Source organism: Pseudomonas fjordensis (assembly GCF_976987115.1).
Genome location: NZ_OZ336860.1, coordinates 56,083 through 286,768, shown reverse-complemented (window position 1 = coordinate 286,768; position 230,686 = coordinate 56,083). Strand labels below are relative to the sequence as shown.

Sequence of the window (230,686 nt, the reverse complement as noted above, 5' to 3'; positions counted from 1 at the left end):
GTGCGTACCGGAGAGCTTTGTGCAGGATGGCCCGGCACGCGTCCATTACCAGGTCTTGCAGATCGGCCATGGCCCGATGCGCTCGGCGGTGACCCTGGTGCGGGTCAAGACCAACTACCCCGGCGGTCAGCCTTTGCCGCGCCTGAACCCTGAAGGCGGCGACGAAAACCAGAACCTGGCGCCCGTGAACCTGCCCGAGACGATCCGCCGCCATGGCGTCAACAGCAGCCAGGTAAGGCGCGGCATTCCACTGACCATCGAGCCTTACCTGAACATGAGCACGGGCGACGCCATCACCTTGCGCTGGGGCGATGTACGCCTGGACCTGCCCCGCATCCAGGCCCAGGGCGTCGGCCGGGCGGTGCAGGTGTGGGTGCCGCCCCACGTGATTATCGAAGCCGGCGACGACTGCCGGCTGGAGGTCACCTACTGCATTCTCGACCGCGTGGGTAACAACTCCCGCTGGGCGCCCGCCCGTACACTGCGCATCGCCGCCTGCACACCGCCCTGCCCAGCCTCGTCCGCGCCGGGCTATCAACCGCGTCGCTTCGGCTCACCCTGTGAACCGGGGTGACAGCCCTTCTATGCATATTCCTAAAAGTTAGTTTATTTAAATAATTAACACGCTTAGGGTATATGCACCGGACCACCGGACATTCCTGATTTTTCTGTTTATTTCATTGAATGCGAGGTCGGTATGGTCAGAATTACCCCGGTGCACAACGCCAGGGCATTGCGTGCAGCCAAGGAGCGGCGCTGATGTCTAACTTGGCTCTAACATCCCCCCAGAGTGATCTGGACGTAGCCCCCCTGCTGTTGCCCGCCACGGTGCTGCGCAACGACGCCCAGGCGCTGAGCGCCGCCCACGAACTGGCCCAGGCTGCGCGCGCGCAGGCCGCCCAGCGCGACCAGCAACGCAAACTGCCCTGGGCGCAGCTCGAACAGTTCACCCGCAGCGGCTTGGGCAGTATTTCCATTCCCCGCGAATACGGCGGGCCCCAGGTGTCGTTTGTGACCCTGGCCGAAGTCTTCGCGATCATCAGCGCGGCCGACCCAGCCCTGGGGCAGATTCCGCAGAACCATTTCGGCATCCTGCATGTGTTGCAGGGCACCGCCACCGAGCGCCAGAAAAAGCAGCTGTTCCAGAGCGTGCTCGACGGCTGGCGCATCGGCAACGGCGGCCCCGAACGCGGCACCCAAAACACCCTGGAGCTCAAGGCGCGCCTCACGGCCGAAGGCGACGGGTTCGTGGTCAGCGGGCAAAAGTTCTACTCCACTGGAGCCTTGTTTGCCCACTGGGTGGCAATCAAGGCCCTGAACGATGACGGCAAGCAGGTCATGGCCTTTGTGCGTCGCGGCAGCGAAGGGCTGCGCATCGTCGATGACTGGTCCGGCTTTGGCCAACGCACCACCGCCAGCGGCACCGTCTTGCTTGACCGCGTGGCTGTGGAGCCAGACCTGGTCATCGACAACTGGCGCCTGGGCGAAACCCCGAATATCCAGGGGGCGGTGTCGCAATTGATTCAGGCCGCCATCGACGCCGGCATCGCCCGCGGCGCCCTTGACGATGCCATTGCTTTCGTGCGTGAACGTTCACGCCCGTGGATCGACGCCAAGGTCGAGCGAGCCAGCGACGACCTGTATGTGATCGCCAATATCGGCAAGTTGAAGATCGAACTGCACGCCGCCGAAGCCCTGCTGCGCAAGGCGGGCCAGGTGCTGGACCAGGTCAGCGCCGCGGCGATTACCGCGCAGTCCGCCGCCTACGCCTCGATTGCCGTGGCCGAGGCCAAGGTGCTGACTACCGAAGTGGCGCTGCAGGTCACCGAGAAGCTCTTCGAACTGGCCGGCAGCCGCGCCACCCTGGCCGAATTCAACCTTGACCGTCACTGGCGCAACGCCCGGGTGCACACCCTGCACGACCCGGTGCGCTGGAAGTACCACGCCATCGGCGCCTATCGACTCAACGGCACCTTGCCGGCTCGTCATTCCTGGATTTAACCAACCAGAACACTTTTCCACGAGCTTCTGGAGAAACTCATGACCCTTTCTCACCCCGTCGCGGTCATCACCAGCGACGAACAAGCGCTTATTGTCGCCAGCGACCTCGCTGAAGACCTGCGCCGCGACAGCGCCCTACGCGACCGCGAACGCCGCCTGCCATTGCCCGAGCTGGACGTGTTTTCCCGCTCTGGCCTGTGGGGCATCAGCGTGCCCAAGGCCTACGGCGGCGCGGGCGTGTCCAACGTCACCCTGGCCAAGGTCATCGCACTGATCGCCCAGGCCGATGGCTCGTTGGGCCAGATTCCGCAAAACCATTTCTATGCCCTCGAAGTACTGCGGGTGAACGGCAGCCCCGAACAGCAGCAACGCCTGTACGCCGAGGTACTGGCCGGCCAACGCTTTGGCAACGCCTTGGCGGAACTGGGCACCAAGACCGCCCACGACCGCATCTCCAGCCTCACCCGCGACGGCGATGGTTTTCGCATCAGCGGGCGCAAGTTCTACGCCACCGGGGCGATCTACGCCCAGCGCATCCCCACCTCGGTGGTGGATGCAAACGGCGTGCAGCAACTGGCCTTCGTGCCGCGTGACAGCGCGGGCCTGACGGTGATCGACGACTGGAGCGGCTTCGGCCAGCGCACCACCGGCAGCGGCTCGGTGGTGTTCGATAACGTGTGGGTCGCAGCGCAAGACGTGGTGCCGTTCCAGAGCGCCTTCGAACGCCCGACCACCGTTGGCCCGCTGGCGCAGATCCTCCATGCGGCCATCGACACCGGCATCGCCCGTGCGGCCTTTGAGGACGCCTTGCATTTTGTGCGCACCAAGACCCGCCCGTGGATCGACTCTGGCAACGACAAGGCCACCGAAGACCCGCTGACACTCAAGAGCTTCGGCCACTTGAGCAGCCGCCTGCACGCCGCCGAAGCCTTGCTGGAGCGCGCAGGGGAATTCCTCGACCGCGCCCAGGCCGACAGCAATGCCCAGACGGTTGCAGCTGCCTCCATCGCCGTCGCCGAAGTGCGCGCCCTGAGCACCGAGATCTCCCTGGCGGCCGGCAGCACCCTGTTCGAACTGGCCGGCAGCCAGGCGACCCTGGCCGAACACGGCCTGGACCGCCACTGGCGCAACGCCCGGGTGCACACCCTGCACGACCCGGTCCGCTGGAAATACCATGCGGTCGGCAACTACTACCTCAACGATGAAAACCCGCCGCTGCGGGGGACCATCTGATGAGCAAAAAAAAGATCCTGCTCAATGCCTTCAACATGAACTGCATCGGGCACATCAACCACGGTTTGTGGACCCACCCACGGGACACGTCCACCCACTACAACACCCTCGAATACTGGACTGAACTGGCGCAAATCCTGGAGCGCGGGCTGTTCGACGGTTTGTTTATCGCCGATATCGTCGGTGTGTATGACGTGTACCAGGACGCCATCGACGTGCCGCTCAAGGAGTCGATCCAGTTACCGGTCAACGACCCTCTGCTGCTGGTGTCGGCCATGGCCGCTGTCACCCAGCACCTGGGCTTCGGCCTTACCGCCAACCTCACCTATGAGGCGCCGTACCTGTTCGCCCGGCGCATGTCGACGCTGGATCATCTGAGCCGTGGCCGAGTGGGTTGGAACATTGTCACCGGCTACCTCGACAGCGCCGCCAAGGCCATGGGCCTCACCGAACAGGTCGAGCATGACCGGCGCTACGACCAGGCCGATGAATACCTGCAGGTGTTGTACAAGCTTTGGGAAGGCAGCTGGGAAGACGACGCGGTGCGCAACGATCGCCAGGCGCGGGTGTATGCGCAACCGGGCAAGGTGCACAAGGTTGCGCACCACGGCGAGTTTTATCAGGTGGAGGGTTACCACCTGTGCGAGCCCTCACCTCAGCGTACGCCAGTGCTGTTTCAGGCCGGCAGTTCCGAGCGTGGCTTGCTGTTCGCCGGGCAGCATGCCGAGTGCGTGTTTATCAGCGGGCAAAACAAACCCGCGACCAAGCGCCAGGTGGACAAGGTGCGCGCCAGCGCGGTGGAGGCTGGGCGCAACCCGGATGACATCAAGGTGTTCATGGGCCTTAACGTGATCGTGGGCGCCACTGAAGAGCTGGCGTGGGCCAAGCACGCCGAGTACCTCAGCTACGCCAGCGCGGAAGCCGGCGTGGCGCATTTCTCGGCCTCGACCGGGATTGATTTTGCCCAATACGGGCTGGACGAACCCATCCAGTACGTCAAGAGCAACGCGATCCAGTCCGCCACCCAGAACCTGCAGAACAACGACTGGACCCGACGCAAGTTGCTCGACCAGCACGCCCTGGGCGGGCGCTATATCACCTTGGTGGGCTCGCCTGAACAGGTGGCCGATGAGCTGGAATCCTGGATCAGCGAAACGGGGCTGGATGGTTTCAACCTGACGCGCATTGTGACGCCGGAGAGCTATGTGGATTTCATTGAGCTGGTGATACCGGAACTACAACGACGGGGCTCGTACAAGACCGAATATGCGCAGGGAACGCTGCGGGAAAAAGTCTTCCACAACACGGCCCGCTTACCCAAGCAACACACCGGCGCTACCTACCGCCACGTTGTTTGATCGTTCCCACGCTCCGCGTGGGAATGCCTCTTGGACGCTCTGCGTTCGCTTTTGGGACGCGGAGCGTCTCTGGCTGCATTACCACGCCGAGCGTGGGAACGATCTCGCTATCTAAGACCTTATGACTGGAAAACCACTATGAAAAAGACATGCTTAAACAACCCAGTCAAAGCACTGGCCCTGGCCCTCGGCTTATTCAGTTCGGCGGTATTCGCCGCCGATGCACCGTTGAAAATCGGCACTACCGCCGCCTTCGCCATTCCGCTGGAAGCCGCCGTAGAAGAAGCCGGCAAGCAGGGCCTGAAGGTCGAACTGGTGGAGTTCACCGACTGGATCGCGCCCAACGTCAGCCTCGCCGCTGGCGATATCGACGTGAACTACTTCCAGCACATCCCCTTCCTGGAAAACGCCAAGGCCGCCGCCGGGTTTGACCTGGTGCCGTACGCGCCAGGCATCATCAACAACGTCGGGCTGTATTCGAAAAAGTACAAGAGCTTCAACGAGCTGCCCGAAGGCGCCAGCGTGGCGATTGCCAACGACCCGATCAACAGCGGTCGCGGCCTGCAACTGCTGGCCAAGGCCGGGCTGATCACCCTCAAGCCGGGCGTGGGCTACAAGGCCACCGAAGAAGACATCATCGCCAACCCGAAAAACATCAAGATCCTGCAAGTGGAAGCCGTGCAACTGGTGCGCGCCTATGACGACGCCGATCTGGTGCAGGGCTACCCGGCGTATATCCGCCTGTCCAAGACCTTCGATGCCGAGTCGGCGCTGTTGTTCGACGGCCTCGACCACCCGGAATACGTGATTCAGTTCGTGATCCAGCCCAAGAGCAAAACCGACCCACGGGTGATCAAGTTCGTCGATATTTACCAGCACTCGCCGGTGGTGCGCGCTGCCCTGGACAAGTCCCTGGGTAAGCTCTACCAGGTCGGCTGGGAAGCTAAACCATGAGTGCCGCCAACGCCCGCTTGCGCGACCTGGAGCACGCGCCCAGCCACGCCGAACACACTGAACTGCACCCGGACTTGAACCGCGCCCATGTGCGGTTCATCAACCTGGGCAAAACCTATGACGGCACGGTGCATGCGCTGCAAGGCATTGACCTGGCGATCCAGCGTGGCGAAGTGTTCGGCATCATCGGCCGCAGCGGCGCCGGCAAGTCGTCGCTGATCCGCACCATCAATCGCCTGGAGCAACCCAGCAGCGGACGGGTGCTGATCGACCAGGTAGACATCGGCGGCTTCGATGAAGACCACCTGGTGGCGCTGCGCCGACGCATCGGCATGATCTTCCAGCACTTCAACCTGATGTCGGCCAAGACCGTGTGGCAGAACGTCGAGTTGCCGCTCAAGGTCGCCGGTGTGCCCCAGGCGCAACGCGCGCGAAAGGTGCATGAACTACTGGAGCTGGTAGGCCTGCAAGACAAACACAAGGCGTACCCGGCGCAGTTGTCCGGCGGGCAGAAACAACGCGTCGGCATCGCCCGCGCATTGGTGCACGACCCCGAGATTCTGCTGTGCGACGAAGCCACCTCGGCCCTCGACCCGGAAACCACCCAGTCGATCCTCGGCCTGCTGCGCGAGATCAACCAGCGCCTGGGCCTGACTATCGTGCTGATTACCCATGAAATGGCGGTGATCCGCGACATCTGCGACCGCGTGGTGGTGCTGGAACACGGGCGTATCGTCGAGCAAGGCCCGGTGTGGCAGGTGTTTGGCGATCCACAACATGAGGTCAGCAAGACCCTGCTCGCCCCCCTGCAACACGGCTTGCCGCCAGAGTTGCACAGCCGCCTGCAACCCACGCCCGCCTCGGCCGACGCCGCGCTGGTGCTGCGCTTGCAGTTCACCGGCAGCGACAGCCTGGAGCCAGACCTGGCGGCGCTGTTCAGCGCCCTCGGCGGCCGCGTGCGCTTGCTGCAAGGCGGCGTGGAACGTATCCAGGGGCATGCCTTGGGGCAACTGCTGCTGGCGGTGAATGGATCGCCGCACAACGGCGAAGAACTGCGCAAACGCGCGGCCAATTGGGCACAACAGGTGGAGGTGCTGGGTTATGTGGTTTGATCGGTTAGTGCAGGGCGCCATCGACACCTTGTTGATGGTGGGAGTGTCGTCGCTGATCGCGCTGCTGGTGGGCATCCCACTGGCGGTGTTCCTGGTCACCAGTGACAAGGGCGGCATCTACCAGGCACCGGCCCTTAACCGCGTGCTGGGCGCGTTCGTGAACCTGTTCCGCTCCATTCCGTTCCTGATCCTGATGGTGGCGCTGATCCCGTTCACGCGCCTGATCGTCGGCACCACCTATGGCGTCTGGGCGGCAGTGGTACCGCTGACCATCGCCGCCACGCCGTTCTTTGCACGCATCGCTGAAGTGAGCCTGCGCGAGGTCGACCATGGCCTGATCGAAGCCGCGCAGGCCATGGGTTGCCGTCGCTGGCACATCATCTGGCATGTACTGTTGCCAGAGGCGCTGCCCGGCATCGTCGGCGGCTTCACCATCACCCTGGTGACCATGATCAACTCATCGGCCATGGCCGGGGCGATTGGAGCCGGTGGCCTGGGCGATATTGCCTACCGCTACGGCTACCAGCGCTTCGATACACAGATCATGCTCACGGTGATCGTGCTGCTGGTGGCGCTGGTGGCGGTGATCCAACTAAGCGGGGACCGCTTGGCGCGGGTATTGAACAAGCGCTGACGTCACGGGCACTCGTCCAGTTGGGCAACGCTGGCGCGGGGCACGAAGGTGATGGTTTTTTCCTTGGCTTGCCAGGGCCGCACGATGTAGCTGCCGTCCGAGTCGGCCATCACCCGCAGTTTCACGCTGCGCTTGGGGTTGTCGGCGTCTACCAGCACGCCGGGGACCTTGGCCTCTGCCGCCCAGGTCATCAACGTACAAACACGCCCTCCCGAGGCGGAGCCTTGCAACGGCAGGCCGCCCAACTTGGCCCCGCTCGCCGGGATCAGCCCGAGTAAAACGATGAGGGCAAAGGCCACCAGTGAGGCGAACGCCACCGGGTTTTTCTGAACGCGCATGCGCACCACCAGGCAGGCGGCGCTCCCCTGGATCAGAAACAGCACAGCCATTTCGGCGGCCATGAACGGCGCAAAGAACACGGCGCTGTCGGAGTACTCGCTGAAAGCGCGGGAGACCGGCACCGTCACCATCAGAATGACTACCATTTGAACCACCCCGGCGCCAGCACTGGCCAGCCAGAACTCGCCGGACAACTCACGCAGGGCAACATGAGCGGGCCGGGCGCGAATGATGATGCCGACATAGGCCACTACCGCCGCCATGATCGCCACGATCCAACTGAGCGTCAGCAACAGCCCACTTTCGGCGTTCACGGACAGGTACACGGCGGACATCCAGAACACAAACATCACCAACAGGCTGGCCGCCCAATGCCCCAGTAACCGCCGGTGCTGGGCCGTCTCTTGCGGCGACTGCGGGCTGAGATTGAGTTGATCACTCAGGCGCACACCCGTGCCGTTCAGACGCGTGAACAAGATGAACGTGGGCACCAGGATCGACGCGCCCATCATGCCGATCACAAACACCAACATGGCGAACATCGCCGGCAATGCGGTGAACGCCGATGCCGACAAGATGCTCAGCGGCACCTTTTCCATCTGGATGTACTGGTACAGGTACAGGCCTGCCACCGAGAGAATCCCCACCGTCAGCGGCCAGGCACGCTCATTGAGCCAGAGCAAGCCATTGCTCAATCTCGTGGCGTATTGGTCGACCTTGTTCGGCGCGGTGTCGTTGCCAACGGGTGAACGTTTTTCCTCTTCCATGGATGTATAACCCTCTGCAAATGAGGGCCGAATCTTACCCACAATTTCCCGTGGCGGTCTGTCGGATGCGCACACTGCGAACGCCGTGAAGCGCCCTACAGCGGATACACGGTTTTCAACTCAAGAGTGGGCCGGGGTATAGTCCCGCTACCTCAGCCGCAGCCGTGCGCCATGCCATGAAACTTGCTCCCGACGACCTCAATCAGATCACCGCCACCACCCTGGGCCATTACAACAAGGTGGCCGAAGACTTCCGTGAAGGTACCCGCGATCACGATGTGAGCCAGAACATCGACGCGCTGCTGCGGCATATCCAGGGCACGCCGCCGTTTACCGTGCTGGATTTCGGCTGTGGGCCGGGGCGGGATTTGCAGACGTTTACGCGCATGGGGCATATCGCCGTGGGCCTGGATGGCTCCGAGCGTTTTGCGCAGATGGCCCGCGAAGACAGCGGCTGTGAAGTGTTGCAGCAGGACTTTCTCAAGCTGGACCTGCCCGCCGAACGCTTCGATGGAGTGTTTGCCAATGCGGTGCTGTTTCATATTCCCAAGCAGGAACTGCCGCGCGTGCTCAAAGAGCTGCACGGCGCGTTGAAACCTGGAGGCGTGCTGTTCAGCTCCAACCCTCGAGGCGAGAACCAAGAGGGCTGGAATGGGCCGCGGTATGGGTCTTATCACGACCTGCAGGCGTGGCAGGCCTTGCTGACTGCGGCTGGGTTTGAAGAGCTGGAGCATTACTACCGGCCGGCCGGGTTGCCGCGGGAACAGCAGCCTTGGTTGGCGAGTGTGTGGCGTAAAGTTTAGTGCTGTGTTGTTCGGGCTGACGCCTTCGCGAGCAAGCCCGCTCCCACATTTTGGAATGCGATCCCCTGTGGGAGCGGGCTTGCTCGCGAAGACCGCACAGACGCGACCGATTCACCTGATACACCACCGGCTCCTCCCCCTCCACAAGCACAGTCACACTGCGCCCGGCATACCCCTGTTTTTCCACCGCCGAGAAATTCGCCACCAGCCGCGTCCCATCGGCGAAGGTGGTTTGCTGCAGCTGTTTGTCCACCGTCAGCCAACGGAAACCAGTCATTTCCTGGGTCGCCAAGCGCTGGTGCAACGGCCGGAAAAAACGGTCCTGGCGCTGAATAATCGGCAACCGCGCCTTGAGCGTCGCCGCACTGAGGTGGTACAGCGGCGGCACGTTGTACAGCAGTTGGGTCAGTTCATTGTCGCCCTGCACATTGCTCAGCTTGAGGCTGTCGAACAGCCAATGATGGGTGGTGATCACCGAGCCATGGAACACCGCCTGGTATAACGGCAGGCGCATCGTCGGCTCGAAATACACCGTGCGAAACGGCTCCTTCAACGGCACTGATTTGAAGAACACCGCCGGTTGCTCGGTTGGGTACCAGTTGCCGACGAAGTACGGCGACTGCGGGTCCTGGGTCATCTCGCGGTCGCCCCAGCCGATCACCGGGGTCTGCATGCCGTGGGCGAACAGGATGCCCTGGGCGGTGATGGCGTTGCCGTCTTCGGAGCCTGTGACCAGCTTCGGCACGGTGTTGATCCAGCGAGAGGCGTCGATATTGCCCTCGGCGTTTTGCGCCTGGGTCATGCTGGCGTCGCTGCGGTAGCTGTCGAACAGCATGCTGGTGGCGTAGGCATCGAGAAACCAGGCATTGAAGCCAGCCTTGGCGTGTACCGCCTTCACCCGCGCCTCCAGCAGCGGCCGTACACAACGCGGGTCGGTGTAATGGCCGGACTTCTGGAAGCCGGTTTTCAGCTTGCCGTCTTTCAGCACGATCGCGCAGTCACGATAGGCCTTGGCGCCTAGGTGGGCAGTGGTCCAATCGGGATTTTCGGTGGCGGACAGGGCCGTTTCATAGGAGTCGTAAGGCGCCATCAGAAAGCCGGCTTCCACCCCGGCGCGAATCGCCTCGGGATGCCACAGGCCACCCTCCCAACCTTCGCCCAAGGTCAGCAGCAAACGCTGCAGCCCAGCGTCGCGCAGGGTTTGAATGGCGCTACTGCCCCAGGTTTGCAGGCTGTCACTCAAGGCCCCCGCAAAGTCCACGGCCAGTTCACTGCGCAGCTCGCCATAGCGGGCGGCAAGGCGGGTCATGTCTGGCTCTTGCACTTGCCAGGCCTGCCGGGCCTTGGTGTTGATCGCCGCATTGAGGCCGCGCAGCAGCACGGTTTGCTCATAGCGATTCAAGGGAGTGGACTGCGCCAGCAGCTGTGCGCTCTCTTTGTCCATCAGCGTCTTGAGTTCATGGCTGCGCAGCCGTTTGATCAATGTTGGCCAATCACGCACATCGCCCAAACCCAACAGGCCGTTGTCCCAGAGGTACACATGGCTGGCGCCCAGCAGCTTCTGGGCTTCGGGTGTTTGCCGCAGCTTGTCCGCCAACGGTTCATAGCGGCCCTGCTCCACCAGCCACTGGCGGTAGCGCTTGGCGCCGGCCAACGGGTCGGCATCGCCCAGGTACAGGCGCAGCGTCATCGGCGCGTCAGGCGCCAGCGAGGTGAATTCATGGGACGCAGAGAGGGCCAGGCCGTTGCCGTCGGCTTGCCATTGCAGGCGGTTGTTGTAGGGGTTGGTCAATAACCAGTTCAACGTGAAGCCAGCGTGATCCACGCCCCACAACGGCAGGCTCAGGTCCTGGGTGGTATTGAGCTCATCGCGCTCCAGCAGAAACGCCTTCCAGAGGGCATTGCCGGCAGGCACGTAATGCCCCTCGGCCAAGGGCCAGATCAACCCTTGCCCCATGGCCTCAGCAGGCTGGCGCAGCAGGGCCAGCTCACCGGGAGCGCGGGCGTTGATGGTCAGGGCCAGGTCGCGCTGTTCCAGGCGGGCGCTCAGGCGATAGGCGCCGTTGTCCCATTGCCAAGTGGCCTGGTCGGGGGTGTTCTGCAATTGGCTGACGGCATGCGCCGCCACACCGCTGGAGGCCTGCACCGAGGCCTGGCCTGCGGGTGTCACGCGCAGCGCCAGGGTGGCGGGGTCGAGTTCGACGCGCCACAAGGGGTTTTCCAGTACGGTGGCGGCGAAGGCAGGCGGTGCAAGGAGCAACGCGCAAAACAGCAAGGTGAAACGCAGGCACAGCATGAGGATCGACCTGGGTCTGGAATGAGCACCAGAGGGTACAACATGCAGTAGCCAGCCAGGACGACATGGGAATTTTTTCAGAAGCTTCACACAGCCTCAGTCAGTTAAGGCTCTTTTGTAGGAGCGAGCTCGCTCGCGAAAAACTCACAGGCGCCGCGTTTACTCAGGAAGCACGCGTTATCGTTGACGTTTTTCGCGAGCAAGCTCGCTCCTACAGAATTAATCCTGTTTCGGCTCGCGGATCTTGTACCAGGCCACATACAGCGCCGGCAGAAACAGCAACGTCAGCAACGTCGCAATGATGATCCCGCCAATCATCGCGTAGGCCATCGGCCCCCAGAACACTTCCCGCGCAATCGGGATCATGCCCAGGCTCGCGGCGGCGGCCGTCAGCAGGATCGGCCGGCGCCGGTGCTCGGTGGCTTCCACCACTGCATCCCACGGCGTGTAGCCGGCTTCTTCGTACTCGTGGATCTGTGTGACCAGAATCACCGAGTTGCGGATGATGATGCCGATCAACGCCAGGATCCCCAGGATCGCCACAAAGCCCATGGGCGTGCCCGTGGGGATCAACGCCAGGACCACGCCGATCAGCCCCAAGGGCGCGACGCTGGCTACCAAGAACATCTTCTGCACGCTGTGCAACTGAATCATCAGGAAGGTGGCCATCAGGAACAGCATCAACGGCACCACCTTGGCGATCGGCCCCTGGGCCTTGCCACTTTCCTCCACGGTACCGCCGGTGGCGACTTTGTAGCCTACCGGCAAGCCTTCGCTGAATTTCTCGATGGTCGGCGCCAACTGCTTGACCAGGTCGGTCGGCTGCATCTCATCGCGCACGGCGGCCTTGATGGTGATGGTCGGCTTGCGATCGCGGCGCCACACCAGCGGCTGCTCCAGCTCGTAACGCACGGTGGCGAACGCCAGCAGTGGAATCGAGGTGCCGTTGGGCGTGACGATCTGCAGGTTCTGCAAGGTTTCCGGGGTGCCCCGCTCGGCATCTTCGGCGCGGCCGACCACATTGATCAGGTAGATATCGTCGTGCACCTGGGTCACCGCCGCGCCGCTGACCACGCTGTTCATCAACTGCGCCACGTCTTCCGACGACAGCCCCAGTTGCCGCGCCTTGTCCTGGGCGATGTCCACCCGCAGCACTTTGCCCGGCTCGTTCCAGTCGTAGATGATCTCGCCCAAGTGGGTGTTCTGATCCAGCAAGGTCGCCAGTTCAATGGCGTGCTTGCGCACCTGGTCGATGTCTTTGCCGGACACGCGGTACTGGATCGGCCGCCCCACCGGCGGGCCCATTTCCAGCGGCTGCACGTAGCTGCCGATGCCGACAAAATCATCGCGCAGACGTTGTTGCAGGCGGGCGATCAGGGCGCCACGCTCTTCCAGGCCTTTGCTCACTATCACCAGCTGCGCGTAGTAGGGGTTCTCCAACTGCTGGTCCAGCGGCAGGTAGAAACGAATCGCGCCCTGGCCGATGTAGGTGCTCCAACGGGCAATGTCCGGGTCGTCCTTGATGATCGCTTCGAGGCGGTCGACGGCCTTGCGCGTCTCGTTGATCGAGGCGTTTTGCGGCAGGTTCAGGTCGACGAGGATTTCCGGGCGGTCCGACGATGGGAAGAACTGGTTCTGCACAAATTGCATGGAGAACACCGAAGCCACGAACAGCGCCACAGTGATGCCAATCGCCCACCAGCGGTTGCGCATGGCCCACAGCATGCCGCCATTGAAGGCACGGCCAATGCGCCCCGGCTCGGCGTTGTGCGGTTTCACATTGGCGCTGAGGATATGCACGCCGATCACCGGCGCAAACAGCACCGCCACCACCCACGACACCAGCATCGCCACGGCAATCACCGCGAACAGGGTAAAGGTGTACTCGCCCGCCGAACTGGCGTTGAGACCAATCGGCACGAAGCCGGCCACGGTCACCAGCGTGCCGGTGAGCATCGGGAACGCCGTGGAGGTATAGGCGTAAGTCGCCGCCTGCTCCTTGGTTTCGCCTTTTTCCAGGCGCGTGATCATCATCTCCACCGTGATCATCGCGTCATCCACCAGCAGGCCGAGGGCGATGATCAACGCGCCCAGCGACACGCGTTGCATGGTGATGCCGCTGTATTCCATGAACACAAATACCAGCGCCAGCACCAACGGGATCGAGCACGCCACCACCAACCCGGCGCGCATGCCGAGGCTGATAAAGCTCACCACCAGCACGATGATCACCGCCTCGAACAATGCGCTGGTGAAGCCGCCGACGGCCTCTTCCACCACTTCGGCCTGGTCGGACACCTTGTGCACGCCGACGCCCACCGGCAGGTCGGCGGTCAGCTCGTCCATGCGCCCGTGCAGGGCCTTGCCGAACGACTGGATATTGCCGCCCTTTTGCATGGCGATGGCCAAGCCAATCGCCGGTTTGCCGTTGAAGCGGAACATCGGCCGCGCCGGGTCCACATAACCACGGCTGATGTCGGCAATATCCGCCAGCCGATAAAAACGGTCATTGAGGCGCAGGTTGACGTTGGCCAGGTCTTTCTCCGAGGCGAACTGCCCGGAGGTGCGCACCGAGATGCGTTCGGGTCCTGCCTCGATCACCCCGGCCGGGGTCACGGCGTTTTGCGATTGTAGGCTTTGCACGACCTGGCGCTGATCAATGCCCAGGGCCGCGAGTTTGCGCGTGGAGAAATTCAGGTAAATCACTTCGTCCTGCTGGCCGATCATCTCGACCTTGCCCAACCCCGGTACCGAACGGATCTCGGCGCGCACCTGCTCCACGTAGTCACGCAGTTGGCGCATCGACAGGCCATCGCCGGTAAAGGCGTACACCGAGCCGAACACGTCACCGAATTCATCGTTGAACGACGGCCCCTGCAAGCCCTGGGGGAAGGTGCCGCGAATGTCATCGATCTTCTTGCGGACCTGGTACCAGATCTCCGGAATGGCCTTGGCACTGGTGGTGTCCTTGAGGAACACGAACACCGTGGACTCGCCCGGCCGGGTGTAGCTTTTCACGTAGTCGAGGGAATCGAGCTCCTCGAGTTTCTTCTCGATGCGGTCGGTGACCTGCTTGAGGGTTTCTTCCTGGGTCGCGCCCGGCCAGCGGGTCTGGATCACCATGGTCTTGATGGTGAACGAGGGGTCCTCTTCACGGCCCAGGTTCATGTAAGAGAACACGCCCATCAGCAGTGCGACGAACATCAGGTACCAGACGAAGGACTGATGCTTGAGGGCCCAGTCGGATAAGTTGAAGCTCCCTTTCATCGCGGGCTGTCCTCGTCGATTTTGACTTTTTGCCCGGGTTTCAGGCTGTTCACGCCAGCAGTGACAATGCGCTCGCCGGGTTTGACGCTGCCATTGAGCAAGGCGCTTTGAGCATCACGGCTGATGACCGTGACCTCACGCGGTTGCACGGTCTGGCTCTGGGTGTCGAGCAGCCAGATGCGGGTCTTGCCGTCCACTTCCTGCAAGGCGCTCAGGGGCAGCTCGATGCGCGGGGCGATGGCGGTGCTCAAGGTCACGCTGATGGCGGTGCCCAGGCGGAACGCGGCTGGGGTTTCGGCCAGGCTCAGGCGTGCGCGACGGGTGCGCGTGGCGCTTTGGGCCTGGGGTTCGATCTCACGCACCACGGCGGTGGTGTGCACGCTGGGGTCCAGTTGGCCGGCGACCAGGAACACCACATCGGCAGGCAAGCGTTCAGCCAGGCCGGCGGGCAGGTCGATCACCGCTTCCTTGATGTCCGGACGGGCCAGGGTCACCACCTGCTGGCCGGCGCTGACCACCTGGCCGGCCTCGGCGTTCCAGGCGGTGACGATGCCAGCGTGGTCGGTGCGCAGTTCGGCGTAGTTGAGCTGGTCTTTGGCCTGGTTGACCGAGGCTCGGGCCTGGTCGAGGGTCGCCTGGGTAGTTTTCAGGTCGGTCTGGGCCACATCCAATTGAGCCTGTGCGCCGACGCCACGGTTGAACAGTTCCTGTTGCCGGCGAGCATTGGCCTGGGCGTTGATGAACTGCGCCTGCACGCGCGCCAGGTCGCCCTGGGCAGCGCGTAATTGGTTCTGCTGGTCGGTGGGGTCAAGCACGGCGAGCAAGGCGCCCTTCTCCACTTCGGCGCCGACATCCACGGCGCGACGGGCGATGCGGCCAGGCACGCGGAAACCCAGGTTGCTTTCGTAGCGGGCCTGGATGGTGCCGGCGAAACGACCGAGGTTTTCCTGGTCTTCGGCCTTCACTTCCATGGACAGCACCGGGCGTATGGGTTCAGGCGGCGCCTCTTCCTTGGAGCAGGCCACCAGCAACAGGCTGGCGGCGACAATGAGCGTCAGGTGCTTCATGGCTGCGCTCCGGGTTGAGCGATCTCGACGACCATGCCGGGGTGCAGCAATTGCCCACCGGCTATCACGACTTTTTCACCGCCTTTGAGGCCCTCGCCGATGATCACTTTGCCGGTGAGGTAGCGCGCCACGGTGACCTTGTGCAACTGCGCCTTGCCTTCACCGTCCACCAACCACACGGCTGGCTCGTTGAGGTCTTTGGTCAGCGCCGACCAGGGCAGCTCGATGCTCGCCTTGGCCGGGCCATTGGCGGTGGCACTCACCACCGAGCCCAGCTCCATGCCCTTGGGCAGGCTTTGCAGGGCGATCTTCACTTGGACGGTGCCGGTATTGGCGGCCACGGCGGGCGTGACCTCGCGCACTTTGCCCACGGCCTTGATGCTCGGGTTGTCCAGCAGGCTGACGGTAATCGGCGCGTCGGGCGGCGGCTCCACCAGCAGGGACTCATATACGTTGAACACGGCGTCACGTTCGCCATCGCGGGCCAGGCTGAAGATTGGCACGGTGGCCTGTACCACTTGGCCGACTTCGGCCTGGCGCGCGGTGATGATGCCCGGGGCATCGGCAATCAGCGAGGTGTAGCCCAATTGTTCGCGGGCATTGGCCAACTGCGCCTGGGCAGCGGCCAGGGCACTTTGGCTGCTGCGCAGTGCAGCCTGGGCAGCGTCATATTCGCTGCGGCTGGTATAGCCTTTGGGCAAGAGTTTTTCCTGGCGCACAAAGGCGGCGGCGGTCTGCTTGACCCGCGCCTGTTCGGCCACGACCTGGGCCTGGGCCGAGTCGACGTTGGTTTGCAAATCCTTGGGGTCGAGCTTGGCCAGCACTTGCCTGGCGGTGACGCGATCGCCCACGTCGACCATGCGCTGGATGATCTTGCCGCCCACGCGAAAGGACAGATCGGTTTGCACCCGCGCCTGGATATCACCGGTCAGCGTCACCGCCGCGGCAAAATCCGCCGACTGCACGGTTTGCACGAACACCCGCGAATGCTGCTTGGGCTCGGCTTTGTCCTGGCCACAGCCGCTGAGCAGCGCCAGGAGGCCAAGGCTAAAAATAAATGTCGAAGTGCGACCGCCCATGCAGGCTCCTTTTGCGTGATGCCGACGTGCAAGTGTGTATGCGACTGTGAGCTTAGATCAGGGTTCCTTATCTGCATGGAGGATCCCATACTCCAATGGTTCCCATGCTGACTAAATGCACATGCTTAAAACACTCGCGGTGGCCAATTACCGCTCGATCAACAAATTGGTGGTGCCCCTGGACCGGTTGAACCTGGTGACCGGGCCCAATGGCAGCGGCAAGTCCAACCTGTATCGCGCCCTGCGCCTGCTGGCCGAAACCGCCCAGGGCGGGGTGATCAATGCGCTGGCCCGTGAAGGCGGGCTGGATTCGACCTTCTGGGCCTCGCCGGAAAACATCAGCCGGCGCATGCGCAATGGCGAAGTACCGGTGGAGGCCGTGGTTGCCCAAGGCGTCAAACGCTTGCGTCTGGGCTTTGCCGGGGAGGACTTCAGCTACGCCATCTCCCTGGGCATGCCCATCCCGGTTCCCGGCAGCGAGTTCAAACTGGACCCGGAGATTAAAAAAGAATGTATCTGGGCCGGCCCCCTCTACCGCCCGGCCAGCCTGCTGGTTCAGCGTTCGGGGCCGATGGTACGCGCCCGTGATGGCCGCGCCTGGGACGTACTGGCCCAGCACACGCCCAACTATCACAGCCTGTTCGATCAGGTCGGCAGCCTGCGCGGTTCGCCGGAAGTGCTGCTGCTGCGCGAAAGCATCCGTGGCTGGCGCTTCTATGATCACTTTCGCAGCGATGTGGATGCACCGGTACGCCAGCCGCAATTAGGCACGCGCACGCCGGTGCTGCATCACGACGGTCGGGATTTGGCGGCCGCGTTACAGACGATTCGCGAAGTGGGCGATGTCGAGGCGTTGCAGCACGCGGTCAGTGATGCCTTCCCCGGCGCACGGTTGCACATCGAACCGTTGCAGGGCGGACGCTTTGCCATCGAGTTCTATCAGGAAGGCTTGCTGCGCCCGTTGTCGGCGGCGGAACTGTCGGACGGCACCCTGCGCTACCTGCTGCTGATCGCCGCGCTGCTGACGCCCCGGCCACCGACCATGATGGTGCTGAACGAGCCTGAGACCAGCCTGCACCCGGACTTGTTGCCGGCACTGGCGCGCTTGATTATCCAGGCCTCGAAGCAGTGCCAGGTGTGGGTGGTGAGCCATGCCAGCCGGTTGATTGCGGCGTTGCAGCAGGATGAGGGGTGTAATTCGATTGTGTTGGAGAAGGTGATGGGGGAAACGCGGATTGTGGGGCAGGGCATTTTGGATGCGCCAGCGTGGCATTGGCCGGAGTAGGCGGTGACTGTACTGGCCTCTTCGCGAGCAAGCCCGCTCCCACAGGTTGGAATGCATTCCAAATGTGGGAGCGGGCTTGCTCGCGAAAGCGGTAGATCAGGCAACACAAAAACCTGGAATCAGCCCTGCCACTTACCGCCTTCAACAATCACACTCTCAGGCTTGGTGTCGTCGCTCAGCTCTTTACGCACATATTGGTCATAAAGCTTGAGCAGAAACTTCTCCTCACCCAACTTCGCCAACTCCGCATTCACCCAGTCACGCAGCTCGGTATTGCCCTTCTTCACCGCCGGGGCAATCGGCGCTTCATCCCCCAGCTTCTCTTCCAGCACGCGGTAGCCAGGGTTCTGCTTGGCCCAGCTGAACAACACCAAATTATCCTGCGCATACGCATCCCCACGGCCAGCCGACAGCGCCTGCAGCGACTCGGAGTTCTTCTCGAACTTGAGCAGCTTCCAGTCCGGGTGGTTCTTGGTCAGCCAGATATCCGCCGTGGTGCCGGTGGTGACGATGGTCGTGCGGGTTGCCAGGTCGTCCAGGCTTTTCACCGCACTGTCATTCGGCACCAGGGCCTGCACCGCGACTTTCAGGTTGGGGTTGGTGAAGTCCACCGCTTCCTTGCGTTCAGGCGTCACGGTCATGTTGGCGAGGATCAGGTCCACCTTGTCGCTTTGCAGGAAGGGGATGCGGCTGGCCGGTTCCACGGCGACAAATTCCACCTTGTTTTCGTCGCCCAGCAGGTCCTTGGCGAATTGCCGGCCAATGTCGGTATCGAAGCCGACATAACGACCGGCTTCGTCCACAAAACCGAACGGCGGCTTGTCGGTAAACACGCCGACAATCAGCTTGTCCCGCGCTTTGATTTTGTCGATGTAGCTCACAGCCGCGGGTTTTACCGGCTCTTCGGCCTTTTTATCGCAGCCGGCCAGCAAGGCGACGGCAAACAGTGGCAGCAGTAACTTTTTCATATCAGCTCCAGTTCCTTGATCTTTTTGGGCAGTGTTGAAACAAAGGAGAACTTCTCCAGGAACTGCTGCGCGCGTGCGGTCTGCGGGTTCGTAAAGAATGCCTCGGGGGTGTTGTGTTCGAGGATGCGACCGGCTTCCATGAACACCACGCGGTCGGCGACGGCGCGGGCGAAGGCCATTTCGTGGGTAACGATCAGCAAGGTCATGCCATCGCGGGCCAGGCCCTGGATCACTTCCAGCACTTCCTTGACCATCTCCGGGTCGAGGGCCGCGGTGACTTCGTCAAACAGCATGACCTGGGGGTTCATGCACAACGAACGGACGATGGCGATGCGTTGTTGCTGGCCGCCGGAAAGCTGGCGCGGGAAGGCGTCGCGCTTGTCGGCCAGGCCCACGCGCTCCAGCAGTTTTTCCGTCTGCTCACGGGCCTCGCGCAGGTCGCGCTTTTGCACTTTCAGCGGGCCGAGCAGGATGTTGTCGAGCACGGTCATGTGCGGGAACAGGTGGTAGCTCTGGAACACCATGCCGATGTCCTGGCGTACCTGGCGCCAGTCGGTGGTTTTATCCAGCAGCTCAATGCCTGCAAAGCGCAAGTGTCCGCTGTGAGCAACCTCCAACCCATTGAGGCAGCGCAACAAGGTGCTTTTGCCACAGCCGCTGGGGCCGAGGATCACCACCACTTCGCCACGTTGCACGCTCAGGTCGATGCCCTTGAGCACCTGCGTCTCGCCGAAGAATTTGTTGAAACCCTGAAACTCGATCAATGCGCTCATGCTTGGGCCCAGCGCCGTTCCAGCACCTTGGAGGCGGCTGACAACGGGTAGCAGATAAAGAAGAAAAACAGGAACAGCGCGCCATAAATCAATACCGACTCGTAGGTACGCTCGATGATTTGCTGGCCGACCTTGATCACATCCACCACGCCGATCAGCACCGCCAGGGAGCTGGTCTTGATGATGCGCGTGTACACGTTGATGGTCGGCGGCGTCATGCGCTTGAGGGCCTGGGGCAGCAGTACATAGCCGTACAACTGTGGGCCGGACAGGCCAATCGACAGGCCTGCTTCGCGCTGCCCACGGGGCAGCGAATGCAGCGCGCCACGCACCACTTCGCCCACCTCGCTGGCGCCCCATAACGACAGCACCAGCACCGCGCACCAGAAACTCGGGATGCTCAGGCCGAAGAAAATCGGCAGGCCAAAAAACAACAGGTACAACCACACCAGCACCGGAATGGCGCGGAACAGTTCCAGGTAAACCCGCAGCACGCCGTTGAGCGCCTTGTTATTCAAGGTGCGCAGCACGCCGTAGAGCACGCCGCCCACCGTACTGAAGGCGATGCTCAAAAACGAAATCGACAGGGTTTGCGCAGCGCCCTTGCCCAGTTGCGGCAACGACACCCAGAGCAACTCAAGACCCGAACTGGCCATGCTGGAGCCTCCTTTCCAGGCGGCTGAGCAACAGCGACAACGGCAGGAACAACAGCACGCAAATCAGCGTCAGCACGGCGAGCATTTCGTAGGTCTTGTAGTAGAGAGCGATGTAGCTCTTGGTGGTGTAGAGAATCTCCGGCACCGCCACCGCCGACACCACGGTGGTTTCCTTGAGCAGAAAAATGAAATTGGCGAACAGCGCCGGCAGGCTGAGGATGCCGGCCTGGGGCAGAATCACATGGCGCAGCAGTTGCCAATCGGACAGGCCAATGGACTTGCCCGACTCGATCTGCGCCAGCGGCACCGCTTCCACACCGGCGCGCAGCACCTCGGTGAGGTAGGCGCCGCCCAGAAAGGTCATGGTGATAATCGCCGCCCAGAACCCGGAAATATTGAAACCCAGGGCCGGCAGCGCGAAGTAGACGAAGAACAGTTGGATCAACAGCGGCGTGTTACGCGCCAGTTCCACATACAGCGACACCAGGCGCGACAGGTACGGCGTGCGAAACACCAGCAGCGCAGCGTTGATCAGCGCCACCAGCAAGGACGTGGCAATGGCGATCAGGCCGACTTGCAGCGTCACACCCACAGCCTTGAGAAACGCCGGCAGGGTGCTGAGGATAAAAGCGAAATCGAAGGTCATGTGCAGTCCATATCGCCGCATGGGTAATGCCGCGAGCGCAGTCCGTGCCGACGTGGATAACGTCAGCTAGCGCGAACTTTAAAGGTATAAAAACCAAAGTTTAAATACCGAAATAGCATATTTATATCACTCGAAAACCTAACCTCTGCGGGAGCTGGCTTGCCTTCGATCGTTCCCACGCTCTGCGTGGGAATGCAGCCCAGGACGCTCTGCGTCTGCTCTAAAGTCGTGACGCAGAGCGTCACAGGAGACGTTCCCACGCGGAGCGTGGGAACGAGCAAAAAAACGCCGACGCTGTAGTAGCCGTCGGCGTTGAAACCTTGAAGAGGGTTTTGGCTTACATCAGAACGCTGGCACCACCGCGCCGTTGTACTTCTTATCGATGAAAGCTTTGACTTCCGGGCTGGTCAGGGCCTTGGCCAACTTCTGGATAGCATCGCTGTCCTTGTTGTCCGGGCGGGCTACCAGGAAGTTTACGTACGGCGACTTGGCGTCTTCGATGATCAACGCGTCCTTGGCCGGGTTCAGGCCAGCTTCCAGGGCGTAGTTGGTGTTGATCAGGTCGAGGTCAACCTGGTCCAGCACCCGTGGCAACAGGGCCGACTCCAGCTCTTTGAACTTCAGGTTCTTCGGGTTGCTGGCGATGTCTTTCGGCGTAGCCAAGGCGTTGGTCGGGTCTTTAAGGGTGATCACGCCGGCCTTTTGCAGCAGCAACAAGGCGCGGCCGCTGTTGGAGCCTTCGTTCGGGATAGCCACGGTGGCGCCGTCTTTCAGATCTTCGATTTTCTTGATCTTTTTCGAGTAGCCGCCGAAGGGCTCAACGTGCACGCCCACCACGGTAACCAGGTTGGTACCTTTACCCTTGTTGAAGTTTTCCAGGTACGGCAGGGTCTGGAAATAGTTGGCGTCCAGACGTTTCTCAGCGACTTGCACGTTCGGCTGTACGTAGTCAGTAAAGACTTTGATCTGCAGGTCCACACCTTCCTTGGCCAGCGTCGGCTTGATCAGCTCGAGGATTTCGGCGTGCGGGATCGGCGTAGCGGCCACCACCAGTTTCTCGTTGGCCTGGGCGAAGCCGGCAGTCAGGGCAGCCGCCAGAGCGGTAAACAACAGAACCTTTTTCATGCAATGTCCTTCTAACGACCGTTTTTATGTGAGGTGCCAGCGAAGTGCTATCGCGGCGTGGGAAGGACAATACCTAGATTTTTTATTCCCGAACAATATCTTTTATTCACGTTGATATTCCATTTTGCTCATACAGGAATTTACGCACCGATTCCTGCTCGGCTGGGCTGGCGCTGGCAAAAATTCGTCGCACTTGCTCCAGCGGTGAACCCGCCACCGGCAAGTTCAAATGCTCGGGCAAGATTTCATCGCCACTGCTGACCAGCAAGGCAAAGTGAATGACGTTTTCCAATTCGCGGGTATTGCCCGGCCAGGTGTGTTGTTCCAGCACCTGCTGGGCGGCTTCGCTGATAAGCGGCACCGGCAGGTCCAGACGCTGGCTGTAGATGCCGAGGAAATATTCGGCCAGGGACAAGATATCCCCCACCCGCTCGCGCAGCGCTGGCAGGTCCAACCGGCCTTCGCTCAAGTAATGAAACAGACGCTCGTGAAACTTACCGACGGCCACGGCTTGGGCCAGGTCGATGCTGGTGGCGGCCACCAGGCGCACATCCACCGGGCTCGGCTGATGGGCACCGACACGGGTGACTTCATGGTTTTCCAGGGCCGCGAGCAATTTCACCTGGATCGGCAGCGGCAAGTCGCCAATCTCATCCAGGTACAAGGTGCCGCCATTGGCCGAGCCGAACCAGCCCGCCCGGCTGCTCGCCGCGCCACTGTGGCTACCCGCGGCATAGCCGAACAACTCGGCATCGGCATAGGTGGGGCTGATGGCGCCACAGTTGACCGAGACAAACAGGCCAGTGCGGTCACTGCCACGATGGATGTGCCGCGCCAGCAATTCTTTACCGCTGCCGGTTTCACCGCGAATCAAGACGGGTAAAGCGCGCGGCGCCAGGCTTTCCAACTCTTCACGCAGTTGGCGTGAGCGTGGGTCGACGAACACCAGCGCCTTGGCGCGGATGCTCAACGGGCTTTTTTCAGCATCGGGAAAGGTCAGCAGCGGCTGGCCGAAGGTTTCATGCAGACTCATGGCAGGCTCCCGCCCCAATCCACTCAGGGACGGGGCGTTGAAAAAATATTAGGCGCTGCGCCGGGCGTGATGCTCGAGGCGATGTTGCAGGCGATAGAGGTAAGCAAAACCTTGCTCCCACCGCCGGTGGCCGGACTTCACGTTGATATGCCCGGCGCCCGACAGGATGCCGGCTTCGGCGCCCCACTGGCGCGCCAGTTCCAGAGCCCTGTGGGCGCTCACGGCACTGTCGTTGTCGGAGCTGACCACCTGGCTGGGGAATGGCAACAAATCGGTGGGAATCGGTGCGAAGTTACGCAGGGCGGGCGCACACGCCGGGCGCTCGACATCCGCAGGGGCTACCAGCAATGCGCCGCGCACCTGCCGCAAGACCTGCACGGGAGCGGTAGCGGCCCAGTGGGCCACAGTGATGCAACCCAGGCTGTGGGCGATCAGGATGACCGGCGTACTATCGGCAGCGATGGCCTCAGCCAGCGCGGCGACCCAGTCCTCACGACGGGGCGTCAGCCAATCGGCTTGCTCCACCCGCGCGCTGTTGGGCAAGCTGTTCTGCCAATGGGTTTGCCAATGATCTTCTGGCGATCCTTGCCAGCCCGGCACGATCAGATAACGAATCGACTCGCTGTGCATGGGTGTGCCCTCCTGCAGCGTTTAACGTTGCTGACCAGTATAGGGGCCGCTCAACAACCAAATAAGGAATAAAAAGGAATTTATTAATAACCATATGGAATTTATATTTTCCGAAATCTGTCAATGCTCAACCATCGCCCCCTCTTCGACACCAAGGTGCCAGGGGCGATAGCGGCAGCGCAGAACTGTCAGCAGGTGGATTCACGCAAGCCACTGCTAGTGGCTCGCCACGCTTTGCCGACTCAACGCGAATGATGCATGGAGTGCTCTGCGCCGATGGTGACGCCAAATTTATTACTCATTGGCATATAAAAATCGTGAACTTTCATGTAGTTTTTTGCATAATCCTGAGGCAATAAAAGACGCGCACTCATGAGTTCTGTAAGCTCATTAATAATCGGAAACATCCCATATTCTTCTTGCTCCAATACATCACCAAACATTCTCGGCCCGGTGACCTCGAATATCTTCGTTTCATACGCCTTATAAGCCTGCTGTTCTGCGGCGATCGCCCCCTCCTCAAGGAAAGGTCGATGATTGGCAAACCAAGATTCGTTGGCTTTATACCGCTGATATGACTCCTCTAAAATCTTATCAAATAACGGATTGCCCGGATGACTTGCAAAATTGCTGGTATTAAACCCTTCAAAGTCTGTGGCTGCATAAGTCACTGGCGAGTTCAACAGAATATCATTGGCCGTGGCCTTCAGCGTGACCTCTCCCACGTTAAACTCTAATGTGTCGTCCGTATCCAGGTAAATGCCACCGTACTTCTTCATCAAGGCCACGCGCATCACGTCCGATGACGCAGATAAATTCTGCCCTTGCCCTGAACGAAAATACTGATACATCTCCCCATACTTTCCAGCATTCAATTCCTGAAAGGCTTCATCCTCCTTCAAGTTATGCACTTCAAGCCCACCGACTTTATGATCCAGCGCCGCCTTTATGCTCTGGAACACCTCTGTATCATTGGCATCCACATGAACGATTGACTTGTAGCCAGGACTTTTTCTGGAGTTCTCGATAATATTTTCGAGCAAGTGCTCTGGCATTTCATTACCGGCCCAGAAATAGTGGATCACCTTGGGCACTTCTGTCGCGCCGGACGGTAGCGAAGGCAGCCGCGGTATCTTGAAGGTCTTGTTTATCACTGAGGCCGGGGAGTCTTTGCTGCCTGCCAGCGCTTTGGCCTTTGAACCAACTTGCCAGTTTCCTCGACCGTCACGCCAATAAAACAGGTCATTGACTTGACCATTTTCTCTAAGCCCGCGCCAAAGACCTGCCTGTATGTCATACGTGACTTTCGTGCCGTATTGGCCCACAAAAACCATGTAGTCTTTAGAGAACATTTGATGGACACCGTCCATGGGAAGCGTGAGTTCATCAAGGATCGCCGGTGTCGAAACGGGACTCAGCGGGTACCCAATATGCCCGTTCACATGTCGTGGCGGGTTGAAGAACGGGCGGCCTTGTTCATTCACTTGAGCGGGCGCCTGGGCGGCGGCATCTACCTCTGTTGCCAGGCCACCGCCGGCCATCCGCCCGGTCACTTTCGCAAGCGGCGCCGCTGCGTGTGTGGCCAACGGCGGTACCGCGTTCAACACCCCAAAAACGATACGGTCAGAGGCTGTCGCTTTACCTTTGACGGCATCGTCAATGCCGATACCTGCCTGGGTGGCGCCGGCAGCCAGGAAGAAAACATCCAGCGCTATCGCTACCTCCGGCATCACCAATGCCAGCGGCGTCATGAACATGGCGACCTTCGTGGCTTCTTCAACAAGCTGCAGGGCTTTGTTCTTGTTGTAGTCACCGTCACTGACGATCGCATTTTGCGCATCCGAATACGACCGCGCCTTTTGTCGAACCTTGATGGCCTCAAAAGGATCGTTGCTTATCGGGTCAACCGAAACGTAGCGCTCCGGCACCCAACCGTTGAGCGTGCCAAGGATAGACCTCCCGGCCGCCTGATGATCAGACCAGGTGCCCATCCCTACCAAGGTTTGACGTACACCGTCCGAAAAAATCCTTTCGGCCTGGTCCTCCAGCGAAAAGTGCGACAACAAGGATTCGCGCTTTGCCGGATCACTGGCTTGCTTAGCCAGCCAATTGCTTATTTGTTGCGGGTTATCAAAACGATGTATTGGCGAGGAGTTGCCTGGGATGTAAAGCAATGTCAGCTGGGTTTTCCGGTCGGTCACGCACATCAGGTCGGTCGACTCAAACCCATTGATGCTCAGCAAGCCGATGTCCAGGTCCGGGTCCTTCACGGCAGCCTCTTTAAAGTCCTGGACCGTCAGCTCGGACCAATCCTTTTGCGCCACAGGCCCCAACGCACGCTGGGCGAGTGCGGTCTCGGCAGGGCCAAGGGTCCCTTCCAGGCGTTGCAGATTGATGGCTTTGACAAAGGAGATTTTACTCAATGCCGCATAAGAGTCGGTGTGCTTGTCCCAAAACCCATCAAGGGTTTTCTTATACATGTTGGTCCGGTCTGTATCCCAGACTAATGACTTGAAGCCATCTACCGGTATGGACACGCGAGTGTCGGCATTATACGGCGCATCGCCCGGCGCACTCGGTTCCCGATAAATACCTTGGCGACTATTTGCTTCCTGCACCCAGCCGTCGATCTTGTTGTACACATACACCACTGGCGAAAAGTATTTGCCAATTTTTACAAACCAGTTTTCATTATCTTCAATCGTTACATCTTGCCTGTTTTTCAATGCCGCTTGTGTCAGGGTTATTTTTTCCACTACTTTCTTTTCATCTTCACTGTCACTTTTAAATGTCACCAAATAGGTCTTATCAGGGTCAACATCCACGCCCCATTGCTGCTTTATCTTTTCAGTTAAAATGCTGGAAATTTCTTTTTCTGGCGTTACAAAGTCGGAGGAATGCTTGCTGATATAAGTTTCCAAATCCGCATTTTTCTTCAATACCGAACTGACGCCGCCTGGCACAGGCTTTGCTTGAGCACCCTGCAATACACTATTCTTCCTCTGATAATCAGCCAGCGAGGGCAAGATACAGGCCGATGGATGTTTGAGACCCGGCGCTCGATAGTTTGAAGATGCCATTACGGGAGGCTTTTCTTCAGGTTTTTCAACCTCTACAGGCGGATTAAAGAACGTGCTCATCACTTGAACAGGAAACCGTATAGACATGTATTACTCCATTAATTAAATCACTCCATGCGCCGACCAGCATAAGCATGCTCCCGAAAATTGCACGCTCGCAAACATGTAAATTCTTTACCTATGCAACATCTGTAAATACGTAGCCCTTAAATAAAAAAAGGCCGCACCCTGCCAAGGAAAGCGGCCCAAAAACTGTCGAATTCTTTTGAAACTAACGCGCGGTGATCACCGACAACTTGGTAATCCCTGCGCGCTCGATCGAGGCCATGGCGCGCGCCACTTCGCCATAATTCACCCCGTCGTCAGCCTGCAGTTGCACCCGCACATCGGGGTCCTTGGCCTTGGCCGCCTGCAGGTTGAATTCCAGCAGGTCCGGCTCGATGGCGTCCTTGTTGATAAACACTTTGCCTGCGCCGTCGATGCTCACCACCAGCGGGTCTTTCTGCTCAACCGGCGCCACGGCCTGGGTCTTGGGCAGGTTGATCGGGATGGAGTTGGTCAACAGCGGCGCGGTGACGATAAACACCACCAGCAGCACCAGCATCACGTCCACCAGCGGCGTGACGTTGATCTCGCTCAGCACCTCATCGCTGTCTTGCGTGGAGAAGGCCATTCAGGACGCCTCCTTTACTTTCTGCGGGCTGCCGGCGCTGGCCTTGGCCAACGTCGGGTGCAGCAGCACGCGGAACGCGTTTTTCTGCGCCAGGCTGTAGAAGTCGTGGGCAAAGTCATCCAGGTCTGCCGCCGTCAGCTTCAGGCGACGCAGGAAGTAGTTGTAGACCAGCACCGCAGGCACCGCGACGGCGATCCCCACGCCGGTCGCGACCAACGCCGCCCCGATCGGGCCTGCCACGGTTTCCAGGCTGGCGGACCCGGCGGCGCTGATCCCCTTGAGCGCCTCCATGATGCCCCACACGGTGCCAAACAGGCCGATAAACGGCGAGGTGCTGCCGATGCTGGCGACCACGGCCAGGCCGGTTTCCAGGGAGCGACGTTCACGCACGATCTGCTGGCGCAGGGCGCGTTCGAGGCGGTCTTGATGGTTGATTGCCTGGCTCAAATCCGCAGCATGGTTGGCGTCCCCCACCTGAATCGCCGCATAACCGGCCTGGGCCACACGTGCGGCGGCGCCGGGCTGGGTTTCGGCAAGTTCTGCGGCGGCATCGAGGCTCGATGCCGCCCAGAACTGTTTGTGAAACTTGCGATCCTGAGCCTTGAGGCGACCAAACTGCACGCCCTTGAGCAAGGCCAGGCCCCAGGTCGCGACTGAAAAGGCCACCAGCAGCCAGATCACCGCGCTTTCGATGGATTCAAGTGGAGATGCCAATGCCATGATGTTTTCCCTCTGCGCCGCTGAATAATTAATGAATCTTGAAATCGATGGGCACGCTCACCCAGCCGTTCTGGGCCACATCGCCCTGCTTGGCCGGCACGAAACTCCAGCGTTTCACCGCCGCCAATGCCGCGTCATCCAACTGCTGGCGACCGCTGCTTTTTTGCACCTGGATCTCCCCCGGCTTACCGCTGGCCAGCACCTGCACCCGCAGCAACACCGTGCCTTCCCAACCGCGACGCTGAGCCAGTGACGGGTACTCCGGCGCCGGGTTCTTCAGGTACGCGGCGTTGGCTGACGCGGGTGTCACCGGGGCGGGCGCCACGGGCACTGGCGCAGCGGCGGGTGCTGGCGTCGGTGGTGTTGGCACTGGCGGCGGCTCGACCGCTTTGGGTACAGGCTTGGGCGCAGGTTTAGGCGCGGGCTTGGGTTTGAGAACCGGTGTGGGTGGCGCCGGCTTGGCGGCCAACTCATCCACCACCGGCGGTGGTGGTGGTGGCTCGACAACAGGCGGCGGTGCTGGCGGTGGCGGCTCAACCAGCGGCGGTGCCGGCTGGGAAAACTCGATGGTCATCGGTGGAATTTCCGGCGGCACAATCGGCAGCACCGGCGTGGGCTTCTGACTCACCCAATAGATCACCGCGCCATGCAAGGCCAACACCAGCAGCCCCAGCAGGATGCCTTCGCGGCGGCTGGAGAAACGCTTCGGAGTCTTTTGCAGACGCAATTGCCCCAACGGCGCGCGGTGCGGCCGGCCAAGGTCGACCAACTCACCACTCGGTGCCTGGCGCCACTGCGCCTCGTGTGCACTGGCGGCGGTCTGGACATTGCCCATTGATTCACTCCCTGCGGTTCTGAAAACCGACGGGCCTGTATGCAGGGCCGTCTAGGACTGAATCATCGGGGCCAGACACTTATCTCTTAAAGTAATCTTTAAAGTTATACATAGATCAAAATTGAATAATCATGACGGCCACCCGGCGCCAGCCCGCGTCCGTCGTGGCCTGGCGCCCAGCGCCTATTTTTCGATGCTTTCAAGGCATGCAAAATATTCGGCAAAGGTATCGGTCAGTGCGGGTTTCCCGCGCATAACGCGAGCAATTCGCTCAGCAATGTCTGCCCCGCCGCGCCGAGGCCACTGCGGCCATACAAGGCCAGTCGCACGCCGTGTACCGGCGGCAAGCCACTTTCCGGGCCGAGTATGCGATGGCCCGGTTGCAACACCCGTTCCGGCAATAAACTGATGCCCAAGCCTGCCGCCACCGCCGAACACACACTGGCCAGGCTGGCGCTGCAATAGCCAATGCGCCAACGCCAACCGGCTCGTTCCAGATGGTGGAGCATGTCGTTGCGATACAGGCCGCCTACCGGAAAGGCCACCAGCGGCAGCGGGTCACGACCCAGCGCCGGCGTGCTGAGGCTGTCGACCCAATACAAGGGCTCGGGCCACGACGCCACACAGTCGTCGCTGTCGCCCATCTGCTTGACCAGCAACACGTCAAACTCACCGCCCCGATACTGACGCTGCAATTCGGGGCCCAGCCCGCTGGTGACTTCCAGTCGAACCCGTGGATAAGCCACGACGAACGCCGAAAGCAGCGGCATCAGGCGCTCGGCAGCAAAGTCCTCCGGCACGCCGAGGCGCAACACGCCGTCGCTTTGCTGGTTGATCAGCACATCGGCGGCTTCTTCATGCAGCGCCAGAATGCGCCGGGCATAGGCGAGCAGACGTTCACCCTCAGTGGTGGGCACCACACGGCGCTGGTCGCGATCGAGCAACTGGCACGTCACCGCGTCTTCCAGACGGCGGATCTGCTGGCTGACGGTAGACTGGGTCAAATGCAGGCGCTCGGCGGCGCGGGTGAAATTGCCGCAGTCCACCACGGCGACAAAGCTGCGCAACAACACGGGATCGAACACACTCATCACCATTGCGTTTGCCACTGGTTGGCATGGTTATATTTAATTTCAGCATACCTTGGCGCCTCGCCATACTCATCCCCCCTTTGCCCACGCGGACCCTGCCTACCATGACGCTGAACACGACACTCGCCGGACGACTTGCCGGCTGGGGCCTGCTGGTGGTGCTTGGCCTGAACCTGCGCCCCATCCTCAGCTCCATCAGCCCCTTGCTCGGTGAGATTCGCCAGGCCACCGGCTTGAGCTTCCAAAGCAGTGCCTTGCTCACCAGCCTGCCGGTGATCTGCATGGGGTTGGTGGCACTGGTGGGCGTGCGCGTGGAGGCTCGCTTGGGCGAGCGGCGCGGCATCGCCCTGGGCTTGTTGATGATTCTGCTGGCGTGCCTGGCGCGCTGGTTGATGGGCCAGGCTTCGGCGCTGCTGGTCACTGCGCTGCTCGGCGGCGCAGGCGTGGCGCTGATCCAGGCGTTGGTGCCGGCGATGATCAAGCGCGAATTCCATCACCGTGTGCCGGTGGCGATGGGGGTGTACTCGGCCTCACTGATGGCCGGCGGTGGGCTGGCGGCGCTGCTCAGCCCGGTGGTGGCCACGTACTTTCAGCAATGGCAGGCGGGATTGGGTGTGTGGCTCCTGCCGGCGCTGGGGGCACTGCTGCTGTGGGCCTGGCTGCCGCTGGGCGCGGCTCGAAATCCACAGCGGGCATCTGCGTTCAAAGGGTTACGCAACCGCCGCGCCTGGCTGCTGGCGCTGTATTTCGGCCTGGTGAATTGCGGCTACATGAGCATGGTGGCGTGGCTGCCCGCCTACTATCAGCAACTGGGTTGGGGCGTGCTGCCCAGCGGTTCATTGCTGGCGTTCATGACGATTTTTCAGGTGACTGCCGCCCTGCTGATGCCAGTGCTGGCGCAACGCGGTATCGACCGTCGCCCATTGCTCAGTATCAGCCTGCTGGCGCAAACCATCGGTTACCTGGGCCTGATCATTGCGCCGCAGGAATATCCTCACCTGTGGGTGGCCTTGTGCGGCTTCGGCCTGGGCGCCTGTTTCGCCCTGAGCCTGCTGCTGACCCTCGACCACCATCGCGACCCTCGCCAAGCCGGGCAACTGGCGGCGTTCGTGCAAGGCGTGGGCTTTTTGATCAATGCGATTTCGCCATGGCTGACCGGCTGGCTGCGCGAGCTTACCGGCCACTTTGTCAGCGCCTGGGTGGTGCTGACGGTGACGGTGGTGGCGATGCTGTTGGTGACGCGGGTGTTCAGCCCGGCCACCTATCGCACCGACCTAGAAGTCGTAGCGCCCAGTCACGCCTAGGGTGCGCGGCGTGCCCAGCAGGCCCTCGTAACCGCCGTTACCGCCGGTCCACAGGGTGGTGTAGTAGGTTTTGTCGAAGGCGTTTTTCAGCCACAGCGACACATCCCACTGCCCTTGGTCATAGTCGCCGCGCAAACCGGTAGACAGGTTGACCACCGCATACGCCGGGATCTGCCCGTAGTCGGAATCTTCCACCGTGCCCACCGCCTTGGAACGGAACGCGTAGCTGGCGGTGACGTAGGGTTCGAAGCCGTTCGCCAGGTTCCACTTGTACTCGCCGTTGGCATTGGCGATCCACTTGGAGGCGCCCACCACCTGATGGCCGCTCAAGTCGCAGGACGCCGGCGCCCCAGGGCGCAGGCTGGTTTCCGGCGGGCACGGCGCATCCTTGTAAGACAGGTAAGTCACGTCATTGAAGGAGCCGTTGATGTTCAGGGTCAGGCCCTTGATCGGCACCAGGGTGCTTTCCACTTCCACGCCGCGCGAGCGCACCGAGCCGGCGTTGGTCAGGTACTGCACGCGGTTGTCCTGGTCGTAGGCGTTGGTCTGGTAGCCGTTGACCTGGGTCCAGAACAGGTTGGCATTGAGCTGCAGGCGGCGGTCCCACAAGGTGCTCTTGAAGCCCAGCTCGGCGTTGTTGGCGCGCTCGGTGCCGATCAGCAGCGAGTCGGCCCCGGCTGTCGGCGCAGACCCCACCGCCAGGTTCACACCGCCGGACTTCTCGCCATGGGACAGCGTCGCGTAGCCCAGCAGGTTTTCGTTGAAGTGATAACTGAGGTTGAGCAGCCCCGACGGCGTGGCGCTGTATTGCGACAGGTCGCCCGAGTCATAGGCTCCGGTACGCCCACGCCGCGCCATGGCGGCGGCCCCGCTGACCGCCGCGCCACCGACGGGCGCATTGCGCGTGACCCAGGCGCTTTTTTCTTCGTAGGTGCCGCGCACACCGGCGGTGAAATCCAGGCGCTCGGTCAGGTGCCAGGTGCCTTGGGCGAACAGCGCAAAGCTGTCGGTGCGGATATGCCCGTTGCCCACACTGCTCACATTGCTCAACGCACCGGCAGGCGTACCGTTCCAGATATCGGCCTTGGGCCCGTAGTAGGCAAAGGATTTGTTATCCAGGTCGGAGCCGAAGTAGTAGGCGCCGAGCACGTAATCGAAGAAGCCACCGCTGGGCGACGCCAGGCGGAATTCCTGGGACCACTGCTTATCTTCCACCGAAACTCCGGCGTTATACGACGCCGGTACGTTGAGGCCGTCATCGTTGCGCGGGGTGAAATTCCACCAGCGGTAAGAGCTCACCGAGGTCAGGGTGAAGTCGCTGGGCAGCGTCCAATTGGCTTCCAGCGACGTACCGCCCTGGAACACCGTGACGTGCTGGTCGTTGTCCAGGTTGACCTTGCGATGGGTGCCGTCCACCAAGGTTGCGCCCGCCGCGTTGGCCCGGGATTGATACAGGTTGGTGCCATTGATGGTCGGCCCGGTGCTGTACAGCACGCGGGTGCCGGCGCTGGAGTCTTCTTCGTTGTAGTCGCCGATCCAGCGCAGGTTGAAGGCCTCGCTGGGCTTGTACAGCAGTTGCCCGCGAAAGCCCTGGCGTGAGCCGCCGTTCAAATCATGGCCGTCATGTTCATTCTTGATGTCGCCGTCGCTGCGCGTGCGATAGGCCGAGAAACGCCCTGCCAGGTCATCGGTCAGGGGGCCGGAAATCGTGCCCTTGGTCTGGAAATAACCGTCCTCGCCCAGGGAGGTTTCGATACTGCGCTCCGGGGTAAAACTCGGCGCACGGGTGCTGATATTGATCACGCCGGCAGTGGTGTTCTTGCCGAACAACGTGCCCTGGGGGCCGCGCAAAACCTCAAGCTGCTCGATGTCCATCAGATCGAACACCGCCATGCCCGGACGCCCGAGGTAGACGTTGTCGATATACAGCCCCACGCTGCCTTCCAGGCCATCGCTGGCCGGGTTGTTGCCCAGGCCACGGATCGACACGCTGGACTGGCGCGCATGCATATAGGCGACGTTGACGCTGGGCACCAGTTGCTGCAAATCCTGGATGCGATACACCCGCTGGGTTTCCAGGGCCTGGCCGCCGAGCACGCTCATGGGCGTCGGCACGGCCTGGGCACTTTCGGTCCGCCGCCGGGCAGTCACCGTGACGGTCTCCAGTTGGCCACTGGCGCTTTCGCCCTTGCCAGCAGGCGCGGGGGTTTCAGCGGCCTGGGCCGGCGACCAACTGGTACTGCCGGCCACTAACATAGCCAGGGGCAAGGACTTGAACAGACTCATAAGCGGCTCCAAAACCCCGGAATACTCGTCGCCTCATATTCCCAAAGGTTATTTATTTATGTTTTTACGAACATTTACTGCATAAGAGATAGCCTTTATAAGGAGTCGACGTAATGCATAGCCAATGCATTTCCCGGATATTTTTGATGTGAAAAATGCATATCGACTTGCGCCAGCTTCGCCACTTCATCGCCCTCGCCGAACAGCGCAGTTTCGTCGCGGCAGCCGCAGCGGTGAACCTGTCGCAGTCGGCGTTCAGCCGTAGCATCCAGGCCCTGGAACACAGTGCCGGCTGCCAACTGGTGGACCGTGGCCGCAAAGACCTGGCGCCCACCAAGCAAGGCCAGGTGCTGCTCGAACATGCACGCCGCCTGGTCAGCGGCGCACAACAACTGGCCAACGAAATCAGCCAGTTCAATGGCCTGGAAGCCGGTGAACTGCGCTTCGGTTGCGGCCCCGCGCCGGCAGCTGGGTTAGTGCCACGTGCCATTGGCAGTTTTATCGGGCGCTACCCCAAGGCCCGCGTGCAGTTCCAGGTGGACGACTGGCAAAGCCTGAGCAAGCGCCTGCTCAGCGAAGAGTTCGAATTCTTCGTCGCCGACACCCGCCACTTCGAAGCCAACCCCGACTACCACACCCACCGCCTGCGCCCGCGCCGTTGGCACTTCTGCTGCCGCGCCGGCCACCCCTTGGCCACGCGCAACAGCGTCAGCGCCGCCGAGCTGATGAGCTACCCGCTGGCAGTAACCATCCGCCCGCCGAACCTGCGCAAAGTCATCGTCGACCTCAGCGGCCGACCGGATTACCAGCCCAATGTGGAATGCGAAAACGGCTACAGCCTCATGGGCGTGGTACTGCGCTCGGACGCCATCGGCATCGTCAGCGCCAACAGCGACGTGCTGCACATGGCTCGGGGGGAATTGGTGTGTTTGCAGATTGAGGGATTGGACGAAAACCTGGAGGAGCGCTACACCCGCTACGGGATCGTCAGCCGCGCGGGGTATCGATTGTCGCCGTTGGCGCAGGCGATGATTGAGCAGATCAAGGAGATTGATGCGAGGGACGAGGATGCTTATGCGCTGGAAAATATTGCGGTCTGACTATGCGGCGAACAGAGGCCCACTACCTCAGTGAAGTCATCATTAGATAACAAAGATCACCTACAAGAGGGTCTATAACCTTTTGACCCGCACGAGGAAGCGCGTTTGATGGACTGTATCTTTTGCAGCATTGCCCGCGGTACTGCTCCCGCCCATCTCCTATGGGAAGACCAGACCCACATGGCCTTTCTCTCCATATTTCCCAACACCCCGGGGTTCAGTGTCGTTATCCCCAAAGCCCATCACGGCAGCTATGCGTTTGCCGAACCGGACACCGTGCTGTGTGACTTGGTCATTGCAGCCAAGAAGACGGCGACGCTTTTGGACAACGCGCTAAAGGGTGTCGCCAGAACGGGCATGATTCTGGAGGGTTATGGCGTCGACCATCTGCACGCCAAATTATTCCCGATGCACGGGACCGGGGAAGATAGCGCCTTCAAGAAAATCAGCTCGACCCAGGACAAATATTTTGAGCGCTATGAAGGCTATGTCTCCTCCCATGACGCTGCCAGGGCAGACGATACAGCGCTGGCAGAACTGGCCGCTCACATCAGGTCCTTCGCCGAGTAAGCCAAAGGTAACCACGATGCGAAGCGAGCCGCTCTTGATCTTGATCTGCTTGTGATCTTGATCTCAGGCGCCCCGTTAAACCACGCTGGCCGGAATTCGACAGTGATTTGGGGGGTAAACCGGCAGGGATGCCGGTTTAGCCGCCCCGCGCCATGGATGGCGCGTGGCGGCGCCCCCCCAAATCACTGGCGGATTACGGGCACACCGAGCCCAAGCGAGGTGCCGAGTGGTGGGGCAAGAGCCCTTTGGTTACTTTGGGGCTTTTCCAAAGTGACCCGCCGTCGGGCGGAACCCTAAGTGGCCGTTACCGCAGGAATGGATATGTACTCGGTATGACTGTGTCGGCTGTCAGGCCGCCTTCGCGAGCAAGCCCGCTCCCACAGTTGGATCGTGGGGCGTCAGGTAGATGAGTGTCGGCTGGCTGGTCGTCATCGCAGGCAAGCCAGCTCCCACAATTTGATCGTGGGGCTTCAGGTAGATGGGCGTCGGCAGGCGGGCCGGCTTCCCCATTTGAAATGCATTCCCCTGTGGGAGCTGGCTTGCCTGCGATAGCGCCAGCAGCCACACCCATGCATTCCCTGCATAAAATCCAGACCTCAAATGCACTTGCCAGCCCCCCCTGCGAACGGCGAAAAAACGCTTCTGTCCTCCGTCCGGTAAACCCCCATGTCTGAACCAAAACCCGTGCGCAACGTGCTCTACATCATGTGCGACCAACTGCGCCGCGACTACCTGTCGTGCTACGGCCACGCCCATTTGCACACGCCGAATATCGACCGCCTGGCCGCCGCCGGCGTGCGTTTCAGCCGTGCCTACACCCAGGGCACGATTTGCGGCCCGTCGCGCATGTCGGCCTACACCGGGCGCTATGTCAGCAGCCATCAAGTGGCATGGAACGCGGTACCGCTGCCGCTCGAAGAACTGACGATCGGCGACTACCTGCGCCCCCACGGCATCCGCACCGCCCTGGTGGGCAAGACCCACGCCACGCCCAACCTTGAGGCCTTGCAGCGCCTGCAGATCGACCCCGACAGTGCCCAGGCCGAGCCGCTCAATGAGGTCGGCTTCGACGCGTATCTGCGTCACGACGGCATCTACCCCGACAGCCCGCTGTTCGACGATAAGCGCGAGTCCGCACCCTACACCCAGTACTTGCGCGATCACGGCTACAGCGGCCGCAACCCCTGGCATGAATGGGCCAACGCCGCCGAAGGTGAGAACGGCGAAGTGCTCAGCGGCTGGCACATGCGCAACGCCGGCAAGCCCGCACGGGTGGCCGAAGAGCATTCGGAGACGGTCTACACCACCGACCGTGCCATCGACTTTATCGACGAGCAAGGTGAACAGCCGTGGTGCCTGCACCTGTCGTATATCAAGCCGCACTGGCCCTACATCGCCCCGGCGCCGTATCACGCGCTGTACGGCGCCGAGCATGTGCAGGCGCCGATTCAACCGGAGCACACCAGCGATCACCCGGTGTACCAGGCATTTCGCCAACACCAGGAGAGCCAGAACTTTTCCCGTGACGAGGTGCGCCTCACGGTGATTCCCACCTACATGGGGCTGATCAAACAGATCGATGATCAACTCGGACGGCTGTTCGACTTTCTGCAAGGCACCGGCCGCTGGGACGACACGCTGATCGTGTTTACCAGCGACCACGGCGACTTCCTCGGCGATCATTTCCTCGGTGAAAAAGAATTCTTGCTGGAGCCTGCGGTGGGTATTCCGTTGATCGTGCGCGACCCGCGTGCCAGCGCCGATATCAGCCGCGGCACCGTAGACGAGCGCTTGGTGGAAACCATCGACGCCCTGCCCACCTTCCTCGACGCCTTGGGCTTGCCCGCCGCCGACCATCGCCTGGAAGGCCGCTCATTGGTTCCATTGCTGCACGGCGCGCAACCCGCCTGGCGCCGCTATGCCATTGCCGAATACGACTACGCCTTCCAGGCCCCCGCTCGCGAGCGCCTGGAACAGCCCATCGACCGTTGCCGCATGACCATGGTGCGCAGCGAGCGTTGGAAATACCTGGCATACGACGGCTTTCGCCCGCAGCTGTTCGACCTGGAAAACGACCCGCAAGAACTGCACGACCTGGGCAGCGATCCGGCCTATGCCGAGGTGCGCGAAACTCACTTGGGCTATCTGTTCGACTGGCTACGCGGGTTGAAGCGGCGCACTACCATCAGCCACACGGAAGTTGAACTGCGTGGGCAGTGGTTTCGTTATGGTGAGCCAGAGGCAGAGAAAGTGGTGAAAATCGGAGTCTGGTAAACACCACAAACCAAATGTGGGAGCGGGCTTGCTCGCGAATGCGCAGTGTCAGTCGACGAATTCATCAACTGACCCACTGCATTCGCGAGCAAGCCCGCTCCCACATTTTTAATCTTCACCCGGCTTAGAGACCTTTAGTGGTTTTGCTTGATTGCCCCTGCACCCCCACCGGCACATCCCCCTTGAGCGTGACCCGGCGCACGATGCGTTCCTGGGTGCCGTAGTCGTCCACCGCGTAATGCTGGGTGGCGCGGTTATCCCAGATCGCCACGTCACCGGTGTTCCAGCGCCAGCGCACGGTGTTTTCCAGGCGGGTGACGTGGCCTTGCAGCAGGTTGAACAACTGCGCCGACTCTGCCTGGGAGTAGCCTTTCAGGCGTTTGACGAAGTGCCCCAACAACAGGGTTTTCTCACCGCTGACCGGGTGCACGCGCACCACCGGGTGTTCGGTTTCGTACACCGTGGAGGTGAACACTTTGCGGTACTCCTCCAGCTTCTCCACCGCCACGTCCGGCTTGCGGGCGGCATAGTCGTATTCGTTGCTGTGCACCGCCCAGAGGTGGTCAGCCAATGCTCGCAGCTCCACGCTGAGGTCGTTGTAGGCAGCGGCGGTGTTGGCCCATACGGTGTCGCCGCCGGAAGCAGGCGCCAGCACCGAACGCAGGATCGAGGCCTTTGGGTACGCATCGACGAAGGTCACGTCGGTGTGCCAGGAATTGGCGCGCTGGCCACGGGTGCCATCCAACTCCATCAGGAACCGCGTGCCGTCTCGCACCGGCACCGTTGGGTGGGCGATTGGCTCGCCGAGCAGGTGAGCAAAGGCTTCCTGGCTCTGGTCATCGAGATGGGTTTGTTCGCGAAAGAAAATCACCTTGTACTGCACCAGCGCCTGCTGGATGGCCTCGACGGTGGCGGCATCCAGCTCACCGGACAGTTTGATGCCACGGATTTCGGCGCCGATCCGCCCGGCTACCGGGTGAATATCGAGTGCGTGGGCGATGGGTTGAACGGCTAATGCGGCGTTGCTCATTGTGATGACCCTCATGTGCCTGCGAAACGGTGGGGGGACGCTTCCAGCAACGCTCTATTCATATGCGATTTAGGTCTAGAAAATGAATGAATGCTTCGTTGACGGAATAAGAGCTTGCATTTAAAACCTCAGCTTGCTCGGTCGCAAATGCCTTCGACCTATTTTTAAAATGCCGGGAAAGCATATGGATCTTCGCCAACTGCGCTACTTCATCGCCCTCAACGAACACCGCAGTTTCGTGCGCGCTGCGGACGCCATGGGCATCACCCAACCGGCGTTCAGCCGCAGCATCCAGGGACTGGAACAGGAGTTCGGTTGCGTGCTCGTAGACCGTGGCCACAAGGACTTGCGCCCCACGCCGGAAGGCCAGGTGGTGTTGCAGCACGCCCTGAGCCTGGTGCATGGCGCAGCGCTGCTGAGCAGTGAAGTGACGCGCATGACCAAGCTCGACGCCGGCGACCTGCGCTTTGGCTGCGGCCCGGCGCCAGCGGTGAAACTGGTGCCGGATGCGGTGGCGCGGTTTATCAACGCGCACCCGAAAATCCGCACCACGTTTCAGGTGGATAACTGGGAAACCCTCAGCCGCCGCCTGAGCCGTGAAGAGATCGAATTCTTTATCGCTGACATCCGCCAGTTCGAGGCCGACCCGAACTTCCAGACCCGCGCACTCACCCCCAAACGCGGGGTGTTTTTCTGCCGTCCTGGGCACCCGTTGTTGGCCAAGGACAGCCTGTCGACCAACGACATGTTCGACTACCCGCTGGCGGCGCCGCTCATCTCCCAGGGCATTCGCAAGCTGTTGGCGAACCTGAGTGGGCGCATGGATTTTTCACCGAGTATCCAGACCGAGCACTTCCCGGCGCTGGTGAGCATCGTGCTGCAAACCAATGCCATCGGCGTCGGCACTGAAGAGGCCTTTGCCGAGGACATTGCCAAGGGAGCGCTGGTGCTACTGCACTGGCGCAACTTGCCGCAGCACATGGAGACAATGAGTGCGCGCTGCGGGATTGTCAGCCGCACCGGGTCGCGGTTGTCGCCGGCGGCGAAGGCGATGATTGAGATGTTGGTGGAGGTGGATAGTCAGCAAGTAAGTGTGGCGGTTTGACGGGCCCCATCGCAGGCAAGCCAGCTCCCACATTTGAACGGTGAACACATTCTAGTGTGGGAGCTGGCTTGCCTGCGATAGCGATAGCCCAGGCACCGACAAGCTCAGAGCCCCGCCGCCACCAACCCCGGCGCCACCCAATCACTCACCTGAAACGACCTGCGAATCAACTTCTCCCTGGACGCCAAGTCCACCGCATCCTGCAATTTGCCAAGGAACACCGGGTCCAGTGTGGAGGGGAAAACTTCGCTGAGTTTCTGGTCTTTCAAATCATTGGTGAGGATCACCGGCGGGTAACTGGCCAGCCCGGACACCAGCGCGATGTACGCCTGTTTGTTGTTGTCATCGGTCAACCACTGCACCGCTTGCTGTTGGGCCTTGAGCAACGTGGCCACGGCGTCTGGGTGGTCATCGACAAATTTGGCGCTGCCCACCAGCACGGCCTGGATGCTGCCGGCATCGCCCAAGTCCTTGGTGGTCAGCGGTATCTCTGCCAAGCCTTTGGCCTGCAACGCCGTCAGCGTGGAACCGCCCCAGGTGGCGTCAATCTGCTTGGCAGCCAGGGCGGCAGCGGCGGCATTGAAGTCCAGGTTGATCACCTTCAGGTCCTTCTCGCTCAAGCCCTGGCTGGCCAATGCGCTGTCGAACGACAACTGGCTGGCCGTGCCCCGGAACACCGCCACGCGCTTGCCTTTGAGGTCTTGCAGGGTCTTGATGCCGGAGCCCGGCACCACGCCGAGGTAGTGTTTCACTCCCCGTGCGGAGGCGCTGAGCAGCCGCGTATCCAGGCCATTGGAGCGGCCGATGATCGCCGCCAGGTCGCCCAGATAAGCCAGGTCCACCTGGCCGTTGGCGAAGGCCTCGTTGATCACAGGGCCGGCGCCCTTGAAGTAATTCCACTGGATCTTGATGCCTTGGTCGGCAAAGGCTTTTTCGAAGATCTGCTGTTCACGCAACACGTCGGTAATGCCACCGCCACTGTGCTGGCTGCCGGCACTGAGGTCGGGCACCGCGATGCGGATTTCCTTGAGGTCGGTGGCATGCACCAACCCGGCCAGGGCAGTGCCGGCGAACAGGCTGATCAGACGTTTAAAGGGCAGTTTCATAAGCGCAGCTCCTGGTGGGCGACGGTCGCCTGGGGAGCAAAAAGTAGGCACAGGCTGAACAAAACTTTAAATACTATAAATTCACAATTTAATAGCTTTTAGGACTATGCGAGTTAACACGCAGGCTCCAGAGGGATATGCACAAACAGCATCGAAAATATTCTTCGAATGCATTGGATGCGTAGCGGCGTGAGGCTTTAAATGACTTTTCTTATCTCGCAATCATCTTGATCACGCTTTTGTAAGATCGAAATCACATAACGCATTCGGAGGTCTTCCATGGCCCGGATTTCGCTTCTGAGCCTGCCGCTGGCGGCCCCGTCCAAAGGCCTCGCGCCGCGCTGGCCGCAACTGGGCCAGCGGGTGTTGCCGTGGCTGCTGCCGCTCACGCTGTTTGCCTTATGGTGGCTGGCCAGCCGCAATCATTGGATGAGCGAGCAGATTCTGCCCACTCCCGCCCTGGTGTGGAGCAGCGCGGTGGAGTTGGCCGGCGGCGAGTTATGGAGCCATCTGGCGATCAGCTTGCAGCGCTTGTTCTGGGGCCTGCTGGCCGGTATCAGTGCCGGCGCGATACTGGGCGCGTTCCTGGGTTTCAGTGCGCGTGCCGAGCGCTTGGTATTCCCGACGTTCAGCGCACTGGCGCAAGTGCCGACCCTGGCCTGGATCCCGCTGTTCATGGTGTTTTTCGGCATTGGCGAAACCCTCAAGCTGGTGGTGCTGGTCAAGGCCATCGTGGTGCCCGTGACCCTGCATACCCTGGTGGGCGTGCGCGATGCCCAGCCCAACCTGCGCGAAGCTGCCCGGGTGCTGCGCCTGCCTGGCCACTTGTTGGTCCGCCGTCTGATCCTGCCCGCCGCATTGCCGGCGTTCATGGCCGGCGTGCGCCTGGCCCTGGCGGCCGGCTGGACTTCCTTGCTGGCCGTGGAGCTGCTGGCTTCCAGCGAAGGCATCGGCTACCTGATGGTGTGGGCGCGCCAGTTGTTCATGCTCGATATCGTCTTCGTGTGCATCGTGGTCATTGGCGTGCTGGGGGTGGTGATGGACCGCGGCATCGGCTGGCTGGATCGCAAGTGGGTGCACTGGCCGCACCCTGCCACCGCGCAGATCCGCCGCGGGCCACGCTATGAAGGCTGGCAACGCCTGCAGCCCTGGTTGTTACCCTTGCTGTTGTTGGCGCTGTGGCAGGCAGCGACGCAACAGGGCTGGGTAGACCCGAACATTCTGGTCAGCCCGTGGGCCGTGCTGCAGACCACCCTGGCCGGCGCGCTGGATGGCAGCCTCACCACCGCCCTAGGCAAAAGCCTGGGCCGAGCCATGGGCGGCTTGCTGCTCGGCGGCAGCCTGGGCTTTGCCGTGGGCTTATGGCTGGGGTTGTCGCGGCGCAGTGAGCGACTGTTCGGCCCAACCTTGTCCGCGCTGCGTCAGATTGCGATTTTCGCCTGGGTGCCGCTGTTGACCGCCTGGTTCGGCCTGGGTGAATTGGCCAAGTGGGTGTTTATCGCCCTCGCCGCCTTCTTCCCGTTGTTTATCGCCACCCAGCGCAGCGTGCTCAACCTGTCGCCCCAACTTCGTGAAGCCGCGCAGGTGCTGCGCCTGAACCTCTGGCAACGCCTGCGCCGCCTGGTACTGCCGGGCGCCGCGTCGGGGATTTTCGCCGGCCTGCGCCTGAGCCTGATCTACGCGTGGATGGGCACCCTCGGCGCCGAATATTTCATGCCCTCCAATGGCGGCATCGGCAGCCTGATGATCGGCGCCCAACAGCTGCTGCGCATGGACCTGATCATGAGCGGCATGCTGCTGGTCGGCCTCACCGGCGCCACCCTCAACCTGCTCGGCCAACGCCTCGAAACCCGCGCCACTCGCTGGAGACACGCATGAACGCACCGATTGTCAGCTTCAACCATGTGGGCAAGTCCTTCGACGTCGATGGCTTCGAACTGGAAGCCATCCGCGAATTCAACCTGGAGGTAGCCGAAGGGGAATTCGTCGCGATTGTCGGCGCCAGCGGTTGCGGCAAGTCGACCCTGCTGCGCCTGCTGGTGGGGCTCGATACGCAGTTTCGCGGCGAGATCCGCGTGGATGGCAACGCCGTCAGCGGCATCGGCGGCGAACGCGGCATTGTGTTCCAGGAGCACCGTCTGTTTCCGTGGCTGACCGTGGCGCAAAACATCGGCCTGGGCCTGGTCAACGAGCCGCTGAACGAGGCCGAACGCACGCGGCGCATCAATGATTTTATCGAGTTGGTGGGCCTTACCGACTTCACCCGCGCCTACCCGCACCAACTCTCCGGCGGCATGGCGCAACGGGTGGCGATTGCCCGCGGCCTGGTGGCGAGCCCGCGCATCCTGTTGCTGGACGAACCCTTCGGCGCCCTCGACGCGCTGACCCGCCAGCAGATGCAGGATGAACTGCTGGCCATTCGTGCCCGCGCCAGGATCACCACAGTGCTGGTGACCCATGATGTGGAAGAGGCGATTTTCCTCGCCGACCGCGTGGTGGTGATGGAGCCCAGGCCCGGGCGCATCAAGCAAATAGTCGACATCGCCCTGCCCCATCCGCGCCAGCGCAGCAGCTTTGAATTCCACCAACTGCGCGAAGAACTGCTGCACGAACTGATCAGCGATGACCACTACCAACCGCCCGTGCGCGAACAGATTCGCGATTTGCCCCTGGCGTTTATTGCCTGCTAGGAAAACGATCACCTCAGGCCCAAGCGACATCCCCACTTACAACCCCAGCGTTGCGATAACCGAGGCAGACGTCTTAGATGCGGGCTCGCTGTATCTACCCAAAATCTTTTAATTGCCTTTTACTCAGGAAGAGTACGCATGACTGTAGCCTCCCATTTAATGGCCTGTATGGCCCTATCCCTGCTGCCGATGGCTGCGCAGGCCGCGGCCGACATCGCCCCGGTTGAACATCCGCTGATCGAAGTGGTGAACAAGACCAAGACCCCACTGGATATTATTCAGGGGAAATGGATAACCGTCGTCCTGCCGGGAGAAAGCCAGCAGGTCGAGGACTCCAAGACCCGCCCGCTGACGATCGCCACTAAAACACGCGAAGCGGCCATCAGATTTGTAACGCTTTCGTACGCCAAAGGCTGCAAGGCTCAGACCTGCCTGCTGATTACCGGAGAGTAAACCTCACACCGGCGCAGCCTGATTGACTTGCGACTGCGCCTGTTCTTCTCGCTCATATCGATTGGCCCGCGTAAACGTACCCAAATCATTGAAGCGCACACCCATCTCGGCCATCACCTTATGCGCCACCTTGGTGGTCATCTGGCGGATGTAGAACGGCTCTTTCACCACAAAGTGATGGATGCCATGGGTGCTGCCGAAATTGAAGCAGAACGCCTGCAACGGCCACAGCCACCAAGGGTTCAGTACTTGGGTTTGCTGGATCACATTGCCCAGTTCCACATCGCCGTAGTAGTGCATATTGGAGCTGACAAAGTGCAGGCAGAAGGTGCGCAACACGTTCGGGCCGATGATCACCACGGCAGCGATATCGATCACCTGCATCACCTGCAACGTACCGGCTGACCACTGGATGGGCGCACCCATCAAACTGGCAATGCCATTGGCGGCATGAAAGCCCAGGAAGACGTACCACGCGCCCCAATGCAGCAAGGCCAGCGGTGCGTACACCAGCAGCACGCGCTTGAGGATGCTGAACCTGTGCGGCCAGGTCTTGGCGCGCAACAGGCGGATCAAGGCCGACATCATGTTGTCCCCCACCATCAACAACCGCGCGATACCCCAGGGTTCGCCATTGGTGATCGCACGCTCTTCCATGTCGGCTTCAGTGCCCGAGACCTTGTGATGGTTGAGGTGCAGATGCCGGCGTATCCACGGGTTGATGGTGCTCGGGCGCGCCAGCCACACCAGGCCCATCATCAAATTGTGGGGCACGCGCTGTTTGCGAAAGTACATGCTGTGGATCAGGTCGTGTTCCAGCTCGTGGGTGAGCGAGGCGAAGAAGGCATTGAGCAGCAGACACACCCACCAGGCCATATGACCGCTGATGTAGAGCACCGCCGAGCCGAGCATGCCCAGCAAGGCAAAGGCCAGGATGCCTGCACCCAGGGCGTCCTGATGCAACAACCAGGGATGCCGCTGGCGCAGGCGCACGCCTTCGGCCATCACGACCTCGCGGATGTGCGCCGAACGCTGTTGTGCGTTCAACGGCTGGGGGCTTGCAGAAGTACCGTCCATGCTTCCATTCTCTTGTGAAGTGATGCCTGAATCCTGCACCTAACCCTAGCGCAGGACGCTAGCCGCGCACGCCAATCTGTTGACCCCAAGCGCCAATTGCCATGACCGAACCTACTTCCCTCGCCAGCTGGACCCGCGCCCTGCGCAAGCAGCTCGACGCCCTGGGCCTCGACAGCGCCGCGCTTTGCGCCGAGGCCGGGCTGGACCCGCAGCAGATGGACGACCCCAACGCCCGCTACCGGTTGTCGGCCACCACACGCTTATGGGCGCTGGCGGTACAGGCCAGTGGCGACCCGGCGATTGGGCTGCGGGTGTCGCGGTTTGTCAGCCCCACCACCTTTCATGCACTGGGTTACGCATTGGTGGCCAGCGGCAGCTTGCGCGAGGTATTCGAGCGCATCGTGCGCTATCACCAGGTGGTCAGTGATGCCCTGGACCTGGAGCTGAGCCGCCACGGCGACATCTACCGTTTTCGCCTGCTCCAACCCCCAGGTAGCCCCGCGCCCGCGCCGGAAGCGATCGATGCCTTTGCGGCGATCTACGTACGCACCTGCCGCAACCGCCTGGGTCGCGACTATGCGCCGTTGGCCGTTTACCTGCGGCGCCCGGAACCTACCGACCCCAAGCCGTGGCACACGGTATTTCGCTCGCCAGTATTCTTTGCCGCCGACGAAGACCGCCTGGAATTCGCCGCCAGCGACTTCGACAGCCACCTGGACGACGCCAACCCGGAGCTGGCCGAACACAACGAAACCGTGCTCAAGCGCACCCTCGCCCAACTGCAACCGCTGACCTGGGAACGCAAGGTGCGCGCCGCCATCGAGGCGCAATTGCCGGACGGCGAGCCAAGCGCCGAACGCATCGCCCAAGCGATGCACTTGAGCCTGCGCAGCTTGCAGCGGCATCTGGCCGATGAAGGGTGTCGGTTTGACGCCTTGCTTAACGAGTGCAGGCAAAACCTGGCGTTATTGCACCTGCGCGACCCGCAGTGCTCATTGGCCGAGATCAGCCATTTGCTGGGGTTTGCCGATACGAGCAGTTTCAACCGTGCGTTCAAGCGCTGGACGGGGATGACGCCGGGGCAGTTTCGCGACGGGTTGCAGTAGCAAGGGCCTCATCGCAGGCAAGCCAGCTCCCACAGGGGAATAGGTTCACATCCTGTGGGAGGTGGCTTGCCTGGGATGAGCATAGATATCTACATAACTTTGTGGGCTGTAGCAGACGGTAACCACGATGCGAAGCGAGTCGCTCTTGATCTGCTTTTGATCTTGATCTCAGGCGCCCCGTTAAACCACGCTGGCCGAACGCAGGCTTGAATTCGTGGGTAACCCGGCAGGACGCCGGGTTAGCCGCCCCGCGCCATGGATGGCGCGTGGCGGCGGCCCACGGATTCAAGCCTGCGTTCGGGCACACCGAGCCTAAGCGAGGTGCCGAGTGGTGGGGCAAGAGCGTTTTGCTTACTTTTGCGCTTTTCAAAAGTAAGACGCCGTCAGGGCGGAACCCTAAGCGGCCGTTACCGCAGGAATGGATATGTACACGGTCCAACTGTGTTGACTGTTAGGCCGTCTTCGCGAGCAAGCCCGCTCCCACAGTTGGATCGTGGGGTGCCAGGTAGATAGGCGTCAGCTGAAAGGTCGTCATCGCAGGCAAGCCAGCTCCCACAGGGGAATGCGTTCACATGTGGGAGCTGGCTTGCCTGCGATAAGGCCGGTACAACCACCCCAAATCCCTGAGTTTGATTACAAACCTGTCATCCAATTGTGCGGCTTTTGTCCGCATCCACTGGTTACCGTGACGGCCTGCTTTCTGGAGCCCTCACTATGTACCGCACTGCCTTGTTCCTGAGCCTCGCCGCGGCCACCGCCGCCCAGGCGGCGCCACAATTGCCACGCCACGCCGAGCTGGATCTGCACACCGCTCGCCAACTGGCCGACGCCAGCCTGGCCCATTGCAGCGCGGCGCTGACCGTCCTCGACCGCGGTGGCAACCTGTTGCTGGGCCTGCGCGCTGACGGTGTCGGCCCGCACAACAGCCTCGCCAGCCAACGCAAGGCGTACACGGCGCTGTCGACAAAAACCCCGACCCGGCTGTTTGCCGAACGGGCGCGTAATAACCCCGAGGCCGCCAACCTCAACAGCTTGCCCGAGCTGCTGTTACTCGGCGGCGGCGTGCCGCTGTTTGCCGACGCCGAACTGGTCGGTGCCCTAGGCATCGCCGGTGCCGGTGGCGCAGCGCAGGATGAAGCCTGCGCCGTGCAGGCCGCCGAGCAACTGGGCTTGAAAATCACCCCTTGATTCCCCTTCCCTCAAAAGGACTTCGCCATGAAAACCTTGAGCATGACCCTTGCCGCACTGAGCCTGAGCGGCCTGTGCAACCTGGCCCTGGCCGACGGCAACCCCCTGAGCGTGCACGTACTCAACCTGGAAAATGGCCTGCCAAGCGCCGGTGTCAATGTGACCCTGGAACAGCACGTGGGCGATAAATGGCAGTCGCTGTCTGAAGGTGTGACCAACCAGCAAGGCCGCATCGCCGAGCTGTTCCCGGCCAACCGCAGCCTGCAGCCGGGCGAGTACCGCGTGGTATTCAAGACAGGCGATTACTACAAGAAGGCTAACCGCGAAACGTTTTTCCCCGAGGTGCCGGTGATCTTTCAGGTCAAGCAGGCCGACCAGCACTATCACATCCCGCTGCTGCTCAGCCCTTACGGCTTCTCCACCTATCGCGGTTCATAGGCCCGCGGCCAGCTGCAGCCCATTGAGGTCGCGTATCTCGATGGCGCCGTAACTCAAGCCGATAATGCCCTGTTGCTCCAGCGCCTTGAGCAGACTGTTGATGGTCTGGCGCGACAGGCCCAGCATTGCCGCCAGATCCTCCTGGGGCAGTTGCAGCACGCGGCGCGCCTGCTCCACTTCGCCGTAGCCTTGGGCAATCATCAGCAACCGATGGGCCAGCCGCTCTGAGGCGGGCATCAGGCTTATCTGTTCGATATTGATCAACGACAGTCGCAGTTTATGGCTCATCAATAAAGCCATCTCCCGCCAGAACAGCGGATGCTGTTCGAGGATGCCGAGCATCGCCGCCTGCGGCACCTGCAACAGCCTGCATGCGCCGGTGGCCAGGGCATCGTGGGTGCGCGGCAGGTTGTCGAACAGGCAGATCTCGCCGAACCAGTAGGGCGTTTCCACCAGGCTCAACACCGCTTCCTTGCCTTGGGCACTGACCGCGCTGATGCGCACCGTGCCTTCCAGCACCGCATACACGCCGCACGGCGGGTCACCACGCTTGAACAGGTACTGCCCCGCCGTCAGCACACGCAACCGCGCCGCCGCCAGCAGGCTACGCTGCAAGTCAGGTGGCAAATGGCTGAACCACTGACCGCGAGCCAATTGTGCGTGCCATGTCCCTGTGTCCATGCGAACTCCGAAGATTGTCGCCCAGTTGACAGTTAGGCACCGGCTGACAGGGCATGATCAAACATCCTACAGGAGGAACAACAATGAAAAGCCTCGTCGACCACCTCAGTCAATACGCCGCGTACCACCGCGACCCACGCAACATCGCCAGCCACTTCATCGGTATCCCGTTGATTGTGGTGGCGGTGGCCGTGCTGCTGTCGCGCCCCGAATGGTCGGTGGGCGGGCTGTGGCTATCACCTGCGGTGCTGTTGGCGCTGTTTTCGGCGTGGTTTTACCTGCGCCTGGAACTGGCCTTGGGCGTGTTGATGACGGTGCTGATGGGCTTGTCGGTGTGGGCCGGGCATGGGCTGGCGGCGCAAAGCACGGCGGTGTGGCTGAGCAGCGGCGTGGGCATGTTTGTGGTGGGCTGGGTGATTCAGTTCGTCGGGCACTACTACGAAGGCAGGAAGCCTGCGTTTGTGGACGATGTGTCGGGGCTGATCGTGGGGCCGTTGTTTGTGGTGGCGGAGTTGGCGTTTTTGCTGGGGTTGCGGCAGGACCTCAAGCGGCAGATTGAACAGCGTTCGGGGCCGGTGGCTCGCCGCGATCTTAAGCCAAGCGAGGTCTAAATGTGGGAGCGGGCTTGCTCGCGAATGCGGTGGGTCAGTGATGAATGTATCAACTGACACTCCGCATTCGCGAGCAAGCCCGCTCCCACAGGGGTTTTGCGCTGGGTTCAGGTTTTGGGTTTGAAGAACAGGGTCTCGCCCCGCGCCAGGCCGGTGAGGCTGTCATGGTCTTTCACCACTTCGGCCTCGATCAGTTCGCTTTGGCCCTCAACCTTGAGCGTAACCCGTGTGGTCGCACCCAACGGCCGAATATCCCGCACCTGCGCCGCATGGTGATCCTCCAGCTCATGGCGCGACAGCGACACTTCGTGAGGGCGGAACAGCAGGTGCTTGTCTTCGCCCAAATGCAGGCGGTTGGAGTCACCCAGGAAGTGATAAACAAAGTCGCTGGCCGGGTTTTCGTAGACGTCGCCCGGTGAACCGATCTGCTCGATCACGCCCTTGTTCATCACCACAATACGGTCGGCGACTTCCATGGCCTCTTCCTGGTCGTGGGTCACGAAGACTGAGGTCAGGTTGATGTCTTCGTGCAGGCGCGCCAGCCAGCGGCGCAGTTCTTTACGCACCTTGGCATCAAGGGCGCCGAAGGGTTCGTCGAGCAGCAACACCTTGGGCTCCACCGCCAGGGCGCGGGCCAGGGCGATACGCTGGCGCTGGCCGCCGGAGAGTTGTTCCGGGTAACGGTCAGACAACCAATCCAGCTGCACCATGTTCAGCAGCTCATGAACCTTGCTCGCGATCTGGCTTTCGCTGGGGCGTTGGTTTTTCGGCTTCATCCGCAGGCCGAACGCGACGTTGTCGAACACGGTCATGTGGCGAAACAACGCGTAGTGCTGGAACACAAAGCCCACGTTGCGATCACGCACATCGTGGCCGGAGACGTCTTCGCCATGGAACACGATACTGCCGGCATCCGGAGTTTCCAGGCCGGCGATGATGCGCAGCAACGTAGTCTTGCCGCAGCCGGACGGGCCCAGCAACGCCACCAGCTCGCCACTCTGGATATCCAGGTTGATGCTGTCCAGGGCCTTGAAGGCGTTGAAGTTCTTGCTGACATTACGGACTTCGATCGACATGACTTATTCCTCACCCGCGCTGTTGCGCAGGCGGTTGATTCGGTTCTCGCTCCACTGCTTGAGCAGCAGGATGAAGAGCGCCAGGATCAGCAACAGGCTGGCCACCGCAAACGCGGCAACGTGGTTGTATTCGTTGTAGAGAATCTCGACATGCAGCGGCAGCGTGTTGGTGACGCCGCGAATGTGGCCGGACACCACCGACACCGCGCCGAACTCACCCATGGCCCGCGCGGTACACAGCACCACGCCGTAGATCAGGCCCCACTTGATGTTCGGCACGGTGACATGCCAGAACATCTGCCAGCCATTGGCGCCCAGCAGGCGCGCGGCCTCTTCTTCCTGGGTGCCCTGCTCCTGCATCAGCGGGATCAGTTCACGGGCCACGAACGGCACGGTGACGAAGATGGTCGCCAGCACGATGCCCGGCAGGGCGAACACGATCTGGATGTCATGGTCTTGCAACCACGGCCCGAAGAAGCCTTGGGCGCCGAACATCAACACGTACACCAGGCCTGCGATCACCGGCGAGACCGAGAACGGCAGGTCGATCAGCGTGACCAAAATGCTCTTGCCACGGAACGAGTACTTGCTCACGCACCAGGCGGCGCTGACACCGAACACCAGGTTGAGCGGCACCGAAATCAGCACGGCGATCACCGTGAGTTTCAGCGCCGACAGCGCGTCCGGTTCAAGGATTGCGGTGAAGAACGTGCCGAGGCCGTTCTTCAAACCCTGGGACACCACCACCAGCAACGGCAGCAGCAGGAACAGCACGAACACCAGCCAGCCAAGGCCGATCAGGATGCGTCGCGAGGTCGCGCTGCCACGGCGGGCGGCGTTGGCCGAGGACGCGGCGGAAATAGACGATTGGGACATGTTCCGCGCCTCCTTATGGACGTTCGATGCGCCGCTGCAACAAGTTGATCAGCAGCAGCAAGACAAAGGACACCACCAGCATCAGCACACCAATGGAGGTGGCGCCGCGGTAGTCGTATTGGTCGAGCTTGACCATGATCAGCAAGGGCAGGATCTCGGTTTTCATCGGCATGTTGCCGGCGATGAAGATCACCGAACCGTACTCACCCACGCCTCGGGCAAACGCCAAGGCGAAGCCGGTCAGCCAGGCGGGCAACAATGCCGGCACGAGGATGTAGCGGAACACCTGCAACGGCTTGGCGCCGAGGCAGGCCGCGGCCTCTTCGATTTCCCGGGGGATATCGGCCAGTACCGGCTGCACGGTGCGCACCACAAAGGGCAACGTGACGAAGGTCAGCGCCAGGGTGATACCCAGGGGGGTGTAGGCGATTTTGAAACCCAGGTCGGTGGCAAACTGGCCGACCAGGCCGTTGGGTGCGTACAACGCCGTCAGCGCAATACCGGCGACGGCAGTGGGCAGAGCGAACGGCAGGTCGATCATCGCATCAATGACCTTGCGCCCGGGGAAGGTGTAGCGCACCAGCACCCAGGCGAGCAGCGTGCCGATCACACCGTTGATCAGCGCGGCGTACAGCGCGGTGCTGAAGCTCAGTTTCAAGGCCGCCAATACGCGAGGCGCGGAAATGATGTTCCAGAACTGATCCCAGGTGAGTTGAGCGGCGTGTACAAACATCGCCGCCAGGGGGATGAGTACGATCAGGCTGAGGTACACCACGGTGTAGCCCAGCGTCAGCCCGAAGCCGGGTATGACGGGGGAGATACGACGCGACATAAGAGTCCTTGGTTAGCGGAACGGATATGCAAAACCCGCAAATGAATGCGGGCTCTCCTGACCCCTGTAGGAGCGAGCTTGCTCGCGAAGATCGTCAACGATAACGCGGGCAGTCTGTTTGCACGCGGTGCCTTGAAGTTTTTCGCGAGCAAGCTCGCTCCTACAGTGATCCGTGTAGTTATTGCGCCGTGTAGATCTGGTCGAACACACCACCATCATTGAAGAATTTCGGTTGGGCAGTTTTCCAGCCGCCGAAGTCTTTGTCGATAGTTACCAAGTCCAGTTTCGGGAACTGCTGGGCGTATTTGGCGGCGACTTTTTCATCCCGTGGGCGGTAGAAGTTCTTCGCCGCAATCTCCTGGCCCGCCGGGCTGTACAGGTGGTTGAGGTACGCGGTGGCGATCTCGGTGTTGCCCTTTTTCTCGGCGTTCTTGTCCACCACCGCCACAGGCGGCTCCGCCAGGATCGACAGGGACGGCACGACGATGTCGAATTTGTCGGCGCCGCCGTCTTCCTTCAAGGCCAGGAACGCCTCGTTTTCCCATGCCAGCAGCACGTCACCCTGGCCGTTGTTGACGAAGGTAATGGTAGAACCGCGCGCGCCGGTGTCCAGTATCGGCACGTGCTTGAACAGCTCTTTGACGTATTCCTGGGCCTTGGCTTCACTGCCGCCGGCCTTGAGGCCGTAGGCCCAGGCGGCGAGGAAGTTCCAGCGCGCACCGCCGGAGGTTTTCGGGTTGGGCGTGATCACCGACACGTCTTTCTTGATCAGGTCGCCCCAGTCCTTGATGCCCTTGGGGTTGCCCTTGCGCACCAGGAACACAATGGTGGAGGTGTACGGCGTGCTGGCGTCCGGCAGGCGGGTCTGCCAGTTCTCCGGCAGGGTCTTGCCCAGCTTGGCGATTTCGTCGATGTCGCCGGCCAGGGCCAGGGTGACAACGTCGGCGCGCAGGCCATCGATCACCGCCCGGCCTTGCTTGCCCGAGCCACCGTGGGACTGCTGGATCTTGACGTTGTCGCCGGGGTGGGACTGTTTCCAGAAGCTGGTGAACTCAGCGTTGTAGTCCTGGTAGAGCTCACGAGTGGGGTCGTACGAAACGTTGAGCAACTCGTAGTCCTTGGCAACGGCGGAACCGGCAAACACGGCACTGGCCAATGCGGCCAAGGCATAACGGCGAATCGACGACATAGAAGCTCCTGAAATTCTTGTATGTTGGCGCAACCCTGTAGGAGCGAGCTTGCTCGCGAAAAACCCAGGAGCACCGCGTTAAACCTGATGCGCTGCGTTATCGTTGGCGTTTTTCGCGAGCAAGCTCGCTCCTACTGGTGACGTGTTCTTAGGCGGGTTTGTTGCCCGGGTTCTGCAGACGGAATTTTTCCTTGCGTTCGATCTGTACCACTTGGGCGTTGTGCACGGTGATTTCCACCGCGCCAAACCGCAGGTCGCGCAGGGCGCTCTGGATTTCACGCAAAATGGCTGCTTCGTCCTGGCCGTCAACGCTACGTAGAGATGCGCTCATGGTCTCGCTCCTGAAATGAGTAGTGCCTGGCAGTGGCGGCACTGCTTGCGGCGTGAGGGCGATAGTAGATAAGCGCGGATATTCTTAAAAATACTATTTAAGAATGTTTATATAACCAGAAAGAATTTTCTGATAGGGCATGGGGTTGCAAGGGTTTCGGCAGAAAAAACGCACACACACCGGCGCCGCAGAACCTCTGTGGGAGCTGGCTTGCCTGCGAAAGCGGTGGTGCAGTAACACCTGCAGTGACTGACACACCGCCTTCGCGGGCAAGCCCGGCTCCCACATTGACCGAGTCAGTCCTGGCGGATCAGAGGTGCTCGGGCCCAGTCGATTTCATCAGCCGGCATGGGCCGCCCAAACCAATACCCCTGGCCCATGTCGCATTCCTGATCCAGCAGGAACCGCGCCTGTTCCACCTGCTCGATCCCTTCGGCGTGCACCTGCATGCCCATGCTTTTGGCCAGGGCGATCACCACGCGTACGATCGCCGCGTCGTCTTCGTCCCATGGCAAGCCCGCCACAAAGCCCTGGTCGATCTTGAGCTTCTGCACCGGCAGGCGTTTGAGGCGCAGCAACGAGGAATAACCGGTGCCAAAGTCGTCGATCGCCAGGCGCAGGCCCAGTTCGCGCAGGCGGTGCAGTTGCTCCAGGGCGACTTCCGGGTCGTCCATCACGGCGCTCTCGGTGACTTCCAGCTCCAGGAAGGCCGGATCCAGCCCCGTGGCGTGCAGCACTTGGGCCACTTGCTCATACAGCTCGCGCCGGGCAAACAAGCGGCTGGAGACATTAATCGCGATAAAGCTCAGCGGCGCACCGTCGGCCAGCCATTGGCACATCTGGCGGCAGGCCTGGTCCATCACCCATGCATCGATGTCGGCAATCAGCCCGGTGCGCTCGGCGATAGGGATGAACTCGCCAGGCGGGACCAGGCCGCGTTCCGGGTGCTGCCAGCGCACCAGTGCTTCAACGCCGACCAAACGGCTGTCGTGCAGGTCGTGCACCGGCTGGTAATAAACGCGCAGCTCATGTTGATCGAGGGCGCGGCGCAGCTCACCGGCGATTTCCACTCGGTGTTGGGCATGGGCGGTCAGCTCTTCGGTATACAACGCGTAACCTTCGCGCCCGGCGCTCTTGGCTTTGAACAAGGCGGAATCGGCGTTGCGCAGCAGTTGCTCGGCGCTCAAGGCGTCACTGGGGAACAGGCTGATACCGATACTGGCGCTGATAAACAGCTGGTTGCCGTCAAAAATGAACGGATCCTTCATGGCGTTGAGCATGCGCTGCGCCAAGGCCGCCGCTTGCACCACCTGTGGGCAACTTTCGGCCAGCACGGCAAATTCGTCGCCCCCCAGGCGCGCCAGGGTCACCCCCGGCCCAAACAGGCCGCTGAGGCGTTCGGCCACCAGCTTGAGCAATTGATCGCCGACGTTATGGCCCAGGCTGTCGTTGATGATCTTGAAGTGGTCCAGGTCCATCAACAGCAGGGCGCAGCCACGCTTATGCACCTGCGCAGAGGCCAGGGCCTGCTCGGCGCGATCGGTGAACAGCAGGCGGTTGGGCAGGTCGGTGAGCGGGTCGTGATGGGCCAGGTGCGCCAATTCGTGCTCGGAGTTCTTCATGGCGCTGATGTCCGAGAACACCGCAACGTAGTGGCTGACCTTGCCCTGGTCATCGTGAATCACGCGGATGGTTTGCCACTGGGGGTACACCTCGCCGCTTTTCCGTCGGTTCCAGATTTCGCCGCTCCATTCGCCGGTGCTTTCCAGGGCCTGGAACATTTGCTGGTAGAAATGCGCCGAGTGGCGCCCGGACTTGAACAGGCTTGGGCGTTGGCCCATCACGTCTTCGCATTGGTAGCCGGTGATCTCCATGAACGCGCGGTTGACGTGCACGATCAGCCCCTGGGTATCGGTGACCAGCACCCCTTCGCGGGTGCAATCGAACACCGCAGCGGCCTGGCGCAGGCGCTCGCGGTTCTCTTTCAGGGGTTGTTGCAACGCGTGGGCACGGGCAAAACGCCGGCCTATCCAGTAAATGAGCAACGCGCTGAGGCTGACCCACACATAACCGCGCGCCTGCAGCCAGCGCCCCAGCTCCAAGGGTTCATCGATAAAGTTGATTAATAGGTAATTGCTGAGCTGGAGCCAAAGGATGGAAACCAGCAGGTACACCAACCCCGCACGTAGGGCACCTCGGTATGAAAACAGCATATGCTTAGTAATCCTTACTAAATAACCAGAATCGCCCTACAAAGACTCCGGATTATAGAGTAGGAAACACTTTGTAAGTCTTATATGAAACGGTGACTGGTTTTATCTGCAAAGGAAGTGATAATGCGGGTGCTGTTTTTTACTTTATCTGAGGGCCATACAGCCTATGTGGTACAACGGTTTTCTTGATCTGTCCGCCTGGCAACTGGTGGCAGTCACGCTGTTGATGACCCACGTGACCATCATTGGGGTCACTGTCTATCTGCACCGTTATTCGGCCCATCGCTCGCTTGAGCTCAATGCCGGCCTTAAACACTTCTTCCGCTTCTGGCTGTGGCTGACCACGGCGCAGAACACCCGCGAGTGGACCGCCATCCACCGCAAGCACCACGCCAAGTGCGAAACCGTCGATGACCCGCACAGCCCGGTAATCAAGGGCTTGTCCACCGTGCTGCGCAAAGGTGCCGAGTTGTACCGCGCCGAGGCGGAAAACCCCGAGACCCTGCGCATCTACGGCAAGAACTGCCCGGACGACTGGATCGAACGCAAGCTTTACACGCGCTACCCGCTGCTGGGCGTGGCGCTGATGGGCGTGATCGACCTGCTGCTGTTCGGCACCATCGGTATCACCATCTGGGCGATCCAGATGATGTGGATCCCGTTCTGGGCCGCCGGCGTGATCAATGGCCTGGGGCATGCCGTGGGCTATCGCAACTTCGAATGCCGTGACGCCGCCACCAACCTGGTGCCGTGGGGCATCATCGTCGGCGGCGAAGAGCTGCACAACAACCACCACACCTACCCTAACTCAGCGAAGCTGTCGGTGAAGAAGTGGGAGTTCGACCTGGGTTGGGCCTGGATCAAAGTGTTCAGCTTCCTGCGCCTGGCCAAGGTGCAGCGTGTAGCGCCCATCGCCCACCGCGTGGAAGGCAAGGGCAGCCTGGACATGGACACCGCCATGGCGATCCTCAACAACCGCTTCCAGATCATGGCCCAATACCGCAAGTTGGTGATTGGCCCGCTGGTCAAACAGGAGCTGGAGAAGGTCGATCATTCGGTACGCCACCAGTTCCACCGCGCCAAGCGCCTGTTGTCGCGGGAAACCAGCTTGCTGGAAGACCGCCACCACCTGCGCATCCAGAGCATGCTGGAACATAGCCATGCCCTGACCGTGATCTACGAAAAGCGCCTGGCGCTGCAGCAGATCTGGCTCAAGACCAGTTCCAACGGCCACGATATGCTGGCCGCGATCAAGGAATGGGTGCATGAAGCCGAGGCCAGCGGCATCCAATCCCTGCGCGATTTTGCCCACCAGTTGAAGACTTACTCGTTGCGTCCTACAGCGGCGTAAGGGCGCCGTGGGAGGGCTCGCCCTCCCACGCACTGGCTTTTTGGCGTCATTTTCCGGGCACCGTCAATCCACGCCGTTCACGGAACTTCACCGCAATTCCCCTCTCTCAAAGAACACTTCGCCATCATGGTGACCCCTTGTAGTGACCGCTTTTGCACCCTGCGGCGCGCCCAGAGAGAGTTGTACCGATGGTTCACGAAAAGCCCAGCCTGCCCGATGTGCCCACCGCAGAGCCGCCGCGCCCGGCCGCGGCGGCGACCCTGTTGGCGCTTATGCATGCTCAAGGTGAAGTCGAGCGGCTGAGTGAGCGCGAGCAACTGCTCAGCTCCCTGCTGGTCAGCGTGAACGCCGTGCTCTGGGCCATCGATTGGGAAACACGCCGCGTGTTGTATGTGAGCCCGGCCTACGAGCGCCTGTTTGGCCGCTCCGCCGGCCTGCTGCTGGCGGACCACCGTGAATGGCGCAACAGCGTCCACCCCGAAGACCTCGACTACGCCGAACACAGCCTGGCCCGGGTGCTGGAACAAGGTGCCGTGGAGGACCGCGAGTACCGCATCATCACCGCTGACGGGCAGATCCGCTGGTTGAGCGACAAGTGCTACATCAACCAGCAGGTGGTGCCCGGTGAAGCGCTTATCGTGGTGGGCATCGCCGAAGACATCACCGAAAAGAAGCAACTTGAGCTGGAACTGCATCGCCTCGCCACCACCGACGTACTGACCCAAAGCAGCAACCGCCGACACTTCTTCGAACTCGCCAACCAGGCGTTCGACAACGCCTGCGCGCAAGGCACGCCGCTGGCGTTCCTGTTGCTGGACATCGATGATTTCAAAGACATCAACGACACCTACGGCCACCTGGAAGGCGACCAGGTGCTGCGGCGCATCGCCGAGAGCGGTCGCGGGGTATTGCGCCGTGGCGACCTGTTCGGGCGCGTTGGCGGCGAAGAATTTGCTGCTGTGCTGCCGGGTTGCCCACCGGAGATGGCCCTGCAGGTGGCCGAACGGTTGGGCAAGGAGATTCAGGCGTTGGTGTTCAGCTATGAGGGGCATGAATTCAATGTGACCGTCAGCCAGGGCCTGGCCGGCCTGCGCGAAGATGACTCCACCCTCGACAGCCTGTTTGCCCGGGCGGATGCGGCGATGTACGAGGCCAAGCGCCAGGGCAAGAACCGCGTTATCGCCGGTTAACACATCCTTTTGTAGGAGCGAGCTTGCTCGCGAAAAACTCACAGGCGCCGCGTTTATTCAGGAAGCCTGCGTTATCGTTTACGTTTTTCGCGAGCAAGCTCGCTCCTACAGGTGCTCGGTGTGTGTTTCAGGTTTTGCGTACTCGGGTGAGTTCCGGCAAGCCTACCTTGAGCAGCCGCGCGGTCTTGCTGCCGGCCAGTTCTTCGAGCCCTTCGTGCTCGGTCAGCCGCGCCATTTGCACCGCCAGGTTCACCACCAGGGCTTCGCGCGAATACACCCCGCCTTCAAGTGAATAGATCCCCGCGATCAACTGCCGCAACTCCAGCGGCAAGCGCCAACGCGTGCGCAATGCCGAACCGTAGGCGGCGCCAAAGGCGTCGAGGGATTCGCCGATGGTTTGGTCATCCAGGGCGCCGCCGCCCTGGCGCCAGTCTTCCAGGCAGCGCAACAAGGCCAGGTCGCCCAAGCGGTGCAGGATGCAGGCGCTGTAGCAGCGCTGGTGATCGAGCTCCAGCATGCGCGCCAGGCGCCGGGCGTAGTCGGCGCTGTCTTGGGACAATTGCCAGTGACGCTCGGCGTAGGCCACCAGCCCAGGGTCACCCAACACCACGTTGTGCTTGAGCGCCAGGCCCAGGATGAGGTTCATGCTTTGGCCGGGCACCAACTTATGCAGGGCCTCTGGCAGGGTCTGCACCGGCGTGCCGTGGTAGCCGGCGCTGTTGGCGGCGGCGATCAGTACGGCGGTGATTTGCGGGTCGCTGTGTACCTGGTCTTCCAACTGCTTGAGGTCCAGGCCTTCGGGGCCGAGGCTGTGTTGCACGGCAGCTTTCACATCCACGCGCAACGGCGCCCCATCGCAAACCTCGCGGCGCCGCTCCAGGAAGGCGGGCAGGGTCATGCCCGGCGCCAGCGGTGGGATCTCGCAGTACACGCTTTCGCCTTCGTTGAGCAGCAGGTCTTGCAGGCGCTGGGTCAGGCTTTCCATGTTCAGCGGGCGGGTGAGGTAGGCGGTGGGTGCCAGGGGCAAGGCTTCGCGCACGCTGGCGCTGTCATTGCGACTGCTCAGCAAGATAAACGGCAGCGAACGGCGCTTCTGGCGCACGCTGCGCAGCAGGCTCAGGCCATCCACGCCAGGCAGCTCCCAATCCGCCAGGATCAGGTCATAGGTTTTTTCGCCCAACAGCGTGGCGGCGTGTTGCCCATCGGCGCACACATCCAGCCGTGCGTCACAGCGCACATTCAACAACACTTGCTTGAGCAGGTCCCGCGACCAAGGGTCTGCTTCGGCGATTAACACTCGGGGTACAGCGGGTAAATCAACAGCAGTCATCCAGCACGCTCCATCGGCAATGCTTGCACCTTAGACAATGCAGGCGCGTGCGTACAATGAAGCAGGCACAAAAAAACCGCCGAAGCGGTTTTTTTGTTTTTTCTTTTTGTAGGAGCGAGCTTGCTCGCGAAGGTCGTCAACGAAAACGTGGGCACTCATTGAAACACGGTGCCTGAGGTTTTTTCGCGAGCAAGCTCGCTCCTACAGGGGCGTGTCAGAGTTCGGAGAAGCACTCTTCGATAATCGCCAGGCCTTTATCCAACTGCTCGTCCGGCGAGGTCAGCGGCACCAGTACGCGCAATACGTTGCCGTAGGTACCGCAGGACAGCAGGATCAAGCCCTTGTCACGCGCCTTGGCCACCACGGAGGCAACGGCGGCAGCGTTTGGCTTGTGGGTGTCGCCGTCTTCGAACAGCTCGACCGCGATCATCGCGCCCAGGGCACGCACTTCGCCGATTACCGGGTACTTGGCCTGGATGGCCTTGAGGCCGGTCACCAGGCGCTCGCCCACGGCCTTGCAGCGGTCCAGCAGGTGCTCTTCTTCGAACACTTCCATCACCGCCAGGGCCGCGGCGCAGGCGATCGGGCTACCGGCATAGGTGCCGCCCAGGCCGCCTGGGGCGATGGCGTCCATGTATTCGGCCTTGCCGCATACACCGGCCAGCGGGAAGCCGCCCGCGATGGATTTGGCGAAGGTGGTCAGGTCGGCGGCAACGCCCATCTGTTCCATGGCGAAGAAGGTACCGGTACGGCCGGCACCGGTTTGCACTTCGTCGGCGATCAGCAGGATGCCGTGCTTGTCGCACAGTTCGCGCAGGCGCTTCATGAAGGCTTTCGGCGCGACGTAGAAACCGCCCTCGCCCTGCACCGGCTCGATGATGATGGCGGCGATATCACGCGGCTCGGCATCGTTTTTGAAGATGCGCTCGATGCTGGCGATGGAGTCGTCGACGCTCACACCGTGCAGTTCGTTGGGGTACAGCGCACGGAACACGCCGCCTGGCATCAGGCCCATGCCGGCCGAGTAAGGCACCACCTTACCGGTGAGGCCCAGGGTCATCATGGTACGGCCGTGGTAAGCACCGGTGAAGGCGATTACACCGGCACGGCCCGTGGCGGCGCGGGCGATCTTCACGGCGTTTTCTACCGCTTCAGAACCGGTGGTGACCAGCAGGGTTTTCTTGGCGAAATCACCCGGCACCTTGGCGGCGACTTTTTCGCACACTTCTACGTAGGGCTCGTAGGCCAATACCTGGAAGCAGGTGTGGGTCAGCTTGTTGAGTTGCTCGGTCACGGCCGCGATGATTTTGGGGTGCACGTGGCCGGTGTTCAGCACAGCGATACCGCCGGCGAAGTCGATGAACTCGCGACCTTCAACGTCGGTCACGGTGGCGTTCTTCGCGGAGTCGGCGAAGATCGGGTGAATCTGGCCGACACCGCGCGGTACAGCGGCTTCGCGGCGTTTCATCAGGGATGCGTTGGTCTTGCTCATAAAGTCCTCATTCGCCGCTCATCGGGCGGCGTGGCTCAAGGATAGGTGGCGGGGAGGCAACTACGGCAGCATGCGATGATCGACTGCCACAGCTTTCCCGGCCACTGCGAATAACCATGTGAAACACGCAAAGGGGCAGCGCTCTCGTGCCCTCTGCGTTTACTGCAATCCCGTGCCTTAGATACCCAGGCAGAGGTATTTGATTTCCAGGTAGTCCTCGATCCCGTACTTGGAGCCTTCACGGCCCAGGCCCGAGGCCTTGATGCCGCCGAACGGCGCCACTTCGTTGGAGATCAACCCGGTGTTGACGCCGACCATACCGTATTCCAGGGCCTCGGCCACGCGGAACACACGGCCCAGGTCGCGGGCGTAGAAGTAGGAGGCCAGGCCGAACTCGGTGTCGTTGGACATGGCGATCACTTCGGCTTCGTCTTTGAAGCGGAACAGTGGCGCCAGCGGGCCGAAGGTTTCTTCCTTGGCGACGGCGGCGTTTTTCGGCACGTCGACCAGGATGGTCGGTTCGAAGAAGTTGCCTTCCATCACCTTGCCACCGGCCAACAGCTTGGCGCCTTTGCTCAGGGCATCAGCGATATGTTCCTGCACCTTGGCCACGGCTTTTTCGTCGATCAGCGGGCCGGTGGTGGTGCCGTCTTCCAGACCGTTACCGATCTTCAGTTTGGTCACCGCCACCTTGAGCTTTTCAGCGAAGGCGTCGTACACCGAATCCTGAATGTACAGGCGGTTGGCGCAGACGCAGGTCTGGCCGTTGTTGCGGTACTTGGAGATGATCGCGCCTTCGACGGCCTTATCCAGGTCGGCGTCGTCGAACACGATGAACGGCGCATTACCGCCCAGCTCCAGGGAGACTTTCTTGATGTCCTTGGCGCATTCGGCCATCAGCTGGCGACCAATTTCGGTCGAGCCGGTGAAGGACAATTTACGCACGATCGGGTTGCTGGTCAGCTCGCCGCCGATGTCGCCAGCGCTGCCGGTGACTACGCTGAGCACGCCTTTGGGGATACCGGCGCGGTGCGCCAGCTCAACCAGGGCCAGGGCCGAGAACGGGGTTTGCGAGGCGGGCTTGATCACCATGGTGCAACCAGCGGCCAAGGCCGGGCCGGCTTTGCGGGTGATCATCGCGGCGGGGAAGTTCCACGGGGTGATGGCTGCGGTCACGCCGATAGGCTGCTTGATCACGATCAGGCGCTTGTCGGGCTGGTGGCCGGGGATCACGTCACCGTAGATGCGCTTGGCTTCTTCGGCAAACCACTCGATGAAGGACGCGGCGTAGACGATTTCGCCCTTGGCTTCGGCCAGCGGCTTGCCTTGTTCGAGGGTCATCAGGCGGCCGAGGTCGTCCTGGTTTTCGATCAGCAGCTCAAACCAACGGCGCAGCTTGTTGGCGCGCTCCTTGGCGGTGAGTGCACGCCAGGCTGGCAGGGCCTTGTCGGCGGCTTCGATGGCGCGGCGGGTTTCCGCGGCGCCCATCTTCGGCACGGTGCCGAGAATCTCGCCCGTGGCCGGGTTGTTGACCTTGATGGTTTGACCATTGTCCGCATCGACCCAAGCGCCATCAATGAAGGCTTGCTGGCGGAACAATTGGGTGTCTTTAAGCTGCATGTCGGCTTTCCTTAACAGCACCGCGCGCACGCGGAGCGAATTAGAGTTGTTGAAAGGCGCCTTGTGGGCGATGTCTTTGTAGGAGCGAGCTTGCTGGCGAAAAATTCAAAGGCGTCGCGTAAAACCAGAAGCGCGACGTCATCGTTAACGATTTTCGCGAGCAAGCTCGCTCCTACATGGCATCAGCCTGGGGCTGCCGTCAGGGAAATCAGTCCAGCACGCCAGGATAGGTGAAAAGCGCACGGGAGACAGAGCGTTTGAAATCTCAAACGAATCCTAGGATCAATGGGGGTACAGGGCAATAGTCTGTTCGAAAAAAAGAACGATTATGGCGCATCTGGTTGATCTTTCGGATCAAACGCACACACGGCAACAGCTCCGGTACTGCCGATAATCTGCTCGCGCCCATCCGGCCCATGCACCACCGAATAAATCCGACCCTCCACCACCAACGCAATGAATTCGAGGGTGTCATCCTTGAAATACAACAGCTCACGATCATCCAGCGTGCGCTCCACCCTATGGGTGGCGACGTAGCGCAAGAGATGCTCAGGCATACCTCGAAACAAATCGGAGCGAGCCAGCAGGGTTTGTCTGAGCGGGAGATCGAGCATCACGGTTCCTTTGGAATGCATGCGTTCACCTGAGGAATTGCGGCGTGGAAGCGGTGTAAAGCCACAAGAGCAAAGCAAACAAAGGGACGTGCGGCGCGGGGAGTTGTGAATGAGGGTGGCGATTAGCCATTTTTTGGCGGAAATGGACGACAGGGGGCGGGGGGAATGCCGGAATGGACGCATCAGGTCGACATGGGTATGATGTCGCCCGCACAAGCATCCGTAGCTCAGCTGGATAGAGTACTGCCCTCCGAAGGCAGGGGTCGTGGGTTCGAATCCCGCCGGGTGCACCAGATTTGGAATGAAAAAGCCTCAGGTCGGGAGATCTGGGGCTTTTTTTGTGCGTTTGGTGGGTGGTGAGAGAGTGTTGAGTCGCGTCGGGATAGTAGAGGTGAAAAAAATCCCGGTTTCCCAAGCAGTTTTCCAGCTCTACGATCATTACGATTTCACCGCCTTGAGCGCCGGTCTCAAGCAACGAAGAAACGCCTACACAGGAACCTCCGCCCTGATCAGCGTACCGCCTTCGACCAGATTGCGGGCAGTAATGGTACCGCCATGGGCCTGGCAGATCGCACGGGCGATGGACAAGCCTAGCCCGCTCCCCCCCGAGTAACGTGCCCTGGAGCGCTCTGCACGCCAGAAGCGGTCGAACACGCTGTCCAGATGCTGGGCTTCGATACCTGGCCCTCGGTCACCGACTTCAATCACCACCGAACCGTGAACCCGGCGCGCCGTTATATTCAACTCGCCTCCCCCGGCCGCATAACGCAGCAAGTTATCGACCAGAATGTTGATCACCTGGCCCAGGCGATCACGATCGGCGTGCATACGAAGCCCATCAGCAATACTGACCTGCGTCAGCACGCAAGCCTCATCCAACTGCGGCTGGAACCACGCCAACCGCTCCGCCACCAGAGCCGCCAGAGAAAACTCGCTGCACTCCAGCACCAGCCGACCAGCACGAGCCATCGACAACAGGTGCAAGTCATCCACCAGTTTTCTGAGTTGATCGAGCTGACGCTTGACCATGCCCAACTGCATGGCATCGCTGGGGAATACCTCATCGAGCATACCCTGCACGCGCCCCATGGCGGCGTTCAAGGGTGTGCGCAGTTCGTGGGCAATGACCGCGCTGGATTCACGCACATCGCGCTCATAGCGCTCCAGTTGCGTGGTCATGCTGTTGAAGTCGCTGACCAGCCGTTGCAGCTCGTCGGGCGCGTCGCGGTGCACCGGCAGGCGCGTCAGGAAATCACCGCCGGCGACTCGCCGGGCGCCCTGGGCAATCGCCGAGAACTGGCTGGACAAGGGCCGCGAAAACCACAGGCCGAAGCCAATGATGATAGGGATCGCGGCCAGCACCAGGCCGATCAGTATCAGCCAGTCGCGATTGGCGATAGCCGGCTGGAAATAGTCCAGCGGATAGTACTGGGCAACCACTTGACGCAAGCGTGCCTCATTGAGCTCTGGCTCCGCGCGCAACGCCAGCAGCTCCTCACGCGGCCCCGGCGGCAGATGCTGCACAAAATACCAGTCCGACAGTGTGACGTTGATCCACATGCACACCGAGATCACCACCACCGCGCCGATCGCCAGCAAGCTCATGCGCAGGCCGATCCAGCGCCACATGGGTTTGTCGTTGACCCGCGGTTGCTCAAGCATGTGCGTTACCTGAATCGATAGCCAATGGAGCGCACCGTGACCAGAACACCGGTGATGCCGTGGTTTTCCAGCTTGCGGCGCAGGTTGTGCACGTGGGTGTCGACGACGCGGGCCAGGGCTTCGCTTTCCGGCAGGCAGATTTCCAGCAACTCATCACGGGTGAAGGCCTTGGACGGCGTCTTGAGCAACGTCACCAGCAGCTTGAATTCCGTTGGGGTCAGGTCCAGCCATTGCGGTGGTGCTTCGCCCTGCTCAATGGCTGCGGTAAACGCAACAAGATCCACCCGCAGGTTTTCATGGCGCAGCAGGTGTTCCACCGGTTGGTTGCCGGTGGTGCGCCGCAACACCGCGTGCACCCGCGCCACCACTTCGCGCGGGCTGTAAGGCTTGACCACATAGTCGTCCGCGCCATAACGCAAGGCACCGAGCTTTTCCGGTTCGTCGCCCATGGCCGTGACCATGATGACCGGCGTGTCACTGCTACGGCGAACGGCGGATAACACCTCGGTGCCGCTCAAGCGCGGCAGCATCACGTCGAGCAGGATCAGGTCGGGCTGCCAGCTTTTGTACAGGTCCAGACCGCGCTGGCCGTCTTCGGCCAGGGCCACCTCATAGCCATCCCGGAGCAAGTAGGCTTCGAGAATGTTGGCGCTGTCGGCGTCGTCTTCGACGATGAGGATACGTTTTCCTGACACAAAGAAGCCTCTTGATGAAACCTTGATAATTTACGCACCGTTTATTGAAAGTGCGCTGCCAGTATTGCCCTACGCCCGCTTTCGCGAGCCGATCCTATGTCGATCACCGCCTCGCTGTCCAAGCCTATCAACGTGCCTGAACAGCTCGATCCGAGGGCGGCACGGTATCGCGCGTTGGCAGGCGCACTGCTGTCTTCTTTACGCTCAAAGGGCTTGACCATGAACTTCACCACTCCCCCTACCCGCAACATCCTGTTGGGCGCCGCCACGCTGCTGTGCTGCACACTCGTGCCCCAGGCTCAGGCGGCCGACGCTAGCCCGGCAGCCGATGAAACCACTGTTACCCTGGGCCTTGGCATGGGTGTCACACCTCGCTACATGGGTGCTAACCGCTACCGTCCGCTCGTACTGCCGATGCTCAGCATCCAGCACGGAGCGTTGTTCGCCGACACCACTCGCGGCGTGGGCCTGCAATTTCAATCCGACAGTGGCTTCGGCGCCAGCGCGGCGATCAATTACGACATGGGCCGCAAGGAGAAGGACAGCACTACCGGCGCGGGCGGCGACGAGCTCAGAGGTATGGGCGATATCAACGGCGCAACCGTCGCCGACTTTACCCTCAGCCAACAACTGCTTGACTGGCTGTCGGTCAACGGCGAAGCCGAACTGCGCATGGCCGGCGAGCACCGAGGCAACCGTTACCGCTTTGGCCTGGAAGGCATACTGTTGCACACAAGCCGCGACACCCTGAGCCTGGCCATCGACGCCCATGCCGGCGATAGCCGCTACAACCAGACGTTCTTCGGCGTCACCCAGGCTCAGAGCCAACGCTCGATCTACAGCAAGTACACCGCCGACGCCGGGATCTATGCCTACTCCGCTGCCTTGAACTGGCAGCACACCTTCGACGCGCACTGGTCAACGCTGGCCAGCCTGACGCTGACTCAATACGCTGACCAGGCCAGCGACAGCCCGCTGGTAAGGCGCGAAACCGCTGGCTTGGGCCTGTTTGCAATCAACTACACGTTTTGACAACAAGCCCCGGGTATGCAGGCTTCATCTGGACTATCCCTGGGGCAGATTCCGGTCCTGTGCGAATGGCTTTTCAGACCGCGCAAGGTTCTCCCCATCAGGGCGTACACACGATGATCCGTTTGAAGTACCTGTCCAAAAGAGCCGTGCTGCTCTATGCGCTATTGATGAGTATCGGCAGTCAAGCCTCCCCCACCCTGCATACCGAAGCGTTCGTGCATCCTGGCCTGCTCCAGACCCGGGAGGACTTCACGCGGATACGCGAGAAGCTGGCCAACTATAACCAGCCGTGGCTGGCCGGCTGGCAGAAGCTGATCGCCAATCCCCATGCCTCATTAGCCTGGCAGCCCAACCCGATGCCGGTGGTGTACCCCACTTCAGGCGGCCCGAATAACGACAGTGTTCTGTTCAACGACGCAGCCGCCGCGTATGCACTGGCCCTGCGCTGGCAGATCTCCAACAACCCGGCGTATGCCGACAAGGCCGTGAGTATTTTGAACCAGTGGGCCTTGACCCTCACCGCGATCAAAGACAAGCCCGGCAGAGCTTTGGTGGCAGGCTTGTACGGCTACCAACTGGCCAACGCGGCCGAACTGCTGCGCAGCTACCCAAAGTGGCGGGCGGAAGATTTCCAGCGTTTTCAAGGCATGATGCTCACTGTGTTCTACCCCATCAATCATGACTTCCTGGTGAACCACGACGGCGCCCGGCCTGATCATCATGGGGCCAGCTGGGACCTAGCCAACATGAACTCGATGCTGGCCATCGGCGTACTGACCGACCGCCGCGATCTCTACAACGAGGCCGTCGACTACTTCAAGCACGGCACCGGTAACGGCGCCATCGCCCACGCAGTGTGGAAGCTCTACGGCGATGGCCTCGGTCAAGTCCAGGAAAGCGGACGTGATCAGTCACACGCCATGCTCGACATAGCCCTGCTCGGCAGTTTCTGCCAAATGGCCTGGAACCAGGGCAACGACCTGTTCGGCTACCAGAACAACCGCGTGCTGCAGGGCGCCGAGTATGTGGCCAAGTACAACCTTGGCCAGGAGGTGCCGTTTACCCCCATCCCCAACAGCAGCTTCAAACAGACCGTCATCTCGGCCGATCATCGCGGCGAAACCCGTCCGATATGGGAACTGCTCTACAACCACTACGCCGTGCGAAAGGGCCTCAGCGCACCGAATGTGCAGGCCATGGCAAATAACGTCCAAGTGGAAGGTGGTGGCGGGGATTATGGTGCTGACAGGGTCGGCTACGTCCAGCTGGGGTATGGGACGTTGCTGTATTCGTTGGGGGAATACGGTTTGTCGCAGATGCAGCTGATGCCGTAGAGGTCTATCACCGAAGCTGCGTTGCGCATTACAAATGCGTCCTTTCTACCTGTCAAATTCGAGGAATGGCAAGAACGCATTGGTGTGTTGGAAATGTCAAAGGACGCCAGCACCATCGCCGCAGAAGTGTGGAGCCAGACATGAATGAAACACCCGAGGTCTTAAGACCCGGGGCTTTTTTGTGAGCCACTTGCACGCGCAACTCGATGTTGCTACGAGTGGCTAAGCGCCTACATCCCGATGGGTTGAGGATTACGAAGGCCTTGATGAATTCCCGGAATGCTGCTTTTCCAGGCTTGAAATTTCACCGCGCAACACCCCCTCCAACACCCCAAAAAACCCCTGGATATGCCCCTGCTTCAACGCCTGTGGCCGCGTCACCAGATAAACCTCCATCGCCGGCAGTTCTATCTCCTGGAAAACTTCACTCAACCCCGTCGCCAAAATACGCGGCAACACCGCCACCCCCATCCCTCGCCTCACCGATTCAAGCTGCACCGCAAACGAACTCACCCTGATCGGCGCATGGTCCAGCCCCGCAGCTTTCGCGGCGCGCATTTGCGGTAGCAGGTCCAGCGGTGGCAGCAAGGCGATACTGGCGGCAGTGGCGGGAGTTAGCGCGGGAAATCGTTGCAGGTATTCAGCGGTTGCGAACACGCCGTAAGCGAGTTTGCCGAGCCCTCGGTAGATCAGGGAGGGTTCGCCCAGGTGTGCGGTGCGTATGGCAATGTCGGCCACGCCTCGTACGATTTTGTGGAAGTCGGTGGTGACCTGTAGTTCTACGGAGCAGCCTGGGTGCTGCGCTGTGAAGCGGCTGGCGGCTTCGAGCACGCTGGCAGAAAAGCCTTCGCCAGCGCTCACCAGCACGGTGCCGCTGAGGGTTGCGGGCGTGCCGTCGGCGGGGGCCTGGCGGCGCAGGCCGGATTCGGCTGCCAGGGCGACGTCTACCAGGGCTTGGCCTCGGGAGGTGAGCCGGCAGCCTTCCACGCCGCGTTCCACCAGCGGTTCGCCCAGGGCGGTTTCCAGTTGGGTGAGGCGGCGGGAGACGGTAGAGGCCGCGATACCGAGTAATTGGCCTGCCTGTAAAAAGCTGCCGCGCCGTGAGACTGCCAGCAGCAGTCGAAGATCGTCCCAATTTGCCTGCAATGCCATATCTCCGCGCTTCCCTGGTGTGCAGATGTGCAAAGCCATTATGCCGCAGGCGCTGTTTTTACGGCGCGGGCTCGCGGGTATATCTACTGGCCTTCTCAACAAATGGAATGGCCTGTATGAACACGAACCCCAATCGCTTGCGCAGCACCTTTGTGACCGGTGCCACCGGTTTGCTGGGCAACAACCTGGTACGGGAGCTGGTCGCACGGGGTTATGCGGTGAAGGCGCTGGTGCGCTCGGCGGCCAAGGGCGCTCAGCAGTTCGGCGATGTGCCGGGTGTGGAACAGGTGGTGGGGGACATGGCGGATGTGGATGCCTTCGCGGCAGCGTTGCAAGGCTGCGATACGGTGTTTCACTGCGCGGCGTTTTTTCGGGATAACTACAAGGGCGGCAGCCATTGGCAAGAGCTGGAAAAGATCAATGTCGCCGGTACGCGAGCCCTGCTGCAACAGGCCTATGACGCCGGTGTGCGACGGTTTGTGCATACCTCGTCGATTGCCGTGCTCGACGGCGCCCGCGGTACGCCGATCGATGAGACGTGCCTGCGGGCCGAGGCCGATGCGGATGACTACTACCGCAGCAAGATCCTGGCTGAGCGGGAGGTGTTGAGGTTTCTTGAAAGCCACCCGCAGATGCACGCCTGCATGGTCTTGCCCGGTTGGATGTGGGGGCCGGGTGACCGTGGGCCGACGTCTTCGGGCCAGTTGGTGAGGGACGTGATCAACGGCAAGTTGCCGGGGCTGATTCCTGGCACCTTTTCTCTGGTCGATGCCCGCGATGTGGCCTGGGCGCACATTGCTGCCGCCCAGAGCGGGCGACGGGGCGAGCGTTATCTCGCGGCCGGTCGCAACTTGACCATGCGCCAGCTGATGCCGGTGCTGGGGCGTATTGCTGGGGTCAAGGTGCCCTCGCGCCAACTGCCGCTGCCCGCGCTGTACCTGTTGGCAGCGGTGCAAGAGGCCTACGCGTACCTGACCGGCAAGCCTATCTTGCTGAGCATGGCAACGTTACGGCTGTTGATACGCGAGGAGCACCGTACCCGCTTTGACCACCGCAAAAGTGAAGAGGAACTGGGGCTGAGTTTTCGCGGGTTGGAGCAGACCCTCACGGACACGGTGGCCTGGTACCGGGCTCACGGCGAGGCTTAAAACGCATCCTTCAGTCATATATTCCATAGCCCAAACTCATCGACTGGCGATCAGCACAGGAATGGCGTTGTTCAGTGAGAACGCCACCAGAAATACGGCCAGCCCGACGTCGATCTGCCGGGTGTACTTGAGGAACAGCGCCTTGATCGGGCCCTGGCCGAACAGCAGCGCCACCACCGAATACCAGATGGCTTCCAGGGTCGAGCACAGCATCACCACCAGCACCTTGTCGATCTCCGAGCGCGGCACCGAGAGAAAGCCGGCATAAATACTGATCATGAAAGCGATGGTTTTCATGTTGCTGATATTGGTGATCACCCCCACGCGGTAGGCCTTGGCGAAGCTGGTCGCGCCCGGTGCGGTGCTTTCGGCCGTGCCGGTGTTCTTGGCCAGCACGCTTTTGATGATGCTGTACGCGATGTACAGCAGGTACGCCGAACCGCATAACGTGGCGACTTTGGAAAACGCCGGGTACTGGTGCAACAAAGCCGCCAGGCCCAGCAACGAAATGGTCGAGAAAAACACACCGACCGTGCAGATGCCCAGGGTCGCGCCGATGCCGGTCGACACCGAGCCCAGCGAGGCGAAGCGGCTGACAATGATGAAGTTGGGGCCCGGGCTTATCACCGCCAGGATGTAGATCAATGCTGCTGTAAACATGGGAACTCCTTGTATGGGGCAGCAGCTCTCCACGCAAACTAGCAGTAATTACACACCCCGCTACTGATTATAAATTCATATGCTTATGACCCGTTGCCGCCAAGCCGGCGATGGTATCGCGCGATACCATCGCCACGGGGTCAGTGCGGCGGCAAGGTTTTGAGGCGTTCTTCCAGGTTTTGCCCAGGGAAGCGCTTTTGCAACTCGGCAAGTTTGGTCGTCGCTGCGGCCTCATCCCCTGCCGCGCGCAGGCGCGCTACTTCCTGCAAGCCAAGCTCAAGAGGTTGCGGCGCAGCGCGCTTGGCCAGCTTGCCTTGGGGCAAGGCATCGCTGCTCATTTCGGCACTGTAGGACTCGGCACGGGGCGGCGCGCTCATCGGCGCAGGCGCGGAGAACGCGGCCGGGGCAGCGAGACGTGTGTTGTGTACCGGGTCCAACTCGGGGGTGCGCGTGATCACGCCCACCAGCAACGCCACACCGGCCAGGCTGGCAAATGCCATTTGCCAGCGCGGTTGCTGGCATGCACGCAGCCAGCGCTGCCACAGGTTGGGCGCGGGCTTGGGCGCTTCGCGGCGGGCAGCGTTGAGGATGAATGCGTCGAGGGACGCGGGCGGTTCGCCCGTGCTGTGTTGACGAAAGTGCTGGAGCATCTCGTCGTCTGGGGTGTGTCGGGAGTCGTTCATGCGAGTATCTCCTCGGCCAGCAGGCGGCGCAGTTTCTGCTGGGCGTAACGCAGGCGGCTTTTTACGGTTTCCAGCGGGGCGCCGGTGAGGGTGGCGATTTGCGGTACTTCGAGCTCGCCGTGCAGGCGTAGCAGGAAGACTTCGCGCTGGTCTTCGGGCAGGTCTTGCAGGGCGGCGTCGAGGCGGGCCTGGTCGCGGCTCAGGCTCAGCTGTTGTTCGGGGCCAGCGCTGTGGTCGGGCTGGGCGTGCAGCTGTTCATCGTAGCTGTCGTGCAACGGGTTGTGGATGCCGTGCTTGCGCCAGTGGTCGATCAGGCGGTTGCGGGCGATCTGGAACAACCAGGTGCGAAAACTCGCCCGGCCTTGTGGCTGGGTGGTGCTGCGGATCAGGCTGAGCCAGGTGTCCTGGTAGATTTCTTCGGCCAGTTCGGCTTTGTTGCACAGGGACACGAGGAAGCGGTACAGGCCCTGGCGATGGCGCGTGTACAAGGCTTCGAAGGCGGCAGCGTCACCGGTTCGGTAGCGGGCCAGCAGCGATTCGTCGCTGGGTGAGTCGTCTGGAACGGCCATATAGTGGGCGAACTCCTTTTGGTCAGCCGAAACAGGATTACTGTAGGAGCGAGCTTGCTCGCGAAGAACGTCAACGATAACGCGTGCTTGCTGGATAAACGCGGTGCGTGTGAGTTTTTCGCGAGCAAGCTCGCTCCTACAAAAAGCTTTAGCAGCAAGCCACCTTCCACATTTTATTTTGGTTGTGAGCGAGATCAGGGTTTGAGGCTTTGGGCCAGCTCCACCAGTTGCACGAATTCGTTGCGCAGCCCGAAGGGGTCATCGCCGCGGGCCGAGCGCGCCAGTTTGGCGGTGTCTTGCAAGCTCATGGTGCCAGTGTAGCGGCCATCGCCCTTGAGCTGTTGGGCGAAGGCGGCGACGGCAGACGAGAAGCGCAGGTCGTCGCTGGCCGGGGCAGCCTGGTTGGCGATGGGGCGTTCGATCAACTGGCTGTTACCGCCCGCAGCGGGCTTGTAGCGCACCCGCAGCATCGCCAGCTCATCGGACTTGCCTTCGGTCGCACGCGCGTCAGCGTAACGCAGAGGTTCCAACCAGCCCTTCTCGCCCTTGGGCACGATTTCATACAGCGCCGTCACCGTGTGCCCTGCGCCAATCTCGCCGGCGTCGACCTTGTCGTTGTTGAAATCCTCACGCTTCAAGGCGCGGTTTTCATAGCCCAGCAGGCGGTATTCGCTGACCTGGGCCGGGTTGAATTCCACCCGTAGTTTCACATCCCGCGCCACCACTGCCAGGGTGGAACTCAGTTGCTCCACCAGCACTTTGCGCGCTTCGCGCAGGTTGTCGATGTAGGCGTAGTTACCGTCGCCCGCGTCGGCCAGTTGTTCCATCAGGTGTTCGTTGTAGTTGTCCACGCCAAAGCCGAGGGTGGTCAGCGATACGCCGCTTTTGCGTCGGGCCACGGCCATTTGCTTGAGGCTGTCAAAATCGCGGATGCCCACGTTGAAGTCGCCGTCGGTGGCCAGCAGGATGCGGTTGATGCCTTGATCGATAAAGCCTTCGCGGGCCATTTGGTAGGCCAGTTCGATGCCGGACGCGCCGGCAGTGGAGCCGCCGGCGGTGAGTTGGTCGATAGCGTTGCGGATCTTGGCTTTGTCATGCCCGGAGGTGGGCTTGAGCACCACGCGGGATTCACCGGCGTAGACCACCAGTGACACGCGGTCCTGATCACGCAGTTGATCCACCAGTAACTTCAGCGTGCTTTTGACCAGCGGCAAACCTTCGCGGCGGTCCATGGAGCCGGACACGTCCACCAGGAACACCAGGTTGGCGGGCGCCAGTTCGGCCACGGTTTTATCGGAGGCCTTGATGCCAATGCGCAGCAGTTTTGTGCGCGGGTTCCACGGTGTGGCGGCGACTTCGGTGGTGACGCCAAAGGGCGAACCATCGGTGGGCAGTGCGTAATGGTAGGGGAAGTAGTTGACCATTTCCTCCAACCGCACCGCGCCTTCGGGCGGCAGGCGGCCTTGGTTGAGGAAGCGCCGTACGTTGGCGTAGCTGCCCGTGTCGACATCCACACTGAAGGTGGAGACCGGGGTTTCGGCGACGCGGTGCACGGGGTTGTCGGGCAGGTTGGCGTATTGCTCGCGGGGTTCGCTGCGGTCATTCATCATCGCCATTTCACGCACCATGATCGGTGCCGGCATGACCATGCGTTTGGCCATCGCGCCCTCAACCGGCGCGCTGTGCAACTCGGCGATGGGTTGTGCGGGTTTGGCCACCTCGGGCGAGGAGGACAGCCCACACCCGGCCAGCGCTACCAGCAGGGTAACGGTGAAGCCTTGGGCAGCGGGACGCAGGTAAAGCAGAGGGCGGGACATGGGGCTGAACCTCGTGAATGAATGAGCCGTTCACAAGGTCAGACGCGACATAGGTCGGGTTCGGGTTAAACCCTTGAAATTCACCTTGTAGGAGCGAGCTTGCTCGCGAAAACCTCACAGACGCCGCGTTCACTCAGGAAGCACGCGTTATCGTTGACGTTTTTCGCGAGCAAGCTCGCTCCTACAGTTGATCTTTCAGTCCGTGCCGTACTTGGGGTTACGCGGGCCGTACAAGATGCCGGTGCGTTGCCCTGCCGACAGCAAGCGCGCACTGGTGATACCGGCAATCGGGTGCGCCGCATCGGTGGAGCTGTTGATCACCTGCTTGACCGCCGCCGTGATCAGCATGCCCACCAGGCCGCCGCCGTTGTTGTTGCCCTCCTCGCTCGACGCGCGCGCCGAACCGGTCCACAGGGTGGTGCCGGTGCGCAGGTCCACCAGTTTGGCCGAGGCCGTCACCGAGGTGTCGCTGGAGATCAGCATGTACTGAGTACCGTACTCGCTGATGGTGATGTACAGCGCCGCGTCCGCACCAAAGATGTCATGCAGCTTGGCCGGTTGTACGGCCTGGATATCGTTGGCGGTGGTGAGGCCGTTCTGGCGGAAGGTTTCGTCCACCAGGGCAATCGGCAACACGTAGTAGCCGGCTTCGGCCAGCGGGTAGGTGACTTGCGACACCAGGCTGTAGGACGCCTGCACTTCCGGCGATTCATTGATCGGCGGCAGTACCAGGATCGACTTGGGCCGCGCCTGTTTGTACGCCGAATAATCAACCGTCTTGGGTGCGGCGCAACCGCCGAGCAACGCCAGGGCCAGCAAGGCGCCGGTGAGTTTTAACAGGCTCATTTGGTGGCGACTCCGGCTTTGGCGTTTTTCAACAGAAAGTCCATGTACGCAGCAGACTCAGGGAACAGCGCCTTCTCGGTGCGAAACTCCTGCACCATCTGGTCATCCTTGCCCATGTTCATGTACAGCATGCCCAGGTGCGCGTGGTAACCCGGCGGCGCCTTGCGGCCGCTGGCGTTGATCTTCTGCAGATCGCGCTCCAGTGCTTCCACCTGCGCTTCCTTGGGCTCGCCCTTGAAGTACTCGTAAACCTGCGGCTGGTAGCTCTCCCATTGATACAGGGGCTGGGGCGCCGTCTGGCACCCGGCTACCGTCGCGACTGCTGCCAGCGTCAGCGCTAACTTCACTGCCTTGCTCATCCGTGTACTGCTCCTTGTGGTGTGACTGATCAGTTACGCGGGTTCCAGGCGCCGGCGTTGATGCCGTCGACCAGGCGGTTGATCGCTTCGCGCATGGCCAGGTCCAGCACCTTGCCATTGAGGGTGGAGTCATAGCTGGCGGTGCCGCCGAAGCCGATCACTTCACGGTTGGACAGCGCGTACTCACCGGCGCCCTGGGTGGAATACACCACTTCAGAGGTGTTGATGTTGACGATATTCAACGCGACTTTGGCGTAGGCCACTTGGGTCTTGCCACGGCCGAGAATGCCGAACAACTGGCGGTCGCCGGTTTCTTTACGGCCGAACTCGGTCACATCGCCAGTCACCACATAGTCAGCGCCCTTGAGCTTCTGCACGGTGCCTTTGATTTTGGCTTCCTGGGAGATTTCGCCCATGTTGTCGCGGTCCAGCACGCTGAAGCGGTTGGTCTGCTGCAAGTGGGTGATAAGGATGGTCTTGGCCTGGCCGCCGAGACGGTCAACGCCATCGGAGAAGATGCCGCGCATGTAGCTGGAGCGGTTATCGAACTTGCCCACAGCAATCGGCACACGCACGCCGGAATAGGCCACGTGGGCGCTGGCGACTTGCTCCACCGGCATCGCGCGGTTGCTCTCGGTGGCACAACCGGCCACGGTCAACAGCGCCGCGGCGGTAAGGCCCGACAGCAGGATTTTGGACAGTGTCTTCACAGGGTGCTCCTTGGGTGAGGAAATCAGCGTTGCTGGGTTTTCCAAGGAGAAAGGCAGCCTGAAAACGTGCTGGCCTGGATTCTTCCCTGAAAGACTGTGATGCAACGGCTGCGGCATTTTACGGGGTTGAGAGCGGTTCTCAAGGTGTTTCGGCCAACCGCAGGTTCAAATAATGAGCGCGGTTGCCGGGGACGAGAAATTGGACCAGCCCTAAAGTTATGAGCCAACGGGTCGAGAGCCTGGACTGGTTCATTTATTAATAAGGATATTGCGTGTTGAAAATCCTCTTGCGGGCGACGGCCCTGATCGCCGCGCTGTCGATGACAGGCTGTGTGTCCTACACCGTCACCGGCCCTATCGGCGCCCCGCTACACCCGGCTTCTGTCAGCAGCCCACGCAGTGCGCAAATCGCTGATGTGACGGTCAGTGCCGCCGACGTCAACGATGCCAACAAAACTGCGATCAGCCGATCCTTGACTCTGCAGCTCAATCAATACGTGCGCACGGCCGGTTACTTCAAACAGGTCACCGAGTACCCCGTACGCCTTGGCGAGCAGGATGTTTCGCTCAAATTCAACATGACGTCTCTTAAAGGCCACCGTGGCGTACACCCAGGTTATGTGCCCGGCGCATTGCTGACGTTGACGATCTGGATCTGGGTCAACGGTCCGATATTTGTCGACACCTTCGACTTGGCCGGCGACCTGGTGATTGTCGATCGCGACGGCAAGGAACTGGCCAGCAGCAAGCAAGAGGTCAAGTTCGAGCGCAACGTGGGCCTCTACGGGCGCGAATACTGGGCCCCCACCATGGGCGCCAAACAACTGAACGAACTCGTCGCGCAACTGCTCGACACTGCCACCGCCAAACTGGCCAAACCGTAACCCCAGGGAGCTCCACATGAAAGGATTGATCAAGCACGGCCTGGTACTCGCGGCAGTCTTGCTGACGGGCTGCGTGTCCTATTCCCAGCACGAACTGCCACCCGTGCAAACCTGGCCACCCACCGCCAACGCACCAGCACAGAAACCTACGGCGTACGTACGCACCACCGGGATGAACCAAATCAACGGCGGCCCTGCCAACGCCGCTGCCGGCGCTCCCGCTGCCCTGTGGGAGAAAGCCGTGGCTGATGGCTTCCGCCAGTCCAACCGTTTTGCACGGGTGAGCACCGATAAGGTCGACTCGGACATCTACGCCGACGCTACCCTGTACAACAACGAACAGTTCAGCATGGCCTCGGCGATCATCACTGGCGTGACGTTCTTCATCATCCCGTCTACAGCCAAGAACACCTTCACCCTGGAAACCGTGTTCAAGGACAAAGACGGCAAGGAACTGGGCCGAGTCAAGAAGAGCGAGTCCATACGCACCTGGATGCACCTGGTGCTGATCGTGGGCATCCCGTTCCAGGCAGACACCCGCGAAGTGGTAGAAGCGTTGACGCGCAGCACGCTGGATGAAGCGGTGCAGCGCAAGTTGTTCTGACCCGAACGCTGCGGATTCACACAAACCCAATGTGGGAGGGGACAAGCCCCAATGCCAGTCAGTTAAGGCTTTTTGTAGGAGCGAGCTTGCTCGCGAAAAACTCACAGGCGCGGCATTTATTCAGGAAGCACGCGTTATCGTTAACGTTTTTCGCGAGCAAGCTCGCTCCTACAGAGGGCGATGTGCGCTTAACTGACTGGCATTAGGGCTTGCTCCCTCCCCCACTGTGTTTTGCGGTGTTGCTTAGAACGCGTAGCGCGCCTTGAGCATCACGCCGTCCGCATCGAAACCGCTACGCGCCTGGCGGGTGTAGCTGGCGCCGACGGTGAAGTCCGAGACCTTGTAATTCACACCCACGCTGGCCTCGTAGCTGTTACGCGCCACCGACGCTCCGGTGACGGTAAACACCGGACCGCCCGCCACGAAGTTGGAGGTCTGCGCCACGCGGTCACCCATCAGGTCGTGGTAGGCCATCAAGGTCGCTTCCGGTTGCAGCGTACCGGCGCTCAGCGGCAGGTTGGCGGCCAAACGCACACCGGCACCCAACTCGCCCACTTCATAACGCTGCGAAGCCGTGCTCAACGCCGCCGACGTACCTTTCTCGGTAAACCCATCCATGCGCACGTTGGCATAGCGCGCAGCCACACGCGGCTCGATCACCATCGCCTGGGTCGGCTTGAAGCTGTAGCCGCCGATCATGCTGGCCGACAACACATTGCTGTCGTAGCTGCCCTTGGCCGTGGTACCCGCGACGTGGCGCTTGCTGTCGTTCTCGTTATGGCCGTAGCTGAGGCTGCCATCGACGAACCAGTTTTGCAGCGCCCAGTTGCCGTACAGCGACAGCGCATGGCCTTCGACGTCGGTCTTGTTGCCCAGGTCCGAATGGATGTTGGAATTGAGGTAGCTGTACGCCACGCCCAGGGTGGTGGTGTCGTTCAAACGGCCGTCCACACCCACCGCCATGCCGCTACTGTTGGCCGAGTAACCGTTGTTGCCGCCACGGCCGTCCTGGTCCATGTTACTGCTCAGGCCCTGCACCCACACACCACCGACCTGGTGGCCTTCACGTTGGTCGGTGAGGCGGTTGAAGATCGCGCCGTTGACCACGGTTTGCCCCGACAGCGCCACGTCGAGTGCACCACGATTAACGTCCGGCGTGAGCTGGTCGGCAAGCTGAGCGAGTTGCTGAGCACTGCCGGCGGTCGCCACCGCCTGGAATATCGGGTCGTATTGGCTGAGGTCGCCGAGCAATTGGTTTTTCACCACATTGACCGCGGTAGCAGCCGACGCCCCAGCGCCGACACCGGACAGTTCCTGCTGCACCTGCTGATCGCTTTTCACCGCCACCACGGCCTTGACCGTCTGCGCATCGGCCGAGTAGCTGAGCACGTCGAGCAACGACGAGGCGCTGGCCACCGCTACGCCGTTGTTCTGCACGTTGGTGGCTTGCAGCAGGGTGTATTGCGTGCCGGCTTTTGGCGCCGCGAAGTCGCCCGGGTTGGCACTGACCGTCAGCTTGGAAGCCTGGGCCAGGTTGGCGGTGCCGTTAACGGTGAGGTACGGCGTGGTCGGCACCACGCTGTCGGCCAGGTGCATATCAATACCTGCGCCGCTGGCCACATTGAGATCGCCGGTGATGGCGGTGCCAGGTGCGGAAAGGTTCAGCGAACCCGAGTTGACCGACACCGGCGCGATGATACGGCTACCGTTGAAAGCCGCTTGGCCGTCGATGTTGACGGCGCTGAGGTTGAGCAGGTCACCGGTGATTTTGCCGCCGGTCCAGTTCAGGCTCGCGAGGTTGTTGGCGTCGACGGCGATACCGCTGTTGCTGCGGATTTCGCCGGCTTGCTGGTTGATTTCAAAGCTTGCAACCTGCTCGGCCGTATCCACATGGATCGCAGTGCCGTCCGCCGCGATAAGCCCGCGGTTGACGATACCGCGTGCGCCCGTAGCGCTGTTCTGCGCGAAGCTGGCGCCGGAAAGGTCGAAGGCATTGGCAGACGCGCCCTTGGCTTCAATGGTGCCGGTGTTGAGGATGTAATCGAAGGTGCCGCCGTACAGAAACAGCCCTTTGGCCTCATCGCCATTGGCAGAAATCAGGCCACTGTTTTCAATACGCAGGGGGCTGGTGTCGGTTTCCACTTCCACACCCCAAGCGCCTTCGCCTGTGGCAATAATCGAGCCCGAGTTGAGGATTTTGCCGCCGATGGTGGTCGGCGTGCCGCTGTTGACGTCAAGGATCAAGCCAATCGCACCCGGGCCGGCCATGTCGATCACACCGGTGTTGGAAACGTCACCCGCAATGGTGGTGCCGTGCAGGTAAATACCCTCGCCGCCGCCCAGGTAGCCGGGCGTCGTCACGGTACCCACGGGAGGCGTGGAGCGAATGGTGCCTAAGTTGATAAGGCTGCCACCAATGGTGGTAGGGCCAATCTCAAGCCCTTCATAGGCACCGTTGCGCATCAGCACGTTGCCTGCCTGAACCACATCCCCGGTGACAGTGCCCGCCGCCAAACCGGTCGGGCCGGTCCAGAACATCGGGTCGATGGCGATCGCACGGATGGTACGGCCTTGGGAATCCAGCGTGATGTCGGCGCGATTGATCAGCGAGCCTTGAATGTGGGTGTTCGCAAAACCCAGGCCGGCGGGGTCGGTGGTGTTGGAATCGACCACGCGGGAAAACTGACCGGTGATGGTCACCGGCTCATTGAACGACTCACTGGCCCAAATATTCTTACCCTGCCCCAGGTCGAACTCGACTGCCAGCACCTGCGTGCTGATGGCGCCGACCATGATTGCCAACAGGCTTTTCTGGAACTGCTTACGCTTCATTTCAAACTCCATGAACTACAGTCAAAGCCGCCAATACGCCCGGCGGCAGTAGGTGTGCTGAGCGAAAGGATCAATTGATCCGAATGAGGCCCCCAGCGTCCTCGGGAATCGCAGGCGCGAGCCAGCGCACCGCAGGCGGTGGCAGACAGGAGGCCGTAGTAGGGAGAGGTTCACATTAATCCTTAATGTTATTGAAACGCTGCAGTCCATGCAGCCCGACCGATTGCGGGTGGGCGGGGTAAAGACACTGGGGTAAACGAAATGTTCAAAGCCCAAGGGGAAGCCGCTTCACGATGGATGGCATTGCGTGAAGGGTGGTGCCATTGCGGTGATGCCTTGCGTGGTTTTGGGTGAGGGGCTTATAGTCCGACGGTCGCTCAAAAGGCGGCCGGGTTTGGCGACCCGAAGAACGAGCCCTCAATAATCAATAGAGAGCTTAATGATGAATCGATACATCCCCCTCACCGGCCACGACTGCACCGTCCCAGCCCTGATCATCGACACCCAGGCACCTCTGGACGTCCTTCACGACGCCGCCGTGCACCGTATTCGGGCCGTCACCCAACTGCTGGAAAACCTGGCCTTCCGCGAACAACTCAGCAGCGATGCCGTAGTGCTTTCAGACTTCGCCCACTTGCTGGCCATTCCGCTGCGCGATGGGTGTGATTTGCTGGATGTCATCAGTCGCAGGCTTATTGCCGATCCGTCCTGAGTGAAAATCGGGCGGCCTTAGCCGCCCGAGCTGCGGGCCTTATTCATGAACGATTCTGCCAGCCCGCAAAATAGCCCGAGCACTCTTGCATCTCAGGTTTTTTATAAGGGCAATAGCAAAAAGCTCTAAAAAACTGTCATTTCTAACAGGTTTGGAAAAACGGAAAACCCTTTAACTTCCTCTACGACGCCCATGACTAGGCGGCACCACTTAAAAACTTGGAGGTTAAAATGGACAAATATTATGGCGAAGGGCAAGCGGTCGGCCAATTCTCAGAAGCCCTACCCTTTATCAGAAAAGTCGTTTCAGACCTTGTGGATGAGCCTTGGAATCAGCACGAACCTGTATGGCGACGTAATGCTCAGATAGTGACGACAGGAGATAGTCGCTTATGGCTATTCTCAGTTACCCCTGGTGGGAGTGAAAACATCAACACTACCCTGGAACAGTATGTGAGCCATGTCTCTAGCAATTTGCTAGAGCGACACTTTCATTACAGTGAAGTTATTGACGAGCAGCCGGGCTTAACCACTCGGTTTAATATTACAACAACGTGGACCCCCTACGTAAAACCTGCAGATAAAAAACCAGAATATTCAGAACCTACATTCTGGGACAAAGTTAAAGGAGCAATTTTTAACAACAGCGGATTTACTGAATAAAAGGAAAAAATAAATAGCAAAGAAAACTAAAAGAACAAAAGTGGGCAGATTTATTTAATATGCTTTTCAACTCTAATTTAAAAAAACCTGTCCCCTTTTCTCACTATTTCTGGCTATCCCGCTGAGGGACGGGTGTGATCTGCTGGATATTATTGGACGGAAATTAAACGCGAAGATCTAAAGCAGAATCTGGGTAGTTAACTCATAACTGCCCGGCCGACTTATAAGAAACCATTTTGTTAAAGAACCACCAAAACAGAACCTTTACACCAACTCAACCAAGCCCAATCAAGCCCAATCAAAACCGTAATACATCAACCAATTTGACCAGACAAAAAAAATCAAACCACTAAACTCTTTAGTGGATCACCCGCACTGAGTAGTTCGCCGGCAGAAAGCGGAGTATAACTAATCACAATCAAAACCCCCTCTTCAAACTCACACACTTCTTCTACATAACCATTCAACAAATCAACAAGTTCACGCGGCCCTTTTCCAAAGGCGCGAAAACACAATTCCTTATCGAAATAATTCGCCGCATTTATACGAAAAACGCCATCCCTTCCGTTAACGTCCTTTTTTGTAGAATCACAAGCTTCCAACACTAAAGGCCAATCGCTCCTCGTAACATTCCAATCATGTAACGCTGAGCGATAGGAGCCAAACGCCTTTATATAAACAGGAAAAACAATCTTCAACAAATATAAATAGTCGACTTTGGAGTCTTTAAATTCAATAAATAGCGTATCATCAAACTGCGCATCATCTTGGAGATACTTCTGATCTCGCAGAGCATATGAAATTCGACCTTTAACGCCGACTGGAAGTAGCTTATCCAATGACACCGAGGTCACCAACTCGCTTCCAATAGGGGGGACGTCAAAGGCATCGTTCAAATTCCACGGAACGCCCAAATCGCCTATAGCTCTCAAAAAATCTTTATGCCTCTCTTCGATAGACTCTGAAACACTAGGTCTATGTCGAAATTCGAGTTTATATGTGGTCATCACCGTGCCACCCTTACAGAAATATTTCTGATATTTGGCTCATTAAGTATATCTATTGAACAAAAGGGGACAGATTTATTTAATAGGGCTTTACCGCCATCTCGAATTAAAATAAATTTGCCCCCCTTTACTCTTTTATTACATTCTTATTATTTCTATGCACTCAAGACGAACGAACTCACATCACCAAAATTCAAAAACTCTTGAAAACAAGAAGTAACGACACCTATATCTCTAGTTATGAAACTCGCCGGGTAATAGTCGCCCAAAATCTCAACTGAACTTGTCCCCATCGACGTATTATTAAGAGTACGCACGACGTGCTCACCATCTTTAAGGTATTGATTTAGCATCAAAAGATAATTTCCAGAATCAGCGTAAAGATTGATTTCATACGGTCCATATTCAGGCGTCGGTGAAATAGACAACGAAGCGACACCGTCAAATTTTCTATACTTGCTTATAATGGACTTCACATCTTCCAGGGACGGTTGGCGAACAAGAGGGATTTGCAATCTACCGTGTTCAGGATTAAGTGTATACCCTCCAATTATCATCTATTTTCTCCTTAATGGACTTCATGCCTGTCTCCCAGTAATAGTTTCTCGGAAGTCCCGTTTTATCATCTATAGCTTTCACGGTGAGCGATTTCAACTCAGCTTTTTCTGCGGCAGCAGCAATGTCACCTTTGCAGAAACCGCATACATCTTTTCCTGCGACCGTCATGGACATGTCCGCCCCCGCAGTTTTACCAGAGCTATAACAAAAGGAGACAGATTTATTTAATAGGCCTTCCAACTCCAGCCTAAATAAATTCGCCCTTTTTCTTTATATATATCACCCTAAAACAAATAGCAACTTTCTAAGTTATTAGTTTCATACTTCCATGACACTATCCTACTTTCCGGAGACACAAGCACCGAATAGCGACAATTCCTAATCCAGGTTATGTAGTAGCGCGTCCCGCTGCTTTCTTTTACTACCCTATCGAACGTTTTTTCTTTGTTAGCGGGGGACCAAAATGGCTCAGTACATGTATGGGGCGTGCGCGAGCAAATGCTGTATACGTGAGATTCAAACGTGGTACCTACCCATCCATCTTTACTGGATACCCACGCAGACCGTGACGGCGCGCAACCCGCAATCAGAAATACAACTACCATTATTACGCTAATTTTGCTCACGCTTTCTCTCCGATTCTATTTGTGGCCGATACTTGTCATATAAAGCACCGTAATTAGTCATTAGAGCTGGAGGCATACTGCCCAAATTTTCAAACAATGACATTGGCGCGGCTTTATAAGCTTCAAGGTCAATCATCCATCCATCATGCAGCGTGGCAAACGCATTAAACCCAGGTATTTGATTGAGCATATTGCTGATGGGGGTCCCATGGCATACCGCATAGAAGCTTTCACACTCAATGGCTTTATTTAAACCAATATTCTTCCCTTCTCGCATCACATCGTCTGTGTACTGCCTCGGAACGAAACCGTCGGCTCCAGCCTCATATGCTGGCCCTGTGTCCCTATCGACTCCTGGCCGGACATCAGGCCCGCGACCAGCAGAGAACTCATAGACCTCCGTCATCGCTCCGGTACCCGCAATCGTCAGCCACGACTTTTTATCTGAACCGCTCAGCACACCTTTCAACGTAGTATTCGCTGTATAGGCCTTGACTCGCTCAGCGTAGCTCACCGTTTTGTAGTTACCGTCGGAAGTCAACTCACGTCCCCAGCCATTGGTAAATGCCGCACCAAAACCTGCAATTGCCGCTCCCGTTGCATAGCCTTTCAATGCATCAGCACTGGTTACATCTTCCAATACCTTCCCAAGGTTGCCCTTGTTATTGATTGTGCTGGCAGCTGCAGTGCCGGCCATTGAAGAAAGCGCGGTTGTGACCATGACGTTGCCCCAACCTGCTGCGGCCACGCCCGTCGCTGTGCCCGCCGTCACCATCGCCGAACTACCAGCCGCCGCCATGGCTGTACCGGAGCCCGCACTGGCGCCCGCCGCTGCGCCTAGTGGACCGCTTGCTGCGCCTGCCGTCAGTGCCGTCACGACGATAATGATAGCCAGCATCGCGCCCTGCCCGAGGCCCGAGTGGCTGTACTTGAAGGAATCGTGGACCTCCTGAACCTGACGCCAATCAACATCACCACGCTTCTCGGCGTCCTTCAACCAAGCCAACTGCGGGTCCGCTTGGACCATTACATCAATGGTTTGAGCAACAGTTTTTTGATCGATATGGTTGAGGTCCACCTTCAGGCCATTGACAGCTTGGATCGCGAACTTGCCCTGTGCAACAACCTGAGTCTGGCGGAGAGTTTCATCAGTGCTTCCTCGCCCGGAAGAACTCGTCCAGGCCAAATCGTTCTTGCTTTTGGTGTGACTTTCTTGGTGCAGGTCTTTTACCGCCTCGAATGTCACCGATCCACCACTCAGGATGTTGACATCCTTGCCGCTGCTTATATTGGCGCGCTGGTATAACTGGTCGCTGCCGCTTATCAAGCCTATGTCGCCACCGGCTGTGATTTGAGTACCAACGTGCGTAACCTGCGTCACCTCATCACGACGGGTCTGTTTATTGCCCCAACCACTGTTCTTTTTCATGTCATAGAGGGTGTAGGCGCTATTTTGCCCAGCCAACAGACCCAGCCGACGGTCGCTGTACAGGTACGCCTCATTTCCGGCGCTGATTTTGCTCGCCACCAGTGTCGTGTCACGCCCGGCCTGACTGGTGAAGTCCCTGCCTGCCGTCAATACACTAGCCTCCTGCGTTACCTGCTCGTCCGACGTTTTGATGCGTTTCTTCCCGTCCTTTTCTCTGCCCTCAACCTTATGCGTCTCCCCAACGGACGCAACGTTGAAATCGCGAGCAGTCTGGATGTTGATGTCCTTACCCGCCGTGGCATTGCTGCCAATGATGTTGACGTCTTGCCCGGCCTGCATGTTGAGGTTGCCGCCCGCCGTGACGCTGGCGGCGAGGTTTTTGACGTCGGTGGTGATGGTGGATTTCTCGCCGCCGTCGCGGCTCTCGTGTTTGACGCTGGTGTCGCTGGCGGCGATGAGGTTCAGGTCGCGGCCGGCGGTGAGATTGGCGTCGTTACCAGCGGTAAGGGCGCCGCGGTTGTTGAGGTCGCGGCCAGCGTCGATGGCGAGGTTTTCGCGGGCGACGATGGTGCCGGCGCTGGTGTCGGTGAGGGTGCGCATGCCGGCGCCGTCACGCACCTGGATGGCGGTGGTCTCGTTGGTGATGTCGCCTTTGAGGGCCGTAAGGCTGACTTGCTTGCCGCGGATTTCGCCGGCCATGGCGTTGCGGATGCTGTCCTGGGCCAGCAGGTTGAGGTTGTTGCCGGCTTCGACCAGGCCGCCGGTGTAGATACTGCCGCTGCTGATGGCGGAGAGGTTGTTGCTGGCGCGCAGGGTGCCGACGTTGATCAGGTCGTCACCGGTGACCAGGTTGAGGTCGCGGCCTTGGATGAGGCTGTTGCCGCGCACGTTGCGCGAGTCGGCCTGGGCCAGGTATAGCACCGGTACGAGGACGGTCTGGCCGTCGATGACGCGGTTTTCCATCCACACGATGTCGTGGGTCAGGGCGCCGACTTGCTGGTCGGTGAGGGCCACGCCCAGGCTCAGGCGCAGGGCGTCTTTGCTGGCGAGGCCGTTGTCCATCAGGTAGCGGAACTGGTCGGCATCGCTGTACAGGCCGCCGGCGAGGAAGCGTTGGCCGGTTTGCGCGAGGACGGCGTCGCGGATCAAGCGGGTTTCGTACTGGCCGTCACCGAGGCGGCGCCAGGCGTTGTCGGCGGTGAAACCGAGTTTGCCGAGCATGTAGTCGGAGCTGAAGAAGCCCGACACTGAGGTGAACTCGGGGTTGGTCTCGATCAGGTAGTGGCTGGTAGGGTCGGCGTTCTTGACGAACAGGCCGTACTCGCCCTTGGGCAGTTGGAAGGTGGGCGAGGTGGTGGGGTCGACCGGGGCGAAGGCGGTGCCGGTGTAGTCCACGGGCACGAAGCCGCCGCCAGGGGCCACGCCTACCACGGGCAATACGCTGCCGGGCGCCTGGGCGCTCGGGTCGTTGGCGTGTTTGCTCAGGTTGATGTTGATGCCGCCAACGGGGATGCCGGTCTGGTCGTCGCCGAGGGTGCCGGTCAACTGCGCCAGGGTGTTGTTGTGCAGCGTGCCGTTTTGCAGGGTGCGGGCGACGTTGAGGTTGACCGTGCCGCCCGCTTGCAGGGTGGCGTCGTAGCCGGGGCCGCTGTTGTTGGTCCAGGTGGTGACGTCACTTGCGTAGGCGAACGGCAGGCTATTGGGTGAGCGGCTTTTGAGTTCTTCGAAGCGCGCCTTGTCGAAATTCCCAGCCGCCGTGGCCGCATTGAACGCGGGCACGTCGACATATTGCATGCGTTCAAACAAATCGTCGGAGACGTGACCTGGCGTGCCGATGACAAGCTTGCGCTGGCCCGTGCGGGTGGCGGCGCCCTGGTTGAGCAGGTCACCGGCAGTGATGCTCAGGTCGCCATTGGCGGCCATCAGGCTGTAGCGGTTCTGCACCGTGTCGCCTTGCAGCAGCATGTTTTTGCCCGCCACCAGGCGCGCCGCTGCCGAGTCCTTGGTCGCCGCCTCAAGGTACGTTTCGTAGATGGTGATCTCGCCGCGTTCCCAGTTGTCGCTCTCGCCGCAGTGCTGGCCACAGATCCAACTCAAGCTGCCGGTGGTCAGCGTTTGCCCGAGTTCGAATTCATCTTTGGCGTTTTCGATAAAGCCCGCATTGATGCCGATCGAGCCTTCGCTTTCCACGATGCCGGAGCGGTTGCTGAACAGCACGGCACGCCCGCCATCGCGGGCGGCGAAGCTCAGGTTGCCTTTGCTGTAGACATCGCCATAGCTGTTGCTGAAGCCATTGCTGCGCAAGGTCATGTCGCCGCCGCTGAACAGCAGCGTGTTGGCGGCATTGGTGATGCCGTTGACTGCGGTGAGGTTCACTGCACCCTGGGCACCGAGGGTGCCACGGTTGTTGATTTGTGCGGCGGCGATGTCCAGTTGCTGGCGGGCGTTGAGGAACCCGAGGTTGTCCAGGGTGCCGCCCAGGGTCAGGCGCGTATTGGTGGCTGCCAGGCGGCCGCCGTTCTGGCTAAGGTTGTTGGCGGCGACGGTGAGTGTTTGCAGGGCCGAGACGCGGCCGCTGTTGGTGATATCGCCGGTGGTGATGCTGATGTCACCGTCGCTGAGCAGTTCGCCGCCGTTGTCCAGGCTGGCCACGTTGAGGATCAAGCCCTTGGCGCTGGCCATGCGGTCACCGGCCTTGAGGGCCAGCCCTTGGTCGCTCTTGTAGGTGAGCACGTCGTTGAGTTGCACGCGGCCCAGGCCATCGACTTTACCGAATGCCCAGTCGGCGCTGCCCATGCCCTGGATATTGCCCTGGCTGCCTGCGAGGCTGGCGGTGTTGAGGTGGAACAGGCCGGTGCCGGCATGTTGCAACATGCCGTTCTGGTTGTTGAGGCTGGCGGCGTCAAGGCTGAAGGCCTGGCTGCCGAATTCGAGGGTGCCGTTCTGGTTGTTCAGCGCGCCGCTGAGGTTGAGTTTGCTGCTGGCGCCGCCCAGTGCACGCAGTTGGCCGTTGGCGCTGTTGTCCAGGTTGCCGCCGGTAAGGGTCAGGCCCTGGTTGGCTTCGATCAGGCCGCCCTGGTTGGTGAGCGTGTTGCGTGAGGTCAGGTTGAGCTGGTTGCCGCTGACCTGGCCGCCCGCGCTGTTGTCGAGGCTGGCGCCGCTGACGGTCACTTGTTCTTTGCCGAACAGCTTGCCGCCACGGTTGGCCAGGGCTTCTACGGTGAGTTGCAGGTTGCCGACCAGGCTGGCCATCAGGCCGCCGCTGCCGTTGTCGACGCTGTTGGCGGTGACGCTCAGGCTGTCGCCTTGCACGGTGCCGCCCTGGTTATCCAGGCGGGTGGTGTTCAGTTCGGTGAGGGCGCCGCCGCTGAGGATCAGGCCCTTGCGGTTGCTCACATCCTGGCCGCTGTAGCTCAGGCCTTCGGCGCCGGCCAGCAGTTGGCCGTTGTCGTTGTTCAGGTGCTGGGCGGCGATGTCCAGGCGCTTGCCGCGCAGGGTGCCGCCGTCGTTGTTAAGGGTGGTGAGCTGCTTGACCAGCACGCTGCGTTCGCCCGCATCGATCTGGCCGCCGACGTTGGTGAGCAGGTCGCTGACCTTGAGCACCACGTCGCCGCCATCGCTGACCAGCGCGCCTTTGTTGCTGTTGGTGAAGGTCTGCGCGGTGACGTCGACGGTCTGGCCCAGCAGGATGCCGGCGTTGTTGTCGAAGCGCTCGCCTTGCAGTTGCAGCAGGCCCTCGCTCTGGATGCGGCCCTGGGCGTTGAGCAACTGGCCCGGGCCTTTGAGCAGCAGGCTTACGCCCTGGGCACCACCGGCCAGCAGGCCGGCGTTGCGGTTGTCGAGGCCCGAGGCGCGCACGTCGAGGTGGTCGCCCAACACGCGCCCGGCGCGGTTGTCGATATCGCCGCCAGCCACGTCGAGCAGCAGTTGCTTGCCGACGATGGTGCCGCCCTGGTTATCCAGGTTGGCGGCGTGCAGTTCGATATCGCCCTGCCCGGCCTGCACGCGGCCCTGGGCGTTGTTGAGCTGTTGCGCGGCGGTGAGGGTGAGCTTGCCGGTGTCGGCGCTCAGTACGCCGGCTGCGTTGCTGCTGAGGGTGCCGGCAGTGACGTTCAGATCGGTGCTGGCCTGGGCGAAACCCTGATTGTTATTGAAGGTGTTGGACACGGCGAGGTTGAGCGCGCCACCGTCGGCCTGGATCAGGCCCTTGAGGCTGTTGTCGAGGTTGCTGGCAGTGACGGTCGCGGTCTTGGCCACCAGTACGCCGTTCTGGTTGTTCAGGTTGCCGGCGTTGACGGTCAGGTCGTTGGCGATGACTTGCCCGCCGCTGTTGTTCAGGTCGGCGCTGGTGAGCACCAGGCTGCCGCCGGCCATTTCGATACGGCCCTGGCGGTTGTCCAGGGAGGCGCTGTTGAGCGTGGCGGCCTGGCCTTCGCCGAAGCGGATCAGGCCGCCGAGGTTGACGATGGCCGGCGAGTTGATCGCCAGGCTCTGCTCACCGAACAGGCGCGCAGTGGCGCCCTGGTTAGTGAGTTTAGCGCTGCTGACCTCGACGGTCTTGGCCTGAATAATCGCGCCCTGGTTGGTCAGCGCTTGTGCGGCAGTAATCGCCAAGGCGCGGCTGGCCAACAGGTTGCCGCTGGTGGTGAAGGTCTGCGCGTTCACCACCAGATCGCCGGTGGTGTTGCGGCTGTTATCGGCAGCGACGCCGGCTTCGATGATGCCGGGGTTGTTCACGCTGGCCGCGTTGATCTCGATGCGCTGGCCGGCGGCGATGCTCTTGCGGTTGACCAAAGCCTGGGCGCTGGTGACCTGCACATTGCCGTTGGCGTAGACCTTGTCGGTGAGGTCGACGTTTTGCGCGGTGACCTTGACGTTACCGGTGGCCGCCGTTTGCGCCATGCTCAGGCGCCCGTTGGCGTCGAGCTGAATATCGCCGCCACTGGCGGCCAGGGTGCCGTCGAGCTTCACGCCCACACCGGCTTCGGTGCCCACCAGTTTGATCGCGCCGGCATACATGCCGCCCAGGGCCGAGGAGTCGATTGCCAACTCGGGCTTGGCGCTGCCGTCATCGGCACGGGCGGTGGTTTTCAGGCTTTGCGCGTCGACGTCGTTGCGCCCGGCGATCACGTTGAGTTCGCGGGCGTTGATTTGTGCGTTGATCTTTGCCGAGCGGGTGATGATGTCGAAGCGTTCGACGTTGCTGGCGTTCAAGCCTTCGCCGTCGATGGTCACGGCGCCGCCATCCACTTCATAGCGCTGCAACTGACCGCTGGCGTCGAGTACCGGTTTGCCAGTGGTGAGGGTGACGTTGGGGGTGTTGATAAAGCCGCAACCGCTGCACGTCACGCCGTACGGGTTGGCCACGATGACCTTGGCCGACTGCCCCGCCACTTCGGTGTAGCCGCGCAACTGGCTGGGGCTGCCGCCGTTGACTTCGTTGAGGATGACGTTCGCCGCGCCGCCCTTGAGGTTGGGGTTGCCGACAATGATCCCGCCCAGTTGGGTGTTGACCATGGCGCCGTTGCCATTGTTGAGGATCACACCGTTGGGGCCGACGTTGTAGTCCTTGAACTGGTTATGGGACAAGCCCGCGCCATTGGGGGTGGCGATGTTGACCACCGGCACGCCATTGCCCGCCGCGCCCACGGTGGTGCCCGGCGCACTGACCACGATGCCCTCGGCCTGGGCTAGCAGCGGCTGCCAGAACAACGCATTGGCGAGGATCAACGCCAGCCCACGCTTGGGCAGGCCGAAGAACGCGTCCCGGCGCTTCAGGGCGGCAGAGGGTTGGCGGGCCAGGAAGGCGAATTGGCGAACATCCATTGTCAGGCTCTCATGCAGCGGGGCGTTGAATTACAGGAAAAAATCCATGCGGAAGTAGATCGGCGCTTCGCGCTCGGTCACCACACCGGGTCTTTCTAACGAATGGGCAAAGGTCACGCTGGTGCTGACGTGTTTGCCACGGGCGAACAGCTCCAGAGAGTTGCTGGACACCCGGCCATGCACGTTGCCGTTGTAGCGGTCGTTGCGGATCACGCCCTGGTCGTAGCCGACACTGGCGCCGTACTCGGCGAAGGCCGGGCGCATCCAGTCGAGGGTCACCGGGCGCGCCCAGCGCACTTCGTTACGCCAGTAGCCGCCGCTGTCGCCGGTCAGCAACTGGTCCTTGAAACCGCGCACCGAGGCCGAGCCGCCAAGGCTCATGCGCTGCGGCGAAAACAGCGGGTCTTCACTGCGTTGGCCGGTGGCCAAACTGCTGAAGCTGAACGACTCGCCCCACAGGCTGAAGGGTTGCAGGTAGCTGACGGTGGCGGTGTATTTGCGGTAGCGCGAGTTCGGCTGGCGACGGCCTGCTGGGTCACGCTCGTCTTGGGCCTGGGCGTCGAGCAGGCCGATGCCGCTTTGCATGCCCAGGTCCAGGTTGACGAAGGCACTGCCGATGCGCCGACCGTGGTTGACGCCCAGTTGCAGTTCGCTGAGGCGGTTGCTGCTGGGCGCGGTGCGCACGTCGAGGATGTAGTTGTTGGTGCGCAGGTGCGCCAGGCCGACGTTGACCGAGGTCTTGCTGACGTCATCGCGGTGGATCACCCGCTCGGCGCGCAGTTGGTGGTTCTGGTTGTCGCCGTCCTGCTTGTATTTGAAGCCGTCGGTCACGCCGTAGGTGCGGTAGTCGCTTTCGCTGTAGGTGTAGCTGAAGTTCCACCAGCCCCAGGGCAGATTGTAGTAGAGCATGGTGTTTTTCGAAGTTTTCTGGTGGTCGCTGATGGCGTCGTGGCCGCCGCGCAGCATCAGTTGGTCGCCCAGGCCGAGTGGGCTGTCCCACTCCAGGCCAGCGCCCCATTGCTGTTCGCCAGTGCTTTTCTGCCCGTCGTTGTTGCGCGACAGGCTGGCGCGCCAGGGCTTTTGCGCGGTGTTCTTGACCACCACGTCGCTGCCGCCCACTTGCTGGCCGGGGGTGAGTTCCATCTGCGCTTGTTTGGACGGCAGGCGGTTGAGCTGGTCCACCAGTTGCTCGATTTCACGCAGGTTCAGCGCTTCACCGACCTTGCCAGGAAAGGCCATGGCCAGCTCGCGATCGGTCACCGTGCTGCCTTCGGCGCTGCGCAGGGCTTCGAGCTTGCCTTCCACCACCAGCACTTGCAGATGGCCGGTGGAGAGGTCTTGCTGCGGCAGGTAGGCACGGCTGGTGACGCGGCCTTTGCCGAGGTAGTAGTCGGTGATGGTTTTGAGCAGGTCGTTAAGCTGGGACACGCCCAGGCATTGGCCGATATAGGGCTTGAGCAAACGCTCGCGGTCGAGCGCCGGCAGGCTGTCGGCGCCTTTGAGTTCGATGGTTTTGATCGGGAAGCAACGGGTGTCGGCCGGGGTTGCCGGGGCTTGGGGCTTGTCCGCTTTGCCGGGCAGGTCCTGGAGTTCCTGCAGGCGCCGCTGTTGCTCTTCAAGCAAGCGGTTCTGCCGGTCGCGGATCAAGTCCTGATCGCCAGGCGTGGGGGCGGCGGATGCACTGTTCAGGCCCATGCAAGTGAGCAGAAAGGTGCAGAGCAATAACCGGGTCCATGGCAATAACGAAGACATGTTCGATCCATCGAAAATCAAGGGCCGCGAAACTAACATCGAACTTCCAGCTCGCCTAGAAACGGGCGAAGTGGGGCCGTTCGACTGATTAGTTTTCTAACCCGTTGATTATTAATAATAATTTTTCATCAAAAGAGTTTAAGTCGGGCACTTGCGGTGATTATTCCGACAAGCGGCAACTGTTTTGATGGCGATTCGACGAATGACTTTCCGACTGCCATTACTTAGCCATCAGGTGTTCGTCGAGTTAGGTTAGTACCGGAGAAGGGGGAAAAGTTCGCGGGGGTTTTGTGAATTGGATCCCATTTATCGGAATTGCAACGCGTGCGTTGAACCCAGTGGGGAGCACCCGCGCCATTTTGTAGGAGCGAGCTCGCTCGCGAAAAACTCACAGGCGCCGTGTTTAATCAGGATGCCCGCGTTATCGTTGGCGTTTTTCGCGAGCAAGCTCGCTCCTACATAATGCCCTTGTCTTTGTCGGGCACCAGGGTCAGTCCGGGGCGTTCGACGTCGCGGGAGACGTGGGATTTCACTTCTTCGACGCCGCCCTCTTCATCGTTGTGGATGACCAGCACGCCGGGGCGGCGCAGTTGCTCAAGGTCGCCATCGCCCAAGTTGAAACTTTCACTCAGGTGCTGGTCGCTCAGCGCATTGGCCTCGGCGCGGCGCTGGGCGAATTTGCGCCCGCGATGCTGCTGATAGCGCGCCCAACTGATCAGGATCACCGCGTTGAACAGCGCGATCCACAGGTAAACCTGCAAGGTGTTGAGCGCCGCAAAGATCGGCGCCTCGATGCGTGGGCCGCCGTGGGTTTCAAGCATGGCGCTGATGCCTCGCGCCAGCAGCCAAATCAACCCACCCCAGGCCAGCAGGGTCAGCAGCACATCGACGACCCACATCAGTGTGTTTTGGCGAGTTCTGACCAGTTTCATGCTCACGCCTCCTCTTGTGCAGGTTTGATACCGCGGTCCGGGCTGACCCAGCGTGCGCGTTTCTGATGCTGGTTGAACAACACCTTGGGAAAGCTGACCAGAGTAGTGAGCAGGCTCACCAGCCAGAACACCATCGGGTACCACACGGTCCAGAACAGGGTTTTCCACAGGTCTTTTTCATAGCGACGGTCGATCAGGATGCTCACCGCAAACTGCAGCAGGCACACCATCGCCAGCACCAGGCCGGTGAACGCGGGCGGCACCAATGAGCTCACGGTGATCGCCGCCGGCAGCGTGACGAATTTACCCACGGCCCAGAAGATCACCGACAGCAGAAAGGTGAAGGCCCAACCGGTGGACAGGCAGTATTCGAACAACAGCGGCCACAGGTAGCGGTGGCGCCATTGCCAAATGCCACGGATGTTCTTGAACAGCACTTCGGCGCCGCCCTGGGCCCAGCGCAGGCGTTGCTTCCACAGGCCGCCGACGGTTTCGGGCATGAGGATCCAGCACAGCGCGCGCGGCTCGTAGAAGATCGCCCAGTGATCGAGTTGCAGCTTCCAACTGACATCGATGTCCTCGGTGATCATGTCGGTGCTCCAGTAGTCGATGCGGTCCAGGGCTTTCTTGCGGAACGCCACCACCACACCGGAGACCGTGAAGATCCGGCCAAACACCCGCTGGGTACGCTTGATCAAACCGATGATCGAGGAGAACTCGCCCACCTGCACCCGGCCGATCAGGGTCGAACGCGTACGAATGCGCGGGTTGCCAGTCACAGCGCCCAGGCGTGGGTTGTCGAGCATCGGCGCCACCATATAGGCCGCCGCGTTTTTATCCAGCAACGCATCGCCGTCGATGCACACCAGGTATTCGCTGCGGGCAGCCACGGCGCCCATGCGCAGGGCCACGGCCTTGCCCTGGTTCTGCGCCAGGTGCAGCACGCGCAAGCGCGGGTGTTGCAACGCCAGGGCATCGAGTACTGCGGCGGTGTTGTCGCTGGAGCCATCGTTGACGGCGATCACTTCGATGTTCGGGTACACCTGGCCGAGGGCCGCATCAATGGTGTCGGCGACGTTATCGCCCTCGTTGTAGCAAGGGATGATGATCGAGATCAGCGGCTCGCCGGCCAGGGTCGGCGCCGGCGTGTCTTCTTCCCAGGGCCAGTGGCGTTCCCAGTGCAGCCAGAAGTACAGGCCACCGGCGATCCACAGCGCCGACATGAACAACGGGTAGAAGAACACGAAGTCCATCAAAAACTGCCCGGTCACCAGGAAGATCAGGCCCAGGGGCAAGCCCAGTACCAGTGCCAACACGAATAGAGCCAGGATTCTGTCAACCATGATCAAGGGTTCCATTGGTTGGAGAGGGCCGGACGGATAGTCTTCAAGTCCGGGGAGTTTTCCAGGAAGTTGTCCGGGTAGTAGCCGAAACTGGTGACGCCCTGGCGTTTGAGTACACCCATCCACTCTGCCAATTGCTCAGCGCTGATATCCGGTGCGGCCTGGGTGCGCCAATCTTTGGCTTGCAATTCGAAGATGGTTTTTTCCATCGCGCCGGGGCGCGTCTTGACCGTGGCGATGAGTTTTTCCAGCCAGGCGTTGGAGGTTTTCACTTCCTGGCCTTCCATCAACGGCATCGCCATCGGCGCGGTCCAGTCGTAGGCCTGGAGGAAGTCATCGAGGTTCTGCGCGAACCAGGTTTCGCTGCCAGGGTTGAGCATCGGCTCGGCGAAGATATTGCGTGCCGTCAGCACCTGCGGGCCACGGATGGCGCGGACCTTGGCGGTGAGCTCATGGGTGAAGTCGATCAGGTAGCGGCTTTTGAAGCGGGTCCAGCGCTGCATCACGGCCGGGTCGGCCCGCAGGGCGGCGATGGTGTTTGGCAAGCCTTGGGCGGCGTAGGCTTTGAGCGCGGCGGGGCTGGCGTCTTCGAAGTCGTTGAACACCGCATCATCGTGGTAGAGGATGCCGTCAATCGGCCCTACACGCGCCAGGTCTTGGTAGATCTCACCGATGATCTGCCGCACCTTGGGATCAAACGGCGACAGGCGCTTGTATTGATCCGGGTCGGGGCCGACCTGGCCGGTTTTCGGGTCCCAGCGGGTGACACGCGGCAGCTTGGGGTCCAGGGCGAAACTCAGCACCGGCATCCAGGCGTACACACTGGCATGGGCGCGGGTGTGCAACTGCCAGGCGACCCGGTTGAACAGGTCGGCCCGCATCGGCAGGTGGCGGTTGGGGAAGTACAGCGAATGCACCAGGCCGTCGCCCTTGGGGTCGGCAAAGGCTTGCAGGAAGACGGTGCCGGCGCCCATGTCCACCACGCGCTGAACCAACACGTCGAGGTTGCGCGCCTGTTGGGCCGGGTCGGGGTCGTATACGTTGTCCAGGTCTACGTGCAGCACGCGCATCGGCGCCTTGGCCTGCACAGCCACCATGCTGTTGGCAAAATGCTCGCCGTCCGGGTCGGAGGCCACCAGAAAGCGTGGGCTGTTCATCAGGTTGCCGAGGTCGTCGAGCCCATCCTCCAGGGTCAATGCCATTTCATAGCCGTGCTCGCCCACCACCGCCAACGAGGTGCCATCGGCTGCCCCGTACGGCCACACCCATACACGCGGCGCCTTGCCGGTGACGGTACGGATTTTGTTGGAAATCGCCGCGACGTCAGCCCGCATACGCGCCTGGAACTGCGCTTCGCTTTCGTAGCCGTTGGTCTTGGGGTCAAAGCTTCGCGTGGTGGCGGCCGGTTCCAGGTTGCCCTGGGGGTTGGCGAGGATGCCCTTGTGGTTGGCATCGGTGTGGGCGGCAATTTCCACCAGGCCGGACTGGGACACTTCGCGAATCTGCTGCCACGTCAGGAATTCTCCGCGTGGTCGTGGTGTACCGGCAAAGTCCACCGGTTGGTTCAACGGCGTGTCGATCCAGGAGCCCACCGGAGCCAACAGAGCCGGCCAGTGATAAGCACGCAGAATCGGCATCACGCGGGTGTAGAAGCTGGAATAACCGTCATCGAAGCTGAGCATCACCGCCTTGGGTGGCAATGCCGGGCCGCCGCGCCGGGCCGCCAGAATCTGATCGACGCTGACCGCCTGGTAGCCATTCTCCCGCAGCCACGCCAGCTGCTCGATCAAACGCTCGGTGCGCACCGCCACCACGGCTTGATCGGGGTCGCGATCTTCCACGTCGTGATAGGCAATGCCCAAAAAGTGGTTCTTCGGCCACGGCGCTTCGTTGGGCGCTATCGGCCGTTCGGCGGGTGGGGTGTAGGGCGCGGGTTGTTGGGCGCAGGCGGCGGCCAGCATTACACCCAGGACCAACAAGCAACGGCTGAGGACGGTCATGGTCAGGCTCTTTTAGAAACGGTAAGTGAGGTCGACGAGCAGGCGCAGATCGCGTTCGCGATCACCGTCATAAGGTCGGCTGATCAGGCTGAGGTTGGCGCCCATTTCCAGTACGTCGTTCCAGCGATAGCGTTGGCCGTAGCCAATCAGGCCGATACCGCCGGTGGAATAGTCACGCTGACTGTAGGTACCCGCGCCGATTTGGAACTGCTGACTCCACTGGGTTTCGTAGCGGTGATAGAGCACGTGATTGACGTTGATCATGGGCAACACCGTGAAGTCCGACTTCGGGTTGAAGTACACGGTGTCTTCCTTGCTGTTGCGGCTGGCGCCCACTTCCAGGCCCAGGTCCACTTGCACATGGGGCGAGCTGTAGAGGCCTTCGCGGCCGGTGAGCAAGGCTTCGAAGCGGTCGTTGCCATCGCTGAAATGGGACGGGCTGAGGGTCAGCTTCCACTCGCGGCTTTCGTTGGCGCGCCAGCGGATAAAACCGCTGCCGCCGTTGGCTGTGACGCCGTCATTCAAGGCTCGCAACGGGGTGGTGCTGAGCAAATAGCCGAGGCTGCCGCCGTATTGCCAGTGGTCGTTGATGTCGCGGGCAATCGACACGCTGGCGCCTTGCTTGGAACCGTCGCCATAGGAATGGTTGGACACTTCGGCTTCGATGGTCATATCACGGGTGCGACGCTCCACGCCCACGCGCTGCCAGCGATGTTGGCCGGTGCCTTCCTCGAAGTCGGCGGTGGCATAGCCGGCACCGGCGAACAGGCGCCAGTCTTCGTCGATGGGCGGCGTGTAGATCACGCTTTCGATGCCCCAGTCTCGGCTGCCGGAGACGGCGCCGGCGTCGTTGTTATTGCCGCCACCGTAGCTTTTGCCGGTGTAGGCCTCGACACGCAGCTCGGCCATGTCGTGCACATCGCGCAGGCGGCTCAAGCGTTGCACCTGACGGTTGTCCGGGTTGCGGGCGAGCACGTCGTCGGTGAGCGTGTCCATCTGCCGCCATTCTTGCAAGTCCATGGCGGTATAGGCTTGGGAGACTTCCAGGCCGATGTCGCGGGGGGCCTGGGTTTCGGTTTCCTTGAGCGTGCCTTCGGCGCGGCGCGGCCAGTCGCGGGCGCGGTACATGTCGGCCTGGGCCAGGCGCAGGCCCACGTTGCCCGGCGCCTTGGCCACCAGCGCTTCCAGGCTGGCTTCGCTGCCGGGCAGGTCACCGCCATAGGTACCGGCCTGGGCGGATAATTGTTGGGCGTCCATCCAGTTGTCATTGGGGTTGCCAATGGGCAAGCCCTTGAGTTCAACGCGAGGGTTTTGCTCCTTGGCCAGGTTGTTGGCGACCTGGCGAGCCTCGTCGACCTTGTCGCTTTCCAACAAGGCGTAGAACAGCGCCGTGCTGTCATCGACCCGATAGCTGGCGTCGGTGTCGGGGGCGGTGAGTACCTGGCGGTACAACGGCTCGGCCTTTTCCGGCTGGCGCTGTTCCAGGTAAGAGCCGGCGACCCAACGCAAGGCGTAGGTGGGCAGTTGCACGCCTTCGCTGGTGAGGGTTTGGTAATCGCGGATCACCTCGGCATGCCGTGCTCGCGCCTTGAGCGCGCCCAGGCGGTCGATGCGCCAGCGAACGACATCGTCCTTGGCTGTGGCGTCGGGGGCCCAGCGGCTGATCAGTTTGTCGTAGTCCTGCAGGGCACGGTCAGCAATGACGTAGCGTTCCTTTTCGCTGCGCGTGGCGAACTCGGCCATGCGCACACGCTCGGCTGCAAGGTCACCTTCGAGGCGGCGCTGGGTGACGGCGTCCACTAACCCCGGGCGCTTGGCTGAGAGGCGCAGTGCCGGCTCCGGCAGCCGCGCCTTTTGCAGCGCGACGATGTATTCGCGGGCCACTTCGGGTTTGTCACCGGCGCGGATAAAGGCTTGGTCAAATTCGAACAGCGCGTCATAGTTCAAACCGGCGCGTGTCAGCGCATACCCCAGGGCCATGCGGCGGTTGGGGTCATTGGGTTGGGCCGCCACCAGCGTGCGCAGACGTTGCACCGCCTCGTTGGCTTTGCCGCCATCGGCCTGGGTGAGGGCCTGGCCCAGTTGCAGGTCGACGTTATTGGGTTCACGCAGCAACGCCTGGCGATAGACCGCTTCGGCCTGAGCCCACTGCTTTTGATTGCGATAAGTGCGCGCCACCGTGGCGAGTGCCTGGGTGGTGAGGTTGCGATGCTTGCCTTGCGCTTCGTACACCTTGAGCACTTCAGCGTCTTGCCCGGCCCAGCCGGCGATCACCAGGTGGTCACTGACCTGTCCTGGGGTCTGGCGTTCGGCGGAGAGCTGGCGCAGTTGGGTCAGCGCTGGCGTGAAGTGGCCGTTGCGGGCCTGGATGATCAGGGCGTCGTAGGCTGGGTCGGCAAACGCAAGGCCTGGAACCAGCAATTGGCTGCACAGGGCGGCCCCGATAAGCAGACGCAACCGGCCGGAGGCACTGTAGGGGTGGTTTCGCAGCATATCGTGAGCTTCCTTACACACGGAAAGCCTTAACGATAGGTGATCCTGAGCGAAACGCATCAGGGTGTCGGCGTCTCGTGACCCGACCTAGCTTTCCTGGATGCACTATCACCGAGTGCGGTTCAGAAAAGCTCAAATCAAAACATTTATTCAGAATTGTGCGAGCGCGGTGTTTTGCCCCTCACAAAAAACAAATGTGGGAGCAAGATTTGGGTGGGAGCCGGGCTTGCCCGCGATGCAGGCACCTCGGTTATTCAGCCAGACCGAGGCGATGCTATCGCAGGCAAGCCAGCTCCCACACAAGCCCGCTCCCACATTTTTTTACCGCATTTGAGGTTTATTGGGCGCCGCTGACCGCACCGGCTTTGGACATCACGAAGCTGAGGAACTGCTCAACGGTCATCTTCTGGCCGTTGAAGGTCACTTCGTTGTTGGCGTAGTGCAGCTTGGAAACTACATCAGTGCCCACCAGGGTCGCCATTTGGGTGCCAACCGCCATGCTGCTGACCATCTCGGCCGCCATCTGCGATTGCTGTTCGATGGCTTGCGGGTCGGTCACGCCGCCCACCTGGGCTTGCAGGGCCGCCACGTCGCTGATCATCGGCTTGGACAGGGTCAGGTTGGCATCCAGCAGCGAGACCATTTGCTTACCCAGTTCAACCGGCGGCAGTTCCATGGACGTTGGCTTGGTCAGGTCCACCACCAGGTTGAACTTGCTTTCGCCACGAGTGGTTTTGAGCGACAGGTTTTCCACGGCCAGTTGCGGCTTGGCGGCCAGCACCTGGTTGACGTTGGCTTCGGCCAGGGCTTGCTCGGCTTCGGTCATTTGCAGCTCCGGCACCGGTTGGCCGGCAGCGGCGGCGGCTTGCACCGGTTGCATTTTGTCCTGGTAGAGCTTGGTCAGCACCAGCATCGCCGGGATGTCGACGTTCTTCATGCTCACGGCCATGGCGGCCGAACCGACTGCTTTGCCCTGGTAGCCGATCTCGTCGATCTTGTAGTCGACGCGGCCAGCCAGGTTGTTGTCCTTGGTCTCGCTGGAGTCTTTCTGCTCGAAACCCTTGAGGGTCAGCACGGCTTTTTGCGGGCCGAAGGTGACCTTGGTGTCGGTCAGCTCCACGGTGTTCTGGCCGGTGTAGAAACCGAAGGTGGTTTTTTCCAGGTTGCTGGCCACGGTCAAGCCGGCCAGTTCTGCTTCGAACGGTGCGCCTTCGGCGTCCACTGCGGCGACCTTGAGGCTGTTCATGAAGCCTTCGGCCTTGACCTTCTGGCCTTCGGCGCTACTGTCGAAGTTGAGGTTGGCGCCGGAGAAGCTCACCGAGGAGGTGGCCTCTTTGAATTCCAGGGGCAGCAATTCGATGTTGCCGCTGACCGAACGGCTATAGCCGATATTCGCCACGCCTTTGAGGGGCGATACGTCTTTGCTGGCAGCGAACCATTTTTCGGTGGTGGGGTTCTTTTCCAGTTCGTAGTGACTGGTGGCCATGACCGGCAACCACTTGAGGGTCACCAGGCGCGAGAACGGCAGCGGGCCGTGTTCGATATGGTCGACGAACAGCAATTCAGGGTTCGGGTTATCTTCGCCGAACACGCTGCCTTGGCCTTTGAGGCGATAGTGCGCGGTGCTGCTGAACACGCCACGGTCCAGGGACACCAGCTCCAGGGTCACGCTGCCATCGACGCCGGCCATGGAGGTCTGCAGTTCTTTATTGGCGCTCTGGATAGCGGTTTGCAGGACCGGCTCCAGTTGTTTACCGGTGTACCAGGCACCGCCCGCACTGACGGCGCCGACGGTGACAACAAAACCCAAGAAAACAACGGCTGGCTTATTCATGAAGTGACCTGATCAAATCCTGTGAGAAGTGGGCTGTCTTCCTTGAACCCTAGAGGGGTTCCTGTAGGAGCGGGCTTGCTCGCGAAGACCGCAGGGGCACCGCGTTCATCCAGGATGCACGCGTTATCGTTGGCGTCTTTCGCGAGCAAGCTCGCTCCTACAGTCGTGGCCCGAGAGGCCAAAGGCTGGGGAAGATTAGCACTGGCGGGCGTAAACGGCCCAGCCTTTCAGAGGGATCAGTTCAGCAGGAGTTCAGGAGTACTCTTGTTCGACTTCATCCAATTGGTGATCAAAACTCTTCAAGCGTGCGGTCCAGGTGTACACCAGCACCTCGAACTCGCGGTGTATCACGGCATTGCCGGGGGTGTCGGCCTTGGGGTCGCAAAAATCCAGCTGGTAACGCTCGCGGGCCATTTGCGTGGCCACGTCGGACAATTCCCGCGCGTTATCCAGCCAATGCCTACCGTCGGCAACCTGCCGATCCAGCAGCACGCATTGTTTTTTCAGGACTTCGAGGCTTTTTTCCAGGGGTGTGCCAGTGAGGTCGCCCATGACTTCCTGGAACGTGCGCCCCGGCTGCCAGTAACTGCCCCAGAAATAGCGGTCGAACACGGTTTCGACGCGGCGCAGGGCAACCTTGGTGTCCCAGATCGCCACGCGGGTCTTGCCCTGTTCGAGGAGTTTTTTCTTCACCCGCTGGTTTTGATACGACGCCCAGGCCACCACGCCGATGGACAAGGTGCCGATCACCAGGCAGGCGCTGTCGAGGAACACCATGGCCTTGTCGAGTTGATGGGCGAGCATGACGCCATAAAAATACGCGGCCGATAACAACACCAGTGCAAAGAGCACGCACCAGAAAGCGGGAGCATAAGGGTTTTTCATTCTTGGAATCCCCATGAGCAAACGCGAGCTTTGTCGGGCGAGGCGTCAGCGGGCCTCACCCAAGAAAGCATAGCAATCACCTCACGGTTTGCCGGGTTTTTGCCCTTGCGTTCGTCCGCTTTCCCAACCGCCGCCCAGGGCCAGGAACAGGTCGATCTGGCTCATGGCAACCTGGGTGTTGGCGGCCGCCAGTTGCGCACGCATGTCGGTGTAGGTGCGGGTGGCCTGCAGGTCGGCCAGGAACGATTCGCGGCCGGCCTGGAAGAAGCGGTGGGTCTGGCCTGCCGCTTCTCGGGCTGACTGTTCGGCGTCGGCCAGGGCGTCGCGGCGCTGCAATACGGCGGTGTATTGGGCCAGGCCGGTCTGGGTTTCGCGGATGGCGTTGAGCACCACGCCGTCGAAGTGGGCCAGGGCGCCCTGAGTTGCCGCTTCGGCTTCATGCACGCGGGCGCGGGCGCCGTTGGTTGGCACGGTCCAGCTGATCATTGGGCCAAAGCCCCAGCGGTTGGTGGCAGGCGTGCCGAGGTTTTCCAGCAAGCCGACGGTGCCGACCGTGGCGCCGATGCTGATATCCGGGTACAACGCGCCGGTCGCTACGCCGATACGCGCCGTGGCGGCGGCCAGTTGGCGTTCGGCCTGGCGCACGTCGGGGCGGCGCTTGAGCAGCGTGGCGCCGTCGCCCACCGGCAGCAGTTGGGCGATATGCGGCAGCTCGGCGCAGGTGCCGGTGCCCGCGGGCAATTGGTCGACCGGTTTGGCCAGCAACATCGACAGCCGGAACAGCGCCGCCTGACGCGAGGCTTCATAGCGCGGTATGTCGGCGCGCAGGGATTTGTATTGGGTTTGCGAGCGAGTCACCTGGGTCTCATCGCCACGCCCGGCATCGCGCAGGCGCTGGGTCAGTTTGGTGCTCTGGGCTTGCAGGTCGAGGGACTCGTTGGCAATCGCCAGTTCTTCGTTGGCCGCGCACACCTGGGTATACGAGCGCACCACATCGGCCACCAGCGTAATGCGGGCGATATCTGCCGCAGCCTGGGTGGCGTCGGCGCTGGCCTGGGCGCTTTCAATGCCACGCTGCAGGGTGCCGAACAGGTCGAATTGATAAGACGTGGTAATCCCGACGCTACCGATATTGCCCACCGGGACTTTGTCCGGCAGCAGGAAGGCCTCGCCAGACTCTTGCAAACGCTGGGCCTCGGCCTTGACGCCGGCACTCCAGCCGCCAGCGGATTCAGCCTGCTGCACCTGGTAACGCGAGCGCTGCAGGTTGGCGGCGGCCACGCGCAGGTCGGTGTTGGAAGCCATGGCCTGGCGCACCAGTTCGTCCAGGCGCGGGTCTTTGTACAGCTTCCACCAATCGGCCGGCACCGGTGCCGAGACGACGTTGCTGCCCTCGCCCATGATCGGCCCTTGCAGGTCGCCACGGTTGACGGCGGCCTGTTCCGGCAGTTTGTAATCGGGCCCCACCACTTGGCAGGCCGACAGCAACAACCCCAGGGAAGCGGTTGCCAGAAGCCGCTTCATGGTTTGTCCCCGTCTTTAACCTTGTCGTCGATAATCGAGACCGTCGCGGTGCGCCCGGCGATCATGCGAAAGTCCGCCGGCACGTCATCAAAGGCGATACGCACGGGGATTCGCTGGGCCAGGCGCACCCAGCTGAACGCCGGGTTGACGTTGGGCAGCAGGTTGGAGCCGCTGCTGCGGTCGCGGTCTTCGATACCGGCGACGATGCTCTGCACATGGCCATGCAGGCGCGCGTTGTCGCCGATCACACGGATGTCCACGCCCATGCCGACGTGGATGCCGTCGAGCTTGGTCTCTTCGAAGTAACCGTCGATATGGAACGAGTTGCTGTCCACCACCGACAGCACCGGGCGCCCGGCGGTGACGAATTCCTGGGTACGCGGTGCGCGGTCGTTGACGTAGCCGTCCACGGGGCTGCGAATCACCGAGCGGTCGAGGTTGAGTTGGGCGGAGTCCACCGTCACTTGCGCTTCGGCCAGGGCCGATTGGGCGCGGGCGACGCGGGACTGGCTCTCTTCCAGTTGCTCGCTGGGCACCAGGTTGCCCAGGCCACGGTTACGCTTGTACTCGCGCTGGGCCTGGGCCAGGGTTTCCTGGCGGTCGGCCACGGCGGCCTGGGCTTGGCGCAGGGCCAGCTTGAAGCGGTCCTGGTCAACGGCGAAGAGCACCTGGCCCTTGGTCACCAACTGGTTGTCGCGCACGTCCACGCGCTGGATCAGCCCGGACACGTCCGGGGCGATCTGCACGATGTCGGCACGGATGTGGCCGTCACGGGTCCAGGGCGCAAACATGTAGTACATGACCATGCGCCACACAACGACGACCGCGAAACTCACGACCAACAACGTCAGGACGACACGGCCGATAGTCAAAAAAGGTTTTTTCATGTCATCAAATATCGACTGAGTGAGTCCACAGCGCCCAGCAACAGCGCGTAGAGCCCCACATTGAACAATGCCCGGTGCCAGACCAGGCGATAGAAGTGCATGCGCGTCAACAACCCGTGCACCACCAGAAACAACACATAAGTAATGCCCATCAGCACCAGCAGCGTGGGCAGGAACACCCCGCTGATATCCAGGTCACCGATCATAAAGGCGCTCCATCAGGTAACGGCGCTTGCATCTCTGTACCGCCAATGAACTCCACACCGGGCAACAGCGCCAGGCGCAGGCCGGCCAAGGCGTGCAGCAGATGCAGGCGCGTGTCGTCTTCGTCTTGCAGGCCCTGGCCGTTGAGGGCACGGCGCGTGCGGTCCAGGGTCATCAGCAGACCGCTGGGCGCGGGCAAGCGTTCACCCGCTTTCAGGCACGCCTTGAAGTAACCGCCCACGCCTTCCACCACCTGGTTGAGCAACACCCGTGGCACACCGAGGATGCGTGGCGAGTAGGCCAGCAGGTCGAGCAGGTTCAGCGCCACGCGCAGGTCGCGCAGGGCGATGCCGGTGTCCTGGCCGGTGAGGGCCAGGCGCGGCAGGTGTTGCATCAGGCGGTCGAGCATTTGGGCAGCCATGTGCCGGTGCTCGGCCAGGGTGGCGGGCTCGGTGAGGCTGACGATGTCGCGCCAGCTGAAACGGGTGAGGCGCTTGGCCGCCAGTTCGGCGCCGAAGGGCCGGGCGATCAACGTCCACACAAAGGCGAACAGCAAGCCTACGGGCCCGGCCAGGTTGACGTTGGCGAAGTTGAGAAAGTCCGCGTCATAGGCGCCCTGAATACTGATGAACGATGACGTGTTCACCAGCGTCAGCAACATGCCCAGGTAGAAGCGTGGCTGCACGGTAAGGGTGCCGATGCAGATAAACGGCACGGCGAAGGCCAGTACCAGCATGGGGAAGTCATGCAGGTTGGGCAGCACCAGAAACAGATACAGGCTGGCGAACAGCACCGACATGGCGGTCCAGAAAAAGAACCGATAGATCTGCGGCGCCGGGTCGTCCATCGAGGCGAAGAAGCTGCACGCCACGGCGGCGAGGATGACGGCGCTGCCGCCATCGGTCCAGCCCAGCAGAATCCACAATACCGAGGCGACGATGATCGCGGTGACGGTGGAAAACGCCGAGTAGAACATCAGCCCACGGTCGAGGAACGGCGTGAGTCGGCCCAGGCGCCAGTGGCGGTAGACAGCGCGCCAGGTGTCCTGGCTTTCGCATTGGATGGCGGCTTGCAGGCTGCGGCAGTCTTGCCACAGGTCGACCCATTCGCCCAGGCGATACAGCGCGTTGGAGAACAGCAAGGTGTGGCGGTCATCCAGCGCTTCGCCTTGGGGTTGCGCGGCGTCGATCTTGTCACGCAGCACGCGCCAGCGATCCAGGGGCGCTTGTTCGGTGGTGCTTTGCAGCCAGGCATTGGCCTCCTCCAACAGCGGCGTGAGCTGATCAAGAAACTCCGGCGCACGGTGCTCAATGGCATACACCGCATCATCCAACGCGTCGATCACCGGCAGCAGGTGAATCATGCGCCCGCGCAGTTCCTTGGTGTTGCGTACCGTCTGCGGGCGCGCGCCTTCGTGGGGCAGTTGGCCGATCATCAACTCAAGGGTATTGAAGGTGGCGACCATGCCGCCGCGCAGGTTGCTGACTTCTTCCGGGTCGACCTTGCGGCTGAGAAAGCGCTGGCTATAGACCTGGGCGTCGCTGAACCACTTGGCCACCGAGCCATCGAACACCGGCATCAGGCGCCGAGGCCAGAACATCGCGCCCACCACCGCCGCGACCGCAATGCCAAGGAAGATTTCTTCGGTACGCGCCTCCGCCACATCCCAGACCGCCAAGGGGTTATCCACCACCGGCAGGGCAATCAGCGGCAAGGTGTAGCCGGCCAGCATCAGGGCGTAGTTATTCGCGGTGCGCAGGTGCATGGACAAGAACAGCAAAGTGCCGGTCCACAGCGCAATCACCACCACCAGAATGTAGGGTGACTGCACGAACATCGGCACAAACAGCACCGCCGCCGCCGCGCCCATCAAGGTGCCGATGGCGCGGTACAGGGCTTTGGAACTGGTAGGCCCGACAAACGGGCTGGAGACGATATACACCGTGGCCATCGCCCAGTACGGACGCGGCATTTGCATGAGCATGGCGATGTACAGCGCGATCATCGACGCAGCGAAGGTACGCACCCCGTAGAACCAGTCGCGGGCAGGCGGGAAGCCGGTAAAAAATCCGTTCAAGACGACACAGCCTCAGCCGCTTCGAAGGCGCGCAGTACGCGCAGTGCGGCTTGCAGATCGTCGGGGGCGATATCTGCCAACACATCCTTGCGCAGGCGCACCAGTTGCGCCTCCACCGCCTGCACCAACTCACGGCCACGCTCGGTGAGGCTCAAGGCCTTGGCGCGGCGGTCGTGGATGTCTTCGGTGCGGCAGACATAGCCGTCACCGCACAGCCGGTCGAGCAGGCGCACCAGTGATGGGCTTTCCATACCGGAAGCCTGGGCTACTTTGACCTGGTGCACACCGTCGCCCAAGCGACCGATCATCAACAACGGCACGGCGCAGGCTTCGGAGATGCCATAGCTCACCAGCGTGGTCTGGCAGATTTTGCGCCAATTACGGGCGCCCACCACCATGCTGCTGCTGAGGCTCATCTGGAGTTGTTCGAGGGATTGAGGCACTGGATAGTTCGCATACAGTTAGTTTGCTAACTATCAATATGGTGGAGGAAGGGTTTGCCGTCAAGTTTTGAAACAATTTCGCAGATGAGTGGTGGGATGTGGCTTGAGTAAAGCGGATTTGAGGGTGGGCACCAGCAAATCGCGATATTCGCCATGCGACAAACGAAATGTGGGAGCTGGCTTGCCTGCGAAAGCGGTGGTTCAGTTGAATATTCAGTGACTGACACGCCGCCTTCGCGGGCAAGCCCGCACATTAGGTCAGCGTCAGCATTTTTTGCTCCATCGCCAAACGCTCCAGACTTTTAAAATCTCCGACGCACCGATCAATCCAGCCATTGCCAGGACGTTGTACTGCGGCAAAACTCGAGCGCCAATCAACAGGAGCGAAACGGAGGGGATAACGAGCACAAGTCGTAAGGGGGTTTGAAAAAAGACAAGCCACACGACTGATTTTTTCTGAAGAAAAAACATGGCGCAGGATGCAAAAATTGAGGCCTGTAAAACCAACGCCCCCACAAACATAACTATTTGCACATCACCGTGCGCTCGCAAAACATTTGAAGCGCTTATCACATCACTTAGATACGGAATTCTATTGTTTAAAAAACTATTGGACGCATACCAAATGAGATAAATCGCATCCATCGCTCCCCAAAACAGCCAAATTCTGCGACGGCTCATTTTGCACCCTCTTTTTTTTCATACGCCTCATCTGGTGTGACTGGCTGACCTGTTACTCCCCCCATCAACCTCAAGCTCTCCTCCTCAATAAACCCAAACACCTCCTCCGCCACGCTGTACTGAAACTGCTTACGCCGATGCTTGGAAAGCTTCCCACCGTTATCCAGGCACATCATCACCAGCTTCGACAGATCACTGCCGCGCACGTCGTAGCGTTGGTTCACCGCTTTGATCACACGGTCGTAGCGGTCGAGGAATTGGGTTTCTTCGCGCAGTTCCACTTCCAGTGCGCGGCGGGCCATTTGCAGGGTGAATTCGACGCAACGGGTCGCATCCCAGTAGCGATAGATCGAAGGGTGGCCGATGAAGTCGAACGCCATGTGGTCCGCATCCAGCCAGGTAACGTTCCAGAATTCACGGGTTGGCTGGGAAAAGGTCTTGAGTGCCTCCAGATAGGCTTGTTCCTCGTGCTTCATGGCGACGGAGACCGGTAGCAGCAAACCATTTTCCAGTGCGCCGTAGTGGCAGAGCGTCTGGTGAATCAGGAAGCGAGACAGGCGCCCATTACCGTCCATGAACGGGTGCAGGAAGACGAAACCGAAAGCGGTGACCGCGGCCGCCACTAAAGGATCGACGTCTCGCACGGGCTGGTTGGCGAAGGCCATCAGCTCTTCCATCAATTCCTGGCAAAGCGCGGGAGCTGGCGGCACGTAGCTCACACCGGCTGCGCCGCGTAGCCCGTTGTGCAGATGGTTCTGTTCGTGGCGAAAGGCAACGGCTTTGTCGAAGGGATTGGAGACGGTGCTGTTTTGCAGCTCGACCAAGTAGTCCTCGGTGAGCAAACGGCCTTCGTGGGCCTGGCGCAGGAGTTGAACGAAGCGGCGGGATTTTTCTTCGCTGGGTTGTTCTTTTTCGATGGCAAATGAATCACGGGTTTCGTGCAGGTACGCCCATTGGATGGCGCGATCCATCATTTCGGGTGGGAGGGTGGCCATGAAGGATTTGGCGCGAGCCAATACATCAAGCGCCAACAACGCTTCCAGCTCAGGCGTTCGCTCAACGGTGGCGCAATAATGCAAAGAGCCCAAACCGTTGAAATCCACTCGCCAACGACTGTTGCGAATGCTCGGGCCGGTGACATAGCGCTGGGGATCGAACAAGGGAACCACGCGACCACGAACAGGAAGGGTGTGATCCAGCATTTTCCCGGTAAAGCCTTCCCACAGAAAACAGGCTTTTCGGATAAATGCACCGTTGGGCGAGTCGGCCAGCGCCTCCAAAAACGATTCTGGGCCAAGCTGTTCAAACACCTGGGCAAGTATCGCCAGGTTCACGCCTTCATGCTTTAGCGCAAACAGCACATGCTCAAACAGTGCATGTTGGGCAGGCGCCACCGAATGGGGCACCGCCAGACAGTCACCGATCAGGGTAATCCTGGTCACCGGCTTGATCATCGCGGCCCGCGACGGTGCGATAAGCTTTAGATCCAGCGCCTCACACAGATGAGCGTATCCGACTGTTGGCATGGCGAGCTTTTCCAGAAAAAATTCACTTAAGCGATTAAAGCCCAGTTTTTTTTACCGCTCGCCATTTTTTTTTACATACTCGCATTTCTTTGCATATTTTTTTACACCCCTCGCCCACCCCGCAACATCAGATTCAACTCATCCACCACCACCGCCCAATCCGCATCCTCCAGAATCTCTTCACGCAAAAATGCCTTCTGGGCGTCGCTCCAAAAAAACGCATCCGCCAGTTTCAACTCCGGCTTGAGCGGCGAATGAGAGGCGACAAATTGCTCAATACTGACCGGGTCATCCGCCAGGCCAAGCTGTTTGAACAAAGCCGGCAAGCTGTGCAGTGGCGATTCCATGAAAGGCTCCTCATCAGTAGGTTCAAGTGAGTCTAGCGGCAGCCTTCGGGTTGCGGCGCCGGTGCGTTGCATAGCACGAACAGCCGCGCCCTGGCGCCACCGCCGTCCTGGCGACTGAGTTCGCGCCAGCCGTTGGGCAGTGGCGCGAATTCATCTGGGGCTTCGTTGCTGCTGATCAACCATACCCGCCGCGTTTGAGCTGGCAGTGCCGAGAGGCGGTCCAGATAGATGCGGCCACCGTCCTGGTCCACCAGTGTGCCGAAGCCATAAGCATTCGGGCGGGTCGCGGTGCCGTCGGGTTTGGGCGGCGTGAAGAGCTGCAGTTGGGCGTCGGTCTGGTCGTAATACACGTAGCTGAGGTACCACAGCATGTCGCTGAGGATGATGCGGTCGCCTTCCTGGTAGCTGCGATTGACGAACTCCACGGGCACGTTGAACTGGTCGTGTTCATCCACCTCAAAATTGTTCTTTAACCCCAGCAGTTCTACGCCCACAAACAGCGCGAACAGCGCCACGCCCAGCCAGGACAAACGGGGCGGCAAACGGTCGATGGCAAGCGCCAGGACAATCGGCAGGCCCAACGCATACACCGTGAGGTAGCGCTCGATAAACACCGGCGAGATAAAGGAAACGCCATAGACCAACAGCAGCGGCAGCAAGCAAAATAGTGCCGGCAGGCGCGCCGCGTGGTTGCGCCAGGCCGTGAGCACAACCACCACGGTCAGCAGCAGAGGGAAGAGCCAGAACAGCGGCGGCCACAGGCCGAGACCGTCATCCTGCAGCAGGAACTGCCAGACCATCGACGGCAGGGACAGCAGGTTGACCGGCTCTTCCCAACCAATGTCGCCGCCGACTTTGAGCTGTTCGACGTGCTGCACCAAATCCAGCAGGCTGGGCAGCCAGGGCAGATACAACAACACTATCGCCACGTTGGCCGCCCACCAGGCAGGCCGCGTAATCAAACGGTGGCCGGGCCTCTGCATTGCCAGATAAGCCCAATGCACCAGCACGCACAGCGCCGTGAAGTAATGCGTGTAAAAACCGGCACTCATCAACAGCACATAGACGGCCAGGTAACGTGTGCGCTCGGGTTGGCGCACCCAGTACACCAGCGCCAGCGTGGCGCCCAGCAGCCAAACGCCCAGCAGCGAATACATGCGCACTTCCTGGCTGTAGCGCACCGCCGTGGGCAGTAGAGCCAGCAGGATCCCCGCCAGCACGGCTGCGCGTCGGGTGGACAGTTGCCGTGTCAGCCAGATGCCCAGGCCCACGACGGCCACGCCGGGGATCGCACTCAGGCTGCGTATCGAGCCGATGCTGTCGCCGAACACCTCGATCCAACCGCGCAGCAGCAAGAAGTACAGCGGCGGGTGCACATCATGGGCCGCGTGGAACCACAGGTCGGCCAGGGCGTATTCGCTGAGCAACAGGCTTGAGCCTTCGTCGCCCCAGATCGCCGCCGAGGTGAGGTGGTAAAACCGCAGAGTCATGGCCAGCGCCAGGATCGGCACCCACCACAAACGGCTGAGCCAGCCGGCGCTCTCCCAGCTCAAGCGATGGAAAGCAGGCAGTGCCTCGACTTTTTCGTGTTGCTCTACCACAGACCGACGCATATCGACTCCGCTACTACTGCCCTCTTGCAGGACAAACACTGCGCATGCGCAAACACCGCCACTCTAGGCCAAAAGGCCTGGCCTCGCCGCTGGAATCGGACAAATCAGCAATTTGTGTAGGCCTTCACCGAAGCACTCGTCGGATCAGGCTATTATTGCCCCTTCTCCAAGGACTCAGGATCAAGGAAACGTTATGCGTATCGGTTTGCTGTCACCTCTGGCCCTGGCCCTGCTGGCCGGTTTTTCCCTACCGGCCCAGGCCAGTTCTGACGACTCGTGCTACCCCGACTGGAGGGTATCGCGTGACGGCTACGAGCCGTGCAGCAACCAACCGTTTCTCAGCCCTGGCAACGACAGCCGGGTGAACCTGCGCCTGTTGCTGGCCGACAAAAAAGCCGCGCCCCTGGCCCCCAATGCCTTGGGCGAAGACGACTTGGCGCAAGGCTTCGGCCCGGTGCCGTTTCCGGTGTATCGCCTGGTGCCGTTTCCGGCCACGGCTGAGGAGCCGGATAACAAGGCTGACGATTCACGCACAGCCGAACTCGACACCCTGCTCCAGCCCCTGGGTATCAAGCGCGAGGAGTACAAGACCGCAGGCCAGGCCTTCCTGAATGGCGAAGGCAGCCGTTGCCGCAGCAATGACGATGACAGCGCCACAGCGTTTATCAGCCAGGTGATCAAAGCCCAGATGCCGCCCGCCGAGCGCGATGTGTTGGTCAAAGCACGCCTGCAATTACTGACCACCTGTGACTGGAGTCGCCAGGTGGTGGACGCGCAGCTGACCCCGTCGGCCAATGCTCAGTTGTTTCGTACCTATTTGCAGGCCGCCGGCGACTTCTACAGCGGGCGCTTCGATTACGCCGAGCGCGGGTTCGCCGCGGCTTCCACCAGCGATGTGCCATGGCTGAAGGAAACGGCGCTGTACATGACTGCGCGTACGTCGCTGAATCAGGCCCAGGCCGAAGCCTTCGACGAATACGGCATGCCGCAACGCGAGCATGTGGATAAGTCGGCCTTGAGCGATGCCGAAGAAGGTTTTCTCAGTTACCTGAAAACTTACTCACAGGGCGATTACGTGGCGTCCGCCCGTGGCCTGTTGCGCCGCGTGCACTGGCTGGCGAACGACGACGCCAAGCTTGCCGAAGACTTCACCTGGCAATTTACCGAGGCCACTGAGGCCCAGCGCAATGTGAGCGTGGACGAACTGGTGGAAGAGGCCGACCTCAAGTTGCTGATGGTCGGCAACAAAGCCGCGAACAGCCCGATGCTGCAAGTGGTCAGCGACCTGATGGCGATGCGCGCGCACACCCCGCCGCTGTTGAGCCGCGAAGACCTGGATAAGCAAAAGGGCACCTTCGCCAGTGAGCCAGCGCTGTTTGACTTCCTGCAAGCCAGCTACGCCCTGTACGTCGAACACCAACCCGACGCGGCCTTGAAGCACCTGCCGGCGGATGTGCCGTCGAGCCTGGATTACTTCGCCTTCAGCCAACAGACACTGCGCGCCCTGGCCCTGGAAGCCAAGCAAGACTGGAAGGCCGCCGAAGCCCTGTGGCTGCAACTGCTGCCATTGGCCAAGCAACCGCTGCAACGCGACCAACTGGAACTGGCCCTGGCCATGAATTACGAGCGCAGCGGCCAATTGGCCAAGGTGTTCGCCGCCGACTCGCCGATCAGCGCCAAGCAAGTGCGCTACATCCTGCTGCGCAACGTCGCCGGCCCCGACCTGCTGCGCCAGCAGATCGCCAACGCCAGCGACCCGATTGAGCGCCAGAGTGCGCAATTCGTGCTGCTCTACAAAGACCTGCTGCGCGGCCAGTACGCCACCTTCGCCGATGACCTCAAGCAGGCCTCGCTCTCTGACGACAAACTCGGCACCAGCCTGGGCTACACCTATACCAGCGGCCAGACCTTGAAGCTGTTCCAGTGGAACGGCGACAAGGCCGAATCCGGCTACGCCTGCCCAAGCATCGCGCAAACCGCCGCGTCCTTGCAGGACGAAGCCAAAAATCCGCACGCTTTGAACTGCTTCGGTGAGTTCATCCTGCGCAACGGCCTGGACGGCATGCCCCTGGAACAACCCCGCGCCGCCGGCAGCCTGGGCAGCACCGCCTCGGACTTCAAAGGTGAAACCTTCTCGCGCCTGGACGGCTACAAACAGGTGATCGCCAACGCCAAGGCGCCGAAAACCGACAAGGCTTATGCGCTGTTCCGCGCCATCAACTGCTACGCGCCGGCCGGCTACAACAGCTGCGGCGGTGAAGACGTGGCGCCGGCGGTGCGCAAAGCCTGGTTCCGCCAACTCAAGAGCGGTTTTGCCGATACCCAGTGGGGCAAATCGCTGCAGTACTACTGGTGAAATCGCTGTGGCTAGGCTTGCTGTTGCTGGCAAGCCCGGCTTTTGGCGCCGTTAACGCGGGCGACTACGACGCCTTCTGGCTGTGGAGCGGGGTCACGCCCCAGCCAGTGATCAAGCAGGCAAAAACCCTGTACATCCTGCAAGGCCAGATCAACGCCACCCGCCGCGCGCCCCAGCGCGGCGTACAACTGATCGCCCAAGGCATGAGCGTGCCGCGCATTACTCAAGGCCACGTCTGGGTGGTTTACCGCGCCCACACCCTGCGCTGGCCGGAACGGGTCTACACCCAGGTGCTGGGCCAGGTGCAACGCTGGCGTGACGCCGGCAACCCGGTGATCGGTATCCAGATCGACTTCGATGCTCGCACCCAATACCTGCATGAATACGCCGACTTCCTGCGCGACCTGCGCCAACGCCTGCCCTCCGACCTGCGCCTGAGCATCACCGGTCTGATGGACTGGAGCAGCAACGCCGACCCGGCCGCCATCGCCCAGCTCAAGGGCGTGGTGGATGAAGTGGTGGTGCAGACCTATCAAGGGCGTCACAGCATCCCGGATTACGCGGCGTATTTGCCGCGGATGAATCGGCTGGGGGTGCCGTTCAAGATTGGCTTGATTCAGGGCGGAGAGTGGCAAGAGCCGGGGTATCTGCGGGGCAATGAGTGGTTTCGGGGGTATGTGGTGTTTTTGCAGAATCTTTGAAGTTTGCTAACACCTGTAGGAGCGAGCTTGCTCGCGAAAAACGTATAGACGACACCGGCAACCTGATAGCGCTGCGTTATCGTTCACGTCTTTCGCGAGCAAGCTCGCTCCTACAGTGGTTTCAGTGATTTGCTACCAGTCGTACGTCAGGCTCGACACTACCGTGCGTCCTTCCCCGTAGTAGCAATCCAGATCACTGGTGCACTGCGAGACGTAGGTCTTGTTGCTGAGGTTCTGCACGTTCATCGCCAGCTTCACGCCTTTGAGCTTGAGCGGCGAGGCGCCGAGGTCGTAGCTCAGGCTTGCATCGTAGACGCTGTAGGACGGCACATTAAAAGCGCCTTCGTAGTCGTCGCCCAGGCTTTGACGGGCATAACGCACGCCCAGGCCCGCGCCCAACCCTGCCAAGGGCGTGTCGCCGAGCACGGTGTAGTTGACCCACATCGAGGCGGTGAGTGGGGAGATGCCGGCCGGGTGGCGACCTTGGCGGCCATCGTTGTCCTTGGTGTATTTGACGTCATTGCGCGCAGCCGAGGCGACCACTTCCCATGCGTCGCTCAAGACCGCCTTGGCTTCCAGCTCAACACCCCGCGAGCGCAGGGCGCCGCTTTGGGTGCTGAAGGTGGTGTCCACCGGGTTGGTGGTCAGCACGTTTTCCTGGTCCAGTTGGTACACAGAAGCCTGGATGAAGCTCTTCTGGCCCGGTGGCTGGAACTTCACGCCGACTTCGTACTGTTTGCCGGTGGACGGTTCGAAGGGTTTTCGGTTCGCATCGGTGCCGGCCAGCGGCAGGAAGGATTCCGAATAGCTGACGAAGGGCGACACGCCGTTATCGAACAGGTACACCAGGCCCGCACGGCCGGTGAACGCCTGGTCTTTGCTGGCAAAGCGGGTGTCCTGTATCGGCTCCTTGTTCACCACATTCGCCCAGTCGTAGCGGCCACCGAGTACCAGCACCCATTTATCCAGCTTGATCTGGTCCTGCAGGTAAAGGCCGGTCTGGGTGATGGTGCGATCCCAGCGGTACGGTTGGCCGAAGTTCAGGGGCTGACCGTACACCGGTTTGAACAGGTCGATGATCGGCGGGTTGCGGTCGTACAGGCCATGGAACTGCGAGTTGGAATGGTAGTAGTCCAGGCCAACGATGAAGGTATGGGACAGCGCGCCCGTATCGAATTCGGCCTGGGCGATGCTGTCCACGCCGAACACTTTGTTGGTCTGCGACCAGTCCACGCCGAAGCGTTGCAGGTAGCGCTGGTCCTGCACGCCGGTGTTTGGGTTGGCGACGAAACGGTAGCCGTGCAGCGGCGCGGTGTAGCGGTCGTCGACCTCGGCGTAACGGGCGTTTTGCTTGAGGGTCCAGATGTCGTTGAGGCGATGGGAAACTTCGTAGCCCAGCACGTATTGCTCGCGGTTGTACTGGTTGACGCCCGGCTCGCCGATAAATACATCGCGCTTGATCTTGCCGTTGGGGTTGTCCCACAGCGTGCCGGACGCCGGCAGGCCTTGGGCTTCGGGCACGCCTTTATCTTTCTGGTACTGGGCGAACAGGGTCAGGCTGGTGTCGTCGTTAGGGCGCCAGGTGAGGCTGGGGGCGATGAACTGGCGCTTGTTTTCGACGTAGTTGATTTCGTCTTGCGCGTCATTTGCCAGGCCGGTCAGGCGGTAGAGAAACTGCCCCTCCTCGTCCAGCGGGCCGCTCAGGTCGATGGCCGCGCTTTTGTGTTCGTAGGTGCCGGCCTCCAGTACCACTTGGTGTATCGGCGTTTCGCTGGGGCGCTTGCTGACCATATTGACGATGCCGCCCGGCTGGTTCTGGCCGTAAAGCACGGACGCCGGGCCTTTGAGCACTTCGATGCGCTCCAGGGAATACGGTTCGATCTGCAACGCGCCCCCGGTGCTGCCACCGCCATAAGGCAGGTGCAGGCCGTCCAGATACAACGGCGTGGGCGAGAAGCCGCGTGACGTCGGCTCATCGAACAATTTGACCCGGTCGGCAAAACCACCCGCGCTCATGCCGGGCGTGTAGAGCAACGCCTGGGTGACACTCTGGGCGCCACGCGCCTTGATCTCGGCAGCGGTGATCACGTTGATGGTCTGGGGGATTTCCACCAGCGCCGAGTCGGTCTTGCTGCCCGAGGCGCTGCGCTTGGCGACAATGCCGTCCACCGGGCCCCAGGCGCTTTCCTGCTCCTGCCGGCCGCTGATCTGGGTCGCGCCCAACTGCAAGGCTGCGTCGCCGGAAAGGGCCTGCAACGACCAACCGCCCTGGGACTGCACCGCCGCCAAACCGCTGCCCGCCAGCAAGCGCTGCAACCCCGAACCTACACCGTAACGCCCTTTCAAGCCGGCGCTGCGCTTGCCGTCGGTGAGCGAAGCGTCAACCGACAGCAGGATGCCTGAGGCACTGGCGAAACGGTTCAACGCCTGGTCGAGGCTGCCCGCGGGAATGTCATAGCTGCGCAGCGCTTCGGTGCTTTCTTCGGCTTGAGCCATGCTCGGCAGTACCGGAGCCGTTGCCAGCAGGCCGGCAAACAGGCCACGACGTAGCGCGCGGGCCAAAGGTTGGATTGGGTGGTGCGACATGGCAGGACTCCCCGTGAGAACGCTTCTTGATTGGCTTTCAAGAGGTATCCCGAACGGGCCGCAGAAACCGACAAGCCCTGTACAAAGTATTTTCAGACCCGCGCCTTGATCGTTACCCAGTAACGGGTCACCGCCTGCACGTGCACGGGCAATGAACGCTCCAAGGCCGCCAGGATCGCGTCGGTGTCGTTCAGCGGGAACACGCCGGTCAACAGCAGCTTCGACGCCGCCTGATCACAGCGCAACAGGCCCGGGCGGTAGCGACTCAGTTGCGCCACGAACTCACCCAACGGCTGGCGCTCGGCAACCAGACGGTGCTCGGTCCAACTGCTGGCATTGGCGCTCACCGCTGGCAACGCGGTGCTTTTGCGTGCGTTGAACCACAGGCTGTCCCCTGCCTGCATATGCACCGGCGTGCCCTGCAACGGCGTGACCCGCAGGCGACCTTCGTACAAATCCACACGGCTGCCGTCGGGCAATTCACGTACCGCAAAGCGCGTGCCCAACGCCTGTACATCACCGGCAGGCGTTTCGACGATCAACGGGCGCGAGGCGTCGTGGCCGCTGGTCAGCAGGACCTCGCCTCGGATCAGCCGAATACGCCGCTCGGTAGCGCTGAAACGCAGGTCTACGGCGCTGTCACTGTTAAGGTCCAGTTGCGTGCCGTCGCTCAAGGTCATATGGCGAATTTCGCCCGTGGCGGTACGCAGCTCTGCAAAGGCCGCTTGCCAGGGCTCGCTGCGTTGCACCAGATAGCCGCTGCCACCGGCCACCAACAACAGGCCGAGCAGTTTGAGCGCGGCACGGCGTTGGGTATCCGGGGTGTCGCGCAATACTGCGCGAGCGCTGTCGGCAGGTACGCCGCCCAGGGTGTGCTGCAGCTGCTGCAAGCGCTGCCAGGCGCGGCGGTGTTCCGGGTCAGCGGCCTGCCAGCGGGCAAACGCCTGGCGCTGCTCGCCCTTGAGCTCGCCGCCCCATTGCAGCATCAACCACTCGCTGGCTTGCTCGACAATCGCAGGGGCGATGGGCGCGTCGCGCTTCATTCTTCGTACACCACCTGGTAGCAGGCGACGATGGCGCGGGTCATGTACTTTTGCACCGAGCTGACGGTGACGCCCAGGCGCTCGGCGATTTGCGCATAGCTCAAGCCTTCGAACTGCGACAGCAAAAACGCACGGCGCACATTGTCGGGCATGCGATCGAGCATGGCGTCGATCTGCATCAGGGTTTCGAGGATCAGGGCGCGGGTTTCCAGAGACGGCGACTCGGGCTCGGGCAGGTGCGCGATGCTTTCCAAGTAAGCACGCTCAATGCGCAGGCGGCGCCATTGGTCGATCACCAGGTTGCGGGCGATCTGCGCCAAGTAGCTTCGGCTTTCTTTGTCACCCGGGAAACGCCCGGCCACCAGCAGGCGCAGGAAGGTGTCCTGCGCCACATCGGCGGCCTGCTCGCGGTCGCCCAGGCGCTTGCGCAACCAGCCTTGCAGCCAGCCGTGATGGTCGCGGTACAGGATGTGAAGCTGTTGCTGGCCGTCAGTCGCGATGCCCATGAAAAGCTCAGAAGTGTTATTGAGAGCAATTATCATTACATCTTATTTGGCGACTGACAAAAACTCTTTGTTGCTCAGCGCCCAGCGGTCTGCAACGGGTACACCGACTCCCACCCTCCTCCCAACGCTTTGTACAGCCCGACCATGGCCAATGACACGCCGGTGGAGCTCTCTACCCACTGCTCCTGGGTCGCCAGCAACGCGCTCTGCACGGTGAGTACGTTGACGAAATCCGCCACGCCTTCGACGTACTGGTGTTGGGCGGTGGTCAGCGCAATTTGGTTCTGGCGCACGGCTTCCGCGAGGCTGTCGCGGCGCAGTTGGCTGGCGTTGTAGCGGGTCAGTTGGTCGTCGATTTCATGCCAGGCACGCAGCACGGTTTGCTGGTAGGCCAGGGCCGCTTCCTGTTGCTGGGCTTCCCGTAAATCCACCATGCCTTGCAGGCGTCCGCCGTTGAACAGCGGCAGGCTCAACTGTGGGCCGAAGGTAAAGGCGCGGGAACCCCAAGAACCGAAATCCGAGAGTTGCATGGCTTGGGAGCCGAGGCTGCCGGACAGGGTGATGCGCGGGTAGAAGTCGCCCTTGGCCACGCCGATGCTGGCCGTGGCGGCGTGCAGGCGGGCTTCGGCTTGGCGGATGTCGGGGCGACGCTCGGCGAGTTCCGATGGCAGGCCGATCGCGACCTGGCGCTGGGTTTGCGGCACAGGGGCGTCTTTGGACAACTGCGCGTGCAAGGCCTGAGGCGGCTCGCCCATCAGCAGGCTCAGGGCGTTGATCAACTGGTCCTGGCGCTGCTGTAGATCCGGCAGGCGCGCTTCGATTGCCGCGACCTGGGCGGCGGCTTCGGCCACATCCAGGTCGGTGGCCACGCCGTCGGCCAACCGCAATTGCGAGAGCTTGAGGCTGTGGCGCGCAACATCAAGGTTTTGCTCGGTGACGGCACGGGTGTTTTGGACGCCGCGCAGTTGGATGTAGTCCTGGGCGGTCTCGGCCAACACCGATAACAACACGGCGCGGCGGTCATTTTCGGCAACTTCCAACGTGGCGTCGGCGGCCTCGGTCTCGCGCTTGACCCGGCCCCAGAAGTCCAACTCCCAGGCGGCCGAAAAGCCCATGTCCCATTGGTTGAAGGCCGAGCGACCATTCTCGCCCGAAGGGTCGTTCAAGCCTTTGCCGCTGTTGCGCTTGCGCTGGTAGGCGCCGCCGGCATCGACGTTGGGGTAGCGTTCAGCCGTGGTCACCTGGCGGATGGCGCGGCTTTGTTGCAGGCGGCTGCTGGCCAGTTTCAGGTCGAGGTTATCGTTGAGGGCGCGGCGCGTAAGGGCCGAGAGCTGCGCGTCCTGGAACACGTCCCACCAGCGCTCCTGCAAGGGATCGCTGACGGCATGGCTGGCGGCCTGGCGGCCCTGGGGTTCGCTCCACTGGCCGACGCGCGAGGCATCGGGCCGTTGGAAATCCGGGCCGACCGTGCAGGCGCTCAGGCTGATAAGGCTCAGGGTGAGCCAGGCGAGGTGTCTCATTGCTGGGCCACCTCACGCTGCTGCTCGACGGGCCGGGTATCGACGCTGGCTTCTACCGACATGCCGACGCGCAGGCGCTCGGTCAGTGGCTGGTTCGGCTCAAGCACGATCTTCACTGGAATACGCTGCACTACCTTGGTGAAGTTGCCGGTGGCGTTGTCGGGTTTGACCGAGGCGAAGGTTACACCCGTGGCAGGCGCCAGGCTTTCCAGATGGCCTTTGAGCAGTTCGCCGTCAAGACTGTCGACGCTGACTTGCACCGCTTGCCCCGCGTGCATATGCGACAGTTGGGTCTCCTGGAAATTGGCCACCACATAGGCTTCAGAAAGCGGCACCACCGCAAGGATCTTGCTGCCCGGTGTCACGTAGGCGCCGACCCGCACCGCACGCTCACCGACCATGCCATCTACCGGTGCGACAATGCGCGTGTAAGACAGCTGATAACTGGCCATTTCCAGCGCGGCCTGGGCGCGTTTGAGCCCACCTTCGGCGGCGTCACGCTGGGCGGTGAGGATCTCCACCTGCTTGCGTTCGGCGGCCAGCACGGCGGTGGATTTGGCCAGGCGCGCAGTGGCCTGATCGATGCGTGTCTTGGCTTGCTGGGCATTCTGCACGGTGCCCGCACCGACGCCGGCGAGACGGTTGTAGCGGTTCAATTCATGCTCGGCAAACGCCACTTCGGCGCGATCCGCTGCCACCGTAGCCTGGGCCTGGGCTATCACCGAGCTTTGGCGCTCCAGGGTCGCGCTGGCGTTTTTCAGCTGGGCCTGGGCGACCAGGGTGTCGGCATCGGCGGCCTGGGCGGCGGCGCGAAAATCGCGGTCGTCGATCAACGCCAGCAGTTGCCCGGCTTTGACACGCTGGTTGTCTTCTACCAGCACCTCCTTGATGAAGCCGGCAACGCGGGGAGCGACCAGGGTGAAATCCGCCGCGACGAAGGCGTCGTTGGTGGTCTGGTGCTTGCTGCCCAGTACGCCCGGCGCAACCAGGTAAACCAGCACGCCGACGGCAAATGCGGCGATAACGGAGACGGCAATTTTGTCTTTGCGTTTCATGGAAAGTCCTTGTGGTCAGGCCGGAGCGCGAGGCGGATAGATCCGCGTGGGCATCCAGAAAATCAGCAGGATCAACGCCACCGCGACACCGGCCATGACGACGTAAAGATCCGAAGAGGTCAGCACCACGGTCTGCTCGTGCAAGCGGTGGGCGAGGCCCGGCGCGTCAGCGTCGGCAAGGGGCGAATTGCCCAGGCGGTCCACCAACATGGTTGAATGGAAATGCCCGCGCTGGGTGGTCAATGTATCCAGCACCGCGGTGGCGATCACAGCAGCCATGCCCTTGACGGTGTTGAACCAGGCCGAGGCGAACGGCCCTTCGATGGGCTGGATACTGCCGGTGGACAGCATCAGCAGCGGCAACACGGCCATCGGCTGGCCGAAAATCTGCAGCAGGTACCAGCCATAAAAGTCGTCGCGAATCCACGCCGAAGTCAGGTGTGAACTGCCGAGGCAGCACAGCACCAACATACTCAGGCCAATGCCCAGCACCCAGCGGCAATCGACCCAGCGCAGGTTGCACAGCGCCGCCACCAGCGGCAGCGCGATCAACTGCGGCAACGCCATCAGCAGCATCACCGGTGCGGTCTGCAGCGGCCGGTAGCCCTGGACCTGGGCGAGGAAACTGGACGGGATGATGATCACCGAGGTCAGCACCATCAGCACGCCGGCCAGCACGATCAGGGCAAACGCCAGGTTGCGCAGGCCGAGCATCTGCAAGTTGAAGAAGGGCAGCGGCTGCGACCATTCGTTGAGCATGAACAGCACCAGCAACAGCGTGCCGCCACTCAGCAGGAAGGTAATCAGGCCCGACTCGAACCAGTCCAGGCGATTGCCTTGCAACAGGCCGATCACCAACATGCAGATCGCCGGGAAGCCCAACAGCAAACCACGCCAGTTGAACTGCTTGAAGCGTTCCAGGCGCAGCGGGTCTTGTGGCAAGCCGTAGGCCACGGCCGCCATGGCCAGCAGGCACGGCGCGACAATCTGCCAGAACGCCCACTGCCAGCCGACGTATTCGGTCCACAACGCCGCCAGCGGTGTGCCAAGGCTGGGGCCGAAGGTGGCGGTGAGTGCGTAACCGGCCAACCCGTACAACTTGACGTTGGCTGGCAAGAAACGCAGCGCCACGGTCATCAGCATCGGCGGCAGCGCGCCACCGGCCAAGCCTTGCACGGTGCGCAGCAGCAACAGGCTTTCGTAGTTGGGTGCGAACGGACAGAGAATGCCCAGCACGGTGAACAAGCCGATGGCGCACAGGGTGAAGCGACGCAGGGAAAACGTCACCGAGCACCACGGCGCGAAGGCCATGGCCGCGACCGAAGTGGCGGTGTAGGCCGCGACCAGCCAGGTGCCTTCGTCAAAGCCGATGTACAGCGCACCGCGGATATCGGCGAGGGCGACCTTGGTGACCATCTCGTTGAGTCCAGACACCAGTACCGCCAGCAATACGCCGAGCAGCCCGATGATGATGCGCGGGCCGAACACGGGTGGGCTCAGCGCCGTAGGTTTGGCTGCGGCCTGGACAGCGGGGGCAGCGAGGGACGTCATGAACAGGCAACTCGGAATGAGAAATACCCGAGCAGGTTAATCAGGCACTCTCATGACAAAAAGTTACTTGTTGGCAGGTTATAAGTGCGCCAGACGCAACGTTGAGCATCAACACTGAACCCTGTGGGAGCTGGCTTGCCTGCGATAGCCATAAGTATTTACTCAACTTTCTGGGCTGTAGCCGGTAGCAGCAGACGGTAACCACGATGCGAAGCGAGTCGCTCTTGATCTTGCTCTGCTTTTGATCTTAGGCGCCCCGTTAAACCACGCTGGCCGAACGCAGGCTTGAATTCGTGGGTAACCCGGCAGGACGCCGGGTTAGCCGCCCCGCGCCATGGATGGCGCGTGGCGGCGGCCCACGGATTCAAGCCTGTGTTCGGGCACACCGAGCCTAAGCGAGGTGCCGAGTGGTGGGGCAAGAAGCGTTTTGCTTACTTTTGCGCTGTTCAAAAGTGAGCCGCCGTCAGGGCGGAACCCTAAGTGGCCGTTACCTAAATAACGGATATGTACACAATCCAACTGTGTTGACTGTCAGGCCGCCTTCGCGAGCAAGCCCGCTCCCACAGTTGGATCGTTGGGTGTCAGGTAGATAGGCGTCGGCTGTCAGGGCGTCATCGCAGGCAAGCCAGCTCCCACATTTTGAATCTTGGGGTGTCAGGTAGATAGGTGTCGGCTGGCGGGCCGTCATCGCAGGCAAGCCAGCTCCCACATTGATTGCGTTCGCTTTAAACCGGCTGGGCTTCAAGCCAGGTGGCGTGGCAGCTTTCGCGCATGGTTTCGCGCAGCCATTTATGGGCTGGGTCTTTGTCGAAGCGTGGGTGCCAGGATTGCGCCAGGACCAGGGTTGGCAGTGAAATCGGCAAGGCGAACGCGCGCAGTGGCAGGTTCAGACGCTTGGCGCTCAGGAGGGCTTCCTTGGGCACCGGCAGCAGCAGGTCGGAATCGGGCAGCATGAACATCGCACCGTGAAAGCCTGGGGCGATCATGGCCACTCGGCGCTCCAGGCCTTGGGCATTCAACGCGGTATCGATGGGCCCACGGGCGATACCGCGCCGGGAGATGCTGATGTGGGAATAACTGGCAAAGCGTGCCGCCGTGATTTCTTCGTCGAACAGCGGGTGGTCTTGCCGCGCCAGGCCGACAAAGGTGGTGGAGAACAGGTTCTGCACCTTCACTTCCGGGCTGGCGGGCATGGTGTTGCTCACCCGCAAGTCCAACCGCCCTTCGCGCAGGGCTTCATCGTCGGTATCGCCTTCGGGCACGAAGCGCAGCTCGCACAGCGGCGCCATGCGCTCCATGGTGTCGAACAGTCGCCCGCCATACACGCCGATGAAAAAGTCATTGGCGCGCACGCTGAAGCGGCGGCGCAAGGTGCTCAAATCGACTTGGTCCGCCGACCGGAAGAGCAACGCAGCCTGCTCCACCACGTTGCGCACCTGGCCTTGCAGCTCAAGCGCCTTGGGCGTCGGTACCAGGCCACGGCCGGCACGTACCAGGATCGGGTCACCGACCGCTTCGCGAATACGCGTAAGGGTGCGGCTCATGGCGGCAGGGCTCAGGTTCATCCGCCGTGCGGCGCCCACCACACTGCCCTCGTCGAGCAACGCGTCGAGGGCGACCAGCAGGTTCATGTCCGGTAGTTGCATGCCAAGCACTCGTGGTCCGTTGGGAGTGAACTGGGCGCAATCCTAGCAGGCTTTATCAGGTTAGAAAGGCGCATCCCCTTGAATGGTGGTACGGAACAATTTACGCCGCAGGTGGCTTGGGCACCCGGCGGCCAGGTGGATCAGCGAGCGGTTGTCCCAGAACACCAGGTCGTGGGGCTGCCACTGATGGCGGTAGATGTTTTCCGGCAGCACGCTGTGGGCGTAGAGCTGGGCCAGCAGGTCACGGCTTTCGTCATCGGGCAGGCCGACGATACGGGTGGTGAAACCCTCGCTGACGAACAGCGCCTTGCGGCCGTTTTCCGGGTGGGTGCGCACAACGGGGTGCACCACTTCGGCAACCTGGGCGAGCTGTTCCGGGGTGAGGGTTGGGCGCCAGTTGCCTTCGAATTTGGTTTCGCTATAGCGTGCGGTGTAGGAGTGCGCGGCGCTGCGGCCTTCGACGGCATTGCGCAGGTGGCCGGGCAGTTGCTCCCAGGCTTTGTGCATGTCGGCGAACAGGGTGTCGCCGCCTTCAGAGGGCAGTTCCTGGGCGTGCAGCATCGAGCCCAGGCTGGGCAGTTCTTTGTATGACAGGTCCGAATGCCAGAACTTGCCCGCATCCCCCAGGCCGATGGATTGGCCGTTCTCGATGATGTTGGAGACGATCAGAATTTCGGGGTGATTGGTCAGCAGGAACTGTTTGAGCACATGGATCTGAAGTACGCCGAAACGGCGGCTGAAGGCGATCTGTTGTTCGGGGGTGATGCGTTGGTTGCGGAACACGATGACGTGGTGGTCCAGGTGCGCGCGGTGGATGCGGGCGAAGTCCTGGTCGTTGACTGGGCGGGATAAGTCCAGGCCGATGATCTGGGCGCCGACACTGCCGGGGAAGGGGCGGATGTCGAAGGTTTGGGTGGCGGTGGTGGCAGACATTGGATTCATTCCCGGCGGACAGGGGAATGAATTTATAGATATAAAGATGGAAGCTTAAATACCGTTAGCACATATGGATATGGCGTTTGGTTTGAGCTGTAGGGCGATGCTGACGGCCTCATCGGGGGCACGGCCCCTCCCACATTTTGATTTGTGAACACATTCAAATGTGGGAGCTGGCTTGCCTGCGATGAGGGCGGTACAGGCGCTGAACATTAACGCTCGTGCAACGCCTCTGCCCGCGCCTTGATGATCGGCTTGAGCAGGTAGCTGAGGATGCTTTTCTTGCCGGTGATGATATCCACCGAAGCAACCATGCCGGGGATGATCAACAGCGGCTTCTCGTCCGTGCCCAGATGGCTGCGATCAGTGCGCAGGGTGATCATGTAGTAGGTGGTCTTCTTGTCTTCATCGGTGATGGTGTCGGCACCGATGCGTTCGAGCTTGGCTTTCAGCCCGCCGTAGATGGTGTAGTCATAGGCGGTGAACTTGACCACCGCTTCCTGCCCAGGGTGCAGGAAGGCGATGTCTTGCGGGCGGATCTTGGCTTCTACCAGCAAGGTGTCGTTCAGCGGCACGATTTCGACCATGTCGCTGCCAGGCTGGATCACACCGCCAACGGTGTTGACCAGCAACTGCTTGACGATCCCGCGCACTGGCGAGGTGACCAGGGTGCGGCTGACCCGGTCCTCCAGCGCGCGGCCGGTGGATTCGGCCTTGTTAAGCTCGGTGCGGGCTTCGTTGAGTTGGGTCAGGGCTTCGCTGCGGAATTTGCCGCGGGTTTCATCGATCTTGCGTTGCACTTCCTTGATCGCCGATTCCGCACGCGGGATCGCCAGGGTGGTGGCGTCCAACTGCCCACGGGTTTCCATTTCGGCGCGCTTGAGGCGCAGCACTTCTACCGGCGACACCGCGCCCTGGGCCACCAGCGGCTCGGACATGTTGATTTCCTGGCGTTGCAGGGACAACTGGCTGCGGTATTGGCCCTGCTTGGAGGTGAATTCGCGCAGTTCCTGTTGGCGCTGGACGAGTTGCTCCTGCAAGCCGCCGACTTCGTCTTTCAACTGCTGGCGGCGGCTTTCATACAAGGAGCGCTCGTTGGCGGCCTGGCTCGGCGCGGCCTTGAGCACGTCGTCGGGGATGTTCAGCGGGCGGTCATCCACCTGCGCGCTCAAACGCTCGACGCGCAGCTGCATAGCCAGGCGCAGGGCTTCGGTTTCGCCGGCGTTGGAGACAAACCGCGTGTCGTCGAGACGAATCAACGGCGCGCCGGCCTCTACGATCTGGCCTTCCTTGACGTACAGCTCGGCGACGATACCGCCTTCCAGGTTCTGGATTTTCTGCAATTTGGACGACGGAATCGCCTTGCCGTCGCCACGGGTCACTTCGTCGATCTGGGAGAAACCGGCCCACACCACCAGGAATATAAAGAACGCGATGATTGCCCAGATGGTCAGGCGGATCACCCGTGGCGCATCTTCGATCAGCGCCTTGTTGACCTCGGGCAGCGGCTGGCCCTGCAGCGAATCGGAGCCTTTGAAGTAGCGGCCGACCGCACTCTTGATGGAGTTAAGCAACACTGATCTGCCCCTTCTTCAACGCTTCCATGACCACGGCTTTCGGGCCGTCCGCGAGAATCTGCCCACGGTCGACCACCAGCAGGCGGTCGACCAGGGAGAGCAGTGAGGCTCGGTGCGTGACCAGCACCACGGTCTTGTTTTGCACCACGGCTTGCAGGCGTTGTTTCAAGCGTTCTTCACCGGTGTTGTCCATGGCGCTGGTGGGTTCGTCCAGCAACAGCATGGGCGGGTTGAGCAGCAGCGCACGGGCCAGGGCGACGTTCTGGCGCTGGCCGCCGGACAGGTTCTGCCCACGCTCGCCGACTTGCAGTTCGTAGCCTTGGGGATGCAGGCGGGCAAATTCGTGCACGCCGGCCAGTTCGGCGGCTTGCAGGACCATTTCATCCTCGACGTAGCGCGCACCGCTGACCAGGTTGTCGCGCAGGGTGCCGGCCAGCAATTGAATGTCTTGGGCGACATAGCCGATGTTGTGACGCAGCTCGCTCACGTCGATCTGGCGCACGTCCACGCCGTCTACCAGCAAAGAGCCAGAATCGGGCTGGTAAAGGCCGACGATCAGCTTGGCCAGGGAGCTTTTGCCCGAGCCGCTGCGGCCGATGATGCCGATTTTTTCCCCTGGCTTGATCACCAGGTTGATGTTTTTCAGCGCCGGGTTCTGCTGGTTCGGGTAAGTGAAGTTCAGGCCCCGGCACTCGATGGCGCCTTGCAGGGTGCGACGGCTCATGGGGCGCTCTTCGAAATTGCGCTCCTGTGGCAGCTCCATCATCTGGTCCACCGAGGTCATGGTGACCTTGGCTTGCTGGTAGCGCGTCAGCAGGCCCGACAACGATGCCAGCGGGCTCAAGGCGCGGCCACTGAGCATGTAGCAGGCAATCAGGCCACCCATGCTGAGATTGCCGTCGATGATCTGGTACACGCCGAACACGATCATGATTACGCCAGCCAGTTGCTGGATCAGCAGGGTCATGTTCATCGACAGGCCCGACAGCAACTTCACCCGCAGCTCAAGCCGGCTCAGGGTGCCGATGGTCTGTTCCCAGCCGTACTGACGCTCGCTCTCGGCGTTGTTGACCTTGACCGCATCGAGCCCGGCGAGGGTTTCGATCAGGCTCGACTGGCGCTCGGCGGCCAACGCCATGGTGCGCTCCATGGTCGCGACCAGGGGCTTCTGCAGGGCATAGCCGATGCCCAGGGCCAGCGGGAACGCCAACACCGGAATCCACACCAGGTGCCCGCCGAGAATGGCGATGACCAGAAAGATCAGCAGCGTAAACGGCAGGTCAATCAGGCTGGTGAGGGTCAAAGACGCGAGGAAGTCGCGCAGGCTTTGAAACTCGTGGATGTTCTGCGCGAAGCTGCCGACCCGCGCCGGGCGGTACTTCATGGACATGCCGACGATGCGCTCGAACAACGTGGCCGAGATGATCAGGTCGGTTTTTTTGCCGGCCAGGTCCAAGCACAGGCTGCGCAGGCTTTTGAGGATCAGGTCGAACAGGTAGGCACCGCAGATGCCCACGGCCAGCACCCACAGGGTGGCGGTGGCCTGGTTCGGCACAACGCGGTCGTACACGTTCATCACGAACAGCGGCGCGGCCATGGCGATGATGTTGATCAGGAAGCTGGCGGCGATGGCGTCGGTGTAGAGCCAGCGCGAACGCATGAGGGTGTCGCGGAACCACGAGCGCGCCCGTGGAATCAGGCTGCCGTGGTTGACGTCGAATTTGTGTTGCGGCTGTGCAAAGAAGACTTTACCGATGTAGTCGTCGGCCAATGCTTCGCGCTTGATCAGCACTTCACCGCCGTCGCTTTCACTGAGCAGGATCCGCGCTTCATCTTCGCCCTGCCAGCCGACCAGTACGGTACTGCGACCGTCCTTGAGCAACAGCAGCGCCGGCAATGCAATGGTCGGGATCTGATCCAGCTTGCGTTGCAGCAGCCGGCCTTGCAGCCCGGCCCGCGCAGCGGCACGCGATAGCAACTCGGCACTCAACCGTTGCGAAGGCAGCGGCAGGCCGGTGGTGAGCATGGCCGCGCTGGCCGGTTTCTGATGCAGGGCGCAGAGCGCCAACAACCCGTCGAGTAACGGGTCATCGTGTAGTGCGCGTGGATCATGACTGAGATGAACTCGACTGACTTCAGGTTCCACGCGGCGCACTCTCGACTAACAGATGGGGCTATTGGGGTGGCTCAATTCATCCCAGGCAGTTGGACTTTAGGTTTCACGTCGTTCTGCACGACGGAGGCCATTGGTGCAACCACTCCCTGGCTCTTGAGCAATTCGCCCATGGTCGCCTTGATTCGGTACTGAGTAAATAACTGAATGTTCTTGATTTCTTCCAGGCGGCGGGAAGCAGTGAACAATTCATTCTCGCTGTCGAGCAAATCCAACAGAGTACGTTGACCAAGGCTGAACTGTTGCTGGTAGGACGTGCGTACGCGGGTGCTGTGATCCACGTACTGCTGGGCGACCGGCAATTGCGCGTTGGCGTTGTTCAGGGCGTTCCAAGCCAAGCCTAGCTCTTCATTGAGTTGGCGCAAGGCGTTGTTGCGGATGTCGAGCGCCTGGTTGGCCTGGTAGGACTTCGATTGCAGGTCGGCCTTGTTGCTGCCACCGGCGAACAGGTTGAAGCGCATGCGCACCATGGCTTCCCAGCCATTGCTGTGGTTGGGGTCACCGGAGACATTGTTGTCGGCGTTGGTGCCCAGTTCAGCGTCAAAGCGTGGGTAGAACGTGGATTTGGCGGCGTCGTACTGCTTCTCGGCGGCAGAGATATCCGACTCGGCCGAACGCAGCACCGGGCTGTTGTCGAGCATCTGGCGGCGCGCTTCGTTCAGGTCGGCTGGCAGCATGGCCATGAACGGGGCCGGACGCTCGAGTTCGTCGGGCATCTGGCCGACGGCGCTGAGGTAGTTGACCTGCGCGTCGGCCAGGTTGGTCTGCTCAGTGATCAAGTTGTTGCGGGCCTGGGCCAGGCGCGCTTCGGCCTGGTCCTGGTCGGCACCGTTGCCAACGCCACGCTGGGTGCGCAATTTGATCTGATCGTAGATGCGCTCGTGGTTGCGCAGGTTGTCTTCGGCCAGGCGCACGAACTCACGGCGGGTCAATACTTCCAGGTAAACCTGGGCAACGGTCAGCGCGGTGCGCTCGGAAGTACCGAGCAAGGAGTAAGCGCGGGAATTAACGTTGGCTTGTTGACGCCCGACTTCGCTGGAGGTAGCAAAACCGTCAAAAATCATTTGCTGCAGGCGCAGGCTGGATTCGCCGCGGTTGAGCGTGTCCCAGTGATTGCCGCCAGGGTTGTTGGCGCGGGTGGTGGCGTTGTCGGTTCCTTGGCGGCCGTAACCGGCGTTCAAGTCGACACGCGGCAGGTAGCCACCTTGTGCGGCGCGCAATTGGTAATCGGCGGCAATACGGCTGTTAACACCCGCCTGAATTTCCGGGTGTACATCCAATGCCTGTTGCATGGCTTGGGGCAGTGTCTGGGCTTGTACGAAACTGGCGGCGAGAGCGAACGGTATTGCCTTGAACAGGTGCAGACGCATTTAAAATTTCCCCAAGACTTCTTGTCTTAAATCACAGCGATTGGCACCGCTGCGTCGGATAATGGCTACCGTAATGACCGTACGTCGGAAAGTTCAAAAAGCGGAACTGCTTCACACATGTAGGACGGTTCGCCGCATAAATATCAATGTGACATTACTAGGGCGATTGTTTAGGATGGCGACCATAAGGTCAATAGTTTGGCACAAACTAGATAGCTAAAAAATCAAGCCAAATATTTGACGTCAATGCATTTATAGACTACGCCCCCAGATTGGCAGCGCTAATAGCGCGCTGCGAAATGGATTTGTCGAAACGGATCGCCGGAGAAAATTTTAATGAGCAGTGTTGTTGCCACCGTCAAAAGCATTGTTGGTCAAGTTTTCGTAATTTCTCCGGAAGGTGCTCGCCGCGTCCTCGTTGAAGGTGATCGCTTGTTCGCGGGTGACCAGATCGACACCGGTATGTCGGGCGCCGTGAGCCTGGAGCTGGCCGACGGCCGCATCCTGGACCTGGGCCGTGACACCCAGTGGAGCGCCGATATGCCGGACTCCACCGCCGACCTGGCGGCGGCCAGCGAGCAAGCCGCGCCATCGGTGGCCGAGTTGCAACAAGCCATCGCCGCCGGCGCCGACCCGACCACCGAGCTGGAAGCCACCGCGGCTGGCGCAAACGCTGCCGGTAACGGTGCCGCCGGGGGTGGCCATAGCTTCGTGGTGCTGGATGCGACCGCCGGCCGCGTCGATCCCACCATCGGCTTCCCAACCGGCACACTTGGCCAGGGCACTTCGGCTCTCAACGCGCTGACCGGCGCCCCAGGCTCCGCTGACGCGGGCAACCTGGTGCTGCAGCCGTCGACCCTGTCCGTGAGCGCAACGCCCACCATCACCGAAGCCGGTGGTGTGCTGACCTACACCGCCACCGTGACCAGGCCCTCCACCAGCGACCTGACCGTCACCTTGTCCAATGGCGCGGTGATTACCATCCCGTCCGGCCAACTGACCGGTACGGTCAACGTTCCCCTGGCCCCTAACGACACCCCCTACAACGACCCGAGCCAGATCAGCGTGGGCGTTACCGGCACCAGCGGCGGCGGCAACCTGGTGTTGACCATCGACCCTAACCCGGCCGTGACGCAGATCACCGACACCATTGACACCACCACGGTCACCCTGACCGCTGGCTCGTCCGTGACCGAAGGCGGCCAGATCACCTACACCGCCACCTTGACGAACCCGGCGCAGACCCCGGTGAACGTCACCTTGAGCAATGGCTCGGTGATCACCATCAAGGCCGGTGAGTCGACGGGGACCGTGGTCGTTGATACGCCAGCTAACGACGTCTACAACAACGGTTCGACGATCAGCACCACCATCACGGGCGCAACGGGCGGCAACTTCGAGAACCTGGTACCGAATACCACGCCTGCGGTCACCACCATTACCGATTCGATCGACACCACCACGGTCACCCTGACCGCTGGTTCGACCGTGACCGAAGGCGGCCAGATCACCTACACCGCCACGCTGACCAACCCGGCGCAGACCCCGGTGAACGTCACCTTGAGCAATGGCTCGGTGATCACCATCAAGGCCGGCGAATCGACAGGCAGTGTTGTCGTTGATACGCCGGCTAACGACGTCTACAACAACGGTTCGACGATCAGCACCACGATCACGGGCGCAACGGGCGGCAACTTCGAGAACCTGGTACCGAATACCACGCCTGCGGTCACCACCATTACCGATTCGATCGACACCACCACGGTTACTTTAACCGCTGGTTCGACTGTGACCGAAGGCGGCCAGATCACCTATACCGCCACGCTGACCAACCCGGCACAGACGCCAGTGAACGTCACCTTGAGCAATGGCTCGGTGATCACCATCAAGGCCGGTGAGTCGACGGGTAGCGTTGTCGTTGATACGCCAGCCAACGACGTCTACAACAATGGCTCGACCGTCAGCACCACCATCACCGGCGCAACGGGCGGCAACTTCGAGAACCTGGTACCGAATACCACGCCTGCGGTCACCACCATTACCGATTCGATAGACACCACCACGGTTACTTTAACCGCTGGTTCGACTGTGACCGAAGGCGGCCAGATCACCTACACCGCCACCCTGACCAACCCGGCGCAGACGCCGGTGAACGTCACCTTGAGCAATGGCTCGGTGATCACCATCAAGGCCGGTGAGTCGACGGGTAGCGTTGTCGTTGATACGCCGGCTAATGACGTCTACGTCAACGGCAGCACCGTCAGTACGACGATCACCAGCGCGACTGGCGGCAATTTCGAGAGCCTGGTGCCGAGCACCACGCCAGCGATTACCACCATTACCGATTCGATCGACACCACCACTGTGACGCTGACAGCGCCAACCGAGGCGAACGAAGGTGGTCAGGTTACGTATACCGCCACGCTTTCCAATAAAGCGGGCACTGATGTCACGCTGAAGTTGGATAACGGCTCCTCGATCACGATCAAGGCTGGCGAAACTGTTGGCACCGTGACTGTGCCTGCGCCTACCGATGACGTGTTCATCGACAAGAGTACGCAGACCGTTCAGATCACTGAGACCTCTGGCGGCAACTTCGAGAAATTGGAAGTTGCAGGTAATGGCGCAACCACCACGATCAACGACACCCTCGACAAAGTCGATGTGGTTCTGACGGCCACCACCACCGTTGGTGAAGGCGGCAATATCGTCTACACCGCCAGCCTTGTGGATAAGAACGGCGCGCCGGTGACTAACATCACCAACCCGTTGACCGTCACTTTGGATAACGGTCAGACCATTACCATCGGTGTTAACCAATCCAGCGGCACCGTTACTACCGTGGCGCCAGACGATATTTATAAAGGCGATCAGACCGTCACTGCTGCTATCAAGGGTGTGACCGGTGGCGAGCATTTCGAGAACTTGGTTCCTGGTACTACCCCGGTTAATACCACCGTTACGGATACACCAGGCACTGACAACACCACTACGGTGACGCTGACCGCTCCGACCGAAGCGAGCGAAGGTGGTCAGATCACCTACACCGCGACCTTGAGCAACAAGGCCGGTACTGACGTCACGTTGAAGCTGGATAACGGCTCTTCGATCACTATCAAGGCCGGAGAAACTGTTGGCACCGTAACTGTGCCCGCCCCTACCGATGACGTGTTTATCGATAAGAGCACCCAGACCGTTCAAATCACCGAAACCACTGGCGGCAACTTCGAAAAACTGGAAGTTGCAGGTAATGGCGCAACCACGACGATCAACGACACCATCGACAAAGTCGATGTGGTTCTGACGGCCACCAACACTGTTGGCGAAGGCGGCAATATCGTTTACACCGCCAGCCTTGTGGATAAAAACGGCGCGCCGGTGACCAACATCACCAATCCGCTGACCGTGACTTTGGATAACGGCCAGACCATCACTATTGGCGTAAACCAATCGAGCGGTAGCGTTTCGGTTCTAGCTCCTGATGATGTGTACAAGGGCGACCAAACCGTCACCACCGCCATCAAAAGTGTCACTGGTGGCGAGCACTTCGAAAATCTGGTTCCAGGTACTACCCCGGTTAACACCACCGTTACTGATACACCGGGCACCGATAACACCACTACCGTAACGCTGACAGCTCCGACCGAAACGAATGAGGGTGGCCAGATCACCTATACCGCGACCTTGAGCAATAAGGCCGGTACTGACGTCACGCTGAAGTTGGATAACGGCTCTTCGATCACCATCAAGGCTGGCGACACGGTTGGCACCGTAACCGTGCCCGCGCCTACCGATGACGTGTTCATCGATAAGAGCACCCAGACCGTCAAGATCACCGACGCTTCGGGCGGCAACTTCGAAAAACTGGAAGTTGCAGGCAACGGCGCAACGACCACGATCAACGACACCATCGACAAAGTCGATGTGGTTCTGACGGCCACCAACACTGTTGGCGAAGGCGGCAATATCGTTTACACCGCCAGCCTTGTGGATAAAAACGGCGCGCCGGTGACCAACATCACCAATCCGCTGACCGTGACTTTGGATAACGGCCAGACCATCACTATTGGCGTAAACCAATCGAGCGGTAGCGTTTCGGTTCTAGCTCCTGATGATGTGTACAAGGGCGACCAAACCGTCACCACCGCCATCAAAAGTGTCACTGGTGGCGAGCACTTCGAAAATCTGGTTCCAGGTACTACCCCGGTTAACACCACCGTTACTGATACACCGGGCACCGATAACACCACTACCGTAACGCTGACAGCTCCGACCGAAACGAATGAGGGTGGCCAGATCACCTATACCGCGACCTTGAGCAATAAGGCCGGTACTGACGTCACGCTGAAGTTGGATAACGGCTCTTCGATCACCATCAAGGCTGGCGACACGGTTGGCACCGTAACCGTGCCCGCGCCTACCGATGACGTGTTCATCGATAAGAGCACCCAGACCGTCAAGATCACCGACGCTTCGGGCGGCAACTTCGAAAAACTGGAAGTTGCAGGCAACGGCGCAACGACCACGATCAACGACACCATCGACAAGGTCGATGTAGTCCTGACCGCGACCACCACCGTTGGCGAAGGCGGCAACATCGTCTACACCGCCAGCCTTGTGGATAAGAACGGCGCACCGGTGACCAACATCACCAACCCGTTGACCGTGACTTTAGATAACGGCCAGACCATCACTATTGGCGTAAACCAGTCGAGCGGTTCTATCACCACCATCGCGCCAGACGATGTCTACAAAGGCGACCAGACCGTCACTACCGCCATCAAAGGCGTGACCGGCGGCGAGCACTTTGAAAATCTGGCTCCAGGTACTACCCCGGTTAATACCACCGTTACGGATACACCAGGCACTGACAACACCACTACGGTGACGCTGACCGCTCCGGCCGAGGCAAACGAAGGTGGCCAGATCACCTATACCGCGACCTTGAGCAATAAGGCCGGTACCGACGTCACGTTGAAGTTGGATAACGGCTCTTCGATCACCATCAAGGCCGGCGACACGGTTGGCACTGTGACCGTGCCTGCGCCTACCGATGACGTGTTCATCGATAAGAGCACGCAGACCGTCAAGATCACCGACGCTTCGGGCGGCAACTTCGAAAAACTGGAAGTTGCAGGCAACAGCGCAACGACCACGATCAACGACACCATCGACAAGGTGGATGTAGTTCTAACTGCTACCACCACCGTTGGTGAAGGCGGCAACATCGTCTACACCGCCAGCCTTGTGGATAAGAACGGCGCACCGGTGACCAACATCACCAATCCGCTGACCGTGACTTTGGATAACGGCCAGACCATTACCATCGGCGTAAACCAGACTAGCGGTAGCGTTTCGGTTCTTGCTCCTGATGATGTTTACAAGGGCGACCAGACCGTCACCACCGCCATCAAAGGTGTCACTGGTGGCGAGCACTTCGAAAATCTGGTCCCTGGCACTACAGCGGTGAACACCACCGTTACCGATACACCGAGCACCGATAACACCACCACCGTTACACTGACAGCGCCGACCGAGGCGAACGAAGGTGGGCAGATTACGTACACCGCCACGCTTTCCAACAAAGCGGGCACTGACGTAACACTGAAACTCGACAACGGTTCAAGCATCACCATCAAGGCCGGCGACACTGTTGGCACTGTGACCGTGCCCGCCCCTACCGATGACGTGTTCATCGATAAGAGCACCCAGACCGTCAAGATTACTGACGCTTCCGGCGGCAACTTCGAAAAACTCGAAGTGGCAGGCTCCGGCGCAACGACCACGATCAACGACACCATCGACAAGGTGGATGTAGTTCTAACTGCTACCACCACCGTTGGTGAAGGCGGCAACATCGTCTACACCGCCAGCCTTGTGGATAAGAACGGCGCACCGGTGACCAACATCACCAACCCGTTGACCGTGACTTTGGATAACGGCCAGACCATCACCATTGGCGTAAACCAGACTAGCGGTAGCGTTTCGGTTCTTGCTCCTGATGATGTTTACAAGGGCGACCAGACCGTCACCACCGCTATCAAGGGTGTTACCGGCGGCGAGCATTTCGAGAATCTGGTCCCTGGCACTACCGCGGTGAACACCACCGTTACGGACACTCCGGGTACCGACAACACCACCACGGTTACGCTGACTGCGCCAAGTGCCGTTAACGAAGGCGGCCAGATCACCTACACCGCGACCTTGAGCAACAAGGCCGGCACCGACGTCACGCTGAAGTTGGATAACGGTTCGTCGATCACGATCAAGGCTGGCGAAACTGTTGGCACCGTGACTGTGCCTGCGCCTACCGATGATGTGTTTATCGATAAGAGCACCCAGACCGTCAAAATCACTGACGCTTCCGGCGGCAACTTCGAAAAACTGGAAGTTGCAGGCAATGGCGCAACGACCACGATCAACGACACCATCGACAAAGTCGATGTCGTCCTGACCGCCACCACCACCGTTGGCGAAGGCGGCAACATCGTTTACACCGCCAGCCTTGTGGATAAAAACGGCGCACCGGTGACCAACATCACCAATCCGTTGACCGTGACTTTGGATAACGGCAAGACCATCACCATCGGTGTGAATCAGTCGAGCGGCTCCATCACCACCATCGCGCCAGACGATGTGTACAAAGGCGATCAAACCGTCACCACCGCCATCAAAGGCGTGACCGGCGGCGAACACTTTGAAAATCTGGTCCCAGGTACCGATAACGTCACCACAACTGTGACTGATACACCGGGTACCGATAACACCACTACCGTGACGCTGACGGCTCCAACCGAGGCGAGCGAAGGTGGTCAGATTACGTACACCGCGACCTTGAGCAACAAGGCCGGTACTGACGTCACCTTGAAGCTGGATAACGGCTCTTCGATCACGATCAAGGCTGGCGACACCGTCGGTACTGTGACCGTGCCCGCCCCTACTGATGACGTGTTTATCGATAAGAGCACTCAGACCGTTCAGATCACCGAAACCACCGGCGGCAACTTCGAAAAACTCGAAGTCGCAGGCAATGGCGCAACGACCACGATCAACGACACCATCGATAAAGTCGATGTTGTCCTGACGGCCACCACCACCGTTGGCGAAGGCGGCAACATCGTCTACACCGCCAGCCTCGTGGATAAAAACGGCGCGCCAGTGACTAACATCACCAACCCGCTGACCGTCACCCTCGATAACGGCAAGACCATCACTATCGGCGTAAACCAGACTAGCGGTAGCGTTTCGATTCTTGCTCCTGATGATGTCTATAAAGGCGATCAAACCGTCACCACCGCTATCAAGGGTGTGACCGGCGGCGAGCACTTCGAAAATCTGGTTCCAGGTACTACCCCGGTTAACACCACCGTTACTGATACACCGGGCACCGATAACACCACTACCGTAACGCTGACAGCTCCGACCGAAGCGAATGAGGGTGGCCAGATCACCTACACCGCGACCTTGAGCAACAAGGCCGGCACCGACGTAACGCTGAAACTCGACAACGGTTCAAGCATCACCATCAAGGCTGGCGAAACGGTTGGCACCGTAACCGTGCCCGCCCCTACCGATGACGTGTTCATCGATAAGAGCACTCAGACCGTTCAGATCACCGAAACCACCGGCGGCAACTTCGAAAAACTAGAAGTGGCAGGCAGCGGCGCGACCACCACCATCAACGACACCATCGATAAGGTTGATGTAGTTCTGACCGCCACTAACACCGTTGGTGAAGGCGGCAACATCGTCTACACCGCCAGCCTTGTGGATAAAAACGGTGCGCCGGTGACTAACATCACCAACCCGTTGACCGTGACTTTGGATAACGGCCAGACCATCACCATTGGCGTAAACCAATCGAGCGGTAGCGTTTCGGTTCTTGCTCCTGATGATGTTTACAAAGGCGACCAGACCGTCACTACTGCTATCAAAGGCGTAACCGGCGGCGAGCACTTTGAAAATCTGGTGCCGGGTACTACGGCGGTGAACACCACCGTTACGGATACCCCAGGCACCGATAACACCACCACGGTTACGCTGACTGCGCCAAGTGCCGTTAACGAAGGCGGCCAGATCACCTACACCGCGACCTTGAGCAACAAGGCCGGTACTGACGTCACGCTGAAACTCGACAACGGTTCAAGCATCACCATCAAGGCTGGCGACACGGTTGGCACCGTAACCGTGCCCGCGCCTACCGATGACGTGTTCATCGATAAGAGCACTCAGACCGTCAAGATCACCGACGCTTCCGGCGGCAACTTCGAAAAACTCGAAGTTGCAGGCAATGGCGCCACCACCACGATCAACGACACCATCGACAAAGTCGATGTCGTCCTGACCGCCACTACCACCGTCGGCGAAGGCGGCAATATCGTCTACACCGCCAGCCTTGTGGATAAAAACGGCGCACCGGTGACCAACATCACCAATCCGCTGACCGTGACCCTAGACAACGGCAAGACCATCACCATCGGTGTGAATCAGTCGAGTGGTTCTATCACCACTATCGCGCCAGACGATGTGTACAAAGGCGACCAGACTGTCACCACCGCCATCAAAGGCGTCACTGGCGGCGAGCACTTCGAAAACCTGGTCCCTGGCACTACCGCGGTGAACACCACCGTTACGGACACACCAGGTACCGACAACACGACTACTGTCACCCTGACTGCACCAAGTGCCGTTAACGAAGGTGGCCAGATCACCTATACCGCCACCTTGAGCAACAAGGCCGGTACTGACGTCACACTGAAACTCGACAACGGTTCAAGCATCACCATCAAGGCTGGCGACACCGTTGGCACCGTAACCGTGCCTGCGCCTACCGATGATGTGTTCGTCGATAAGAGCACTCAGACAGTCAAGATCACTGAGACTACTGGCGGCAACTTTGAGAAGTTAGAAGTTGCAGGCAACGGCGCAACCACCGCGATCAACGACACTATCGACAAAGTTGATGTGGTCCTGACGGCGACTACTACCGTTGGAGAAGGCGGCAATATCGTTTACACCGCCAGCCTTGTGGATAAAAACGGCGCGCCGGTGACCAACATCACCAATCCGCTGACCGTGACCCTGGATAACGGCAAGACCATCACCATCGGCGTAAACCAGTCGAGCGGTAGCGTTTCGGTTCTTGCTCCGGATGATGTCTATAAAGGCGATCAAACCGTCACTACCGCCATCAAAGGCGTGACCGGCGGCGAGCATTTCGAGAATCTGGTCCCTGGCACTACCGCGGTGAACACCACCGTTACGGACACACCAGGTGCTGACAACACCACTACTGTGACGCTGACAGCGCCAAGTGCCGTTAACGAAGGTGGTCAGATCACCTACACCGCGACCTTGAGCAACAAGGCCGGTACTGACGTCACGCTGAAACTCGACAATGGTTCAAGCATCACCATCAAGGCTGGCGACACTGTTGGCACTGTGACTGTGCCCGCTCCTAGCGATGACGTGTTCATCGATAAGAGTACCCAGACCGTCAAGATTACTGACGCTTCCGGCGGCAACTTCGAAAAACTCGAAGTCGCAGGTAACGGCGCAACCACCACCATCAACGACACCATCGACAAAGTTGATGTGGTCCTGACCGCCACTACCACCGTCGGCGAAGGCGGCAATATCGTCTACACCGCCAGCCTTGTGGATAAGAACGGCGCGCCGGTGACTAACATCACCAACCCGTTGACCGTCACCTTGGATAACGGCAAGACCATCACCATCGGTGTGAATCAGTCGAGTGGTTCTATCACCACCATCGCGCCAGACGATGTGTACAAAGGCGACCAGACTGTCACCACCGCCATCAAAGGCGTCACTGGCGGCGAGCACTTCGAAAACCTGGTCCCTGGCACTACCGCGGTGAACACCACCGTTACGGACACACCAGGTACCGACAACACGACTACTGTCACCCTGACTGCACCAAGTGCCGTTAACGAAGGTGGCCAGATCACCTATACCGCCACCTTGAGCAACAAGGCCGGTACTGACGTCACGCTGAAACTCGACAACGGTTCAAGCATCACCATCAAGGCTGGCGAAACCATCGGCACCGTAACCGTGCCTGCGCCTACCGATGATGTGTTCGTCGATAAGAGCACTCAGACGGTCAAGATCACTGAGACTACTGGCGGCAACTTTGAGAAGTTAGAAGTTGCAGGCAACGGCGCAACCACCGCGATCAACGACACTATCGACAAAGTTGATGTGGTCCTGACGGCGACTACTACCGTTGGCGAAGGCGGCAACATCGTTTACACCGCCAGCCTTGTGGATAAAAACGGCGCACCGGTGACCAACATCACCAATCCGCTGACCGTCACCTTGGATAACGGCAAAACCATCACCATCGGTGTAAATCAATCGAGCGGTAGCGTTTCGGTTCTTGCTCCAGATGACGTGTACAAGGGCGACCAAACTGTCACCACCGCTATCAAAGGCGTAACCGGTGGCGAGCACTTTGAAAATCTAGTGCCGGGTACTACGGCGGTGAATACCACCGTCACGGACACACCAGATACCGACAACACCACTACTGTGACGCTGACAGCGCCTAACGCTGTTAACGAAGGTGGCCAGATCACGTACACCGCAACGCTCTCCAACAAAGCTGGCACTGATGTAACGCTGAAGTTGGATAACGGCTCGTCGATCACTATCAAAGCTGGCGAAACCGTTGGCACCGTGACTGTGCCTGCGCCTACCGATGATGTGTTTATCGATAAGAGCACCCAGACCGTCAAGATCACCGACGCTTCCGGCGGCAACTTCGAAAAACTCGAAGTTGCAGGCAATGGCGCAACGACCACGATCAATGACACGATCGACAAAGTCGATGTCGTCCTGACCGCCACTACCACCGTTGGCGAAGGCGGCAACATCGTCTACACCGCTAGCCTTGTGGATAAAAACGGCGCACCGGTGACTAACATCACCAATCCGTTGACCGTCACCTTGGATAACGGCCAGACCATCACCATCGGCGTAAACCAGACTAGCGGTAGCGTTTCGGTTCTTGCTCCTGACGATGTGTACAAGGGCGACCAAACTGTCACCACCGCTATCAAGGGTGTGACCGGCGGCGAGCATTTCGAGAATCTGGTCCCTGGCACTACCGCGGTGAACACCACCGTTACGGACACTCCGGGTACCGACAACACCACTACTGTGACGCTGACAGCGCCAAGTGTCGTTAACGAAGGCGGCCAGATCACGTACACCGCGACCTTGAGCAACAAAGCCGGTACTGATGTAACGCTGAAGTTGGATAACGGCTCTTCGATCACTATCAAAGCTGGCGAAACCGTTGGCACCGTGACTGTGCCTGCGCCTACCGATGATGTGTTTATCGATAAGAGCACGCAGACCGTTCAGATCACCGAAACCACTGGCGGCAACTTCGAAAAACTCGAAGTCGCAGGCAACGGCGCAACCACCGCGATCAACGACACTATCGATAAAGTCGATGTTGTCCTGACGGCCACCACCACCGTTGGCGAAGGCGGCAACATCGTCTACACCGCCAGCCTCGTGGATAAAAACGGCGCGCCAGTGACTAACATCACCAACCCGCTGACCGTCACCCTCGATAACGGCAAGACCATCACTATCGGCGTAAACCAGACTAGCGGTAGCGTTTCGGTTCTTGCTCCTGACGATGTGTACAAGGGCGACCAAACTGTCACCACCGCTATCAAGGGTGTGACCGGCGGCGAGCATTTCGAAAACCTGGTCCCTGGTACGACGGCAGTGAACACTACTGTCACCGATAACCCGGGCACCGATAACACCACCACCGTGACGCTGACCGCTCCAACCGAGGCGAGCGAAGGTGGTCAGATCACCTACACCGCTACCTTGAGCAACAAGGCCGGTACCGACGTCACCTTGAAGTTGGATAACGGCTCTTCGATCACCATCAAAGCTGGCGAGACCGTCGGTACTGTGACCGTGCCTGCGCCTACCGATGATGTGTTTATCGATAAGAGCACCCAGACCGTCAAGATCACCGACGCTTCCGGCGGCAACTTCGAAAAACTGGAAGTTGCAGGCAACGGTGCAACCACCACCATCAACGACACCATCGACAAAGTTGATGTGGTCCTGAACGCCACTACCACCGTCGGCGAAGGCGGCAACATCGTCTACACCGCCAGCCTTGTGGATAAAAACGGCGCACCGGTGACTAACATCACCAATCCGTTGACCGTCACCTTGGATAACGGCCAGACCATCACCATCGGCGTAAACCAGACTAGCGGTAGCGTTTCGGTTCTTGCTCCTGACGATGTGTACAAGGGCGACCAAACTGTCACCACCGCTATCAAGGGTGTGACCGGCGGCGAGCATTTCGAGAATCTGGTCCCTGGCACTACCGCGGTGAACACCACCGTTACGGACACTCCGGGCACCGATAACACCACCACGGTTACGCTAACTGCGCCAAGTGCCGTTAACGAAGGTGGTCAGATCACCTACACCGCGACCTTGAGCAACAAGGCCGGTACCGACGTCACGCTGAAACTCGACAACGGCTCAAGCATCACCATCAAGGCTGGCGAAACTGTTGGCACCGTAACCGTGCCCGCCCCTACCGATGATGTGTTTATCGATAAGAGCACCCAGACAGTCAAGATCACCGACGCTTCCGGCGGCAACTTCGAAAAACTGGAAGTTGCAGGCAGCGGCGCGACCACTACGATCAACGACACCATCGACAAAGTTGATGTTGTCCTGACCGCCACCACCACCGTCGGCGAAGGCGGCAACATCGTCTACACCGCCAGCCTTGTGGATAAAAACGGCGCACCGGTGACCAACATCACCAATCCGCTGACCGTCACCTTGGACAACGGCAAGACCATCACCATCGGTGTGAATCAGTCGAGTGGCTCCATCACTACCATTGCGCCGGATGATGTCTATAAGGGCAATCAAACCGTTACCACCGCCATCAAAGGCGTGACTGGCGGCGAGCATTTCGAGAACCTGGTGCCTGGCACTACGGCAGTGAACACCACTGTCACCGATACCCCCGGTACCGACAACACCACCACCGTGACGCTGACGGCTCCGGCCCAGGCAAACGAAGGTGGGCAGATTACGTACACCGCCACGCTCTCCAACAAAGCTGGCACTGATGTAACGCTGAAGTTGGATAACGGTTCGTCGATCACGATCAAGGCTGGCGACACTGTTGGCACCGTAACCGTGCCCGCGCCTACCGATGACGTGTTCATCGACAAGAGCACCCAGACCGTCAAGATCACTGAGACTACTGGCGGCAACTTCGAAAAACTCGAAGTTGCAGGCAATGGCGCAACGACCACGATCAACGACACTATCGACAAAGTTGATGTGGTCCTGACCGCCACTACCACCGTCGGCGAAGGCGGCAATATCGTCTACACCGCTAGCCTTGTGGATAAAAACGGCGCGCCGGTGACCAACATCACCAATCCGCTGACCGTGACCCTGGATAACGGCAAGACCATCACCATCGGCGTAAACCAGTCGAGCGGTAGCGTTTCGGTTCTTGCTCCGGATGATGTCTATAAAGGCGATCAAACCGTCACTACCGCCATCAAAGGCGTGACCGGCGGCGAGCATTTCGAGAATCTGGTCCCTGGCACTACCGCGGTGAACACCACCGTTACGGACACACCAGGTACCGACAACACGACTACTGTCACCCTGACTGCACCAAGTGCCGTTAACGAAGGTGGCCAGATCACCTATACCGCCACCTTGAGCAACAAGGCCGGTACTGACGTCACGCTGAAACTCGACAACGGTTCAAGCATCACCATCAAGGCCGGCGAAACCGTCGGTACCGTGACTGTGCCTGCGCCTACCGATGACGTGTTTATCGATAAGAGCACCCAGACCGTCAAGATCACCGACGCTTCCGGCGGCAACTTCGAAAAACTGGAAGTTGCAGGCAACGGCGCAACCACCACGATCAACGACACCATCGACAAAGTCGATGTGGTTCTGACCGCCACCACCACCGTCGGCGAAGGCGGCAACATCGTCTACACCGCCAGCCTTGTGGATAAAAACGGCGCACCGGTGACCAACATCACCAATCCGCTGACCGTCACCTTGGACAATGGCAAAACCATCACCATCGGTGTGAATCAGTCGAGCGGCTCCATCACCACCGTAGCGCCAAACGACGTCTACAAAGGCGACCAAACCGTCACCACCGCCATCAAAGGCGTGACCGGTGGCGAGCACTTCGAGAACCTGGTGCCGGGCACGACGGCGGTGAACACCACTGTCACCGACACACCAGGCTCCACCGACTTGACCACCGTCACCTTGACCGCCCCGACTGCGGTCAACGAAGGCGGCCAGATCACCTACACCGCCACCTTGAGCAACAAGGCCGGCAGCGACATGCTGGTCCAGCTCGACAACGGTTCGAGCATCACCATCAAGCAAGGTGAGACCGTGGGCACGGTGACCGTCCCGGCGCCTACCGATGACGTGTTCATCGACAAGAGCACCCAGACCGTCAAGATCACCGGCACCACCGGCGGCAATTTCGAGGGTGTGACCATCACACCTGCGGGCGCCACGACCACCGTCAACGACACCATCGACGACGTGACCGTGGTACTCAAGGCCACTGGCTCGGTCAGCGAAGGCGGGCAGATCGTCTACACCGCGTCCCTGGTCGACAAAAACGGCGCAGCCGTGAACAACGTGGGCTCCGACCTGGTGGTAAGGCTGGATAACGGCTCGACCATCACCATCGGCAACGGCAAGTCCACCAGCTTCACGACGGCTACCGCACCGAACGATGCCTATATCGGCGCCAATGATGTCAGCGCCAAGATCACCAGCGTGGTCAGCGGTGGCGACAAGTACGAGCATCTGATTGTTGACGGCAACCCCGCGGTCACCAAGGTCACGGATGTAGTGACTGATACCAAAATCAGCATTACGGGCGACGGTTCGGTCACTGAAGGTGGCACCGCCCACTACACCCTGACCTTGACCAACCCGCCGCAAACCGACGTGACCGTGACGCTCAAATACAGCGGCACCGCCACTGACGGTTCGGACTTCACTGGCGTGTACACCGTGAAGATCCCGGCAGGCTCCAGCAGCGTGCCGTTTGATATCCGCACGCTCGACGACAAGATCACCGAACCTACGGAACAGATCGTTATCACCATCGACAAGGTCACCGGGGGCAACTTCGAGAATCTGGTGATCGACAAAGGCACCGTCACCACCAACATCCTCGACAACGATGCGCCGCCGGTGCTCGACCTGGATGCCAACAACTCCAGCGGCGCCACGGGTGCTGATTACAAGACGACGTTTACCGAGGGTACCGCCGGGCCGGGCGTGTCGATCGCCGACACGGATATCAAGATCACTGACCCAGACAGCACACTGCTGACGGGCGCGACGGTCACGCTGACCAACGCACAGGCCGGTGACGCCCTGAACCTGGGCAATAGCGTGAATGGCATCAGCGTCAGCACCAACAACCAGACGGGGACTATTACCCTGACGTTGTCCGGCAGCGCGACGCTGGCTGACTACATGCAGCGTATCCAGAACATCACGTTCACCAACAACAGCCACGACCCGAGCACCACGCCGCGCACCATCACCGTGACGGTGACCGATGGCGGCAACTACTCCAACGTGGCCACCACCACCGTCAACGTGGTGGCGGTCAACGATGCGCCAGTGGCCACTGGCGGTGCCGTGACCGGTACGGAAGACACCGCGCTGGCCCTGACCTGGGCCAACTTCGGCGTGAGCGATGTGGACTCGCCGCAAGCCAGCCTCGGGGTGAAAATCACCGAGCTGCCGGTGGCCGGCAAGCTGCAATACCTGGCGGCGGACGGCAGCACCTGGACCAACGTGACCAGCGGCCAGACCTTTACCAAGGCCCAGATCGACGGCGGCCAACTGCGCTTTACGCCGAACGCCAACGAGTCCGGCGCCGACGGTTATGGCGGCACCGGTGTGGGTAACAAGCAGGCGGATTACGCGCAGTTCAAATTCCAGCCAACCGATGGCAAGGACCTGGGTACCAGCGCCACGGTGAAAGTCGATATCACCCCAGTGGCCGACGCACCGACCCTCAGCGTGGCCGACAACAACGTTGCCTCGACCGGGCTGGTCAAACAGGGCTGGAACAGCATCGCCGGCCTTGGAAACAACGGCAACGGCGCTGCGCCAGACGTACTGAAAAAAGCCATCGACAACGCGGGCACACCCAACAACACCTCTGTGGTGACCAACGTCGAGTCCGTCGACAACGTCGCCGCCGGCTCGGGTTCCAAGATCTCCGGTCTGATCTATATGGAAGCGGGCAAGAGCTACACCTTCAGCGGTATCGCCGATGACAGCGTGGTGGTCAACGTTGGCGGTAAAGATGTTGCCAGCGGTTTGTGGGGCACCAACAGCGGCAAGTTCAGCGGCTCGTTCACGCCAACCACCACCGGTTACTACAGCCTTGAGATCTACCAGGCCAACCAGGCGGGGCCTGGCAGCTTTGACGTCAACCTGTCGGTCAACGGCGGGGCGGTGCAGAACCTGAGCACCAGCACCGTGCCGCTGTACACCGGCCTCACCGACCTGACCAACGCCGGCGTAACCCTGTCCGACCTGCATGGCAGCAACGGCGACGGTTACTACGTGGGCTACAAGCTCAACGAAGGCCAGGAAAACGGCACGGTCAAATTGTCCAAGGTCACCACCGCGCTGACCGACACCGACGGCTCCGAAACCCTGAGCGTGAAGATCAGCGGCATTCCGGCAGGCTCGGTGCTTACCGACGCATCGGGGCACACCTTTACCGCGGGTAAAACCGTGGGCGAAGTGAATGTCACCGGCTGGGACCTGAACACCCTGACCATCAAGCCGCCGACCTACTACAGCGGCCAGTTCAACCTGACGGTCACCTCGACTTCCACCGAGAGCATCGGCGGTTCAGCGACCACCACCGCGCAATTGCCCGTCACGGTGCATCCGGCGACCTACAATTCGGTCACCGGCACCTCGGGCAGCGACACCATCAATGGCAGCGATGGCAACGACATCGTCGTGGCCGACATCGCCGGCCTGAACGTGGTGCAGGGCAAGAACTACAACATCGCGTTCATGATCGATACATCGGGCAGTATGGGTGCGGACTCGATAGCAGCGGCAAAAACCTCGCTGACCACCACGTTCAACTCGCTGAAAAACAGTATCGGCGCCAGCACTTCTGGCACTGTGAATATCTTCCTGGCGGATTTCAGCGACCAGGTCAATCGCACGGTGACAGTCAACCTGAAAGACCCAGGTGCATTGGACTCGCTGCAGAAAGTCCTGGATTCCATGGTGTCTACCGGCGGGACCAACTACGAAGACGTGTTCAAGGCCGCGGCCAACTTCTTCAAGAGTGCCCAGGCGACTGGCAACACTGGCGCTATCAATACAACGTACTTCATCACCGATGGTCAGCCGACGTTTTACCAAGCGTCCGAGCAGACCAACCCATACTTGTACGGCAACGTCAGGCTCGATGATGTCGTCACCATGAACAACTACACCATAGGTACCGCCACCCGGATCAACATCGATTCGAATAACTACCTTGATATCAACTCTGCCGGCAAGGTAACCCTCTGGTCTTACGGCTGGGGGTACAACAAGGGAATCATCCACGCCCAAGGGGATGGCACCTATGAAATATCGGTGCAAGGCGGCCTCGGCTACGATACCGACTACTCCACCACCCTCAACTCCAACAGCGCGTTCGCACTGCTTAAAGGTCTGTCCACAGGTGGCGTAGAAGCCATCGGCCTCAACAGTGGGGTCAGCCTGAATCAGTTGGCACCGTACGACAGCGATGGCAAGCCACAGGCCAACATCGATCCGAAGGACCTGGCCAACGCTATCCTCGGCCACACAGAGGCGACGTTGCCGGGCGCGGACACCGTCAGCGGTGGCGACGGCAACGACATCCTCTTCGGCGACCTGGTGAGCTTCAGTGGGATCAATGGCGAGGGTTACAACGCGCTGCAGGCCTTTGTCGCACAGAAGACCGGCGTGGCTGTCTCGGCAGTGACTGCCTCTAACGTTCACCAGTACGTCACCGAGCACTATGTGGACTTCGACGTCTCCGGCGCCAAAGATGCCGGCGATACACTGCTGGGCGGCGCTGGCGATGACATCCTGTTCGGCCAAGGCGGCAACGACACGCTCGATGGCGGCAAAGGCAATGACATCCTGCTGGGTGGCACCGGCAACGACACGTTGATTGGCGGCCAGGGCAACGACATCCTGATCGGTGGCTCGGGTGCCGACACCTTTGTGTGGAAGTCTGGCGACATCGGCAACGATGTGATCAAGGACTTCAAGGCCTCGGAAGGCGACCGCATTGATCTGCGTGATTTGTTGAAAGGTGAAACCGACAGCACCATCGACAACTACCTCAAGATCACCACGGTAGACGGCGTGTCGACCCTGCAAGTGAGCAGTGAAGGCAAGCTCAACGCCGCCGGTGGCCTGGCCAATGCCGATGTGACGATCAAGCTGGAAGGCAACGATTGGTCCCACACCAGCATCAACTCGCTGATCAGTGGTGCCGACCCGACCATCAAGATCGACCACACTTAAGACACGATTAATCGGCCGCCCTTTCAGGCGGCCGATTTTTTGGCCTGCGGGCCGCTGGCTCTGGCGGACGGTGCATCGCATACTCACGCCCATACACGCAGCGTTGACCTATGCTGTTGAACGCCTGTGGCGCATTTTCGAGGGGTTGTTATGTTTTACGTGCAACGTGATGCACAGGGCGCGCTGGTTCGCGTAGAGGCTATCGCCTTTGCCGACTCCACTGAAACCCTGCCGGCCGATCACCATGAGATCCAGGCCTGGTACGCCAACGAAGTAGTGGAAACCAGCCTGGCCCAGCTCAAGCAGAGCGACTTGGAGATGATCCGGGTGCTGGACGACTTGATCCAGGTGCTGACCCGCAAAGGGGTGATCAGCGTGACCGACCTGCCCCCGGCAGCCCAGGCCAAGTTGATGGACCGTAACCAGGCGCGGGAAGCGTTGGGTGGGTTGAGCCAGTTGATCGATGACGACGAGAAAGGATTGATTTAATCCAACCGCTCCTACCCCTGTAGGAGCGAGCTTGCTCGCGAAAAAACTGAAATCGCCACGGGGTGTCAGGCTTTGCGCGTTATCGTTGGCGATCTTCGCGAGCAAGCTCACGCCTACAGGTAAATTATTTCCAGGGTGCGGGCTCGCCAAACAGTTGGCCCTGCACACCGAAAATCCCCATCTCACGAATCACCTTCAGTTCGCCCTCGGTCTCTACACGCTCGGCAATCAGCGGCAGGTCAATGCTATGGGCCGCTCGCTGGATGGCCTCGATAAACAGGCGCTTGTCACTTTCCTGGTCGATGGCGCGAATGTAGCTGCCGTCGATCTTCAGGTACGCCAGGCCCAGGCGCGCCAGGTTGCCGATCATGCTGAACCGCCCACCGAAACGTTGCAGGCTGAGGGAGAAGCCCAGCTCGCGCAGGCGCTGGGTCATCTGTTCCAGCACGTGCTGCTCAGGCAGTTGCTCTTCACCGATCTCCAGGGTGAGGCGCGGGCCCAGGTTGCTGTGCTGGCGTAGCAGGTCATAAATGCGGTTCAGAGCCTGGGTGTCCTGCAGGGTCGCGGCCGAGAGGTTCAGCGCCAGGTTCTCGGTGTGGCTGCTCATCTGCTTGAGCACCTGCTCCAGCATCAGGCGGTCCAGGCGGGCCGACCAACCGAAGCGCTCAAGCCACGGCAGGAAGCGCCCGGCCGGTATGGTGTGGCCGTCTTCGTCCTGCAAGCGCGACAGCACTTTGTAGTGCAAGACCAACTGTGGGTCCTGGCTGGCCACCACCGGCTGGAAATACAGCTGGAAGCGCTGCTGGGTCAGGGCCTGGTCCAGCAAGGTGTGCCAGGCATGGTGATCGTCTCCCACGCTGGCGGCGGCGCTGCGGTCCAGGCACACCCAACTGGTGTCGCCCTGCGCTTGGGCCTGGGCCAGAGCCTGGTCGGCCAGGGTCAACAAGGCTTGGGGCGCATCGCCATGGCTGAACGGCGCCAGGCCGATATAGGCGACCGGCGTAACGTCGCTGGCGCCGGTCGCTTGCAGGCTGAGCAAAGTGCTTTCCAGGTTCTGCGCCAGCTGCACCGCTTCTTCACGCATCAAACCCGGCGCCAGCACGGCGAACTCACCGCCACGAATACGGGTGACGAGGTTGTGGGTTTCCGGGTACGGCGCGCACTGGCGCAGCAGTTGTTCGCCAATCGCTTGCAGCAACTGGTCGGTGCGCTGGCCGCCCAGGCGCTGGTTGAGGCCGGCCAGGTCTTTGACCCGCAGCAACAGCAGGTAGCCGGAGTTGGTCTCTTCCGGGTTACTGACGCGGGCGTTGAGCTGCATCTCGAAATAACGACGGTTGGCGAGGCCGGTGAGGTTGTCCTGATAGGATTCGGTGCGCAGTTTTTCGCTACGCTCGGCCTGCTCCTGGAACAGCGCCTTGAGCTTTTCCACCATCTGGTTCATGGCCTGTACCACGCGACGCAGTTCTGGCGTGCGGGGTAAGTCAGGCAGGCTGAGGAACTCGCGGCGGGCAATGGCGTGGGATTGCTTGACCATATAGTCCAACGGCTTCAATTGCCGGCGCAGCAGCAGCCCACCGAGCACCACGCTGACCGCGCCGCACAGCAGCAGCCAGCCCAGGCTGCCCAGGGCGCTTTGCCAGAGCTTGGCCAGGGCGAACATCGGATGGCTGACCACTTCGACCCGTGCGGCCTGTTCCCAGCCACGGCTGACCAACGCATCACCGCCGGCCGGCTCCAGGCCGATCAACTTGACGAACCAGTTGGGCACGCCGTTGTTGTCCGGGATACCGCTGCGCTCGACGATGGTTTTGTCGGTGGCCAGGTCCACGACGCGGATGCTGGCGTAGTAACCGCTGTCGAAGATCGAGCTGACCAGCAGCTCCACCATGGCCGGGTCGTCGATATTCGGGGTCAGCGACAGCGCCAACGCCGTCGCGGCGTCCTGGGCGTGGGAGCGCAGTTGGTTGACGTACTGGGTGCGCGAGCTTTCCAGGCTGACCATGAAGCTGCCGCTGAAGGCGACCACCAGGAACAGACAGATTGCGATCAATAGCTGTTTGAACAGAGACATCCGATCAGTTACTCCTAGTTGGCAGGCTCGGCTGGAAAGCCTTCCGCACGCATTTTTCTCAACACATCCTGCCAGCGCGACAGGCGTTTGGTATCACCGACTTTCTTGTTGCCCTTGGCACCGGGCAAGTACAGCCCCTCGGCGTTGAATGAGTACACCGGGACCAGATCGGTGCGACGGGTGGCCGGCAGGATCTCATCCATCAGGCTGTCGAGCACCAGTGGTACGGCGTCGGGGGTCGAGTAATAGGTCAGGACCATGTGCGCTCGATTCTGCCGCAGGGCCTTGACGTAGGTAATGCGCAGTTTGTCGCTGGACACCCCCAGATGACGCAAACTGAAATACTTTGCGATGGCGTAGTCTTCGCAGTCACCGGCACCTTTCCAGAGTGCTTCGACGGGTGTCTCCCAATAATCGACAACGTGCCAGAGATCGATGTCTTCCACGTAGGTCATTTGCTTGTTGAAGAACAAATTGACGACCTTGAGCTGGTCCTGCTCGCTGACCTGTTTTTCGCTCGCCAATAGCCGCTGCCAGGCGTCGATACGCTGCTGGCCTTGGCCCAACGGCCCGTAGACGGCGGTGGCCTTGCGGCTGATCTGCGAGAAATCCCAATCGGCACGCAGCCCGCCAAGCATCAGGCCAGCCAGTAAAATTGCTGATAAAAGCCAGCAAAGCAGTCGATAGGGAATAAAACTTACCGCCAAAGTGTTCAGTCCATGAAAGAGACGGAATTTCAAGGAATGGTGAAGCCTGGCCCTACAAAAAACAATGGCACAGTGCAATCATTCGCGGGAGCCGCGTTTTTATAACCGCCCCTTGTGAGAGACACAAAGTATGCTGTGTAAGCCCTTACAAACGGAAACTCTGGCTGTTTGACAAGCGCCTGGCCCATCTTTAGTGTTCTTTGGATCCAATTAGCCAAACTATTATTCAAGAAAAGGAGGATAGCGCAACCGTGACGCAGAAGCCGAACCCATTAAGCAGCATCAAAATCAGCGGGCCTATTCCCGCCCATCTTGCGCGCTCGGTTATTGAAGAAACCTTGCGTAATGCCATCCTCGATGGGCGACTGCCCTGTGGCACCGCCATGCGCCAGCAAGAACTGGCCAGCCTGTTCGGCGTCAGCCGCATGCCCGTGCGCGAAGCCTTGCGCCAGCTGGAGGCGCAATCCTTGCTGCATGTGGTGACTCACAAGGGTGCCGTCGTTGCCCCGTTGATCGAGGACAATTCGGCTGAGACCTATGCCTTGCGCATGCTGCTGGAGTCCGAAGCCCTGCGCCTGTCGATTCCGTTGCTCACCGACGCGGACCTTGCTCAAGCCGAGGCCTGTATCAATGCACTGGAAATCGAAAAAGACTACACCGAGATTGGTCGGCTCAATCGCCTGTTCCACATGGTGTTGTATGGCAAGGCGCCCAACCAGCGGCTACTCACTCTGGTCGAGCACGGGTTGAACGAGGAGGAGCGCTTCCTGCGCTTCAACCTTGAAGCGATGGGGCTGGGCGAGACTTCCCAGGAGGATCACCGCGAACTGCTGAGCCTGGTGGCACAGAAGAAGGTCGAGGAGAGCATCCTGACGCTGCGTAACCACTTGATGCGAGGCATGGAGGTAATCGCGACCTACCTCAGGGGCCTTGAGAGCGCCGACAAAAAAGCCGTGTAGTCGGTTTTTTCGCCTGAGCCCTTAATACTTATGTGACGGAGCAACTTCCCTATCAGGATTGTTGCTCCGTCAGAAATATTAAAAAAATCAACTAAAGGGCAATTAACGCCGACTTAGTACACGGAAAAATCCCACCTATATCCGGGCAACTTACCGCACATATAAATACCCGCAAAGTCCTTTAATACATTTGTATACCGGTTCAAACATTCAATCAGCTTACTATCTTCGCCTAGCAAGCTCCGCTTTCCCAAACCGCTGCGACCGCCTACTTAAAAGGCAGCGTCGTGCACGTGATCGTGGCCAAGTTACTCTTACATCCACAACTATAATATTCCAACACTGCTTTTACAGCACTCGCAACAACTATAGGCGTCAACCATGCATCAATATTTACTTGAGCAAAAAAAACAAAAACTTCTCGGCCACCCGTTATTTATAGAAATAACCACCCTTGGCAAGTTACAACACTTTATGCAATACCATGTATTTGCCGTGTGGGACTTCATGAGCCTGACCAAACGCCTGCAACAGGACCTGACCTGCACGCAACTGCCCTGGCTTCCCTGCGCTGACCCGCACGCTGCCCGCCTGATCAATGAAATCGTGCTGGCTGAAGAGTCGGACGAACACCCGACGCGAGGCTATTGCAGCCACTTCGAGTTGTACCTGGACGCCATGACGGAAGTGGGCGCCAGCACTGTCGCAATCACCCGCTTTATCGAGTTGCAAAGCCAAGGAGTGGAGGTAAGCGCAGCGTTGCAAATGATCGGTGCGCCCCAGGGCGTGGCCCGCTTCGTCGACAGCACCTTGCAAATCGCCTTGAGCGCGCCGACCCACTGTGTGGCAGCAGCGTTCCTGCATGGCCGCGAGAGTGTAATTCCGTCGATGTTCGAGAGGCTTTTGCATAGCCATGCTTTCATAGATCGGCAGGCCCCTACGTTATGTCACTACCTCAGCCGCCATATCGAAATGGACAGCGATGATCACGGGCCTGCGGCGCATCAGTTGCTACAGCGCCTGATCGAAGCAGACCCCAGCCGTCAGCGAGAGGCCGATAACACCGCCCTGGGCGCCGTGGAGAGTCGTATTACCCTCTGGGACGACGTACTGGCCTCGATGCAAGAGGTACGCCCGTGAACGCCGCCCACTACCAATCCTTTGCCGATGACTGGGAGCGTCGCGCAACCATCCGCACACGCCCCCGGCGGATGTTGGAAGACGACGACAAACTCATCTTCCCCCTGTGCCGCCAGCCTCTGGTGCTGAGTGCAACCTTTCTCAAGCACTGCCCACAATGGCGCGACTTCGTACTGGTGCAAAGCTTTTATAAATTCATCAATGACGTGGTGATTTTCGAAACCGAGATCGTCGACAAAACCGCGCGCAGCATCGCTAAAAATCGCTTCTCCCTGCCCTTCCCCCTCGCCTGCCGCTACGACGCGATGACGGTCGTTGTCGACGAGGATTACCACGCGCTGGTCGCGCTGGATTTCCTGCAGCAAGCCGTGGAGATGACCGGAATCCAACCGCTTGATCTACCCGGGAAAATTGAATTGGGCCGCGCGCTGCCGGCAGCCCAGGCGCAGGTACCGGTATATTTGCACGATGCCGTTGAGTTGATCGGCGTCGCCATCGCCGAGAACACCGTCACCCATGACGTCGCAGCGTTTTCCAAAGACGGCAGCGTCAAATCCTCTGTCCGCGGCCTGATGGCCGATCATCTGTTTGATGAAGGGCGGCATGCGCGGTTCTGGACACAGTTGGTGCGTCTCTACTGGCAATCGGCAAGCTCGCAAGCTCGCGACCACATTGCTCAAGCCCTGCCCGTGTTCCTGACGCACTACCTGACCAACGACCTACAAAAAGACTTCGATCTGCAACTGATCGAACACTTGGTTATCAGTGCCGACGCTCGCCTGGCACTGCGCGATGAAATCCAGGCGCTGGACTTTCCCATCACCCATCAACATCCGCTGGTGGCCAATATCATGGGCTTTCTGCACCACAGCGGTGTCCTGCAAACCCCTAGCGTGGCACGAGCCCTGAGCGACTACCTGCCCGTATCGAGGAGGTTGGCATGAGGCGCTTGCAGATCGAGTGGCGGGGCACCAGTAAAGCTCTGGAGGCGCTCAAGCAGGAGCTGGAGCAATATGGGCATGTGGCAGGAACGGGGTCTGTCGACCTGGTGATTGACGACGGGAGTCAGCCGCTGCCGCCCTCGCCCACCAGTGCGCCTTGGTTAAGCTTGCGCGTGGGTGTCGGCCCGCTCCGCGAACACGGGCTGCCCTTACTGCAGTTACGCTGCTATGACCGCGAGCGGCGCCTGCTAGCTGTGCAAGACGTTGCCGAGGAGCCCAGCGGCAATGGGCAGCGGTTGCGCCAGCAGGCAACGGATGGCTTGGTGGAGTGCACTGCTTTGTTGGTCTGCGGTTTCTCAAGAGACCCCGCTTATTTCTCGGCAACGGCCACTGCTAACGCCTGGCCTGAACAGAGTCTGCAAGAGCTGGATGCCTTGGCTTTCATGCACCGGTTCAACCACACGGCAGACCCTGCCTTACTGCACGCGGCCCGGACGCCCATGATCGAACGGCTGCAGGCCAGCCTTCATACCTTCGCGCATCGAACCGCGCTGAACATCGCAGGTCACGTGCTGACTTATCGGCAGCTCGAGCAAAAAGCCATGGCAATCCAACAACGCCTGCTTCCCCTGCTGGAGAGTGCCGAGTCACCCCGAGCAGTCGGCGTATGCTTGGAGAAATCCGCCGAGCTGTACGCCAGCATTCTTGCGGTGCTTGGCTGTGGCGCCGTGTATTTGCCGTTGGTGCCGGACCACCCGGAGCAACGCCAGCACTGCATGCTGACCAGCCTCAAGGCGTGCGTGCTGCTGGAGAACGGCCAGCACCCGCTGCGAGAGCGTTTCGTTTCACTGGATGTGAGCCAGGTCGCAGCGCATAGCGCCGACATGACGCAACCGCTGATGCGCCATCGTCCCGGTGCCGACGAGCCCTGCGTGGCACTGTTCACCTCGGGTACGACGGGCCGGCCTAAGGGGGTACTGCTTAGCCAATACAACCTGGCGCATTTCACGGCCTGGCTCGTCAGGCGCGTGGCGTTGGATCAACACAGCCGCGTCCTGCAGTTTTCGTCGCTGGGCTTTGATTCGTCACTGATCGATATTTTCCCGGCCTTGATCGCCGGCGCCGAGTTGATTGTCCCCAGTGCAGACCAACGTCACGACCCTCAGCAACTGGTAGAGCTGATTCGCCAGCAACGCGTCACGCATGGGTTCGTGCCACCGGCGCTGCTCAGTATCCTGCCGCTGGATCAGCCGTTAGGAATGTCTCATCTGCTGACCGGAGGTGATTTCTGCGAGCCCTGCGTGATCGAACAACTGGCCGGTCAATGCCAACTACATAACCTCTATGGGCCGACCGAGGCCACTGTGTTGGTGACCCATCGGGTATTCCAGCGAGGTGACAGCCATCGCAATATTGGACTTCCCATCGCCAACAGCCAGGTGCTGATCCTCGATGGGAACCTGCAGCCCGTAGATGAACAGGTAATGGGCGACTTGTACATTGTCGGCCCGGGCGTAAGCCTGGGTTATTCGAATACACCGGCGCTGGCCGACAATCCGTTCGTGGCACTGACACTGCCCAATGGGCAAGTGCTGCAGGCTTATCGCAGCGGCGACTTGGCGAAATGGACGCAAGAAGGCATCGAACTGGGTGGCCGCCGAGATGAACAAGTCAAGATTCGCGGTTTTCGAGTTCAGCCCCAGGATATTGAGCAGTGCTTGCGCGACAGTCGCTTGTTTCGCCAAGTGGCAGTGGTGATCGATGCGGCACACAGAGTCATCGGGTTTGCCGCCCGGCCAGAACCTGGCGCTACGCTGGCAAGCCTGAAGGAACACGCTCGGCAATGGTTGCCCGTGCACATGCAGCCAAGCGCCTGGAGCGAGCTGGCAGGCATGCCTAGTTCGGATAACGGCAAGATCGATCGCAAAGCCTTACTGGCCATGCCAATACCCACACCCGTCGAGGTGAGCCGCTGCCGCGTACGAGACCCTTTGCAGGCACAACTGGCTGACCTGTGGGGTGAACTGTTGGGATTACCCGCTGGCGACCTCTCGATCGATGAAAGTTTTTTCAACCTGGGTGGCCACTCCATCCTGCTGTCGACGCTGTTGCTACGCCTGCGCGAGCAGTTTGGCCGTAGCTTCTGCCTGAGCCCCTTTTTTGAAACGCCGACCATCCGCACATTGGCCGCACTCATGGATGGCAGCGCGCTGCCGGATACCCAGTCCAACCAGATGGAGCAAGACGCGACGCAAGCACTGGCGGTCGAAGTGCTGCCCGAGGCCCTTGCGGGAGATTCGCGCAAAGCCATCGTCACTGGCGCGAACAGCTTTGTCGGGGTGCATATCGTCCAGGCACTGCTGGCTGGCGGAGCGCAGGACGTGGCGTGCCTGGTGCGTGAGTTGCCCGGCCATTCGGCGGCGGCAAGGTTCGCCCAGGCATTGCGTGAATACCGCTTGGAACATCTGGACCTGAGCCGAGTGCAGGTATACGCCGCTGATATTCGTAAACCCCGCCTGGGCTTGGCGGACGATGTGTACGAGCACCTCGCCCGTCATTACGGCGTGGTGGTGCATAACGCCGCGCAGGTCAATCATGTGATGGATTACGCCTCACTCGCCAAGGACAACGTCGAACCTCTGCTGGAGTGCCTGCGTCTTTGCGAGACCCACTGCAAGAAGGTCCTCAATTTCATCTCGACGCTGTCAGCCTGCAGCAGCGTGGACGTCGATGGCTACGTACTTGAAGCGCCTGCCCAGCGCACACTGCCGCTCTACGTGAAAAACGGCTACAACCTCTCCAAGTGGGTCGCCGAGCGGCTATTAGGACGAGCAGTCGAGCAAGGGGCCTGGGTTAATATTCATCGGCCGGGGAATATCAGCTTCAACAGCCAGAACGGTGTCTGCCAACCACAGAAAAACCGCTTGCTGTTGATGCTCAAGGGGTCTCTGCAATTGGGGTTGGTGCCGCGACTGGAGGCCAATTTCGATCTGATGCCGGTGGACTTCCTGGCGCGTTTCATCGCCTTCCACAGCGCTCATTTTGACCCTGGGCGAAACGTGTTCAACTTGCACAATCCGCAGCCCCTGAATTGGGATCAGTACCTTGATGCCTTCAGCGAGGCTGGGCACGTTTTTGACCGAGTCAGCGTTGAAGAGTGGCAACGAGCGTTGCGCAAAGTGAGCCGCGATAACGCCCTGTTCGGGGTGCTGGGCTTTTATCTGGACGGGCTGGGCGAAGACATCGGTGACACGTCGATGATCCGTTACGACAATGCCAGGTGGGGCTTGGAAAAAATGGGGATGTGCTATCCACCCAAGAGCCAGGCGCTGTTACGCAAGGGCTGCGACTACCTGAGCGCTATCAGCTTCCTCTGAATAGCACCGTGGACAGGGCCAAGCAGTCGGAGCGAGAGGCCTCGCTCCGATGCAGTCAGAATCAAATCTTGAAGCTATCGACCAATTGCTTCAATCGGCTGGCCTGCTGGGACAGCGCATCGCAGTCCTTGAGCGTCTCGTTGAGGTTGGCCACACCTTGCTGGTTCAAGAGGTTGATTTGGTTGATATCGACGTTGAGGGTTTCGACCACTGCGGTCTGCTCTTCAGTCGCGGCCGCGACGGATTGGTTCATGCCATCAATCTCAACGATACGTTGCGTCACGCTGACCAAGCGCTCACCTGCCTGGTTGGCGACTTCAACACTTTCTTCGCTGGAAGCCTGGCTGGCGTTCATGGTGGTCACAGCTTCACGCGAGCCCACTTGCAGCGAAGTGATCATCTTGTGGATTTCCTCTGCCGACTCCTGGGTACGGTGCGCCAAATTACGCACTTCATCCGCCACCACGGCAAAACCACGCCCGGCTTCACCAGCACGGGCCGCTTCGATCGCCGCGTTGAGGGCGAGCAAGTTGGTTTGCTGGGAAATGCCTTTGATCACATCCAGGATGTGCCCGATGTTGTCGGTACTGGCATTAAGGGTTTCGATCTGGGTGCAGGACAGGCTGATCTTCTGCGACAACTCGGACATCGCCTGGATAGTTTGCTCCACCACTTTACGACCATCGTCAGCTTGTTCGCTGGCACCACTGGCGTGCTGGGACGCGTCAGCGGCGTTACGCGCGATTTCCTGAGTGGCAGCGCCCAGTTCGTTGATGGCTGCGGCCACGCTGTTGGTACGCGCGCTCTGTTCGTCAGAACCGATGATCGACGCATTCGATGAAGCCATCACACGCTGGGACAAATCGTGCACCTGGCGCGTTGCCGAAGACACTTCGGAAATCGACGCGTGGATTCGCTCGACGAACTGGTTGAATGCACTGCCGACCTCGCCGAACTCATCCTTGCTGGTCACGTCGAGGCGTCGGGTCAAATCACCTTCGCCTTGGGCAATGTCCTGCATGGCCACGCCCATGGTGGTCAACGGGCGCAACAGTACTTGAATCAACAGGCTCAGGAGCACCGCAATAGCCACAACGGCAATCAACATCGCAATCAAGGCCGAAGTACGGAATTTGCCCAGCGGGGCATAGGCTTTTTCTTTGTCGATCGACAGGCCTATGTACCAGTCAGCGCCTGGCAAGCCGCTGATAGGCGTGAAAGAGAGGATGCGATCCTGTCCTTTGAGTACGACGTCCTGATTGAGCTTCTCAATGCGCACGTTGGTGCCAGGGTAGATGTCCTTGAGGTTCTTCATCACCTGGTCCTGGTCTGGACTGACGATGACCTGGCCATCGCCGCTGACCAGAAACGCATGGCCAATGCCACCGAAGTCTACCGAGTTGATGATCTTCACCAGTGTCTGCAGGCTCAGGTCACCACCAACAACACCCAACAACTCGCCGTTCTTTTTCACCGGCATGGCAATTGTCACGATCTGACCGCCCACAGCCGCCATATAAGGCGGAGTAAGCATGGTTTTGTCCGCCACTACTGCTTGCTTGTACCAAGGGCGCTGACGAGGGTCGTAGTCGTCAGGCATCTTCGCGTCAGGGCGCTGGGTGAATACCCCGTTGGCTTGTCCCACATAGGTGAACTGGAAGTTGCTGGTGAACGCTGGTTGATCGACCAAACCAGGAAGATCGGCGGCGCTGCCCTGGTGGGCAACGTTCTGCGCCAGATTCTCGAGAACCAAGATGCGACCACTGAGCCAGTTCTGCACACTGCTGGCAGTGAGCTCGCCGGATTGCTGGATGGACGAAGTGAGGTTTTGCCTGATGGTGCTGCGCTGCAGGTAGTCGTTGTAGAGCGTGAATAACGCGAAGGCTAAAACCACGACGCCTGACGCGGCCAACAGAATTTTATGACTGAACTTGAGATTCATTTCATCGACTTCTTTTGCCAAAGGGGGGTGAGCGTGCCGAGTGGAACATTCCATGTAACGGGATAGGCGGACTCTGCGGTCGCTCTATTTCGGTGCACGCATGGCTCGTCAGGCTTTCGGCCAAACTTCGACAAATCTTAGGAATTTGTGAGAAGCATCTTCTTTTAGCGTAGGAAACCGACAGGCGGTAGGGGTAAGGTAGATTGGCTGTGATGGGCAGCCCTAAACGACAAAACCCCTGTCTGCGTTAGCAGACAGGGGTTTCGGAATTCAATCTTGACGATGACCTACTCTCACATGGGGAAACCCCACACTACCATCGGCGATGCATCGTTTCACTGCTGAGTTCGGGATGGGATCAGGTGGTTCCAATGCTCTATGGTCGTCAAGAAATTCTGTGTACCAGACCGTTGCGTTGGCAACGTGCCGGTGAAATTCATGAGCTTCTACATAAACAAAACCCCTGTCTGCGTTAGCAGACAGGGGTTTTGGAATTTAATCTTGACGATGACCTACTCTCACATGGGGAAACCCCACACTACCATCGGCGATGCATCGTTTCACTGCTGAGTTCGGGATGGGATCAGGTGGTTCCAATGCTCTATGGTCGTCAAGAAATTCTGGTACTGAGTCGTGGCCAACTGGCCTCGCTTCAGCAAATTGGGTATGTGACAGATCTCGGTGTTTTGTGAGCGTCGAACTTTCGGTTCATTTTCGTCTTCACACACCGCAATCTGATGCTCGTTAGAGTAGTCAAATTGCTTGGGTGTTATATGGTCAAGCCTCACGGGCAATTAGTATTGGTTAGCTCAACGCCTCACAGCGCTTACACACCCAACCTATCAACGTCGTAGTCTTCGACGGCCCTTCAGGGAACTCAAGGTTCCAGTGAGATCTCATCTTGAGGCTAGTTTCCCGCTTAGATGCTTTCAGCGGTTATCTATTCCGAACATAGCTACCCGGCAATGCCACTGGCGTGACAACCGGAACACCAGAGGTTCGTCCACTCCGGTCCTCTCGTACTAGGAGCAGCCCCTCTCAAATCTCAAACGTCCACGGCAGATAGGGACCGAACTGTCTCACGACGTTCTAAACCCAGCTCGCGTACCACTTTAAATGGCGAACAGCCATACCCTTGGGACCGGCTTCAGCCCCAGGATGTGATGAGCCGACATCGAGGTGCCAAACACCGCCGTCGATATGAACTCTTGGGCGGTATCAGCCTGTTATCCCCGGAGTACCTTTTATCCGTTGAGCGATGGCCCTTCCATACAGAACCACCGGATCACTAAGACCTACTTTCGTACCTGCTCGACGTGTCTGTCTCGCAGTCAAGCGCGCTTTTGCCTTTATACTCTACGACCGATTTCCGACCGGTCTGAGCGCACCTTCGTACTCCTCCGTTACTCTTTAGGAGGAGACCGCCCCAGTCAAACTACCCACCATACACTGTCCTCGATCCGGATAACGGACCTGAGTTAGAACCTCAAAGTTGCCAGGGTGGTATTTCAAGGATGGCTCCACGCAGACTGGCGTCCACGCTTCAAAGCCTCCCACCTATCCTACACAAGCAAATTCAAAGTCCAGTGCAAAGCTATAGTAAAGGTTCACGGGGTCTTTCCGTCTAGCCGCGGATACACTGCATCTTCACAGCGATTTCAATTTCACTGAGTCTCGGGTGGAGACAGCGCCGCCATCGTTACGCCATTCGTGCAGGTCGGAACTTACCCGACAAGGAATTTCGCTACCTTAGGACCGTTATAGTTACGGCCGCCGTTTACCGGGGCTTCGATCAAGAGCTTCGCGTTAGCTAACCCCATCAATTAACCTTCCGGCACCGGGCAGGCGTCACACCCTATACGTCCACTTTCGTGTTTGCAGAGTGCTGTGTTTTTAATAAACAGTCGCAGCGGCCTGGTATCTTCGACCGGCATGAGCTTACGGAGCAAGTCCTTCACCCTCACCGGCGCACCTTCTCCCGAAGTTACGGTGCCATTTTGCCTAGTTCCTTCACCCGAGTTCTCTCAAGCGCCTTGGTATTCTCTACCCAACCACCTGTGTCGGTTTGGGGTACGGTTCCTGGTTACCTGAAGCTTAGAAGCTTTTCTTGGAAGCATGGCATCAACCACTTCGTTAACTAAAAGTTAACTCGTCATCAGCTCTCGGCCTTAGAATCCCGGATTTACCTAAGATTCCAGCCTACCACCTTAAACTTGGACAACCAACGCCAAGCTGGCCTAGCCTTCTCCGTCCCTCCATCGCAATAACCAGAAGTACAGGAATATTAACCTGTTTTCCATCGACTACGCTTTTCAGCCTCGCCTTAGGGACCGACTAACCCTGCGTCGATTAACGTTGCGCAGGAAACCTTGGTCTTTCGGCGTGGGTGTTTTTCACACCCATTATCGTTACTCATGTCAGCATTCGCACTTCTGATACCTCCAGCAAGCTTCTCAACTCACCTTCACAGGCTTACAGAACGCTCCTCTACCGCATCACTTACGTGATACCCGTAGCTTCGGTGTATGGTTTGAGCCCCGTTACATCTTCCGCGCAGGCCGACTCGACTAGTGAGCTATTACGCTTTCTTTAAAGGGTGGCTGCTTCTAAGCCAACCTCCTAGCTGTCTAAGCCTTCCCACATCGTTTCCCACTTAACCATAACTTTGGGACCTTAGCTGACGGTCTGGGTTGTTTCCCTTTTCACGACGGACGTTAGCACCCGCCGTGTGTCTCCCATGCTCGGCACTTGTAGGTATTCGGAGTTTGCATCGGTTTGGTAAGTCGGGATGACCCCCTAGCCGAAACAGTGCTCTACCCCCTACAGTGATACATGAGGCGCTACCTAAATAGCTTTCGAGGAGAACCAGCTATCTCCGAGCTTGATTAGCCTTTCACTCCGATCCACAGGTCATCCGCTAACTTTTCAACGGTAGTCGGTTCGGTCCTCCAGTTAGTGTTACCCAACCTTCAACCTGCCCATGGATAGATCGCCCGGTTTCGGGTCTATTCCCAGCGACTAGACGCCCTATTAAGACTCGCTTTCGCTACGCCTCCCCTATTCGGTTAAGCTCGCCACTGAAAATAAGTCGCTGACCCATTATACAAAAGGTACGCAGTCACCCAACAAAGTGGGCTCCCACTGCTTGTACGCATACGGTTTCAGGATCTATTTCACTCCCCTCTCCGGGGTTCTTTTCGCCTTTCCCTCACGGTACTAGTTCACTATCGGTCAGTCAGTAGTATTTAGCCTTGGAGGATGGTCCCCCCATATTCAGACAAAGTTTCTCGTGCTCCGTCCTACTCGATTTCATGACTAAGAGATTTTCGCGTACAGGGCTATCACCCACTATGGCCGCACTTTCCAGAGCGTTCCGCTAATCTCAAAGCCACTTAAGGGCTAGTCCCCGTTCGCTCGCCACTACTAAGGGAATCTCGGTTGATTTCTTTTCCTCAGGGTACTTAGATGTTTCAGTTCCCCTGGTTCGCTTCTTGCACCTATGTATTCAGTACAAGATAACCATCTTATGATGGCTGGGTTCCCCCATTCAGACATCTCCGGATCAAAGTCTGTTTGCCGACTCCCCGAAGCTTTTCGCAGGCTACCACGTCTTTCATCGCCTCTGACTGCCAAGGCATCCACCGTATGCGCTTCTTCACTTGACCATATAACCCCAAGCAATCTGGTTATACTGTGAAGACGACATTCGCCGAAAATTCGAATTTCTCAGTTAAGAGAACTCACAAATTTTACCTTAGCCTGATCCGTTACCAGTGAAAGTAACGTTCAGTCTATCTTTCTATCACATACCCAAATTTTTAAAGAACGAACTAGTCAAAGACTAGAAATCAACATTCACCATCACAACGATGGAATGCTCATTTCTAAGCTTTATACAAACAGAAGCAGTAGTGGTGGAGCCAAACGGGATCGAACCGTTGACCTCCTGCGTGCAAGGCAGGCGCTCTCCCAGCTGAGCTATGGCCCCGTATTTCTACAGGCGTTTCCCACACAAAATTGGTGGGTCTGGGCAGATTCGAACTGCCGACCTCACCCTTATCAGGGGTGCGCTCTAACCAACTGAGCTACAGACCCAATTTCGGGCTGCTTCTTTTCGTCTTCTTCAATGAATCAAGCAATTCGTGTGGGAACTTATGGAGCAGCTGATGTCGTCGATTAAGGAGGTGATCCAGCCGCAGGTTCCCCTACGGCTACCTTGTTACGACTTCACCCCAGTCATGAATCACACCGTGGTAACCGTCCTCCCGAAGGTTAGACTAGCTACTTCTGGTGCAACCCACTCCCATGGTGTGACGGGCGGTGTGTACAAGGCCCGGGAACGTATTCACCGCGACATTCTGATTCGCGATTACTAGCGATTCCGACTTCACGCAGTCGAGTTGCAGACTGCGATCCGGACTACGATCGGTTTTATGGGATTAGCTCCACCTCGCGGCTTGGCAACCCTCTGTACCGACCATTGTAGCACGTGTGTAGCCCAGGCCGTAAGGGCCATGATGACTTGACGTCATCCCCACCTTCCTCCGGTTTGTCACCGGCAGTCTCCTTAGAGTGCCCACCATTACGTGCTGGTAACTAAGGACAAGGGTTGCGCTCGTTACGGGACTTAACCCAACATCTCACGACACGAGCTGACGACAGCCATGCAGCACCTGTCTCAATGTTCCCGAAGGCACCAATCTATCTCTAGAAAGTTCATTGGATGTCAAGGCCTGGTAAGGTTCTTCGCGTTGCTTCGAATTAAACCACATGCTCCACCGCTTGTGCGGGCCCCCGTCAATTCATTTGAGTTTTAACCTTGCGGCCGTACTCCCCAGGCGGTCAACTTAATGCGTTAGCTGCGCCACTAAAAGCTCAAGGCTTCCAACGGCTAGTTGACATCGTTTACGGCGTGGACTACCAGGGTATCTAATCCTGTTTGCTCCCCACGCTTTCGCACCTCAGTGTCAGTATTAGTCCAGGTGGTCGCCTTCGCCACTGGTGTTCCTTCCTATATCTACGCATTTCACCGCTACACAGGAAATTCCACCACCCTCTACCATACTCTAGTCAGTCAGTTTTGAATGCAGTTCCCAGGTTGAGCCCGGGGATTTCACATCCAACTTAACAAACCACCTACGCGCGCTTTACGCCCAGTAATTCCGATTAACGCTTGCACCCTCTGTATTACCGCGGCTGCTGGCACAGAGTTAGCCGGTGCTTATTCTGTCGGTAACGTCAAAATTGCAGAGTATTAATCTACAACCCTTCCTCCCAACTTAAAGTGCTTTACAATCCGAAGACCTTCTTCACACACGCGGCATGGCTGGATCAGGCTTTCGCCCATTGTCCAATATTCCCCACTGCTGCCTCCCGTAGGAGTCTGGACCGTGTCTCAGTTCCAGTGTGACTGATCATCCTCTCAGACCAGTTACGGATCGTCGCCTTGGTGAGCCATTACCTCACCAACTAGCTAATCCGACCTAGGCTCATCTGATAGCGCAAGGCCCGAAGGTCCCCTGCTTTCTCCCGTAGGACGTATGCGGTATTAGCGTCCGTTTCCGAACGTTATCCCCCACTACCAGGCAGATTCCTAGGCATTACTCACCCGTCCGCCGCTCTCAAGAGAAGCAAGCTTCTCTCTACCGCTCGACTTGCATGTGTTAGGCCTGCCGCCAGCGTTCAATCTGAGCCATGATCAAACTCTTCAGTTCAAACATCTTTGGGTTTTTAAGAAACCCTAAACTTGGCTCAGCAATCGTTGGTTACATCTTTGATTTCTCGCGGAGCAACTTGTGATGCTGATAATCTTGTTGACTATCAGTCTGACTCCACAAGCACCCACACGAATTGCTTGATTCAGTTGTTAAAGAGCGGTTGGTTAAGATCTTTCGTCTCAACCGAGGCGCGCATTCTACAGCAGCCTCATTTGCTGTCAAGTGGTTATTTTCAGAAGTTTTCGAAGATTTCTTCAACAACTTCAACCACTTGCGCTTGCGATCTCTCGTAAGCGGGAGGCGAATTCTACAGCGTTACACGCTGCTGTCAACACCTCTTTTTCAACTTCCTTTTGGCTTCGATGAACTGAAGCAACTTGCTGTCGAGAACTGCATAACTCTTTGTTTACCAAGGAGTTTTCCGTTTCGACTGCGCCGGAAGTGGGGCGAATTATAGACAGATATAATTCGCCGTCAACTCTTAATTTTGCTTTCCTATCAATAAGTTAGCTTCGGTTAAAAAACAACCAGCTCACCACTGCGCGCCTATATAGAAGGGAAGTTCAAATAACGCCCGCCTCCTTCAATGCGGCCACATGAGCAGCTCCCAGCCCCAGAACCCCCTGCAGCACCTCAAGCGTATGCTCCCCTAATAGAGGAGGCGCACTCCGGTACTCCACAGGCGTCTTGGATAAGCGTATCGGGCTCGCAACCTGGGGCACTGTCCCCGCCAATGCGTGAGGCAGCTCAATCGCCAAACCACGCGCCTGGACCTGAGGATCGGAAAACACCTGCGCCAGATCATTGATCGGCCCACACGGCACGCCCACTTGCTCCAGCTGCGACACCCACTCAGCGGTCGTCTTGAAGACCGTCGCCTGGCGAATCAAGGGGATCAGCTCCGCGCGATTAGCCACACGCGCGCGATTGGTGGCGAAACGCACGTCATCCGCCCATTGTGGTTGTCCAGCGACTTCAGCGAATTTACGGAACTGCCCGTCGTTGCCTACGGTGAGAATGAAATCTCCATCGGCAGTGGGGAAATCCTGATAGGGCACAATATTAGGGTGAGCATTCCCCAGGCGCTTGGGCGGCGCCCCGGTTGTCAGGTAATTCATCGCCTGATTCGCCAGGCAAGCCACCTGCACATCCAGCAACGCCATATCGATGTGTTGCCCACCGCCATCGTGATCGCGATGAGCTAGCGCAGCCAGGATCGCCACAGTCGAATAAAGCCCGGTCAGGATATCGGTCAAGGCAACGCCAACCTTTACCGGCCCGGCCCCTTCATCGCCTTCAGGCCGCCCGGTCAGGCTCATGAGCCCGCCCAAGCCCTGGATCATGAAATCGTAGCCGGCGCGCATCGCATAGGGGCCCGTCTGACCAAACCCGGTGATGGAGCAGTAAATCAGCTCAGGGTTAACCTCTTTGAGGGATTCATAGTCCAGCCCATAGGCCGCAAGGCCGCCCACCTTGAAGTTTTCGATCAGGATGTCCGACTTGGCAGCCAGGTCGCGCACCAGTTTCTGGCCTTCCGGCCGCGTAAAGTCGATGGTCACCGACTCTTTATTACGGTTGGCCGACAGGTAATACGCCGCCTCACTGGTATTCTCGCCATCCGCATCCTTAAGGAAGGGCGGCCCCCAAGCGCGCGTGTCATCGCCGCTGCCCGGCCTTTCGACCTTGATCACCTCGGCCCCAAGGTCTGCAAGAATCTGCCCGGACCAAGGGCCCGCGAGTACTCGCGACAAGTCCAGCACTCGCAGATGCGAAAGCGCGCCCATGACCATGCTCCTATTAATAGAACGCTTGAAGACCGGTTTGTGCGCGCCCCAGGATCAAGGCATGCACGTCATGGGTCCCTTCATAGGTGTTGACCACCTCCAGGTTGACCAGGTGGCGCGCCACCCCGAACTCGTCAGAGATGCCGTTGCCGCCCAGCATGTCCCGGGCCATGCGCGCGATGTCCAATGACTTGCCACACGAGTTACGCTTCATGATCGAAGTGATCTCAACCGCCGCCGTCCCCTCATCCTTCATCCGACCCAGGCGCAGGCAACCTTGCAGGGCCAAGGTAATCTCGGTCTGCATGTCGGCCAGCTTCTTCTGGATCAGCTGAGTGGCAGCCAATGGGCGACCAAACTGCTGGCGATCAAGTGTGTACTGGCGCGCGGTATGCCAGCAGAACTCAGCAGCCCCCAGCGCGCCCCAGGAAATCCCGTACCGCGCCGAGTTAAGGCAAGTAAAAGGGCCTTTCAAGCCACGGACATCCGGGAAGATATTTTCTTCCGGCACAAATACGTTATCCATGACGATTTCCCCGGTAATCGAGGCCCGCAGACCCACCTTGCCGTGGATAGCGGGAGCGCTCAGGCCCTTCCAGCCCTTTTCCAGGACGAAGCCACGGATATCACCTGCATCGTCTTTGCCCCACACCACAAACACATCCGCAATGGGACTGTTGGTGATCCACATTTTGGCGCCGGTCAGGCTGTAGCCGCCATCCACTTTGCGTGCACGAGTAATCATCGCACCCGGGTCGGAACCATGGTTGGGCTCGGTCAGCCCGAAGCAACCGATCCATTCGCCAGAGGCCAGTTTGGGCAGGTACTTCTGTTTTTGCGCCTCGGTACCGAACTCATTGATCGGCACCATGACCAGGGAAGACTGCACACTCATCATCGAGCGATAGCCGGAGTCGACACGCTCGACCTCACGCGCAATCAAACCGTAGCTGACGTAGTTCAAACCACTGCCACCGTACTGCTCAGGGATCATCGCCCCCAGCAAACCGGTCTCGCCCATCTCACGGAAAATAGCGGGGTCTGTCTTTTCATGACGGAAGGCTTCGAGCACGCGGGGAGCCAGCTTGTCCTGAGCAAATTGCTCGGCGCTGTCACGCACCATGCGCTCTTCTTCGGTGAGCTGTTGATCCAGCAACAGTGGATCGATCCAGTTGAAGCTTGCCTTGCCAGCCATGAATAAGTCCTCGCGGAAAAAATCAGAAGTCGTGGAACCAGACTAGGCGCGGTCAGCGCAGAGGGCAAACGAGGTTTTTGCATAGGCTTGTGCTAATTTCTCACTTCGTAACACTAAAAAAGCCCAGAAATGCGCTTTATCTGTGAGGGCAACGTACATGCGCAGAAAAATCCCCAGTACCACCGCACTCATCAGCTTTGAGGCAGCAGCCCGGCACGAGAGCTTCACCAAGGCAGCATTGGAGCTTTCCATCACCCAAGGCGCGATTTGCCGACAGATCGCCAGCCTGGAGGAATTTTTGAGTGTCGAGCTGTTTCGCCGCTCACGCCGTGGAGTGAAGCTGACGGAGGCGGGGCTGTCTTATAGCCGCAGGGTTGCAACGCAACTGGACGCCGTAGAGCGCGACACCTTGTCGGTGATGGGCCAGCAGGGCGCCAATGTGATCGAACTGGCGGTGGTACCTACCTTCGGCACGCAGTGGCTGATCCCACGCCTGAAGGATTTCCAACATCAGCACCCGGAAGTCACGGTAAACCTGACAAACCGTACGCGCCCCTTCCTGTTCGCCGACACCGAGTTCGATGCCGCCATCTACTTTGGGGATGCCGATTGGTCGGGTACACAATCCCACAGGTTAATGGGCGAAAACCCGGTACCGGTGTGCAGCCCACGCTTACTCGGCGACCGCACGCACTTCACCCCTCAACAGATCGCCGAGCTGCCCCTGCTGCAGCAGACCACACGCCCCTATGCCTGGCGCCAATGGTTCAACGCCCAACAACTGAACATCCCTCGCGACATGACAGGCCCTCGATACGAGCTATTCTCGATGCTGTCTCAAGCGGCCATGCATGACATGGGCATCGCACTGATTCCTCCCTTCCTCATACAGCGGGAGCTGAAGGAGCAACAACTGGTCATCGCCAGCACCGAAGCACTGACCAGCGAAAAGGCTTATTACCTGATGATTCCTGACAAAAAGGTCGAATCAGCCTCTCTGCATGCATTCAGGGACTGGTTGCTCGACCAGTCAAGACGCTACAACCCATGTAAATGAAGGACACAACGCAATTGTTGACTTTGTAGTCAGATAAATTCAGAACCTACAGATGTACGTATATGTCGCATTTAAACAGACTGTACTTGTCAGCCAAAAATAAGGCTAAAAGCCATGTATCTCATGGCTCGTAGCGACTCTTACCGGCCAATGCACGACTATTCACACTCGCAATGGAAAAACGGACCGAAAACGCCTGAACGCCTTTAAAGACCTGTATTTAAAGAGGTTATTTCAGCTTGTTGCGACAATCAGTCACAGGGTGACTTGTAGTTAATTTTTCGTCACCCGTCATAATCCCTTGATGGCCGTAAAGTTCGCCTGCAAAATGCCGCGCCCCGCTGTCATTTCAGCGGGATCGTGCTGATCGGCCGCCCCAGCTGCGCCACTCGCGGTGCACTGGCCTTTTTACAAAAAGATCAAAAGCAAAAAGATCATGCAGGAGATTTGACGTGCACATTGGTGTTGCTCTCGAAACCCAGACCGGTGAAACGCGGGTGGCTGCCACCCCGGAAACCATCAAGAAGCTGATCGGCCAGGGCCATAAGGTCACTGTACAAAGCGGCGCAGGCATCAGTGCCAGCATCGTCGACAGTGCCTATGAAACGGCAGGCGCCACCATTGGCAGTGCCAACGACGCGTTTGGTGCCGAGCTGATCCTTAAAGTGGTTGCCCCCAGCGACAGCGAACTGGCGCTGATCAAAAGTGGCACCGTGTTGGTGGGCATGCTCAACCCGTTCAGCAACGAAACCATCGCCAAGCTCGCCGAGCGCGGCATCACCGCTTTCGCCCTGGAAGCCGCGCCGCGTACTTCACGGGCCCAAAGCCTTGATGTGCTGTCTTCGCAAGCCAACATCGCCGGTTACAAGGCCGTGTTACTGGCCGCCCATCACTACCCGCGCTTCATGCCGATGCTGATGACGGCTGCCGGGACTGTAAAAGCCGCACGCGTACTGATCCTCGGCGCCGGTGTGGCGGGCCTGCAAGCCATCGCCACGGCGAAACGCCTGGGTGCAGTGATCGAAGCGTCCGACGTACGCCCGGCGGTAAAGGAGCAGATCGAGTCCCTGGGCGCCAAGTTTGTCGACGTACCGTACGAAACCGATGAAGAGCGTGAATGCGCCGTCGGTGTCGGTGGCTACGCGCGCCCGATGCCCAGCAGTTGGATGCAGCGCCAGGCCCTGGCCGTGCACGAACGCGCCAAACAGGCCGACATCGTCATCACCACCGCCCTGATCCCGGGCCGCAAGGCTCCGACCCTGCTCAGCGCCGATACCGTGGCGCAGATGAAACCCGGCTCGGTGGTCATCGACCTCGCCGCTGCCCAGGGTGGCAACTGCCCGCTGACCGTGGCCGATCAGGTAGTGGTGGAAAACGGCGTGATCATCTGCGGCCCGACCAACTTGGCGGGCGCGGTCGCCGCCGACGCCTCGGCCTTGTATGCGCGCAACCTGCTGGACTTCCTGAAGCTGGTCTTCACCAAGGAAGGGCAGTTTGAAATCAACCTCGAAGACGACATCGTCGCCGCGTGCCTGATGTGCCGCGACGGCCAAGTCATCCGCAAAAACGCCTAAGCAGGGATTCAGACGATGGAAGAGCTTATCTCCCCCGGTATCTACAACCTGATCATCTTTGTGCTGGCGATTTATGTCGGTTATCACGTGGTCTGGAACGTAACACCCGCGCTGCACACGCCTCTGATGGCCGTGACCAATGCCATTTCCGCGATTGTCATCGTCGGCGCCATGCTGGCTGCCGCGCTGACCGTCACCCCGTTGGGCAAGACTATGGGCACACTGGCCGTGGCCTTGGCGGCGGTGAATGTCTTCGGCGGCTTCCTGGTCACCCGCAGGATGCTTGAGATGTTCAAGAAGAAAGCCCCGAAAGTAAAAGAAGAGGCGCCCAAGTAATGAGCATGAATCTCGTGACGACGCTCTACCTGATCGCGTCGATCTGTTTCATCCAGGCCCTCAAAGGCCTCTCGCACCCGACCACTTCGCGGCGCGGCAACCTGTTCGGCATGCTCGGCATGGCGCTGGCGGTACTCACCACCGTCGGCCTCATCTATAAGCTGGGGGCTGAACTGGCGACTGCCGGTATTGGCTACGTCATCGTTGGCCTACTGGTCGGCGGCACCGCCGGCTCGATCATGGCCAAGCGCGTCGAAATGACCAAGATGCCTGAGCTGGTCGCCTTCATGCACAGCATGATTGGCCTGGCAGCGGTGTTCATCGCCATTGCCGCCGTTGTCGAACCGCAGTCCCTGGGCATCGTCAAGCAGTTGGGCGATTCGATACCGGCCGGTAATCGCCTGGAGCTGTTCCTCGGCGCCGCCATCGGTGCAATCACCTTCTCCGGCTCGGTGATCGCGTTCGGCAAACTGTCGGGCAAGTACAAGTTCCGCCTGTTCCAAGGCGCACCGGTACAGTTCGGCGGCCAACACAAACTGAACCTGATACTTGGCCTGGCAACCCTGGGCCTGGGCCTGGCGTTCATGTTGACCGGCAATCTCACTGCGTTCGCACTGATGCTGGCCTTGGCCTTTGTGCTGGGTGTGCTGATCATCATCCCGATTGGCGGCGCCGACATGCCCGTGGTGGTGTCGATGCTCAACAGCTATTCCGGCTGGGCAGCGGCGGGCATTGGCTTCTCGCTGAACAACTCGATGCTGATCATCGCCGGCTCCCTGGTGGGCTCCAGCGGCGCGATCCTGTCGTACATCATGTGCAAGGCCATGAACCGCTCCTTCTTTAATGTGCTGTTGGGCGGTTTCGGCAATGCGCCGGACGCTGGCGCTGCGGCGGGCTCCAAAGAAGCACGCCCGGTGAAGTCCGGCTCCGCTGATGACGCCACCTTCCTGCTGACCAACGCCGACACCGTGATTATCGTCCCAGGCTACGGCCTTGCAGTGGCGCGGGCACAACACGCGCTCAAGGAACTGACCGAGAAGCTGACCCACCACGGCGTCACCGTGAAGTACGCGATCCACCCGGTGGCGGGTCGTATGCCGGGGCACATGAACGTATTGCTGGCCGAGGCCGAAGTGCCTTACGACCAAGTGTTCGAGATGGAGGACATCAACTCCGAGTTCGGCCAGGCCGACGTGGTGCTGGTGTTGGGCGCCAACGACGTGGTCAACCCGGCCGCCAAGAACGACCCGAACTCCCCCATCGCCGGCATGCCGATCCTCGAGGCGTTCAAGGCCAAGACCATCATCGTCAACAAGCGCTCGATGGCCAGCGGCTATGCGGGCCTGGACAACGAGTTGTTCTACCTGGACAAGACCATGATGGTGTTCGGTGATGCCAAAAAGGTCATCGAAGACATGGTCAAGGCCGTCGAATAACACTGCGCCAGCGCAATACCCGAAACCCTGGCCTCACGTAGGCTGGGGTTTTTTTATGGCTCCCACGCTCTGCGTGGGAACGCATCCAGGGATGCTCTGCTTCCCGCTTTGCACACACATGAAACCCGACCAAAGGCTCTAAATCGCGACCTGGCATTCGACCATGGTAGCGGGCCGAAACTTTTTGAAATCACTACACTGCCCACCTTGCTTTCCGTAGCCAGAGATAACAATTCATGTACCGTGATCGTATCCGCTTGCCTTCGTTGTTGAACAAGGTCATGAGCGCGGCAGACGCCGCTGCACTGATCGAGGACGGCATGACCGTCGGCATGAGCGGCTTCACCCGTGCCGGTGAAGCCAAGGCCGTCCCCCACGCCCTGGCCGAACGCGCCAAGACGTCGCCCCTCAAGATCACGCTGATGACCGGCGCCAGTCTGGGCAATGACCTGGACAAACAATTGACCGAAGCCGGCGTACTGTCACGACGCATGCCCTTTCAAGTCGACAGCACTCTGCGCAAGGCGATCAATGCCGGCGAGGTAATGTTTATCGACCAGCACCTGTCGGAAACCGTCGAGCAACTGCGCAATAACCAGCTCAAATTGCCAGACATCGCCGTGATCGAAGCCGTCGCGATCACTGAGCAAGGGCATATCGTGCCCACTACCTCCGTAGGCAACTCGGCCAGCTTCGCGATTTTTGCCAAACAGGTGATCGTCGAGATCAACCTGGCGCACAACCCGAACCTGGAAGGGCTGCACGACATCTACATCCCGACCTACCGGCCGACGCGCACGCCTATTCCGCTGGTGAAAGTCGACGACCGCATTGGCAGCACCGCGATTCCGATCCCGCCCGAGAAAATCGTCGCCATCGTCATCACCAACCAGGCGGACTCCGCCTCCACGGTGACACCGCCTGATAGCGATACCCAAGGCATCGCCAACCACCTGATCAACTTCCTCAAGCAAGAAGTCGATGCGGGGCGCATGACCAACAAGCTCGGGCCGCTGCAAGCCGGCATCGGCAATATTGCCAACGCGGTGATGTGCGGGTTGATCGAGTCACCGTTCGAAGACCTGACCATGTACTCGGAAGTGTTGCAGGATTCGACATTCGACCTGATCGACGCTGGCAAGCTGAGCTTCGCCTCCGGCAGTTCGATTACTTTGTCGGAGCGGCGTAATGCCGATGTGTTCGGCAACCTGGAACACTACAAGGACAAATTGGTGCTGCGCCCGCAGGAAATCTCCAACCACCCTGAAGTGGTACGCCGCCTGGGCATCATCGGTATCAATACCGCGCTGGAATTCGATATCTACGGCAACGTCAACTCCACCCACGTCTGCGGCACGCGGATGATGAACGGCATCGGCGGCTCCGGGGATTTCGCCCGCAATGCGCACCTGGCGATCTTCGTCACCAAGTCGATTGCCAAGGGGGGCGCGATTTCCAGCGTGGTACCGATGGTCAGCCATGTGGACCACACCGAACATGACGTGGACATTCTCGTCACCGAAGTAGGCCTTGCCGACCTGCGGGGCCTGGCGCCACGGGAGCGCGCTCGGGTCATCATCGATAACTGCGTGCACCCAGCGTATCGTGATGCGCTCAACACTTACTTCGATGCCGCCTGCGCCATCGGCGGGCATACCCCGCACATCCTGCGCGAAGCACTGAGTTGGCACATTAACCTGGAAGAAACCGGGCACATGCTCAAGGCTTGATGAATACAGATCCGGGCTGATGCAAATACAGTTTCATCAGCTCGGTGAACCCTCACGCATTAATGGAAAAAACTGTACTGCTGTACTGGTCATTTCCTACCGAAATATCCCACATTTCAACTCAAAATTACCTATTTCGCACCTTTTAAGTGCGCACAGGTACAGTTGCCCCAATTTCGTACCGTACAGCCTCGTTAAACAGTTAACTGGCCTCTCACAATACAGGTGAACTGTATCTAGAGAGTCTTGCCTTGGAAGAGGATCATTGGCATCAGTTAAACCACTACCTAATCCCGCCACAAGCGGAAGGATGTCATCATGGAACGTACACTCAGTTCCGAACTGTTCTTCGAAGAAAAAGCTGTAAACACCCAGGCTTCCCTGCCTTTGCGCGTTCTCGCCAACCTGATGTTGTGGCAGCGCCGCATCTCCAGCCGCCACCAGTTGGCTCGCCTGGATTCGCGTCTGCTGGCTGACGCCGGTATCAGCGAAGCTCAACGCTACGAAGAGCTGAGCAAGCCGTTCTGGCGCTAAGTAGCGCCCGCTGGCCCTGACCTGACGGGTCCACTGCCAGCACCCTGATTTGTCAAAACAAAGCCCGCCCCGGGTAACCGGAGGCGGGCTTTGTTGTATGTGCGATAGCGCATTGGATTGGCTCGACTCAAGCACACAGATACAGTTCTAAATTAATAAAATATGACAGGTACAGTTTAATTACAGGCTTCCGAATAGCCGGGCACACGCCTAATATCGGTTCACCACGTGGCGAACCCTGTAGAGCGTGCGTCTGATGCTCGACAGTCCCAGTCCGTTTCATTGTGGCCGTTTCGCGCCACCTTATTATTCGTCTACAGGAGTTACCCCATGTCCCGTCTTCGCCTGCTGTGCACTGCCGCTGTGCTGACCCTGGCTGCCAATGCCAACGCGAGCAGCCTGATCATGACGACCGACTCGATCGTCGGCGCTCTGAAGGCAACCTCCGATGCCACGTCTGATGCCACCTCATCCCTGCGCGACAACAAGGTCGTACAAGCGGCCCGTGACGATGCCGCCAGCTTTGTCGCCAGCGAAGGCGCCATCCGTGGCGTGAAACTCGAAAGCGCCCTGGCCCAGATCCGCCAACAAGCGCCACAGCTGAATACCGCAACAGATGCACAGCTGGCACAGGCCATCCTGGCTATCTGACCCACGGCAACCAGACGGGAGCGCCCGCCGCTCCCGCATGGCTCGACGCTGGCTCTCGCCCGGCGGTTGCGCTAGCCTTGGCGCTCGCTTTCAGTTGTCGAGTCCCATGGCTTTTTCATACCGTTTATTGAGTGTTCCTGTTCTGTTTTGCGCCTGCTGGTCACCCATGGCTTCAGCGTTGGATGTGTCCACCCAGAGCACGGTTGTCAGCGTGTATGCCACCAGCAAAGTGACCTCTGCGCCGTTCGACAATAAGTTGGTCCTGGCCGCTCGGGATGATGCTGCCGCTTTCATTGCCACTGACGGCCAATGGCGGGGCGCACGCCTGGAGTCCGCGCTGGACTATCTGCGCCGCACCCAGCCAAAACTTCATGCAAGCGACCTTGAACTGGCGCAAGCAATTCTCGTCCAATAATCATCGTTGTAATTCTATCTTTGTCATTGGAGTCACCCCATGCGTAGCCCGCTGATCGTCGCCGCCCTCGGCCTGCTGTTTTTGGCTGATGTCGCCCAGGCGCAAACCTTGAAGGCCACCAGCAACATCGTCGTGCGGGCTTCGGCACGCACCATTGATTTCACCTCGGACACCACCACCTCCATCCGCGACTCCAAGATCGTGCGCGAAGCCCACGATGACGCCGCCAGTTTCGTCGCCACCAATGGCGAGATCCGTGGCGCCCAACTGGAAGCCGCGTTCGATACCCTTCGCACCCGCGTGCCAGAAGCCCGTGATGCCAGCGACCAGACCCTCGCAGAAGCTATCCTCGCTCTGTGAGGCGCCTCAAAACCTGGCTCCTGGCCGGGGCCGTGCTGCTGTGCGCGAGTACGGCCCAGGCCGGCCTGCAACTGCGGCTCAAGACCGAAGGCTTGAGCCCGGCCGAACAGCAGGCCAGCCAGGCATTGCTCGATGAAGCGCTGCGCGCCTTGCCGCCGCGCTTTGTCGAGCAATTGGACCGACGTATCGATGTCGGCTGGACCGACAAGATGCCTGAAAACGCCTACGGCCAGGCGTCCCTGGTGTCCGAGTTGGACCTCAACCAGAATCTGCTTGCCAGCCTGACTGACGGCAGCGCCGCCACCCAGAAAACCAATCGCCCCCACGGCACTGTGCGCCGGGAAATGCTCGCCACCGTGCTGCATGAACTGACCCACATCTACGACCGTGCGCGCCTGTGGTCCAAGGACGAGCGCACGCTGATCCAGCGCTGCAGCCGTCAGAACAACATCACCGGCTTGATCGGTTTGCCCGACCAGTGCCGTGGCCAGAACGACCGCCGCTTTACCCTCAGTGACGACCCGCGCCTGCTGGACCTTGCCGGCTGGCCACAATATGTGGGTCGGCGCGGCGAGCGTGAGCAGCATAACCATCAGGTGGTGCGCAGCCCGGACATCTACGAAACCACCAGCCCGCTGGAGTTCGTCGCGGTCAACATGGAGTACTTCCTCCTGGACCCCAGCTACGCCTGTCGCCGCCCCGCGCTGTTCCGTTATTACAAGGACCACTTCGGCTGGGCTCCACCCGAACAAGACACCTGCGCCAGCACCTATGCCTTCCTGAACGCAGGCAACGATTTCGCCAAGACGCCCCTGGGCCAGATCGATCCGGAGCGCGTGTACGAAATCGACTATCTGCTTGCCGAAGCCAACCAGAACCTGGTGAGCCGTTGGGGCCATAGCATGTTGCGCCTGGTGATTTGCGCCCCGGGCCGCCCGCGTGGCCCGGATTGCCGACTGGATCTGGACCGGCACCTGGTCTTGTCTTACCGCGCCTTCGTCGGTGACGTTCAGCTGTCGAGCTGGGATGGCCTGGTGGGCAAATACCCGTCGCGGCTGTTCGTCCTGCCGCTGGCCCAGGTCATTGATGAGTACACCAAGACCGAACTGCGTGGCCTGGCATCGGTGCCGCTGAAGCTCAGCCGCCAGGAAATCAACGACACCGTCGAACATGCGGCTGAGATGCACTGGAGCTATGACGGCAACTACTTCTTTATCTCCAACAATTGTGCGGTCGAAAGCCTGAAACTGTTGCGCAGTGGCAGCGCCAATCCGCAATTGACCGGCCTGGACAACATCACCCCCAACGGTTTGCTGGAAGTGCTCAGCGCCCGCGGCCTGGCCGATACCAGCGTATTGAACGACAAGCGCGAAGCCCTGCGCCTGGGGTATCACTTCGACTCGTTCCGCGAGCGTTACCAGGCCATGTTCGATGTGTTGCGCAAGCAACTGCCGATCAAGCAGACCCAGGTCGAAGACTGGTTGTCCCTGGATGCGCAAGCGCGTCGCCAATGGTTTGCCCAGGCCGACCTGCGTACCAGCGCCGCGCTGTTGCTGCTGGAGCAGGCCAGCTATCGCAAACAGCTGATGCTCGCCCAGGACGAAGTCAAACAACGCTATCTCAATGCCCGCGAGCTGAAAAATGGCGGCATGGAGAAAGCCAACAACACGCTGCAGCAAATTCTCGCCAACAGCGGCTTCCTCAGCCGCCCGGCCGAGTTGTTGGACAGTGGTGGTTACGGCCTGCCGCAACCTTCAGAAGCCAAGCGCCTGGAATCAGAAAGCGCCGAACGCCAGAAGCAGTTGCAGTCGTTGACCGGCGAGCTGGATAAAGAGGTGAGGGCGCTGCTCGATCCGTCTCGCGCCGCCGAGATTGCCGCCTGTGAGGCCAACCTCAAACAGGTGGGTGAGCATTTGCGAGCGCTGCATAAAGCCGCCGGCGGCCTCGAACTGCCCTGAACACCACTGTGTAAGCTGGCTTGCCCTTGTAGGAGCGAGCTTGCTCGCGAAAAACTCACAGGCGCCGCGTTTATTCAGAAAGCGCGCGTTATCGTTGACGTTTTTCGCGAGCAAGCTCGCTCCTACAAGAACAAGAACCTGAAGACTGGCACCTGCCCTTCATCAGCTGTTTTCTCAGCGAAAGCTGGCTGAAAGCTTCCCCGTCTAGGATCGCCTCCACTGCCGGCAACAGACCGGCTGTTAACAACAACAATGGTGATTCCCGATGTCCGCTCGTACCCGCCTGTTCGCTCCAACTCCACCCGTACGCCTCGTGCCTTTCGTTCTGCGCTGACCGCCACTCGGTCCGCCATTCCCTAGCCGCGCTACGCCTGGAGTATTCCTATGCTGACTTTCCTTGGCTTTGCCATGGTCATCACGTTCATGTTCCTGATCATGACCAAGCGCCTGTCCGCGCTGATCGCCTTGATCATCGTGCCGATCCTGTTCGCGCTGTTCGGCGGTTTCGCACCGAAGATCGGCCCGATGATGCTCGAAGGCATCACCAAGCTTGCGCCAACCGGCGTGATGCTGATGTTCGCCATCCTCTATTTTGCCTTGATGATCGACTCCGGCCTGTTCGACCCGGCCGTGCGCAAGATCCTCAAGATGGTCAAGGGCGACCCGCTCAAGGTGTCAGTCGGCACCGCCGTGCTGGCCCTGGTGGTATCTCTGGACGGTGACGGTGCCACCACCTACATGATCTGCGTCGCGGCCATGCTGCCGCTGTACCAGCGCATCGGCATGAGCCCACGGATCATGGCCGGCCTGATCATTCTCGCCGGTGGCGTGATGAACATGACCCCCTGGGGCGGCCCGACCGCGCGCGCCGCCAGTGCGCTGCATGTAGACCCGTCGGACATCTTCGTACCGATGATCCCGGCCATGGCCGCCGGTGTGGTGGCGATCCTGGTGATTGCCTACATGTACGGCAAGCGCGAGCGTGCACGCCTGGGTGAATTGCACCTGCAGGGCGACGAGATCGACCACAGCGAAATCAGCGTGTCGCAATTCCCCGACGCCCGCCGTCCGAAATTGATCTGGTTCAACGGCGCCCTGACCCTGGCGTTGATGTGCACCTTGATTGCCGGCCTGTTGCCGCTGCCGGTGCTGTTCATGGTGGCGTTCAGTATCGCCATGATCGTCAACTACCCGTGCCTGCAGCAGCAGAAGGACCGCGTCGCGGCTCACGCCGGTAGCGTATTGGCGGTGGTGGGTTTGATCTTCGCCGCCGGTATCTTCACGGGCATCCTGTCGGGCACCGGCATGGTCGACGCCATGTCCAAGAGCCTGCTGGCAGTCATCCCCGAAGCCATGGGCCCTTACCTGGCGGTGATCACCGCGCTGGTGAGCATGCCGTTCACCTTCTTCATGTCCAACGATGCGTTCTACTACGGCGTACTGCCGGTACTGGCCGAAGCTGCCAGCCATTACGGCATCACCGCGGTGGAAATGGCGCGGGCGTCGATCGTCGGGCAACCCGTGCATTTGCTGAGCCCACTGGTACCCTCGACGTACTTGCTGGTTGCCCTGGCGGGTATCGAATTCGGCGATCACCAGCGCTTCACGCTCAAGTGGGCAGTGCTGGTGTGCCTGTGCATAATGTTCGCCGCATTGCTGATGGGGATTTTTCCGCTGTTCAGCACTCTATAATCGTACCGACTCACTCACCGCGCGGCGCTACAGCTTGCGCGGTTAACACTTGCTCAAAGGAATACACATGGAATGGCTGACCAATCCGGAAATCTGGATTGCCTTCTTCACCCTGACGGCCCTTGAGATCGTCCTGGGCATCGATAACATCATCATGATTTCGATCCTGGTCAGCCGCATGCCCAAGCATATGCAGGCACGCACTCGGATCTTCGGCCTGGCGTTGGCCATGGTCACGCGCATCCTGTTGCTGCTGTCGATCACCTGGGTCATGCAACTGACCGCCGACCTTTTCGTGGTGTTTGGCCAGGGCATCTCCGGTCGCGACCTGATCCTGTTCTTCGGTGGTCTGTTCCTGCTGTGGAAAAGCTCCCAGGAGATGTACCACGCCCTGGAAGGTGAAGATGAAACCCAGGACGAGCCCAAAGGCGCCGGTGGCAAATTCATCTACACCATTATCCAGATCGCCATCATCGACATCGTGTTCTCCCTGGACTCGGTAATTACCGCCGTCGGCATGGTTTCCCACGTGCCGGTGATGGTTGCCGCCATCGTCGTTGCGGTATTGGTGATGATGCTGGCTGCCGGCACGATCAGCGAATTCATCGACAAGCACCCGTCGCTGAAAATGCTGGCGCTGTCGTTCCTGCTGGTAGTGGGTACCGTGCTGATCGCTGAATCCTTCGACGTGCACGTACCAAAAGGCTACGTCTACTTCGCCATGGCGTTCTCGCTGGCGGTGGAAGCGGTGAACATCAAGATGCGTACGGCCATCGCGAAAAAGAAGAAACAGCAGGACCCAGTGAAACTGCGCAAGGACATTCCGGGTCAGTAAATTTGACCCTCGAGTGATCGTTCCCACGCTCCGCGTGGGAATGCCCTCTCGGACGCTCCGCGTCCGCAAAGTGACGCAGAGCGTCACAGGATGCGTTCCCACGCCAAGCGTGGGGAACGATCTTCATGACAGTTTTGTTTCAATCCCAAGTTTAGCTATGCGATGCTGGCGCAGAGCCCATTCGCCAACTACAGCTTAGGTACAAGACGTAGAGCGGCACGCGGTAACTTTCCTTCGCTCCTTTTGGAGCGCACCCACACGGGGGGCCGAGCATGCTGACCTTGCTCAATCTGCTTTCCGCCGTGACCCTGCTTATCTGGGGCACGCATATCGTCCGAACCGGCATCCTGCGGGTCTACGGTTCTAATTTGCGCCAAGTCATCGGGCAGAACATGTCCAAGCGCTGGCTGGCATTTGTCGCCGGTATCCTGGTGACGGCCATGGTGCAAAGCAGTAACGCCACCGCGATGCTGGTGACTTCGTTCGTCGGCCAAGGGCTGATGAGCCTCACGCCGGCCTTGGCCACCATGCTTGGCGCCGACGTCGGTACGGCCTTGATGGCGCGGGTGCTGACGTTCGATTTGTCCTGGCTGTCGCCGCTGCTGATCTTCCTCGGGGTGATTTTCTTCCTGTCGCGCAAACAGACGCGGGCAGGGCAGTTGGGCCGGGTCGGGATCGGCCTGGGCCTGATCATCCTCGCCCTGCAATTGATCGTCGAAGCGGCCGGGCCCATTACCCATGCCCAGGGCGTGAAAGTCATCTTCGCTTCGCTGACCGGCGATATCTTGCTGGACGCCCTGGTCGGCGCGCTGTTCGCGATGATTTCCTACTCCAGCCTCGCTGCGGTATTGCTCACTGCCACCCTGGCCGGTGCCGGCGTGATCGGCTTGCACGTGGCCATCGGCCTGGTGATCGGCGCCAACATCGGCAGCGGCGTGCTGGCCTTTCTCAGCACCAGCATGCAAAACACTGCCGGTCGCCAAGTGGCCCTGGGCAGCCTGTTGTACAAATTGATCGGTCTGTTGCTGATCATTCCAGTGCTTGACCCACTCGTGGGCTGGATGGACGGCCTGGACTACAGCGTTCAGGGCATGGTCATCACCTTCCACCTGCTCTACAACGTCAGCCGCTGCCTGATCCTGTTACCCACCATCGGGCCCATGGCACGCCTGTGCGAATGGCTGCTGCCGGAACGCCCTGAAACCAATGGCAAGGCCAAGCCACGCCATCTGGACCTGGCCTCATTGAATACCCCAAGCCTGGCCCTGGCGAACGCCGCCCGCGAAACCCTGCGCCTGGGTGACTTGATCGACAATATGCTCACTTCGATGCAGGAAGTGCTGCGCGGCAACCAAACCGCCGTTACCCAAGAAGTGCGCAGCCTGAGCGATGACGTCGAAGCGCTCTACAGCGCGATCAAACTCTACCTGGCGCAAATGCCTCGGGAAGACCTGAGTGAACAAGACAACCGCCGCTGGGCCGAGATCATCGAGCTGTCGATCAACTTGAAATTGGCGGGTGACCTGATCGAACGCATGCTGCGCAAGGTCCAGCAACAGAAGACCTCGCAGCGCCGGCAATTTTCCGAAGTGGGCCTGGAAGAACTCAGCGGCCTGCACAGCCAGTTGATCGCCAACCTGCGCCTGGGCCTGTCGGTGTTTCTCAGCGGCGACCCGGAAAGCGCTCGCCAATTACTGCGTGAAAAGCGCCGCTTCCGCGCCCAGGAACGCCGCCTGGCACACGCCCATGTCAGCCGCCTGCAGCGCAAGATCGTGCAGAGCCTGGAAACCAGTTCCCTGCACTTGGAGCTGATTGCCGACATGAAACGCTTGAACTCGTTGTTTTGCAGCAGTGCTTATGTAGTGTTGGAAACGTCCGACACCGGCGCGCTATCCGCCGAAAGTATTGCCGACATCACCCATTCGCCCTGAACGTACGCCCGCGAGCGAAGTCAGTTAACAATGGACCTCATTCGCCAGGAAGCTTGTTATGCGTCGCCTGTTACTCGCCTGCCTGCTCTTGGGCTCGGCCCACACCTTTGCCTTTGACCGCCTGCAAGTCGAGGGCTACACCTTGCCCAACGGCCTGCAACTGCTGCTCAAACCGGGCACCGAGCGTGGGCACGTGGCTATTCGCCTGGTGGTTGGGGTGGGCCTGGACGACTTCGGTTGCGAAGAAAAAGAACTGCCGCACTTGTTCGAGCACTTGCTGTTCAGCGGTATCGACGGCGGCGGCGAAGGCGACCTCGAAGACCGCATGCAAGCCCTGGGCGGCGAGTGGAACGCCTACACCAGCAACGCCGACACCACCTTCGTGATCGAGGCGCCCGCGCAGAACCAACGCAAGGTGCTGGACCTGCTGCTGGCCATCCTCACGCGCACGCAACTGACCGACGCCCATATCAATGCCGCCAAACAGGTGGTGGAGCGCGAAGACGGCGGCCATTACTCACACTTGCAACGCCTGCTGGATCGCCAAGACCTCGGTCACAGCGCCAGCAACCAATTGGCCGTGGAGTTGGGCCTCAAGTGCGCCGAACGCGCCGAGGTCAGCCACCTGAGCCGCGACCAGTTGGAGAAGCTGCGCAAAGCATGGTACGCGCCGAACAACATGACCCTGATCGTCGTCGGCGATCTCGACAAACTGCTGCCCGCCTACCTGGAACGCACCTATGGGCAACTCGACCCCGTGGAGCCGAGCGAACATCGCCCCCTCCCCGAAATCCAGCACACCGCCGCCAGCCACCGCGACCTGATCCGCGGTTGGGTGGGCGATGGCGCCAAGCTGCACTGGCTGTTCCCCGAGCCCGTATTGGACGACCAGCATGATGAAACCTACAACCTGCTCAAGGACTACCTCGACTGGGCGCTGTACCGGCAGCTGCGCCTCAAGCACGGTTTGTCCTACGGCCCATGGGTAGAACGCGAAGTGCTCGGCGGCGTTGGGTTCCTCAGCCTGAATGCCGACCTTGAGCGGGAAAACCTCCCTGAAGCCGAGCAAGTTTTGCAAGACCTCAAGGCCCAACTGCTCAAGGACGGCCTCGACCCAGCAGTATTTACGCGCCTGCAACAGGCCGCTATTGCCCGCCAGGCTTGGGCGGTGCAGGGCAACAGTGCGCTGGCCGACTATTACTGGAGTGCTGCCGGTGACTACAGCAACGGGCGTTTCAGCGACCCGGTCAAACGCATCAAGGCCGTGAGCCTGGCGCAAACCAACCAGGCCATGCGCGAAGCGTTCCAGCAGCCGGGCTACTGGCGCATCGAAAAACCGCTGTTGAGTTATGACGCCTTGACCTGGATCGGCGCGGGCGCGATGGGCCTGATCATCATCGGTTTGATCGGCCTGAGGCTTTATCGCAAACCTGTTGAGTAATGACGCACAGAATATCGGGCTAAGGCGTTATTCTGTCTGAGATTTTTCCCACAACCAGTGAACCGCCCATGCCGAACTTGCCGCCCCTTATCCAGCGCGTTATAGAACTGATCAAGCGCTACCCAGGGGTGATTGCACTCGGCGGTTTCATCTCGGGGGTGGGCAGCTTCATTCTGGTAGACCGCCAGCAGGGCATGGCCAGTTGGATCGCGGTGATCATGCTGGTGAGCTGGTTGTGGCTGATGCTGGAGAACAGCTTTACGCAACTGTTCACCAAGGTTTTCAATCGCGAGATCCCTGAACCGCTGCTGCGCTACGCCACCCAGATGATCCACCAGGAAAGTCTGTTTTTCGTGCTGCCCTTCTTTTTCGTCACCACCGCCTGGAACAGCGGCCAATCGCTGTTTACCGGCCTGCTCGGCGCGGCGGCGCTGGTGTCGATCATCGACCCGCTGTATTACAAGTGGCTGGCGCCCAAACGCTCGCTGTTCCTGGCCCTGCACACCCTGACCCTGTTCGCCGCGCTGCTCACCGCACTGCCGATCATCATGCACCTGACCACCGCCCAGAGCTACAAACTGGCGTTGGGTGTAGCCATGGTCTTGTCGATCCCGAGCCTGGCCGTCAGCCTGCCGCTGCGCAGCCTCAAGGGCTGGGCGATGCTGCTGGGGGTAACGGCCGCCATCGGCTGCGCCGGCTGGTTCCTGCGCAGTTGGGTACCGCCCGCCACCCTGTGGATGACCGAAGTCGCCATCAGCACCCAACTGCAAGACCGCACGCCGGGCGACGATCTCAAGCAAGTCACCGCCGCCCAACTGCGCAGCGGTGGGCTGTATGCGTACACCGCGATCAATGCGCCACGCGGGCTGGATGAGCGGATCTACCATGTGTGGAAATTCAACGGCCAGGAAGTCGACCGCATTGCCCTGGACATCCATGGTGGGCGCAAGGAAGGCTATCGCGCCTGGACCCACAAGCAGAATTTCCCAGGTGACGCCGTGGGGCGCTGGCAGGTGCAGGTGCTCACCGAAGACGGCCAGGTCATCGGCGTTCTGCGCTTCAAGGTGATAGACACAGCACAAGCGGACAACCCAAAGTAAGCCGGATCGTGCTATTACGTAGCAATTGTGGATAGCCAAACAAGCTCGGAGCTTATGACCACTCGCACGACGGCCGGCGCGGCCCATCTTGATACGTCCAGTACCCCGCCTTCGCTACGGATTACCGGCGACTGGACGCTGGCCCACTACGCCCACCTGAAGAAGCTGTCGGCCACGCTCGACGGCCAATACGACGCCGGCGCCCGCATTGACCTCAACGGCCTCGGTGCGCTGGATACCGCCGGCGCCTCGTTGCTGGTGGAATTGCTGGGCCCTGCGCGCATCGAACACTCTGCCGAACAGACCGATTGCACCCTGGCAGCCGCCGACCGGGCACTGCTCAAGACCGTCTACCGCTCCCTGAATGACTTTTGCGTACCGATCAAAGAGCCGGAAGAGGCCGCCGGCATTCAAGTCTTGGCCCGCATCGGCCGCGCAGTAGACACGGTCTGGCAAGACGCAATGAAGCTGCTGGGCTTTATCGGCCTGATCCTCGAAACCTTCGCCCGCGGCATTTGGCGGCCCAAGCGCTGGCGCCTGACGCCCATGGTCGCCCACATCGAACAGACGGGCCTGGATGCGGCGCCTATTGTCGCGCTGCTGACCTTTCTGGTGGGCGCCGTCGTGGCCTTCCTCGGCGCCACCGTGCTCAAGAGCTTCGGCGCGACGATCTTTACCGTGGACCTGGTGGCGTTCTCCTTCCTGCGCGAATTCGGCGTGTTGCTTACCGCAATCCTCATCGCCGGGCGTACCGCCAGTGCGTTCACCGCGCAAATCGGCTCCATGAAGGCCAAAGAAGAAATCGATGCCATCCGCACCCTGGGCCTGGACCCCATGGAGCTGTTGGTATTGCCCCGCGTGCTGGCGCTGCTGGTGGCGTTGCCGATGCTGACCTTCCTGGCGATGCTCTCGGGGATCGTCGGCGGCGGTGTGGTGTGTGCGGTGGCCCTGGATATTTCACCGGCGATGTTTCTTTCGCTGTTGCAATCGGACATTGGCGTCCAACACTTTCTGGTGGGCATGGTGAAGGCGCCGATCTTTGCCTTTTTGATCGCGGCCATTGGCTGCCTGGAAGGGTTTAAAGTCAGCGGCAGTGCCGAGTCGGTCGGCGCGCACACCACGTCGAGCGTGGTGCAATCGATCTTTGTGGTGATCGTGCTGGATGCGGTCGCGGCGATGTTTTTCATGGAGATGGGCTGGTGAGTCGTCTACACCGTGCGCCCACTGAGGCGGTGATTGAAGTGCGTGGCCTGTGCAATCGCTTTGGCAGCCAAAGCGTGCACGAGAACCTCGACCTGGATTTGTACAAGGGCGAGATCCTGGCGGTGGTGGGTGGCTCTGGCAGCGGTAAATCCGTGTTGTTGCGCAGCATCGTTGGCCTGCGTCGCCCCAGTGAAGGCGAAGTACGGGTGTTCGGCAAAAACCTGCCGAGCCTGCCTGAACATGAACGCTCACTGGTGGAGCGCCGCTTTGGCGTGCTGTTCCAGAAAGGCGCGCTGTTTTCCTCGCTGACGGTGACCGAAAACGTGGCCCTGCCATTGATCGAGCATGCCGGACTCAGCCGCGCCGATGCCGAGCACTTGGCGGCGGTGAAGCTGGCCCTGGCAGGGTTGCCGCTGTCGGCGGCCGACAAATACCCGGCCTCGTTATCCGGCGGCATGATCAAGCGTGCAGCCCTGGCCCGCGCACTGGCCTTGGACCCGGACATCCTGTTCCTGGACGAACCTACCGCCGGTCTCGACCCGATTGGCGCGGCGCAATTCGACCAACTGATCCTCACCCTGCGCGATGCGCTGGGCTTGAGTGTGTTCCTGGTCACCCACGACCTCGACACGCTGTACACCATCACCGACCGTGTGGCGGTGCTGGCGCAGAAGAAAGTGCTGGTGGCCGACGCCATCGATGTCGTTTCGGAAACGAACGACGCCTGGATTCACGAATATTTCCACGGCCCCCGGGGCCGCGCGGCATTGGATGCCGCTCAATCGCTCAACGAGGTATGACATGGAAACCCGAGCCCATCATGTGATGATCGGACTGTTCAGCGTAATTGTGGTGGTCGGCGCGATGCTGTTCGGCCTGTGGCTGGCCAAGTCCAGCGTCGATACCGCCTTCCAGGATTACGAAGTGATCTTCAACGAGGCGGTCAGCGGCCTGTCCCAGGGCAGTGCGGTGCAGTACAGCGGCATCAAGGTGGGCGACGTGATCAGCCTGCGCCTGGACCCCAAGGACCCGCGCCGCGTCCTGGCTCGCATCCGCCTGGCCGGGCAAACGCCGATCAAGGAAGACACCCAAGCCAAACTGGCCCTGACCGGTATCACCGGTACCTCGATCATCCAGCTCAGTGGCGGCACCCCGCAGAGCCCGGAGCTCAAGGGCAAGGACGGCAACCTGCCGGAAATCATCGCATCGCCATCGCCTATCGCGCGCCTGCTCAATAACAGCAACGACCTGATGACCAGCGTCAACCTGCTGCTGCACAACGCCAACCACCTGTTCTCGCGGGAAAACGTCGAACGCCTGAGCAACACCCTGGACAACCTGCAACAAACCACCGGCGCCATTGCCGAGCAACGCGGCGACATCAAGGTGGTGATGCAGCAATTGATGCAAGTGAGCAAACAGGCCGGCGCGGCGCTGGAGCAAACCACCGTATTGATGCGCAACGCCAATGGATTGCTCAGCGAACAAGGCAAGCAAGCCTTCGGCAGCGCCGAGCAGGCGATGAAATCCCTGGAGCAAAGCACCGCCACCATCAATACCTTGCTGACCAATAACCAGGACTCGGTAAACAGCGGCATGCAGGGCCTCAACGAACTGGCACCAGCCGTGCGCGAGCTGCGTGAAACCCTCGGCTCGCTGCGCGCCATCTCTCGCCGCCTGGAAGCCAACCCCAGTGGTTACCTGCTGGGCAGCGATAAGAACAAGGAGTTCACGCCATGAAGCGTGCTTACCACATGATCGTCCCTATGGCCCTGGCACTGGTCAGCGCCTGCTCGATCCTACCCAAGCCGGACCCTTCGGACGTGTACCGCCTGGCGTCCGCCCAACCGGCCAGCCGAGGCACGCCGGTGAGTTGGTCGCTGCGCGTGACCAAGCCACAGACCAGCGAGTTTCTCGACAGGCCGCGCATCGCCGTGGTGCCAGATGGCAACTTGATCAGCAACTATGCGAACTCACGCTGGAGCGACCCGGCGCCGGTGCTGCTGCGTAATCGCCTGCTGGATGGCTTCCAGCGCGACGGGCGCGTGACATTGTTGAGCACTGACGAGACCAACCTGCAAGCCGACTATGAACTGGGCGGGCAGTTGCAGGCGTTTCAGAGCGAGTATCGGGGCAAGGCGGTGGAGGTGGTGATTCGTCTCGACGCGCGATTGGTGCGTGGACGTGATCAACGGATTATCGCCAGCCGTCGTTTCGAAGTGAGGCAGCCGGTGGGTGACGCCAAGGTGCCTGCGGTGGTGGCTGCTTTTGGCCAGGCCGGGGATCAGTTGAATAAGCAGGTGGTGGATTGGGTAGTACAACAGGGTAATGCTGCGCCGAAAAAATGATTCCACCGCCCTGTAGGAGCGAGCTTGCTCGCGAAAAACCTGAGACCGCCTCGGGGAGCCTGATGCCCCGCGTCATCGTTAACGTTTTTCGCGAGCAAGCTCGCTCCTACAGGGGGGCGGCTCATGCTTAACCGAAGAACCAGTAGCACACCGAAATAGCCGCCACTACACCAGCAAACTCCGCGAACAACGCACACCCCACCGCGTGCCGCGCCCGCTGGATGCCTACCGAGCCAAAGTACACCGCCAGCACATAAAACGTGGTTTCCGTACTGCCCTGAATCGTCGCCGCCACCAACGCCGGGAAGCTGTCCACACCCTGGGTCTGCATGGTCTCGATCAGCATCGCCCGCGCTGCACTGCCAGAGAACGGCTTGACCATCGCGGTCGGCAGCGCGTCGACAAAGCGCGTATCCAGGCCCGTCCAGGCCACCACATGGCGAATCCCTTCAAGGCCGAACTCCAAGGCCCCCGAGGCACGCAACACGCCAACCGCACACAGCATCGCCACCAGATAGGGCAACAGGTTCTTGGCTACGTCGAAGCCTTCCTTGGCGCCTTCCACAAAGGCCTCGTACACCTTGACCTTGCGCAACGCGCCGATCACCAGGAACAGCATGATCAGCCCAAACAGCGTGAGATTGCCCAGGATCGACGACAAACCGGCCAGCGCCGTGGCGGACAGGGTCGCCAGCAGCGCCATAAAGCCGCCCAGCAGCAACGCGCCGGGGATCAGATAGGCCAGCACCACCGGGTCCCACAGCCGCAGGCGCTGCATGACTGCCACCGACAGCAGGCCCACCAGCGTCGACGCGCTGGTGGCCAGCAGGATCGGCAGGAACACCAGCGTCGGGTCCGCGGCGCCTTGCTGGGCGCGGTACATGAAGATAGTCACCGGCAACAGCGTCAGCGAGGACGCGTTGAGCACCAGAAACAGGATCTGAGCGTTGGTTGCCGTATTGGGGATGGGGTTGAGCTCTTGCAGCGCCTTCATGGCTTTCAGGCCGATGGGCGTTGCGGCGTTATCCAGGCCCAGGCCGTTGGCGGCAAAGTTGAGGGTGATCAAACCGATCGCGGGGTGCCCGGCCGGCACTTCCGGCATCAGGCGGCGAAACAGCGGGCCGAGGGCCTTGGCCAGCCAATCGACGATCCCGGCTTTTTCGGCAATCCGCAGAAAGCCCAGCCATAACGTCAGGGTACCGAACAGCAGCACCATGACTTCCACCGACAATTTGGCCATGGCGAAAATGCTTTCGACCATCGCCGCGAAGATCCCTGCATTACCGCCCACCAGCCATTGCGCCAGTGCTGACACCATTGCCACGACAAAGAAGCCAAGCCACAGGCCATTGAGCATCAGATAAGTCCCCCGAAAGATGGGGCGAATGATAACGGGGCTGGCAGAAACGACAAACCCCGGAATTCTCCGGGGTTTGTTTTCGATCAATCTGTAATCAGCTACGGGTGGCCTGTGCCGTAGGCAGAGCTTCCTTGCTGCGCCAGTGCGGCAAGGAATTCCAGTAGCGCTCGCCCTTGGCATCGTCGTACATGCCTTCCCAACGGGAGATAACCAGTACAGCCAAGGCGTTACCGATCACGTTGAGGGCGGTACGCGCCATGTCCATCACACGGTCGACACCGGCGATAAACGCCAAGCCTTCCAGCGGGATGCCCACGCTGCCCAGCGTCGCCAGCAATACCACGAAGGACACGCCCGGCACGCCAGCGATACCTTTGGAGGTCACCATCAGGGTCAGTACCAGCATCAGTTGCTGGCCGATCGACAGGTCGATGCCATACAGCTGGGCAATGAAGATTGCCGCAATGCTCTGGTACAGGGTCGAACCGTCGAGGTTGAACGAATAACCGGTCGGCACCACGAAGCTGCAGATCGCTTTCGGCGCGCCGTAGGCTTCCATCTTTTCGATCACACGCGGCAGCACAGTTTCGGAGCTGGCGGTGGAGTAAGCCAATACCAACTCATCCTTGAAGATGCGGATCAGCTTGAGGATCGAGAAGCCGAACAGGCGGGCGATCAAACCCAGGACCGCGAAGGCGAAGAACAGGATCGCGACGTAAACCAGGATCACCAGCTTGGCCAGCGGCAGCAGCGAGGCGAAGCCGAAGTTGGCGACCGTCACCGCGATCAGCGCGAATACACCGATAGGCGCGTACTTCATGATCATGTGGGTGACTTTGAACATGCTCTCGGACACGCCCTGGAACATGGTCACCAGCGGCTCGCGCAGCTCAGGCTTGAGGCTCGACAGGCCCAGGCCGAACAACACCGAGAAGAAGATGATCGGCAGCATCTCGCCACGGGCAACAGCGGCGAAGATGTTCGAAGGGATCAGGTTGAGGATGGTCTCGATGAACGCATGTTCATGCTGCACTTCGGCAGCAGTCGCCTGGTACTTGGAGATATCGACGGTACCCAGGGTACTCATGTCGATGCCAGCGCCTGGGTGGAACAGGTTGGCGAGCAACAGGCCCACCACGATGGCGATGGTGGTGACGATTTCGAAGTAAAGAATGGTTTTGACGCCGATACGACCGAGCTTTTTCGCGTCGCCTACACCGGCAATACCGACGATCAGCGAAGAAATCACAATCGGGATCACGATCATCTTGATCAGGCGGATAAAGATATCGCCCGCCGGCTGCAACACATTGCTGATCCACCAGGCCTTTTCAGCACTGAAATGGTTGAGCACTGCACCGATTGCAATGCCCAGTACCAAACCGATGAGGATCTGCCAGGCGAGGCTTAGCTTTGCCTTCTTCATGTCATTACCCTTGCTTCAAGTGGACTTACGGCAAATGCGCCAGCTGCAACGCTCGAAAGCGAAAAAGTGTGTGCATCTGCCTCCATGGAAGGTCACCGCAGCGTGGCCGAAATGGCTTACTGGCAGGCGAAAAAAGGCGCAACTATTCCCATGCAAGGGAGCGACGTCTAATGCCGTAAACGCCTACCCTATGCCGAATCGGCATGGCTTTTTTTGAAAATATTTGTCCAAACGGTCAGTTCGTATCCGCCATTCAGGCGGGTGAATATGCCGTCAAGCAGCCAAATCAGGCTCGCGCAGAGATACTGGACGACTTGAATTGATTGGCAGAAATGTCTGAGAAATCCACCACCTAGCGCCAGAAAGATCCTATAGCGCGGATGAAAAATTCTCGATAGATGGTCGCGCCGACATACCCGGTAATGGTTAGCCAGCGGCAAAAAGCAAAACTGCGGCTATGGGCGGCATGAAGTGCGGGAATGAGAGTCATAAGCCCGCCGCAAGTTCAGCAAGCTTGAGGTCTTGTGAACTTGCGTCGCAGCTTTTCGCCTGACCCGGCCCTTGCGCAGGTACTCCCTGTACCCGTAGGTCACGCCGATCCTGATCGATCAGAGCAACCCGACCCCCTGGTCATGCATCGCTCAAGGAGCGATGCAAACAGAAAGAAGCACAAGGGCTTCTTTCTATGGACGCCGGCTCCGTCAGACGGAACCTAGTACCAATTCGGATCTTTCTTGAGCTGCTCCATCAGCAGCTTTTGCATACCCTCGTCCGGCTTACCGATAAAACGGTAATCGGCGTGCCGCGTCGGGGACTTGTCCGCCGGCAAACCGGCCGGTACTTCCACCAACATGGCGTAGGCATCTTCCTTGTCGAGGCTGAAGGCAACGATCAGGCGCTTGTTCAGGCAGGTGTCTGCAGTTTCGCAGAGCGGCCCGACCAAGTACTTGTCGCCATCTTCCTCAACGGCATTCATTTGCTCGGCCGTGCCCGACAGGTTCATCACCCACTCGGGCAGGCGCTCTTCTTTCTTCACCACGTCTTGCCAGGTTTCACGGTACTGCGGATCCGCGCTGAGCAATTCGTTAGCCCGGGATTGGCCGTCATTGGCGGCCAAAGCCAAGCCGCTACCGCCCAACAGCAGGGCGGCAGCAAGGGCTTTAAAAGGCAGGTTGGCCATATTCAACCTCGGCCTTTGCGACCAAAGAAGAACGAAGCGATGAACATCACCAGGAAGACCACAAACAGGATCTTGGCGATGCCGGTAGCGGTGCCAGCGATACCACCGAAGCCCAGGACTGCAGCCACAATGGCGATGATCAGAAATGTGATTGCCCAACTCAACATGGTGATTCTCCTTATGCTTCTATAGGGGTAACAGCGGTGATGCCGTGCAGCCGCTCAACACAAGCGACGTTTTTTGCCTAGAACACCCAACGGTCATGGGCCGGCAGTTCGTCCAGGGTGGAACCCTGATCTACCAGGCTCAGTTGCGGGGCAGTCACATCGGCGCTGGCGCTGCCAATGGAACGGAAATGGGTCTGGGTCATGGCAGGACGTTCAAATTGCGGGGCTGGCTGCGCGCGCTCTTGCCAATGCTGCAACTGCTGGCCGGCAATCAACGTGACCATCAAGGCCAGGCTGGCAAACAGGCCCTGCTGCAAGCGCAGCGGCGATACACGCAATTGGCTGAGGCTTTGGCGAGTCATACTGCATTGCTCCCGCATTCTGATTATTCGTTCATGACGCTCTTGGGGGAGATATTGCAGAGTGCATGCCAGCTTTATTGCAAAATAAAACTCAATAAAATCAAAGAGTTATACTTGCCCGATAGAATCATCGCCTAGCATCCTGCACGATGCCTGCGTGCAGGCCGTGCGAAATGCACGACGGCAAGTGGTCGGAACCAGACACCCAGCGCACACATCGAAGGATCGAAGGGCGAACGGAAGGGAAAATGCGCTCAGACGACGTCTGTAGGAAGGCGCGCAGATAGCTGCGCGAAGAAGCCTTTTATGAATCAGAATAAACCATGCAACTTGCCCGATTATTCCGGGACTAAACACCATCACATTTATAGTTAAGGAGTGCGGGACAGATGGAATCAGCCAAGGAACTTCAAGGCCGCATTCTTTTAGTGGATGACGAATCTGCGATCCTGCGCACCTTCCGCTATTGCCTGGAAGATGAAGGCTATACCGTCGCCACCGCGAACAGTGCCGCCCAGGCCGATGCCCTGATGCAGCGTCAGGTGTTCGACCTGTGCTTCCTCGACCTGCGCCTGGGCGAGGACAATGGCCTGGACGTGCTGGCCCAGATGCGCGTGCAGGCACCGTGGATGCGCGTGGTGATTGTGACCGCCCATTCGGCCGTGGATACCGCCGTGGACGCCATCCAGGCTGGCGCCGCCGACTACCTGGTCAAACCTTGCAGCCCAGACCAGCTGCGCCTGGCCACCGCCAAGCAACTGGAGGTGCGTCAGCTCTCGGCGCGGCTGGAAGCGCTGGAAGGCGAAGTGCGCCAGCCTAAAGACGGCCTGGACTCCCATAGCCCGGCAATGATGGTGGTGTTGGAAACCGCGCGGCAGGTGGCCGGGACAGACGCCAACATCTTGATTCTCGGCGAATCCGGTACCGGTAAAGGTGAGTTGGCCCGGGCGATACACGGCTGGAGCAAACGCTCGAAGAAGTCCTGCGTGACCATCAACTGCCCGTCTTTGACTGCCGAACTGATGGAAAGCGAACTGTTCGGCCACAGCCGCGGCGCATTCACCGGCGCCAGCGAAAGCACCTTGGGCCGAGTGAACCAAGCGGACGGCGGTACGCTGTTTCTCGACGAGATCGGCGATTTCCCCCTCACGTTGCAACCCAAGTTGCTGCGGTTTATCCAAGACAAAGAGTATGAGCGGGTGGGCGACCCGGTCACCCGCCGCGCCGATGTGCGCATCCTCGCAGCCACCAACCTGAACCTGGAAGACATGGTGCGCGATGGCCGCTTCCGTGAAGACTTGCTCTACCGCCTGAATGTCATCACCTTGCACTTGCCGCCGCTGCGCGAACGCAGTGAAGACATCCTGACCCTGGCCGACCGCTTCCTTGCCCGCTTCGTCAAGGAATACGCACGCCCGGCGCGCGGCTTCAGTGATAATGCCCGCGAAGCGCTTCTCAACTATCGCTGGCCCGGCAATATCCGCGAACTGCGTAACGTGGTGGAACGCGCCAGCATCATCTGCCCTCAGGAGAAGGTGGAGATCAGCCACCTGGGGATGGCCGAGCAACCGGCCAACAATGCACCGCGTATCGGCGCGGCTTTGAGCCTGGATGAGCTGGAGAAAGCCCATATCGGCGCCGTACTTGCGACCAGCGACACACTGGACCAAGCGGCCCGCACACTCGGCATCGATGCGTCGACGCTGTACCGCAAACGCAAGCAGTACAACCTTTGAACAGGACCTTATGAAGCTCGCGATGAAACTGCGCACCCGGTTATTCCTGAGCATCTCAGCGCTGATCACCGTGGCTTTGCTAGGGTTGATCCTGGGCTTGGTCAGCGTCATGCAAATGGCCAAAACCCAGGAATCGCTGATCCGCAGTAACTTCATCACCCTGGACCTGGGGCTCAAGTTGCGTCAGAGCCTGGGCGACCAGTTGATCATGATGCTGGAGAAGCGCCCCGACCCGGACGCCCTGCAAGCCTCCAAGCAGCATTATTTCGACCTGTTGGACCAAGGCATCGCCCATGAGCAGATAGACGGCAAAAACCATGGCTTCAGCCAGGCGCGCTCCGATTACCAGAAGCTGCTGGAAGCGTTTGACCAATCCCAACAGGCATCACCGCCCGCAGGCAGCAAAGAAAAGCTGACTGAAACCTTCAACATATTGCGTAACGGCCTGATCGCCGATCACAAGCGGGCGCTGGAAAATATCAGTACCAGCGAGCATAAATCCCGCGAACGAGCGCTGTTGATTGCCGGCCTGCTCGGCCTGGTAGGGCTCGCGGTGCTGATCATCGGTTTCGTCACGGCCCATGGCATCGCCCGGCGTTTCGGCGGCCCCATCGAGGCGCTGGCCAAGGCCGCCGACAAGATCGGGCAGGGCGATTTCGAAGTCACCTTGCCGATCTCCTCCGCAGCGGAAATGAACCTGTTGACCCGCCGTTTCGGCATCATGGCCGAAGCATTGCGCCAACATCAGGCCACTAACATCGATGAGCTGCTGGCCGGCCAACAGCGCCTGCAAGCGGTGCTCGACAGTATCGATGACGGCCTGTTGATGATTGATCGCCAAGGCTGCCTGGAGCACCTCAACCCTGTGGCGCAGCGCCAATTGGGCTGGGATGAGGAGCGGCTGGGTCAAGGCCTTGGCGAAGCCATGGGTCGCGCAGAAATGGATGAACAGCTGCAACTGGTGCTGCGCGGCGGCAACCTGGAGCGGGCCCCGGATGATCTGGAGGTGGAAGTCGAGGGTGAATTGCGCCTGCTGACCTACAGCCTGACCCCGGTCAGCCATACCCAGGGGCATATTCTCGGGGCCGTGATGGTGCTGCATGACGTGACTGAACAGCGCGCTTTCGAGCGGGTGCGCAGCGAGTTCGTGTTGCGCGCCTCCCATGAGCTGCGCACGCCGGTTACCGGCATGCACATGGCCTTCGGCTTGTTCCGTGAGCGAGCCAAGTTCCCACCGGACTCCCGCGAGGCGGACCTGCTGGATACGGTCAATGAAGAGATGCAGCGCCTGATGCAGTTGATCAACGACCTGCTCAACTTCTCGCGCTACCAGAACGGCCTGCAAAAACTCACCCTGGGTACGTGCGATGTCACCGACTTGCTGGAGCACGCACGGGCTCGATTTGCTGAGCCTGCGAACGCCCAGCACATTGAGTTGCTGGTGGAAGCCCAACCTGAGTTGCCACGGCTATATGCCGACCAAGTGCAACTGGAGCGGGTGCTCGACAACCTGCTGGGCAATGCCCTGCGCCACACCGCCGAAGGCGGGCAGATCCGCCTGCAGGCACGACGCCATGGCGAGCGGGTGATTATCAGCGTCGAGGATAACGGCGAAGGCATTGCCTACGGCCAGCAGGGGCGGATCTTCGAACCCTTTGTGCAGGTGGGCCGCAAGAAAGGTGGGGCGGGCCTGGGCTTGGCACTGTGCAAGGAGATCGTGCAATTGCACGGCGGCCGCATGGGCGTGTACTCACGGCCGGGGCAGGGTACGCAGTTCTATATGGCATTACCCCTTTAGGAGCGAGCTTGCTCGCGAAAAACGTCAACGATAACGCTGTGCTGTCAGGCAGCCCGCGTCGTCTATGCGTTATTCGCGAGCAAGCTCGCTCCTACATTATTATTTTTACACCATCAGCGGTGATTCAAGGCGCGCAGGATTGCGGCGCTTTCAGCATCCGGGGTGCCGTCAAACAATGACGGGCGGAAACGCATCTGGAATGCGGCGATGACGTGCCGCGTGGCCACATCCAGCTCACCAGTCTGCGGCGTCTGGTAGCCCAGGCGCGCCAGCTCTTCCTGGAACCAGGTAATGCTCGGCAACTGCGCGGCGTACTGCACCTGAAACCGGGCCACTGCCTGGGCATCCGGCCACACGGCCAGACCTTCTGCCGCTAAGCGCTTCCAAGGGAACAACGGGCCTGGGTCCAGCTTGCGCAGTGGGGCGATGTCGCTGTGCCCGATGATGTTCTTGGGGTCGATGCCGTTGCGCTTGCTGATGTCCTTGAGCAGCACGATCAGCGACTGCACCTGCGCTTCGGAATACGGGTACCACACACGCCCCGTCGGCGTATCGGTGAACCCTGGGTTGACGATCTCGATGCCGATGGAGCTGGAGTTGAGCCATGTGCGCCCCATCCACTCGCTTTCCCCCGCGTGCCAGGCGCGCTGGCTTTCATCCACCAGCTTGTAGATGGTGCCGGAGGCGTCGTCGCCGATCAGGTAATGGCTGCTGACCTGGCCATGGGTCAACAGCGCCAGGGAACGTTCGAGGTTGGTCGAGGTGTAATGCACCACAACGAACTGCACGCGGTTGTCGTGGTTGACCGAGGGATGGCTGGTGTTCAGGCGCGGACCACTGGTGCAGCCGGCGAGCAGAAGAAACGCTAAAGCGATATACAAGGATTTCATGGCGAGAGGCAGTACACTGAAAGACGATAATGCAACAGTGTAACGTACGACTCACGGCCAGGCGGTCAAATTACAAAATGGAACATCTTTTATGCCGCCTGCACCTGATTACGCCCCGCGGCCTTTGCCCTGTAGAGCGCTTCATCGGCACGCTTGAGCGCCAGGTCACTGCGCTCGCCGGGTTGAAACTGCGCCACGCCCATGGACACCGTGATCGTTACCCGCTCACCCTTGAAGTGGAACGGGCACGCTGCGATAGCCTCACGCAATACTTCACCTACTGCCAAGGCCTCCGCCAAGGCCGAGTCGGGCATGAGCAGCACAAACTCTTCACCCCCAAAACGCGCGATGAAGTCCGTCGGCCGCAGGCGCTTGCTCAGCACATTGGCGATGATCTTCAAGACTTTGTCCCCTGCCAGGTGACCGTAACCGTCGTTGATGCGCTTGAAGTGGTCCAGGTCGAGCATGGCCAGCGACAGGCTGTTACCGCGCTGATGCCAGGCGTTGACTTCGTAATCGAGGCGTTCGCTCCACGCCGCACGGTTGGGCAAGCCGGTGAGCGGATCGATCAAGGCCTTCTGGCGCTGCACCTCCAGGTGCTCGCGGTAGCCCTGGGCCTCCTGCTCCATATGGGCCACGCGTTCAGCCAGGCCTTTTAAACGTGCGGCCACTTCCTGTTCGCGCAGGTCACGCTGCTGCTGGTGTTCGTCCATGGTACCGAGCAAGCCTTCAAGGTGGCTTTCGAGCACCTGCTTGAGGCTGTCCAGGTCGGCGGCGTCCTGCACGCTGCTTTGCAGGCCATCGACCTGCTCACGAATCTGCGTGTCCAACTCCCGCGCAGCCAGGCTGCTATCGGCGTGGCCCTCGCTGGCGACCTGCAGATGGCCCTGGAATGCCTCGAGACGCTCGTTGAGCTGCTTGAGGTAAGCCTCAAACTCATGCTGGCCACTGTCGGTGATCGCCAGCATCAGCACCGCCAGGTCATCGAGGATCGGCAGCAGTTCGTACCAGTTCAAGCCATGGGCGAGACGCTCACGCATCGCCTCGGCCTGGGGTTGATGGCGTTCGGGCAGGGAAAGATCTTCCAGCAGGCCGAGCAAAGTGCCTTCAATGTGCTTGGCCACCGAGCTGTAGGACGGTTCAGGTGAATCGGGCAGGGCGTAGGTGCCGTCTGGTTGCAGTTCGTCGGGCTCGGGACCTTCCAGCACGGGGGGCAATGAAAGGCTGCCGATGGTGGTCTCATTCGGCGTTTCAACTGGAACCGGCGGCGGCTCGATAAAGGCGGCGAGTGCGCTTTCGTGAGCAGGCTCCGCAACTGGCGGCACCTGCACGTCGGGCTCAGGTAATTGCGCAGACGCAATCGACGGCAGCTCTGGAGCGTCGAATACCGGCGTTTCGCTGGCGACCTCTTGCTCTTCGGCCGCTGCAACAGGCGCAGGCTTCAAGGGCGGCAACGGCGCAAAGGCACGTAAGGCTTGGGTCAATTCTTCTGATTGCGCAGGTTCTTCCGGCTCGAGCACGGGTTTGGGCGCTGCGGGTTTTGGCGCTGCCGATTGCGCTGCCGGCAGTGGCTCGGCATCAACCGCAAGCGCTTCGCTGGCGGCTTCTTTACTGCCGAACAGGCGTTGCAACAGGCCCGGCCCTGGGCGTGTGGTTTCGCCATCCGGCTCCAGATTATTCAGCGCCTGCCCCTGCAGGCTGCTCAGCTCACTGAGTAGCAGGGGTATCTCCCGCGCTTGCGCCACGCGACCATCGAGTTGCTTGGCGAAGGTTTTCAGCGGGCGAGCCACTTCGCGGGGCAGCGGCAGCTTTTGCAACTGGGTGACCAAGGCGGTGAGCGCGGTGCTGATCTGGTCGACGCGGGTTTCGCGGCGCTGCTCCGAATCCAGCACGGCCTTTTCCAGACGCGGCAGTAAAGCGGCGAGGGCAGCATCCATGTCGTCCGTGCGCACGACATCGCGCATTTCCTTCATGCATTGATCGACGGCGCGGTCGGTGCCTTCAGCGGCCAGCGTGCTGCGCACCAGCCCGCGGCGCAGCAAATCGAGGCGGGCGGCCCAGCGGCGTTCGAGTTTGTCTTGTTGCTCGATGCTCTGAAGGTACTTCTCTTTCCAGCGCTGGGCGTCGTCGCTCATGCAAGGGGTCCGCGAGGGCCTGGGCTCAACGCGGGTAATGCATCAGCCGTGAGCGAACCCGGCAGACGAATCTCTACCGCGACCGGCAGGTGATCGGAAATGGGCTGCGCCAGCACCTGCACACTTTCCAGTGTGAGGCTTGGGCTGAGCAGGATATGGTCAAGACAGCGCTGCGGGCGCCAGCTGGGAAACGTGGCTTCGACTTGCGGGGCCAGTAACCCCAGGTCGCGCAGCGGAGAATTCTGCAGCAGGTCGTTGGCATGGGTGTTCATGTCACCCATGAGCACCTGGTGCTTGTAGTTGCCAATCAATTCACGCACGTAGGCCAACTGCAGGTTGCGCGTACGCCCCCCGAGGGCCAGGTGCATCATCACCACCACCAAGGCTTCCGGGCCTTCGCCAAAACGCACAAGGATCGCCCCGCGGCCTTTGGGGCCTGGCAAGGGGTGATCTTCAATGGCAGTGGGTTTGAGACGGCTGAGCACGCCGTTGCTGTGCTGTGCCAGGCGCCCTAGATTACGGTTGAGTTGCTGATACCAGTACGGAAAAGCCCCCAACTGAGCCAGGTGTTCCACCTGGTTGATATAGCCGGAGCGCAGGCTGCCGCCGTCGGCTTCCTGCAGGGCGACCAAGTCGAAGTCGCTGAGCAGGTCGCCGATTTTCTGCAAGTTACCGGTACGCCCCTTGTGGGGCAGCAGGTGCTGCCAGCCACGCGTGAGGTAGTGCCGATACTTCTCGGTACTGTTGCCCACCTGGATATTGAAGCTGAGCAGGCGCAAGCGGCTATCTGCCGGCAGGCCCGTGGACTCCAGGTGATGCTCGTTGACCTGCGGTTCATGCAGGCCAACGACACGCTCGGTACCCCAGCGGCGCATGGCGAGCCCCTTACTTGGCAGCGCGTTCTTTGGCAATCAGTTGGTCAGCAACGTTCAGGGTCGCTTCAGGACCACCGGTGCTGCCCAGGTCGAAACGGTATTTGCCGTTGACGATCAGGGTTGGAACGCCTTGCACGCCGTACTTCTGCGCGAGTTCCTTGGCCTGTTTGATCTGGCCCTGGATAGCGAAGGAGTTGAAGGTCGCCAGGAACTTGTCCTTGTCGACACCCTGAGTGGCAACGAAGTCAGCCATTTCGTCCGGCTTGGTCAGGCGCTTGCCTTGTTTCTGGATCGCTTCGAAGACGGCGTTGTGGACCTTGTGCTCAACACCCATGGCTTCCAGGGTCAGGAACAGTTGGCCGTGGGCGTCCCATGGACCACCGAACATGGCGGGAATGCGACGGAAGTTAACGTCCTTGGGCAGCTTTTCAGCCCATGGGTTGATAGTCGGCTCGAAGGCGTAGCAATGCGGGCAGCCGTACCAGAACAGCTCCACCACTTCGATCTTGCCCGGTACTGCAACGGGAACCGGGTTAGCCAGCTCAACATAGGTTTTACCGGCTTCAAGCGGCACATCGGCAGCTTGTGCGGTCATGCCGAAGAGGCTGGCAGTGACGAGAGCGGCGCTGAGGATCAGATTACGCATGCTTTACTCCTGGACAAATAAAGTCGCCTCACGCGACCTTTGTTGTGACAGGTCTACGCGGACATGAGTTCGTTAGTGTAACGGCAGCGGCCACAAAAAAGGGCGGCCTGAGCCACCCTTTTTATGCTTGCATCGCGGGATTAATCGAGCGTTAACGCCCAGCCCGGTCAGTGCAGGCCCTGGATATAACTGGAGAGGGCTGCGATGTCTTCGTCGCTCAGCTTGCGAGCGATGGTGCGCATGGTCATCGCGTCGCCATCGTTGGCCCGGCCGGCTTCTTCTTTGCGAAAGTCGGTCAACTGCTTGGCGATGTAGGTGGCGTGCTGGCCGCTCAGGTGCGGGAAGCCTGCGGCAGCGTTGCCTGCGCCATTGGGCGAGTGGCAACCGGTGCAGGCAGGCAAGCCTTTTTCCAGGTTACCGCCACGGAACAACTGCTCTCCACGGGCGACCAATTTAGGATCGGCAGCTCCCACGCTACCCTTCTGGCTGGCAAAATACGCCGCGAGGTCCGCCAGGTCCTGATCGTTGAGATTGGTCAGCAGGCCGGTCATTTCCAGCACCGTGCGCTTGCCGTCCTTGATGTCGTGCATCTGCTTGCTCAGGTAACGTTCACCCTGGCCGGCCAGTTTGGGGAAGTTCGGCGCCGGGCTGTTACCATCCGGCCCGTGGCAGGCACCACACACGGCGGCCTTCGCTTGACCGGCAGTGGCATCACCTTTGACGGGGCCCTCTGCAGCGACGGCAGCGCCTGTGATGCCCAAGGTCAACAGCAGACTCACGATCAGTTTGTTCATCAGCTAATCCAACTACGGCTAAGGGTTTAAGAGTTATCTACCGGGTTTACTCACCATCACATCAGTGACGGCCTGGTAATCCTCAGTACTGCAGTCCATGCACAAACCACGCGGCGGCATTGCCTTGAAACCCTGGGTCACGTGCTGCGTCAGCCTGACCATGCAAACTCGGTTGATCCTGTGTAGCCTGAGCGCCGTAAAGCGGAATCAGGGCAGCAGAAGCGAGCAACCGTCGGTCCATACATCGACCTTTTCAGGGTTTGAGAGCGTTTTGCGTTCTAATGCGCAATAAAGGTCTTTCGCTCCCGTGAACTTCATCCTTCGCTGGGACAAAGCACACACAAAATCTGCGGCATTATATACTGGCGCTACTGAAACGGAAACGACACCGCTTGCCGCACCCTTTCTCGGCACCGCCCACATCGGAAATCTCATGCAACTCAAGAACCCCATCCTCGGCCTGTGCCAACAGTCCACCTTCATGCTCAGCGCCGCCAAAGTGGACCAATGCCCCGATGACGAGGGCTTTGAAGTCGCCTTTGCCGGCCGTTCCAACGCCGGTAAATCCAGCGCACTGAACACCTTGACCCACGCCAGCCTGGCGCGCACCTCGAAAACCCCGGGCCGCACGCAACTACTCAATTTCTTCAAGCTAGACGATGATCGGCGTCTGGTCGACCTGCCGGGCTACGGTTATGCAAAAGTACCTATCCCGCTGAAGCTGCACTGGCAGCGTCACCTCGAGGCTTACCTGGGCGGTCGCGAGAGTTTGAAGGGCTTGATTCTGATGATGGATATCCGTCATCCAATGACCGACTTCGACTTGCTGATGCTCGATTGGGCGGTCGCCAGCGGCATGCCGATGCACATTTTGCTGACCAAGGCCGACAAGCTCACCTACGGTGCAGCCAAGAACACCCTGCTCAAAGTGCAGTCCGAAATTCGTAAGGGTTGGGGCGACACCATCACCATTCAGCTGTTCTCCGCGCCCAAGCGCATGGGCCTGGAAGAAGCCTACACCGTACTGGCCGGCTGGATGGAATTGGCGGACAAGGGCGCAGAAATCGCCGAATAACTTTTCTGCGGGCAAAAAAAACCCCGGACTTCTTTTGGGGAGGGGAAGTTCGGGGTTCAAGTTCCGGACCGCTAGGGCGGGGTCCAGAATTATCTGCCAACACTTAACACAACATAGGAGCATTGAAGGGCTTCACCACCCATTCAGTAACTCTGAGTGGCAGTTCACAGGTTAAGTTCCGACAGGCTCAAAAAACTATTGGAAATAACTGACCGCGGTTTGCGCTCTAAACCGCCTCGCCACCGCGCAATGTGATGGCGAAGCCGCAGAATCAGTGCGCCTCGTCCCAGTTATCGCCTACGCCTACGTCCACCACCAAAGGCACGTCCAACTGCGCCGCCGCGCTCATATGCTCGCGAATCTTCTCGCTGACCTGCGCGACCAAGTCTTCACGCACCTCCAGCACCAATTCGTCGTGCACCTGAAGGATAACCTTGGCATCCAGGCCCGACTCGGTCAGCCAGTTATCCACCTGCACCATGGCTTTCTTGATGATGTCCGCCGCCGTGCCCTGCATCGGCGCGTTGATCGCCGTGCGCTCGGCCGCCGCGCGCTCCTGGGGTTTGTTGGAGTTGATATCCGGCAAGTACAGGCGTCGCCCGAAGAAGGTTTCGACATAACCCTGATCCGCCGCCTGGGCGCGGGTGCGCTCCATGTATTCGCGAACCCCAGGGTAGCGGGCGAAGTACACATCGATATAGGCCTTGGCGGTCTTGGTGTCGACGCCGATGTCCTTGCCCAGCTTCTGGGCACCCATGCCGTAAATCAGGCCGAAGTTGATTGCCTTGGCGCTGCGGCGCTGGTTGGACGTAACCTCGTTCAACTCAACCTTGAACACTTCGGCCGCCGTGGCGGTGTGCACGTCCAGGTCATTGCGGAAGGCGTTCATCAAGCCTTCGTCCTTGGACAAATGCGCCATGATCCGCAGCTCGATCTGCGAATAGTCCGCCGCCAGCAGCTTGTAGCCCTTGGGCGCGACAAACGCCTGGCGAATGCGCCGTCCCTCGGCGGTGCGCACCGGGATGTTCTGCAGGTTCGGGTCGCTGGAGGACAAGCGCCCGGTCGCCGCGACGGCCTGATGGTAAGACGTATGAATACGCCCGGTACGCGGGTTGATCTGTTCCGGCAGGCGGTCGGTATAGGTACTTTTGAGCTTGCTCATGCTGCGGTACTGCATGAGTACCTTGGGCAGCGGGAAATCATCCTCGGCCAGTTTGGCCAGCACTTCCTCAGCCGTGGAGGCCTGGCCCTTGCCGGTTTTTTTCAGCACCGGCATGCCAAGCTTCTCGTACAGGATCGCCCCGAGCTGCTTGGGCGACCCTAGGTTGAATTCTTCACCGGCGATCTCGTACGCCTGGCGCTCCAGTTCAACCATCTTGTTACCCAGTTCGATGCTCTGGATGCCGAGCAGGTCCTTGTCCACCAGTGCGCCCTGGCGCTCGATGCGGGCCAGCACCGGCACCAGCGGGATCTCGATGTCCGTCAGCACACTGGCCAGGCTCGGGATCGCTGCCAGTTGCGCGTACAAGTGCTGATGCAGGCGCAAGGTCACATCAGCATCTTCAGCCGCGTAAGGGCCGGCTTGCTCAAGGGCGATCTGGTCGAACGTGAGTTGCTTGGCGCCTTTGCCGGCGATGTCCTGGAAGCTGACCGTGTCGTGGTCCAGGTACTTCTTCGCCAGGCTGTCCATATCGTGCCGAGTCGCGGTGGAATTGAGCACGTAGGATTCAAGCATGGTGTCGAAGGCGATGCCGCGCACGGTAATGCCCTGGGCAGGGTCGCCACCAATGGCGCAGTTGGCCAGGATGTTCATGTCGAACTTGGCGTGCTGGCCCACCTTGAGTTTGGTCGGGTCCTCCAGCAACGACTTCAAGGCCAGCAGCACGGTGTCGCGGTCCAGTTGTTCCGGTGCACCGATGTAAGCGTGCGTCAGGGGAATATACGCCGCCTCATGGGGCTGCACCGCGAACGAAACCCCAACCAATTGCGCCTGCTGGGCGTCGATCCCGGTGGTTTCGGTATCGAAGGCAAACAGCTTGGCGTCGTTGAGCTTCTTCAGCCACAGATCGAACGTGGCCTGGTCAAGAATGGTGGTGTAAACCGTCTCTACGGGCACCGATACCACCTCCTCCACGGGTACCTGCGCGACAGGCGCGACTTCATTGGCCGCCTTCAGCTCGACACGCTTGGTGTCGCGCTGGATCTCGTCGTACCAGCTCTTGAACTCCAGCAATGCGTACAGCTCAAGCAGCTTTTCGCGATCCGGCTCGATCAGGTGCAAATCGTCCAGCCCGATATCCAGCGGCACATCGATCTTGATCGTCGCCAACTGATAGGACAGGAATGCCATCTCTTTATGCTCTTCCAGCTTGGCCGGCAGGGTCTTGGCCCCACGGATAGGCAGGGTCGGCACAATATCCAACTGCTCATAAAGCTCTTTGAGGCCGCCATTGACCCCCACCAGCAAGCCGGAGGCGGTCTTGGGGCCAATACCCGGAACGCCGGGAATGTTGTCGGACGAATCTCCCATCAACGCCAGATAGTCGATGATCTGTTCCGGAGCGACGCCGAATTTCTCCTTAACGCCCTCGATGTCCATCGAGCTACCGGTCATGGTGTTGACCAAGGTAATGTGGCCGTCCACCAGCTGCGCCATGTCTTTGTCACCGGTCGAGATCACCACCGGGCGGCTGGCGGCCGCGCTGCTGCGGGCCAGGGTGCCGATCACGTCATCGGCCTCGACGCCCTCGACGCACAGCAACGGGAAGCCAAGAGCGATCACGCTTTGATGCAGCGGCTCGATCTGCAGGCGCATGTCATCGGGCATGCTCGGGCGGTTGGCTTTGTATTCGGCGTACATCTCATCGCGAAACGTCCCGCCCTTGGCGTCGAAAACCACCGCGAATGGGCTGTCCGGGTACTGCTTGCGCAGGCTTTTGAGCATGTTCAACACGCCCTTGACCGCACCGGTGGGCAGGCCTTTGGAGGTGGTCAGCGGTGGCAGCGCGTGGAAGGCGCGGTACAGATAAGAAGAACCGTCCACCAGGACGAGGGGCGCTTGGCTCATGAGCAGGATCAACCTTTTCGGCGGGTCAGGCGCTAGAATAGCCGGACCAATGAAAACAAAGGGACAAGGTTATCATGCGTACATTCAATCGCCTGCTGTTGACCGGTTTGATTGCACTCGCTCCGATGGCTGCCATGGCGGCAGACGATGCCCCGTCGGCAGACCCGGAAGTTACCATTCGCACGGAAGGCGACAAAACCATCCAGGAATACCGCCAGAACGGCTTCCTGTACGCAATCAAAGTCACCCCGAAAGGCGCACCGCCGTACTTTCTGGTACGTGCGGACGGCACCGACGCGAACTTCATCCGCTCTGACCAGCCGGATATGCTGATCCCGTCATGGAAGATCTTCGAATGGAAATGATTTCTTAATTTTAACCGGCGCTGCCCACCGCAGCGCCCGTAACGGCAGTTTTAACCATGTCTGTGTTCACCCCCCTGGCTCGGCCCGAGCTGGAAACCTTTCTCGCCCCTTACGGGCTCGGCCGCCTGCTTGATTTCCAGGGGATTGCCGCCGGCAGCGAAAACACCAATTTCTTTATCAGCCTGGAGCAGGGCGAGTTCGTCCTGACCCTGGTTGAGCGTGGCCCGGTGGCAGAAATGCCGTTCTTCATCGAACTGCTCGACGTGCTCCACGACGCCGACCTGCCGGTGCCGTACGCCCTGCGTACCACCGACGGCATCGCTTTGCGCGAACTCAAGGGCAAACCGGCCTTGCTGCAACCGCGCCTGGCGGGCAAGCACATCAAGGAGGCCAATGCGCAGCACTGCGCCCAGGTTGGCGAACTGCTCGGCCACCTGCACCTGGCCACCCAAGGCGAAAAGGTACTTGAACGCAAGACCGACCGCGGCCTGGATTGGATGCTCAGCGAGGGCGCGCAGCTTATTTCGCACCTCAACGAGGCCCAGCAACGCCTGCTGCGCGATGCGCTGGCCGAGATCGACACCCACAAGGCCGACATTCTCGGCCTGCCACGGGCGAATGTGCACGCCGATCTGTTTCGCGATAACGCGATGTTTGAAGGCACGCACCTGACGGGCCTGATCGACTTCTACAATGCCTGTTCAGGGCCGATGCTCTACGACGTGGCCATCGCCTTGAATGACTGGTGCTCGGATGCCGAGGGCGTGATTGACGGTCACCGTGCCCGGGCGCTGCTGGGCGCTTACGCGGGGCTACGGGGGTTTACCGCAAAGGAAGCCGAGCTATGGCCGACCATGCTGCGGGTGGCGTGCGTACGGTTCTGGCTGTCCCGGCTGATCGCAGCCGAGTCATTCGCCGGGCAGGATGTATTGATTCACGACCCGGCTGAGTTCGAGCATCGCTTGGCGCAGCGTCAGCAGGTCACGGTCCACCTGCCGTTCGCACTCTAAAAAGCCCCACTCGATCAAAAAAATGTGGGAGCGGGCTTGCTCGCGAATGGGGTCTGTCAGTTAGTACATCATTGACTGATCCAACGCATTCGCGAGCAAGCCCGCTCCCACAGGGGTTTTGTGTTGCCTGTTAGAGCGACTCCAGGCAACCGGCGAGGTCATTGCCGAGTTTTTCCAGCACCTGCTCATAACCCTGGGCCGTCGCCGGGGTATAGCCACCCAACGCATCCAATTCCGCCAACTTCACCGGCAACCCGGCCACCAGGGTTTCGGCCAAGCGAGGTCGCAACGGCGGCTCGCTGAACACGCACGTCTTGCCCACTTCCTGCAAACGCGCGCGCATCGCCGCTACGTGCTGAGCGCCCGGCTGCACTTCGGCGGCCACGCTGAACACGCCCGCATGCTTCAAGCCGTACGCCTCTTCGAAGTAATCAAAGGCTTCGTGGAACACGAAGTAGGGCTTGCCATCAACCCCCGCCAAACGCTGCTTCAGGCGCGCATCCAGGGCGTTCAGGCGTTCTTCGAAGGCTTTTGCATTGCTCTGATAGCGCTCGGCGTTGGCCGGGTCGGCGGCGCTGAGGTCGGCCGCCATCCGTGCGGCGATCACGCGCGCATTGACGGTCGACAACCACAGGTGCGCATCGACACTGCCTGGGCGGTGATCGTGGTCATGTTCGTCGGCTTCATCGGCATGGGAATGGCTATCTTCGCCGAAAATGCGCAGTTTCATGCCCGGCAGGTCCTGCACGGCCACCGTTGCCGCTGTACGGCCTTTAAGCACACGCGGCAAAAACGTTTCCATGTCCGGCCCAATCCAGTACAGCAGGTCGACCGACTGCACGCGCCGTACGTCGGATGGGCGCAAAGCAAAGTTATGTGGCGACGCCCCCGGCGGCAGCAATACCTCTGGAACAGCCACGCCGTCCTGCACGGCAGCCGCGATTAGCTGCAACGGCTTGATGCTCGTCAGCACCTTGACCTCGGCCTGAGCGGCACCCGCAACGAACAAACTGGTGACAAATACGACAAAAACGGGAAAAAGTCGGGACACGATGACCACTCGATGGCGTAGGAACGGGTAACATAATAACGTCTCTATCAAATATCTGTCGCCGCTCATGCCTAAAACACCGCTTGCCAGCCGTCCCCACGACCACTCTCACTGCGTGCACACCGCATTGTCAGAGGCCGACACCCTGTGCGCAAAGAAAGGCTTGCGCCTGACCGCCTTGCGTCGCCGGGTGCTGGAGCTGGTGTGGCAGAGCCACAAGCCTTTGGGCGCGTACGACATTCTCGGCGTCCTCAGCGAGCAGGACGGCCGCCGCGCCGCACCGCCTACCGTTTACCGTGCACTGGATTTCCTGCTGGAAAACGGCCTGGTGCACCGTATCGCCTCGCTCAACGCCTTTGTCGGTTGCAACCACCCGGAGCACGCGCACCAAGGTCAGTTCCTGATCTGCCGCGAGTGCCACGCCGCCATTGAGCTTGAACAAAAAAGCATCAGCGACGCCATTGTCAAAAGCGCTGCCGACGTTGGCTTCAAGGTCGAGGGGCAAACGGTCGAAGTGGTCGGCCTGTGCGCAGGCTGCCAGGGGGTTTGATGAGCAATGCGTTAATCCGCCTGGAGCAGGTCGGGGTCACGTTCGCCGGGCAAAACGTGCTGGAAAACATCGCACTGAGCGTGGAGCCGGGGCAAATCGTGACCTTGATCGGCCCCAACGGCGCTGGCAAGACCACCCTGGTGCGCGCCGTGCTCGGGCTGCTCAAGCCCCACAGCGGCACGGTTTGGCGCAAGCCCAAGCTGCGCGTGGGTTATATGCCGCAAAAGCTGCATGTAGACCCGACGTTGCCGCTCTCCGTCTTGCGCTTTCTGCGCCTGGTGCCCGGCGTAGACCGCGCCCGCGCCCAGGCTGCGCTTAAGGAAGTCGGCGCCGAACACGTCATCGACAACCCGGTGCAAAGCATCTCCGGCGGCGAAATGCAGCGCGTGCTGCTGGCCCGCGCCTTGCTGCGCGAGCCCGAGTTGCTGGTACTCGATGAGCCCGTGCAAGGTGTCGATGTCGCTGGCCAGGCCGAGCTGTACAGCCTGATCACCCGCCTGCGCGACCGCCATGGTTGCGGCGTGCTGATGGTCTCCCACGACTTGCACTTGGTCATGAGCACCACCGACCAAGTGGTCTGCCTCAACCGCCACGTGTGCTGCTCGGGCCACCCGGAACAGGTCAGTGGCGACCCGGCGTTCGTGGAGTTGTTCGGCAAGAACGCCCAGAGCCTGGCTATCTATCATCACCACCACGACCACGCCCATGACCTGCATGGCGCCGTCGTCGATACCCCCCACGTTCATGGAGATAGCTGCAAGCATGGCTGATTTTCTGCTCTACGCCCTGCTGGCAGGCTTGGCTTTGGCTCTGGTGGCGGGCCCATTGGGCTCGTTTGTGGTCTGGCGGCGCATGGCCTATTTCGGCGACACCTTGTCCCATGCCGCCTTGCTGGGCGTGGCCATGGGCTTTCTGCTGGATGTAAGCCCGGCCATCGCCGTGACCGTCGGCTGCCTGCTGCTGGCGGTGCTGCTGGTGACCCTGCAGCAACGCCAGCCACTGGCTTCCGACACACTGCTGGGCATCCTTGCGCCCAGTACTTTGTCCCTGGGCCTGGTGGTGCTGAGCTTCATGCATGAAGTGCGCATCGACCTGATGGCCTACCTGTTTGGTGACCTGTTGGCGATCAGCCCGACGGACTTGGCCTGGATCCTGGGCGGCAGCGCTGCGGTGCTGGTGTTGCTGGTGACCCTGTGGCGCCCGTTGCTGGCGATCACCGTGCATGAAGAACTGGCCAAGGTAGAGGGCTTGCCCGTCGCAGGCCTGCGTATGGCGCTGATGTTGCTCATCGCCGTGGTGATTGCTGTCGCGATGAAGATTGTCGGCGTATTGTTGATCACGTCGCTGCTGATCATTCCAGCCGCCGCCGCCCAACGTCACGCTCGCTCTCCGGAGCAGATGGCGATTGGCGCCAGCCTCCTGGGGATGCTTGCAGTGTGTGGTGGCCTGGCGCTGTCCTGGTTCAAGGACACACCGGCCGGGCCGTCGATTGTGGTTACGGCGGCCGCCCTGTTTCTGCTGAGTTTTGTCCTGCCCCGTCGAGGGGTGTAGACTTGCTCGCTTTTTGCGCAAATAGAGAGTCGCAGGAATGAAGCCGTTCACCTCCCGTTATCTGCTCCTTGCCGCATTTTCACTGCTGCTGGGCGCCTGCCAAAGTACGCCGCCCGCTGCCCCCCAGGCTCCGGATCCGCGGGCTGCGGCCATCGCGCAGCTGGAACAAAACCTGGCCAGCAGCGAATTGGCCACCGCCGAAGACCAGTTGGCCGCCCTGCAGGCCCAATCGCCCAACGACCCGGCACTTGAGGCCTACCAGCGTCAATTGGCCGAAGCCTACTTGCAGCGCAGCCAGATCGTGCTGCAAAAGGGCGATGTCAACGCGGCCGCCACGGCCCTGAGCCGTGCCCGCGCCTTGATGCCCAAGGCCCCTGCGCTGACGGGTGGCGTCAACAGCGCCATCAGCCATGCGCGCAAAGCCGAATTGGACCAGGCAGAAGCCGCGTTGAAAGCCGCTGAAGCCAAGCCCGCCGCCAAGGTTATCGACCCCGCAGCGCCCAGCACCACCGTGGCGCTGAACCTGGCGGATGTCGAAGATATGCGCCATCAGCTGGATGCAATCGCCACCGATGTGGTGAATTACCAGTGCGACGTCAGCATCCAAGTGCCACGCACCCAGGATTACCCGTGGCTGGCCACGTTACTGACCAAGCGGGTCAAGCGGATTGATTCGGGGTATGACCTGAAGATTCACCGGCAAATCCTGAAACATATTCCGGCGCAGGTTGTGCTGATTCCGCGCAAGGCGGACTAAAAGCATCGCAGGCAAGCCAGCGCCCACCTTTGAACGGTGTGGGAGCTGGCTTGCCTGCGATGACGACCTAACAAACAACCGATAAGTTAAGCCGGAATCGCCTTGGATTTCGGCTCACGCTCCCACACTCGATGCTGGGCAATCGCCGCAAAGAATGCCTTGAACGCCTTGGCATCCGCGCCCACGATCAACCCTGCATCCGCCTCCAGTTTCAGCAGATCCAGCAAGGGTTTCACATCACTGGCTACCGCAATCGCCTTCAGGTGTTTGTAGGCTTCCAGTACGTAATGCAACGCCACACCATCACCGCTCAGCGCCTTCACGGACTCCTTGCCGCCTGGGATAAACACTGCGTCGAAGGCAATGGACGGCATGCCTTCCATCGAGGCGTCGACCGGCAGCGTCTTGCCCTGCGCAGTGGTCACAGGCGCCGAAGTAGGCCCCAACAACTTGGCATGAGCGCCTTCTGCTTCCAACGCTGCTTTTAGCGCGTCAATGGCCGCACCATCAACGCCGTTGGCTGCCAGAATCGCCACTTTGCGCGTTTTAATATCGCCCGATAGCAAGTTCACCTGGCTCAAGGCTGGCGACTCTTTCAACGAGGTTTCACGGGCAGGCACCGTGCCCTTGGTTGGCGCTGGCAAGCCCAGGTTCTGCGCAACGCGCTTGGCCAGCTCCAGATCGATATTGGCCAGGATCTCGTTGACCTGGCGCGCACGGATGAACTCGCGCTCCACCTTACCCAGCTCAAAGCTGTAGGCCGCGATAATGTGCTCTTTCTCGTGGTGGCTCATGCTGTTGTAGAACAGCGTGGCCTGGGAGAAATGGTCACCGAAGGATTCGCTGCGCTCACGTACTTTGTTGGCATCGACGCGCTCGTAGTAGGACTCAAAGCCACCATCGGTAGGACCAGCAGGGGTTTCCTTCGGCCAGCCACCATCAATGGAGTTTGGTTCGTAGGACGCACGGCCTTTATCGATCACCGTACGATGCTGAGCGTCGCGCTGGCCGTTATGGAACGGCACGACAGGCCGGTTGATTGGAATCTCATGAAAGTTCGGCCCGCCCAGTCGGCTGATCTGGGTATCGGTGTAGGAAAACAGACGGCCCTGCAGCAACGGGTCGTTGGTGAAGTCGATGCCCGGCACGATGTGACCCGGGCAGAACGCAACCTGCTCGACTTCAGCGAAAAAGTTGTCCGGGTTACGGTTGAGCACCATTTTGCCCAGCGGCGTGATCGGTACCAGCTCTTCGGGAATGATCTTGGTCGGGTCGAGCAAGTCGAAATCGAACTTATGCTCGTCTTCTTCGGCCACGATCTGCACGCCCAACTCCCACTCGGGGTAATCGCCGCTTTCAATCGCTTCCCACAGGTCACGACGGTGGTAGTCAGTATCTTTACCGGCCAGCTTTTGCGCCTCATCCCATACCAACGAGCAAGTGCCGACTTTCGGACGCCAGTGGAATTTCACGAAGCTGGACTTACCTTCGGTATTGATCAACCGGAAGGTATGCACCCCAAAGCCCTGCATGGCGCGCAGGCTTTTTGGAATGGCGCGGTCGGACATGGCCCAGATGACCATGTGCGCGGATTCCGGTTGCAGCGAGACAAAGTCCCAGAAGGTATCGTGGGCCGAACCGCCGGTAGGGATCTCGTTATGAGGCTCGGGTTTCACCGCGTGGACGAAGTCTGGAAATTTGATCGCATCCTGGATGAAAAACACCGGCATGTTGTTGCCCACCAGGTCGAAGTTGCCTTCGTCGGTGAAGAACTTCACGGCAAAACCGCGCACGTCACGCACGGTGTCGCCGGAACCACGCGGGCCCTGCACCGTGGAAAAACGCGCGAATACTGGGGTTTTATGCTCAGCCGTGCGCAGGAAACCTGCCTTGGTCAGCGCCGAATGGTCGCCGTAACTCTGGAAATAGCCATGGGCGCCCGTACCCCGTGCATGCACGATGCGCTCCGGAATGCGCTCATGGTCGAAGTGCGTGATCTTTTCACGCATGATGAAGTCTTCCAGCAGCGACGGGCCGCGCGCGCCGACTTTGAGGCTGTTCTGGTTATCGGAAATCTTCACGCCCTGATTAGTGCGCAGGGCCTGGCCGGTCGCATCGGAACGGAATTCTTCCAACGCCTGCAGTTTGGCGTTGGTGTTGCCACGGTCCAGGGTATCGGTACCCGCAAGTTCACTCTTGGGCGGGGTGGCTGGCTTCTTGGTACTCATCAGTCAAAACTCCTTATTCAAAGTGGCCAGAGCGGTCCCCGGCTCGTTTGAGCAAAACCCCAGGCACGGCACCTGGGAAATCGAGTTGCTTAAGTAGTGACTGACTCGGTTTTGCACCGTTCCTTTTTTATGACCTTTGATCGCGTTATTGCCAAATGACTGGATGAATACGAAATAAATGCTAAGAAACGCTATACGGACAGGCTAAAATGCGCGCCCGGCTAACCGCTGATCCCTTTTCAATGCGCCCCACAAGGTTCGCTACGTGATCGAGTTTCAAAACGTCCACAAAACCTACCGCGTCGCCGGTAAGGATATTCCCGCCCTGCACCCCACCAGCCTGCGCGTCGAGAACGGCCAGGTGTTTGGCCTGATTGGCCACTCGGGTGCCGGTAAAAGCACCCTGCTGCGCCTGATCAACCGCCTGGAAGAGCCCAGTGGCGGCCAGATCAAGGTGGATGGCGAAGAAGTCACCGCCCTGGACGCCAACGGCCTGCGGCGCTTTCGCCAGCAGGTCGGCATGATCTTCCAGCACTTCAACTTGCTGGCGTCCAAGACCGTCGCCGACAACGTCGCGCTGCCGCTGACCCTGGCCGGCGAACTGTCGCGCAAGGAAATCGACCAACGTGTGGCTGAACTGCTCGCCCGCGTCGGCCTGTCGGACCACGCCAAGAAGTACCCGGCGCAGTTGTCCGGCGGCCAGAAACAGCGCGTCGGCATTGCCCGCGCCCTGGCGACCAAGCCAAAAATCCTGCTGTGCGACGAAGCCACCAGCGCCCTCGACCCGCAAACCACGGCGTCGGTCCTGCAACTGCTGGCCGAGATCAACCGCGAGCTGAACCTGACTATCGTGTTGATCACCCATGAAATGGACGTGATCCGCCGCGTATGCGACCAGGTCGCCGTGATGGACGCCGGGGTGATCGTCGAGCAAGGCTCGGTGGCCGACGTGTTCCTGCACCCCAAGCACCCGACCACCAAACGCTTCGTACAAGAAGCCGAACAGGTGGACGAAGGCGAGCAGCGCGACGACTTTGCCCATGTGCCAGGCCGTATCGTGCGCCTGACGTTCCAAGGGGACGCGACCTACGCGCCATTGCTGGGTACCGTCGCCCGGGAAACCGGGGTGGACTACAGCATCCTTGCCGGTCGTATCGACCGCATCAAAGACATCCCTTACGGGCAACTGACCCTCGCCGTCACCGGCGGTGACATGGAAGCCGCGTTTGCACGCTTCACCGCCGCCGACGTTCACATGGAGGTCCTGCGCTGATGGACGTTTTCCTGAGTTTCTTCGCCAATATCGACTGGTCTGAAATCTGGCTCGCCACCGGCGACACCATGACCATGCTGTTCGGCTCGCTGTTCTTCACCGTGCTGCTGGGCCTGCCCCTGGGCGTGCTGTTGTTCCTGACCAGCCCGCGCCAGCTGTTCGAACAAAAAGGCCTGTACGCGCTGCTGTCGCTGATCGTGAACATCCTGCGCTCGCTGCCATTCATCATCCTGCTGATCGTGATGATTCCGTTCACGGTACTGATCACCGGCACGTCGCTGGGCGTGGCCGGCGCGATCCCACCGCTGGTCGTCGGCGCCACGCCATTCTTTGCGCGCCTGGTGGAAACCGCTCTGCGTGAAGTGGACCGTGGCATCATCGAAGCCACCCAGGCCATGGGCGCTACCACCCGCCAGATCATCACCAATGCGCTGTTGCCCGAAGCCCGCCCTGGCATCTTCGCGGCGATTACGGTGACGGCGATTACACTGGTTTCCTACACCGCAATGGCTGGTGTGGTCGGTGCTGGCGGCCTGGGCGACCTGGCAATCCGTTTTGGCTACCAGCGCTTCCAGACCGATGTGATGGTGGTCACCGTAGTGATGCTGTTGATTCTGGTGCAAATTCTGCAAACCGTCGGCGACCGGCTGGTGGTGCACTTTTCTCGTAAATAACGGCCATTGCCGGCACACAGCCGGCAGATGCCCGAACAAGGAGCTTGCTGGATGAAAAAACTACTGGTTGCTTTCGCCGCCGTGGCTGCGTTTTCCGCCCACGCCGAGACCATTACGGTCGCTGCTTCGCCGGTGCCTCACGCCGAAATCCTCGAATTCGTGAAGCCTGCCCTGGCCAAAGAAGGCGTGGACCTGAAGGTCAAAGTCTTCACCGACTATGTGCAGCCGAACGTACAGGTGGCTGAAAAGCGCCTGGATGCCAACTTCTTCCAGCACCAGCCGTACCTGGATGAATTCAACAAGGCCAAAGGCACTCACCTGGTGAGCGTCGGCGCCGTGCACCTGGAACCGCTGGGCGCTTACTCCGGCAAGTACAAAAAACTGGCCGACCTGCCTGACGGCGCCAATGTGGTGATCCCGAACGACGCCACCAACGGCGGCCGTGCGCTGTTGCTGCTGGCCAAGAACGGCCTGATCACCCTGAAGGACCCGACCAACATCCTGTCGACCATCAAGGACATCACCGGCAACGATAAAAAACTCAAGTTCCGCGAACTGGAAGCCGCCACCCTGCCGCGCGTGCTGACCCAGGTCGACCTGGCGCTGATCAACACCAACTACGCCCTGGAAGCCAAGCTGGACCCGTCCAAGGATGCCCTGGTGATCGAAGGCAGCGATTCGCCTTACGTGAACATCCTGGTAACCCGCGAAGACAACAAAGATGCAGACGCGGTGAAGAAGCTGGTTGCAGCCCTGCACACGCCTGAAGTGAAGAAGTTCATCGAAGAGAAGTACAAAGGCGCGATCAAGCCGGCGTTTTGACCCAACCCGATCTGTAGGAGCGAGCTTGCTCGCGAAAACGTCAACGATAACGCGCGCTGCTTGAATAAACGCGGCGCCTGTGAGCTCTTCGCGAGCAAGCTCGCTCCTACAAAATCGGCTTTATGTGGCTGCTATTTGCGCTGCAGCAACCCCGGCAACTGCGCCACCAGCTTCTGGTTGTTCAACGGCGCACGAATAAACCCACGCTGGGTACCATCCGGGCCGATCAGTGCCAGGTTGCCGCTGTGGTCGACGGTGTAGTTCGGCTTGCTGGTATCTGCCGGAATGAAGGGAATGCTCACCGCATTCGAAACCTTCTGCACATCCTCTACGTTCGCGCCCGTCAGGCCTTGGAACTGTGGGTCGAAGTAACCCAGGTACTGCTTTAGCTGCGCCGGGGTATCGCGGTGCGGATCGACGCTGACCAGGATCACCTGCAACTTATCCACAGCCTCTTTGGGCAGTTCGCTCTTGATCTGGCGAAGCTGGGCGAGGGTGGTCGGGCAGATATCCGGGCAGAAGGTGTAGCCAAAAAACAGCAGGCTCCATTTGCCCTTCAACTCATTGACCAGCACCGGCTGGCCTTCCTGGCCGGTCATCGTCACCGCCGGCAACTGACGGCTTTGTGGCAGCAGAATGATGCCCGCGTCGATCAGCGCAGTGGGATCGCCCTGGCCTTTGCCCGAGAGCACTTTGTTGACGGTCAGGCCCATGATCAACGCCACCAGGGCCACGAGGATGAAGACGGTTTTTTGAGTTCGAGTCATAGGTTCAACAATAAGTAGTGGTCTACGAGCAGGACGATAAACAGCAACAGCAAGTACCAGATAGAGTACTTAAACGTGTTGATCGCCGCGTGCGGCTGGCTGCCACGGTACAACACCCAGGCCCATTGCAGAAAGCGCGCACCCAATACCAGCGCACAGCCCAGATAGAGCAGCCCGCTCATGTGGATAACGTAGGGCATCAGGCTCACCGCCAGCAGGGCGAAGGTGTACAGCAGGATATGCACCTTGGTGTAGTGCTCGCCATGGGTGACCGGCAGCATCGGGATGTCGGCCTTGGCGTATTCCTCTTTGCGGTGAATAGCCAGGGCCCAGAAGTGTGGCGGGGTCCAGGCGAAGATGATCAGCACCAGCAGCAAGGGTTCGGCACTCACATGCCCGGTGACAGCCACCCAGCCCAGCAGCGGCGGCGCCGCACCGGCCAGACCGCCGATGACGATATTCTGCGGCGTGGCTCGCTTGAGAAAGCCGGTGTAGATCACCGCATAACCCAGCAGCGAAGCCAAGGTCAGCCAGGCCGCCAGCGGGTTGGTGAACGCCAGCAGCAGGGCCAACCCTGCAATCGCCAGGAACAACGCAAACGCTAACGCCGCCATCGGCGAGACACGCCCCTCAGCCATCGGTCGTTTGTGAGTGCGCGCCATCACGGCATCAATCCGTCGATCGACCACATGGTTCACCGCCGCCGCGCCGCCGGCACACAGGGCAATGCCAAGGTTGCCGAACACCAGCACGGTCCAGGGCACCCCGGCGCGGGTGGCGAGGAACATGCCCACCAGCGAGGTGATCAGCATCAGCACCACGACTTTGGGCTTGGTCAGCTCCAGATAGTCACGCCAGATCGCCCGGTCGCGACGTGCGCCGATCACGGTCGCCATGGCAGTTCTCCTTTAAGAGTCATCAAGCCCGCCCCCTGTTTGCGCAGGATAAAACGCCAGCCGAACAGACGCGGGTGACGCACCCGAACCAGGCTGGTGCGCGCGTGGTAATTGACCAGCACCAGCGTCATCAACAACGCCGCCCCGCCGGCGTTATGCGCGACCGCCACCGGCAGCGGCAGGCCGAACGCCACATTGCTCAGCCCCAGGCAGATCTGCGCGGCCAGGGCGATCAACAACAGGCCGGCCAGGCGCGTCATCCCCACTGCCCGCAGTTGCCAGGCCAAGCCGAGCAACACCAGCGTGACCAGCACGGCGCCGATGCGATGCGTCAGGTGGATAGCAGTGCGCGCCTCGCTGTCGAGCTGCCCGCCCAGGTAATTGGGGCCGATGTGCTGGGTCAGGTGAAAGCCATTGGCAAAGTCCGCCGTCGGCCACCACTGACCATGGCAGGTAGGCAAATCGACACAGGCCACCGCTGCGTAGTTGGAACTGACCCAGCCGCCCAGGGCGATCTGCCCGATCACCAGCACCAGGCCCGCCGTTGCCCAATATTGCAGGCGCTTGGGCACAACCAACGCCGGCAGTACACCAGACAGCCGCAGCGTCAGCAGAAACAGCAGGCTCAAGGTCGCAAAGCCGCCCAAAAGATGCCCCGTGACCACTTGCGGCCAGAGCTTCAAGGTCACGGTCCACATGCCAAACGCCGCCTGGGCGAATACCACCGCCAGCAGGAACAGCGGCAGCTTCACTGGCTGGCCCGGATCACGCCGATGACGCCACGAACGCGCCGCCAGCAGCGCGATCATCAGGCCCAGGCTGCCCGCGAAGTAGCGATGGGTCATCTCGGCCCAGCCTTTGTCGGCCTCCACCGGCGTATCAGGAAAGTGCAACTCGGCATGGGCCAGTTGGGCTTCGCTTTGCGGCACGCTGATAAAGCCATAGCAACCCGGCCAGTCCGGGCAGCCGAGGCCGGCGTGGGTCAGGCGGGTATAGGCGCCGAGCAGTACGACAAACAACGCCAGCAAGGTGGCAAACAGCGCGAGGCGAAATCCAGGCTTGGCCATGACGGTGCCCTTATCCGATGTTCGACAGTTTCAGCAGCAGGCGCAGGTCGTTGAGCAAGTCCTTGCCCTTGACCTTGGCGTCATAGCGCAGCACCAGATTGCCGTGAGGGTCGACGATCCACAGTTGCGCATCGCCGGGTGCGGCAGCGTTCCTGGCAAAGGTCGACACATCCAGCGGGTAGCGTTGCAGTTGTGGATATTCGGCTTTGAGCTTGGCCTCGTATTCGCGGCTCAAAGGTTGCGCGCCGGCCAGGGCATGGCTGGCACGGGAAGCATCACGGCCAAGGCTGATCTGCAGCTGACGCGCCAGGTACACCAGTTGCTGGCAATCGGCAGCGCAGGCGGTGGGGGCGGTGACCAGCAGTTGCCAGCGCTGTTCATCGGCCTGCACACCGATGTCGGCGCGGGTCTGGCCGTTGCCGATCAGTTCGCCGTGGTAGCTGCGGCTGTCCGGCACCCAGAACTGCAATTTGTACATAAAGGTGGCCAGCGCCATCGGGCCGATCACCATCATCAGGATCAAAATCAGCTGCCAGCGACCCTTGCGCCGATCAGGCGTGTCAGATGTGCTGGGTGGATTCATGGCCGCTCCCATGGGGCTTCTCCTTTTTGTTATGCCATCCGAGGTAGAGGTAAAGCGCCAGCAACGCCACGGCCATGGCGAACCATTGCACGGCGTAGGCCAGGTGTTTTTCCGGGCCCATGGCGACGATGGGCCAGTGGGTTTCGTAGGTACCGGGGCCCGCTTCGGCGCGCAGTTCATAGGCAAAACCGCTGCGCCCCAGTTCGTCCCACAGCGCGGCGGGGTGCAGTGCGGTAAGCAGGCGCGGCCACTGCGTGCTGGCCGGGTCGGCGTGCAGCTGGAAGGTCTCGCCGGGGGCCACGTACACCCAGGCGTCGAGGTTCAGCGTCTGTTCAGGGGTAGTAAAGGCGGGCGCGATACGCCGGTCCGGCCAGGGCAGCCAGCCGCGATTGAGCAACAGCCATTGGCCGCTGGCCTGGTCATGGAAGGGTTGCAGCAACTCGACACCGGCCTTGCCGTCACGCATGCGGTTATCCAGCAAGACGCTGTGCTCACTATCCAGTTGCCCGCGAAGATGAACGCGACGGAAAGCCGGATCAGCCATGTCATTGAGCTGCGCACTGCTGACCGGCTCGGCTGCGCGGCGCTCCGCATAACGGTCTACCAGCAGTTGCTTTTCGTGCCCACGGGCCAGTTGCCAGAACCCCAGGCCCACCATCAATGGCAGCAACACGAGCACCACTAGCGTCGGCGCGATACCCGGACGAAAGCGTTGCAGGGCACTGGCTATACTCGATCTCATCGCCCCTCCTTCAATAAGCCCGGAGCCAGACCATGCTCAAAGCCGCCATTGCCCTGATGCTGATCGCGACCGTCGTGAGCCTGTTCAGTGGCTTGTTCTTCCTGGTCAAGGACGAGGGCAACTCCAACCGTCTCGTCACTGCATTGACCGTGCGTGTCACGCTGGCCGTGATCACCGTAGGCTTGATCGCCTGGGGCTTTTTCAGCGGCCAACTGGTCTCTCATGCGCCGTGGTAAGCGGCGTCACAGCACATACACGAAGAAAAACAGCCCGATCCACACCACGTCCACAAAGTGCCAATACCAACTGGCCGCCTCGAAACCGAACTGGTGCTCGGCATTGAAATGCCCGCGCAGGATGCGCATCAGCATCACAAACAAAATAATGGTGCCGATGGTCACGTGGGCGCCGTGAAAGCCCGTGAGCATGAAGAACGTCGCGCCGTACACGCCTGAGCCCAGGGTGAGGCCCAACTCTTTGTAGGCGTGGATGTATTCCTCAGCCTGGAACCCAAGAAACGCCAGGCCCAGCAGCACGGTGATCGCCAGCCAGAGTTTCAGTGCACCACGATGGCCTTTGCGCAGGGCATGGTGGGCAATGGTGATGGTCACGCTGGAACTCACCAGCAGGATGGTGTTGACCAATGGCAGGCCCCAGGGGCTGATGGTGCCTTTGGGCGCTGGATAGAGCTTGGGGTCGGGGTTGTTCAGCAGGGGCCAGGCAAACTCAAAGTTCGGCCACAGCATGTGGGCAATACCTTTGGGCCCTTCGCCCGCCAACCAAGGCCCGGCCCAGACGCGCACGTAGAACAGCGCACCAAAAAAGGCGATGAAGAACATCACCTCCGAAAAGATGAACCAGGTCATGCCCCAGCGGAACGAGCGGTCCATCTGCGCACTGTACAGCCCGGCGCGACTTTCCTTGATCACCGCGCCAAACCAGCCAAACAGCATGTAGGCCAGCAACAGGCCGCCCACGAAAAAGATCCACGGCCCGTGGGATTCAGGGCGCGCGGCCTTCAAGTCGTTGAACCACACGGCCAGGCCATACACGGTGACCAGCAGGCCAATCGTGGCAATTATTGGCCATTTGCTTTGCGCTGGTACGTAGTACGTATCATGAGTCGACATGTATTCGCTCTCCTGATTGAGGGGGCAAACAGTAGCTAGCCCCCGGTCCTGACGGCCACGGGCGGCTGGCGCGCAGTGATATCGAACAGCGTGTACGCCAGGGTCAAATGCTTCACATCCTTGGGCATCGCGCGGTCGACGATGAAACGTACGGGCATCTCAATGCGCTCACCGGGCTGCAACACTTGCTGGGTGAAGCAAAAGCATTCGGTCTTGTGGAAGTACATCGCGGCTTCGGCCGGGGAAATACTGGGTATCGCCTGGGCGGTCATCGGCTTATCGGTGGGGTTGTAGGCCACGAACAGCATCTCGTTGACTGCTCCGGGGTTGACCACAATCTCGTCGGCCTTGGAATGAAATTCCCAGACCATGTCGATGGCGTTGGTGGACAGGAACTGCACCCGCACCTGGCGCGAGGGGTCGACCATTTGCTCACCTTCGTACTGCCCGGCGGTCTTGCCGTTGATGCCGAATGCCTTGCACATCACGTCATAGATCGGCACCAGGGCGAAGCCGAAGGCGAACATCGCCAACACCAAAATCAGCAGGCGGGTGACCAGGCGCTTGAGCGGTACGGAGTCAGCCATAGCGAACACCTTGCCTTGGACTTTCTGTGGGAGCTGGCTTGCCTGCGATGAGGGCCTGAGGGCTGGCAGATTCAGCGCCTGACATATCGCCATCGCGGGCAAGCCCGCTCCCACAGGGGGTGTATAGGGAGAGCTTCATTTGACCTCCGGCGGCGTTGTAAACGTGTGATACGGCGCCGGCGAGGGCACGCTCCATTCCAGGCCCTCGGCGCCATCCCACGGTTTGGCCGGCGCAGGCGGGCCGCCACGGATGCACTTGATGACAATGAACAGGAAGAAGATCTGCGTGGCGCCGAACATGAAGGCACCGATGGACGAGACCATGTTGAAGTCAGCGAACTGCAGGTTGTAGTCCGGCACCCGCCGCGGCATACCGGCCAGCCCTACGAAGTGCATGGGGAAGAACGCCATGTTCATGCCCACGAAAGACAACCAGAAGTGCAGCTTGCCCAAGGTTTCGTCGTACATGTGGCCGGTCCATTTCGGCAGCCAGTAGTAGGCCGAGGCGAAGATCCCGAAGATCGCGCCGGGCACCAGTACGTAATGGAAATGCGCCACCACGAAGTAGGTGTCGTGGTACTGGAAGTCCGCCGGGGCAATCGCCAGCATCAGCCCGGAAAAACCGCCAATGGTGAACAGGATCACAAAGGCCACCGCAAACAACATCGGCGTCTCGAACGTCAGTGAGCCTTGCCACATGGTGCTGACCCAATTGAACACCTTCACCCCGGTGGGCACGGCGATCAGCAGGGTGGCGTACATGAAGAACAGCTCACCCACCAGCGGAATACCCACCACGAACATGTGGTGCGCCCACACGATGAACGACAGGAACGCGATGCTCGCAGTGGCGTAGACCATCGAGGTGTAACCGAACAGCGGCTTGCGCGAGAAGGTCGGGATGATCGAGCTGACGGCGCCAAAGGCCGGCAGGATCATGATGTACACCTCGGGATGCCCGAAGAACCAGAACACATGCTGGAACAGCACCGGATCACCACCACCGGCCGCACTGAAGAAGCTGGTGCCAAAGTGGATGTCCATCAGCATCATGGTCACGCAACCCGCCAGTACCGGCATCACCGCGATCAGCAGGAACGCGGTGATCAGCCAGGTCCACACGAACAGCGGCATTTTCATCAGGGTCATGCCCGGCGCGCGCAGGTTGAGGATGGTGGCGACCACGTTGATTGCACCCATGATCGAACTGATGCCCATCAGGTGAATGGCAAAGATAAAGAACGTCACGCTTTCCGGCGCATAGGTGGTGGAGAGCGGGGCATAGAAGGTCCAACCGAAATTCGGCCCACCGCCGGGTGTGAACAAGGTAGACACCAGCAGCAGAAACGCGGCCGGCAGCAGCCAGAAACTGAAGTTGTTCATGCGCGGCAGGGCCATGTCCGGCGCGCCGATCATCAGTGGGATCATCCAGTTGGCCAGGCCGACAAACGCCGGCATCACCGCGCCGAACACCATGATCAGGCCGTGCATGGTGGTCATCTGGTTGAAGAACGCCGGTTGCACGATCTGCAGGCCTGGCTGAAACAACTCGGCGCGGATCACCATGGCGAACGAGCCGCCGAGCAGGAACATGGTGAAGGCAAACCACAGGTACATGGTGCCGATGTCTTTGTGGTTGGTGGTCAGCACCCAGCGCATCAAGCCTTTGGCGGGGCCGTGGGCATGGTCGGCATGACCATGGTCGATCACAGTGCTCATGGCCGTTCTCCTGCAAGCGAGTGAGCGGGGCGATTCAGGGCATTGGCAATGAAAGTCGTCATTTGCTTTCCGCCTGTTTCAGAGCCAGCACGTCTTTGGGCGTGACCATGTCGCCTTTGTTATTGCCCCAGGCGTTACGCTCATAGGTCACCACGGCGGCGATATCCACTTCAGAGAGCTGCTTGCCGAAGGCTGCCATCGCGGTGCCGGGCTTGCCGTGATACACGATGCTCAGATGGTCTTTGGCCGGCCCGGTGGCGATTTTCGAGCCCTTGAGCGCTGGGAACATCGGTGGCAGGCCTTGGCCCTCAGCCTGGTGACAGGCCACGCAGGTGGTGTGATAGACCTTGTCGCCACGGGCCACCAGCTCGTCCAGCGTCCACTCCTTGGAGGTCAGTTCCTTGAGCTTGGCCGCCTCCTCCTTGCGCTCGCCCAGCCAGGTGTCGTAGTCAGCCTTGGACTTGACCTCAACCACGATGGGCATGAAGCCATGGTCCTTGCCACACAGTTCGGCGCACTGGCCACGGTAGATGCCGGGCTTCTCGACGCGGGTCCAGGCCTCGTTGACGAAGCCGGGGATGGCGTCGCGCTTGACCGCAAAGGCCGGCACCCACCAGGAGTGGATCACATCGGCGGCGGTCACCAGAAAGCGCACCTTGGCGCCCACCGGCAATACCAGCGGCTGGTCGACTTCCAACAGGTAGTGTTCGCCCTTGGTGGCCTGGTTATGGATCTGCTCGGCGGGCGTGGCCAGGTTGCTGAAGAACTCCACATCCTGACCCAGGTATTTGTAGTGCCACTTCCACTGATAGCCGGTGACCTGGATATCGATATCCGATTCACTGCTGTCGTAGATGTTGATCAGGGTCTTGGTGGCCGGAATGGCCATGGCCACCAGAATCAGCAAGGGCACCACCGTCCAGAGGATTTCCACGGTGGTGCTTTCGTGGAACTTGGCCGCTACCTGGCCCGTGGATCGGCGGTGCAGGATCATCGACCAGAACATCGCGCCAAACACGACGATGCCGATCACCACACAGATCCAGAAAATGGTCATGTGCAGGTCAAACACAGCGTGGCTGACTTCAGTAGCCCCTGGCGCCATATTCGTAGTCCAGGCGGCGTGCGCCTGGCCGAATACCGACCACAACAGGAGGCCCATCCAAACGTGTGGATGTCGCGTCATTGCGGGTTCCCCTTTATGTTTCTTGTTATCCCGCCGGTTTGCACCTGCGGCGAAGGGAGCGGCTTCCATACTGCTTACAACCGCCAAGCCTTGCCTGCGTCATGCAGTTGGGCGTCATCAGCTAATTGCGTACAAAATCGAGTATAGACAGCCGTAGCAACCCCGCAATGTGTGGGGGCAAATGAATAGAAACAGACAGACGGAGCCCGTAAAATGGGCGGCGGAATCGTTTATCCGACGAACGATGGCATTTCGATATAACCCCTGCCTATAACCATGAAATAATTATGACAAATGCGTCTTAGGCGCTCGTATAAACGAACTACCTTGTCTTTTCCCTTTTCCTACGCCTGCTTCACTGGAGCCCTCATGAACACCGCCGCATTGCGCGAGCAGATTTCCCGTGCCCATCAACACGAAGCCACCACCGGCCAGCTTGCCATTCAGCTGGAACAACAATTGCCGCACCTGCACTCGGCCATTTCTCTGGCTGAGGGCGATCGCAACATCGTCATGACGCGCTTTGTGACTGCCTACATCGACCTGGTTCCTGATTTGCTCGACGCCGCCAATGACGTGGCCCGTGAGGCCGGGATTGAAAGCCAGATCAAGCCGGTACTGAAAATCGCTGAACATTTCTTCCTGCAGCCGCCCGCGATCCTGGCCGGCCACGACGGCCTTGATGGCCTGCTGGATGAGGCCTACCTGGCGCATCGCCTGGTCGAAGAAGTGAACGATCTGTACATCAAGCATTTCGGCCAGCCGCTGATTCCAGCGGATACCACCGTGGCCAACGTGATCGCCCATCGACTGATCGGTGAAGACTTCGCCAACCAATTGGATGAGGCCGTGCACCTGGCGGTGGATGAGATGCTTAACGAGGAAAGCTTTGCGCTGGAGTCGGTCGAGGCCTATCGCGAACAGCTCAAGAGCCCGCAGACCGAAGCGTCCTGGAAGCGCTGGCCATGCCTGTCGCGCCAGCTCGGGGTTGAGCTGACACTGGATCAGCCAGCATAAATCACAGCTCCAACAGGGGAGCTGGACACGCTTTTTGTAGGAGCGAGCTTGCTCGCGAAAAACTCACAGACGCCGCGTTTACTCAGCAAGCACGCGTTATCGTTAGGGTTTTTCGCGAGCAAGCTCGCTCCTACAAAGAACCGGGTGTTGTGCTGTTCAGGCAGGCGCTGAGCCGATCCCCACTGTCGTTCTCACCCGACCTTCCAACCGACGCTTCAACCCACGCGCCTCGATCACCAACGTCGAGCCCTTGGCCGCATTGGCCCGGCCCCATTCTTCCAGCAACTCCAGGCAAGAGTGGTCGATGTAACTCAAGTTGCTCAGCGGCACATGCAAGGTGGTTCCCGCAGGCACAGCCGACAACACCTGAGTCAACGCCGGCACCTTCAGAAAGGTCGCCGCCCCCGTCAAACGCAGCTCCATCTCACCTTCCTGGGGCAGGTCGATCAGGCTGACTTTCAGGCGCGAAGCCTTGAAGGCCAACTTGAGCAATGTGAGCCCGAAGCCCACCAGCACGCCGGTCAGCAAATCGGTGAAGATGATTGCCAGCGCGGTGGCCGCATAGGTGAACATCGGCATCCGCCCATAGCGGCCCAGCGCCTTGAACGCCTTGACGTCCACCAGCTTGATGCCGGTGTACACCAGCACACCCGCCAGGCTCGCGACCGGAATGCTTTGCAGCACGCTCGACAGCAACAGTACGAAGCCCAGCAGCCACAGGCCATGGAACATCGCCGACAGACGCGTGGTAGCACCGGCCTGGACGTTAGCCGAGCTGCGTACGATCACACCGGTCATTGGCAATGCACCCACCAGGCCGCAAAGCATGTTGCCCACCCCTTGGGCCGACAATTCCTTGTCGAAATCGGAACGTTGACCACTGTGCATGCGGTCTACCGCTGCGGCAGACAGCAGGGTTTCGGCACTGGCAATAAACGCCACGGCGAACGCCGCGATCAGCAGCTGTGGATCCGCCAGGTTCAGCAGGTCGCTGGGGCGCAGCCAGTCGATAGCGTCCGCCAGGTTTTCCGGGACTTCCACGCGCTTGACCTGCAGCGCCAGCACCAGGCTGGCGACGGTCGCCAGGCCCACGCCAAGCAGCGCACCGGGCACAAACCGTAGTGGTTGCGGGCGGAATTTGTCCCACAGGTACATCACCAACATCGTCGACAAGCCGAGTACGCCAGCCTGCCAGCCGAGCCCGCCGCCGAAGGTCGGAATCGCTTCAGCCAGCGCTGCCGGGAAGCCTGCCAGGTTATCCAGCCCTGACGGCTTGGGCGCGCCGTCGAGCATCACATGGATCTGCGACAACACAATCAACACGCCAATCCCGGCCAACATGCCGTAGACCACCGCCGGGGCGGTAACGCGAAACCAGCAGCCCAGGCGCAAACGCCCAGCTACCAGTTGCAGGAAGCCGGCCAGCAACAGGATCGGCCCCAGCATCAGCATGCCGTGCTGGCGCACCAGTTCGAACACCAACACCGCCAGACCTGCCGCCGGGCCGCTGACCTGCAGCGGCGAACCGGCCAGCCAGCCCACCACCAGGCCACCGATGATGCCAGTGATCAGGCCCTTGGCCGGCGGCATGCCGGACGCAATCGCGATGCCCATGCACAGTGGCAAGGCGACCAGAAAAACAACCACCGAGGCGAGCAGCTCCCGTGGCAATACAGCTTTCAATTGAGCAGCACGCATGATGACTCTCCCGAGGCATTCGCCGGGCGCGGTAAAGCCTGGCTGCATCCATGGCAGCCACCGCATTACCCGGCAGGGAAGTGTTTTAGAAGCGCGCTTTAGGCGTCGCTGAAGGGATCGGCTCGGTGCCGTTCAGCGGTCGGAACGCCGCTTTGTCCGCATCGTAGGCCCGTATTTCGCTGGTCTCGATGTTGTAGATCCAACCATGGATAAACAAATGACCATTGGCCATGCGCGAAGCCACGGAAGGGTGGGTGCGCAAGTGTTGCAGCTGGGCGATGACGTTTTCTTCGGTCAGCACCGCCATGCTCTCGCCTTCGTTGGCGCAGTCGCAGTTGTCATGGACCATGGTCTTGGCGACCTCGGCGTGACGCAGCCAGGCCTTGACCGTCGGCATCTTTTCCAGGCTGTCGGGGTTGAGCACGGCACGCATGGCGCCGCAGTCCGAATGCCCGCACACGATGATGTGCTGTACGCCAAGGGCGAGCACCGCGTATTCGATAGCCGTGGAAACGCCGCCGTTCATCTGGCCGTAGGGCGGCACCACGTTACCGACGTTACGGGTCACGAACAGGTCGCCTGGGGAGCTTTGGGTGATCAGCTCGGGCACGATGCGCGAGTCGGCGCAGGTGATGAACATTGCCCGTGGGCTCTGGGCAGTGGCGAGTTTCTTGAAGAGTTCTTCCTGCTGGGGGAAGACGTCGTGATGGAAATGCAAAAAGCCGTCAACGATATGCTGCAGCGCTGCATCGGCGGATTCCGCCACCTGAGGGGCTGAAGCCGACGCAGCCAACGGCTGTTTATCCTTGTCACTCATGATTCATCCTCTTGATCAATGCAGGGGAGGGTTCAGGTCAGTTCGACGCCATGGCGGTGAAATAGTTGTAAAACACACACCGGCCAAGCCGCCGACTCATCAGTCACTCGCTGAACAAGGTAACCGCCGAAACTTAACTCAAACTGAATGAACCGCTCTAGAACGCGGGTTTCAGTGATGTC

General features: G+C 60.2%; 173 protein-coding genes, 3 tRNA genes, 4 rRNA genes and 3 pseudogenes (1 of these 183 cut by a window edge). 72 read left to right on the top strand and 111 right to left on the bottom strand.

Annotated elements, in window-relative coordinates:
- The 7 genes from ACWHXD_RS01180 to ACWHXD_RS01150 form a co-directional block, all read left to right on the top strand.
- A protein-coding gene (locus tag ACWHXD_RS01180) for a hypothetical protein (RefSeq protein ID WP_138761768.1) crosses the window boundary here: on the top strand, window positions 1-574 show its 3' portion. Its footprint begins 215 nt before the window's first position; only the last 574 of its 789 coding nucleotides appear in the window; its start codon lies beyond the left edge, outside the window; its stop codon occupies window positions 572-574.
- Between the two features lie 185 nt (window positions 575-759).
- Window positions 760-2,001, top strand: coding sequence for an SfnB family sulfur acquisition oxidoreductase (locus ACWHXD_RS01175; RefSeq protein WP_138761769.1), 1,242 nt, complete (start codon window positions 760-762; stop codon window positions 1,999-2,001).
- Window positions 2,002-2,040: 39 nt separating this feature from the next.
- The gene (locus tag ACWHXD_RS01170) at window positions 2,041-3,234 is read left to right on the top strand and encodes an SfnB family sulfur acquisition oxidoreductase (RefSeq protein WP_138761770.1); all 1,194 of its coding nucleotides are present in this window, start codon (window positions 2,041-2,043) and stop codon (window positions 3,232-3,234) included.
- Window positions 3,234-4,592, top strand: a complete 1,359-nt coding sequence (locus ACWHXD_RS01165; RefSeq protein ID WP_138761771.1) for an LLM class flavin-dependent oxidoreductase — start codon at window positions 3,234-3,236, stop codon at window positions 4,590-4,592. The genes ACWHXD_RS01170 and ACWHXD_RS01165 overlap by 1 nt, the downstream gene beginning before the upstream one ends.
- Window positions 4,593-4,730: 138 nt before the next feature.
- Complete coding sequence (locus ACWHXD_RS01160) at window positions 4,731-5,546, top strand: MetQ/NlpA family ABC transporter substrate-binding protein (RefSeq protein WP_056782599.1); 816 nt, start codon at window positions 4,731-4,733, stop codon at window positions 5,544-5,546.
- The gene (locus ACWHXD_RS01155; protein WP_138761772.1) at window positions 5,543-6,658 is read left to right on the top strand and encodes a methionine ABC transporter ATP-binding protein; all 1,116 of its coding nucleotides are present in this window, start codon (window positions 5,543-5,545) and stop codon (window positions 6,656-6,658) included. The genes ACWHXD_RS01160 and ACWHXD_RS01155 overlap by 4 nt, the downstream gene beginning before the upstream one ends.
- Window positions 6,648-7,292, top strand: coding sequence for a methionine ABC transporter permease (locus tag ACWHXD_RS01150; protein WP_044270445.1), 645 nt, complete (start codon window positions 6,648-6,650; stop codon window positions 7,290-7,292). The genes ACWHXD_RS01155 and ACWHXD_RS01150 overlap by 11 nt, the downstream gene beginning before the upstream one ends.
- A 2-nt stretch (window positions 7,293-7,294) precedes the next feature.
- On the opposite strand, the gene ACWHXD_RS01145 is transcribed toward ACWHXD_RS01150, so the two are convergent.
- Entirely contained in the window at window positions 7,295-8,398 is a 1,104-nt protein-coding gene (locus ACWHXD_RS01145; RefSeq protein WP_032894144.1) for a hypothetical protein, read from the bottom strand.
- A gap of 176 nt (window positions 8,399-8,574) precedes the next feature.
- Here ACWHXD_RS01145 and ACWHXD_RS01140 point away from each other — a divergent pair, with 176 nt between their 5' ends.
- Entirely contained in the window at window positions 8,575-9,201 is a 627-nt protein-coding gene (locus tag ACWHXD_RS01140) for a class I SAM-dependent methyltransferase (protein ID WP_138761773.1), read from the top strand.
- 112 nt (window positions 9,202-9,313) lie between these two features.
- Here the strand turns inward: ACWHXD_RS01140 and ACWHXD_RS01135 are convergent.
- The 4 genes and pseudogenes from ACWHXD_RS01135 to ACWHXD_RS01120 all read right to left on the bottom strand — a co-directional run.
- Window positions 9,314-11,497: pseudogene (locus tag ACWHXD_RS01135) on the bottom strand (glycoside hydrolase); the annotation flags it as partial.
- A gap of 219 nt (window positions 11,498-11,716) precedes the next feature.
- The gene (locus ACWHXD_RS01130) at window positions 11,717-14,764 is read right to left on the bottom strand and encodes an efflux RND transporter permease subunit (protein ID WP_003187624.1); all 3,048 of its coding nucleotides are present in this window, start codon (window positions 14,762-14,764) and stop codon (window positions 11,717-11,719) included.
- The gene (locus ACWHXD_RS01125; protein WP_032894150.1) at window positions 14,761-15,831 is read right to left on the bottom strand and encodes an efflux RND transporter periplasmic adaptor subunit; all 1,071 of its coding nucleotides are present in this window, start codon (window positions 15,829-15,831) and stop codon (window positions 14,761-14,763) included. Before ACWHXD_RS01125 ends, ACWHXD_RS01130 begins: the two co-directional genes overlap by 4 nt.
- Window positions 15,828-16,910: an efflux RND transporter periplasmic adaptor subunit gene (locus ACWHXD_RS01120; RefSeq protein ID WP_034125475.1), complete on the bottom strand. Its 1,083-nt coding sequence runs from the start codon at window positions 16,908-16,910 to the stop codon at window positions 15,828-15,830. Before ACWHXD_RS01120 ends, ACWHXD_RS01125 begins: the two co-directional genes overlap by 4 nt.
- Before the next feature lie 121 nt (window positions 16,911-17,031).
- Here ACWHXD_RS01120 and ACWHXD_RS01115 point away from each other — a divergent pair, with 121 nt between their 5' ends.
- On the top strand, window positions 17,032-18,195 hold the full coding sequence (locus ACWHXD_RS01115) for an AAA family ATPase (protein ID WP_499083452.1): 1,164 nt from the start codon (window positions 17,032-17,034) through the stop codon (window positions 18,193-18,195).
- A gap of 119 nt (window positions 18,196-18,314) precedes the next feature.
- Here ACWHXD_RS01115 and ACWHXD_RS01110 read toward each other — a convergent pair whose 3' ends face one another.
- The 12 genes from ACWHXD_RS01110 to ACWHXD_RS01055 all read right to left on the bottom strand — a co-directional run bounded on the left by ACWHXD_RS01110 (window position 18,315) and on the right by ACWHXD_RS01055 (window position 30,419).
- The gene (locus tag ACWHXD_RS01110) at window positions 18,315-19,163 is read right to left on the bottom strand and encodes a transporter substrate-binding domain-containing protein (protein ID WP_003187618.1); all 849 of its coding nucleotides are present in this window, start codon (window positions 19,161-19,163) and stop codon (window positions 18,315-18,317) included.
- Complete coding sequence (locus tag ACWHXD_RS01105; protein ID WP_138761774.1) at window positions 19,160-19,936, bottom strand: amino acid ABC transporter ATP-binding protein; 777 nt, start codon at window positions 19,934-19,936, stop codon at window positions 19,160-19,162. Before ACWHXD_RS01105 ends, ACWHXD_RS01110 begins: the two co-directional genes overlap by 4 nt.
- The gene (locus tag ACWHXD_RS01100; protein WP_032894156.1) at window positions 19,933-20,592 is read right to left on the bottom strand and encodes an amino acid ABC transporter permease; all 660 of its coding nucleotides are present in this window, start codon (window positions 20,590-20,592) and stop codon (window positions 19,933-19,935) included. The genes ACWHXD_RS01105 and ACWHXD_RS01100 overlap by 4 nt, the downstream gene beginning before the upstream one ends.
- Window positions 20,573-21,238 (bottom strand): amino acid ABC transporter permease, encoded by a 666-nt coding sequence (locus ACWHXD_RS01095; RefSeq protein ID WP_032894158.1) that lies wholly within the window; start codon window positions 21,236-21,238, stop codon window positions 20,573-20,575. Before ACWHXD_RS01095 ends, ACWHXD_RS01100 begins: the two co-directional genes overlap by 20 nt.
- A gap of 342 nt (window positions 21,239-21,580) precedes the next feature.
- Window positions 21,581-22,363, bottom strand: coding sequence for a MetQ/NlpA family ABC transporter substrate-binding protein (locus tag ACWHXD_RS01090; protein ID WP_098949850.1), 783 nt, complete (start codon window positions 22,361-22,363; stop codon window positions 21,581-21,583).
- Window positions 22,364-22,469: 106 nt separating this feature from the next.
- Window positions 22,470-23,396, bottom strand: a complete 927-nt coding sequence (locus ACWHXD_RS01085) for a sigma 54-interacting transcriptional regulator (protein ID WP_138761775.1) — start codon at window positions 23,394-23,396, stop codon at window positions 22,470-22,472.
- Between the two features lie 48 nt (window positions 23,397-23,444).
- Entirely contained in the window at window positions 23,445-24,026 is a 582-nt protein-coding gene (locus ACWHXD_RS01080; protein WP_078467157.1) for an alpha/beta hydrolase, read from the bottom strand.
- A gap of 242 nt (window positions 24,027-24,268) precedes the next feature.
- The gene (locus tag ACWHXD_RS01075; protein WP_138761776.1) at window positions 24,269-27,193 is read right to left on the bottom strand and encodes a glycosyltransferase family 32 protein; all 2,925 of its coding nucleotides are present in this window, start codon (window positions 27,191-27,193) and stop codon (window positions 24,269-24,271) included.
- A gap of 184 nt (window positions 27,194-27,377) precedes the next feature.
- Complete coding sequence (locus ACWHXD_RS01070; RefSeq protein WP_032894164.1) at window positions 27,378-27,779, bottom strand: ExbD/TolR family protein; 402 nt, start codon at window positions 27,777-27,779, stop codon at window positions 27,378-27,380.
- Entirely contained in the window at window positions 27,780-28,502 is a 723-nt protein-coding gene (locus ACWHXD_RS01065; protein ID WP_138761777.1) for a MotA/TolQ/ExbB proton channel family protein, read from the bottom strand.
- Between the two features lie 25 nt (window positions 28,503-28,527).
- On the bottom strand, window positions 28,528-29,334 hold the full coding sequence (locus ACWHXD_RS01060) for an energy transducer TonB (protein WP_138761778.1): 807 nt from the start codon (window positions 29,332-29,334) through the stop codon (window positions 28,528-28,530).
- Between the two features lie 233 nt (window positions 29,335-29,567).
- The gene (locus ACWHXD_RS01055) at window positions 29,568-30,419 is read right to left on the bottom strand and encodes a LysR family transcriptional regulator (RefSeq protein WP_032897659.1); all 852 of its coding nucleotides are present in this window, start codon (window positions 30,417-30,419) and stop codon (window positions 29,568-29,570) included.
- Window positions 30,420-30,529: 110 nt separating this feature from the next.
- On the opposite strand from ACWHXD_RS01055, the gene ACWHXD_RS01050 reads away from it, so the two are divergent.
- Window positions 30,530-31,729, top strand: coding sequence for a CynX/NimT family MFS transporter (locus ACWHXD_RS01050; protein ID WP_098949854.1), 1,200 nt, complete (start codon window positions 30,530-30,532; stop codon window positions 31,727-31,729).
- On the opposite strand, the gene ACWHXD_RS01045 is transcribed toward ACWHXD_RS01050, so the two are convergent.
- Window positions 31,700-33,985 (bottom strand): TonB-dependent receptor, encoded by a 2,286-nt coding sequence (locus tag ACWHXD_RS01045; protein WP_414478933.1) that lies wholly within the window; start codon window positions 33,983-33,985, stop codon window positions 31,700-31,702. The two genes, ACWHXD_RS01050 and ACWHXD_RS01045, sit on opposite strands and share 30 nt — an antisense overlap.
- Window positions 33,986-34,170: 185 nt before the next feature.
- Between ACWHXD_RS01045 and ACWHXD_RS01040 the strand changes: the two genes are divergently transcribed.
- The 3 genes from ACWHXD_RS01040 to ACWHXD_RS01030 all read left to right on the top strand — a co-directional run bounded on the left by ACWHXD_RS01040 (window position 34,171) and on the right by ACWHXD_RS01030 (window position 37,959).
- Complete coding sequence (locus ACWHXD_RS01040; protein WP_138761780.1) at window positions 34,171-35,115, top strand: LysR family transcriptional regulator; 945 nt, start codon at window positions 34,171-34,173, stop codon at window positions 35,113-35,115.
- Window positions 35,116-35,223: 108 nt separating this feature from the next.
- A complete protein-coding gene (locus ACWHXD_RS01035) occupies window positions 35,224-35,685 on the top strand; it encodes an HIT family protein (protein WP_138761781.1) in 462 nt (153 codons plus the stop codon).
- 666 nt (window positions 35,686-36,351) lie between these two features.
- Window positions 36,352-37,959: an alkaline phosphatase family protein gene (locus tag ACWHXD_RS01030; protein ID WP_032894180.1), complete on the top strand. Its 1,608-nt coding sequence runs from the start codon at window positions 36,352-36,354 to the stop codon at window positions 37,957-37,959.
- A 124-nt stretch (window positions 37,960-38,083) separates the two neighbouring features.
- Here the strand turns inward: ACWHXD_RS01030 and ACWHXD_RS01025 are convergent, their stop codons facing one another.
- Window positions 38,084-38,989 (bottom strand): TauD/TfdA dioxygenase family protein, encoded by a 906-nt coding sequence (locus ACWHXD_RS01025; protein ID WP_003187589.1) that lies wholly within the window; start codon window positions 38,987-38,989, stop codon window positions 38,084-38,086.
- A 184-nt stretch (window positions 38,990-39,173) separates the two neighbouring features.
- Between ACWHXD_RS01025 and ACWHXD_RS01020 the strand changes: the two genes are divergently transcribed.
- Window positions 39,174-40,094, top strand: a complete 921-nt coding sequence (locus tag ACWHXD_RS01020) for a LysR family transcriptional regulator (RefSeq protein WP_032894183.1) — start codon at window positions 39,174-39,176, stop codon at window positions 40,092-40,094.
- Window positions 40,095-40,198: 104 nt separating this feature from the next.
- On the opposite strand, the gene ACWHXD_RS01015 is transcribed toward ACWHXD_RS01020, so the two are convergent.
- The gene (locus ACWHXD_RS01015; RefSeq protein ID WP_138761783.1) at window positions 40,199-41,200 is read right to left on the bottom strand and encodes an ABC transporter substrate-binding protein; all 1,002 of its coding nucleotides are present in this window, start codon (window positions 41,198-41,200) and stop codon (window positions 40,199-40,201) included.
- A 279-nt stretch (window positions 41,201-41,479) separates the two neighbouring features.
- Between ACWHXD_RS01015 and ACWHXD_RS01010 the strand changes: the two genes are divergently transcribed.
- From ACWHXD_RS01010 to ACWHXD_RS01000, 3 genes are all read left to right on the top strand, one after another.
- On the top strand, window positions 41,480-43,078 hold the full coding sequence (locus ACWHXD_RS01010) for an ABC transporter permease (protein ID WP_138761784.1): 1,599 nt from the start codon (window positions 41,480-41,482) through the stop codon (window positions 43,076-43,078).
- Complete coding sequence (locus ACWHXD_RS01005) at window positions 43,075-43,890, top strand: ABC transporter ATP-binding protein (RefSeq protein ID WP_032894186.1); 816 nt, start codon at window positions 43,075-43,077, stop codon at window positions 43,888-43,890. Before ACWHXD_RS01010 ends, ACWHXD_RS01005 begins: the two co-directional genes overlap by 4 nt.
- Before the next feature lie 138 nt (window positions 43,891-44,028).
- Complete coding sequence (locus tag ACWHXD_RS01000) at window positions 44,029-44,343, top strand: hypothetical protein (RefSeq protein ID WP_032894187.1); 315 nt, start codon at window positions 44,029-44,031, stop codon at window positions 44,341-44,343.
- A gap of 3 nt (window positions 44,344-44,346) precedes the next feature.
- Here the strand turns inward: ACWHXD_RS01000 and ACWHXD_RS00995 are convergent, their stop codons facing one another.
- The gene (locus tag ACWHXD_RS00995; RefSeq protein WP_138761785.1) at window positions 44,347-45,420 is read right to left on the bottom strand and encodes a fatty acid desaturase; all 1,074 of its coding nucleotides are present in this window, start codon (window positions 45,418-45,420) and stop codon (window positions 44,347-44,349) included.
- Between the two features lie 101 nt (window positions 45,421-45,521).
- Between ACWHXD_RS00995 and ACWHXD_RS00990 the strand changes: the two genes are divergently transcribed.
- The 3 genes from ACWHXD_RS00990 (at window position 45,522) to uraH (ending at window position 48,152) form a co-directional block, all read left to right on the top strand.
- Entirely contained in the window at window positions 45,522-46,526 is a 1,005-nt protein-coding gene (locus ACWHXD_RS00990) for an AraC family transcriptional regulator (protein WP_098949867.1), read from the top strand.
- Window positions 46,527-47,240: 714 nt separating this feature from the next.
- On the top strand, window positions 47,241-47,714 hold the full coding sequence (locus ACWHXD_RS00985) for a GlcG/HbpS family heme-binding protein (protein ID WP_138761787.1): 474 nt from the start codon (window positions 47,241-47,243) through the stop codon (window positions 47,712-47,714).
- Between the two features lie 27 nt (window positions 47,715-47,741).
- Entirely contained in the window at window positions 47,742-48,152 is a 411-nt protein-coding gene (uraH, locus tag ACWHXD_RS00980) for a hydroxyisourate hydrolase (protein WP_032894191.1), read from the top strand.
- Here the strand turns inward: uraH and ACWHXD_RS00975 are convergent.
- Window positions 48,147-48,833 (bottom strand): Crp/Fnr family transcriptional regulator, encoded by a 687-nt coding sequence (locus tag ACWHXD_RS00975; RefSeq protein ID WP_138761788.1) that lies wholly within the window; start codon window positions 48,831-48,833, stop codon window positions 48,147-48,149. The two genes, uraH and ACWHXD_RS00975, sit on opposite strands and share 6 nt — an antisense overlap.
- Window positions 48,834-48,916: 83 nt before the next feature.
- Between ACWHXD_RS00975 and ACWHXD_RS00970 the strand changes: the two genes are divergently transcribed.
- On the top strand, window positions 48,917-49,444 hold the full coding sequence (locus ACWHXD_RS00970) for an Mpo1 family 2-hydroxy fatty acid dioxygenase (RefSeq protein ID WP_098949870.1): 528 nt from the start codon (window positions 48,917-48,919) through the stop codon (window positions 49,442-49,444).
- A gap of 107 nt (window positions 49,445-49,551) precedes the next feature.
- On the opposite strand, the gene ACWHXD_RS00965 is transcribed toward ACWHXD_RS00970, so the two are convergent.
- The 6 genes from ACWHXD_RS00965 to dibA form a co-directional block, all read right to left on the bottom strand.
- Entirely contained in the window at window positions 49,552-50,520 is a 969-nt protein-coding gene (locus ACWHXD_RS00965) for a sulfate/molybdate ABC transporter ATP-binding protein (RefSeq protein WP_032894194.1), read from the bottom strand.
- A gap of 3 nt (window positions 50,521-50,523) precedes the next feature.
- Window positions 50,524-51,396: a sulfate ABC transporter permease subunit CysW gene (gene cysW / locus ACWHXD_RS00960; RefSeq protein WP_003187565.1), complete on the bottom strand. Its 873-nt coding sequence runs from the start codon at window positions 51,394-51,396 to the stop codon at window positions 50,524-50,526.
- 13 nt (window positions 51,397-51,409) lie between these two features.
- Window positions 51,410-52,228, bottom strand: a complete 819-nt coding sequence (cysT, locus tag ACWHXD_RS00955) for a sulfate ABC transporter permease subunit CysT (RefSeq protein ID WP_032894195.1) — start codon at window positions 52,226-52,228, stop codon at window positions 51,410-51,412.
- Between the two features lie 178 nt (window positions 52,229-52,406).
- Complete coding sequence (locus tag ACWHXD_RS00950; RefSeq protein ID WP_003187562.1) at window positions 52,407-53,417, bottom strand: sulfate ABC transporter substrate-binding protein; 1,011 nt, start codon at window positions 53,415-53,417, stop codon at window positions 52,407-52,409.
- A 148-nt stretch (window positions 53,418-53,565) separates the two neighbouring features.
- Window positions 53,566-53,748 (bottom strand): sulfur starvation response protein OscA, encoded by a 183-nt coding sequence (oscA, locus tag ACWHXD_RS00945; RefSeq protein ID WP_010565387.1) that lies wholly within the window; start codon window positions 53,746-53,748, stop codon window positions 53,566-53,568.
- A gap of 296 nt (window positions 53,749-54,044) precedes the next feature.
- Window positions 54,045-55,961 carry a phosphodiesterase DibA gene (gene dibA / locus ACWHXD_RS00940; protein WP_138761789.1) on the bottom strand — a complete coding sequence of 639 codons (1,917 nt, stop codon included), beginning with the start codon at window positions 55,959-55,961 and terminating at the stop codon, window positions 54,045-54,047.
- 166 nt (window positions 55,962-56,127) lie between these two features.
- Between dibA and desA the strand changes: the two genes are divergently transcribed.
- Window positions 56,128-57,312, top strand: a complete 1,185-nt coding sequence (desA, locus tag ACWHXD_RS00935; RefSeq protein WP_032894197.1) for a delta-9 fatty acid desaturase DesA — start codon at window positions 56,128-56,130, stop codon at window positions 57,310-57,312.
- Between the two features lie 188 nt (window positions 57,313-57,500).
- Entirely contained in the window at window positions 57,501-58,502 is a 1,002-nt protein-coding gene (locus ACWHXD_RS00930) for a GGDEF domain-containing protein (RefSeq protein ID WP_032894198.1), read from the top strand.
- Window positions 58,503-58,629: 127 nt separating this feature from the next.
- Here ACWHXD_RS00930 and ACWHXD_RS00925 read toward each other — a convergent pair whose 3' ends face one another.
- The 4 genes from ACWHXD_RS00925 to ACWHXD_RS00910 form a co-directional block, all read right to left on the bottom strand.
- Window positions 58,630-59,832 (bottom strand): HDOD domain-containing protein, encoded by a 1,203-nt coding sequence (locus ACWHXD_RS00925; RefSeq protein WP_138761790.1) that lies wholly within the window; start codon window positions 59,830-59,832, stop codon window positions 58,630-58,632.
- A 214-nt stretch (window positions 59,833-60,046) separates the two neighbouring features.
- Window positions 60,047-61,324 carry a 4-aminobutyrate--2-oxoglutarate transaminase gene (gabT, locus tag ACWHXD_RS00920; protein WP_014716416.1) on the bottom strand — a complete coding sequence of 426 codons (1,278 nt, stop codon included), beginning with the start codon at window positions 61,322-61,324 and terminating at the stop codon, window positions 60,047-60,049.
- Window positions 61,325-61,501: 177 nt separating this feature from the next.
- Window positions 61,502-62,944: an NADP-dependent succinate-semialdehyde dehydrogenase gene (gabD, locus tag ACWHXD_RS00915; RefSeq protein WP_003187552.1), complete on the bottom strand. Its 1,443-nt coding sequence runs from the start codon at window positions 62,942-62,944 to the stop codon at window positions 61,502-61,504.
- 326 nt (window positions 62,945-63,270) lie between these two features.
- Window positions 63,271-63,558 carry a cyclic nucleotide-binding domain-containing protein gene (locus ACWHXD_RS00910; RefSeq protein ID WP_138761791.1) on the bottom strand — a complete coding sequence of 96 codons (288 nt, stop codon included), beginning with the start codon at window positions 63,556-63,558 and terminating at the stop codon, window positions 63,271-63,273.
- 216 nt (window positions 63,559-63,774) lie between these two features.
- Here ACWHXD_RS00910 and ACWHXD_RS00905 point away from each other — a divergent pair.
- Window positions 63,775-63,851 (top strand) — tRNA-Arg (locus tag ACWHXD_RS00905).
- A 193-nt stretch (window positions 63,852-64,044) separates the two neighbouring features.
- Here ACWHXD_RS00905 and ACWHXD_RS00900 read toward each other — a convergent pair.
- Together ACWHXD_RS00900 and ACWHXD_RS00895 are read right to left on the bottom strand one after the other, a co-directional pair.
- Window positions 64,045-65,220, bottom strand: a complete 1,176-nt coding sequence (locus tag ACWHXD_RS00900; RefSeq protein ID WP_032894203.1) for a sensor histidine kinase — start codon at window positions 65,218-65,220, stop codon at window positions 64,045-64,047.
- A gap of 5 nt (window positions 65,221-65,225) precedes the next feature.
- The gene (locus tag ACWHXD_RS00895) at window positions 65,226-65,915 is read right to left on the bottom strand and encodes a response regulator (protein WP_003187519.1); all 690 of its coding nucleotides are present in this window, start codon (window positions 65,913-65,915) and stop codon (window positions 65,226-65,228) included.
- Window positions 65,916-66,134: 219 nt separating this feature from the next.
- On the opposite strand from ACWHXD_RS00895, the gene ACWHXD_RS00890 reads away from it, so the two are divergent.
- A complete protein-coding gene (locus ACWHXD_RS00890) occupies window positions 66,135-66,947 on the top strand; it encodes a MipA/OmpV family protein (protein WP_098952580.1) in 813 nt (270 codons plus the stop codon).
- 113 nt (window positions 66,948-67,060) lie between these two features.
- Window positions 67,061-68,281, top strand: coding sequence for an alginate lyase family protein (locus tag ACWHXD_RS00885; RefSeq protein ID WP_032894204.1), 1,221 nt, complete (start codon window positions 67,061-67,063; stop codon window positions 68,279-68,281).
- A 252-nt stretch (window positions 68,282-68,533) separates the two neighbouring features.
- Here ACWHXD_RS00885 and ACWHXD_RS00880 read toward each other — a convergent pair whose 3' ends face one another.
- A complete protein-coding gene (locus ACWHXD_RS00880; RefSeq protein ID WP_138761792.1) occupies window positions 68,534-69,433 on the bottom strand; it encodes a LysR family transcriptional regulator in 900 nt (299 codons plus the stop codon).
- Between the two features lie 116 nt (window positions 69,434-69,549).
- Between ACWHXD_RS00880 and ACWHXD_RS00875 the strand changes: the two genes are divergently transcribed.
- Window positions 69,550-70,581, top strand: coding sequence for an SDR family oxidoreductase (locus ACWHXD_RS00875; RefSeq protein WP_138761793.1), 1,032 nt, complete (start codon window positions 69,550-69,552; stop codon window positions 70,579-70,581).
- Window positions 70,582-70,617: 36 nt separating this feature from the next.
- Here ACWHXD_RS00875 and ACWHXD_RS00870 read toward each other — a convergent pair whose 3' ends face one another.
- The 7 genes from ACWHXD_RS00870 to ACWHXD_RS00840 form a co-directional block, all read right to left on the bottom strand.
- Entirely contained in the window at window positions 70,618-71,241 is a 624-nt protein-coding gene (locus ACWHXD_RS00870) for a LysE family translocator (protein WP_138761794.1), read from the bottom strand.
- A 140-nt stretch (window positions 71,242-71,381) separates the two neighbouring features.
- Window positions 71,382-71,924, bottom strand: a complete 543-nt coding sequence (locus tag ACWHXD_RS00865; protein ID WP_032894208.1) for a hypothetical protein — start codon at window positions 71,922-71,924, stop codon at window positions 71,382-71,384.
- On the bottom strand, window positions 71,921-72,493 hold the full coding sequence (locus ACWHXD_RS00860; RefSeq protein WP_138761795.1) for an RNA polymerase sigma factor: 573 nt from the start codon (window positions 72,491-72,493) through the stop codon (window positions 71,921-71,923). Before ACWHXD_RS00860 ends, ACWHXD_RS00865 begins: the two co-directional genes overlap by 4 nt.
- Window positions 72,494-72,687: 194 nt before the next feature.
- A complete protein-coding gene (locus ACWHXD_RS00855; RefSeq protein WP_138761796.1) occupies window positions 72,688-74,310 on the bottom strand; it encodes a vWA domain-containing protein in 1,623 nt (540 codons plus the stop codon).
- 195 nt (window positions 74,311-74,505) lie between these two features.
- The gene (locus tag ACWHXD_RS00850) at window positions 74,506-75,156 is read right to left on the bottom strand and encodes a DUF799 domain-containing protein (RefSeq protein ID WP_005783625.1); all 651 of its coding nucleotides are present in this window, start codon (window positions 75,154-75,156) and stop codon (window positions 74,506-74,508) included.
- Window positions 75,153-75,515 carry a DUF4810 domain-containing protein gene (locus tag ACWHXD_RS00845; protein ID WP_003187504.1) on the bottom strand — a complete coding sequence of 121 codons (363 nt, stop codon included), beginning with the start codon at window positions 75,513-75,515 and terminating at the stop codon, window positions 75,153-75,155. Before ACWHXD_RS00845 ends, ACWHXD_RS00850 begins: the two co-directional genes overlap by 4 nt.
- 29 nt (window positions 75,516-75,544) lie before the next feature.
- Window positions 75,545-76,225: a CsgG/HfaB family protein gene (locus ACWHXD_RS00840; protein ID WP_005783620.1), complete on the bottom strand. Its 681-nt coding sequence runs from the start codon at window positions 76,223-76,225 to the stop codon at window positions 75,545-75,547.
- A gap of 272 nt (window positions 76,226-76,497) precedes the next feature.
- On the opposite strand from ACWHXD_RS00840, the gene ACWHXD_RS00835 reads away from it, so the two are divergent.
- A complete protein-coding gene (locus tag ACWHXD_RS00835) occupies window positions 76,498-77,109 on the top strand; it encodes a hypothetical protein (RefSeq protein ID WP_138761797.1) in 612 nt (203 codons plus the stop codon).
- Window positions 77,110-77,125: 16 nt separating this feature from the next.
- Window positions 77,126-77,713, top strand: coding sequence for a hypothetical protein (locus ACWHXD_RS00830; protein ID WP_057010469.1), 588 nt, complete (start codon window positions 77,126-77,128; stop codon window positions 77,711-77,713).
- A gap of 243 nt (window positions 77,714-77,956) precedes the next feature.
- Here the strand turns inward: ACWHXD_RS00830 and ACWHXD_RS00825 are convergent, their stop codons facing one another.
- A complete protein-coding gene (locus ACWHXD_RS00825; RefSeq protein WP_138761798.1) occupies window positions 77,957-80,545 on the bottom strand; it encodes an autotransporter family protein in 2,589 nt (862 codons plus the stop codon).
- A 454-nt stretch (window positions 80,546-80,999) separates the two neighbouring features.
- Here ACWHXD_RS00825 and ACWHXD_RS00820 point away from each other — a divergent pair, with 454 nt between their 5' ends.
- Both ACWHXD_RS00820 and ACWHXD_RS00815 read left to right on the top strand, forming a co-directional pair.
- Window positions 81,000-81,257: a hypothetical protein gene (locus ACWHXD_RS00820; RefSeq protein WP_138761822.1), complete on the top strand. Its 258-nt coding sequence runs from the start codon at window positions 81,000-81,002 to the stop codon at window positions 81,255-81,257.
- A 230-nt stretch (window positions 81,258-81,487) separates the two neighbouring features.
- On the top strand, window positions 81,488-81,919 hold the full coding sequence (locus ACWHXD_RS00815; protein WP_138761799.1) for a hypothetical protein: 432 nt from the start codon (window positions 81,488-81,490) through the stop codon (window positions 81,917-81,919).
- Window positions 81,920-82,260: 341 nt separating this feature from the next.
- Here the strand turns inward: ACWHXD_RS00815 and ACWHXD_RS00810 are convergent, their stop codons facing one another.
- The 20 genes from ACWHXD_RS00810 to ACWHXD_RS00715 all read right to left on the bottom strand — a co-directional run bounded on the left by ACWHXD_RS00810 (window position 82,261) and on the right by ACWHXD_RS00715 (window position 111,906).
- A complete protein-coding gene (locus tag ACWHXD_RS00810) occupies window positions 82,261-82,926 on the bottom strand; it encodes a hypothetical protein (protein ID WP_138761800.1) in 666 nt (221 codons plus the stop codon).
- 155 nt (window positions 82,927-83,081) lie between these two features.
- Complete coding sequence (locus ACWHXD_RS00805; protein WP_156995558.1) at window positions 83,082-83,483, bottom strand: DUF6911 family protein; 402 nt, start codon at window positions 83,481-83,483, stop codon at window positions 83,082-83,084.
- Window positions 83,458-83,724, bottom strand: coding sequence for a cytidine deaminase-like fold-containing protein (locus tag ACWHXD_RS00800; protein WP_423814704.1), 267 nt, complete (start codon window positions 83,722-83,724; stop codon window positions 83,458-83,460). The genes ACWHXD_RS00805 and ACWHXD_RS00800 overlap by 26 nt, the downstream gene beginning before the upstream one ends.
- Before the next feature lie 372 nt (window positions 83,725-84,096).
- Window positions 84,097-91,365 (bottom strand): two-partner secretion domain-containing protein, encoded by a 7,269-nt coding sequence (locus ACWHXD_RS00795; protein WP_138761801.1) that lies wholly within the window; start codon window positions 91,363-91,365, stop codon window positions 84,097-84,099.
- Between the two features lie 30 nt (window positions 91,366-91,395).
- Window positions 91,396-93,117 carry a ShlB/FhaC/HecB family hemolysin secretion/activation protein gene (locus tag ACWHXD_RS00790; protein ID WP_138761802.1) on the bottom strand — a complete coding sequence of 574 codons (1,722 nt, stop codon included), beginning with the start codon at window positions 93,115-93,117 and terminating at the stop codon, window positions 91,396-91,398.
- 455 nt (window positions 93,118-93,572) lie between these two features.
- Window positions 93,573-94,049 (bottom strand): poly-beta-1,6-N-acetyl-D-glucosamine biosynthesis protein PgaD, encoded by a 477-nt coding sequence (gene pgaD, locus ACWHXD_RS00785; RefSeq protein WP_138761803.1) that lies wholly within the window; start codon window positions 94,047-94,049, stop codon window positions 93,573-93,575.
- Between the two features lie 2 nt (window positions 94,050-94,051).
- Complete coding sequence (gene pgaC, locus ACWHXD_RS00780; protein ID WP_014716391.1) at window positions 94,052-95,392, bottom strand: poly-beta-1,6-N-acetyl-D-glucosamine synthase; 1,341 nt, start codon at window positions 95,390-95,392, stop codon at window positions 94,052-94,054.
- Between the two features lie 2 nt (window positions 95,393-95,394).
- Complete coding sequence (gene pgaB / locus ACWHXD_RS00775) at window positions 95,395-97,392, bottom strand: poly-beta-1,6-N-acetyl-D-glucosamine N-deacetylase PgaB (RefSeq protein ID WP_003187477.1); 1,998 nt, start codon at window positions 97,390-97,392, stop codon at window positions 95,395-95,397.
- A gap of 12 nt (window positions 97,393-97,404) precedes the next feature.
- Window positions 97,405-99,885 carry a poly-beta-1,6 N-acetyl-D-glucosamine export porin PgaA gene (pgaA, locus tag ACWHXD_RS00770; protein ID WP_138761804.1) on the bottom strand — a complete coding sequence of 827 codons (2,481 nt, stop codon included), beginning with the start codon at window positions 99,883-99,885 and terminating at the stop codon, window positions 97,405-97,407.
- 337 nt (window positions 99,886-100,222) lie between these two features.
- Complete coding sequence (locus tag ACWHXD_RS00765) at window positions 100,223-101,719, bottom strand: YdgA family protein (protein ID WP_138761805.1); 1,497 nt, start codon at window positions 101,717-101,719, stop codon at window positions 100,223-100,225.
- A 252-nt stretch (window positions 101,720-101,971) separates the two neighbouring features.
- A complete protein-coding gene (locus ACWHXD_RS00760) occupies window positions 101,972-102,604 on the bottom strand; it encodes a hypothetical protein (RefSeq protein ID WP_019819550.1) in 633 nt (210 codons plus the stop codon).
- Window positions 102,605-102,685: 81 nt separating this feature from the next.
- Entirely contained in the window at window positions 102,686-104,128 is a 1,443-nt protein-coding gene (locus tag ACWHXD_RS00755) for an efflux transporter outer membrane subunit (protein WP_138761806.1), read from the bottom strand.
- A complete protein-coding gene (locus ACWHXD_RS00750; protein ID WP_032894228.1) occupies window positions 104,125-105,015 on the bottom strand; it encodes an efflux RND transporter periplasmic adaptor subunit in 891 nt (296 codons plus the stop codon). The genes ACWHXD_RS00755 and ACWHXD_RS00750 overlap by 4 nt, the downstream gene beginning before the upstream one ends.
- Complete coding sequence (locus tag ACWHXD_RS00745) at window positions 105,012-105,221, bottom strand: DUF1656 domain-containing protein (RefSeq protein ID WP_003187469.1); 210 nt, start codon at window positions 105,219-105,221, stop codon at window positions 105,012-105,014. The genes ACWHXD_RS00750 and ACWHXD_RS00745 overlap by 4 nt, the downstream gene beginning before the upstream one ends.
- Window positions 105,218-107,296 (bottom strand): FUSC family protein, encoded by a 2,079-nt coding sequence (locus ACWHXD_RS00740; protein WP_056782539.1) that lies wholly within the window; start codon window positions 107,294-107,296, stop codon window positions 105,218-105,220. The genes ACWHXD_RS00745 and ACWHXD_RS00740 overlap by 4 nt, the downstream gene beginning before the upstream one ends.
- Window positions 107,293-107,712, bottom strand: a complete 420-nt coding sequence (locus ACWHXD_RS00735) for a MarR family winged helix-turn-helix transcriptional regulator (protein ID WP_003187465.1) — start codon at window positions 107,710-107,712, stop codon at window positions 107,293-107,295. Before ACWHXD_RS00735 ends, ACWHXD_RS00740 begins: the two co-directional genes overlap by 4 nt.
- Before the next feature lie 291 nt (window positions 107,713-108,003).
- Complete coding sequence (locus ACWHXD_RS00730; RefSeq protein WP_138761807.1) at window positions 108,004-108,420, bottom strand: hypothetical protein; 417 nt, start codon at window positions 108,418-108,420, stop codon at window positions 108,004-108,006.
- A complete protein-coding gene (locus tag ACWHXD_RS00725) occupies window positions 108,417-109,946 on the bottom strand; it encodes a Fic family protein (protein ID WP_138761808.1) in 1,530 nt (509 codons plus the stop codon). Before ACWHXD_RS00725 ends, ACWHXD_RS00730 begins: the two co-directional genes overlap by 4 nt.
- A 101-nt stretch (window positions 109,947-110,047) precedes the next feature.
- Complete coding sequence (locus ACWHXD_RS00720; RefSeq protein WP_032894235.1) at window positions 110,048-110,293, bottom strand: DUF2789 domain-containing protein; 246 nt, start codon at window positions 110,291-110,293, stop codon at window positions 110,048-110,050.
- 32 nt (window positions 110,294-110,325) lie between these two features.
- Window positions 110,326-111,906 carry a glycosyltransferase family 39 protein gene (locus ACWHXD_RS00715; protein WP_138761809.1) on the bottom strand — a complete coding sequence of 527 codons (1,581 nt, stop codon included), beginning with the start codon at window positions 111,904-111,906 and terminating at the stop codon, window positions 110,326-110,328.
- Window positions 111,907-112,099: 193 nt separating this feature from the next.
- Between ACWHXD_RS00715 and ACWHXD_RS00710 the strand changes: the two genes are divergently transcribed.
- Together ACWHXD_RS00710 and ACWHXD_RS00705 are read left to right on the top strand one after the other, a co-directional pair.
- Window positions 112,100-114,262 (top strand): PA5441 family protein, encoded by a 2,163-nt coding sequence (locus ACWHXD_RS00710; protein WP_138761810.1) that lies wholly within the window; start codon window positions 112,100-112,102, stop codon window positions 114,260-114,262.
- A complete protein-coding gene (locus ACWHXD_RS00705; protein ID WP_138761811.1) occupies window positions 114,259-114,963 on the top strand; it encodes a DUF3142 domain-containing protein in 705 nt (234 codons plus the stop codon). Before ACWHXD_RS00710 ends, ACWHXD_RS00705 begins: the two co-directional genes overlap by 4 nt.
- Before the next feature lie 132 nt (window positions 114,964-115,095).
- Here the strand turns inward: ACWHXD_RS00705 and ACWHXD_RS00700 are convergent, their stop codons facing one another.
- From ACWHXD_RS00700 to ACWHXD_RS00650, 11 genes are all read right to left on the bottom strand, one after another.
- Window positions 115,096-117,549: a TonB-dependent siderophore receptor gene (locus ACWHXD_RS00700; protein WP_138761812.1), complete on the bottom strand. Its 2,454-nt coding sequence runs from the start codon at window positions 117,547-117,549 to the stop codon at window positions 115,096-115,098.
- Window positions 117,550-117,641: 92 nt separating this feature from the next.
- On the bottom strand, window positions 117,642-118,592 hold the full coding sequence (locus tag ACWHXD_RS00695) for a FecR domain-containing protein (RefSeq protein WP_138761813.1): 951 nt from the start codon (window positions 118,590-118,592) through the stop codon (window positions 117,642-117,644).
- Window positions 118,589-119,098: a sigma-70 family RNA polymerase sigma factor gene (locus ACWHXD_RS00690; RefSeq protein WP_019819531.1), complete on the bottom strand. Its 510-nt coding sequence runs from the start codon at window positions 119,096-119,098 to the stop codon at window positions 118,589-118,591. Before ACWHXD_RS00690 ends, ACWHXD_RS00695 begins: the two co-directional genes overlap by 4 nt.
- 74 nt (window positions 119,099-119,172) lie before the next feature.
- Complete coding sequence (locus tag ACWHXD_RS00685; RefSeq protein ID WP_098949898.1) at window positions 119,173-120,618, bottom strand: efflux transporter outer membrane subunit; 1,446 nt, start codon at window positions 120,616-120,618, stop codon at window positions 119,173-119,175.
- The gene (locus tag ACWHXD_RS00680; protein WP_138761814.1) at window positions 120,615-121,673 is read right to left on the bottom strand and encodes an HlyD family secretion protein; all 1,059 of its coding nucleotides are present in this window, start codon (window positions 121,671-121,673) and stop codon (window positions 120,615-120,617) included. The genes ACWHXD_RS00685 and ACWHXD_RS00680 overlap by 4 nt, the downstream gene beginning before the upstream one ends.
- A gap of 15 nt (window positions 121,674-121,688) precedes the next feature.
- Complete coding sequence (locus ACWHXD_RS00675; protein ID WP_138761815.1) at window positions 121,689-123,224, bottom strand: MFS transporter; 1,536 nt, start codon at window positions 123,222-123,224, stop codon at window positions 121,689-121,691.
- Between the two features lie 725 nt (window positions 123,225-123,949).
- Complete coding sequence (locus ACWHXD_RS00670) at window positions 123,950-124,870, bottom strand: LysR family transcriptional regulator (RefSeq protein ID WP_032894244.1); 921 nt, start codon at window positions 124,868-124,870, stop codon at window positions 123,950-123,952.
- 60 nt (window positions 124,871-124,930) lie between these two features.
- Window positions 124,931-125,803: a TauD/TfdA dioxygenase family protein gene (locus ACWHXD_RS00665; RefSeq protein WP_138761816.1), complete on the bottom strand. Its 873-nt coding sequence runs from the start codon at window positions 125,801-125,803 to the stop codon at window positions 124,931-124,933.
- A gap of 215 nt (window positions 125,804-126,018) precedes the next feature.
- A complete protein-coding gene (locus ACWHXD_RS00660; protein ID WP_032894247.1) occupies window positions 126,019-127,383 on the bottom strand; it encodes an HlyD family type I secretion periplasmic adaptor subunit in 1,365 nt (454 codons plus the stop codon).
- A complete protein-coding gene (locus ACWHXD_RS00655; protein ID WP_098952584.1) occupies window positions 127,373-129,529 on the bottom strand; it encodes a type I secretion system permease/ATPase in 2,157 nt (718 codons plus the stop codon). Before ACWHXD_RS00655 ends, ACWHXD_RS00660 begins: the two co-directional genes overlap by 11 nt.
- A gap of 41 nt (window positions 129,530-129,570) precedes the next feature.
- Entirely contained in the window at window positions 129,571-130,926 is a 1,356-nt protein-coding gene (locus tag ACWHXD_RS00650; RefSeq protein ID WP_032894249.1) for a TolC family outer membrane protein, read from the bottom strand.
- Between the two features lie 336 nt (window positions 130,927-131,262).
- Between ACWHXD_RS00650 and ACWHXD_RS00645 the strand changes: the two genes are divergently transcribed.
- Window positions 131,263-149,580: a retention module-containing protein gene (locus ACWHXD_RS00645; RefSeq protein WP_499083428.1), complete on the top strand. Its 18,318-nt coding sequence runs from the start codon at window positions 131,263-131,265 to the stop codon at window positions 149,578-149,580.
- A 150-nt stretch (window positions 149,581-149,730) separates the two neighbouring features.
- Window positions 149,731-150,069, top strand: a complete 339-nt coding sequence (locus ACWHXD_RS00640) for a hypothetical protein (protein WP_032894252.1) — start codon at window positions 149,731-149,733, stop codon at window positions 150,067-150,069.
- 124 nt (window positions 150,070-150,193) lie between these two features.
- On the opposite strand, the gene lapD is transcribed toward ACWHXD_RS00640, so the two are convergent.
- Both lapD and lapG read right to left on the bottom strand, forming a co-directional pair.
- Entirely contained in the window at window positions 150,194-152,140 is a 1,947-nt protein-coding gene (gene lapD, locus ACWHXD_RS00635) for a cyclic di-GMP receptor LapD (protein WP_138763634.1), read from the bottom strand.
- 14 nt (window positions 152,141-152,154) lie between these two features.
- Window positions 152,155-152,778 carry a cysteine protease LapG gene (gene lapG / locus ACWHXD_RS00630; RefSeq protein ID WP_019819857.1) on the bottom strand — a complete coding sequence of 208 codons (624 nt, stop codon included), beginning with the start codon at window positions 152,776-152,778 and terminating at the stop codon, window positions 152,155-152,157.
- A 320-nt stretch (window positions 152,779-153,098) separates the two neighbouring features.
- On the opposite strand from lapG, the gene ACWHXD_RS00625 reads away from it, so the two are divergent.
- The 4 genes from ACWHXD_RS00625 (at window position 153,099) to ACWHXD_RS00610 (ending at window position 159,264) form a co-directional block, all read left to right on the top strand.
- A complete protein-coding gene (locus tag ACWHXD_RS00625) occupies window positions 153,099-153,806 on the top strand; it encodes a GntR family transcriptional regulator (protein ID WP_138763633.1) in 708 nt (235 codons plus the stop codon).
- A gap of 381 nt (window positions 153,807-154,187) precedes the next feature.
- A complete protein-coding gene (locus ACWHXD_RS00620; protein WP_138763632.1) occupies window positions 154,188-154,946 on the top strand; it encodes a DUF3050 domain-containing protein in 759 nt (252 codons plus the stop codon).
- On the top strand, window positions 154,943-155,890 hold the full coding sequence (locus ACWHXD_RS00615) for a diiron oxygenase (RefSeq protein ID WP_098949905.1): 948 nt from the start codon (window positions 154,943-154,945) through the stop codon (window positions 155,888-155,890). Before ACWHXD_RS00620 ends, ACWHXD_RS00615 begins: the two co-directional genes overlap by 4 nt.
- On the top strand, window positions 155,887-159,264 hold the full coding sequence (locus ACWHXD_RS00610) for an amino acid adenylation domain-containing protein (RefSeq protein WP_138763631.1): 3,378 nt from the start codon (window positions 155,887-155,889) through the stop codon (window positions 159,262-159,264). The genes ACWHXD_RS00615 and ACWHXD_RS00610 overlap by 4 nt, the downstream gene beginning before the upstream one ends.
- 61 nt (window positions 159,265-159,325) lie before the next feature.
- On the opposite strand, the gene ACWHXD_RS00605 is transcribed toward ACWHXD_RS00610, so the two are convergent.
- From ACWHXD_RS00605 to ACWHXD_RS00565, 9 genes are all read right to left on the bottom strand, one after another.
- Window positions 159,326-161,206, bottom strand: a complete 1,881-nt coding sequence (locus tag ACWHXD_RS00605) for a methyl-accepting chemotaxis protein (RefSeq protein WP_044270342.1) — start codon at window positions 161,204-161,206, stop codon at window positions 159,326-159,328.
- 274 nt (window positions 161,207-161,480) lie between these two features.
- A 5S ribosomal RNA gene (gene rrf / locus ACWHXD_RS00600) occupies window positions 161,481-161,596 on the bottom strand.
- A 109-nt stretch (window positions 161,597-161,705) separates the two neighbouring features.
- Window positions 161,706-161,821: ribosomal RNA gene (gene rrf / locus ACWHXD_RS00595) — 5S ribosomal RNA — on the bottom strand.
- Window positions 161,822-161,979: 158 nt separating this feature from the next.
- Window positions 161,980-164,871 (bottom strand): 23S ribosomal RNA (locus ACWHXD_RS00590).
- Between the two features lie 247 nt (window positions 164,872-165,118).
- Window positions 165,119-165,194 (bottom strand) — tRNA-Ala (locus tag ACWHXD_RS00585).
- 30 nt (window positions 165,195-165,224) lie between these two features.
- Window positions 165,225-165,301: transfer RNA gene (locus ACWHXD_RS00580), tRNA-Ile, on the bottom strand.
- An 82-nt stretch (window positions 165,302-165,383) separates the two neighbouring features.
- A 16S ribosomal RNA gene (locus tag ACWHXD_RS00575) occupies window positions 165,384-166,920 on the bottom strand.
- Together the 16S, 23S and 5S rRNA genes with 2 tRNA genes alongside form the textbook arrangement of a ribosomal RNA operon.
- 566 nt (window positions 166,921-167,486) lie before the next feature.
- Window positions 167,487-168,707, bottom strand: coding sequence for a CaiB/BaiF CoA transferase family protein (locus ACWHXD_RS00570; RefSeq protein WP_138762496.1), 1,221 nt, complete (start codon window positions 168,705-168,707; stop codon window positions 167,487-167,489).
- Between the two features lie 13 nt (window positions 168,708-168,720).
- Window positions 168,721-169,902 carry an acyl-CoA dehydrogenase gene (locus ACWHXD_RS00565; protein ID WP_003187423.1) on the bottom strand — a complete coding sequence of 394 codons (1,182 nt, stop codon included), beginning with the start codon at window positions 169,900-169,902 and terminating at the stop codon, window positions 168,721-168,723.
- A 157-nt stretch (window positions 169,903-170,059) separates the two neighbouring features.
- Between ACWHXD_RS00565 and ACWHXD_RS00560 the strand changes: the two genes are divergently transcribed.
- From ACWHXD_RS00560 to ACWHXD_RS00470, 19 genes are all read left to right on the top strand, one after another.
- The gene (locus tag ACWHXD_RS00560) at window positions 170,060-170,959 is read left to right on the top strand and encodes a LysR family transcriptional regulator (protein WP_003187421.1); all 900 of its coding nucleotides are present in this window, start codon (window positions 170,060-170,062) and stop codon (window positions 170,957-170,959) included.
- A gap of 452 nt (window positions 170,960-171,411) precedes the next feature.
- Window positions 171,412-172,533 carry a Re/Si-specific NAD(P)(+) transhydrogenase subunit alpha gene (locus ACWHXD_RS00555; protein WP_138762497.1) on the top strand — a complete coding sequence of 374 codons (1,122 nt, stop codon included), beginning with the start codon at window positions 171,412-171,414 and terminating at the stop codon, window positions 172,531-172,533.
- 15 nt (window positions 172,534-172,548) lie between these two features.
- Window positions 172,549-172,869 (top strand): NAD(P) transhydrogenase subunit alpha part 2, encoded by a 321-nt coding sequence (locus ACWHXD_RS00550; RefSeq protein WP_003187417.1) that lies wholly within the window; start codon window positions 172,549-172,551, stop codon window positions 172,867-172,869.
- Window positions 172,869-174,305 (top strand): NAD(P)(+) transhydrogenase (Re/Si-specific) subunit beta, encoded by a 1,437-nt coding sequence (locus ACWHXD_RS00545; RefSeq protein WP_032894270.1) that lies wholly within the window; start codon window positions 172,869-172,871, stop codon window positions 174,303-174,305. Before ACWHXD_RS00550 ends, ACWHXD_RS00545 begins: the two co-directional genes overlap by 1 nt.
- A gap of 236 nt (window positions 174,306-174,541) precedes the next feature.
- Window positions 174,542-176,035, top strand: a complete 1,494-nt coding sequence (scpC, locus tag ACWHXD_RS00540) for a succinyl-CoA:acetate CoA-transferase ScpC (RefSeq protein ID WP_003187414.1) — start codon at window positions 174,542-174,544, stop codon at window positions 176,033-176,035.
- A 318-nt stretch (window positions 176,036-176,353) separates the two neighbouring features.
- Window positions 176,354-176,569 (top strand): DUF1127 domain-containing protein, encoded by a 216-nt coding sequence (locus ACWHXD_RS00535; protein ID WP_003187413.1) that lies wholly within the window; start codon window positions 176,354-176,356, stop codon window positions 176,567-176,569.
- 330 nt (window positions 176,570-176,899) lie between these two features.
- Window positions 176,900-177,220, top strand: a complete 321-nt coding sequence (locus ACWHXD_RS00530; protein WP_034136006.1) for a DUF2388 domain-containing protein — start codon at window positions 176,900-176,902, stop codon at window positions 177,218-177,220.
- Between the two features lie 106 nt (window positions 177,221-177,326).
- Window positions 177,327-177,635 (top strand): DUF2388 domain-containing protein, encoded by a 309-nt coding sequence (locus ACWHXD_RS00525; protein ID WP_032894275.1) that lies wholly within the window; start codon window positions 177,327-177,329, stop codon window positions 177,633-177,635.
- A gap of 39 nt (window positions 177,636-177,674) precedes the next feature.
- A complete protein-coding gene (locus ACWHXD_RS00520; RefSeq protein WP_003187408.1) occupies window positions 177,675-177,995 on the top strand; it encodes a DUF2388 domain-containing protein in 321 nt (106 codons plus the stop codon).
- Window positions 177,992-179,953, top strand: a complete 1,962-nt coding sequence (locus ACWHXD_RS00515; RefSeq protein ID WP_499083424.1) for a DUF7844 domain-containing protein — start codon at window positions 177,992-177,994, stop codon at window positions 179,951-179,953. The genes ACWHXD_RS00520 and ACWHXD_RS00515 overlap by 4 nt, the downstream gene beginning before the upstream one ends.
- A 384-nt stretch (window positions 179,954-180,337) precedes the next feature.
- The gene (locus tag ACWHXD_RS00510; RefSeq protein ID WP_003187405.1) at window positions 180,338-181,645 is read left to right on the top strand and encodes a CitMHS family transporter; all 1,308 of its coding nucleotides are present in this window, start codon (window positions 180,338-180,340) and stop codon (window positions 181,643-181,645) included.
- Between the two features lie 67 nt (window positions 181,646-181,712).
- Window positions 181,713-182,480: a TerC family protein gene (locus tag ACWHXD_RS00505; RefSeq protein ID WP_003187403.1), complete on the top strand. Its 768-nt coding sequence runs from the start codon at window positions 181,713-181,715 to the stop codon at window positions 182,478-182,480.
- A 272-nt stretch (window positions 182,481-182,752) separates the two neighbouring features.
- Entirely contained in the window at window positions 182,753-184,411 is a 1,659-nt protein-coding gene (locus tag ACWHXD_RS00500) for a Na/Pi cotransporter family protein (protein WP_032894280.1), read from the top strand.
- A 58-nt stretch (window positions 184,412-184,469) separates the two neighbouring features.
- Window positions 184,470-185,852: a M16 family metallopeptidase gene (locus ACWHXD_RS00495; protein WP_138762500.1), complete on the top strand. Its 1,383-nt coding sequence runs from the start codon at window positions 184,470-184,472 to the stop codon at window positions 185,850-185,852.
- A 68-nt stretch (window positions 185,853-185,920) separates the two neighbouring features.
- Entirely contained in the window at window positions 185,921-186,952 is a 1,032-nt protein-coding gene (locus ACWHXD_RS00490; protein WP_003187399.1) for a DUF5924 family protein, read from the top strand.
- A gap of 54 nt (window positions 186,953-187,006) precedes the next feature.
- Complete coding sequence (locus ACWHXD_RS00485; RefSeq protein ID WP_499083422.1) at window positions 187,007-188,155, top strand: ABC transporter permease; 1,149 nt, start codon at window positions 187,007-187,009, stop codon at window positions 188,153-188,155.
- Window positions 188,152-188,955, top strand: coding sequence for an ABC transporter ATP-binding protein (locus ACWHXD_RS00480; protein WP_003187395.1), 804 nt, complete (start codon window positions 188,152-188,154; stop codon window positions 188,953-188,955). The genes ACWHXD_RS00485 and ACWHXD_RS00480 overlap by 4 nt, the downstream gene beginning before the upstream one ends.
- A 1-nt stretch (window position 188,956) precedes the next feature.
- Entirely contained in the window at window positions 188,957-189,895 is a 939-nt protein-coding gene (locus ACWHXD_RS00475; protein WP_056790601.1) for an MlaD family protein, read from the top strand.
- Window positions 189,892-190,503: an ABC-type transport auxiliary lipoprotein family protein gene (locus ACWHXD_RS00470; RefSeq protein WP_138762501.1), complete on the top strand. Its 612-nt coding sequence runs from the start codon at window positions 189,892-189,894 to the stop codon at window positions 190,501-190,503. Before ACWHXD_RS00475 ends, ACWHXD_RS00470 begins: the two co-directional genes overlap by 4 nt.
- Before the next feature lie 11 nt (window positions 190,504-190,514).
- Here the strand turns inward: ACWHXD_RS00470 and ACWHXD_RS00465 are convergent.
- The 6 genes and pseudogenes from ACWHXD_RS00465 to ACWHXD_RS00440 form a co-directional block, all read right to left on the bottom strand.
- A pseudogene (locus ACWHXD_RS00465) lies at window positions 190,515-190,628 on the bottom strand (outer membrane lipoprotein carrier protein LolA); the annotation flags it as partial.
- Between the two features lie 2 nt (window positions 190,629-190,630).
- On the bottom strand, window positions 190,631-191,860 hold the full coding sequence (locus tag ACWHXD_RS00460; RefSeq protein ID WP_032894295.1) for a nucleoside recognition domain-containing protein: 1,230 nt from the start codon (window positions 191,858-191,860) through the stop codon (window positions 190,631-190,633).
- 97 nt (window positions 191,861-191,957) lie between these two features.
- Window positions 191,958-193,289, bottom strand: coding sequence for a glutamate/aspartate:proton symporter GltP (gene gltP, locus ACWHXD_RS00455; RefSeq protein ID WP_003187390.1), 1,332 nt, complete (start codon window positions 193,287-193,289; stop codon window positions 191,958-191,960).
- A 712-nt stretch (window positions 193,290-194,001) separates the two neighbouring features.
- Window positions 194,002-194,469 (bottom strand): inhibitor of vertebrate lysozyme family protein, encoded by a 468-nt coding sequence (locus ACWHXD_RS00450; RefSeq protein WP_032894297.1) that lies wholly within the window; start codon window positions 194,467-194,469, stop codon window positions 194,002-194,004.
- A 2-nt stretch (window positions 194,470-194,471) separates the two neighbouring features.
- Window positions 194,472-194,636, bottom strand: a complete 165-nt coding sequence (locus tag ACWHXD_RS00445) for a DUF1328 domain-containing protein (protein ID WP_003187386.1) — start codon at window positions 194,634-194,636, stop codon at window positions 194,472-194,474.
- A gap of 77 nt (window positions 194,637-194,713) precedes the next feature.
- Entirely contained in the window at window positions 194,714-194,998 is a 285-nt protein-coding gene (locus ACWHXD_RS00440) for a hypothetical protein (protein WP_003187385.1), read from the bottom strand.
- A gap of 389 nt (window positions 194,999-195,387) precedes the next feature.
- Between ACWHXD_RS00440 and algB the strand changes: the two genes are divergently transcribed.
- Window positions 195,388-196,734, top strand: coding sequence for a sigma-54-dependent response regulator transcription factor AlgB (algB, locus tag ACWHXD_RS00435; RefSeq protein WP_003187383.1), 1,347 nt, complete (start codon window positions 195,388-195,390; stop codon window positions 196,732-196,734).
- A 10-nt stretch (window positions 196,735-196,744) separates the two neighbouring features.
- Window positions 196,745-198,532 carry an ATP-binding protein gene (locus tag ACWHXD_RS00430; RefSeq protein ID WP_032894300.1) on the top strand — a complete coding sequence of 596 codons (1,788 nt, stop codon included), beginning with the start codon at window positions 196,745-196,747 and terminating at the stop codon, window positions 198,530-198,532.
- Window positions 198,533-198,645: 113 nt separating this feature from the next.
- On the opposite strand, the gene ACWHXD_RS00425 is transcribed toward ACWHXD_RS00430, so the two are convergent.
- The 6 genes and pseudogenes from ACWHXD_RS00425 to ACWHXD_RS00400 form a co-directional block, all read right to left on the bottom strand.
- Window positions 198,646-199,422: an N-acetylmuramoyl-L-alanine amidase gene (locus ACWHXD_RS00425; protein ID WP_032894301.1), complete on the bottom strand. Its 777-nt coding sequence runs from the start codon at window positions 199,420-199,422 to the stop codon at window positions 198,646-198,648.
- Window positions 199,423-199,511: 89 nt separating this feature from the next.
- Complete coding sequence (locus ACWHXD_RS00420; protein WP_138762502.1) at window positions 199,512-201,557, bottom strand: GGDEF domain-containing protein; 2,046 nt, start codon at window positions 201,555-201,557, stop codon at window positions 199,512-199,514.
- Window positions 201,554-202,432: an endonuclease/exonuclease/phosphatase family protein gene (locus tag ACWHXD_RS00415; RefSeq protein WP_003187377.1), complete on the bottom strand. Its 879-nt coding sequence runs from the start codon at window positions 202,430-202,432 to the stop codon at window positions 201,554-201,556. The genes ACWHXD_RS00420 and ACWHXD_RS00415 overlap by 4 nt, the downstream gene beginning before the upstream one ends.
- Before the next feature lie 10 nt (window positions 202,433-202,442).
- Complete coding sequence (dsbA, locus tag ACWHXD_RS00410) at window positions 202,443-203,078, bottom strand: thiol:disulfide interchange protein DsbA (protein WP_003187375.1); 636 nt, start codon at window positions 203,076-203,078, stop codon at window positions 202,443-202,445.
- A gap of 167 nt (window positions 203,079-203,245) precedes the next feature.
- Window positions 203,246-203,872: a c-type cytochrome gene (locus ACWHXD_RS00405; RefSeq protein ID WP_014716340.1), complete on the bottom strand. Its 627-nt coding sequence runs from the start codon at window positions 203,870-203,872 to the stop codon at window positions 203,246-203,248.
- A gap of 33 nt (window positions 203,873-203,905) precedes the next feature.
- Window positions 203,906-204,113: pseudogene (locus ACWHXD_RS00400) on the bottom strand (cytochrome).
- A gap of 192 nt (window positions 204,114-204,305) precedes the next feature.
- Between ACWHXD_RS00400 and yihA the strand changes: the two are divergent.
- Window positions 204,306-204,947, top strand: coding sequence for a ribosome biogenesis GTP-binding protein YihA/YsxC (gene yihA / locus ACWHXD_RS00395; RefSeq protein WP_003187369.1), 642 nt, complete (start codon window positions 204,306-204,308; stop codon window positions 204,945-204,947).
- A gap of 271 nt (window positions 204,948-205,218) precedes the next feature.
- Here yihA and polA read toward each other — a convergent pair whose 3' ends face one another.
- The gene (gene polA, locus ACWHXD_RS00390; protein WP_138762503.1) at window positions 205,219-208,014 is read right to left on the bottom strand and encodes a DNA polymerase I; all 2,796 of its coding nucleotides are present in this window, start codon (window positions 208,012-208,014) and stop codon (window positions 205,219-205,221) included.
- A 74-nt stretch (window positions 208,015-208,088) separates the two neighbouring features.
- Here polA and ACWHXD_RS00385 point away from each other — a divergent pair, with 74 nt between their 5' ends.
- Window positions 208,089-208,379, top strand: coding sequence for a DUF2782 domain-containing protein (locus tag ACWHXD_RS00385; protein ID WP_003187366.1), 291 nt, complete (start codon window positions 208,089-208,091; stop codon window positions 208,377-208,379).
- 56 nt (window positions 208,380-208,435) lie between these two features.
- Entirely contained in the window at window positions 208,436-209,389 is a 954-nt protein-coding gene (locus ACWHXD_RS00380) for a homoserine kinase (protein WP_138762504.1), read from the top strand.
- A gap of 130 nt (window positions 209,390-209,519) precedes the next feature.
- Here ACWHXD_RS00380 and ACWHXD_RS00375 read toward each other — a convergent pair whose 3' ends face one another.
- Window positions 209,520-210,449: a zinc ABC transporter substrate-binding protein ZnuA gene (locus ACWHXD_RS00375; protein ID WP_047712807.1), complete on the bottom strand. Its 930-nt coding sequence runs from the start codon at window positions 210,447-210,449 to the stop codon at window positions 209,520-209,522.
- A 58-nt stretch (window positions 210,450-210,507) separates the two neighbouring features.
- Here ACWHXD_RS00375 and zur point away from each other — a divergent pair, with 58 nt between their 5' ends.
- From zur to ACWHXD_RS00355, 4 genes are read left to right on the top strand one after another with little or no spacing between them, the layout of a single operon-like run.
- Window positions 210,508-210,990, top strand: coding sequence for a zinc uptake transcriptional repressor Zur (zur, locus tag ACWHXD_RS00370; protein WP_003187362.1), 483 nt, complete (start codon window positions 210,508-210,510; stop codon window positions 210,988-210,990).
- Window positions 210,990-211,760 carry a zinc ABC transporter ATP-binding protein ZnuC gene (znuC, locus tag ACWHXD_RS00365; RefSeq protein WP_003187361.1) on the top strand — a complete coding sequence of 257 codons (771 nt, stop codon included), beginning with the start codon at window positions 210,990-210,992 and terminating at the stop codon, window positions 211,758-211,760. Before zur ends, znuC begins: the two co-directional genes overlap by 1 nt.
- Window positions 211,753-212,541, top strand: a complete 789-nt coding sequence (znuB, locus tag ACWHXD_RS00360; RefSeq protein ID WP_003187359.1) for a zinc ABC transporter permease subunit ZnuB — start codon at window positions 211,753-211,755, stop codon at window positions 212,539-212,541. The genes znuC and znuB overlap by 8 nt, the downstream gene beginning before the upstream one ends.
- Window positions 212,542-212,578: 37 nt before the next feature.
- Complete coding sequence (locus tag ACWHXD_RS00355) at window positions 212,579-213,298, top strand: PA5502 family lipoprotein (protein ID WP_014716334.1); 720 nt, start codon at window positions 212,579-212,581, stop codon at window positions 213,296-213,298.
- An 86-nt stretch (window positions 213,299-213,384) separates the two neighbouring features.
- Here the strand turns inward: ACWHXD_RS00355 and katE are convergent, their stop codons facing one another.
- Window positions 213,385-215,526, bottom strand: a complete 2,142-nt coding sequence (katE, locus tag ACWHXD_RS00350) for a catalase HPII (protein ID WP_032894316.1) — start codon at window positions 215,524-215,526, stop codon at window positions 213,385-213,387.
- Window positions 215,527-215,791: 265 nt separating this feature from the next.
- Between katE and ACWHXD_RS00345 the strand changes: the two genes are divergently transcribed.
- The 3 genes from ACWHXD_RS00345 to ACWHXD_RS00335 are packed head-to-tail and all read left to right on the top strand — an operon-like array spanning window position 215,792 to window position 218,295.
- Entirely contained in the window at window positions 215,792-216,799 is a 1,008-nt protein-coding gene (locus ACWHXD_RS00345; protein ID WP_034129230.1) for a methionine ABC transporter ATP-binding protein, read from the top strand.
- Window positions 216,799-217,473: a methionine ABC transporter permease gene (locus tag ACWHXD_RS00340; protein WP_003187354.1), complete on the top strand. Its 675-nt coding sequence runs from the start codon at window positions 216,799-216,801 to the stop codon at window positions 217,471-217,473. Before ACWHXD_RS00345 ends, ACWHXD_RS00340 begins: the two co-directional genes overlap by 1 nt.
- Window positions 217,474-217,524: 51 nt before the next feature.
- Window positions 217,525-218,295, top strand: coding sequence for a MetQ/NlpA family ABC transporter substrate-binding protein (locus tag ACWHXD_RS00335; RefSeq protein WP_138762505.1), 771 nt, complete (start codon window positions 217,525-217,527; stop codon window positions 218,293-218,295).
- Between the two features lie 131 nt (window positions 218,296-218,426).
- Here the strand turns inward: ACWHXD_RS00335 and ACWHXD_RS00330 are convergent, their stop codons facing one another.
- The 5 genes from ACWHXD_RS00330 to ACWHXD_RS00310 are packed head-to-tail and all read right to left on the bottom strand — an operon-like array spanning window position 218,427 to window position 222,350.
- Entirely contained in the window at window positions 218,427-219,062 is a 636-nt protein-coding gene (locus ACWHXD_RS00330; RefSeq protein ID WP_138762506.1) for an SCO family protein, read from the bottom strand.
- On the bottom strand, window positions 219,059-219,958 hold the full coding sequence (gene cyoE, locus ACWHXD_RS00325) for a heme o synthase (protein ID WP_138762507.1): 900 nt from the start codon (window positions 219,956-219,958) through the stop codon (window positions 219,059-219,061). The genes ACWHXD_RS00330 and cyoE overlap by 4 nt, the downstream gene beginning before the upstream one ends.
- Window positions 219,946-221,025, bottom strand: a complete 1,080-nt coding sequence (locus ACWHXD_RS00320) for a COX15/CtaA family protein (RefSeq protein WP_138762508.1) — start codon at window positions 221,023-221,025, stop codon at window positions 219,946-219,948. Before ACWHXD_RS00320 ends, cyoE begins: the two co-directional genes overlap by 13 nt.
- Window positions 221,026-221,035: 10 nt before the next feature.
- A complete protein-coding gene (locus ACWHXD_RS00315; RefSeq protein ID WP_044270269.1) occupies window positions 221,036-221,620 on the bottom strand; it encodes a PA_0111/PP_0108 family redox-active disulfide protein in 585 nt (194 codons plus the stop codon).
- A complete protein-coding gene (locus ACWHXD_RS00310) occupies window positions 221,586-222,350 on the bottom strand; it encodes an SURF1 family protein (RefSeq protein ID WP_138762509.1) in 765 nt (254 codons plus the stop codon). Before ACWHXD_RS00310 ends, ACWHXD_RS00315 begins: the two co-directional genes overlap by 35 nt.
- Window positions 222,351-222,382: 32 nt before the next feature.
- Between ACWHXD_RS00310 and ACWHXD_RS00305 the strand changes: the two genes are divergently transcribed.
- Window positions 222,383-222,586 (top strand): twin transmembrane helix small protein, encoded by a 204-nt coding sequence (locus ACWHXD_RS00305; protein WP_003187345.1) that lies wholly within the window; start codon window positions 222,383-222,385, stop codon window positions 222,584-222,586.
- A gap of 6 nt (window positions 222,587-222,592) precedes the next feature.
- Here the strand turns inward: ACWHXD_RS00305 and ACWHXD_RS00300 are convergent, their stop codons facing one another.
- The 4 genes from ACWHXD_RS00300 to coxB all read right to left on the bottom strand — a co-directional run bounded on the left by ACWHXD_RS00300 (window position 222,593) and on the right by coxB (window position 226,972).
- Window positions 222,593-223,480: a cytochrome c oxidase subunit 3 gene (locus ACWHXD_RS00300; RefSeq protein ID WP_003187344.1), complete on the bottom strand. Its 888-nt coding sequence runs from the start codon at window positions 223,478-223,480 to the stop codon at window positions 222,593-222,595.
- A 35-nt stretch (window positions 223,481-223,515) separates the two neighbouring features.
- A complete protein-coding gene (locus ACWHXD_RS00295) occupies window positions 223,516-224,067 on the bottom strand; it encodes a cytochrome c oxidase assembly protein (RefSeq protein WP_003187340.1) in 552 nt (183 codons plus the stop codon).
- Between the two features lie 135 nt (window positions 224,068-224,202).
- A complete protein-coding gene (gene ctaD / locus ACWHXD_RS00290) occupies window positions 224,203-225,786 on the bottom strand; it encodes a cytochrome c oxidase subunit I (protein ID WP_003187339.1) in 1,584 nt (527 codons plus the stop codon).
- 58 nt (window positions 225,787-225,844) lie between these two features.
- A complete protein-coding gene (gene coxB / locus ACWHXD_RS00285) occupies window positions 225,845-226,972 on the bottom strand; it encodes a cytochrome c oxidase subunit II (protein ID WP_032894328.1) in 1,128 nt (375 codons plus the stop codon).
- A gap of 369 nt (window positions 226,973-227,341) precedes the next feature.
- On the opposite strand from coxB, the gene ACWHXD_RS00280 reads away from it, so the two are divergent.
- Complete coding sequence (locus ACWHXD_RS00280) at window positions 227,342-227,989, top strand: hypothetical protein (protein WP_138762510.1); 648 nt, start codon at window positions 227,342-227,344, stop codon at window positions 227,987-227,989.
- 156 nt (window positions 227,990-228,145) lie between these two features.
- Here ACWHXD_RS00280 and ACWHXD_RS00275 read toward each other — a convergent pair whose 3' ends face one another.
- A complete protein-coding gene (locus ACWHXD_RS00275) occupies window positions 228,146-229,687 on the bottom strand; it encodes a SulP family inorganic anion transporter (protein WP_032894330.1) in 1,542 nt (513 codons plus the stop codon).
- A gap of 85 nt (window positions 229,688-229,772) precedes the next feature.
- Complete coding sequence (locus ACWHXD_RS00270) at window positions 229,773-230,504, bottom strand: carbonic anhydrase (RefSeq protein ID WP_003187331.1); 732 nt, start codon at window positions 230,502-230,504, stop codon at window positions 229,773-229,775.
- Between the last annotated feature and the right edge of the window lie 182 nt (window positions 230,505-230,686).

What these genes read in the sequence shown, in the direction of transcription:
- ACWHXD_RS01175 (WP_138761769.1), top strand. Translation starts at nt 760, where the DNA reads ATGTCTAACTTGGCTCTAACATCCCCCCAGAGTGATCTGGACGTAGCC.
- ACWHXD_RS01170 (WP_138761770.1), top strand. Translation starts at nt 2,041, where the DNA reads ATGACCCTTTCTCACCCCGTCGCGGTCATCACCAGCGACGAACAAGCG.
- ACWHXD_RS01165 (WP_138761771.1), top strand. Translation starts at nt 3,234, where the DNA reads ATGAGCAAAAAAAAGATCCTGCTCAATGCCTTCAACATGAACTGCATC.
- ACWHXD_RS01160 (WP_056782599.1), top strand. Translation starts at nt 4,731, where the DNA reads ATGAAAAAGACATGCTTAAACAACCCAGTCAAAGCACTGGCCCTGGCC.
- ACWHXD_RS01155 (WP_138761772.1), top strand. Translation starts at nt 5,543, where the DNA reads ATGAGTGCCGCCAACGCCCGCTTGCGCGACCTGGAGCACGCGCCCAGC.
- ACWHXD_RS01150 (WP_044270445.1), top strand. Translation starts at nt 6,648, where the DNA reads ATGTGGTTTGATCGGTTAGTGCAGGGCGCCATCGACACCTTGTTGATG.
- ACWHXD_RS01145 (WP_032894144.1), bottom strand. Translation starts at nt 8,398, where the DNA reads ATGGAAGAGGAAAAACGTTCACCCGTTGGCAACGACACCGCGCCGAAC.
- ACWHXD_RS01140 (WP_138761773.1), top strand. Translation starts at nt 8,575, where the DNA reads ATGAAACTTGCTCCCGACGACCTCAATCAGATCACCGCCACCACCCTG.
- ACWHXD_RS01130 (WP_003187624.1), bottom strand. Translation starts at nt 14,764, where the DNA reads ATGAAAGGGAGCTTCAACTTATCCGACTGGGCCCTCAAGCATCAGTCC.
- ACWHXD_RS01125 (WP_032894150.1), bottom strand. Translation starts at nt 15,831, where the DNA reads ATGAAGCACCTGACGCTCATTGTCGCCGCCAGCCTGTTGCTGGTGGCC.
- ACWHXD_RS01120 (WP_034125475.1), bottom strand. Translation starts at nt 16,910, where the DNA reads ATGGGCGGTCGCACTTCGACATTTATTTTTAGCCTTGGCCTCCTGGCG.
- ACWHXD_RS01115 (WP_499083452.1), top strand. Translation starts at nt 17,032, where the DNA reads ATGCTTAAAACACTCGCGGTGGCCAATTACCGCTCGATCAACAAATTG.
- ACWHXD_RS01110 (WP_003187618.1), bottom strand. Translation starts at nt 19,163, where the DNA reads ATGAAAAAGTTACTGCTGCCACTGTTTGCCGTCGCCTTGCTGGCCGGC.
- ACWHXD_RS01105 (WP_138761774.1), bottom strand. Translation starts at nt 19,936, where the DNA reads ATGAGCGCATTGATCGAGTTTCAGGGTTTCAACAAATTCTTCGGCGAG.
- ACWHXD_RS01100 (WP_032894156.1), bottom strand. Translation starts at nt 20,592, where the DNA reads ATGGCCAGTTCGGGTCTTGAGTTGCTCTGGGTGTCGTTGCCGCAACTG.
- ACWHXD_RS01095 (WP_032894158.1), bottom strand. Translation starts at nt 21,238, where the DNA reads ATGACCTTCGATTTCGCTTTTATCCTCAGCACCCTGCCGGCGTTTCTC.
- ACWHXD_RS01090 (WP_098949850.1), bottom strand. Translation starts at nt 22,363, where the DNA reads ATGAAAAAGGTTCTGTTGTTTACCGCTCTGGCGGCTGCCCTGACTGCC.
- ACWHXD_RS01085 (WP_138761775.1), bottom strand. Translation starts at nt 23,396, where the DNA reads ATGAGTCTGCATGAAACCTTCGGCCAGCCGCTGCTGACCTTTCCCGAT.
- ACWHXD_RS01080 (WP_078467157.1), bottom strand. Translation starts at nt 24,026, where the DNA reads ATGCACAGCGAGTCGATTCGTTATCTGATCGTGCCGGGCTGGCAAGGA.
- ACWHXD_RS01075 (WP_138761776.1), bottom strand. Translation starts at nt 27,193, where the DNA reads ATGTCTATACGGTTTCCTGTTCAAGTGATGAGCACGTTCTTTAATCCG.
- ACWHXD_RS01070 (WP_032894164.1), bottom strand. Translation starts at nt 27,779, where the DNA reads ATGGCCTTCTCCACGCAAGACAGCGATGAGGTGCTGAGCGAGATCAAC.
- ACWHXD_RS01060 (WP_138761778.1), bottom strand. Translation starts at nt 29,334, where the DNA reads ATGGGCAATGTCCAGACCGCCGCCAGTGCACACGAGGCGCAGTGGCGC.
- ACWHXD_RS01050 (WP_098949854.1), top strand. Translation starts at nt 30,530, where the DNA reads ATGACGCTGAACACGACACTCGCCGGACGACTTGCCGGCTGGGGCCTG.
- ACWHXD_RS01045 (WP_414478933.1), bottom strand. Translation starts at nt 33,985, where the DNA reads ATGTTAGTGGCCGGCAGTACCAGTTGGTCGCCGGCCCAGGCCGCTGAA.
- ACWHXD_RS01040 (WP_138761780.1), top strand. Translation starts at nt 34,171, where the DNA reads ATGCATATCGACTTGCGCCAGCTTCGCCACTTCATCGCCCTCGCCGAA.
- ACWHXD_RS01035 (WP_138761781.1), top strand. Translation starts at nt 35,224, where the DNA reads ATGGACTGTATCTTTTGCAGCATTGCCCGCGGTACTGCTCCCGCCCAT.
- ACWHXD_RS01030 (WP_032894180.1), top strand. Translation starts at nt 36,352, where the DNA reads ATGTCTGAACCAAAACCCGTGCGCAACGTGCTCTACATCATGTGCGAC.
- ACWHXD_RS01025 (WP_003187589.1), bottom strand. Translation starts at nt 38,989, where the DNA reads ATGAGCAACGCCGCATTAGCCGTTCAACCCATCGCCCACGCACTCGAT.
- ACWHXD_RS01020 (WP_032894183.1), top strand. Translation starts at nt 39,174, where the DNA reads ATGGATCTTCGCCAACTGCGCTACTTCATCGCCCTCAACGAACACCGC.
- ACWHXD_RS01015 (WP_138761783.1), bottom strand. Translation starts at nt 41,200, where the DNA reads ATGAAACTGCCCTTTAAACGTCTGATCAGCCTGTTCGCCGGCACTGCC.
- ACWHXD_RS01010 (WP_138761784.1), top strand. Translation starts at nt 41,480, where the DNA reads ATGGCCCGGATTTCGCTTCTGAGCCTGCCGCTGGCGGCCCCGTCCAAA.
- ACWHXD_RS01005 (WP_032894186.1), top strand. Translation starts at nt 43,075, where the DNA reads ATGAACGCACCGATTGTCAGCTTCAACCATGTGGGCAAGTCCTTCGAC.
- ACWHXD_RS01000 (WP_032894187.1), top strand. Translation starts at nt 44,029, where the DNA reads ATGACTGTAGCCTCCCATTTAATGGCCTGTATGGCCCTATCCCTGCTG.
- ACWHXD_RS00995 (WP_138761785.1), bottom strand. Translation starts at nt 45,420, where the DNA reads ATGGACGGTACTTCTGCAAGCCCCCAGCCGTTGAACGCACAACAGCGT.
- ACWHXD_RS00990 (WP_098949867.1), top strand. Translation starts at nt 45,522, where the DNA reads ATGACCGAACCTACTTCCCTCGCCAGCTGGACCCGCGCCCTGCGCAAG.
- ACWHXD_RS00985 (WP_138761787.1), top strand. Translation starts at nt 47,241, where the DNA reads ATGTACCGCACTGCCTTGTTCCTGAGCCTCGCCGCGGCCACCGCCGCC.
- uraH (WP_032894191.1), top strand. Translation starts at nt 47,742, where the DNA reads ATGAAAACCTTGAGCATGACCCTTGCCGCACTGAGCCTGAGCGGCCTG.
- ACWHXD_RS00975 (WP_138761788.1), bottom strand. Translation starts at nt 48,833, where the DNA reads ATGGACACAGGGACATGGCACGCACAATTGGCTCGCGGTCAGTGGTTC.
- ACWHXD_RS00970 (WP_098949870.1), top strand. Translation starts at nt 48,917, where the DNA reads ATGAAAAGCCTCGTCGACCACCTCAGTCAATACGCCGCGTACCACCGC.
- ACWHXD_RS00965 (WP_032894194.1), bottom strand. Translation starts at nt 50,520, where the DNA reads ATGTCGATCGAAGTCCGTAATGTCAGCAAGAACTTCAACGCCTTCAAG.
- cysW (WP_003187565.1), bottom strand. Translation starts at nt 51,396, where the DNA reads ATGTCCCAATCGTCTATTTCCGCCGCGTCCTCGGCCAACGCCGCCCGC.
- cysT (WP_032894195.1), bottom strand. Translation starts at nt 52,228, where the DNA reads ATGTCGCGTCGTATCTCCCCCGTCATACCCGGCTTCGGGCTGACGCTG.
- ACWHXD_RS00950 (WP_003187562.1), bottom strand. Translation starts at nt 53,417, where the DNA reads ATGTCGTCGATTCGCCGTTATGCCTTGGCCGCATTGGCCAGTGCCGTG.
- oscA (WP_010565387.1), bottom strand. Translation starts at nt 53,748, where the DNA reads ATGAGCGCATCTCTACGTAGCGTTGACGGCCAGGACGAAGCAGCCATT.
- dibA (WP_138761789.1), bottom strand. Translation starts at nt 55,961, where the DNA reads ATGCTGTTTTCATACCGAGGTGCCCTACGTGCGGGGTTGGTGTACCTG.
- desA (WP_032894197.1), top strand. Translation starts at nt 56,128, where the DNA reads ATGTGGTACAACGGTTTTCTTGATCTGTCCGCCTGGCAACTGGTGGCA.
- ACWHXD_RS00930 (WP_032894198.1), top strand. Translation starts at nt 57,501, where the DNA reads ATGGTTCACGAAAAGCCCAGCCTGCCCGATGTGCCCACCGCAGAGCCG.
- ACWHXD_RS00925 (WP_138761790.1), bottom strand. Translation starts at nt 59,832, where the DNA reads ATGACTGCTGTTGATTTACCCGCTGTACCCCGAGTGTTAATCGCCGAA.
- gabT (WP_014716416.1), bottom strand. Translation starts at nt 61,324, where the DNA reads ATGAGCAAGACCAACGCATCCCTGATGAAACGCCGCGAAGCCGCTGTA.
- gabD (WP_003187552.1), bottom strand. Translation starts at nt 62,944, where the DNA reads ATGCAGCTTAAAGACACCCAATTGTTCCGCCAGCAAGCCTTCATTGAT.
- ACWHXD_RS00910 (WP_138761791.1), bottom strand. Translation starts at nt 63,558, where the DNA reads ATGCTCGATCTCCCGCTCAGACAAACCCTGCTGGCTCGCTCCGATTTG.
- ACWHXD_RS00900 (WP_032894203.1), bottom strand. Translation starts at nt 65,220, where the DNA reads ATGCTTGAGCAACCGCGGGTCAACGACAAACCCATGTGGCGCTGGATC.
- ACWHXD_RS00890 (WP_098952580.1), top strand. Translation starts at nt 66,135, where the DNA reads ATGAACTTCACCACTCCCCCTACCCGCAACATCCTGTTGGGCGCCGCC.
- ACWHXD_RS00885 (WP_032894204.1), top strand. Translation starts at nt 67,061, where the DNA reads ATGATCCGTTTGAAGTACCTGTCCAAAAGAGCCGTGCTGCTCTATGCG.
- ACWHXD_RS00880 (WP_138761792.1), bottom strand. Translation starts at nt 69,433, where the DNA reads ATGGCATTGCAGGCAAATTGGGACGATCTTCGACTGCTGCTGGCAGTC.
- ACWHXD_RS00875 (WP_138761793.1), top strand. Translation starts at nt 69,550, where the DNA reads ATGAACACGAACCCCAATCGCTTGCGCAGCACCTTTGTGACCGGTGCC.
- ACWHXD_RS00870 (WP_138761794.1), bottom strand. Translation starts at nt 71,241, where the DNA reads ATGTTTACAGCAGCATTGATCTACATCCTGGCGGTGATAAGCCCGGGC.
- ACWHXD_RS00865 (WP_032894208.1), bottom strand. Translation starts at nt 71,924, where the DNA reads ATGAACGACTCCCGACACACCCCAGACGACGAGATGCTCCAGCACTTT.
- ACWHXD_RS00860 (WP_138761795.1), bottom strand. Translation starts at nt 72,493, where the DNA reads ATGGCCGTTCCAGACGACTCACCCAGCGACGAATCGCTGCTGGCCCGC.
- ACWHXD_RS00855 (WP_138761796.1), bottom strand. Translation starts at nt 74,310, where the DNA reads ATGTCCCGCCCTCTGCTTTACCTGCGTCCCGCTGCCCAAGGCTTCACC.
- ACWHXD_RS00850 (WP_005783625.1), bottom strand. Translation starts at nt 75,156, where the DNA reads ATGAGCCTGTTAAAACTCACCGGCGCCTTGCTGGCCCTGGCGTTGCTC.
- ACWHXD_RS00845 (WP_003187504.1), bottom strand. Translation starts at nt 75,515, where the DNA reads ATGAGCAAGGCAGTGAAGTTAGCGCTGACGCTGGCAGCAGTCGCGACG.
- ACWHXD_RS00830 (WP_057010469.1), top strand. Translation starts at nt 77,126, where the DNA reads ATGAAAGGATTGATCAAGCACGGCCTGGTACTCGCGGCAGTCTTGCTG.
- ACWHXD_RS00825 (WP_138761798.1), bottom strand. Translation starts at nt 80,545, where the DNA reads ATGAAGCGTAAGCAGTTCCAGAAAAGCCTGTTGGCAATCATGGTCGGC.
- ACWHXD_RS00815 (WP_138761799.1), top strand. Translation starts at nt 81,488, where the DNA reads ATGGACAAATATTATGGCGAAGGGCAAGCGGTCGGCCAATTCTCAGAA.
- ACWHXD_RS00810 (WP_138761800.1), bottom strand. Translation starts at nt 82,926, where the DNA reads ATGACCACATATAAACTCGAATTTCGACATAGACCTAGTGTTTCAGAG.
- ACWHXD_RS00805 (WP_156995558.1), bottom strand. Translation starts at nt 83,483, where the DNA reads ATGATAATTGGAGGGTATACACTTAATCCTGAACACGGTAGATTGCAA.
- ACWHXD_RS00795 (WP_138761801.1), bottom strand. Translation starts at nt 91,365, where the DNA reads ATGGATGTTCGCCAATTCGCCTTCCTGGCCCGCCAACCCTCTGCCGCC.
- ACWHXD_RS00790 (WP_138761802.1), bottom strand. Translation starts at nt 93,117, where the DNA reads ATGTCTTCGTTATTGCCATGGACCCGGTTATTGCTCTGCACCTTTCTG.
- pgaD (WP_138761803.1), bottom strand. Translation starts at nt 94,049, where the DNA reads ATGAAACTGGTCAGAACTCGCCAAAACACACTGATGTGGGTCGTCGAT.
- pgaC (WP_014716391.1), bottom strand. Translation starts at nt 95,392, where the DNA reads ATGGTTGACAGAATCCTGGCTCTATTCGTGTTGGCACTGGTACTGGGC.
- pgaB (WP_003187477.1), bottom strand. Translation starts at nt 97,392, where the DNA reads ATGACCGTCCTCAGCCGTTGCTTGTTGGTCCTGGGTGTAATGCTGGCC.
- pgaA (WP_138761804.1), bottom strand. Translation starts at nt 99,885, where the DNA reads ATGCTGCGAAACCACCCCTACAGTGCCTCCGGCCGGTTGCGTCTGCTT.
- ACWHXD_RS00765 (WP_138761805.1), bottom strand. Translation starts at nt 101,719, where the DNA reads ATGAATAAGCCAGCCGTTGTTTTCTTGGGTTTTGTTGTCACCGTCGGC.
- ACWHXD_RS00760 (WP_019819550.1), bottom strand. Translation starts at nt 102,604, where the DNA reads ATGAAAAACCCTTATGCTCCCGCTTTCTGGTGCGTGCTCTTTGCACTG.
- ACWHXD_RS00755 (WP_138761806.1), bottom strand. Translation starts at nt 104,128, where the DNA reads ATGAAGCGGCTTCTGGCAACCGCTTCCCTGGGGTTGTTGCTGTCGGCC.
- ACWHXD_RS00750 (WP_032894228.1), bottom strand. Translation starts at nt 105,015, where the DNA reads ATGAAAAAACCTTTTTTGACTATCGGCCGTGTCGTCCTGACGTTGTTG.
- ACWHXD_RS00745 (WP_003187469.1), bottom strand. Translation starts at nt 105,221, where the DNA reads ATGATCGGTGACCTGGATATCAGCGGGGTGTTCCTGCCCACGCTGCTG.
- ACWHXD_RS00735 (WP_003187465.1), bottom strand. Translation starts at nt 107,712, where the DNA reads ATGAGCCTCAGCAGCAGCATGGTGGTGGGCGCCCGTAATTGGCGCAAA.
- ACWHXD_RS00730 (WP_138761807.1), bottom strand. Translation starts at nt 108,420, where the DNA reads ATGAGCCGTCGCAGAATTTGGCTGTTTTGGGGAGCGATGGATGCGATT.
- ACWHXD_RS00725 (WP_138761808.1), bottom strand. Translation starts at nt 109,946, where the DNA reads ATGCCAACAGTCGGATACGCTCATCTGTGTGAGGCGCTGGATCTAAAG.
- ACWHXD_RS00720 (WP_032894235.1), bottom strand. Translation starts at nt 110,293, where the DNA reads ATGGAATCGCCACTGCACAGCTTGCCGGCTTTGTTCAAACAGCTTGGC.
- ACWHXD_RS00715 (WP_138761809.1), bottom strand. Translation starts at nt 111,906, where the DNA reads ATGCGTCGGTCTGTGGTAGAGCAACACGAAAAAGTCGAGGCACTGCCT.
- ACWHXD_RS00710 (WP_138761810.1), top strand. Translation starts at nt 112,100, where the DNA reads ATGCGTATCGGTTTGCTGTCACCTCTGGCCCTGGCCCTGCTGGCCGGT.
- ACWHXD_RS00700 (WP_138761812.1), bottom strand. Translation starts at nt 117,549, where the DNA reads ATGTCGCACCACCCAATCCAACCTTTGGCCCGCGCGCTACGTCGTGGC.
- ACWHXD_RS00695 (WP_138761813.1), bottom strand. Translation starts at nt 118,592, where the DNA reads ATGAAGCGCGACGCGCCCATCGCCCCTGCGATTGTCGAGCAAGCCAGC.
- ACWHXD_RS00690 (WP_019819531.1), bottom strand. Translation starts at nt 119,098, where the DNA reads ATGGGCATCGCGACTGACGGCCAGCAACAGCTTCACATCCTGTACCGC.
- ACWHXD_RS00685 (WP_098949898.1), bottom strand. Translation starts at nt 120,618, where the DNA reads ATGAGACACCTCGCCTGGCTCACCCTGAGCCTTATCAGCCTGAGCGCC.
- ACWHXD_RS00680 (WP_138761814.1), bottom strand. Translation starts at nt 121,673, where the DNA reads ATGAAACGCAAAGACAAAATTGCCGTCTCCGTTATCGCCGCATTTGCC.
- ACWHXD_RS00675 (WP_138761815.1), bottom strand. Translation starts at nt 123,224, where the DNA reads ATGACGTCCCTCGCTGCCCCCGCTGTCCAGGCCGCAGCCAAACCTACG.
- ACWHXD_RS00670 (WP_032894244.1), bottom strand. Translation starts at nt 124,870, where the DNA reads ATGCAACTACCGGACATGAACCTGCTGGTCGCCCTCGACGCGTTGCTC.
- ACWHXD_RS00665 (WP_138761816.1), bottom strand. Translation starts at nt 125,803, where the DNA reads ATGTCTGCCACCACCGCCACCCAAACCTTCGACATCCGCCCCTTCCCC.
- ACWHXD_RS00650 (WP_032894249.1), bottom strand. Translation starts at nt 130,926, where the DNA reads ATGCGTCTGCACCTGTTCAAGGCAATACCGTTCGCTCTCGCCGCCAGT.
- ACWHXD_RS00645 (WP_499083428.1), top strand. Translation starts at nt 131,263, where the DNA reads ATGAGCAGTGTTGTTGCCACCGTCAAAAGCATTGTTGGTCAAGTTTTC.
- ACWHXD_RS00640 (WP_032894252.1), top strand. Translation starts at nt 149,731, where the DNA reads ATGTTTTACGTGCAACGTGATGCACAGGGCGCGCTGGTTCGCGTAGAG.
- lapD (WP_138763634.1), bottom strand. Translation starts at nt 152,140, where the DNA reads ATGTCTCTGTTCAAACAGCTATTGATCGCAATCTGTCTGTTCCTGGTG.
- lapG (WP_019819857.1), bottom strand. Translation starts at nt 152,778, where the DNA reads ATGCTTGGCGGGCTGCGTGCCGATTGGGATTTCTCGCAGATCAGCCGC.
- ACWHXD_RS00620 (WP_138763632.1), top strand. Translation starts at nt 154,188, where the DNA reads ATGCATCAATATTTACTTGAGCAAAAAAAACAAAAACTTCTCGGCCAC.
- ACWHXD_RS00610 (WP_138763631.1), top strand. Translation starts at nt 155,887, where the DNA reads ATGAGGCGCTTGCAGATCGAGTGGCGGGGCACCAGTAAAGCTCTGGAG.
- ACWHXD_RS00605 (WP_044270342.1), bottom strand. Translation starts at nt 161,206, where the DNA reads ATGAATCTCAAGTTCAGTCATAAAATTCTGTTGGCCGCGTCAGGCGTC.
- ACWHXD_RS00570 (WP_138762496.1), bottom strand. Translation starts at nt 168,707, where the DNA reads ATGGGCGCGCTTTCGCATCTGCGAGTGCTGGACTTGTCGCGAGTACTC.
- ACWHXD_RS00565 (WP_003187423.1), bottom strand. Translation starts at nt 169,902, where the DNA reads ATGGCTGGCAAGGCAAGCTTCAACTGGATCGATCCACTGTTGCTGGAT.
- ACWHXD_RS00560 (WP_003187421.1), top strand. Translation starts at nt 170,060, where the DNA reads ATGCGCAGAAAAATCCCCAGTACCACCGCACTCATCAGCTTTGAGGCA.
- ACWHXD_RS00550 (WP_003187417.1), top strand. Translation starts at nt 172,549, where the DNA reads ATGGAAGAGCTTATCTCCCCCGGTATCTACAACCTGATCATCTTTGTG.
- ACWHXD_RS00545 (WP_032894270.1), top strand. Translation starts at nt 172,869, where the DNA reads ATGAGCATGAATCTCGTGACGACGCTCTACCTGATCGCGTCGATCTGT.
- scpC (WP_003187414.1), top strand. Translation starts at nt 174,542, where the DNA reads ATGTACCGTGATCGTATCCGCTTGCCTTCGTTGTTGAACAAGGTCATG.
- ACWHXD_RS00535 (WP_003187413.1), top strand. Translation starts at nt 176,354, where the DNA reads ATGGAACGTACACTCAGTTCCGAACTGTTCTTCGAAGAAAAAGCTGTA.
- ACWHXD_RS00530 (WP_034136006.1), top strand. Translation starts at nt 176,900, where the DNA reads ATGTCCCGTCTTCGCCTGCTGTGCACTGCCGCTGTGCTGACCCTGGCT.
- ACWHXD_RS00525 (WP_032894275.1), top strand. Translation starts at nt 177,327, where the DNA reads ATGGCTTTTTCATACCGTTTATTGAGTGTTCCTGTTCTGTTTTGCGCC.
- ACWHXD_RS00520 (WP_003187408.1), top strand. Translation starts at nt 177,675, where the DNA reads ATGCGTAGCCCGCTGATCGTCGCCGCCCTCGGCCTGCTGTTTTTGGCT.
- ACWHXD_RS00510 (WP_003187405.1), top strand. Translation starts at nt 180,338, where the DNA reads ATGCTGACTTTCCTTGGCTTTGCCATGGTCATCACGTTCATGTTCCTG.
- ACWHXD_RS00505 (WP_003187403.1), top strand. Translation starts at nt 181,713, where the DNA reads ATGGAATGGCTGACCAATCCGGAAATCTGGATTGCCTTCTTCACCCTG.
- ACWHXD_RS00500 (WP_032894280.1), top strand. Translation starts at nt 182,753, where the DNA reads ATGCTGACCTTGCTCAATCTGCTTTCCGCCGTGACCCTGCTTATCTGG.
- ACWHXD_RS00495 (WP_138762500.1), top strand. Translation starts at nt 184,470, where the DNA reads ATGCGTCGCCTGTTACTCGCCTGCCTGCTCTTGGGCTCGGCCCACACC.
- ACWHXD_RS00490 (WP_003187399.1), top strand. Translation starts at nt 185,921, where the DNA reads ATGCCGAACTTGCCGCCCCTTATCCAGCGCGTTATAGAACTGATCAAG.
- ACWHXD_RS00485 (WP_499083422.1), top strand. Translation starts at nt 187,007, where the DNA reads ATGACCACTCGCACGACGGCCGGCGCGGCCCATCTTGATACGTCCAGT.
- ACWHXD_RS00475 (WP_056790601.1), top strand. Translation starts at nt 188,957, where the DNA reads ATGGAAACCCGAGCCCATCATGTGATGATCGGACTGTTCAGCGTAATT.
- ACWHXD_RS00470 (WP_138762501.1), top strand. Translation starts at nt 189,892, where the DNA reads ATGAAGCGTGCTTACCACATGATCGTCCCTATGGCCCTGGCACTGGTC.
- ACWHXD_RS00460 (WP_032894295.1), bottom strand. Translation starts at nt 191,860, where the DNA reads ATGCTCAATGGCCTGTGGCTTGGCTTCTTTGTCGTGGCAATGGTGTCA.
- gltP (WP_003187390.1), bottom strand. Translation starts at nt 193,289, where the DNA reads ATGAAGAAGGCAAAGCTAAGCCTCGCCTGGCAGATCCTCATCGGTTTG.
- ACWHXD_RS00450 (WP_032894297.1), bottom strand. Translation starts at nt 194,469, where the DNA reads ATGGCCAACCTGCCTTTTAAAGCCCTTGCTGCCGCCCTGCTGTTGGGC.
- ACWHXD_RS00445 (WP_003187386.1), bottom strand. Translation starts at nt 194,636, where the DNA reads ATGTTGAGTTGGGCAATCACATTTCTGATCATCGCCATTGTGGCTGCA.
- ACWHXD_RS00440 (WP_003187385.1), bottom strand. Translation starts at nt 194,998, where the DNA reads ATGACTCGCCAAAGCCTCAGCCAATTGCGTGTATCGCCGCTGCGCTTG.
- algB (WP_003187383.1), top strand. Translation starts at nt 195,388, where the DNA reads ATGGAATCAGCCAAGGAACTTCAAGGCCGCATTCTTTTAGTGGATGAC.
- ACWHXD_RS00430 (WP_032894300.1), top strand. Translation starts at nt 196,745, where the DNA reads ATGAAGCTCGCGATGAAACTGCGCACCCGGTTATTCCTGAGCATCTCA.
- ACWHXD_RS00425 (WP_032894301.1), bottom strand. Translation starts at nt 199,422, where the DNA reads ATGAAATCCTTGTATATCGCTTTAGCGTTTCTTCTGCTCGCCGGCTGC.
- ACWHXD_RS00420 (WP_138762502.1), bottom strand. Translation starts at nt 201,557, where the DNA reads ATGAGCGACGACGCCCAGCGCTGGAAAGAGAAGTACCTTCAGAGCATC.
- ACWHXD_RS00415 (WP_003187377.1), bottom strand. Translation starts at nt 202,432, where the DNA reads ATGCGCCGCTGGGGTACCGAGCGTGTCGTTGGCCTGCATGAACCGCAG.
- dsbA (WP_003187375.1), bottom strand. Translation starts at nt 203,078, where the DNA reads ATGCGTAATCTGATCCTCAGCGCCGCTCTCGTCACTGCCAGCCTCTTC.
- ACWHXD_RS00405 (WP_014716340.1), bottom strand. Translation starts at nt 203,872, where the DNA reads ATGAACAAACTGATCGTGAGTCTGCTGTTGACCTTGGGCATCACAGGC.
- yihA (WP_003187369.1), top strand. Translation starts at nt 204,306, where the DNA reads ATGCAACTCAAGAACCCCATCCTCGGCCTGTGCCAACAGTCCACCTTC.
- polA (WP_138762503.1), bottom strand. Translation starts at nt 208,014, where the DNA reads ATGAGCCAAGCGCCCCTCGTCCTGGTGGACGGTTCTTCTTATCTGTAC.
- ACWHXD_RS00385 (WP_003187366.1), top strand. Translation starts at nt 208,089, where the DNA reads ATGCGTACATTCAATCGCCTGCTGTTGACCGGTTTGATTGCACTCGCT.
- ACWHXD_RS00380 (WP_138762504.1), top strand. Translation starts at nt 208,436, where the DNA reads ATGTCTGTGTTCACCCCCCTGGCTCGGCCCGAGCTGGAAACCTTTCTC.
- zur (WP_003187362.1), top strand. Translation starts at nt 210,508, where the DNA reads ATGCCTAAAACACCGCTTGCCAGCCGTCCCCACGACCACTCTCACTGC.
- znuC (WP_003187361.1), top strand. Translation starts at nt 210,990, where the DNA reads ATGAGCAATGCGTTAATCCGCCTGGAGCAGGTCGGGGTCACGTTCGCC.
- znuB (WP_003187359.1), top strand. Translation starts at nt 211,753, where the DNA reads ATGGCTGATTTTCTGCTCTACGCCCTGCTGGCAGGCTTGGCTTTGGCT.
- ACWHXD_RS00355 (WP_014716334.1), top strand. Translation starts at nt 212,579, where the DNA reads ATGAAGCCGTTCACCTCCCGTTATCTGCTCCTTGCCGCATTTTCACTG.
- katE (WP_032894316.1), bottom strand. Translation starts at nt 215,526, where the DNA reads ATGAGTACCAAGAAGCCAGCCACCCCGCCCAAGAGTGAACTTGCGGGT.
- ACWHXD_RS00340 (WP_003187354.1), top strand. Translation starts at nt 216,799, where the DNA reads ATGGACGTTTTCCTGAGTTTCTTCGCCAATATCGACTGGTCTGAAATC.
- ACWHXD_RS00335 (WP_138762505.1), top strand. Translation starts at nt 217,525, where the DNA reads ATGAAAAAACTACTGGTTGCTTTCGCCGCCGTGGCTGCGTTTTCCGCC.
- ACWHXD_RS00330 (WP_138762506.1), bottom strand. Translation starts at nt 219,062, where the DNA reads ATGACTCGAACTCAAAAAACCGTCTTCATCCTCGTGGCCCTGGTGGCG.
- cyoE (WP_138762507.1), bottom strand. Translation starts at nt 219,958, where the DNA reads ATGGCGACCGTGATCGGCGCACGTCGCGACCGGGCGATCTGGCGTGAC.
- ACWHXD_RS00320 (WP_138762508.1), bottom strand. Translation starts at nt 221,025, where the DNA reads ATGGCCAAGCCTGGATTTCGCCTCGCGCTGTTTGCCACCTTGCTGGCG.
- ACWHXD_RS00315 (WP_044270269.1), bottom strand. Translation starts at nt 221,620, where the DNA reads ATGGGAGCGGCCATGAATCCACCCAGCACATCTGACACGCCTGATCGG.
- ACWHXD_RS00310 (WP_138762509.1), bottom strand. Translation starts at nt 222,350, where the DNA reads ATGAGATCGAGTATAGCCAGTGCCCTGCAACGCTTTCGTCCGGGTATC.
- ACWHXD_RS00305 (WP_003187345.1), top strand. Translation starts at nt 222,383, where the DNA reads ATGCTCAAAGCCGCCATTGCCCTGATGCTGATCGCGACCGTCGTGAGC.
- ACWHXD_RS00300 (WP_003187344.1), bottom strand. Translation starts at nt 223,480, where the DNA reads ATGTCGACTCATGATACGTACTACGTACCAGCGCAAAGCAAATGGCCA.
- ACWHXD_RS00295 (WP_003187340.1), bottom strand. Translation starts at nt 224,067, where the DNA reads ATGGCTGACTCCGTACCGCTCAAGCGCCTGGTCACCCGCCTGCTGATT.
- ctaD (WP_003187339.1), bottom strand. Translation starts at nt 225,786, where the DNA reads ATGAGCACTGTGATCGACCATGGTCATGCCGACCATGCCCACGGCCCC.
- coxB (WP_032894328.1), bottom strand. Translation starts at nt 226,972, where the DNA reads ATGACGCGACATCCACACGTTTGGATGGGCCTCCTGTTGTGGTCGGTA.
- ACWHXD_RS00280 (WP_138762510.1), top strand. Translation starts at nt 227,342, where the DNA reads ATGAACACCGCCGCATTGCGCGAGCAGATTTCCCGTGCCCATCAACAC.
- ACWHXD_RS00275 (WP_032894330.1), bottom strand. Translation starts at nt 229,687, where the DNA reads ATGCGTGCTGCTCAATTGAAAGCTGTATTGCCACGGGAGCTGCTCGCC.
- ACWHXD_RS00270 (WP_003187331.1), bottom strand. Translation starts at nt 230,504, where the DNA reads ATGAGTGACAAGGATAAACAGCCGTTGGCTGCGTCGGCTTCAGCCCCT.